General features: G+C 43.0%; 209 protein-coding genes, 1 tRNA gene, 1 other RNA gene and 3 pseudogenes (2 of these 214 only partly in view). 107 read left to right on the top strand and 107 right to left on the bottom strand.

What is annotated here, in order from left to right:
- Positions 1-953, top strand: the 3' portion of a protein-coding gene (gene hrpB, locus GQR89_RS18510) for an ATP-dependent helicase HrpB (protein WP_158771420.1). Its footprint begins 1,528 nt before the window's first position; the window shows 953 of its 2,481 coding nt (coding positions 1,529-2,481); its start codon lies beyond the left edge, outside the window; the stop codon is at positions 951-953.
- 143 nt (positions 954-1,096) lie between these two features.
- Complete coding sequence (gene mrcB, locus GQR89_RS18505; protein WP_158771419.1) at positions 1,097-3,442, top strand: penicillin-binding protein 1B; 2,346 nt, start codon at positions 1,097-1,099, stop codon at positions 3,440-3,442.
- A 15-nt stretch (positions 3,443-3,457) separates the two neighbouring features.
- Here the strand turns inward: mrcB and GQR89_RS18500 are convergent, their stop codons facing one another.
- Positions 3,458-4,315 carry a hypothetical protein gene (locus tag GQR89_RS18500; protein ID WP_158771418.1) on the bottom strand — a complete coding sequence of 286 codons (858 nt, stop codon included), beginning with the start codon at positions 4,313-4,315 and terminating at the stop codon, positions 3,458-3,460.
- A 443-nt stretch (positions 4,316-4,758) separates the two neighbouring features.
- Between GQR89_RS18500 and glnK the strand changes: the two genes are divergently transcribed.
- The 3 genes from glnK (at position 4,759) to GQR89_RS18485 (ending at position 7,679) form a co-directional block, all read left to right on the top strand.
- Entirely contained in the window at positions 4,759-5,097 is a 339-nt protein-coding gene (gene glnK, locus GQR89_RS18495; RefSeq protein WP_007103493.1) for a P-II family nitrogen regulator, read from the top strand.
- 20 nt (positions 5,098-5,117) lie between these two features.
- On the top strand, positions 5,118-6,392 hold the full coding sequence (locus GQR89_RS18490; RefSeq protein ID WP_158771417.1) for an ammonium transporter: 1,275 nt from the start codon (positions 5,118-5,120) through the stop codon (positions 6,390-6,392).
- 366 nt (positions 6,393-6,758) lie between these two features.
- Positions 6,759-7,679, top strand: coding sequence for a Dyp-type peroxidase (locus GQR89_RS18485; RefSeq protein ID WP_158771416.1), 921 nt, complete (start codon positions 6,759-6,761; stop codon positions 7,677-7,679).
- Positions 7,680-7,846: 167 nt separating this feature from the next.
- On the opposite strand, the gene GQR89_RS18480 is transcribed toward GQR89_RS18485, so the two are convergent.
- Genes GQR89_RS18480 through GQR89_RS18470 form a run of 3 tightly spaced genes read right to left on the bottom strand, consistent with a single transcriptional unit; the run spans position 7,847 to position 11,324 of the window.
- Positions 7,847-8,923, bottom strand: a complete 1,077-nt coding sequence (locus GQR89_RS18480) for an adenylate/guanylate cyclase domain-containing protein (protein WP_158771415.1) — start codon at positions 8,921-8,923, stop codon at positions 7,847-7,849.
- A 44-nt stretch (positions 8,924-8,967) separates the two neighbouring features.
- Positions 8,968-10,263, bottom strand: coding sequence for a glutamate-1-semialdehyde 2,1-aminomutase (hemL, locus tag GQR89_RS18475; protein ID WP_158771414.1), 1,296 nt, complete (start codon positions 10,261-10,263; stop codon positions 8,968-8,970).
- A gap of 56 nt (positions 10,264-10,319) precedes the next feature.
- Positions 10,320-11,324: an aspartate carbamoyltransferase gene (locus GQR89_RS18470; protein WP_158772320.1), complete on the bottom strand. Its 1,005-nt coding sequence runs from the start codon at positions 11,322-11,324 to the stop codon at positions 10,320-10,322.
- 155 nt (positions 11,325-11,479) lie between these two features.
- Here GQR89_RS18470 and GQR89_RS18465 point away from each other — a divergent pair, with 155 nt between their 5' ends.
- The gene (locus GQR89_RS18465; RefSeq protein ID WP_158771413.1) at positions 11,480-12,010 is read left to right on the top strand and encodes a shikimate kinase; all 531 of its coding nucleotides are present in this window, start codon (positions 11,480-11,482) and stop codon (positions 12,008-12,010) included.
- A gap of 32 nt (positions 12,011-12,042) precedes the next feature.
- On the opposite strand, the gene GQR89_RS18460 is transcribed toward GQR89_RS18465, so the two are convergent.
- The 3 genes from GQR89_RS18460 to GQR89_RS18450 all read right to left on the bottom strand — a co-directional run bounded on the left by GQR89_RS18460 (position 12,043) and on the right by GQR89_RS18450 (position 14,793).
- Positions 12,043-12,759 carry an SGNH/GDSL hydrolase family protein gene (locus GQR89_RS18460; protein ID WP_158771412.1) on the bottom strand — a complete coding sequence of 239 codons (717 nt, stop codon included), beginning with the start codon at positions 12,757-12,759 and terminating at the stop codon, positions 12,043-12,045.
- A gap of 284 nt (positions 12,760-13,043) precedes the next feature.
- Entirely contained in the window at positions 13,044-14,105 is a 1,062-nt protein-coding gene (locus tag GQR89_RS18455) for a M12 family metallopeptidase (protein ID WP_158771411.1), read from the bottom strand.
- A gap of 235 nt (positions 14,106-14,340) precedes the next feature.
- Complete coding sequence (locus tag GQR89_RS18450) at positions 14,341-14,793, bottom strand: Lrp/AsnC family transcriptional regulator (RefSeq protein ID WP_158771410.1); 453 nt, start codon at positions 14,791-14,793, stop codon at positions 14,341-14,343.
- A gap of 99 nt (positions 14,794-14,892) precedes the next feature.
- Here GQR89_RS18450 and GQR89_RS18445 point away from each other — a divergent pair, with 99 nt between their 5' ends.
- Positions 14,893-15,486 carry a LysE family translocator gene (locus GQR89_RS18445; RefSeq protein ID WP_158771409.1) on the top strand — a complete coding sequence of 198 codons (594 nt, stop codon included), beginning with the start codon at positions 14,893-14,895 and terminating at the stop codon, positions 15,484-15,486.
- A 91-nt stretch (positions 15,487-15,577) separates the two neighbouring features.
- Here GQR89_RS18445 and GQR89_RS18440 read toward each other — a convergent pair whose 3' ends face one another.
- From GQR89_RS18440 to GQR89_RS18420, 5 genes are all read right to left on the bottom strand, one after another.
- Entirely contained in the window at positions 15,578-15,916 is a 339-nt protein-coding gene (locus GQR89_RS18440; RefSeq protein ID WP_158771408.1) for an FKBP-type peptidyl-prolyl cis-trans isomerase, read from the bottom strand.
- Positions 15,917-16,030: 114 nt separating this feature from the next.
- The gene (locus GQR89_RS18435) at positions 16,031-16,903 is read right to left on the bottom strand and encodes an MBL fold metallo-hydrolase (protein ID WP_158771407.1); all 873 of its coding nucleotides are present in this window, start codon (positions 16,901-16,903) and stop codon (positions 16,031-16,033) included.
- A gap of 96 nt (positions 16,904-16,999) precedes the next feature.
- Complete coding sequence (locus tag GQR89_RS18430) at positions 17,000-17,440, bottom strand: hypothetical protein (RefSeq protein WP_158771406.1); 441 nt, start codon at positions 17,438-17,440, stop codon at positions 17,000-17,002.
- Positions 17,441-17,738: 298 nt separating this feature from the next.
- The gene (locus tag GQR89_RS18425) at positions 17,739-18,248 is read right to left on the bottom strand and encodes a hypothetical protein (RefSeq protein WP_158771405.1); all 510 of its coding nucleotides are present in this window, start codon (positions 18,246-18,248) and stop codon (positions 17,739-17,741) included.
- Positions 18,248-20,905: a reprolysin-like metallopeptidase gene (locus GQR89_RS18420; RefSeq protein WP_158771404.1), complete on the bottom strand. Its 2,658-nt coding sequence runs from the start codon at positions 20,903-20,905 to the stop codon at positions 18,248-18,250. The genes GQR89_RS18425 and GQR89_RS18420 overlap by 1 nt, the downstream gene beginning before the upstream one ends.
- Positions 20,906-21,224: 319 nt before the next feature.
- Here GQR89_RS18420 and GQR89_RS21385 point away from each other — a divergent pair, with 319 nt between their 5' ends.
- Positions 21,225-21,371 (top strand): hypothetical protein, encoded by a 147-nt coding sequence (locus GQR89_RS21385; RefSeq protein ID WP_199271340.1) that lies wholly within the window; start codon positions 21,225-21,227, stop codon positions 21,369-21,371.
- A gap of 13 nt (positions 21,372-21,384) precedes the next feature.
- On the top strand, positions 21,385-22,065 hold the full coding sequence (locus GQR89_RS18415) for a DUF2982 domain-containing protein (RefSeq protein ID WP_158771403.1): 681 nt from the start codon (positions 21,385-21,387) through the stop codon (positions 22,063-22,065).
- A gap of 65 nt (positions 22,066-22,130) precedes the next feature.
- Here GQR89_RS18415 and GQR89_RS18410 read toward each other — a convergent pair whose 3' ends face one another.
- Entirely contained in the window at positions 22,131-25,265 is a 3,135-nt protein-coding gene (locus GQR89_RS18410) for a hybrid sensor histidine kinase/response regulator (RefSeq protein WP_158772319.1), read from the bottom strand.
- A gap of 252 nt (positions 25,266-25,517) precedes the next feature.
- Here GQR89_RS18410 and GQR89_RS18405 point away from each other — a divergent pair, with 252 nt between their 5' ends.
- The 4 genes from GQR89_RS18405 (at position 25,518) to GQR89_RS18390 (ending at position 31,889) form a co-directional block, all read left to right on the top strand.
- A complete protein-coding gene (locus tag GQR89_RS18405; protein ID WP_158771402.1) occupies positions 25,518-26,633 on the top strand; it encodes a sorbosone dehydrogenase family protein in 1,116 nt (371 codons plus the stop codon).
- A gap of 80 nt (positions 26,634-26,713) precedes the next feature.
- The gene (gene parC / locus GQR89_RS18400) at positions 26,714-29,026 is read left to right on the top strand and encodes a DNA topoisomerase IV subunit A (RefSeq protein ID WP_158771401.1); all 2,313 of its coding nucleotides are present in this window, start codon (positions 26,714-26,716) and stop codon (positions 29,024-29,026) included.
- 62 nt (positions 29,027-29,088) lie between these two features.
- A complete protein-coding gene (locus GQR89_RS18395) occupies positions 29,089-30,702 on the top strand; it encodes a carboxylesterase/lipase family protein (RefSeq protein WP_158771400.1) in 1,614 nt (537 codons plus the stop codon).
- Positions 30,703-30,770: 68 nt separating this feature from the next.
- A complete protein-coding gene (locus GQR89_RS18390) occupies positions 30,771-31,889 on the top strand; it encodes a succinylglutamate desuccinylase/aspartoacylase family protein (protein WP_158771399.1) in 1,119 nt (372 codons plus the stop codon).
- A 38-nt stretch (positions 31,890-31,927) separates the two neighbouring features.
- On the opposite strand, the gene GQR89_RS18385 is transcribed toward GQR89_RS18390, so the two are convergent.
- Both GQR89_RS18385 and GQR89_RS18380 read right to left on the bottom strand, forming a co-directional pair.
- Positions 31,928-32,404 (bottom strand): Lrp/AsnC family transcriptional regulator, encoded by a 477-nt coding sequence (locus GQR89_RS18385; protein ID WP_158771398.1) that lies wholly within the window; start codon positions 32,402-32,404, stop codon positions 31,928-31,930.
- A 234-nt stretch (positions 32,405-32,638) separates the two neighbouring features.
- The gene (locus GQR89_RS18380; protein WP_158771397.1) at positions 32,639-33,937 is read right to left on the bottom strand and encodes a peptidoglycan DD-metalloendopeptidase family protein; all 1,299 of its coding nucleotides are present in this window, start codon (positions 33,935-33,937) and stop codon (positions 32,639-32,641) included.
- A 210-nt stretch (positions 33,938-34,147) separates the two neighbouring features.
- Between GQR89_RS18380 and tyrS the strand changes: the two genes are divergently transcribed.
- Entirely contained in the window at positions 34,148-35,347 is a 1,200-nt protein-coding gene (gene tyrS / locus GQR89_RS18375; RefSeq protein WP_158771396.1) for a tyrosine--tRNA ligase, read from the top strand.
- A gap of 41 nt (positions 35,348-35,388) precedes the next feature.
- On the opposite strand, the gene GQR89_RS18370 is transcribed toward tyrS, so the two are convergent.
- From GQR89_RS18370 to GQR89_RS18345, 7 genes are all read right to left on the bottom strand, one after another.
- Positions 35,389-35,808 carry a DUF2721 domain-containing protein gene (locus GQR89_RS18370; RefSeq protein WP_158771395.1) on the bottom strand — a complete coding sequence of 140 codons (420 nt, stop codon included), beginning with the start codon at positions 35,806-35,808 and terminating at the stop codon, positions 35,389-35,391.
- Between the two features lie 131 nt (positions 35,809-35,939).
- Positions 35,940-36,065: a hypothetical protein gene (locus GQR89_RS21645; protein WP_255455646.1), complete on the bottom strand. Its 126-nt coding sequence runs from the start codon at positions 36,063-36,065 to the stop codon at positions 35,940-35,942.
- A gap of 219 nt (positions 36,066-36,284) precedes the next feature.
- The gene (locus GQR89_RS18365; RefSeq protein ID WP_158771394.1) at positions 36,285-37,190 is read right to left on the bottom strand and encodes a cobalamin-binding protein; all 906 of its coding nucleotides are present in this window, start codon (positions 37,188-37,190) and stop codon (positions 36,285-36,287) included.
- Positions 37,191-37,223: 33 nt separating this feature from the next.
- Positions 37,224-38,120: a cobalamin biosynthesis protein gene (locus GQR89_RS18360; RefSeq protein ID WP_158771393.1), complete on the bottom strand. Its 897-nt coding sequence runs from the start codon at positions 38,118-38,120 to the stop codon at positions 37,224-37,226.
- An 81-nt stretch (positions 38,121-38,201) separates the two neighbouring features.
- Complete coding sequence (mtnN, locus tag GQR89_RS18355) at positions 38,202-38,909, bottom strand: 5'-methylthioadenosine/S-adenosylhomocysteine nucleosidase (protein ID WP_158771392.1); 708 nt, start codon at positions 38,907-38,909, stop codon at positions 38,202-38,204.
- Positions 38,910-39,150: 241 nt separating this feature from the next.
- A complete protein-coding gene (locus tag GQR89_RS18350) occupies positions 39,151-40,317 on the bottom strand; it encodes a DcaP family trimeric outer membrane transporter (protein ID WP_158771391.1) in 1,167 nt (388 codons plus the stop codon).
- 200 nt (positions 40,318-40,517) lie between these two features.
- Positions 40,518-42,209 (bottom strand): methyl-accepting chemotaxis protein, encoded by a 1,692-nt coding sequence (locus GQR89_RS18345; protein ID WP_158771390.1) that lies wholly within the window; start codon positions 42,207-42,209, stop codon positions 40,518-40,520.
- A 311-nt stretch (positions 42,210-42,520) separates the two neighbouring features.
- Between GQR89_RS18345 and acs the strand changes: the two genes are divergently transcribed.
- Both acs and GQR89_RS18335 read left to right on the top strand, forming a co-directional pair.
- Entirely contained in the window at positions 42,521-44,461 is a 1,941-nt protein-coding gene (acs, locus tag GQR89_RS18340; RefSeq protein ID WP_158771389.1) for an acetate--CoA ligase, read from the top strand.
- A 24-nt stretch (positions 44,462-44,485) separates the two neighbouring features.
- A complete protein-coding gene (locus tag GQR89_RS18335) occupies positions 44,486-45,145 on the top strand; it encodes a response regulator transcription factor (RefSeq protein WP_158771388.1) in 660 nt (219 codons plus the stop codon).
- On the opposite strand, the gene GQR89_RS18330 is transcribed toward GQR89_RS18335, so the two are convergent.
- Positions 45,093-48,530: a PAS-domain containing protein gene (locus tag GQR89_RS18330; RefSeq protein WP_158771387.1), complete on the bottom strand. Its 3,438-nt coding sequence runs from the start codon at positions 48,528-48,530 to the stop codon at positions 45,093-45,095. The two genes, GQR89_RS18335 and GQR89_RS18330, sit on opposite strands and share 53 nt — an antisense overlap.
- A 183-nt stretch (positions 48,531-48,713) precedes the next feature.
- Here GQR89_RS18330 and GQR89_RS18325 point away from each other — a divergent pair, with 183 nt between their 5' ends.
- The 7 genes from GQR89_RS18325 to GQR89_RS18295 all read left to right on the top strand — a co-directional run bounded on the left by GQR89_RS18325 (position 48,714) and on the right by GQR89_RS18295 (position 57,865).
- Entirely contained in the window at positions 48,714-48,980 is a 267-nt protein-coding gene (locus GQR89_RS18325; RefSeq protein WP_158771386.1) for a DUF4212 domain-containing protein, read from the top strand.
- A gap of 10 nt (positions 48,981-48,990) precedes the next feature.
- Positions 48,991-50,712: a sodium:solute symporter family protein gene (locus GQR89_RS18320; protein ID WP_158771385.1), complete on the top strand. Its 1,722-nt coding sequence runs from the start codon at positions 48,991-48,993 to the stop codon at positions 50,710-50,712.
- Positions 50,713-50,907: 195 nt separating this feature from the next.
- On the top strand, positions 50,908-52,041 hold the full coding sequence (locus GQR89_RS18315; protein ID WP_158771384.1) for an FIST signal transduction protein: 1,134 nt from the start codon (positions 50,908-50,910) through the stop codon (positions 52,039-52,041).
- Between the two features lie 70 nt (positions 52,042-52,111).
- Positions 52,112-53,929, top strand: coding sequence for a bifunctional diguanylate cyclase/phosphodiesterase (locus GQR89_RS18310; protein ID WP_233269017.1), 1,818 nt, complete (start codon positions 52,112-52,114; stop codon positions 53,927-53,929).
- Positions 53,930-54,023: 94 nt separating this feature from the next.
- On the top strand, positions 54,024-55,859 hold the full coding sequence (locus tag GQR89_RS18305) for a DUF294 nucleotidyltransferase-like domain-containing protein (RefSeq protein WP_158771382.1): 1,836 nt from the start codon (positions 54,024-54,026) through the stop codon (positions 55,857-55,859).
- A gap of 17 nt (positions 55,860-55,876) precedes the next feature.
- Entirely contained in the window at positions 55,877-56,563 is a 687-nt protein-coding gene (locus tag GQR89_RS18300; RefSeq protein WP_158771381.1) for an exonuclease domain-containing protein, read from the top strand.
- 129 nt (positions 56,564-56,692) lie between these two features.
- Positions 56,693-57,865: a transglutaminase-like domain-containing protein gene (locus GQR89_RS18295; RefSeq protein ID WP_158771380.1), complete on the top strand. Its 1,173-nt coding sequence runs from the start codon at positions 56,693-56,695 to the stop codon at positions 57,863-57,865.
- Positions 57,866-57,949: 84 nt separating this feature from the next.
- On the opposite strand, the gene GQR89_RS18290 is transcribed toward GQR89_RS18295, so the two are convergent.
- From GQR89_RS18290 to GQR89_RS18270, 5 genes are all read right to left on the bottom strand, one after another.
- Positions 57,950-58,789, bottom strand: a complete 840-nt coding sequence (locus tag GQR89_RS18290) for a 2OG-Fe(II) oxygenase family protein (RefSeq protein ID WP_158771379.1) — start codon at positions 58,787-58,789, stop codon at positions 57,950-57,952.
- A gap of 92 nt (positions 58,790-58,881) precedes the next feature.
- Positions 58,882-60,090 carry a NupC/NupG family nucleoside CNT transporter gene (locus tag GQR89_RS18285; protein ID WP_158771378.1) on the bottom strand — a complete coding sequence of 403 codons (1,209 nt, stop codon included), beginning with the start codon at positions 60,088-60,090 and terminating at the stop codon, positions 58,882-58,884.
- A gap of 47 nt (positions 60,091-60,137) precedes the next feature.
- Complete coding sequence (gene udk, locus GQR89_RS18280) at positions 60,138-60,761, bottom strand: uridine kinase (RefSeq protein ID WP_158771377.1); 624 nt, start codon at positions 60,759-60,761, stop codon at positions 60,138-60,140.
- A gap of 312 nt (positions 60,762-61,073) precedes the next feature.
- Positions 61,074-62,009, bottom strand: a complete 936-nt coding sequence (locus tag GQR89_RS18275) for a hypothetical protein (RefSeq protein WP_158771376.1) — start codon at positions 62,007-62,009, stop codon at positions 61,074-61,076.
- Positions 61,999-62,838 (bottom strand): PhnD/SsuA/transferrin family substrate-binding protein, encoded by an 840-nt coding sequence (locus tag GQR89_RS18270; protein ID WP_158771375.1) that lies wholly within the window; start codon positions 62,836-62,838, stop codon positions 61,999-62,001. Before GQR89_RS18270 ends, GQR89_RS18275 begins: the two co-directional genes overlap by 11 nt.
- A 448-nt stretch (positions 62,839-63,286) precedes the next feature.
- On the opposite strand from GQR89_RS18270, the gene GQR89_RS18265 reads away from it, so the two are divergent.
- Positions 63,287-66,316, top strand: coding sequence for a TonB-dependent receptor (locus GQR89_RS18265; RefSeq protein ID WP_158771374.1), 3,030 nt, complete (start codon positions 63,287-63,289; stop codon positions 66,314-66,316).
- A 71-nt stretch (positions 66,317-66,387) separates the two neighbouring features.
- On the top strand, positions 66,388-67,572 hold the full coding sequence (locus GQR89_RS18260) for an endonuclease/exonuclease/phosphatase family protein (protein ID WP_158771373.1): 1,185 nt from the start codon (positions 66,388-66,390) through the stop codon (positions 67,570-67,572).
- Between the two features lie 84 nt (positions 67,573-67,656).
- On the opposite strand, the gene argR is transcribed toward GQR89_RS18260, so the two are convergent.
- The gene (gene argR, locus GQR89_RS18255) at positions 67,657-68,121 is read right to left on the bottom strand and encodes a transcriptional regulator ArgR (protein WP_158771372.1); all 465 of its coding nucleotides are present in this window, start codon (positions 68,119-68,121) and stop codon (positions 67,657-67,659) included.
- Positions 68,122-68,286: 165 nt separating this feature from the next.
- On the opposite strand from argR, the gene mdh reads away from it, so the two are divergent.
- Entirely contained in the window at positions 68,287-69,222 is a 936-nt protein-coding gene (gene mdh / locus GQR89_RS18250; RefSeq protein WP_158771371.1) for a malate dehydrogenase, read from the top strand.
- Positions 69,223-69,308: 86 nt separating this feature from the next.
- On the opposite strand, the gene GQR89_RS18245 is transcribed toward mdh, so the two are convergent.
- Positions 69,309-69,914, bottom strand: coding sequence for a DUF2726 domain-containing protein (locus GQR89_RS18245; protein WP_158771370.1), 606 nt, complete (start codon positions 69,912-69,914; stop codon positions 69,309-69,311).
- Positions 69,915-70,047: 133 nt separating this feature from the next.
- Entirely contained in the window at positions 70,048-70,440 is a 393-nt protein-coding gene (locus GQR89_RS18240; protein WP_158771369.1) for a hypothetical protein, read from the bottom strand.
- Positions 70,441-70,556: 116 nt separating this feature from the next.
- Between GQR89_RS18240 and GQR89_RS18235 the strand changes: the two genes are divergently transcribed.
- Entirely contained in the window at positions 70,557-71,090 is a 534-nt protein-coding gene (locus tag GQR89_RS18235) for a DUF2937 family protein (protein WP_158771368.1), read from the top strand.
- Between the two features lie 133 nt (positions 71,091-71,223).
- Here GQR89_RS18235 and GQR89_RS18230 read toward each other — a convergent pair whose 3' ends face one another.
- From GQR89_RS18230 to GQR89_RS18220, 3 genes are all read right to left on the bottom strand, one after another.
- Positions 71,224-72,120: an EF-hand domain-containing protein gene (locus tag GQR89_RS18230; RefSeq protein ID WP_158771367.1), complete on the bottom strand. Its 897-nt coding sequence runs from the start codon at positions 72,118-72,120 to the stop codon at positions 71,224-71,226.
- A 276-nt stretch (positions 72,121-72,396) separates the two neighbouring features.
- On the bottom strand, positions 72,397-72,741 hold the full coding sequence (erpA, locus tag GQR89_RS18225; protein WP_007990224.1) for an iron-sulfur cluster insertion protein ErpA: 345 nt from the start codon (positions 72,739-72,741) through the stop codon (positions 72,397-72,399).
- A gap of 111 nt (positions 72,742-72,852) precedes the next feature.
- Complete coding sequence (locus GQR89_RS18220) at positions 72,853-73,557, bottom strand: DUF6776 family protein (RefSeq protein ID WP_158771366.1); 705 nt, start codon at positions 73,555-73,557, stop codon at positions 72,853-72,855.
- Positions 73,558-73,670: 113 nt separating this feature from the next.
- Between GQR89_RS18220 and GQR89_RS18215 the strand changes: the two genes are divergently transcribed.
- From GQR89_RS18215 to GQR89_RS18200, 5 genes are all read left to right on the top strand, one after another.
- On the top strand, positions 73,671-75,350 hold the full coding sequence (locus GQR89_RS18215) for a chloride channel protein (protein WP_158771365.1): 1,680 nt from the start codon (positions 73,671-73,673) through the stop codon (positions 75,348-75,350).
- Between the two features lie 37 nt (positions 75,351-75,387).
- Positions 75,388-75,816 (top strand): protoporphyrinogen oxidase HemJ, encoded by a 429-nt coding sequence (hemJ, locus tag GQR89_RS18210; protein WP_158771364.1) that lies wholly within the window; start codon positions 75,388-75,390, stop codon positions 75,814-75,816.
- Between the two features lie 118 nt (positions 75,817-75,934).
- Positions 75,935-76,111 carry a hypothetical protein gene (locus tag GQR89_RS21380; protein ID WP_199271339.1) on the top strand — a complete coding sequence of 59 codons (177 nt, stop codon included), beginning with the start codon at positions 75,935-75,937 and terminating at the stop codon, positions 76,109-76,111.
- Between the two features lie 227 nt (positions 76,112-76,338).
- A complete protein-coding gene (folE, locus tag GQR89_RS18205) occupies positions 76,339-76,893 on the top strand; it encodes a GTP cyclohydrolase I FolE (RefSeq protein ID WP_158771363.1) in 555 nt (184 codons plus the stop codon).
- Between the two features lie 255 nt (positions 76,894-77,148).
- Positions 77,149-78,141 carry a purine phosphorylase gene (locus tag GQR89_RS18200; RefSeq protein ID WP_370461086.1) on the top strand — a complete coding sequence of 331 codons (993 nt, stop codon included), beginning with the start codon at positions 77,149-77,151 and terminating at the stop codon, positions 78,139-78,141.
- 118 nt (positions 78,142-78,259) lie between these two features.
- Here GQR89_RS18200 and GQR89_RS18195 read toward each other — a convergent pair whose 3' ends face one another.
- Positions 78,260-78,994 carry a YebC/PmpR family DNA-binding transcriptional regulator gene (locus GQR89_RS18195; RefSeq protein WP_158771361.1) on the bottom strand — a complete coding sequence of 245 codons (735 nt, stop codon included), beginning with the start codon at positions 78,992-78,994 and terminating at the stop codon, positions 78,260-78,262.
- 106 nt (positions 78,995-79,100) lie between these two features.
- On the bottom strand, positions 79,101-80,207 hold the full coding sequence (gene zapE, locus GQR89_RS18190; RefSeq protein WP_158771360.1) for a cell division protein ZapE: 1,107 nt from the start codon (positions 80,205-80,207) through the stop codon (positions 79,101-79,103).
- 242 nt (positions 80,208-80,449) lie between these two features.
- On the opposite strand from zapE, the gene GQR89_RS18185 reads away from it, so the two are divergent.
- From GQR89_RS18185 to GQR89_RS18175, 3 genes are all read left to right on the top strand, one after another.
- Positions 80,450-80,890 carry a ZapG family protein gene (locus tag GQR89_RS18185; RefSeq protein ID WP_158771359.1) on the top strand — a complete coding sequence of 147 codons (441 nt, stop codon included), beginning with the start codon at positions 80,450-80,452 and terminating at the stop codon, positions 80,888-80,890.
- A 93-nt stretch (positions 80,891-80,983) separates the two neighbouring features.
- The gene (locus GQR89_RS18180; RefSeq protein ID WP_158771358.1) at positions 80,984-82,354 is read left to right on the top strand and encodes a DegQ family serine endoprotease; all 1,371 of its coding nucleotides are present in this window, start codon (positions 80,984-80,986) and stop codon (positions 82,352-82,354) included.
- 102 nt (positions 82,355-82,456) lie between these two features.
- Positions 82,457-83,518 (top strand): trypsin-like peptidase domain-containing protein, encoded by a 1,062-nt coding sequence (locus tag GQR89_RS18175; protein WP_158771357.1) that lies wholly within the window; start codon positions 82,457-82,459, stop codon positions 83,516-83,518.
- A 75-nt stretch (positions 83,519-83,593) separates the two neighbouring features.
- On the opposite strand, the gene murA is transcribed toward GQR89_RS18175, so the two are convergent.
- The 7 genes from murA to GQR89_RS18140 all read right to left on the bottom strand — a co-directional run bounded on the left by murA (position 83,594) and on the right by GQR89_RS18140 (position 88,272).
- Complete coding sequence (gene murA, locus GQR89_RS18170) at positions 83,594-84,853, bottom strand: UDP-N-acetylglucosamine 1-carboxyvinyltransferase (RefSeq protein WP_158771356.1); 1,260 nt, start codon at positions 84,851-84,853, stop codon at positions 83,594-83,596.
- 71 nt (positions 84,854-84,924) lie between these two features.
- On the bottom strand, positions 84,925-85,182 hold the full coding sequence (locus tag GQR89_RS18165) for a BolA family protein (RefSeq protein ID WP_158771355.1): 258 nt from the start codon (positions 85,180-85,182) through the stop codon (positions 84,925-84,927).
- Between the two features lie 28 nt (positions 85,183-85,210).
- Complete coding sequence (locus GQR89_RS18160) at positions 85,211-85,543, bottom strand: lipid asymmetry maintenance protein MlaB (protein WP_158771354.1); 333 nt, start codon at positions 85,541-85,543, stop codon at positions 85,211-85,213.
- Positions 85,536-86,186: a phospholipid-binding protein MlaC gene (locus tag GQR89_RS18155; protein ID WP_158771353.1), complete on the bottom strand. Its 651-nt coding sequence runs from the start codon at positions 86,184-86,186 to the stop codon at positions 85,536-85,538. The genes GQR89_RS18160 and GQR89_RS18155 overlap by 8 nt, the downstream gene beginning before the upstream one ends.
- A gap of 30 nt (positions 86,187-86,216) precedes the next feature.
- A complete protein-coding gene (mlaD, locus tag GQR89_RS18150; RefSeq protein ID WP_158771352.1) occupies positions 86,217-86,681 on the bottom strand; it encodes an outer membrane lipid asymmetry maintenance protein MlaD in 465 nt (154 codons plus the stop codon).
- A gap of 16 nt (positions 86,682-86,697) precedes the next feature.
- On the bottom strand, positions 86,698-87,474 hold the full coding sequence (gene mlaE / locus GQR89_RS18145; protein ID WP_158771351.1) for a lipid asymmetry maintenance ABC transporter permease subunit MlaE: 777 nt from the start codon (positions 87,472-87,474) through the stop codon (positions 86,698-86,700).
- Entirely contained in the window at positions 87,475-88,272 is a 798-nt protein-coding gene (locus GQR89_RS18140) for an ATP-binding cassette domain-containing protein (RefSeq protein WP_158771350.1), read from the bottom strand.
- 318 nt (positions 88,273-88,590) lie between these two features.
- Between GQR89_RS18140 and GQR89_RS18135 the strand changes: the two genes are divergently transcribed.
- The 11 genes from GQR89_RS18135 to GQR89_RS18085 all read left to right on the top strand — a co-directional run bounded on the left by GQR89_RS18135 (position 88,591) and on the right by GQR89_RS18085 (position 96,445).
- Positions 88,591-89,553, top strand: a complete 963-nt coding sequence (locus tag GQR89_RS18135) for a calcium/sodium antiporter (protein WP_158771349.1) — start codon at positions 88,591-88,593, stop codon at positions 89,551-89,553.
- Between the two features lie 6 nt (positions 89,554-89,559).
- On the top strand, positions 89,560-90,531 hold the full coding sequence (locus GQR89_RS18130; RefSeq protein WP_158771348.1) for a KpsF/GutQ family sugar-phosphate isomerase: 972 nt from the start codon (positions 89,560-89,562) through the stop codon (positions 90,529-90,531).
- Positions 90,531-91,085 (top strand): 3-deoxy-manno-octulosonate-8-phosphatase KdsC, encoded by a 555-nt coding sequence (gene kdsC / locus GQR89_RS18125; RefSeq protein WP_158771347.1) that lies wholly within the window; start codon positions 90,531-90,533, stop codon positions 91,083-91,085. The genes GQR89_RS18130 and kdsC overlap by 1 nt, the downstream gene beginning before the upstream one ends.
- Positions 91,082-91,645 carry an LPS export ABC transporter periplasmic protein LptC gene (lptC, locus tag GQR89_RS18120; protein WP_158771346.1) on the top strand — a complete coding sequence of 188 codons (564 nt, stop codon included), beginning with the start codon at positions 91,082-91,084 and terminating at the stop codon, positions 91,643-91,645. The genes kdsC and lptC overlap by 4 nt, the downstream gene beginning before the upstream one ends.
- A gap of 40 nt (positions 91,646-91,685) precedes the next feature.
- Complete coding sequence (gene lptA, locus GQR89_RS18115; protein WP_158772318.1) at positions 91,686-92,210, top strand: lipopolysaccharide transport periplasmic protein LptA; 525 nt, start codon at positions 91,686-91,688, stop codon at positions 92,208-92,210.
- Entirely contained in the window at positions 92,210-92,935 is a 726-nt protein-coding gene (gene lptB / locus GQR89_RS18110; protein ID WP_158771345.1) for an LPS export ABC transporter ATP-binding protein, read from the top strand. The genes lptA and lptB overlap by 1 nt, the downstream gene beginning before the upstream one ends.
- A gap of 122 nt (positions 92,936-93,057) precedes the next feature.
- Positions 93,058-94,551, top strand: coding sequence for an RNA polymerase factor sigma-54 (locus tag GQR89_RS18105; RefSeq protein WP_158771344.1), 1,494 nt, complete (start codon positions 93,058-93,060; stop codon positions 94,549-94,551).
- A 25-nt stretch (positions 94,552-94,576) separates the two neighbouring features.
- Positions 94,577-94,864, top strand: a complete 288-nt coding sequence (gene hpf / locus GQR89_RS18100; RefSeq protein ID WP_158771343.1) for a ribosome hibernation promoting factor — start codon at positions 94,577-94,579, stop codon at positions 94,862-94,864.
- A gap of 15 nt (positions 94,865-94,879) precedes the next feature.
- Positions 94,880-95,323 carry a PTS IIA-like nitrogen regulatory protein PtsN gene (gene ptsN, locus GQR89_RS18095; RefSeq protein ID WP_158771342.1) on the top strand — a complete coding sequence of 148 codons (444 nt, stop codon included), beginning with the start codon at positions 94,880-94,882 and terminating at the stop codon, positions 95,321-95,323.
- Between the two features lies 1 nt (position 95,324).
- Positions 95,325-96,170, top strand: coding sequence for an RNase adapter RapZ (gene rapZ / locus GQR89_RS18090; protein ID WP_158771341.1), 846 nt, complete (start codon positions 95,325-95,327; stop codon positions 96,168-96,170).
- A complete protein-coding gene (locus GQR89_RS18085; protein ID WP_158771340.1) occupies positions 96,167-96,445 on the top strand; it encodes an HPr family phosphocarrier protein in 279 nt (92 codons plus the stop codon). The genes rapZ and GQR89_RS18085 overlap by 4 nt, the downstream gene beginning before the upstream one ends.
- Positions 96,446-96,504: 59 nt before the next feature.
- Here GQR89_RS18085 and GQR89_RS18080 read toward each other — a convergent pair whose 3' ends face one another.
- The 5 genes from GQR89_RS18080 to GQR89_RS18060 form a co-directional block, all read right to left on the bottom strand.
- Entirely contained in the window at positions 96,505-97,275 is a 771-nt protein-coding gene (locus GQR89_RS18080) for a DNA/RNA non-specific endonuclease (RefSeq protein WP_158771339.1), read from the bottom strand.
- A gap of 155 nt (positions 97,276-97,430) precedes the next feature.
- On the bottom strand, positions 97,431-98,312 hold the full coding sequence (locus GQR89_RS18075; RefSeq protein WP_158772317.1) for an FAD:protein FMN transferase: 882 nt from the start codon (positions 98,310-98,312) through the stop codon (positions 97,431-97,433).
- Positions 98,313-98,470: 158 nt separating this feature from the next.
- The gene (locus GQR89_RS18070; protein WP_158771338.1) at positions 98,471-99,766 is read right to left on the bottom strand and encodes a DUF3570 domain-containing protein; all 1,296 of its coding nucleotides are present in this window, start codon (positions 99,764-99,766) and stop codon (positions 98,471-98,473) included.
- Positions 99,757-99,996, bottom strand: coding sequence for a DUF4266 domain-containing protein (locus tag GQR89_RS18065; protein ID WP_158771337.1), 240 nt, complete (start codon positions 99,994-99,996; stop codon positions 99,757-99,759). Before GQR89_RS18065 ends, GQR89_RS18070 begins: the two co-directional genes overlap by 10 nt.
- Positions 99,997-100,001: 5 nt before the next feature.
- Entirely contained in the window at positions 100,002-100,484 is a 483-nt protein-coding gene (locus GQR89_RS18060; protein ID WP_158771336.1) for a TlpA disulfide reductase family protein, read from the bottom strand.
- A gap of 182 nt (positions 100,485-100,666) precedes the next feature.
- On the opposite strand from GQR89_RS18060, the gene GQR89_RS18055 reads away from it, so the two are divergent.
- Positions 100,667-101,755, top strand: a complete 1,089-nt coding sequence (locus tag GQR89_RS18055) for a M28 family metallopeptidase (RefSeq protein ID WP_158771335.1) — start codon at positions 100,667-100,669, stop codon at positions 101,753-101,755.
- 97 nt (positions 101,756-101,852) lie between these two features.
- On the opposite strand, the pseudogene GQR89_RS18050 reads toward GQR89_RS18055, so the two are convergent.
- The 3 genes and pseudogenes from GQR89_RS18050 to GQR89_RS18040 form a co-directional block, all read right to left on the bottom strand.
- Positions 101,853-102,074: pseudogene (locus GQR89_RS18050) on the bottom strand (efflux RND transporter permease subunit); the annotation flags it as partial.
- A complete protein-coding gene (locus GQR89_RS18045; protein ID WP_158771334.1) occupies positions 101,983-102,279 on the bottom strand; it encodes a hypothetical protein in 297 nt (98 codons plus the stop codon). The gene GQR89_RS18045 and the pseudogene GQR89_RS18050, both read right to left, overlap by 92 nt.
- 207 nt (positions 102,280-102,486) lie before the next feature.
- Positions 102,487-103,053: a GbsR/MarR family transcriptional regulator gene (locus GQR89_RS18040; RefSeq protein WP_158771333.1), complete on the bottom strand. Its 567-nt coding sequence runs from the start codon at positions 103,051-103,053 to the stop codon at positions 102,487-102,489.
- Between the two features lie 265 nt (positions 103,054-103,318).
- Between GQR89_RS18040 and GQR89_RS18035 the strand changes: the two genes are divergently transcribed.
- The 3 genes from GQR89_RS18035 (at position 103,319) to GQR89_RS18025 (ending at position 104,960) form a co-directional block, all read left to right on the top strand.
- Positions 103,319-103,882 carry a lipocalin family protein gene (locus tag GQR89_RS18035; RefSeq protein ID WP_158771332.1) on the top strand — a complete coding sequence of 188 codons (564 nt, stop codon included), beginning with the start codon at positions 103,319-103,321 and terminating at the stop codon, positions 103,880-103,882.
- A 91-nt stretch (positions 103,883-103,973) separates the two neighbouring features.
- A complete protein-coding gene (locus GQR89_RS18030) occupies positions 103,974-104,495 on the top strand; it encodes a hypothetical protein (RefSeq protein WP_158771331.1) in 522 nt (173 codons plus the stop codon).
- Between the two features lie 126 nt (positions 104,496-104,621).
- A complete protein-coding gene (locus GQR89_RS18025) occupies positions 104,622-104,960 on the top strand; it encodes a zinc ribbon domain-containing protein YjdM (protein WP_158771330.1) in 339 nt (112 codons plus the stop codon).
- A 138-nt stretch (positions 104,961-105,098) separates the two neighbouring features.
- Here the strand turns inward: GQR89_RS18025 and GQR89_RS18020 are convergent, their stop codons facing one another.
- Positions 105,099-106,841: a lysophospholipid acyltransferase family protein gene (locus GQR89_RS18020; protein ID WP_158771329.1), complete on the bottom strand. Its 1,743-nt coding sequence runs from the start codon at positions 106,839-106,841 to the stop codon at positions 105,099-105,101.
- 188 nt (positions 106,842-107,029) lie between these two features.
- Between GQR89_RS18020 and pyrC the strand changes: the two genes are divergently transcribed.
- From pyrC to dbpA, 5 genes are all read left to right on the top strand, one after another.
- Positions 107,030-108,061 carry a dihydroorotase gene (gene pyrC / locus GQR89_RS18015; protein WP_158771328.1) on the top strand — a complete coding sequence of 344 codons (1,032 nt, stop codon included), beginning with the start codon at positions 107,030-107,032 and terminating at the stop codon, positions 108,059-108,061.
- Between the two features lie 70 nt (positions 108,062-108,131).
- A complete protein-coding gene (locus GQR89_RS18010; protein WP_233269016.1) occupies positions 108,132-108,887 on the top strand; it encodes an ABC transporter substrate-binding protein in 756 nt (251 codons plus the stop codon).
- Positions 108,888-109,035: 148 nt separating this feature from the next.
- Positions 109,036-109,806: an ABC transporter substrate-binding protein gene (locus GQR89_RS18005; protein ID WP_158771326.1), complete on the top strand. Its 771-nt coding sequence runs from the start codon at positions 109,036-109,038 to the stop codon at positions 109,804-109,806.
- 105 nt (positions 109,807-109,911) lie between these two features.
- Positions 109,912-110,601 carry a crotonase/enoyl-CoA hydratase family protein gene (locus GQR89_RS18000; RefSeq protein WP_158771325.1) on the top strand — a complete coding sequence of 230 codons (690 nt, stop codon included), beginning with the start codon at positions 109,912-109,914 and terminating at the stop codon, positions 110,599-110,601.
- Between the two features lie 28 nt (positions 110,602-110,629).
- On the top strand, positions 110,630-112,009 hold the full coding sequence (gene dbpA / locus GQR89_RS17995) for an ATP-dependent RNA helicase DbpA (protein ID WP_158771324.1): 1,380 nt from the start codon (positions 110,630-110,632) through the stop codon (positions 112,007-112,009).
- A gap of 242 nt (positions 112,010-112,251) precedes the next feature.
- Here the strand turns inward: dbpA and GQR89_RS17990 are convergent, their stop codons facing one another.
- The 3 genes from GQR89_RS17990 to GQR89_RS21640 all read right to left on the bottom strand — a co-directional run bounded on the left by GQR89_RS17990 (position 112,252) and on the right by GQR89_RS21640 (position 113,793).
- On the bottom strand, positions 112,252-112,590 hold the full coding sequence (locus GQR89_RS17990; protein WP_158771323.1) for a PilZ domain-containing protein: 339 nt from the start codon (positions 112,588-112,590) through the stop codon (positions 112,252-112,254).
- Positions 112,591-112,983: 393 nt separating this feature from the next.
- Positions 112,984-113,400 carry a hypothetical protein gene (locus GQR89_RS21600; RefSeq protein ID WP_233269015.1) on the bottom strand — a complete coding sequence of 139 codons (417 nt, stop codon included), beginning with the start codon at positions 113,398-113,400 and terminating at the stop codon, positions 112,984-112,986.
- Positions 113,401-113,664: 264 nt separating this feature from the next.
- Complete coding sequence (locus tag GQR89_RS21640) at positions 113,665-113,793, bottom strand: hypothetical protein (RefSeq protein WP_255455644.1); 129 nt, start codon at positions 113,791-113,793, stop codon at positions 113,665-113,667.
- A gap of 192 nt (positions 113,794-113,985) precedes the next feature.
- Between GQR89_RS21640 and GQR89_RS17980 the strand changes: the two genes are divergently transcribed.
- The 16 genes from GQR89_RS17980 (at position 113,986) to GQR89_RS17905 (ending at position 135,891) form a co-directional block, all read left to right on the top strand.
- Positions 113,986-114,606: an RraA family protein gene (locus tag GQR89_RS17980; RefSeq protein WP_158771322.1), complete on the top strand. Its 621-nt coding sequence runs from the start codon at positions 113,986-113,988 to the stop codon at positions 114,604-114,606.
- 21 nt (positions 114,607-114,627) lie between these two features.
- Positions 114,628-116,469 (top strand): ABC transporter ATP-binding protein, encoded by a 1,842-nt coding sequence (locus GQR89_RS17975; protein ID WP_158771321.1) that lies wholly within the window; start codon positions 114,628-114,630, stop codon positions 116,467-116,469.
- Positions 116,470-116,659: 190 nt separating this feature from the next.
- Positions 116,660-116,736 (top strand) — tRNA-Trp (locus GQR89_RS17970).
- A 255-nt stretch (positions 116,737-116,991) separates the two neighbouring features.
- Entirely contained in the window at positions 116,992-117,369 is a 378-nt protein-coding gene (gene secE, locus GQR89_RS17965; protein WP_158771320.1) for a preprotein translocase subunit SecE, read from the top strand.
- A 3-nt stretch (positions 117,370-117,372) separates the two neighbouring features.
- Positions 117,373-117,945 (top strand): transcription termination/antitermination protein NusG, encoded by a 573-nt coding sequence (gene nusG, locus GQR89_RS17960; protein WP_158771319.1) that lies wholly within the window; start codon positions 117,373-117,375, stop codon positions 117,943-117,945.
- Positions 117,946-118,139: 194 nt separating this feature from the next.
- Entirely contained in the window at positions 118,140-118,568 is a 429-nt protein-coding gene (gene rplK, locus GQR89_RS17955) for a 50S ribosomal protein L11 (protein WP_007102741.1), read from the top strand.
- Positions 118,569-118,571: 3 nt separating this feature from the next.
- On the top strand, positions 118,572-119,273 hold the full coding sequence (gene rplA, locus GQR89_RS17950) for a 50S ribosomal protein L1 (protein ID WP_158771318.1): 702 nt from the start codon (positions 118,572-118,574) through the stop codon (positions 119,271-119,273).
- 366 nt (positions 119,274-119,639) lie between these two features.
- Positions 119,640-120,158 carry a 50S ribosomal protein L10 gene (gene rplJ / locus GQR89_RS17945; protein ID WP_158771317.1) on the top strand — a complete coding sequence of 173 codons (519 nt, stop codon included), beginning with the start codon at positions 119,640-119,642 and terminating at the stop codon, positions 120,156-120,158.
- A gap of 55 nt (positions 120,159-120,213) precedes the next feature.
- A complete protein-coding gene (rplL, locus tag GQR89_RS17940; RefSeq protein ID WP_158771316.1) occupies positions 120,214-120,585 on the top strand; it encodes a 50S ribosomal protein L7/L12 in 372 nt (123 codons plus the stop codon).
- Between the two features lie 278 nt (positions 120,586-120,863).
- Positions 120,864-124,892, top strand: coding sequence for a DNA-directed RNA polymerase subunit beta (rpoB, locus tag GQR89_RS17935; RefSeq protein WP_158771315.1), 4,029 nt, complete (start codon positions 120,864-120,866; stop codon positions 124,890-124,892).
- A gap of 89 nt (positions 124,893-124,981) precedes the next feature.
- The gene (rpoC, locus tag GQR89_RS17930) at positions 124,982-129,169 is read left to right on the top strand and encodes a DNA-directed RNA polymerase subunit beta' (RefSeq protein WP_158771314.1); all 4,188 of its coding nucleotides are present in this window, start codon (positions 124,982-124,984) and stop codon (positions 129,167-129,169) included.
- A gap of 209 nt (positions 129,170-129,378) precedes the next feature.
- On the top strand, positions 129,379-129,753 hold the full coding sequence (rpsL, locus tag GQR89_RS17925; protein WP_007102735.1) for a 30S ribosomal protein S12: 375 nt from the start codon (positions 129,379-129,381) through the stop codon (positions 129,751-129,753).
- 76 nt (positions 129,754-129,829) lie between these two features.
- On the top strand, positions 129,830-130,300 hold the full coding sequence (rpsG, locus tag GQR89_RS17920; RefSeq protein WP_040513515.1) for a 30S ribosomal protein S7: 471 nt from the start codon (positions 129,830-129,832) through the stop codon (positions 130,298-130,300).
- Positions 130,301-130,312: 12 nt separating this feature from the next.
- Entirely contained in the window at positions 130,313-132,418 is a 2,106-nt protein-coding gene (gene fusA, locus GQR89_RS17915) for an elongation factor G (protein WP_158771313.1), read from the top strand.
- A 63-nt stretch (positions 132,419-132,481) separates the two neighbouring features.
- Positions 132,482-133,663: an elongation factor Tu gene (gene tuf, locus GQR89_RS17910; protein ID WP_158771312.1), complete on the top strand. Its 1,182-nt coding sequence runs from the start codon at positions 132,482-132,484 to the stop codon at positions 133,661-133,663.
- Positions 133,664-133,962: 299 nt separating this feature from the next.
- Positions 133,963-135,891: a methyl-accepting chemotaxis protein gene (locus GQR89_RS17905; RefSeq protein WP_158771311.1), complete on the top strand. Its 1,929-nt coding sequence runs from the start codon at positions 133,963-133,965 to the stop codon at positions 135,889-135,891.
- A gap of 37 nt (positions 135,892-135,928) precedes the next feature.
- Here the strand turns inward: GQR89_RS17905 and GQR89_RS17900 are convergent, their stop codons facing one another.
- Entirely contained in the window at positions 135,929-136,558 is a 630-nt protein-coding gene (locus tag GQR89_RS17900; protein ID WP_158771310.1) for a YigZ family protein, read from the bottom strand.
- Positions 136,559-136,816: 258 nt separating this feature from the next.
- Complete coding sequence (ppc, locus tag GQR89_RS17895; protein WP_158771309.1) at positions 136,817-139,435, bottom strand: phosphoenolpyruvate carboxylase; 2,619 nt, start codon at positions 139,433-139,435, stop codon at positions 136,817-136,819.
- A 304-nt stretch (positions 139,436-139,739) separates the two neighbouring features.
- Between ppc and GQR89_RS17890 the strand changes: the two genes are divergently transcribed.
- On the top strand, positions 139,740-140,360 hold the full coding sequence (locus GQR89_RS17890; RefSeq protein WP_158771308.1) for an FKBP-type peptidyl-prolyl cis-trans isomerase: 621 nt from the start codon (positions 139,740-139,742) through the stop codon (positions 140,358-140,360).
- 177 nt (positions 140,361-140,537) lie between these two features.
- Positions 140,538-142,103: a SulP family inorganic anion transporter gene (locus GQR89_RS17885; RefSeq protein ID WP_158771307.1), complete on the top strand. Its 1,566-nt coding sequence runs from the start codon at positions 140,538-140,540 to the stop codon at positions 142,101-142,103.
- 77 nt (positions 142,104-142,180) lie between these two features.
- On the opposite strand, the gene GQR89_RS17880 is transcribed toward GQR89_RS17885, so the two are convergent.
- Positions 142,181-142,351, bottom strand: a complete 171-nt coding sequence (locus GQR89_RS17880) for a DUF3545 family protein (RefSeq protein ID WP_158771306.1) — start codon at positions 142,349-142,351, stop codon at positions 142,181-142,183.
- A 371-nt stretch (positions 142,352-142,722) separates the two neighbouring features.
- On the opposite strand from GQR89_RS17880, the gene GQR89_RS17875 reads away from it, so the two are divergent.
- Together GQR89_RS17875 and GQR89_RS17870 are read left to right on the top strand one after the other, a co-directional pair.
- Complete coding sequence (locus tag GQR89_RS17875) at positions 142,723-144,321, top strand: cation:proton antiporter family protein (RefSeq protein WP_158771305.1); 1,599 nt, start codon at positions 142,723-142,725, stop codon at positions 144,319-144,321.
- Between the two features lie 153 nt (positions 144,322-144,474).
- Positions 144,475-145,470, top strand: a complete 996-nt coding sequence (locus GQR89_RS17870) for an alpha/beta fold hydrolase (protein WP_158771304.1) — start codon at positions 144,475-144,477, stop codon at positions 145,468-145,470.
- 63 nt (positions 145,471-145,533) lie between these two features.
- Here GQR89_RS17870 and GQR89_RS17865 read toward each other — a convergent pair whose 3' ends face one another.
- From GQR89_RS17865 to rutA, 7 genes are read right to left on the bottom strand one after another with little or no spacing between them, the layout of a single operon-like run.
- Positions 145,534-147,024 carry a CoA-acylating methylmalonate-semialdehyde dehydrogenase gene (locus tag GQR89_RS17865; RefSeq protein ID WP_158771303.1) on the bottom strand — a complete coding sequence of 497 codons (1,491 nt, stop codon included), beginning with the start codon at positions 147,022-147,024 and terminating at the stop codon, positions 145,534-145,536.
- A 3-nt stretch (positions 147,025-147,027) separates the two neighbouring features.
- Positions 147,028-147,555: a flavin reductase gene (locus GQR89_RS17860; protein WP_158771302.1), complete on the bottom strand. Its 528-nt coding sequence runs from the start codon at positions 147,553-147,555 to the stop codon at positions 147,028-147,030.
- Positions 147,556-147,583: 28 nt separating this feature from the next.
- The gene (locus tag GQR89_RS17855; protein WP_158771301.1) at positions 147,584-148,174 is read right to left on the bottom strand and encodes a malonic semialdehyde reductase; all 591 of its coding nucleotides are present in this window, start codon (positions 148,172-148,174) and stop codon (positions 147,584-147,586) included.
- A 49-nt stretch (positions 148,175-148,223) separates the two neighbouring features.
- A complete protein-coding gene (gene rutD, locus GQR89_RS17850) occupies positions 148,224-149,000 on the bottom strand; it encodes a pyrimidine utilization protein D (RefSeq protein WP_158771300.1) in 777 nt (258 codons plus the stop codon).
- Positions 149,001-149,051: 51 nt separating this feature from the next.
- Complete coding sequence (gene rutC, locus GQR89_RS17845; protein ID WP_158771299.1) at positions 149,052-149,435, bottom strand: pyrimidine utilization protein C; 384 nt, start codon at positions 149,433-149,435, stop codon at positions 149,052-149,054.
- Complete coding sequence (gene rutB, locus GQR89_RS17840; protein WP_158771298.1) at positions 149,428-150,198, bottom strand: pyrimidine utilization protein B; 771 nt, start codon at positions 150,196-150,198, stop codon at positions 149,428-149,430. Before rutB ends, rutC begins: the two co-directional genes overlap by 8 nt.
- On the bottom strand, positions 150,198-151,280 hold the full coding sequence (gene rutA, locus GQR89_RS17835) for a pyrimidine utilization protein A (RefSeq protein WP_158771297.1): 1,083 nt from the start codon (positions 151,278-151,280) through the stop codon (positions 150,198-150,200). Before rutA ends, rutB begins: the two co-directional genes overlap by 1 nt.
- Positions 151,281-151,573: 293 nt before the next feature.
- Between rutA and rutR the strand changes: the two genes are divergently transcribed.
- Positions 151,574-152,245 (top strand): HTH-type transcriptional regulator RutR, encoded by a 672-nt coding sequence (gene rutR / locus GQR89_RS17830; RefSeq protein WP_158772316.1) that lies wholly within the window; start codon positions 151,574-151,576, stop codon positions 152,243-152,245.
- Positions 152,246-152,316: 71 nt separating this feature from the next.
- On the opposite strand, the pseudogene GQR89_RS17825 reads toward rutR, so the two are convergent.
- Positions 152,317-153,081 (bottom strand): annotated as a pseudogene (locus GQR89_RS17825) (DNA/RNA non-specific endonuclease).
- A 265-nt stretch (positions 153,082-153,346) separates the two neighbouring features.
- Between GQR89_RS17825 and GQR89_RS17820 the strand changes: the two are divergent.
- The 3 genes from GQR89_RS17820 to GQR89_RS17810 are packed head-to-tail and all read left to right on the top strand — an operon-like array spanning position 153,347 to position 155,997.
- The gene (locus GQR89_RS17820; RefSeq protein ID WP_158771296.1) at positions 153,347-153,829 is read left to right on the top strand and encodes a MarR family transcriptional regulator; all 483 of its coding nucleotides are present in this window, start codon (positions 153,347-153,349) and stop codon (positions 153,827-153,829) included.
- A gap of 2 nt (positions 153,830-153,831) precedes the next feature.
- Positions 153,832-154,896, top strand: a complete 1,065-nt coding sequence (locus GQR89_RS17815) for an HlyD family secretion protein (protein ID WP_158771295.1) — start codon at positions 153,832-153,834, stop codon at positions 154,894-154,896.
- Positions 154,897-154,905: 9 nt separating this feature from the next.
- Positions 154,906-155,997 (top strand): DUF2955 domain-containing protein, encoded by a 1,092-nt coding sequence (locus tag GQR89_RS17810; RefSeq protein WP_158771294.1) that lies wholly within the window; start codon positions 154,906-154,908, stop codon positions 155,995-155,997.
- 72 nt (positions 155,998-156,069) lie between these two features.
- Here GQR89_RS17810 and pgi read toward each other — a convergent pair whose 3' ends face one another.
- Together pgi and tal are read right to left on the bottom strand one after the other, a co-directional pair.
- A complete protein-coding gene (gene pgi, locus GQR89_RS17805) occupies positions 156,070-157,713 on the bottom strand; it encodes a glucose-6-phosphate isomerase (protein ID WP_158771293.1) in 1,644 nt (547 codons plus the stop codon).
- A gap of 82 nt (positions 157,714-157,795) precedes the next feature.
- A complete protein-coding gene (tal, locus tag GQR89_RS17800) occupies positions 157,796-158,749 on the bottom strand; it encodes a transaldolase (RefSeq protein WP_158771292.1) in 954 nt (317 codons plus the stop codon).
- A gap of 217 nt (positions 158,750-158,966) precedes the next feature.
- On the opposite strand from tal, the gene GQR89_RS17795 reads away from it, so the two are divergent.
- Together GQR89_RS17795 and yaaA are read left to right on the top strand one after the other, a co-directional pair.
- A complete protein-coding gene (locus GQR89_RS17795; protein ID WP_158771291.1) occupies positions 158,967-159,458 on the top strand; it encodes a hypothetical protein in 492 nt (163 codons plus the stop codon).
- A gap of 194 nt (positions 159,459-159,652) precedes the next feature.
- Positions 159,653-160,426 carry a peroxide stress protein YaaA gene (gene yaaA, locus GQR89_RS17790; RefSeq protein WP_158771290.1) on the top strand — a complete coding sequence of 258 codons (774 nt, stop codon included), beginning with the start codon at positions 159,653-159,655 and terminating at the stop codon, positions 160,424-160,426.
- Positions 160,427-160,510: 84 nt separating this feature from the next.
- On the opposite strand, the gene GQR89_RS17785 is transcribed toward yaaA, so the two are convergent.
- On the bottom strand, positions 160,511-161,251 hold the full coding sequence (locus tag GQR89_RS17785) for a helix-turn-helix transcriptional regulator (RefSeq protein ID WP_158771289.1): 741 nt from the start codon (positions 161,249-161,251) through the stop codon (positions 160,511-160,513).
- Between the two features lie 171 nt (positions 161,252-161,422).
- On the opposite strand from GQR89_RS17785, the gene GQR89_RS17780 reads away from it, so the two are divergent.
- The 3 genes from GQR89_RS17780 to yiaA all read left to right on the top strand — a co-directional run bounded on the left by GQR89_RS17780 (position 161,423) and on the right by yiaA (position 163,254).
- Positions 161,423-161,809, top strand: coding sequence for a hypothetical protein (locus GQR89_RS17780; protein ID WP_158771288.1), 387 nt, complete (start codon positions 161,423-161,425; stop codon positions 161,807-161,809).
- Positions 161,810-161,811: 2 nt separating this feature from the next.
- Entirely contained in the window at positions 161,812-162,666 is an 855-nt protein-coding gene (locus GQR89_RS17775; RefSeq protein ID WP_158771287.1) for a DUF2145 domain-containing protein, read from the top strand.
- A gap of 159 nt (positions 162,667-162,825) precedes the next feature.
- Positions 162,826-163,254 carry an inner membrane protein YiaA gene (yiaA, locus tag GQR89_RS17770; RefSeq protein ID WP_158771286.1) on the top strand — a complete coding sequence of 143 codons (429 nt, stop codon included), beginning with the start codon at positions 162,826-162,828 and terminating at the stop codon, positions 163,252-163,254.
- A 174-nt stretch (positions 163,255-163,428) separates the two neighbouring features.
- On the opposite strand, the gene GQR89_RS17765 is transcribed toward yiaA, so the two are convergent.
- From GQR89_RS17765 to GQR89_RS17745, 5 genes are read right to left on the bottom strand one after another with little or no spacing between them, the layout of a single operon-like run.
- Positions 163,429-164,148: a hypothetical protein gene (locus tag GQR89_RS17765; RefSeq protein WP_158771285.1), complete on the bottom strand. Its 720-nt coding sequence runs from the start codon at positions 164,146-164,148 to the stop codon at positions 163,429-163,431.
- Positions 164,145-164,903 (bottom strand): high-affinity iron transporter, encoded by a 759-nt coding sequence (locus GQR89_RS17760; protein ID WP_158771284.1) that lies wholly within the window; start codon positions 164,901-164,903, stop codon positions 164,145-164,147. The genes GQR89_RS17765 and GQR89_RS17760 overlap by 4 nt, the downstream gene beginning before the upstream one ends.
- Positions 164,893-165,246: a cupredoxin domain-containing protein gene (locus GQR89_RS17755; RefSeq protein WP_158771283.1), complete on the bottom strand. Its 354-nt coding sequence runs from the start codon at positions 165,244-165,246 to the stop codon at positions 164,893-164,895. The genes GQR89_RS17760 and GQR89_RS17755 overlap by 11 nt, the downstream gene beginning before the upstream one ends.
- Positions 165,239-166,567, bottom strand: coding sequence for a HAMP domain-containing sensor histidine kinase (locus tag GQR89_RS17750; protein WP_158771282.1), 1,329 nt, complete (start codon positions 166,565-166,567; stop codon positions 165,239-165,241). The genes GQR89_RS17755 and GQR89_RS17750 overlap by 8 nt, the downstream gene beginning before the upstream one ends.
- 5 nt (positions 166,568-166,572) lie before the next feature.
- The gene (locus tag GQR89_RS17745; protein ID WP_158771281.1) at positions 166,573-167,241 is read right to left on the bottom strand and encodes a response regulator; all 669 of its coding nucleotides are present in this window, start codon (positions 167,239-167,241) and stop codon (positions 166,573-166,575) included.
- A gap of 249 nt (positions 167,242-167,490) precedes the next feature.
- On the opposite strand from GQR89_RS17745, the gene mgtE reads away from it, so the two are divergent.
- Both mgtE and GQR89_RS17735 read left to right on the top strand, forming a co-directional pair.
- Positions 167,491-168,849, top strand: a complete 1,359-nt coding sequence (gene mgtE, locus GQR89_RS17740) for a magnesium transporter (RefSeq protein ID WP_158771280.1) — start codon at positions 167,491-167,493, stop codon at positions 168,847-168,849.
- A gap of 3 nt (positions 168,850-168,852) precedes the next feature.
- Positions 168,853-169,719, top strand: a complete 867-nt coding sequence (locus GQR89_RS17735; protein WP_158771279.1) for a DMT family transporter — start codon at positions 168,853-168,855, stop codon at positions 169,717-169,719.
- 91 nt (positions 169,720-169,810) lie between these two features.
- Here GQR89_RS17735 and galK read toward each other — a convergent pair whose 3' ends face one another.
- The 7 genes from galK to GQR89_RS17700 all read right to left on the bottom strand — a co-directional run bounded on the left by galK (position 169,811) and on the right by GQR89_RS17700 (position 178,075).
- The gene (gene galK, locus GQR89_RS17730; RefSeq protein WP_158771278.1) at positions 169,811-170,980 is read right to left on the bottom strand and encodes a galactokinase; all 1,170 of its coding nucleotides are present in this window, start codon (positions 170,978-170,980) and stop codon (positions 169,811-169,813) included.
- A gap of 4 nt (positions 170,981-170,984) precedes the next feature.
- On the bottom strand, positions 170,985-172,034 hold the full coding sequence (locus tag GQR89_RS17725) for a UDP-glucose--hexose-1-phosphate uridylyltransferase (RefSeq protein ID WP_158771277.1): 1,050 nt from the start codon (positions 172,032-172,034) through the stop codon (positions 170,985-170,987).
- A 201-nt stretch (positions 172,035-172,235) separates the two neighbouring features.
- On the bottom strand, positions 172,236-173,708 hold the full coding sequence (gene astD, locus GQR89_RS17720; RefSeq protein WP_158771276.1) for a succinylglutamate-semialdehyde dehydrogenase: 1,473 nt from the start codon (positions 173,706-173,708) through the stop codon (positions 172,236-172,238).
- A 3-nt stretch (positions 173,709-173,711) separates the two neighbouring features.
- Positions 173,712-174,746, bottom strand: coding sequence for an arginine N-succinyltransferase (gene astA, locus GQR89_RS17715; protein WP_158771275.1), 1,035 nt, complete (start codon positions 174,744-174,746; stop codon positions 173,712-173,714).
- Between the two features lie 22 nt (positions 174,747-174,768).
- Positions 174,769-175,974: an aspartate aminotransferase family protein gene (locus tag GQR89_RS17710; protein WP_158771274.1), complete on the bottom strand. Its 1,206-nt coding sequence runs from the start codon at positions 175,972-175,974 to the stop codon at positions 174,769-174,771.
- A 266-nt stretch (positions 175,975-176,240) separates the two neighbouring features.
- Positions 176,241-177,395: an HDOD domain-containing protein gene (locus GQR89_RS17705; protein WP_158771273.1), complete on the bottom strand. Its 1,155-nt coding sequence runs from the start codon at positions 177,393-177,395 to the stop codon at positions 176,241-176,243.
- A gap of 80 nt (positions 177,396-177,475) precedes the next feature.
- Positions 177,476-178,075 (bottom strand): aminodeoxychorismate/anthranilate synthase component II, encoded by a 600-nt coding sequence (locus tag GQR89_RS17700; protein ID WP_158771272.1) that lies wholly within the window; start codon positions 178,073-178,075, stop codon positions 177,476-177,478.
- Between the two features lie 454 nt (positions 178,076-178,529).
- Here GQR89_RS17700 and GQR89_RS17695 point away from each other — a divergent pair, with 454 nt between their 5' ends.
- The 4 genes from GQR89_RS17695 to GQR89_RS17680 all read left to right on the top strand — a co-directional run bounded on the left by GQR89_RS17695 (position 178,530) and on the right by GQR89_RS17680 (position 183,187).
- Positions 178,530-179,279, top strand: a complete 750-nt coding sequence (locus GQR89_RS17695) for an electron transfer flavoprotein subunit beta/FixA family protein (RefSeq protein ID WP_158771271.1) — start codon at positions 178,530-178,532, stop codon at positions 179,277-179,279.
- A gap of 26 nt (positions 179,280-179,305) precedes the next feature.
- Positions 179,306-180,235, top strand: coding sequence for an electron transfer flavoprotein subunit alpha/FixB family protein (locus GQR89_RS17690; RefSeq protein WP_158771270.1), 930 nt, complete (start codon positions 179,306-179,308; stop codon positions 180,233-180,235).
- A gap of 21 nt (positions 180,236-180,256) precedes the next feature.
- Complete coding sequence (locus tag GQR89_RS17685) at positions 180,257-182,017, top strand: acyl-CoA dehydrogenase (protein ID WP_158771269.1); 1,761 nt, start codon at positions 180,257-180,259, stop codon at positions 182,015-182,017.
- Between the two features lie 156 nt (positions 182,018-182,173).
- Positions 182,174-183,187, top strand: coding sequence for an AraC family transcriptional regulator (locus GQR89_RS17680; protein WP_158771268.1), 1,014 nt, complete (start codon positions 182,174-182,176; stop codon positions 183,185-183,187).
- Positions 183,188-183,443: 256 nt separating this feature from the next.
- Here the strand turns inward: GQR89_RS17680 and trpS are convergent, their stop codons facing one another.
- Positions 183,444-184,457 (bottom strand): tryptophan--tRNA ligase, encoded by a 1,014-nt coding sequence (trpS, locus tag GQR89_RS17675; protein WP_158771267.1) that lies wholly within the window; start codon positions 184,455-184,457, stop codon positions 183,444-183,446.
- A gap of 28 nt (positions 184,458-184,485) precedes the next feature.
- Positions 184,486-185,160 (bottom strand): ribulose-phosphate 3-epimerase, encoded by a 675-nt coding sequence (gene rpe, locus GQR89_RS17670; protein WP_158771266.1) that lies wholly within the window; start codon positions 185,158-185,160, stop codon positions 184,486-184,488.
- Between the two features lie 311 nt (positions 185,161-185,471).
- Between rpe and GQR89_RS17665 the strand changes: the two genes are divergently transcribed.
- From GQR89_RS17665 to GQR89_RS17655, 3 genes are all read left to right on the top strand, one after another.
- Complete coding sequence (locus GQR89_RS17665) at positions 185,472-186,194, top strand: TorF family putative porin (protein ID WP_158771265.1); 723 nt, start codon at positions 185,472-185,474, stop codon at positions 186,192-186,194.
- Between the two features lie 278 nt (positions 186,195-186,472).
- A complete protein-coding gene (locus GQR89_RS17660) occupies positions 186,473-186,778 on the top strand; it encodes a hypothetical protein (RefSeq protein ID WP_158771264.1) in 306 nt (101 codons plus the stop codon).
- Positions 186,779-186,783: 5 nt separating this feature from the next.
- On the top strand, positions 186,784-186,981 hold the full coding sequence (locus GQR89_RS17655) for a DUF2970 domain-containing protein (protein WP_158771263.1): 198 nt from the start codon (positions 186,784-186,786) through the stop codon (positions 186,979-186,981).
- A gap of 49 nt (positions 186,982-187,030) precedes the next feature.
- On the opposite strand, the gene GQR89_RS17650 is transcribed toward GQR89_RS17655, so the two are convergent.
- The 9 genes from GQR89_RS17650 to pilM form a co-directional block, all read right to left on the bottom strand.
- Positions 187,031-187,867 carry a Dam family site-specific DNA-(adenine-N6)-methyltransferase gene (locus GQR89_RS17650; RefSeq protein ID WP_158771262.1) on the bottom strand — a complete coding sequence of 279 codons (837 nt, stop codon included), beginning with the start codon at positions 187,865-187,867 and terminating at the stop codon, positions 187,031-187,033.
- 92 nt (positions 187,868-187,959) lie between these two features.
- Positions 187,960-189,507, bottom strand: coding sequence for an SPOR domain-containing protein (locus GQR89_RS17645; RefSeq protein ID WP_158771261.1), 1,548 nt, complete (start codon positions 189,505-189,507; stop codon positions 187,960-187,962).
- Positions 189,508-189,538: 31 nt separating this feature from the next.
- Complete coding sequence (aroB, locus tag GQR89_RS17640; RefSeq protein ID WP_158771260.1) at positions 189,539-190,606, bottom strand: 3-dehydroquinate synthase; 1,068 nt, start codon at positions 190,604-190,606, stop codon at positions 189,539-189,541.
- A gap of 33 nt (positions 190,607-190,639) precedes the next feature.
- Complete coding sequence (gene aroK / locus GQR89_RS17635; protein WP_006990745.1) at positions 190,640-191,155, bottom strand: shikimate kinase AroK; 516 nt, start codon at positions 191,153-191,155, stop codon at positions 190,640-190,642.
- Positions 191,156-191,391: 236 nt separating this feature from the next.
- Positions 191,392-193,134 (bottom strand): type IV pilus secretin PilQ, encoded by a 1,743-nt coding sequence (locus tag GQR89_RS17630; protein ID WP_158771259.1) that lies wholly within the window; start codon positions 193,132-193,134, stop codon positions 191,392-191,394.
- Positions 193,127-193,660, bottom strand: a complete 534-nt coding sequence (locus GQR89_RS17625; protein WP_158771258.1) for a pilus assembly protein PilP — start codon at positions 193,658-193,660, stop codon at positions 193,127-193,129. Before GQR89_RS17625 ends, GQR89_RS17630 begins: the two co-directional genes overlap by 8 nt.
- Positions 193,657-194,262, bottom strand: coding sequence for a type 4a pilus biogenesis protein PilO (locus GQR89_RS17620; RefSeq protein ID WP_158771257.1), 606 nt, complete (start codon positions 194,260-194,262; stop codon positions 193,657-193,659). The genes GQR89_RS17625 and GQR89_RS17620 overlap by 4 nt, the downstream gene beginning before the upstream one ends.
- Positions 194,263-194,844, bottom strand: coding sequence for a PilN domain-containing protein (locus GQR89_RS17615; protein ID WP_158771256.1), 582 nt, complete (start codon positions 194,842-194,844; stop codon positions 194,263-194,265). It abuts the gene before it with no gap.
- Complete coding sequence (pilM, locus tag GQR89_RS17610; RefSeq protein ID WP_158771255.1) at positions 194,832-195,929, bottom strand: type IV pilus biogenesis protein PilM; 1,098 nt, start codon at positions 195,927-195,929, stop codon at positions 194,832-194,834. The genes GQR89_RS17615 and pilM overlap by 13 nt, the downstream gene beginning before the upstream one ends.
- A gap of 137 nt (positions 195,930-196,066) precedes the next feature.
- Here pilM and GQR89_RS17605 point away from each other — a divergent pair, with 137 nt between their 5' ends.
- The 4 genes from GQR89_RS17605 to GQR89_RS17590 all read left to right on the top strand — a co-directional run bounded on the left by GQR89_RS17605 (position 196,067) and on the right by GQR89_RS17590 (position 202,500).
- The gene (locus GQR89_RS17605; RefSeq protein ID WP_158771254.1) at positions 196,067-198,727 is read left to right on the top strand and encodes a penicillin-binding protein 1A; all 2,661 of its coding nucleotides are present in this window, start codon (positions 196,067-196,069) and stop codon (positions 198,725-198,727) included.
- 189 nt (positions 198,728-198,916) lie between these two features.
- Entirely contained in the window at positions 198,917-200,611 is a 1,695-nt protein-coding gene (locus GQR89_RS17600) for an NAD-dependent malic enzyme (protein WP_158771253.1), read from the top strand.
- A gap of 129 nt (positions 200,612-200,740) precedes the next feature.
- Positions 200,741-201,114, top strand: an RNA gene (rnpB, locus tag GQR89_RS17595) — RNase P RNA component class A.
- Positions 201,115-201,354: 240 nt separating this feature from the next.
- Complete coding sequence (locus GQR89_RS17590; RefSeq protein WP_158771252.1) at positions 201,355-202,500, top strand: PAS domain S-box protein; 1,146 nt, start codon at positions 201,355-201,357, stop codon at positions 202,498-202,500.
- Here the strand turns inward: GQR89_RS17590 and GQR89_RS17585 are convergent.
- The gene (locus tag GQR89_RS17585; RefSeq protein ID WP_158771251.1) at positions 202,493-203,089 is read right to left on the bottom strand and encodes a TetR/AcrR family transcriptional regulator; all 597 of its coding nucleotides are present in this window, start codon (positions 203,087-203,089) and stop codon (positions 202,493-202,495) included. The two genes, GQR89_RS17590 and GQR89_RS17585, sit on opposite strands and share 8 nt — an antisense overlap.
- A gap of 175 nt (positions 203,090-203,264) precedes the next feature.
- On the opposite strand from GQR89_RS17585, the gene GQR89_RS17580 reads away from it, so the two are divergent.
- Positions 203,265-204,284 (top strand): MBL fold metallo-hydrolase, encoded by a 1,020-nt coding sequence (locus GQR89_RS17580; RefSeq protein WP_233269013.1) that lies wholly within the window; start codon positions 203,265-203,267, stop codon positions 204,282-204,284.
- Positions 204,285-204,332: 48 nt separating this feature from the next.
- Here GQR89_RS17580 and GQR89_RS17575 read toward each other — a convergent pair.
- The 3 genes and pseudogenes from GQR89_RS17575 to GQR89_RS17565 form a co-directional block, all read right to left on the bottom strand.
- Positions 204,333-207,499 (bottom strand): annotated as a pseudogene (locus GQR89_RS17575) (efflux RND transporter permease subunit).
- Positions 207,500-207,510: 11 nt separating this feature from the next.
- Positions 207,511-208,626, bottom strand: a complete 1,116-nt coding sequence (locus GQR89_RS17570; RefSeq protein ID WP_158771249.1) for an efflux RND transporter periplasmic adaptor subunit — start codon at positions 208,624-208,626, stop codon at positions 207,511-207,513.
- A 347-nt stretch (positions 208,627-208,973) separates the two neighbouring features.
- Positions 208,974-210,458, bottom strand: coding sequence for a hypothetical protein (locus GQR89_RS17565; protein WP_158771248.1), 1,485 nt, complete (start codon positions 210,456-210,458; stop codon positions 208,974-208,976).
- A 240-nt stretch (positions 210,459-210,698) separates the two neighbouring features.
- Here GQR89_RS17565 and GQR89_RS17560 point away from each other — a divergent pair, with 240 nt between their 5' ends.
- On the top strand, positions 210,699-211,172 hold the full coding sequence (locus GQR89_RS17560) for a thioredoxin family protein (RefSeq protein ID WP_158772315.1): 474 nt from the start codon (positions 210,699-210,701) through the stop codon (positions 211,170-211,172).
- 60 nt (positions 211,173-211,232) lie between these two features.
- Here GQR89_RS17560 and GQR89_RS17555 read toward each other — a convergent pair whose 3' ends face one another.
- Complete coding sequence (locus GQR89_RS17555) at positions 211,233-211,667, bottom strand: OsmC family protein (RefSeq protein ID WP_158771247.1); 435 nt, start codon at positions 211,665-211,667, stop codon at positions 211,233-211,235.
- 253 nt (positions 211,668-211,920) lie between these two features.
- The gene (locus GQR89_RS17550; RefSeq protein ID WP_158771246.1) at positions 211,921-212,574 is read right to left on the bottom strand and encodes a TetR/AcrR family transcriptional regulator; all 654 of its coding nucleotides are present in this window, start codon (positions 212,572-212,574) and stop codon (positions 211,921-211,923) included.
- Positions 212,575-212,710: 136 nt separating this feature from the next.
- On the opposite strand from GQR89_RS17550, the gene GQR89_RS17545 reads away from it, so the two are divergent.
- The 3 genes from GQR89_RS17545 (at position 212,711) to msrA (ending at position 216,139) form a co-directional block, all read left to right on the top strand.
- On the top strand, positions 212,711-213,802 hold the full coding sequence (locus tag GQR89_RS17545) for an HlyD family secretion protein (RefSeq protein ID WP_158771245.1): 1,092 nt from the start codon (positions 212,711-212,713) through the stop codon (positions 213,800-213,802).
- A gap of 110 nt (positions 213,803-213,912) precedes the next feature.
- The gene (locus GQR89_RS17540) at positions 213,913-215,466 is read left to right on the top strand and encodes a DHA2 family efflux MFS transporter permease subunit (protein WP_158771244.1); all 1,554 of its coding nucleotides are present in this window, start codon (positions 213,913-213,915) and stop codon (positions 215,464-215,466) included.
- Positions 215,467-215,551: 85 nt separating this feature from the next.
- Positions 215,552-216,139, top strand: a complete 588-nt coding sequence (msrA, locus tag GQR89_RS17535) for a peptide-methionine (S)-S-oxide reductase MsrA (protein WP_158771243.1) — start codon at positions 215,552-215,554, stop codon at positions 216,137-216,139.
- A 93-nt stretch (positions 216,140-216,232) separates the two neighbouring features.
- Here msrA and nspC read toward each other — a convergent pair whose 3' ends face one another.
- The gene (nspC, locus tag GQR89_RS17530) at positions 216,233-217,372 is read right to left on the bottom strand and encodes a carboxynorspermidine decarboxylase (RefSeq protein WP_158771242.1); all 1,140 of its coding nucleotides are present in this window, start codon (positions 217,370-217,372) and stop codon (positions 216,233-216,235) included.
- A gap of 53 nt (positions 217,373-217,425) precedes the next feature.
- The gene (locus tag GQR89_RS17525) at positions 217,426-218,628 is read right to left on the bottom strand and encodes a saccharopine dehydrogenase family protein (protein ID WP_158771241.1); all 1,203 of its coding nucleotides are present in this window, start codon (positions 218,626-218,628) and stop codon (positions 217,426-217,428) included.
- Between the two features lie 244 nt (positions 218,629-218,872).
- Here GQR89_RS17525 and GQR89_RS17520 point away from each other — a divergent pair, with 244 nt between their 5' ends.
- Positions 218,873-219,106 (top strand): DUF2061 domain-containing protein, encoded by a 234-nt coding sequence (locus tag GQR89_RS17520; RefSeq protein ID WP_158771240.1) that lies wholly within the window; start codon positions 218,873-218,875, stop codon positions 219,104-219,106.
- Positions 219,107-219,443: 337 nt separating this feature from the next.
- Here GQR89_RS17520 and GQR89_RS17515 read toward each other — a convergent pair whose 3' ends face one another.
- From GQR89_RS17515 to GQR89_RS17490, 6 genes are all read right to left on the bottom strand, one after another.
- Complete coding sequence (locus GQR89_RS17515; RefSeq protein WP_158772314.1) at positions 219,444-220,001, bottom strand: ATP-binding protein; 558 nt, start codon at positions 219,999-220,001, stop codon at positions 219,444-219,446.
- 55 nt (positions 220,002-220,056) lie between these two features.
- Positions 220,057-220,695: a nicotinamide riboside transporter PnuC gene (gene pnuC / locus GQR89_RS17510; RefSeq protein ID WP_158771239.1), complete on the bottom strand. Its 639-nt coding sequence runs from the start codon at positions 220,693-220,695 to the stop codon at positions 220,057-220,059.
- Positions 220,692-221,780 carry a kelch repeat-containing protein gene (locus GQR89_RS17505; protein WP_158771238.1) on the bottom strand — a complete coding sequence of 363 codons (1,089 nt, stop codon included), beginning with the start codon at positions 221,778-221,780 and terminating at the stop codon, positions 220,692-220,694. The genes pnuC and GQR89_RS17505 overlap by 4 nt, the downstream gene beginning before the upstream one ends.
- Before the next feature lie 130 nt (positions 221,781-221,910).
- A complete protein-coding gene (locus tag GQR89_RS17500; RefSeq protein ID WP_158771237.1) occupies positions 221,911-222,849 on the bottom strand; it encodes a 1-aminocyclopropane-1-carboxylate deaminase/D-cysteine desulfhydrase in 939 nt (312 codons plus the stop codon).
- 37 nt (positions 222,850-222,886) lie between these two features.
- Positions 222,887-223,963 (bottom strand): GGDEF domain-containing protein, encoded by a 1,077-nt coding sequence (locus GQR89_RS17495; protein WP_158771236.1) that lies wholly within the window; start codon positions 223,961-223,963, stop codon positions 222,887-222,889.
- Between the two features lie 66 nt (positions 223,964-224,029).
- Positions 224,030-224,746: a ZIP family metal transporter gene (locus GQR89_RS17490; RefSeq protein ID WP_158771235.1), complete on the bottom strand. Its 717-nt coding sequence runs from the start codon at positions 224,744-224,746 to the stop codon at positions 224,030-224,032.
- 231 nt (positions 224,747-224,977) lie between these two features.
- On the opposite strand from GQR89_RS17490, the gene GQR89_RS17485 reads away from it, so the two are divergent.
- Positions 224,978-225,367 carry an MAPEG family protein gene (locus tag GQR89_RS17485; protein ID WP_158771234.1) on the top strand — a complete coding sequence of 130 codons (390 nt, stop codon included), beginning with the start codon at positions 224,978-224,980 and terminating at the stop codon, positions 225,365-225,367.
- Positions 225,368-225,384: 17 nt separating this feature from the next.
- A complete protein-coding gene (locus GQR89_RS17480; RefSeq protein ID WP_370460960.1) occupies positions 225,385-226,851 on the top strand; it encodes a mechanosensitive ion channel family protein in 1,467 nt (488 codons plus the stop codon).
- Here the strand turns inward: GQR89_RS17480 and aceK are convergent, their stop codons facing one another.
- Positions 226,852-228,585 carry a bifunctional isocitrate dehydrogenase kinase/phosphatase gene (gene aceK / locus GQR89_RS17475; protein WP_158771233.1) on the bottom strand — a complete coding sequence of 578 codons (1,734 nt, stop codon included), beginning with the start codon at positions 228,583-228,585 and terminating at the stop codon, positions 226,852-226,854.
- 335 nt (positions 228,586-228,920) lie between these two features.
- On the opposite strand from aceK, the gene GQR89_RS17470 reads away from it, so the two are divergent.
- Together GQR89_RS17470 and GQR89_RS17465 are read left to right on the top strand one after the other, a co-directional pair.
- Entirely contained in the window at positions 228,921-230,450 is a 1,530-nt protein-coding gene (locus GQR89_RS17470; RefSeq protein WP_158771232.1) for an Hsp70 family protein, read from the top strand.
- Between the two features lie 116 nt (positions 230,451-230,566).
- Positions 230,567-230,686, top strand: partial view of a DUF3087 domain-containing protein gene (locus GQR89_RS17465; RefSeq protein ID WP_158771231.1) — the start only. Its footprint extends 387 nt past the window's final position; only the first 120 of its 507 coding nucleotides appear in the window; the start codon lies at positions 230,567-230,569; its stop codon lies off the right edge, out of view.

Here is a 230,686-nt window from a genome sequence, read left to right as displayed (position 1 = left end):
CACAATGGATAGGAAAAAGCAGCGGCGCTGGACGTTACGCTTTAGTAGATGGCACAGGGGCTCAGTTGAGTGATAACGACCCGTTAGTTGGCCAACCATGGATAGCCATAGGGCAAATGTTACTCAGCGATAAATACCAGAGTAATGCACGTATCACACTGGCAGAGCCCATTAATATAGTCCAAATCGAGCAGTACTTTTCTCACCTTATTAATAAAGAAATGCGCTGTGAGTGGGATGAAACACGGGAGGCTATTTCCGCTCATTCTCTTCAACGGTTGGGTCATATTGTTCTTAAACAGACCCCGTCAGGAAAGCCCAGTAGCGACCAAATACATCAGATCTGGCGCGAGCAGATTAACCGCCGTGGTGTTATGGCATTGCCCTTTAGTGAGAATGATCTGCAATTGATATATCGATTGAGAATTGCTCACACTTATTTAACTGATAGACAGTGGCCGGATGTGAGTGAAGTCGGGTTGATGGCTACTATTGATAATTGGTTGTTACCCTATTTGTCAGATGTGTTGAGCTGGCAGCAACTAAGCAAATTAGATTTTAAGGCTCTACTGTTAAATCAACTTGATTACACTGCGCAGCAATTACTTAATCAGTTGTTACCCAGCAAAATAACTGTGCCTAGTACAAGTCGCATTGCCTTAAAATATGACGACCATGGCAGTGTCTCGCTGGCGGTTAGAATGCAGGAAGTATACGGCCTTGCCGATACCCCGATGGTTGCTCGGGGACAAGTCAAAGTACAGATGGTTTTGTTGTCACCCGCAGGCAGGCCATTGCAGCAAACTCAGGATCTGGCGGGTTTTTGGCAAGGCAGCTATAAGGAGGTGCAAAAAGAAATGAAAGGACGTTATCAAAAGCACTATTGGCCTGATGATCCTGCGAATGCGTTAGCCACAAGCAAAACGAAAAAGAAGATGAGCAATAACCAGTGAACTGCTAGGATATGCGCGTGTTTTCTGACAACCAGATTCCTACTGTTCACCTGTTGTCTAAACAAAATAATACTATGCGTTCATAATAAACGACTGACACCATTCGTGGTTGATTCTATTTTTAAGGTAAGTCTGTAAAAAATATGAAAAAAACGGCTAAAAGCAATTCTAAGTCCACTAAATCTGCTTCGTCTTCGTTATGGAGTCGCCTGCATCCCTGGGCGTGGATAAAGCGTAATTGGTGGCGCTTACTAATCATTATTGCTGCTGTTATTGCCGCTTATGGCGTGTATCTAGATGCGCAGATTGTTAAACAGTTTAGCGGTAATAAATGGCAAGTACCGGCACAAATTTTTGCACGTCCAATGCATTTGGAATTGAAGCAAGAAATCACGATTCAAGAAATTGTTGAAGAGTTGGAATTACTAGGATATCGCAAGGTCCGACATGCGGACGATACGGGGGAGTACCAACTTAAGGCCACAGGTTTGCGTATTCAGCGCAGAGCATTTCACTTCCCCCATGGGGATGAGACAGAGGTTGCGGTAGATATCACGCTGGCCAACGGCCGCATTAGCGCCCTGCGTAATTTAGACAGTAACGACACGCTCAGCGATATTTATTTGGAGCCTTGGTTGGTCACGCGCCTGATGAGCAGTGGGCGTGAAGACAGAATGCTGGTCAATTTAGATGGCGTACCGCCGTCTTTGATTAAAGCCTTAGTACTGGTGGAAGACAAAGATTTTTATAAGCATTACGGTATTGCTCCGTTATCTATTCTACGTGCGTTGCTGGCAAATATTTCAGCAGGACGGGCGGTTCAAGGGGGGAGCACGTTGACCCAGCAATTGGTTAAAAATTTATTTTTAACCAATGAAAAATCACTTGTACGTAAAGCAAAAGAAGCCCTAATGGCACTGATTATAGACGCCCGATACAGCAAAGATGAAATTATCGAAGCGTACTTGAATGAAGTATTTCTTGGGCAAAATGGAAATACCGGTGTACATGGCTTTGGTTTGGCGAGTTTATTTTATTTTGACCGCCCGCTTGCTGAATTGAACGTAGCTGAAATTGCGACGCTCGTGGGGATCATCAAAGGACCATCTTATTATAATCCCCGTAGACACCCAGAGCGCGTGACTGAGCGGCGTAATCTAGTACTAAGAGTATTATTCGAGAATAACGAATTACAGCGTAGTCAATATGAGTATGCAATTAACCAGCCGCTAAATTTAGCAACGGGTGCCAGTTTAATATCTGGAAAGCATCCTGCATTTATGGGCTTAGTCCGCCGGGAGCTAAAAAACGTGTTGGCCGACCCGAACATGCGTGAATCCGGCTTGAAAGTCTTCACCACACTTGACTCCGTTGCCCAGCGAAAAGCCGAAAAGGCCGTTAACGCAGGCGTGAAGACTCAGCAGAAACGCATGAAGTTAACGGAATTGCAGGCAGCTATGGTGGTGACTGATATCAAAAGTGGTGAAGTACGCTCGATGGTTGGAGACGCTAATCCCCAGTTTCAGGGCTTTAACCGTGCATTGGACGCAAAACGTGCAATAGGCTCACTGATTAAGCCTGCTATTTATTTAACGGCGCTTGAGCGGGCGTCTCAATATAATTTGGCAACGCCACTAAAAGACGAATCTATTCAACTTAAAAGTACCTACGGTAAAATGTGGGAGCCAAAAAACGCGGATAAAAAATTTCGTGGTCAAGTAACACTAGTTGAAGCATTAACCCAGTCGCTAAATGTGCCGACAGTCAACTTAGGCATGGCCGTTGGATTAGATGATATTGCAGCAACAGTTAGGCGTTTGGGGGTTAATGAGCCCATCGATATTTATCCTGCCATGACGCTCGGTGCCGTTAACTTTTCGCCGATTCAAGTCAATCAAATGTATCAGACCATCGCCAATAATGGTCGGTATATCCCTCTGCATGCGGTCACGTCTGTTCTATCGCCAAAAAATAAACCGTTATGGCAATTCAGCAATCGTGGCGAACAAAGAGCTGATTTGAAAGCGACGTATCTACTTAATTACGCGCTACATAAAGTTACGCTTGAGGGCACCGCAAAACAAATCAAAAAGGAGTTTGGCGATATTAATATGGCGGGTAAAACAGGTACCACTGATGACTATCGAGATAGTTGGTTTAGCGGTTTCGACAACAATATCTTGGTCACTAGCTGGATGGGCAAAGACGATAATCAACCCATTAACTTAGGCGGTGCGAGCGGTGCAATGCAACTATTTATTGGTTACCAGAAGCAGCAGCAACCTAAGTCATTAGTGCGTCGCTATCCAAAAGGACTAGGGATTGCACATTTTGATGAGACTAGCGGTGCCGTTAGTCGCCCAGGATGTGCAAATACCATTAGTGTACCGGCTATTTTAGATGCGCTGCCCCCCGTACCAAAAACCTGTAATGGGGAAGTGCGTGGCCCGCTGAAAAAGTCACTATGGGAAAGGCTCTTTGGTAGCTAAACACTGACCACAAAGTTATTTGTCTTTGTTGTCTTTCATGGCGGGCAGGTGGGCTGTTTTATTCAGCCTATCCTGAATAAACGATTCCGCGCCATTGGTTGTGGTGCATTTAATATTACCGCCTGTTAATCCCGCCAATATAGCAACGCCTTTATTGGTATAGCTTGAGCAGTCTGCAAGCACTTCATTTTCCTTTTGCAATTTTTCATCTTCCGTTAACTGGCTCAATTCTGGTTTATCAAGCAGGCTTGGAGAGGTTTGTTCTCGTCGATACCGCGCAGCTTCCTCGGCCGCTAACTCTTCAATGGAACGCTGCGATGAGGTATGCAATTGGTCCTTCACTTTATCGGAAACGGTTTGCTCTTGCCCTTCAGCAATATTCGGTCTCTCGCTACTTTTAGGAAGCGCTAACGGATCGTGCTGTACAAAACTGGCTTCACTCTTTGCTTCTGACTGTGATATTTCGTCAGGTGGCAATTCAGGAACGTTCTCAGGCAAAGTTATTGGCTCAGGTGGCGCCACTGCTACAGGTTCTGATTCAACCGTCACAGGGGTTTCTCGTTTCGCTGTGGCGTCTGGTGTCGGTGCAGGCTCTGATGTCGTTACAAGATCAACATCGTTAGCTGGTTCAGGTTTATCTGCAGGTGCTTGTTCCTTGGGCTGACGGATTGGGGGGAAGATCAAACGTGCCGCTATGGGCTTGGTTTTCGGTGCTGCATCATTTGCCGTTTCGAAATTGGGTATTTCATTTGGGCTGCGGGCAATCAAAATCACAATAACTAGGTGCAACAGCAAAGATGCCAAAATTATCCATAATGTTCCCACTTTCGCTTTTGGTCTTCGCGGTGGGCTAGGGCTGAAATCCGCTTTCATTGGGTAGGGGTCTGTTATAAGCACGTGATCATTAATAACTGTAAGTCAGTAAAACCCAGTAGAGTAACATATGGGAAGGTAAGTTCAGTTATAGCAATGTAAAGGTAGTGTAAAGATGCCAATGGCTTGTCATTCACCACTCATCATTCAGACCGCGCCCTATTTCTCCCCGATTTGTGCGCACATTCAATGTATTTCAATCTCGTCTATATAACGGCAAATTTAAGCTGAAATCTAAAAATAGAAAGTTCATAAAACGCTTTATGCGCCAAATAGGTGCATTTGCGCAAAATTGAACCAATTTTGTGCGAGGTGAGGTGATGAAAAAGCGAGTTTTTATTGTAAATACATGATTTTATTGATTTAAAATTTATGGCATAGCTCTTGTTCTATCTAGTGTAATTATAGCGTTAAACATCATAATAATTACCGGGAGCAGCAATATGAAATTAGTCACAGCGATCATCAAGCCGTTTAAGCTAGATGATGTGCGCGAAGCCATTTCTGAAATAGGAATCGACGGATTAACCGTTACCGAAGTCAAAGGTTTTGGGCGTCAAAAAGGCCACACAGAGCTATACCGCGGAGCGGAATACCAAGTGGATTTCTTACCAAAAGTGAAACTAGAGATCGCGGTTCAAGACGATCAAGTTGAGCGCTTGGTTGAAGCCATAGTGGGCGCAGCGAAAACGGGCAAAATTGGTGACGGTAAAGTATTTGTTTACGACTTAGAACATGCAGTTCGAATTCGTACCGGTGAAACCGACGGCGAAGCTATTTAGAAAGACAGAGGATAATAATAATGGAACAAGCATTTCACTTACAATACGCTTTGGATACGTTTTACTTCCTAGTGTGTGGCGCACTCGTTATGTGGATGGCCGCTGGCTTCTCCATGCTAGAAGCAGGATTGGTTCGTTCAAAAAACACGACTGAAATTCTAACTAAGAATATCGCACTTTTCGCAATCTCATGTACGATGTATCTCGTGTGTGGTTACGCAATTATGTACGGTGGCGATTACTTCTTAACAGGCATAGAAAACGTTGATGTTGCAGAAAAATTAGGCGAATTTGCAACTCGTGAAGACGGTTTTGAAGGCGGTTCGATATACTCTAACGCGTCAGACTTTTTCTTTCAGGTAGTATTCGTAGCAACCGCTATGTCAATCGTATCTGGTGCGGTAGCCGAGCGTATGAAACTCTTTGCTTTCTTGGCATTCGCTGTTGTGATGACTGCGTTCATCTACCCAATGGAAGGCGGCTGGACTTGGGGTGGTAACTCTGTGTTTGGTTTATATAGTCTTGGTGATGATTTTGGATTCTCTGACTTTGCTGGTTCAGGCATTGTACATATGGCTGGCGCTGCAGCAGCATTAGCCGGTGTATTATTACTTGGCGCACGTAAAGGTAAATATACCGCAGACGGTAAAGTAAATGCTATCCCAGGTGCAAACTTGCCTATGGCAACGTTAGGTACATTCATCTTATGGATGGGTTGGTTTGGCTTTAATGGCGGTTCAGTATTGAAACTGGGTGATATCGCTAACGCTAACTCAGTAGCAATGGTGTTTTTAAACACGAATGCTGCCGCATCAGGTGGTGCAATAGCGGCACTTATCGTTGCAAAAATTCTGTTCAAAAAAGCAGATTTAACTATGGTGCTTAACGGTGCTCTTGCCGGCCTAGTAGCTATTACTGCAGAGCCATCTACTCCGTCAGCATTAGGTGCCACGCTTATTGGCGCTATCGGTGGTGTGATCGTTGTATTTTCTATCCTTAGTCTTGATAAGTTGAAAATTGATGATCCAGTTGGCGCGATTTCAGTTCACGGCGTAGTGGGTTTCTTCGGCGTAATGGTAGTACCAGCTACTAACGACGGTGCGACTTATTTAGGACAGTTTGTCGGAGCAATGACTATTTTCGTTTGGGTATTCGCCGCGAGTCTAATCGTATGGGCAATATTGAAAGCGGTAATGGGTATCCGAGTTAGTGAAGAAGAAGAGTTTGAAGGTGTGGATATTAGTGAGTGTGGTTTAGAAGCTTACCCAGACTTTACTAACGGTAACGGTCGTTAGTAATTACTAACGATACGGTGGGATAATAATAATATAATCCACCTACCCCCCAAGTACTTTGGTGGGGTAATGTTCAAAACGACTTTGGCCCCGCATATGCGGGGCTTTTTTATGACGTTATTTTTAATTCAATATTGTGCAAACTATCGACCAGTTGATATATGACGACCGCAAAATGTGGACAGCATCTTTTATTCGCAGTTTCAGCAAGTTGTGCCAGTATTCAGTGAATTATACGTAATGCTCAAAATCGCGTATATTACGTGTAAGCGCTAAACCCCAAAGAGGGTGCAATCATACTGAAGTTCTTTAATGACTATGATATGTGCAGCGTATGACTAAAACCGCAACCACACTAAGAGTTTTATGCTACAACCACAAAAAGGGATTTGTGCTGAGCCAAGTTTGCACGCCCTATACCTACTGCTGAATGTTAATGACGACGATGACTGCTTGATGCGCATCAAAATTGCGCAAATAATTGATTTGTTTGCACATTACGATGAAGAACACTATGAGGCTATGGTTTCTGGCGTGGTGGCGATTGGCAGTAGCTATTGGCACGAAGTGTACCCAGGGTTGATACCTGTTGAGTTGGCACCCTTTCCTGATATGCACTATGACGATCGTAGTGCGCCGGTTTCACCTTGTGATTTATTTATTCAGGTGCGTGCGGACCGGGCTGATATTTGCCATGGACTGGCTATGGAGATTATGCGCATATTGGGTTCTCATGTTGATTTAATGGAAGATATTCGTGGCTTTAGATACTTAGATGGTCGTGATTTAACTGGCTTTGTTTATGGTGCCGACAATCCTAAAGGCATGCAAAAGCTAGACACTGCATTAGTGGGGGAGCTAGATCCTGATTTTGCGGGAGGAAGCTATATTCACGTTCAGCGTTATCGACACAATATTGTGAAATGGGAGCAGCTCTCCACTTCCCAGCAAGAATACATTATGGGCCGCAAAAAATCAGACAACAGTCAGCTGAATGACGCATTGAAATCACCACGTAGCCACTTTGATTGTGCGAAGATAGTTGATAATCAAGGCAAAGCCATGGGTATTTTACGCCAAAGTATGCCCTATGGTGATATGCATGTGCAGGGGCTATTTTTTGTAAGTTGCGCCAAAAGCCCAAAGCCATTTGAATATATGCTACGAAATATGATCATCAATGATGAAAATGGCGAGTATGACAGGTTATTAGACTACACCAGTGCAGAAACTGGCGCCGCTTTTTTTGCTCCTTCGTTAACCTTTATTAAACAGCGGGCAAACTAATATACGTTGCTCGTTGGCGATAAACTTGAAATATTACGTAAACGTAACTTGATGGCCATAAGCGCGACTTACTGCTGTATTTTATCGAAACATCTATCAGTATTCCGATGATCTGCGTTTAACTATACAAGCGCTGCTTGTATCAACTGAAGAACGGCCATAGATACTTACAATTGCACTGTGCCGTCCCAATCATGAGGTAAGGTAAGTGTTGCTAAATGTTTGCATTGTTTAATGTGCAAACGAGGTAAGTAATCATCAGGATTGAGTGCGACCGCTTGTTCAAAGCAGTCAATTGCTTGGGGCCAATTTTGCTTGAATCGATGGCTGAGTCCTTGCTTTATAAACCTTGAATTAACTAGCTTTTGCTGTTGTAAATCCTCTGGTAAGTGAGCGATCACTTCGTGTATTTCTATTGCTTTGCTTCTTCCTTTTACCTTTATCCAATCAAGTAGCCGAGATGTGAATCGCTTAGGTTGCGCGGCTTGTTGTAATGTCTGTGCACTAACAACAATATCGCAGTGGTAAATAGGGGCTAAGGCCTCAAGACGATAGGCAATGTTTACACTATCTCCGATAACAGTGGTATCCATACGGTCATCTGAGCCCACCGTGCCTAAAACGACAGGGCCAAAATGAATACCCACACCAATATCTATCGGAGGATAATCACTATTTTGTCGGTGCTGATTATAGATATTAAGCGCATAGCGTAAATCTAGCGCAGCGCACAGTGCGTCACTGGCCTTATCTTCGTTATCGCCGCCGGGATGATCAAACAAAGCCATAATAGCATCGCCAATAAATTTATCGATAAAGCCACTATTGAGATGAATGGGGTCGTTCATACGCAAGAAGTAGGAATTTAAAAAGCGCATTAGTTCTTGCGGACTCATTTGTTCCGACAAGCCCGTAAAGCCGCGAATATCGCAAAATAATATCGCTACATCGTCTTCTACTGCATGACCGAGTTCAAGCACACTGGAGCCATGTTTAGCAAAATGGTCAACAAACTGTTTAGGCACAAATTTTTGAAAAGTATGGCGTAAGCGCAATGCTTCATCGGCCTTTTGCTCGAAACGTTCAGGGGATAAATTACTTTGAACGTCAGGCTTTATGCGCGGCTTGGGCATAACTGTGGGTTGTGTGCGCAGCTTGCCAATTAATATTAGAATAATGGCGATACACAGCGCACAAATCGCTAACAAAACAAGGGGTAAGGGGTGCATGATAGGTTCAAACATAAAACTTACATTGTTTCGCTAACGAGTGATTACGTCTAACTACATTAACCGAACTTCTTGGCTACGTCTGCTAGAACCTTATCTGCAATATCCAAAGTTTGTTGAATAATCTCCGGGCTGTGTTGGGTCGAAACAAAACCAGCTTCATAAGAAGCAGGTGCCAAGTAAACCCCGTTTTCTAACATGCCATGATAGAAATGATTAAACTGCTCGGTATTACAATTGATAGCTTGTTGGTAATTCGTCACGCGCTCAACGTCAGTAAAGAATAAGCCAAACATGCTGCCAGCATAGTTGATAGACATAGGAATGCCGTGACGAGTGGCGATAGCTTTTATGCCTTCAGCCAAGGTTTTAGTGGCTTCGCTTAACTCATCATATAGGCCCGGCTTTTTCACTTGATTTAATGATGCTAGTCCAGCGGCCATAGCCACTGGATTACCTGAGAGGGTACCTGCTTGATAAACTGGGCCAGAAGGCGCTATTTGTTGCATTATTTCACGCTTGCCACCGAATGCGCCAACAGGCATACCTCCACCAATGACTTTACCTAGGCAGGTTAAATCTGGGACGATATTATATTTTTCTTGTGCGCCTCCAAGGGCTACGCGAAAACCTGTCATCACTTCATCAAAAATAAGTACGGCGCCATATTTGTCACATACATCACGTAAACCTTGCAAGAAGCCATCGACAGGAGGGATACAGTTCATATTGCCGGCAACAGGTTCTACTATAATGCACGCTATATCGTCAGGGTATTGTTCAAACGCTTGAACAACGGAATCGATATTATTATATTCCATGGTCAGTGTATGTTTAGCGAAGTCAGCCGGAATACCTGGTGAGCTAGGTACCCCAAAAGTTAGTGCTCCTGAACCCGCTTTGACCAGTAGTGCATCCGCATGACCATGATAGCAACCTTCAAACTTAAGAATTTTGTCGCGGTTGGTATAACCTCTTGCTAAGCGAATGGCACTCATAGTGGCTTCAGTGCCGGAGTTAACCATGCGTAGCATTTCCATTGATGGCACTAATTCACTGACTAAATCAGCGATAATGACTTCTGCTTCTGTGGGGGCTCCAAAACTTAACCCATTTTGTGCTGCATCGATTACCGCTTGGCGGATCACAGAATTATTGTGGCCAAGTACCATTGGACCCCAAGAAAGAACATAGTCAATATACTGTTTGCCATCGACATCATATAAGTAAGGTCCATCAGCCTTCTCAATAAAAGGAGGGGTGCCACCTACCGCTTTAAATGCACGTACGGGAGAATTAACACCACCAGGGATGTGTTTTTGGGCGCGGGCGAATAACTGTTCTGATTTTTGCATCTTGTTTATATTCTCTTATTCATCTTTTAAAGGGTAAAAGTTGCATGCTGGCAGTATTAGTGGCCACTATACCAATGAACTTCTTTATCGAATTTACTAACAATGTTTTGCACCCCAAGTGTCAGGGCAAACAGGGCCATGCGCACCAATACGCCATTGTCAGTTTGGCGGAAAATAGCCAAGTTAGGGTTCATATTTAAATCATTGTCTAACTCGTTTGCCTCCATACGTGAATCTCTGGGCAGTGGATGCATGATCACTGTTTTAGACTGAAAATGTTTGGTATAAATTTGCTGATTTAAGCGAAATTTTCCGCGGTATAAGTTGGCTTCTTCTTGCGAGTCAAAGCGTTCTTCTTGAACGCGAGTTTGATAACAAATATCTGCGTCGAAGTTACCTTCTAACGTTTCACTCATAGTGTACTTGTGCCCAGCGTTTTCAATGGCATTGAGTATTGAATCCGGCATAGCTAGTTCTTTAGGAGATATTAGGGTGAAGCGTACATTTTTAAACAGGCATAGTAATTTAGATAAGGAGTGCACGGTTCGTCCGTATTTGAGATCACCAATCATTGCGATGTGCAAACCATCTATATTGCCACCGTGGTAAAGCAATTCTTTTTGAATGGTATACAAATCGAGTAATGCTTGAGTGGGATGCTCATTGGCGCCGTCTCCTCCGTTAATAACAGGTACGCGGCTACCTTGGGCGAATTCAGCAACCGAGCCTGAATCAGGATGACGCATAGCGATTATGTCAGAATACCCACTTAATACTCGCGCGGTATCATACAGAGATTCACCTTTAGCAAGAGCTGAATTGCTCATACCTGTCGTTTCACGTACATCACCACCGAGTAAGTTAAATGCGGTGCCAAAGCTAACGCGAGTACGGGTGCTGGGTTCAAAAAATAAGTTACCTAAAATTGCGCCGTCTAACACTGTAGTGCGCTTTTGACGCTTAGCGTAGGGCGCCATTTGATTAGCTACATCGAACACACGTTCTATCGACTCACGATCGAACTGATTAACGGAAAGAATATGACTACCTTCGAATTTCATTTGCCCTGCGCCTGTGTTGATAAAACCGCCGGCGATTTTATCAAACTTCTTGGCTACAAGGCTAAATCTATTGAAATGATTCATTAATTTATCATTAAGCAATGCTAAATTACCTATTAATGGTCGGTTCTAATGCAATGCGCTTAGGGAAAATAATGAAAAAGCAGACTGACGCGCCAATACGTATCGTAATTTTTGGCAATTCGGGCTCGGGTAAATCAACGTTAGCTCAGCGTATTGGCAAAGAGTTGAACATTGGCCACCTAGATTTAGATACTGTGGCTTGGCTACCCACAGAAATTCCAGAACGCGCCGCTATCATTGACTCAATGTGCAGTGTTAATGCCTTTATAGATACCCAGTACAATTGGGTAATTGAAGGGTGCTACGGGGATTTGCTGGAAAATGTATTAGGCCAAGCTAGTCTGGTAATTTTTACTGATTTGCCTGTAGGAGCGTGTATTGAAAATGCGCGCAATCGGCCATGGGAACCACATAAATATTCATCAGAAGAAGCCCAAAACGCCAATTTATCTATGCTGGTGGATTGGATAAGCCAATATTATGTCCGCACTGACACCTTCTCTTATGCTGCACATAATATGTTGTTTAATGCCTATCAAGGTGTAAAAAAACGTATCCGCCAAAATCCTGCAGACTTGGTGCTATTAAAGATAGAAAATTAATAGTGCCAATTCAATATTACAAATATGAATTTTCATATGTTTGTAGTTAATTGTTCGTGCATTATTTCAGCAAGATATTCACCCCACAATTGATAAGCGGGGGCACCTGGGTGGAATCCGTCAGCGGCTACAAATCTTTGATCCAGCGGGTAGGGTACACTGATGAATGTGCAGTTCGGGGTTTGCTTACAAAATTGCTTCGCCAATTCATTTAACTGCTTAGCTCTGGTGCCCAACCACCATCGAAGGGGATGGGGTAGCGCGGGGAATAAATGCATGGGAGGTAAGCTTGAGAATAATATCCGTTTCGCAGCGAATTTTTCGTGTAAGGCTTGGGCGATTAAATCCAGGTTGTTTGTCCAGCTTTTGGCTGAAGTCAGCCCTGTAACATCGTTTACACCAACTGATATGATGACGGTGTCAAAGGTTTCGCCTGGCTTTGAGTGGCGGATTTTATCCAATAATTGAGTAGACGTATCACCAGTCTTGGCCATGAGCTTCCATGATATTTCATAGCGTGAGCCAAGTATGTTGAGTATGTTGCCCGCTAATGCGTGTTGTTGATATTCAACCCCAACACCTGCTGCCGCTGAGTCTCCAATAACAAGTAAAGATATGGGTATGCCAAGACCCACCACCCCATGTCGCGGACCATCTGGCTCGGGTAGTTTTGGGGTCACGCGTCTGACATATTTACCTTGCATGAAAAATATTGGGCTGAGTAAAACAGAGGCAACTTGGTAAAGCATAAGGTGTCCAAATGAAATTGATACGTAATAACTTTTATCATCCTATAAAGCATACCCTCTAGGGGCAAGAGCTTTCCACTTAAGGGAGACTTAAGTATGAGTCCCCAACTCAATTTACGTCGGCGCATTGTTACCCAGTAAGCCTTAGTTTTTTGTATCTGAATTATCAGCGTAATTCCTTTGGTAGTGACTATGGTATATCAGCCTTGGTGACCTAGCTCATAACTCAAAGACATGGGCTAAATCAAAATGAGGTCAGATTAAATAGCGTCCGGCCTCAGTTTTTACCATAGCATTATTCCTCCTTCGCCTGATGTACCTTCGCTATATAACCTTAAACGTAAATAATAATGTCGACCATTTATTAGACGTAACGTGATTTTCGAATTGTAGTTTGAGCCGCTATCGTCGTCACCGGCTAAAAATATCGGCTCACTATCATCATCTTCAAAAAGCACAATGACGGTATCCATAGTGCCAAAGGTCTGAATGTTATACGTTCGGCTGATTTTCGGTTCTATGATAAAATCTAATTGCTCCCCCGGTTTCATATCCAGCTTATGGGATAAGAATGGTACTAACTGAGGCCATTGAATTTGAATATTGCCAGGGTAAAACTTGCGTGCTTCTTGTTTATCCATTTCGGATAAACCGGGTGCCGGTATCAACGGACGATTTTCATAGCCAGGGGGTTGTAATATCAAACCAGCTTGAAACTGGTAATGCATGATTGAGTCTCTGTCCCAAGACGAACCAGTTGCATCTTGAGAGGATAGCTTACGAATAATATTATGGTAGGTTTTGTCCCTTTCCCAAAAATTTGGTGACCCGGCAAAAGCTGCATACACAGCTTCTTCGTTCCAGACGATACCTGCCTTGTGGTTTTGATGTTCATGGGGGAATCCCATGGCGTGGCCAATTTCATGTAAAGCGGTATCGTGGCCATATGCAGTGGTTAAATCCCAACCAAAGTTCATGGTTTGTTGCTCGTGATTTGGTACTAAATCTATGCAGTCACGACCGACATATGACCAAGAACTTCCGGGCGCAAAACCGATTCTAAATTCTGCATCAACTGCTTGTGCAACTTCTATAAATTCTAAACCGAGACCTAAGCCTTTCCATTCATCAAAGGCGTCTCTGACCGCTTGTAATTGCACTGCAGGCGCGGCTAAGTCGTTTCTATTTTGCATGAAATAATAATGTAAAACCGTATGGTTAACCCATTTTTTCTCGATATAACGCACTAAAGATTCGCGGTTTTGATCAAGATCTGGCGCTAGCTTTCGTGGCATTACCAGCGGTAGATCACAATATTTGGGCGTGTCGTGCTCACATTTACTCATTTTCAAATCCTTCTGGAGGTTAGCTCAGTCCTGCTGCTGATATGTAATTCATCAGGCACTGGGATTATTGGACAATAATGTTTCTGTGTTTTCGGGGCGGGTACTTCGAAACTGCGCGAGCGCCTTGGGCGTCCCTTCTGGAACCAAGCAGATAGGTACCCTATAAAGCTAGTTTACTGGGGAGAAAGATTCAATTTTATCGAAATTCAAGTTAATACATTTTTTAAGATGACGGCTATGCCCGTTGGTCTTTGGGTGAGTCCATTACGACGTGCGTAGTGATGGTACTCACTTGGGGCAGGGTACCGAGTATGTCTGTGTGAAAGGTCTTGTAAGTTTTCAAATTGGAAGTTTCGACTCGTAAAATATATTCGAAGGATCCGGTGACGTTATGACACTCCTTAACTTCATCTGCGTTAGCGATCGCTTGTTCGAACGCATCTTGCGAGCCTTTAGTGTGCTCTCCTAAACCGACCGTTACGTATGCGATAAAACCGTTGCCTAATAATTCACTGTCTAGAATGGCACGATAACCTTTTATAACACCGCTGTTTTCTAACTCCTGAACTCTTCGTAAACAAGCTGATGGGGATAAACCAATTTTTTCAGCCAGTTCAGTATTGGCGATACGCCCATGTTGACTAAGCTCTTGCAATATTCGTTTGTTATAATTATCTTTTTTGATCATTAGTTGTGCTCAAGCTTATTCTTACGCCGTTAATAACGCAGTAATTTCGTATTATGCTCTTTATAATTGCACACATCGTTCAGCAGTGAAATAACCTCAATGACCTTCGAAATACTCAGTGCGTTAATACTTTTTGCCTTTGTGTCATCAATTACCCCTGGGCCGAATAACCTTATGTTAATGGCGTCGGGTGCAAATTATGGCGTAAAGCGTACCTTGCCGCATATGCTGGGAGTAGCATCTGGCTTTACCTTAATGGTGGTTTTAGTTGGGCTGGGGATTATGCAATTATTCGACATGTTTCCAATTACCTATCATATTTTGAAAATAGTCAGTGTCAGCTATTTATTATATTTAGCTTACAAAATAGCTACTTCGTCTAATGCATCTAAAGATAAATCCGCGGATGCGAAACCTATGACCTTTTTACAAGCAGTCATGTTTCAGTGGGTTAATCCTAAAGCATGGACAATGGCGTTAACTGCAATCAGTGTTTATGCGCCATCGAAAAGTGCTATGGCGGTGCTAATGGTGGCGGGAGTATTTGGGTCGGTGAATCTTCCATGTATTAGCGGCTGGACGGTTTTAGGGCAAAAAATTCAAAGCTTGTTGACCAACAATAAACGTTTAAGGATATTCAATTACACTATGGCCGGATTATTGGTTACGTCTATGTATCCGGTATTTTTATAGCAAGTGTGTATTTATCTGAAAGCTGTCAGCGCAACTATTCAGCATCAGTTTTTACGTAACTGAGTGCTGAATATTGTTTTAATAAACTAAATTAATCCCGTGTTAGCACTTCTAGTAATTCGATTTCAAAGGTTAAATTGGCGTTAGGCGGGATCATATTGCCAATTTGACGCTCACCATAAGCAAGAGATGCTGGCACCCACAATTTACGTTTACCACCTTCTTTCATACCTTTAAGACCTAGTATCCAACCTTGGATAACCCGCTTGTTGCTCAACACAATTTGAAATGGCGCATCATTTTTATATGACGAGTCAAACTCGCTACCATCTTCAAGATAACCGCGATAGTGCACGGTGATGAGTGCACCACGCTCTACAGCTTTTCCGCTACCTTCTGTTACGTCGGTAATTTTCACTTCATCTTGCATATTTGTCGCTTATTTGTAGAGGTCGTTGAAGTAGGTGGTTACCCAAACTCTCGCTGTTTTCATGAAACCTATTCAGGGCCTTACATCTTTTGCTGATTAGCTCGGGTAAGTTGCTTACGGTCGAGAAATATCTGGACGCCAACCCATACCTGATTCTTCCATTAAACGCTCATAAACACCTTCAATGTTTAGCGGCAACCACTGTTCATAGTTTGCTAGATCACTAAATTCCCTTAAATCGACGGATTTTTGAATGTCTGCTAATGATTTACCTGCTAGTGCGCCAGCTGTGACCTGACTATATAGCTGATTCAAATATCGCAAATAATGTGCCACGTCTTGTTTGTTGCCAACATCAGCATGGCCGCCGACAAAGGTAGTAAAGTCATACGTTAATACCGTTTGCGTGGAGTTTATCATTCCCTGAATATCGTAGCTCCATAGTTTTTGCCAAGGCATCCGACCCACGATTATCCAATCCACAACGAAGAGTAATTTTTGCTGTTCGAACAGCATACTTATAGAGCCTCTACCATCATTGGGTCCATGATAGTTGAGACGAACGCTTTGCGTGCCAATATTCAAGCGCATTTCATCATCAAACGTCAAGTCTGGGGCAACGGTATTGGCGCTGGTGTTATGAATATCTTGAGCTGCAAGTTTGTGCGCAACAAATATAGTTTTGGGATCGTTAAACACTTCAGCACCATATATATGATCAGAATGATTGTGACTATATACAACGTATTTAATGGGCACGTTAAAGCGAGATTTTATTTGTGCTTTTAACCAAGTGGCAGCAGCCGTATTCAGTGGATCTGTAATAAGTGCACCTTGTTTGGTGATCATAAAAACAGAGCGATGTCGATCATCAATAAATCGGTAAAGACCGCCCTCTAAGGTTTCAATTTCATAACTTGAGGCAAAGTTTGAGAAGGTTAGTAGGCTTATTACTAGCAAAATAAGTTTCGAGGAAATGGGTTGCATGGCGAATCACGTTATAATTTATCAGTGATAATACGAACGCCATTTGCGCAGAATTATTTCATGTTGTGTGTTCTAAGACATGGGGTTTACGTCTTACTATTTTAAATCAAGCTCTTGAAATTGCATCGAACTCAAGGTTTCACGCATGGTTGCTCTTTCACCAAATTCTTTATCAGCCTTGCGCTCGTTGGTAGAAAGCAGCTCATCGATTTTCTTTTGAAAATCTTGGTACTCAGCTGTTTTCATATAGTCTTTGTATTCGATGACTAACATTATATCTGCCTCACCTTTCCTTGCGTTATTCGTGGCAAGTACGTGGTAGTCAATAACGTGGCCTTCTTTTTTGGCAAAGTCATAAACTTGTTTCCAACTGCCGGATAGATGATCCATGTAATTTTCAAATTGGCCGGGTAATATTCGAATACCATGGGCTTCCCACACTGTTCCATATGAGTAACTTGATTCTTGAGCATTCGTCGCCGTTGAAATACTCAGTGCCAACATACCTGTTAGAAAAGCCATTTTTATATTGTTCATATCGTTTATCCTTTTTGATATCACCTCACCCTGAGGTAACTTGCTATTAAGCCTCTCCATGACTGCATGGGTGTGGCAATTAATAAATTGGCGCGATATATCAAAGTGATTGATGACGAGAGAGAATTAAAAAGTCAGGCTACGGTGTGTTAATTACCTAAACACTCATCAGCTAATGCAATGTGTATTGCGCTGAAGAAAAGATTACGCCCATTTTTATTTTATGGGTTAAAAATAAGGCGTTTTTGAGTAGTTTTTAAGATACTCAAAAAAATAATACGAGATATATTTTCTTTAGCTACCGCAACTTACATTCCGTTAATATGTGTTGATTATAAATAACTGCATAATCGTGCGCTTTGGAACGCAGCGATGTTTGTTCACCAACGCGCAGCATATCTCCAGTGCCTTTTAGCGTGCGATAGCCACAATGGCGCTTTAAAACGTCAAGTGGCTGCTTAGATAAATCAACTCCGGGTATCGATACAGCGCGGCCTGAAAAAGCTAATAAGCGAAAATCACTGTTAACGATGGCTTGCTGGGCATCAGATTGTGGATCCGCGTCAATAACCCAGCTTAGCGGGTGTTCATTTGAGGTCATGCTATCTTTCGCCTGTGATGTTTCTTGTGCCGGCGTTACCTGCTCGCTCGTATTTGCATTTTTAGATGGATTAAGCGCAATTGCATAACGGGATTCAGACGCGGTTTTTTCGCTTGAGTCACTAAAACAGGCACAAGCATTTAGGCTACTGAGTCCAAGCAATATAATAGAGCTCATTAAAACGCGAAGGTAAATTGGCTTTGGCATCAGTTAAGCCTAATTTGAGATTGGCGTATATATGCTATTGCACCAAGGAACCAAATCCAGAAAAAACCTAGCGACCCCCCCCCAGAGTTACTAGAGGTAACAGGTGTTGTTGATGTAGCTGAAACCGTTATGCTTAAAGTGGCACTACTGGTTGAACTGCCATCACTGGCAATATACGTTAGACTTTCGGTCCCTGAGAAAGCAGCACTAGGTTGATAGCTAATTTGATCGCCACTTATGCTTGCAGTACCGTTGCCGATGTAACTAATATCACTGATGCTCAATGTATCGCCGTCAATATCTATGTCGTTACCTAGCACATTTATCAGCGTGGTAGCACTGTCTTGTTCAACGGTTTCGCTATCGTCATTTGCCTCTGGCGCATCATTAATTGGATTTACACTAAGCACAAGTGCAAATGAATTTGAATCTTCGATGCCATCGTTAACGGTAACCGAGATTGACAATTCGCCGTTAAAATTGCTATCGGGTACGACTGTGATGTTATTTTCTAAGCTGTAATCTGCCCCAGCTTCTAAGCTCAATGTGAAGTTGTCGGGATACGAAGAGTCGGGGTCGGTAACCTGTAAATTATCCAAGGTAATGGTGATACTGGTATCTTCATCAACGGTCAATATTGATTGACCATCAATGATTGGCGCAACCGAAGTGTCGCCTTGGTTAATTGTGAAGTTGGCTGGGTTGACGGCGTAAAATACATTGTCTACACAGCTGATTTTGACTCGTGCATTGGTGGTATTCGTATTCGGTGAAAAGATGACGTGTTCACCGTCATTGGCGGCATTACTGGCAAGTGTACTGTCAAAAACACTATCGCCGTCTAAATCGGCAGTAATATCGACGAATTGACAACTGATGGGCGCGTTTTCAGTCAATGCTGTGTTCCAGCTGATAGTTTGGGCGATATTGCCCTGCCAAACACTGCTAGCATTAGGTTGATTCACTGTAAATTCAGTGCCGGTGTCTACAACATCAAGCGATACATCAGCGGTATTTACCCCGCCTTTATTATCCTTAACGGTCACGCGGAAATTTAATTCACGATTGGTAGTGGCATACGCTTCACCAAAACTCACTGTGTCATTCAAAACATCGGCCAATGCAGGGAAATATCGATAACTGTCACTTACAGCAGCATATGAACGAAATAATGGATTAGCACCATTGTCGCTGGCCATTTCACTGGCATTGGCGGTACCGCCATCAACCCCTCCGACATCGATTTGCTCCCAAGTGTAGGTCAATAGGTCACTGTCATCGGCTTCTACGTCTAGTAAAAAAGGAGTGTTGGCAGGGATCGTGTAGTTATCATTTGTTAATGTGAGACTTGGTGCTGAATTCGTTAGACTGGTGGTGGTGCCGCATAAACGGCCGCGCCCCGTTTCTACATAGTCACGAATTTGTTCCACTGAGCCTGCATGAAAATAAGGAGAACTGTTATTTTGTATATTTTGAGTGGAGCAGATACCTGCATACGACATGATGGTTGAACCGCTGCCGGGTTCGAATGCGCTGAAACTGCTGCGCTGCTCCTCGTCACAAGAGTCTAAATCCTGAGCGTTAAAAGAGTGTTCGGCATCAAGTTGATGACCCAATTCATGAATAACTAAATCTATATAAAAACGTTCGCCTTGAGGATTGGTATTTCCTGTATAACCTTGTGCTTTGTAAGCGCTTAGGCACACCACACCCACGTAGGCTAAACCGCCTGGGTTAGTGGCAAGTAAGTGACCAATATCATAGTTATCACTGCCAACAGCATCGTCTATCACCTGTTGATTCGTTTCAATATCAGCGTTGGCATCACTATCGGAATAAGGGTCTGTGTCGGGGTCGGTAAAAATGATGTCATCGTTATCTACTAGCTCGAATTGAATGGCGGTATCGACCAACAAAATTTGATTGACCCGATTAACCAGTGTAATCATTTCAGCGACGGCATCCGCTTTTGTGCCGCCCACCTCAGCGGTATATTCTGCCGTTGCGCTTAACGCTAAGCGGTATGTCGTAAGAGTATCACCAGTGGTTTTTTGTGCTGTAGTTAACTGGAGGTTCGTGTCATCAGATGAGACGGCTGGAGAGAGTAAAGCATCATTAACACCAAGTGGAAGTAAGCTTTCCCCTTCAGAATCTGAATAATAGTAACTAATGTATTGGCTCGCATTGTTTTCATACAAAGGAGACAATAATACCCATTGATTTTGCTGACGGAAAATACCTGTGAGTCCTTTATGTGTCAGGCTAAAACGTCCAATATTTTGTGCCGCATTAACTTGAACTGCATTATAAGACATAAATTGTGGATAACGGTCGGCTAACTTTTGGGACATAACCGTTGATGGCGTTAGAGTGAAATCAGCGAAAGTGCCATCAGGCAATGGAACGGCTAAGGTGATTGTGCTGCTTTTATCACCGAAATGTTGCGCAAGGCTATCACTGTCAATACTTTGATAAGCCCCCTTAGATGCAATAACTTTTTCGGGATTTAAAGTGGTAACTGATTTACTTTGTGCGGATTCAACCCATGTTATTTCAGCGAATGCATTATTGATATTTAAGGCACTAAAGCCTGACATCACGACGAACATAATACGTTGAGTGATTTTATTGATAATTTGTCTATTTACTACTTGCATAAAACAACCTTGAATGTTGACTGCCTGCGAGATATCGCCCCGACTAAGCTAAGCGGCCAGCTTAAAATTAAAGAACAGTCTCATCCGTGTTTGCTCTACTTCATTCAATACTGACAGAACAAAAATGCCAAGCTTGAATAATTACATGCGCTTTATTCTAGTGATAAATAATGGAATTTGTATAACAAATCTAACGCAATATTCTCGCTTATAGACATGAACTGAATATGAATTGCATAAACGCGCATTTGACTGGGCGGATAATCAGGTACAATACGAGATAATAAATCCCATGCCCAGCAACCAAAAGGAGACGTTTATGGCAGCAAAAAAGCAATCAGCCCAAAGCGATAACGTTAGTTTATTACGCTTATTTAAATCTGATTGTCCTCGTTGCATACGTATGCGCTATATCATTATTTGGGGCATTTTGATGGGGTTGGTATATTTTGGGTTTTGGGCTTAGTGAAAGGAAAAGTATGCAAGACGTAATACAAATTCGTGCTGCGGCAAAACGTAATGTACTTACCACTAGTATGTTTGGTGTTGGGGGATTGCTTTTAGGTGCAGCTATATTTGGTTGGCTGCCTAAATCTTTTTTCTTGGCAGGAATATTTGCGACCAGCGCTGGGATTGTCGCCCTGTTAATCGCATGGTTTAAGTTTCGTGAACCCATTTTTAGTATTGAGCTGTCACATGATTCAATTTGTTATCAGCATCGCAAAGGGCAATGGTATGTAAACTGGGACAATATTCAGCGCATTGATGTTCCTCGAGCCCATCGCGATTTACAGTTAGAAGACTTAAGCTTGGTAGGGATTAAACTCAAAGATTATCGGCCTTTTTTGACCACAACACCTATCAGGTTGATGATTCATCTTCTTATGGAACAGCGCCCGCTCTTACTGCTCGGAGACAAAGCCGAAAATGCTTCAGGGGAAAGCTTCAGTAATGATTTAGTTGAAGATGACAAACACAAATTACCTGATGGCACTATTTTGACGGGTATCCAAGCTATGCTAGCCAACCGTATGACTAAATTACGTCAGCGACTCGGTTACGATCTGTTTATCAGCGTATCTGAGCTTGATCGCAGCGAACAAGATTTTGTGCAATTATTGCGAGAGTGCCAAGAGTATGTGCAAAACAAAGTAAAGTAGTGCCATTTTTTAGCGTAAATTATCATTTTAGAATGCGCATCTTACACATACCAAAGAGTCTGCTGCTAGTCGCGCATCGTTAACTTAATAGCCTCTTTTTGAGTGAGCAGACCTTCTATATCAAAGCTGATTTTAGCTAACGACGCCGGGACTTTTATATACTGTTTGCGTTTCAACTGACATTCTAATTCAGCACAAGTCGAGTGCAAAGCTGACGCTCCCGTATAACAACAAATTCCATGTAAGCTGTGCACAACCTGCTGCAGTTCATCGTACTTAGTTTGACTTTTTAGGCGGCTGAATTTATCGGCAAATTCTGGAAGTTGAAGCATAAATTGATTAAATAAGTCCCGGGCGGCATCGGCGTTTTGATTGGCACGTTTTAATGCTAGTTGCCAGTTGAATATTTCTTCTGGTACGTTATCTTCTTCGCCCTGATGGCACCAGCGATTGATCAAATCGACTAAATCAGATAGATCTAGTGGTTTAGGAAGGTAGTCGTCCATACCACTGTTCAATAGCCTTTGCTGTTCTTCCTTAAATGCGTGGGCGGTTACTGCGATGATAGGTGTTCCGAAATTGAGTTGGGTAGAACGGATAAGCTTAGTCGCTTGTAAGCCGTCCATATTGGGCATCTGAACGTCCATCAAAATTAAATCATATTCATTTTCTTCACATAGTGTCACGGCATCTTGACCGCTATATGCTTCCTCTATAATTAGCGGAGACGACTTAAGCCAAGTACTGAGCAGTCTCAAGTTCATTTCCATGTCGTCAACGGCTAACACTTTAACTGGAGGGAGATGTTGTAAGCGCTGCTGTAATTCATTGACTGGGTCTTGCACTGGCTTGTGCATAATTTCTTCTAACTTACCCGGTGTCAGTGGTAAGCGCATCTGTGGAGAAAACTGGGCGGCGTGTTGTGAAAAGCGAGAACAGGATTCTTGACCGGAACACAGCAAAACCTTATGAGTCGCATTAATATGCTCAGCGCATTCAAACGCCCGCTCATTGGAAATTTGATCCTGAGGGTGAACGCATAACATAAGATAATCGAATTTTTGGGTACAGGTTTGTAAAAATGCTATGGAGTCAGCGCTTGTAACCTTGGCCCCAAGTGCTCGAAGCAGTTTACTGGCGGTAAAACGCGCATTAGGATAAGGGTCAAATAATAAAATTTGTTGATTGTGCCATTCGCTTTCGGCAGAAATATTGAGTTTAGTATTTAAAATATTCATACGAATGGTGACGTTAAATACGCTGCCCTGCCCGGGAGCACTATGTAACGATAATTGACCGTGCATCAATTTAACCAATTCTTTGCAAATAACTAAACCGAGCCCGGTTCCCTGATATGAGCGATTAAGTGCATCATCGACCTGAGAAAATGCCGTGAACAACTTACGTTTATCTTCTCGGCTGATGCCAATGCCTGTATCTTCAATTTTAATATTGAGTTCAAAAATACCGTGCTCTAACATGCGGCCTGATGCGGCTAAACCTATGTGACCATGGTCGGTAAATTTGAGTGCGTTACCTAGTAGGTTATTGAGTATCTGGCGAATTCGAAAACTGTCACCAATCAATTTTATAGGCAACGGTTCGATGTCATAGACAAATTCTAGCCCTTTTAAATGGGCAGACTTAGCCATTACGCCAATCATTTCTTCAAGCAATTCATTAATTGCCAAAGGGTGACTATTGATCTGTAACTTGCCTGCTTCAATCTTAGAAACGTCTAGTACATCATTCACTATCGTCATCAAATTATCAGCAGCATCATTGATGATATTGATTTGGTCACGTTTGTCTGCGGCAAGGTTGCTTTGCTGTAGCTCTTTACTAAAACCCAGAATCGCATTTAGTGGCGTACGAATTTCGTGGCTCATATTGGCTAAAAATTGTGATTTTACATTACTGGCGGCAACGGCTTCCTTGCGAGCGATATCCAAGCGTACGTTTTGTTCTTCGACCAATTCGATATTATTGCGCAAATCATTAGTGGCTTGTTGTACTTCTAATTCCAACTGGTGGCGGCTCTTGTCCATGAGTGCTAAAGAGAACAGAGCTGACTCAAAGAACACACCAAATTGGAAGCAGTAGGTAGTGAAGAAATTAGAGGGCAGAATATCCACTAGACTAAACATGCCTATGAGGGCGCAAGTCGCTAATATGGTCCAAGCAAAAATGAAATAACGAGCGGCATAAAATTGATTTGAGTAGCTTTCAAATCCTGCGTAGGTATAGCAACTTATGGCTAACATGCTTACCACATAGACAGCGGCATTTTGTGATACGGGCGGGAACAGATTTACCATCGAGCATAATCCCATTAACGCCAACAGGCCTATGCTGGCCTTAATGAAAGGTAGGGTTTTAGGCGCCGTATGTTTCGCCTCTAAAAATATTATGGTGAATATACCGGAGCCAATGCCAATCAACACAAAGATAATGTCTGTGTGCATATTAAACCAGTCAGAAATTTTTTGGGGTAGCATCATATTGGCATGACCGCCCCATACGAACTGCCATATGATAACAGTGCAAATATAGCCTACATAAGCTAATAAGCTGCTTTCTCGTAGGGCTAAATAGACCACCAAATTGTATATAGCGAGTATGATCAAACCGCCGTAAAACAAGCCCCATAACAAATTATCATAAAAATTCTGAATTTCATGGGATTCAGACGATTGTATGGTGATGGGCGCCACTAAACTGCTGTGTTGGCTTTGTAATCTTACGAAGAGCTCAACAGTCTGGGCATAAGGTAAATCAACTTTTAGGACGGGTAAACGATAATGAGATGACTGACCTAATTTACCTTGGAAGCTCGATGCGATGACCTGACCGTCTTGCAATATATACATGTCGACATTATCGAGTTGTGAAAATGCCACGCTAATCACCCATTTGTCTGTCGTCGTCACATTACTAAGGGTGGTATACAGCCAGATGCCATGCTCTGAAAATCCATAATTGGGATTGCCACCAGAGTGCCAAACGAACTGAGATAACATATCTCGTGCTTGCGAAACACTGAGTTCAACGCCTGACTCTTGCATTACGCTAATAGACGACGACAAACTCACTTCGTGCTCTTTGGAAATAAGCTGTATTAAACTCTCTGCTTGTTGTGCTGTCCCTGAGGATGCAATACCTAATGTTAAGCACACCAGCAATGCTCGCCAAATATGCATAGCTTTTTTAGATGGGTAATTAGGCCTCAAGGTATCTCCTGCTGAGCTAAATGAATCCGTTAACGAGTACTAATATCGATCACCTTATTAGCGATAAACTTCGAAGCCGTTAGGATAGATATCTACTGAATTCAAACTCCACTAAACGAAAATTTACTCTATATGAACCAAGCGTTTTTTTAAACAAGGCGTCGCTCAAGGGGAGTGGAATTGTTATAGTTACTATGTTTTTATCATCACTGGAAATAATCTATGATACTTCGCCGTTTGATTCTACTCTCTTTTATTAGTTTTCAGGGAATGACTGACACGCTGCCGCTGGAAAAACTGACTTTACCTGCCGGATTTAAAATCGACATTTATGCCTCGGATGTGAAAAACGCCCGTCAGATGGCGCTGAGTGAAAATGGCATTTTGTTTGTTGGCAGTCGCGATAGTGGTGTACTGAGTGCTGTTATCGATAAGGACCAAGATGGTAAGGCCGAAGAAGTGCTAACCATCGCTAAAGATTTGACCATGCCTTCCGGCTTAGCCATCAAAGACGGTGATTTATACGTGGCTGAAGTGAGTCGCATCATTAAGTATCCGAATATTGAAAATACATTTCGTGACCTACCTACTCCTGAAGTGGTGATTGACGGTTTACCTGACAAGAAACATCACGGCTGGAAATATATCGATTTTGGGCCCGATGATTGGTTGTATGTACCTGTTGGAGCGCCATGTAATATTTGTCAGACTAACGGTGGTAAGAACTTCGACAATCCTGAGTTTGCATCGATTTTAAAATTCAATCTTAAAACCAAAGAGCGAGTATGGGTTGCTAAAGGCGTACGCAACAGTGTGGGCTTTGATTGGCACCCACAAACCAAGCAAATGTGGTTCAGTGATAATGGTCGCGACATGATGGGTGACGACATTCCTCCTTGTGAGATTAATCGCGTAGACGAAGAAGGTGGCCACTACGGTTATCCTTATTATCATGGCGGTACCGTGCAAGACCCTGAATTCAGCGAAGGTAAAAAAGCCGCAGACTATATTGCGCCAGCATTCAATTTAGCTGCGCATGTGGCACCCTTAGGCATCCATTTTTACCATGGGAATATGTTTCCAGCGTCGGTAAAAAACAGTTTATTTGTGGCTGAGCATGGTTCTTGGAATCGAAGCAAAAAATCAGGTTACAAGGTGATGCGTGCAGTGCTCAAGGATAATGAAATTATCGATTACAAACCCTTTATTGAAGGTTGGTTGCAGGCCGATGAAACATCTTGGGGCCGACCGGTCGCTTTACTGACGATGCCCGACGGAAGTCTGTTGGTATCTGATGATTTCGCGAATGTTATTTATAGGGTAACCTACCAGAAGTAATCTATTTTTACGTTTGAAAGCGGCAGCAAAACGTTTTTTTTGCTGCACAACAATAAAAACAGCGGCCGATAAAGCACACTATGAGTCAAGAAATTATTATAAACCAAGATGGCATCGAACAACTTCCGATGCGTCGATTCACCGAAGAGTCTTATCTCAATTATTCCATGTACGTCATCATGGACAGGGCTTTGCCCCATATCGGTGACGGCTTAAAGCCGGTACAACGGCGTATTGTGTATGCTATGTCTGAGCTTGGGTTAAGTAACAATGCGAAATATAAAAAGTCAGCTCGTACGGTAGGTGACGTATTAGGTAAATTTCACCCTCATGGCGATTCGGCGTGTTATGAGGCTATGGTGCTAATGGCTCAGCCTTTTTCATATCGCTACCCACTCGTTGACGGTCAGGGAAACTGGGGTGCGCCAGATGATCCTAAATCGTTTGCCGCCATGCGATATACCGAATCTCGTTTGTCTAAATTTAGTGAAGTGCTGCTTACCGAGTTAGGTCAAGGTACGGTAGATTGGCAACCCAATTTCGATGGCACCATGAATGAGCCAAAGATACTGCCGGCTCGCTTACCGCATATTTTGCTTAACGGTATTACGGGTATTGCTGTGGGTATGGCTACTGATATACCGCCGCACAATGTGCGTGAAGTAGCCAATGCTTGTGCACATTTACTGGATAACAGTAAAGCAGATCTAAATGAGTTACTTGAATTCGTACAAGGGCCTGACTACCCCACCGACGCGGAAATTATCACACCTAAAAGTGATATTCGTAAAATGTACGAAACAGGCCGTGGCTCGATAAAAATGCGCGCGGTATATCACGAAGAGAATGGCGATATTATAATTACCGCACTGCCTCATCAGGCATCTGGTGGCAAAGTTCTAGAACAGATAGCTGCCCAAATGCAGGCAAAAAAATTGCCTATGGTAAGTGATTTACGTGATGAATCTGATCACGAAAACCCAACACGCTTATTGATCACGCCACGCTCAAATCGGGTTGATATCAAAGTGTTAATGCAACACCTATTTGCAACGACTGATTTAGAGAAAAGCTACCGCGTTAATATCAATATGATCGGCTTAGATGGTCGCCCGAAAGTCAAAGACTTGCGGATGATCCTCACAGAATGGCTGATTTTTAGAAAAGATACAGTTGTTAGACGCTTACAATATCGCCTAGATAAAGTCCTAGCACGATTACATATTTTACAAGGCTTGATGATTGCCTTCCTCAATATTGACGAAGTGATCCGTATCATTCGTTACGAGGATAAACCCAAGCAAGTGCTAATAGACACGTTCACGTTGTCTGATATTCAAGCCGAAGCTATTCTTGAATTGAAGTTACGTCATTTAGCAAAACTCGAAGAAATGAAAATTCAAGGTGAGCAAGATGAACTCGCTAAAGAGCGCGATGAACTTCAAGTTCTTCTTGGTTCAGATCGTCGCTTGAAAACATTGATTAAGAAGGAAATTCTGGCCGCTGCTGAAATGTATGGCGACGATAGACGCTCGCCTATTATTGAGCGTTCAGAAGCCAAAGCGTTGACAGAGAAAGAATTGATCCCATCGGAAGCGGTAACCGTGGTGTTATCTGAAAAAGGCTGGGCGCGCTGTGCAAAAGGGCATGACGTTGATGTTGAAGGATTAAGCTACAAAGCGGGCGATAAGTATCTTGCAAGTAGCAAAGGGCGCAGTAATCAGCAAGCTGTCTTTATGGATACCTCTGGGCGGGCGTTTTCCTGTGATGCTCATTTATTACCCTCTGCACGAAGCCAAGGAGAACCCGTTACTGGGCGTTTTAGTATTGTGAGTGGCGAAAGTGTTGAACATGTGATCATGGCCCTAGATGAGCAAAAATATCTAATAGCTTCAGATGCAGGTTACGGTTTTGTGGGCAAATTTGCTGACATGATCAGTAAAAATCGTGCAGGTAAAGCCTACTTATCATTACCCAAGGCGGCAAAAATTATTTCGCCTCAGCGGGTGCATGATTTGACGTCAGATTGGTGCTTAGCGATTTCTAACGAAGGGCGCATGTTGATGTTCCCCTTACGCGACTTACCCAGTTTAGGTAAAGGTAAGGGCAATAAAATAATGAGTATACCTTCGGCTAAATCACAATCTCGCGAAGAGTTTGTCAGCGTACTTGCAGTCGTACCTCAAGGCGCTAACGTCAAGATACTCGCAGGTAAACGCGGTATGACGTTAACCGCTGATGATTTAACGCATTATCAAGGTGAGCGAGGACGTCGTGGTAATAAGTTACCTCGAGGGCTGCAACGCGTCGATGGTATTGAAGTTGAGGCAAGTAAAGCAAACGAAAATCAACTTGAATCTAATGGCGATTTACCGGGCGAACCCCAAATTTAACGCTCTTTAGCGGTTACTTATGTAACAGGTAACCGCTTTTCTATCTCTCACAAGGACATCTCATGAAAGTAGCCGCTGTGCTTTATTCCCTTATTATTTTCAGTGTGTCTGCCATCAGCGCTGAGCAAGTACGCACACAATTTGGGCTATTATCTGGTACCAGCGATGAACAAAAGCATATTAGTGCGTTTAAAGGGATCCCCTTTGCTGCCCCTCCTGTCGGTGAGTTTCGTTGGCAACCACCGCAGCCCGTTAGTGCATGGCAAGGCGTGCGAGAAGCAAAAAATTTCGCATCCAGACCCATGCAAAATCCTATCTACAGTGATATGCAGTTTCGCTCTGAAAATACCAGTGAAGACAGTTTGTACCTTAATGTTTGGACCCCACAGGTCAATAACAAAAGTAAGTTGCCAGTGTTACTTTATTTTTATGGCGGCGGATTTATTGCCGGCAGCAGTGATGAAAAACGTTATGACGGAGCGTCGATGGCGCAAAAAGGCATAGTGGTGGTGACGGCCAATTATCGTCTGGGTGTATTCGGTTTTTTTGCCCATAAGGGATTATCGAATGAATCGGGTTACCAAGGTTCTGGTAACTATGGACTAATGGATCAGCAAGCGGCCCTTAAATGGGTGGCGGACAATATTAATGTTTTTGGCGGCGATCCGGCGCGTATTACTATCGCCGGTGAATCTGCAGGTTCGATTTCAGTCAGTGCGCTGCTGGTGGCTCCTTCTGCTAAGCCCTATATAGCGGGTGCGATTGGCGAAAGTGGCTCCATAGTAGGACCGCCGCTTGCCCCTTTGCCACTTGGTAAAGCAGAACAGCATGGCGATGAAATTGCTATGGCGCTACTCAAAAATAGCGCAAAAGGAAAAACCGCTATCAAGCCCGAAGACCCCATAGCTGCACTTAGAGAAATACCAGCACAAGCGCTGCTTGATCAGGTGACTAAAGCGGGATTTATCTATTTTAAGCCGAACGTAGATGGCTATTTTTTGCCTGCCTCTGTGGTGGGATTATTCGCAGATGGTAAGCAAGCAAAGGTGCCACTTCTGCTAGGCGATAATTCTCAAGAAGGCAGTTATCAGCAAATTATGGTCGATGGTGCGCCAACAGTTGAGCATTATAAGGATCGCATTAAGCGTTTATATCCGGATGATTTTGAAATAGTTTTACAATTGTATCCTGGTAACAATAGCGAACAAGTAATGGCATCAGCTCAGGCTCTAGCTAGTGACCGATTTATGGGCATTGCGACATATAATTGGGTTTACCAGAATAGTAAAACGAACCCGTCACCAAGCTATTATTATTTTTATGACCACGTACGTCCAGCCACTATAGGGGCAAAAAGAACCTTATTAAGCAATCAGCCAAGAGGAGCTGTACATTCTGCTGAAATTGAATATGCACTGGGGAATTTGGACGTGAATCCGCTCTATAAGTGGAGCAAAGCCGATTATCAAATGTCGACAACCATGCAGCAATATTTTGCCAATTTCGTTAAAACGGGGGATCCGAATTCAACGGACTCTGATGCAAAAAAATTATTAACATGGCCGAAATTTTTGAGTCATAAGCGGATGGTTTTGCGTCCTGAGCCTACGGTGGAAGATATTACTTATTTAAAGGCTCGGCATGCTTTTCACCGCGAATATTATTCACAGCAATAACATTCTAATGGCAAGCTTGTTGACAGTATAGCGCTGAGACAAGGTTGCCCATCACAGCGAGCGCAATCGTGACCAATCAATTTATAAAAGAATATATAGTCGTGGCGCAAAACGCGTCGGGACGCAACATGAATGTGCCCCTTTACCGATTTATCGGCCAGCAACCCGGGCCTAAGGTCTATATTCAAAGCTCGATCCATGGTGCTGAAGTTCAAGGCAATGTAGTCATTTATCATCTTATTCAGCTATTAAAGCAGCAGCCGATCCGCGGTGAAGTGATTTTAGTACCTAATTGTAATCCTGTAGGCACCAATATTAAGGCCGGCGAATATACCTTAGGGAGATTCGATCCAGTCAACGGTACAAATTGGAATCGAGGATATTTCTTTGATGAAAGTTTGATTCATGAGTTCGCAAAAAATGTGCATAATGATGATTCATTAGTGCAGATAAAATACCGTTTTCGTCAACAAATAAAACAGATCTTAGCGGATAAATTGGAAGAGCCTTGGGGAATTGGTTTAGCACAACGGCTAAACCTGAAGCTACAACAATTAGCATTTGATGCCGACTTTGTACTCGACTTACACAACGGTCCTGTTTCAACCCGTCACATTTATGTACCAGAGTATGCACAAGCTTCTGCGAGCTTATTTAATATTCCGCATGTGATTTTAATTCCCAATAAATTCGCTGGTGCCTTAGATGAAGCCACTTTTTGTCCCTGGTGGACACTACAAACTCTGCTCAGTGAAAAGCGTCAACAGTCTATCGACTTTGGTGTTGAGGCTTTCACACTTGAAATGGGTAGTCAGGAGGTGATTAACTTCACTGAAGGGGAATACGACGCTAATAGTATTTTGGGATACTTGAATGCTAAGGGCTGCTTGATAGAAAGTGATATTGAGCCTCAACGTATGCGCAGGGTAGCAACGATGCTAAAAGACTATAAAGTCTTATACACGCAACAAGGCGGCATGGTGGAGTATTTGGCTAAGCCTGGTGAGCCGGTAAAAAAGGGACAGCCGCTAGCTAAATTACTTAATGTAGATGAGCTTGACACACCCAATGCAACGGAACTTATTCGCGCACAATGCGACATGATACCAATTTTGCATTTCCCGTCGGCTTCCATTCTTAGTGGTACGCAATTATATAAATGCTTTACCGAATATTTCGAGCTGTAACAGCGCAAAAATAAGTGACGAAGTAGGGGGGAAAGGTCTTAAAATTTAGGTAATTGCCCAGAGCATCGATGCTCGTATACCAGTGCACTTTCAACGTGATTAACCTCAGGCCTTGCGGTAAGTTGATCGAACACGAAATCACGTAAATGGCTCGAATCTGCAACGCTAACATGAAGTAGAAAGTCTATATTCCCACCCATATGAAATACGCTTAATACTTCTGGTAGGGGTAATAAGTCTGCGACAAACGCGTCTACCGCTAAGCGGTTATGGTCTGATAATCGAATTGATATCATGGCCTGAATATGACCACCTAGTGCGTTTAAATCTACCTGCAATGAGGCGCCTTGGATAATATCATCCGCTTGTAGGCGTTTAATGCGCTCAAGACATGATGACGGCGCTAATCCAACCCGCTTGGCTATTTCTTTGTTTGTGGTACGGGCATCTTCAAAAAGCGATGCGAGAATAGCTAAATCGATGCTATCTAAAGGACGACTGTTTTTTTGCGCCATAGTCTCTTTCATTATAAGGGGATAATAGATGCTCGGGAGCGTTTCTCGGCTAGGGTTTGTGTCGCAGGGAATATTGCCCGCTATTTTAGCTTAGTAATCCTAGGCTAATGATGGCCATAGAATCGTTGCTATATGGTCAGAATGAAAAACCCGTTCACTGGTCGAGCTAACCTTACATTTCGGCGTTGTTCGTTGCAGTCCAGATATCAATGAAAGATATCTGGACAAAGGGATTTAGTTCATCGCCAACATGATGCGCTTACTATTGCTTAGCAATTCAAGCTGATGCTTGGCAACAAGTTCAAAGGCCGAACGTTCTTTTTTAGCAATGGGTAAGGCTTTAGGTAGCTCAACCGTTCTTGGATTACGATGCACACCGTCAACCAAAAATTCGTAATGAAGATGCGGGCCTGATGCTAAGCCAGTAGATCCAACAGTGCCAATTATATCGCCTTGTTTGACAGTTTGGCCGACCTTTACGTTACGCTTGGTGAAATGCAGATACTTGGTGACGTATTTTTCACCATGTTGGATAAACACATGGTTACCATTGTATTTATCATAGGAGGAACGAATGACTTTACCATCACCGGCAGCCATTACTGGCGTGCCTCGGTTGGCAGCATAATCTACGCCTCTGTGTGCTTTCCAGCGCTTTTGAACCGGGTGGAAGCGGCTCTTCTTAAAGCTAGAGCTAATATATTTAAAGCTGACTGGCGCCCGTAAAAAACTCTTACGCATACTGCGCCCTTCAGGGGTGTAGTAGTTACCATCGGAATAACGAATAGCGGTAAAGGTGTTTCCGCTGTTAGTAAATTCAGCCGATACGATATCGCCATATTCAACAAACTCGCCATCGATATATTTTTCTTCAAATACCACGTTGAAGTTATCGCCTTGGCGTATTTCTAAAGCGAAATCGATATCCCAACCGAAGATAGCGGCCAAACTCATGATTTGATTTTCAGACAAATGTGCTCTTACACCAGCATTCCAAAAACTACTATTAATTTCGCCTTGAGCGTAATTTAAGCGGGTATCAACTTGCTTTTTATCGACACTAGAGACCAAAGAGCCGTCTTCTGCCGGTTGAATAAGTAAGGTTTCAGTATTTGAGAACGCATAACCAAGCCCAGCAAATTGACCTTTCTCATCAATTTGCAAAGAAACAAGCTGACCAGGACGTATCTTAACTAATTTTTTAGCTAGGTCGCCTGCTTGGGTAACATTATAGGTGTCACGGGCAGATAAACCTGCTCGAGCAAATATTTTGGCTAACGTATCGCCGCGCTTAACTTGAAACGTTTTCCATTCAAGGGTGTCGTTAGCCTCGGCTGTAGTGCTAGTAGCAAGGTGCTCAGTGCTAATCGGTAATTCATAACGCTTGCCTATTTCAAGCAGCGCAGTTTCAGTATTGCGCGATGCGCTGGCTCGATCAGACGGAAACAATGCGAGAACTAGCACGAGAGAAGCGAGGGAAATAACAGCCCACTTATGTGCTTTTGGTAATTGTGAAAAGGCTTTTTTTACCACAGGGAAATTCAACTCATACAACTATTGAACTAGCAGAATATAATGATTACAGAATATTTTCTAGTGGGCGGTCGTTTTTTATACATATTTAATTAATGAGTAATGCAACATTAAGTTGATTAATCCTTATGCGCCCTTTCAATAGCAGTCGGTGCAACGTAAAATGTCCGACTAAAATTTTACATATATACGAATTTATAAGGGTCTAAAATGGCAGATTGGCAAAGTGCGTTTGCTGAGCTTCAGCGTGGTGCTGAAGAAATATTGTTGGAAGAAGAGCTAATTGCCAAGTTAAAAGAGGGCAAACCGTTAAAAATTAAAGCTGGCTTCGACCCGACTGCACCAGATTTGCACCTAGGTCATACTGTTTTAATTAATAAATTGCGCTCATTTCAGCAGCTTGGGCATGAAGTTATTTTTCTTATCGGTGATTTCACCGGCATGATTGGCGATCCAACAGGCAAGAATGTGACACGTAAGCCGCTGACTCGAGAAGATGTGTTAGCTAACGCTGAAACATATAAAGAGCAGGTATTTAAGATCCTTGATCCGGCGAAGACAACAATTCGCTTTAACTCTGAGTGGATGGAAGCATTAGGTGCGTCGGGCATGATTAAGCTGGCATCTAGTCAGACCGTTGCACGTATGCTTGAGCGAGATGATTTCAAAAAACGCTACGCTAATGGCCAGCCGATTGCTATTCATGAGTTTATCTATCCCCTAGTACAAGGTTGGGATTCAGTTGCTTTGCAGTCAGATGTTGAGCTGGGTGGTACCGATCAGCGTTTTAATCTACTGATGGGACGTGAATTGCAAAAAGGACAGGGTCAACGGCCACAGACGGTATTAATGATGCCATTACTAGAAGGCCTAGATGGCGTGCAAAAAATGTCTAAGTCATTAGGTAATTATATTGGCATAACGGATTCCCCTAGCGATATGTTTGGGAAAATCATGTCCATTTCTGACGATTTGATGTGGCGTTACTACGATCTACTTAGCTTTAAGGCGATTGAAGAAGTAGCGCATTACAAAGAGCAAGTAGTCGCCGGTACCAATCCAAGAGACATTAAAATTGCTTTGGCTAAAGAAATTATCGCACGTTTTCATGACGATGCCGCAGCGGAAGCCGCGCACCATGAGTTTATTCAACGATTTCAGAAAAACGCCATACCTGATGAAATGCCAGAATTTAACTTCGCTGCAAGTGAAGAGGGTATGGCCGTTGCCAACTTACTTAAAGAAGCTGGTTTGGTGACATCTACCTCTGAAGCTATGCGGATGATTAAGCAAGGTGCGGTCAAAATGGATGGTGAAAAAGTGGCTGATCAAAAAGCACATTTTACATCTTTAGAGCAAGCTGTATTTCAGGTGGGTAAACGTAAATTTGCCCGTGTGACAATAGCGTAGAGTCGATTTTGGTTTACTCCATAGGGAGTAAACCACTTATCTTATTCTGGCTTATCACGAGAAAATTTACGTTTTTTCCTATCTAAATTAAAGTGACTCAAGTGCAAATCTAGTGCTTCCACTGAAATGTTTATTTCTCTTACCGACAATCCTAGCGAATATAACAACAGTATTAAACTAGCCGCAAATATAGTGCTACCGATGGTTTGATATTCAGCATATATAGCTAGCATCGAAAGTACGCAAAGAAAAAAGCTAAAGGCACCAAATTCTTGCATCCGTTTAATTAACTGGATACGTTTACGTAAGTTATTAATTTGCGCGTGAGTGTTCTCTTGATCCTGAGTGGGGTCAAGATTACGTATTGTGCTCGCCAGAGCCAAAAAACGATTGGTGTAAGCCAATAACAATAAAGAAATGGCCGGAAATAACATTGCGGGTGTGGTAAGGGTGATGGTCATCTTAGCGGTAGATTCTAAATATGAAAAAGTATTGCCATTATGGCACAGTTTGAAGTTGTGCCTAATTGGTTGCTATCACGCCTACCATTATTTCCCAGTTTTAAATGTTAATTATAAATTAAGCGCTTGGTTTAGCTGCTTAATAGCAGTGGTGTGGTATCAAATAGGCATTCTCGAATAGGTAGCTTGGGCGTACGTACATGATGTAATTGTGGGTCGCCAAGATAAGCCCAAGATGCCCCATCAAATGCTTTCACTCATTCCGTGACACTCTTCAAATAGCGCTGGGCGATAAGCTCATAACAAGCTAAGTTTAACGTGTCGATGACTATGTTTTTTGTAACGGTAATAGAATAACTACCAATGGCAGTCTTAAAGGAAAATATAGCAACATATACAACTCTAAATACTTGGAACGTTGTTCGATTGTTGAATTTTTTGGCATCAAAAATAGAATGTACCAAGTGGAAGAAATCTCAGTCTTTATTATGGTGTACTTTATTACACAAAGTCGTCAGCCCATTTATTAGCCTTGGGGTGAAACGGTGTAATTGATCAGGGTCAACCACTGCAATAGGAGCAGGTATAAGCGCGCGTTTGTCATACCAAAACGATTCCGCTTCTGTGGAACTAACGTGCATGGCTGCGATCATTAAACTGGGGTGCTTGCGTGCCACTTGTTCGATACTCACTTGTGGGTAATCGGCCGGGGCGTTGGAAAACACATTTTTTGCGCCACAAATATGCAAAAGGTGCGTCGCCCAAGCATTAGGACCGATCGTCATCAGGGGCGCTGGCCACATATAATAAAATACATTTATACTCACAGCCTTAGCATATTGCTGTTTTAAAAGATTAAGTTGCTGTGAAAAATTACTCGCCAGATTATCCGCTTCTGCTGATCTGCCAATAAATGCACCTAATGCTCTTATATCTTGAGTAATGTCAGTTGGTTTCTTAGGGCTAGAAAGATAAATGTTAAAGCCTAGGCTTGCTAATCTGGTTAAATCCTGAGGTTTATTTCCCCCTTGCCAAGCGACGATAAGATCTGGGGATAAGCGCAGGATCTGCTCGAAATCCACGCCGTTGTAACTCGCTACCCTTGGTAATAATTTGGCCTGTTCTGGATAATCACTGAAATCACTAACAGCTAACAATTGATCCCCAGCACCTAACGCATAAATGAGTTCAGTAGTGTGCGGTGCTAGGCTGATAATGCTAGGTTTGTTTTGTGCAAGGGCTGGCAATAACAAGCTCGAAAATATGATAACGAAGTTTAATACTCCGCTGATAAAAATCTGCTTTATTAGCGAACGGTGGTTTATCGAACGGGCAGCTCTACTGTGGTTGTCAGTGAGCCAATAAAATATCAGTGGAGTCATTCCTTATAACCATTCCATTTATTGAATCACCATTTATTGAGCCAAGCTGCTTATAACCACTGCGATGCATAAAGATAAAATCCAGTATGTAAGTTTACACAATGTAATGGCTTGCAGACTACGATTTATATCTAGAATACTAGCTTGATTAGGACCGCCACATTTAGTTGAGCGCTTTTTGTTTTGATCATAAATGATAGGTCCACTTAGCTGTATTCCCAAAGCCCCGCCTTGCAAAGCCAATACAACTTGATGGGTGCTACTTGATGACGGCAATGCGCGTAATGCCTTAAATGCTCCGGATATATTGTGTATTAATGCGCACAACGACGCTGAAATACGCACAGGTAGCCACAGCAAAAGAGCTAATATATTGGCGCAAGGCTGGCCAAAAATACTGAAACGCTTGAGCTTTACATTCCAGCTATGGGAAAACTCATATAACAGGCGAAGTGAAAGTGCGACTACAGGACCAAAGACCAGAAATACCAGTATGATAAACAGGTATTGCTGATGAAAGCGAAGTATTACACTCTCAATACAGGCTTTAACGATGCCCACTTCTGAAAGTGACGCAGTCTCGCGTAAAACCATGGGGGCGAGTGTTTGCCTAGCCAATACTTTCTTATGCAGCGATAACGCATTTTGCACTTTTCTAGCACGGTCTATTATTGGCTGGTATTGCAACGCAACTAACAGTAGCACGCCATCGAAAAAGAGTGGGAATTCAGCCATGCTGGTGAAAATAGCCAATATCACAGCGATGGGACTGATTAATACCAGCGGCGCTAATGTGCCTGATATCTGCTGTTGCAGTGTAGGTCGCTCTGCTGACGGGTGAACTTTTTCGGCCATTCTGTCCGCGACCAAGCGAACGAAGCCAAGTGGATGATACCGCTCAGGCCAGTTTAGTAAGTTTTCGATTAGCATTACCACCCCTAAAACCCATACTGTTTGGAGCATAGGGGAGTTTAATAATACGAGAAAATAGCTAGGCAATGTTAAGGACGCTTAATGTGAGCGCGCATTGAGTTCGGATATCATTCCCATGACTAACAATGCAGAGTGTTTAGCGGCTTGCCCCAAGTAAGCTTGAAATGAGACCGTTGACGCTTTTCCTGCGATATCTGAGAGAGAACGAATAACTAAAAAGGGTACGTCAAGCAAATGGCAGGTTTGCCCAATAGCGACACCTTCCATTTCAGCTGCTGCGATAGTGGGGAAGTTAGCCAATAATTTGGCCGCGGCTTCATCGCTACCAATAAAAGCATCGCCGGTGCAAATCAGTCCGCCTTTCGTTTTAACTTGTCCTAGAGACAATGCGGCCTTTTCAGCTGCGTCTATAAGCATGGGGTCGCAAACGAAGGTTTCTGGCATACCTGCGCATTGGCCGAATGCGTAACCAAAATGGGTAAGATCTGCATCATGATGAACTACTTCGCTAGCGATAACGATATCGCCAATACTCAGTGCTTGGTCGAACCCACCAGCAGAACCAGTATTAACCACATAATCAGGAGAAAACTTATCCACTATGATAGTGGTGGCAATCGCTGCAGCAACTTTACCTATGCCGCATTTGACCAGTACCACATCTATACCATTAAGCTGTCCGCTATATAGCGTTAGGTGGGCATGATTATGCTCGATAAGATTACTGATTGATTGCTTAAGAAGAGTAATCTCTTCATCCATGGCACCTAGAATGGCAATTTTCATAAATTCAATGGTCACTTAACTGAAAAATAATGGCGGAAGTTTATTACGTCTAGCGGGAATATGAAACATATCAGGATAACGAACTGACGAGTGAATAATTATTTTCTGGTTCAATTTGAGTTAAAATAAAAAAGCGCCATCAAAAATATGATGACGCAAAACAAGCAAGCAAGTTGGGATTCGCTGCTAGTTTAAGCTTGCGCAGTCCTTCGCATGGTTTAACAATCTATAGTTCAATCACTTAAAACGCATATGTAGCTGAAAATTGCAGACGGCTCATATCACCGTCGACATCTGACTCGAGCGTTTTTTCTGCATAGGCATATTCCGCTCCGAAGGTCAGCTCTGGCGCAGGGGAGTAAAGAATATTTGCTCTTGCGCTATAGGTCTCTTTGATTACACCTAACCCTGTTAAATCGGTATCGTTATCGGCGCTGAACATGGCATAACTAAATGTACTGCGCCATTTTTCATCCCACAAGTGACGATAGGCTATCGTAAAGCCTCGAACATCAATGGCATCAAGTTTATTATTGGCATCTAACACTGCACCGTTGGACGCGTTAAGCGCGATATAACGGCCCAAGCCACTGCCGATATTAGCCATAATACGTAGATCGTCTTCACCAAATTTTATTTTACTTGTGATGCTTAAACCGTAACCCGCCTCTGAAGTATCAATATCATTTCCGTCTTGCTTGTCTTCATAGGCCAATTGACGTACCAAGCCTGCTATAGATACATGGCCCCAAGATTGATTCAGTGTATAGCGGGCAGCCAGATCAGGGACTGAGTTATCATCTGCAACAATCCGTCCACTACCGCCAAAGGGCGTAACCGTAGTTTCTGGATTTTCAAGGGACACCTCAAAAGCGCCTGAGGTATATTTCAGCATGGTTTGTCGGGCAAATATAGTGCCGTCAGTTACGCCGATAAAATCCAAAGATTCGGGCAAGGTTTTAACATCTTGAAAGGTCGACCAAGTTTGCCCTATCAACCAATTATTATATTTCAAAAACGCGTGCCTGATACGTGGCTCATAAGAATTACTGATACGTTCGTTACCATCCGGGGTGGTATGAAAGTCGAACTCTAGTACACCGGTAATTTTATCATTATTACTGAGTAGGGTATTGGTCGTAAAGCGGAAACGGGATTGCTTGATATGCGCGTCAAATTGGGCACTTTCTTTTTCGCCCCCGCTAGGCGTCAAGCTAGGAATATAAAAATCTCGGCCGATACTACCAGAGCTTAACGTACCGTCGCTATATTGGCTTACCATTGCGTCTGCTTTGATATAACCGCTGAATTTAAACGTCGTTTTTTCGAGTGGGTTGGCAGTTGAAGTAAATGGCACCGTAGTGCATGCGATTGCAAGGCTTGTGAGTGATATGTGTTTTATGTTCATCTGTATCTCTGTCCGTATAGTAGCTATTTACACTATCTACTCTGGATCAGGTTAAAAAAAACAGCTATAAGCTCATGGTCTATGATACCAAGGTCTTAACATTTGTTACATTTTGGTAATAACTTTGATGGTATTGCTCTGGAGTGGTTAAATTACCTTTTTTGAGCGCTATATATGGTCTGAATTATTTACTGTTAACGCTATCCGGATACCTTGAATTGACTAACGAGTGCTTCGAGCTCGGTTGTTTTTTGCCTTAGACTTTCGGCAGTTTCTCCATTTTTCACCGCAATTCCGCTTAAGTCCGTCGTTTGACTTGAAATATCAATGATACGGCGACTGATCTCTTTTCCAACGATGCTTTGTTCTTGGGCCGCGGTGGCGATCTGAACATTAAGATCACGCATAAGTGCGACTGATTTTGCAATCTCTGTCAGAGTTAGCGCCGTTGCACTAATACTTTTCTCCGTTTCGTCACTACGTTGAATACTTTGTGACATAACGTTTACAGCAGCACGAGAGCCACTTTGTAACGTGGAAATCATCTCTTGTATTTCCTCGGTACTGCCCTGGGTTTTACTTGCAAGATTTCGAACTTCATCGGCCACTACGGCGAAACCACGACCATGCTCACCCGCCCGTGCAGCCTCAATTGCGGCGTTTAACGCGAGCAGATTGGTTTGACCGGCTATACTTTCAATAACCAATAAAACGGCACTTATATTTTCAACGTCACCCCCAACTTTTGTTACAACGTCTCCCGTCTTAGTCAGTTCTATGATTAAGTCGGACATCTCGTAGCTGCTTTGCTCTACGTTGCGCATCGCTTTATTTCCGTCGCTGTCGGCTAATTGGGCAGCCGATGCTGCGTTATCTGCGTTAATTGAAACTTGATGAGCCGTTTCTGACATCTCAGTGGTGGCCGTTGCAACTTGGTCTATTTCATTATGCTGTTTAGCGCTTAACGCCATAATAGATTTTGCTTGTAAGGCCAGGTCTTCACTGCTTTGTCTTACACTTACGCTAATTTTAAGAACGTTGCTGATAATGGTTTGTAGGGTGGCGAGTAGTTCGTTAAGGTTAGAGGCAAGCTCGCCTAACTCGTAGTTGTCTTTGATATGTAAGCGACGAGTAAGATCTCCTTCACCACTTGCTAACTCTTTTATCGATTGGGTGACTTCATTTAAGGGACTCAGTATAGACCGAACAAGTAACAGTCCAATAATGACAAGTACAACGAGCAATACTCCCGAAACGACCGCCACTGATGTGATTAAGTCGCTGCGTGATGCATCAATGTACTGTGAGAATATATTAACCTGATTATCGATTGTATCTATATACAAGCCTGTCCCTATCATCATTTTCCATCTTGGGAAATAAATGGAATAGGACAATTTTGCGGCAGCGTTTTTTTCCCCTAAACGAGGGAAATGATAGGTAACAAATTCATTCCCTCGCCCTAATTTATTCGAGCGACCGGCCGCAATGAGATCGCGAATAAGATAAATGCCATTCACATCTTTAAAGTCAACGTAGCTATTACCGATACCTGCTTCATTTGACCCATTAAACAAGCGCACTGCTTTATCATCATAGCCAAATATGTATCCATCTTTACCAAATTGAAGGCGTTGTAATAGTGTAATTGCATCGCTTCTATCGCCGTCTGTGTTGTATATTGTTTTTATACTGTTGTAGGCCAAATCTACGGTGTTCTTTAGTTCTTCTTTTTTGCTTTCGATCAGCATTTTTCCTGCTGATTCTTCGACCGTGCTTATTAGGTTGGTTACTTGAGATACGATAATAAATAATAGTATCGTAACCAAAGTAACTAACGGGACAATAGATATGATGAGTAGGCGATTTTTAATAGATAAATATTTAAACATTTCGCAGTACCTCGTGAATAAGCGCGCAGACTTTTTCAGCATATTTAAAAGTGACTGCTTGGCTACAAATCTATACGTAGAGTCTAGCACCCGAATTCACCATGGGCTTAATTGCTTTGGAAGATATAAGATTAAATTCGTATTTTTTATTTAGGCAAGTAGAACACAATGTTTGTTAAAGATTTTCGTAGCTTGTATTATTTTGTTTGTCGAATTGTAATCAGTACGTAAGACCAAGGTCTCATTCCGGTTTACGTTCTTACGAGTAAAGTGCTCAATATTCTTATTTGTGTTTTAGTTTTGGAGTCATTATGCCGCAAAAAATTTATCCTGTTCCTGCACACGCGAAAGAGCGCACTCATCTTACACCTGATGGCTATGAGCGTATGTACGCTCAATCAGTCGAACACCCTGAAGAGTTTTGGGCAGAGCAAGCCAAAACGCTTGATTGGATCAAAACTCCAACCAAGATTAAAAATACTTCGTTTGATGCGCATCATGTGAGTATCAAGTGGTTTGAAGATGGTGAACTAAATGTGGCATATAACTGTATTGACCGTCATTTAGCGAAACGAGGACACGTTACGGCCTTCATTTGGGAAGGGGACGATCCGCATTCTCACGATATTATTACCTATCATCGTTTACACGATGAAGTAGGCAAAATTGCTAATGGTTTGCGAAAGCTTGGTGTTGTCAAAGGAGATCGTGTCGCGATATATATGCCGATGATCCCGCAAGCTGTTTACGCCATGTTAGCCTGCGCACGAATTGGTGCGGTGCACACGGTTATTTTTGGTGGTTTTTCGCCAAATGCTATTGCCGATCGAGTTAATAATTGTCAGGCAAAAGTACTTATTACCGCTGATGAAGGCCTTAGAGCAGGAAAACACATTCCACTTAAAGTAAATGTTGATACCGCACTTGCTGAACACGATTGCCCGAGTATGGAGCAGGTGGTGGTATTTCAGCATACCGGTAACCACGTTGGTTGGGGCAAAGATGATATTTGGTGGCACGACCTTACTGATGATTGTTCACCTGATTGTCCACCTGAAGTAATGAATGCAGAAGACCCGCTGTTTATTCTGTATACGTCCGGTTCTACCGGACAGCCAAAAGGCGTAGTGCATACCACTGGTGGATATTTGCTGTGGGCATCACTGACACATAAATACGTTTTTGACTACCACCCTGGTGACGTTTATTGGTGTGCAGCTGATGTAGGATGGGTAACTGGTCACAGCTATATCGTCTATGGTCCGTTGGCTAATGGTGCCACAAGCGTCATGTTTGAAGGTGTACCGACTTATCCAGATGTACGCCGAATCGGTCAGATTGTTGATAAGCATAGAGTGAGCGTACTGTATACCGCACCAACAGCGATCCGTGCATTGATGGCTCATGGAGATTTCCCGACTGAAGGTATTAGTGGTGAGTCGTTACGTTTACTCGGTTCAGTGGGAGAACCTATTAACCCTGAAGCTTGGCATTGGTATTATACAACTGTGGGACAGTCCCGCTGCCCTGTAGTAGATACATGGTGGCAAACAGAAACTGGTGCGGCGATGATTACGCCGCTGCCAAGCGTAACACCTATGAAACCTGGCGCAGCGAGTCATCCGTTTTTTGGTGTGCAACCCGCTTTAGTTGACGGGCAGGGAAACGAACTTTCTGGGGTTGCCGAAGGCAATTTGATCATAAAAGACAGTTGGCCAGGTCAAGCGCGAACCGTTTACGGTGATCATGAGCGTTTCGTACAAACCTATTTTACAACTTATCCAGGCACTTACTGCACGGGTGATGGTGCTCGACGGGATGAAGATGATTACTACTGGATAACGGGCCGTGTTGATGACGTTCTCAATGTGTCAGGGCACCGCTTAGGAACTGCTGAAATTGAAAGTGCTTTGGTTTCACATCATTCTGTAGCTGAGGCAGCCGTCGTTGGATATCCACATGACTTAAAAGGTCAGGGTATATATGTATATGTTATGGCTAACGAAGGTGTTGTGGTAACTGAGGAGCTAACCAAAGAGTTATCCAATTGGGTGCGCAAAGAGCTTAGCCCAATCGCGACACCTGATTTAATTCAATGGTCAACAGGGCTGCCTAAAACACGCTCTGGAAAAATCATGCGTCGTATTTTGCGTAAAATTGCGGCTAATGAGTATGAGCAACTTGGAGACACATCAACGTTAGCTGACCCAAGTGTAGTTGACACCTTGATCGAACAGCGTTTAAATCGGTAGGGTCGAAATTACTAACAGTTGAATATGATAACGCTACTTGTTGCAGATGATCACCCTTTGTACCGTGATGCTTTACGCGGTGCTTTAACGATGTCTTTCAGTGAGTTAACGCTTTTAGAAGCGGCTGATTTGATGCAAACGGTAGCGTTGTTAGAGCAACATAACGATGTTGACTTACTGCTACTTGATCTACATATGCCAGGTAGCGGTGATTTGTTTGGCTTGATCCATATTCGAAAATTGTTTCCCGACTTGCCGGTGGCTGTGGTCTCAGGATTAGAGGACGCAGCCATTATTACCAAGGTAATTAACCTTGGAGCGCTTGGCTTTGTGCCCAAGACGACGGGCGCTGCACAAATTGCCCATGCAGTAACGAGCATGCTTGAAGGTGATATTTGGTTACCAGAAAGTTATGCCGGTGATGGTGTGGAATTAGACAATGAGTTTGCTGAATTAGCAGACAAAATCGCTAGCTTAACGCCAGCTCAGTACAAGGTGCTATGTTATATGCGTGACGGATTACTCAATAAGCAAATTGCTTATAATCTGGATATTGCTACCGCTACCGTAAAAGCTCATGTCACCGCCATTTTCAAAAAATTACATATTAACAATCGTACCCAAGCTGTACTTATTGCCTCGCAACTTCAGCTTGAGCCGCCTGCAGCAACGCCCTCAATTTAGCCGGTTTTACCGGTTTAGATAAATATCCACAGTCTTGCTCATGGCAACGTTCTATTAGGCTTGCCTCGATATTAGCGGTTACCAAAATTGCTGGAACCCGACCTTGCTTGTGTTCACTAAGTTCCTCGCGCAATAAGCTAATAAGCGCTAATCCATCTATATCACTGCTAAGTTGAAAATCCATTAAGATTACATCAGGTGTGAAGTGTTTGATTGCAGCCAATGCCGCTTTAGGCGTTTGTTCACAAACAGCGGTGACTTTCCACTTATCGAGTAACGTTTTTAAGGCGTCTAGATTTTGTATTTGATCATCGACACAAAGGACCTTTAATTCATGAAATCCTACTTTGTTAGCTCGTACAATCGTTTTTGCTTTAACTGGCTCACAATGTGGCAATTGGATGCTGAAGCAACTTCCGCGATTAACGCGAGAGCGAACCTGCAAATTTGCATCTAAAATACTTGAAAGACGCTGCACGACACCTAGCCCTAAGCCCACACCTTGCTGTTGGTTGCCACTAATACGATAGAAATCACCAAAAATTTTACTTAGTTGCTCAGGCTCTATACCTGAGCCGGTATCAAATACTTCAAATAGAACCTTTTTATCCCGTATTCTCACGGACAAAAGTACCCCACCGTTATCGGTATACTTAACTGCATTTGATAAAAAATTTTGTATAATTCGATACAGGTATGTGCGGTCTGTTTTAACCCAGAGTTCTGTTATTCGAGCGCGAAGTTGCAAACCTTTTTGTTCTGCGATCAGTTCAAACTCCGCTAACAAAGGTTCGAGTACCTCGCGTATATTTATTGCATTGAATTCTGGTTGAAGCTCACCTTGATCGAGTCGGGCGATATCCAGTAACGTGGCGATGAGTGCTTCACTAGCTTGAATACTGTTTGATAACTTACCTACAGTTTGGCGTGCATCGCTCGTTAACTCTGCTTCTTGTAGCGCGCCAAGATATAGTTTAGCCGCATTCAAGGGTTGTAATATATCGTGACTGGCGAGGGCTAAAAAACGTGTTTTACTGGCATTGGCTTGTTCGGCGACCTTCCTTGCGCTGACCAATTGTGTTTCTGCTTGGGCGCGTCTTTGTATTTCAGACCTCAATTCCTCATTGATGGTGTGCACTTCTTGACTACGCTTTTGAATTCGATTTTCTAAATCGATGTTGGCTTCTTTAAGGGCATGTTGCGTTTCTATGTGCTCAGTTACATCATTGAAACTGGTAACAAAGCCACCGCCAGGCAATGGTGTGCCAATCATCTCTAGTGTCCGTCCGTCGCTGCGTTGACGCAAGAATCGATGGCTGGTGCCTTTACGCATATGTTCAAGCCGTTTTTGCACCAAATACTCAACATCTCCTGAGCCGCACTCGCCGCGCTGTGCGTTATATCTGACTAAATCTTCGATAGGGCGTCCGACCCGGATCATATTTGCTGGGTAGCTAAAAAGCGCTAAGTAGCTTTTATTCCAAGCGACTAAATTGAGATCGCGGTCTATCACGCTTATGCCTTGCTCAAGACTTTCAAGAGAAGCGACTAAGGCGCTCATATTGAATTGAATCGCTTGGGTCGTATCATCAAAAAAATTGACGACTTCTTCGAAATTGAGTTTTTTACCACTGATAGCACTGTCGACTAATGCTTTAGCAGATGATGCACCAATAACACCTCCTAATGCCCGCTCACTAAAGTGCACAAATTCTTCACTTGCTGATTCGGCGGGGTTAAGGATGTGACCGTTACGTGTTTGATAATCGCTAAGTAGTTGTCGACAGCGTTTTTCACCTAAAAATGTACTCAGTAACGTTTGTAAGTCTTCGACGGTGGTGTGAGTAGATGGGGTATTATGATGCTTGGCTTTGTCATCTGTTTTAGTTACAAATGCTTCCGCTTGGATACGATCAATCAAGCGTACATCGGCTACATACGAGAACAATACATAGGTTAGCGCATTCGCAATTAAACTATAAATGGCAACCGCATTTATAGTGTCGTTTAGCATAAAACTTTGACCAGAGTCGTTAATTAAGGGCAGCATCAGCCATAGTACCCATGAACCTATACCAACCATTAACCCAGCATATACACCTTGTGCATGTCCACGTTTCCAGTATAAGCCGCCCACAATAGCCGGTAATAACTGAATAACGAGCGAAAACGCGATTAAACCAATAGAGGCAAGGGATCGACTGTCGGTCATTTGTTGATAATATAAATAAGCCAAGAATAAAATGGCCGCGATGACCGAACGGCGGATCAATAAAATACGTTTAGTAAAGCTTGGCGGCATGGCTGAACTTCGATGCTCAGCCAACATTTTGGGTAAAATTACGTCGTTGGTTAACATGGTGCTCAAGGTCAGGGTGGCGACAATGATCATCGCTGTAGCTGCAGATAATCCCCCTACAAACACCAACATTTGCAGCAACATGCTGCCGCTATTCATGGCAAGGCCTAAAACATAAGTGTCCGGCTCTTGCGCTGAATTGCGAAACATTTCATCGCCTGCGGCAGATATAATCGGAATGAGTACCGCAATACACAGCAGGTAGAGGGGAAATAGCCAACGTGCTGTTTTTAGATGGCTTAACTTGAGATTATCAACAATGGCAACGTGAAATTGCCTAGGTAGGCATACAACCGCACCGGCCGCCATTAAAGTTTGCGCTACAAAAGAAAAAGACCCTATATTATCTAGTGCTTCGAGTGTGGTGAATGCAGCAAGTAAAGGAGTAGTAGATTGCGATGAATAAGCTAAATATCCGAAACTAGCTACCGCAATTAAAGCACACAGCTTTATCACTGATTCAAAGGATATCGCCACCATTAGACCGCGGCGGTATTCAGTGACGTCGGTATGTTTGGTGCCAAAATAAATGGCAAATAAAGCGATAAAGGACGTCGCCCCCAATACAACCCATTCCGCATGGGTTTGCCCTGAGACCATTAAAAATGCCGAACCAACCGCTTTAAGTTGCAACGCAATGTAGGGAATAGTAGCCAATAGCGCGATCAAGGTTACCAATAAAGCAATGGTTTGTCGTTTTCCGTAACGAGAAGAAATGAAATCGGCAATAGTGGTAATATGTTGACGTTTACTGACAGCTATAAGTTTACGTAAAAAACGATAACCAAATAGATAGAGCAACATCGGGCCAAGGAATATCGGCAAATAATCCCAAGTAGCTCGCGATGCCTCACCTACAGAGCCAAAAAACGTCCAGGCTGTGCAATATATCGCTAACGCCAATGAGTATATGGCGGGATGTGAACTGATACGTTTAGCCAGAGAGGAGTTTCCATCCCCCCATTTAGCAATCCAAAATAGCCCCATTAAATAGACAATGGCTAATACCATCCAACCTAACGCCATAACCCTTCCTAATTAAATTGCAGTCTAAATTATATCCCATATCGTCACGTAGAACGCTTATTTATAAGGACTTTAGCATAATCGCCTGAACTAATTCACCCCGTAAGACCATGGTCTCATTCCGTCTTTTGAAACATAAGACTAAAGTAATTTACATCTTATTAACGTTGGATGAAAAACAAGATGGCATTTAAAAATGAAGAAGATAAAAAAGCATATTGGCGGGAAAATCTCGCTCTTATGGCAAAACTACTAGTCGTTTGGTTTGTCGTGTCCTTTGGTTGCGGTATTTTGCTGGTGGACTTACTCGATCAAATACAGCTCTTTGGCTTTAAGTTGGGCTTCTGGTTTGCTCAGCAGGGTGCAATTTACGTTTTTGTCGCGTTGATATTTATCTACATGTACAAAATGAATCAACTCGATAAGCGCTACGGCGTCGACGAAGAATAGGAGCAGGTCAATGGATGTTCAAATATTAACTTTTATTATCGTAGGCGCTTCATTTGCCTTGTATATAGCGATTGCTATATGGGCTAGAGCAGGTTCAACGCAGGAGTTTTATGTCGCAGGTGGCGGCGTTCACCCTATAGCAAATGGTATGGCAACCGCTGCGGATTGGATGTCGGCTGCATCATTTATTTCAATGGCTGGGCTTATTTCATTTATGGGATATGACGGCGCCGTTTACTTACTTGGCTGGACCGGCGGATACGTTTTACTCGCATTATGCCTTGCACCATATTTACGTAAGTTTGGTAAATTTACCGTACCGGATTTTATCGGCGATCGATATTATTCACAAACTGCCCGGACCGTAGCGGTTATCTGCGCAATATTCGTGTGCTTTACCTATGTTGCAGGTCAAATGCGCGGTGTAGGTGTCGTCTTCAGTCGCTTCTTGGAAGTCGATATTGTAACCGGTGTGGTTATTGGTATGGCTATCGTGTTTTTCTATACCGTTCTTGGTGGCATGAAGGGCATAACCTATACCCAAGTTGCACAGTACTGTGTATTGATTTTTGCTTACTTAGTACCAGCCGTGTTTATCTCAATTTTAGCAACTGGCCATGTATTACCTCAAACAGGCTTTGGGGCAACGTTAGCGGATGGTTCGGGGGTTTATCTGCTAGATAAGTTAGATGGATTATCGACCCAGCTCGGATTTAACGAATATACGTCCGGCACGAAGGGCACGTTCGATGTGTTCTGTATTACCGCTGCACTAATGGTTGGCACTGCGGGTTTACCGCATGTAATCGTACGCTTCTTTACTGTACCCAAAGTACGTGATGCACGTAAGAGTGCCGGTTGGGCGTTGTTATTCATCGCTATTTTGTATACCACTGCACCTTCTATTGCCGCGTTTGCTCGTGTCAACATGATAGAAACCATTAACGGTCCTTCCGTTAGTGACCAAGCAGGTACTGGTACACCACATAGTGAAGCGCCAAGCTGGATAACGAGCTGGGAGAAAACAGGCCTTATTTCTTGGGACGATAAAAACCAAGATGGCAATATGTTCTACTCAGGTGATGAACGTAATGAAATGCACGTGGATCGCGACATTATCGTCATGGCCAATCCAGAGATAGCGAATCTGCCAGCTTGGGTTATTGCATTAGTTGCCGCAGGTGGTATAGCAGCGGCACTTTCAACATCAGCAGGTTTATTGCTGGTTATCTCAACTTCTGTCTCGCACGATTTATTAAAGCGTAACTTGATGCCCAATATTTCAGATAAGAAGGAGTTGTTTTACGCACGATTGGCGGCAGGCGTTGCCATTGTTATCGCGGGATATTTCGGCGTCAATCCGCCCGGGTTTGTGGCCCAGGTGGTCGCCTTCGCGTTCGGCCTGGCAGCATCGTCTTTCTTCCCTGCTATAATTTTGGGAATATTCATGAAGCGTATGAATGACAAAGGCGCAATATCAGGCATGCTTGCAGGAATAGGGTTTACAGCGGCTTACATCATTTACTTTAAGTTCGTTAACCCTGCAGCCAATGTGTCAGAAAACTGGTGGTTCGGTGTCTCGCCTGAAGGTATAGGCGCAATCGGTATGTTGGTGAATTTCGCGGTTGCATTATTAGTCTTCAAAATGACCAAAGAGGCACCACAAGAAATTCAGCAATTAGTCGAGGATATTCGTTATCCAAAAGGTGCTGGGGAGGCCACAGCACATTAATCGATGATTTTAGTGTAATAAGAGTGAAGTAAAAATACTCACTTACTACAAAAGCGCCCCTCAGTTTGGGCGCTTTTTATTTTCTGCGAATTATCAGATTATCGGGGGCAAGTAAGCGCTGGTAATTTAGGCGTTTTTAGCTATTATTGTCTGCGTATCAAACATTTAAAAATTTATTAAATGATAGGGATGTTGATGGCGGTATTTACTGATGTGCAATTTAATTCAGTTGTAACTGTAGGGGCGTTAGCTAACAGCGTTAACGCTGTGATGTCTAGTCATCCAAAAGGACTTATGATCCTGTGTACCGATCAAGCCGCGACTTGGGGGGATGAATTTGATGATTGGCTAAAAGACGTTGACGTACCGATATTTGGAGCGATAGTACCGGGGCTTATTTTAGACTCGAAATTTGAACCAACTGGTATATTGGTCGCTGGTATGGTCAATTGCATCAATGTTTCAGTGATAGAAAATATTTCAACTGAATCTCCACAAATCTCGAATATAGACTTTAAATCTTCGACTGCGAAATCTGTAATTGTCATGGTGGATGCTCTATCACGCCAGGTTGACGCCTACTTACAGCAAATATTGCGCTTGTTACCTGAAGATTGTTGTGTTTTTGGTGGCGGTGCTGGCACGTTAAAGTTTATTTCTCAGCCGTGTCTGTTCAGCTCTGCTGGTATGCATCAAGATGCGATGCTATTAGTCGAAATGTCGACTGAATGGGATTTGGCGGTAGCTCATGGCTGGGAAATTTTAGCGGGGCCTTATTTGGCTAATAATGCTGATGATAACTGTATCTTGGAGCTTAACTTTGAACCCGCAGTCACACTTTATCAGCGAGTCGTAGAAGAGCACACAACGCTGCGTTTTGATGAACATGATTTTTTTGATATTGCCAAAACATTTCCTTTTGGGTTAGCTAGGTTAGATGACAGCGTTCTTATTCGCGATCCCATTAAAGTTGAGGGGCAAGGGCTTATTTGTGCCGGTGATATACCGGATAATACCATGCTCTACATTATGCAAGGAGATGCTGAGAAGCTGATATCCGCGGCATCGGGAGCAGTAAAAAATACCATTTCGAACGTAGCCACTTCGGGTAGTGTGAGTGACGGTATATTGTTCGACTGCGTTAGTCGGCAATTGTTTTTGCAAGATGAATTTTCCATCGAACTGAATCAAATTCATGCCGAGCTAACCGAACCTTATCGAGTGGTAGGCGCATTGGTATTGGGTGAGATAGCGTTAGATGAAAATGGTATTTTAAGTTTACACAATAAAACGGCCGTTACCGCTCTGGCTCGAGCGCAGAGTGAATAGGCATTATGATAAATGACACCCACATATGCGTTTGTCTTCATTTACTTGTCGGTTTTTGTAGATGAATGAAATGAGCCGCACCTTACAGATTATTTCTATTCAGCATGAGCTGGCTATGAGTATCGGCTTGGACTTGGATTTAGATAAAATGCTGCAGCTTTTTCTCGATAGAGCGAAAAAGCGTTTGAGTTTACGCAGCGCGTTAGTTTTCAAACAAGCCCCCAGAGAAGACAAGGACAGTAATCTACTTTGTTACCCTTATGCCCCTAGGCCCGACGAAGGGAGTGATTGGCTGGTAGAACAAATTTTCCAATTTAGTAAATTAGATAAAGCTAATCAATGCCTGCAAAAAGATGACTGCTACTTCTATCTATTTAAGGTGCCTAAATTCGGCGCGATCAGTTTCGAGCGTAAATTACATCCAATAGACGACATTGTGCTGCATGCGCTGTTGCCTCTGTTTGGGCGATTAGCCGTGAGTTGTCAAGCTTGTTTGGAACATCAAAATCTTGTTGATGAAATTAAAAACCGTAAGGCCATCGAAGAGCAACTCAGACGACAAACTTATCAAGATGTCCTGACGGGATTGCCTAACCGTAAAATGTTAAACATTAATTTGCAAAGTTTACTAAGCAATGTTCAACAACAGGGCCAATATGGCGCAGTGTTTTTTATTGATTTGGATCGCTTTAAGTTAATAAACGATACCTTAGGTCATTCTGTTGGCGATGAACTACTGATCAATATAACCAGCAAATTGAGAAATTGTATTCGCCGGGACGATACATTGGCTCGAGTCGGTGGCGATGAATTTATCTTACTGTTGAATAATATAGGCACTGACGAACTAAGTGCGGTGGCAAAAGCAACCAAAGTCGCAGAAAAAATGCTGGGTATTACCCGTGAAAGCGTTGAGCTATCTAATTGTTCTGTTTATACCAGCTTTAGTATCGGTATTGCCTTATTTCCTTCCCCTGAACTGAGTGTTAATAAGACGATCAGTGAACAGGCGAAGTGTCTTATTAAAAATGCCGATGTAGCTATGTATAAAATTAAGCATACGAGTCGTAACGGTTACATGTTTTTTCGCCACGAATTGCAAGTCATGTCGGCATTTCGTTCCGAGGTAGAGCAACGTTTGCACGTGGCTTTACGGGAACAATCATTCGAATTATATTTTCAACCAATGGTTAATCTCAACGGAAAAATAATAGCCGCTGAAGCGCTACTGCGGTGGCATGATGAGAAACTAGGTTGGGTAGGCCCTCAGGACTTTATTCCGGTGGCTGAAGAGTCAGGACTTATTGTTGACATTGGCATGTGGGTCTTGAGGCATACATGCGAGCTAATAGCGCAGAATTTAAATTGGTTTGAGCAGGGTAAGTTACGATATATCAGCGTCAATATTAGCCCGCGCCAGTTTAGCCAACCTCATTTTGTCGCCGAGTTGTTAACATTAATAGGCGAATTCAATATTCCGCATACATACTTACGACTTGAGATAACGGAAGGCGTCGCTATGGAGAATATCACCAGTGCTATCAATATAATGAAAGCACTATCCAGCCAAGATTTGCACTTTATGTTAGATGATTTTGGCAGTGGTTATTCTTCCTTATCTTATCTTCACCAATTACCGCTTAAATCCGTTAAAATAGACCGAAGCTTTGTCTCTCAAATACATAATAAGACTGATAACCAAGTTATAGTTGAAGCCATCATTTATATTTCAAAGCACTTTTCTTTGGAGTGCGTCATCGAAGGCTTAGAAACTGCGGAAGAGAGAGCGTATTTTAACGACAAGAGTATCGCCGCTATCCAAGGATTTTATTTCTTCAAACCTCAATCTGAGCAAGCATTTACTAAGCTGTTAAACGGAGTGGGTTAATTACCGGAAAAAGCTGATTTATGCCGAATTTTTAGCCCGTTTGAGGTATGCTTTTTATTATGCGCTGAGCAAGGCTGATTGTTAGAGAATTCATATGAACCATATCCCACAACACACGCTAGAATTTCTGCGCGAATCAGCGCCATTTAATTTACTTAACGAAGAACAAAGAAATGTTCTGGCTCAATCCATTACGGTTGCTTACTTCAGTCAAGATGATGTGGCAAGTCTTTTGAAGCAACAACAAGGCAGCCTGTTTCTTATCTATAACGGCCAGTATTCGGTGCAAGACTCAGCGGACGCTGAGCGTCATGTCAGTGATGGGGATTATTTTGGCTGCGATAATTTATGGCAAAAACAGCCCAATGCAATCAGCATAAAAGTAGACAGCCCTGGATTGGTATATTGCATTCCTAAAAAAAGTTTTAGCCAATGCGCAGTAAAACATCCCAGTATTGAGACTTTTTTCCGCAACTATACATCGGAGCAAATTTACAGTGAGCACGTCGATGATTCAAAATCTATGTGGCTGTATAAGCCGATCAAAGAAGTTATTTCAGGTGACGTAATAGGCGAAGATATTCATAGTAGTATTTTGCAAGGGGTGCAAAAGATGTCCCGCAGTAGCGTTTCATCCCTTGTTATCACCGATAATCAAACGTTGGTTGGTATTTTAACTGACCGAGACATACGTAACCGCGTGGTCGCTCAGCAAACGGATGTCAACCTTGCTGTTAGTGAAATTATGACCCGAGATCCGGTTAAGATAAATGAACAACGCACCTTGTTCGATGCCTTGTGCGTAATGACCGAGCATAATGTTCATCATCTGCCGGTAGTGGACAAAAATACTGGCGCTCCTATTGGCATGCTGACGGCCAGCGATATGATCCGCCATCAGCGCGGGAATGTGTTGTTTGTTATTAATGAACTTACCAAAGCATCATCGCTTTATGAGCTGTCGCGGCTATCGTGGCAGTTACCCCACTATTTTTCGAAACATGCTAAACGCTTAGGTGACTTCGATATCGCGGGCAAGGTGTTGTCTCAGGCAACGGATATTATGACTCGTAGATTGATTAGTTTTTTTCAACAACAGCATGGTGAAGCCCCTTTGGAATATTGCTGGCTGGTTTATGGTTCCCAAGCAAGAGAAGATCAAACTATGGGCTCTGATCAAGACAATGGATTATTACTCTCCCATGAGCCTACGCCCGAGCAAGGGAAGTATTTTGCAGATATGGCGGAGTATGTTTGTAGAGGATTAGACAAATGCGGCATTCAGCTATGTACCGGCAATATCATGGCCAGTAATCCTGAATTGCGCTTATCGGTAGACCAAGCGATTAAGCAAGCTCAAGTTTGGGTGAGAGAGCCTAGTCCTCAAGCCATTTTGAATTGTAATATATTTCTTGATGTACGAGGAGTAGCTGGCGATCGTTCCTTGCTGAGCCGGTTACATGAAGGGCGTAAAGATCTACTCAAGCAATCAAGGTTTATTGCTGCCCTAACTCGACACGCAAGTGAAGGACACGTTCCACTTTCCATGTTCCAAAAATTTGTATACAAAAAAGGGTTGGCGAAGAAAGACTGTATTGATTTAAAGCACAGTGGTGTAGCGATAATTAATAACTTGGTGCGCATTTATTCTTTGGCTAACGGTTTAACGATGCCGTCTATTCCACATCGATTAGATGGGTTGTTATCTCATTCAGGTTTATCTACTAAGGACGTTAAGAACCTACGAGATATCTGGTTATTACTCAATCGGCTTCGCTGGCGTCATCAAATCGAGAACAAAGTTACCGACAATTATGTTTCGATCAGTGATTTATCGTCTATCGAAAAGTACCAACTAAAAGAAGCTATGCGGGTCATCCGTCGTACTCAACAAGCCGCTGTGTTCAAGTTTGCCGGTGGGTTAGGTTAAGTCTAGGGGGAAATTTGATGTGGAAAAAAGTGAAACAGTGGCTAGCACCCAGACCGCAAGTGCCTGACGAATGGCTAAACATGCCATTGGCAGAGATACCTTTTTTATGTATTGATTTAGAGCTTACATCACTTAATTTAAAAGATACCAAAATATTGTCAATTGGATGGGTGGAAGGCAAGGGTAAGCAAATATTCCTACAAAGTTGTTTTTACCAAGTGGTATCGACAACGGGGTCGCTAAATCAAAGTCCCGTTATACATGGATTGACCGCGCAGGATATTGCTCAAGGGGAGCCGCTACGGATTTCTCTTGAAAAACTTAAACATTATGCGAGTAGCCATATTTGGGTTTTTCACTGTACAGCCTTAGATATGACAGTTCTAAATGGTGTTTTTAAAAAGCTAAATATTGCTTTACCCACAGTGGTTACTGTAGATACTCTGCGATTTGGCTTATATCAATTAACGAGAAATTTACGGCCGCCTCCCCCCAATGCTGTCGTGCTGCCAGTCTGTCGAGCGCGCTATAATTTACCTGCAGTCGCTGGGCATAATGCATTAGACGATGCAATGGCGACTATGGAGTTACTGTACGCCCAGATCCAGAAGTTTTCCCCCAAAACCAGTGATACACTTAAGAGCTTGCTTATAACCAGTGCAGTTGAAGTATTTCCAGCACAACCGATTCAAGAGCGAAAATAGAACCTGTAAATCTTATGTAACAAAATAGTTTATATAATGTTATTAAAATGTTGCAAAATATACCTCCACGCTATAGTAAAAACTCCTTTCTTTAACTAAATTTAAGGAGAAGCAAAGAGGAGAGGTATTGTGAAATATTTTACCAAGCAGGATACATTTTGGGTGATTCTATTTGTTACCCTAGGTTTAACAGCTTGCCAAAGTGCTCCGCCCATAAAACAAGTATCAGGGCCCATTTTGCAAGATGATGCATTTCCCAGAGCAAGTGATATTAGGATTGAATCTGAAAAAGATATATTTCGGTTGGACAAAGAAGCCAGGGCCTACGTGCAAAAAACAGTCGGCCGTATTAAAGATCCAATAGAGCGAACGGAGACGTTAGCCAGAAATATATTTGAGCGCTTAGATTTTGATTTGCTTTATCGCGGTGACGCGAATACCACGGCCAATGAAACCTTTTATAACAAAACCGCGAACTGTTTATCTTTATCTATTATGACTTATGCAATGGCTACAGAGGCAGGATTAGGTGCGCGCTTTCAAGACGTTAAAGTGCCAGAGTATTGGACACGACGTGAGGGGGTAAGCTTACTAAACGGGCATATCAATTTACAAATAGTCCCAAGAGAACGCAGCAGTAATTCATTCTATGTGTATAACAAAGGTTATCAAATCGACTTTAACCCGCAAACCGCAAAAGAACATTTTATAAAAACAGAATTGAGTAAAAATCAAGTTATCGCGATGTTCTATAACAATAAGGGAGCTGATGCGTTGCTTAATAATGATCGCGACCGCGCATATGCTTATTTTGCAGCCGCCCTAAAAGTTGAGCCAAATTTTGACTCTGCTTTGGTCAATTTAGGTTTTTTGTATCGCGTATCTAAGTTGTATGAATTATCGGAAAACGTTTACTTACATGCTTTGTCTTCATCTCCTGATAATTTAACCGCATGGGAAAATTTAGCGTACTTGTATGCACATTCGGGCAAGCCGGAACAATCGGCAGCGATTCTTGCCCGAGTGCAAAGTAAACGTTTACGTAACCCATACTATCACTTGGACTTGGGAAGAAGGGATTTTGACCTCGGCAAACTGCAACAGGCTTTAACTCATTTTAATCGAGCGTTGGCTATCGACGGTAGTCGTCATGAAATATTTTATGCATTAGCGAAAACGTACTATGCGCTTGGTGAGGTAGTTGAAACTGAGAGATATTTGAAAAAAGCCAAACGTAAGACGAAAAACTTACAAGAAAAAGAGCTGTATCAAGGTGAGTTAGACTTATTGACGCGTTCTTAAATATACATATATAACTTTGTAAAGACCGACCTCAGCGATTTTTATATTGCTGAGGTTGGTTTTTGTTGTTTGATAATCAACAGTTTACGCTACGCCAAGTTCTCGTAAACGTTCAGCTAAGTAGGTCTTCGCGGTATGGCGTTTTGATAATACTACCTCAGGACGGGGATGCAAAAACAACGGTAACGATATCCGAGATTTAGATTGATCAGCACCTTTAGGGTTAATGACCCGATGAGACGTAGACGGAAAATATCCACCGGATGCTTCTTGCAACATATCCCCGATGTTAACAATCAAATTACCAAAGTCGCAAGGTACGTCAATCCATTCATCACCGGTACCTTTAACCTGCAGGCCAGGTTCATTCGCTGAAGGCAGAATGGTCAATAAATTAATATCTTCATGGGCTGCGGCGCGAATAGCGTCAGGTTCTTCATTGCCCGTAATCGGTGGGTAATGTAGCACACGTAAAAGTGTCTGATCACTGTTCGTGGCCATGCCGGAAAGCGGTTCACTGTAGTGGGCAGCAACGTCAGCAGGCGAATACTTTTCAACCCAGCCAAGTAATTCAGATGCTAAATCATTAGCTGCCTGATAGTAGTCTTGTAATTCTTGTTTTAAATTTGGCGGGCACTTACCCCAAGGATAATAATGAAAGTACTCTTTAATATCTTTCTTTTTAAAACCCTTGGCTGTTTCAGATACTTTAGTTGAGAAGAAACCGTCGTGGCTTTTATTATCGAACGCATAATGAAGCTTCTCATCGCTATTGAAGAAAGCCTGCCAGTTTTGATAAATACTGGTAACAGAAGACTGTTCAATAGGATGGTTTTTAAGGACACCAAAACCTGTTTGGCGCAGCGATTCAACGAACTGTTTGTCCGCGTCAGGCGCTAGATAGTCAACTGCGAGCAATTGCATAATATTCTTTCCTGTCTGTCATGTAGTGTGAATGGATTGCCTACCTTGGCATTCATTCCTTTAATATTTACTTCAAAGCCGGCGGCGTTACTTTAAAGGCTTAGATATAAGCCTGCTAACGCTGCGCTCATTAGATTTGCTAACGTGGCCGCTAATACTGCTTTTAAGCCAAGTTGGGCAATTTCTTTGCGTCTGGTTGGAGCCAATGCGCCAATACCACCCATAAGTATCGCAATCGATGAAAAATTAGCAAAACCACAAAGTGAAAATATGACGATAGCTTGCGTACCTGGTGATAAATCTGCTTGGTATTTTAGAAAATCTACGTAGGCAACAAACTCATTGACGACCATTTTCTGCCCGATAAAGCTCCCTGCAAGATTCGCTTCATCCCATGGCACGCCTAATGTCCATGCTAACGGCTGAAAAACGTAACCGAGGATCATTTCAAAGCTTAAGTTTTCAACGCCCACTAAACCACCAGCCCAGCCAATTAGACCGTTTAGCAAAGCGATAAGAGCGATAAAGGCAAGCAGCATGGCGCCTACATTTAGCGCTAGGTGCATACCGGAAGCTGCACCGCTGGCTGCCGCATCAAAAATATTAGCGTATTTATCTTCTTCATTGTCGACTTCAGCTAGTTCGTTCTTCACTTCTTGGGTCTCAGGCATAATGATTTTTGCCATCAATAAACCACCTGGAGCAGCCATGAAGCTGGCAGCGAGCAAATACTTAATTTCCACCCCCATTCCCGCGTATCCAGCCATAACAGAGCCCGCAATAGACGCTAAACCGCCAACCATAATGGCGAACAGTTCTGAGCGAGTCATATGTGGAATAAATGGCTTTACCACCAATGGGGCTTCAGTCTGACCAACAAAAATATTAGCTGCAGCAGACATGGACTCAGGGCGACTGGTTTTTAGGGCGACTTGCAAAAAACCACCGATTAAGCGGATGATCCAAGACATAATTCCCAAATGATAGAGAACAGTGATTAACGAAGAGAAAAACACGATGACCGGTAAAACATTGAACGCAAAAATAAAGCCAAGTGATTTGTTACCAAGCTGACCAAAAATGAAATCTATGCCTTGCTGACTGTATTCAATAATATTTTTGACGTAGACAGTCAGGCCTAGCAAAAACTCTTTCCCTGGAGGGAAGTACAGCACTAATGCGCCAATTATGGCCTGAATGGCAAATGCACCACCCACAGTGCGCCAGTTTATCGACTTGCGATGTGCAGAAAGCAGTATCGCAAGAATGAACAGAACAGCGATGCCAATCAAGCTGACCATCCTAACTCCTTAATTATTGTTATTATATCGTCGTTATTGGTTTCGGACTAAAGTAGCGTCTGCTGAATATGAGATTTAATAACATCCAGTGCAATACGGTTCTTGCCGCCTTGGGTAACAATCACATCAGCAGTAAAACGACTTGGTGCGATAAACTGATGGTACATTGGTTTAACAGTTGATTCATATTGTTTGGCAACAGAATCTAGCGTACGACCTCGTTCAGCAATATCACGTTTCATGCGACGCAATAAGCAAATGTCTAAGGGGGTATCTACAAAGATTTTAATGTCGAATAAGGGCTGCAAATCTTGATTTGCTAACAACATAATACCTTCAATTATGATAACCGGTGCTGACATTAGTTTTTCGGTTTGAGCCAAGCGTGTATGTGTTTTGTAGCAATAGTGAGGGTATTCAACCGACTGCCAGTTTCTCAGGGCTTGCAAGTGCTCAACCAGTAATTCATGTTCAAATGCTTTGGGATGGTCGTAATTATTTTTTTCACGCTCTTCCATAGGGAGATGATCCTGAGCGCGGTAATAATGATCTTCACGTAATATTCGAACATGTTTCCCGTCTTCTGAAAATTCCTTTAGCAAATTTTCAGTAAACAGCGATTTACCCGAGCCAGAAGCACCGGAGATAGCGATAACGAGGGGGGCAGACATACTACTCCGAAATGATAGATATGAGATTGCTTGAAAGATACCAGCGAACGGTGAAAAAGTCAGTTTTCACGGTGCATTTATACAGCAATTTTTGTGACAACCCGTAAATCTACCCAATGTTAGCCCCTCTGGTTAACATTAACGCAACAACGTTAATATTTATAGACCATTTGGTCAAGTTTTGTTTTTTGGTAAATTGATTATATGCAGCGGATAGAAGTTACCCGAGCAAAGCATTTTGAATTTAGGGCTTCAGATGCTATGCAACAAAAGTAGAAAGGGAAGAAAAATTAAGCATTGATGGGCATCGCGCTATTTTCCGATGAAAACAACTTTGTCATCTGTCAAATTGGGTAATGCGTAATTGTGTAACTTCGACCTAGAGCCTTCCCCTTGCGCTTTTGGCGGGTAGAATTGCTCTTTTTCATCTTGATGATCGACGAATAAATCATCCAACGCGGAACGTATTTCACTGAGGGTTTTATCTAAATTAGCGGTAAAGTCTGGTCTTTTACGTTTAGTGTGCCCCAAATCAATTAAGCGATAAAAGTATTTATTTGCGGTTTGTGCAAGTTCGTCTGGCACATCACTGCTATTGCTTAAATTAGCGCTTTTATCATGTATACAAAATTCGACCAATGCAGCATAAAAACAAAATGGCTTATTCGGTAGTACAACGGTCGTCGTGTTGTCGATATAGCTCAGGGTTTTGTTTTTTAAATCGATAATCAATTGATGTTGATGAGCGACTTCTTGCTCGTTTTGCAGAACAACCGCATTTTTATGTGTAGAGCGCAGTTTTCTTATATATAACAGGCTAAGAATAATCGCTAATATAATCGGAATAACACTGAAATAATCAAACCAAAATAGAGCATTTTTTGTGTACTGTATAACTATTTTCTGATCATTAGTTTGAAGATAAGCCTCCCATTTTTCAACGTCTTGTTTTACATCAGGTGCCATTATCCCTTGAATGCTAGTCACATAAATTGGGGATGTTCGTTGCTCTAAAAGGTCATTTAAATCGCCCAAATACAGGCTTACAGAGCGTGCGTCTGCAACTGTTTTGAATTTAGAATTGGCTAAACGCAATTTTGGTAAGTCAATAGCGATGCGTTTTTCGATACTGGCTAAAAACTGTGTTTGGTTTGAGGTCGTTTGGAAATGCACACCTACGACAAATGCAATTTGAAATACCAACCAAGTTGTTAAAAAAACGGCAGCGTAAATTAGGTTATTTTTCATCTAATTGCTGCTCCTCTTCATTTAATGGCGGCTGGCAGTGGTTGGGGATAAGCTGAAGTTGACTGTAGTAATCTGATTGAGTTTCAGCTGATAACTTTAATAAGGTATTTTGAATTTCGCATATCAAATCTGTATTGCGAGTTTCCATTTTTAAGTACCATTTGCTACCACTAACTTTCGTTTTTATCGGCGTAATGTAATTCGCAGAGAATCGCTGCTCGTCTTCGTCTTTCCAAAAGGACGAGATGATATCAACCTTACCGGCAGCTAAAAGATCGCGCAGCGCTTCGTGGGAGTTAACGTAGACTATTTCCATATTTGCTTCAGATATACCTAAGTCATTCATCAAACCTTTAGGTACGATATGCCCTGAACGGCTACTGGGATAATCCAATAAGCCTAAGCGTTTCCCCCATAAGTATTGTTTAGTCAGTTCCGGTTTTTCTTTTAGGGAAATAAGATAGGTAGAATAGTCTTGATATTGGGCGATTGTTTGATAGCGGTAAGTGGTTTCTACAGCAAAAGCAAGCATCACATTTTCTTTAACTAATGCAAGGTCAGCGATACCTTTGCCGACATATTGAATGATCTCTTGTTCGTTATGACTCCATTGAATTGACACTTCACCGTATTGACGATTGATGGTTTGATTGCTACATAAAGAAGAAAGAAGTTTGCTCGCCATTCCTTGATCGGTTATAAAAACAACAAAAATGTCACTATTTTTTACCGATTTTGTTTGGCAACTGAGCGATTCAGAAATTAAATTAGATAAATCTTCACTTTTTATCGCGCCTGAAAAAACACCAGTATACCAACTGGCAAGCATGAAAAGTCCCGATAAAATAGGTAGGGTTATGGTGCTCGTCGACAAAATGTTAATCTATACTCAAGTTAGGTGTTTTTACTTATTGAACTGATTTGACCAGTTAGTCTTACTTAATGCAATAGGTAAGTTTACTTAAGTAGGTTAACCTATTGATTATTAATGATTACTAATAAGAAGTTATGAATGCTATTAAGGGGTTTTTACTTTGCGAAGATTGGTCACACTAACTAAGTCGAAGTTTGTCACATATCGTTTCAGGCCACGGCAAATAAAAAATAATAGTGGTCGTTAATAGATAAGATTTTGAAGCGGGCAGGGAAAATTTGACCATTTAGTCAGATTGTTCGGTTATTAGTCAGTGCAGTAATATAAATGCAATAAAAAAATAAAATAATAGCGGCATAAAAACTAACACGATTTACTATTCACAATAATTAGGAAACACACAATGTTAAGAAAAACTAAGCTCACTAGCATTGCGCTTGCAGTTGCCATGTCACTCGGCATGTCTTCAGCTGCATTCGCACAAACTACTTCTTCAGGTATGACAGGTCAGATTGTTGGTCCAAATGGTAATCCAGCAGCAGGAACGGTTGTTAAAGTAACTCATGTACCTACTGGTGCTGTAAAAACTGCTACGGTTAACTCTGCAGGTACTTTCAATTTAAATGGTCTGCGCGTAGGTGGTCCTTACACGATTGAGCTAGATTCAAATACATTTGCTGACCAAACGATAGAAGATGTTTACCTTAGTTTGGGTGAAACAGCGCCGATTAACCGTGCCTTGACTGCAGAGGACAATATTGAACGGATATCGGTTTCCGCATCACAAGTTAGCAGTTTATCTTTTGGTAAAATTGGACCTGGCGCTAACTTTGATTTAGCAACGCTAGAAAATGCACCAGCCATTAACCGTGACTTGACTGATATCGTAAGAATTGACCCTCGCATCTACGTTGATGAAGGCGGAAGCGGCGGCATTCAGTGTGTGGGTAAAAGCCCTCGTTTCAACAGCTTAACTGTTGATGGCGTGCGCATGAATGACTTGTTTGGTCTTAACTCAAATGGTTACCCAACAGAGAGAATGCCTTTCTCTTATGATGCGATTGAAGGTGTTGCAGTGGAAATTGCACCGTTTGACGTCATCTATGGTGGTTTCTCAGCGTGTAATATCAGTGCTGTAAGTAAGACGGGTACAAATGAAGTGCACGGTTCTGCATTCTATGATTACGGCAGCAATGACCTTAGAGGTGACTCGTTAGAAGGCGACGACATCAACATTGGCGACTACACAGAAAAACGTTATGGTTTCAGTGTTGGCGCTCCATTAATTAAAGATAAATTATTCATTTTTGCAGCATATGAAAAACTCGAAGGCGCAAATATTTTTGATCGCGGTGTAGCTGGTTCAGGTGCGATCAACGAAGTAGCCCTTACGCAAACTCAATTAGATGAAATTATTCGTATCTCGAATGATTTATATCAGTTTGACCCAGGCACAGTTCCTTCAAGCCTTGCAAACGAAGATGAAAAGCTTTTAGTTAAATTAGATTGGAACATCAACGAACAACACCGAGCGTCTTTCACATATAACTGGAATGATGGTAACAACTTTGCTGAATCAGATGGTGATTCAGACGAATTTGAACTGTCTAGCCATTTGTACGAACGTGGTGCGGAACTGACGTCTTATTCAGGTGTATTGTATTCTGATTGGAATGATAAATTCTCTACCGAAGTGCGTCTTTCTTATACTGAATTAGATAATCGTCAAAACTCACTTACCGGTGATGGCAGTGTTGGAGGGAATGACTTTGGTGAAGTTAAGCTCTTTTTAGATGATATGACCGTCTTTTTAGGTTCGGACGATAGTCGCCAAGTGAATGATCTCAATTGGGATGCACTTAGCATGATGTTCCGTGGTAACTATTACCTTGATAACGGTCATAGTCTTACGTTCGGTTACGAAAGTGACGATCTAGAAATATATAACATCTTTGTACAACACGCTGAAACGTCACTTTCTTTTGATAGTATTGCAGATTTTGAAAATGGTATCGCTAGTGACGTTGAGTATGGCCACGCCTATTCAGGTGACATTAATGATCGTGCTGCGGAATGGGGTTACACATCGCACAGTACCTATATTCAAGATGACTTCTACTTAACAGATGATTTGAAAGTAATAGCGGGTTTACGTTATGACTGGATAACCACGTCTGATAAGCCTGTAGAGAATGCAGATTTTCTTGCTGGTAATGGTTACAGTAATACGGCAAACCTAGATGGTATTAGTTTACTTCAACCGCGTATTGGTTTGAACTATACCCTTAGCGACAGTACTGAAATCCGTGGTGGCGTAGGCTTATTCTCTGGTGGTAACCCGAACGTTTGGATGACCAATAATTACCAGAATACCAACGTAACTGGCGGTGAAGTAGACGGTGGTGATTTCGGTTATGACGATGGATCTCGCAGCTTGTTTGATGATGATGTGGTTTGGGCCAATGTTGAAGATGGCGCGCCAGTTGGTCCAGGCTATGGTGTTCCTTCTGAACTTGACGACTTGTTGGATAGTGGCGCCGCAGGTAATTTTGAATCAAATAACTTAGATCCAGATTTCAAAATGCCAAGTGAGTGGAAAGTATCAGCGGGTATAACGCACGTAACTGATTCTGACTTCATCCTAAACGCAGATTTATTAGTGTCGTTTACGCAAGACCAAGCGATGATTAAGTATGTTGGTATTGATGAAGTTGGATTTACTGATGAAGGTTATGTTGATTATGAAAGTAATGGTTATGGTTCTCTTGAACTAACTAATTCTGACGAAGTATCTACTTCTTATTCATTGACAGGAACCTTAGAGAAGACTTGGGATAATGGCTTACGCTTGGTCACTGGTTACTCCTATAACCATGCTGAAGATGTACAGCCTATGACAAGTTCTGTTGCATTCTCCAATTATCAATATCGTGCATTTACTAATCCAAACGAAGATGTATCTTCGTTATCAGATTGGAACATTGAGCATCGTTTTACTGCTGACTTTAGTTATGCAATTGAACTCTTTGCAGGTTTAGAGACACGCTTCAACATGTATGCATTGGCGCAATCAGGTCGTCCATATAGCTTCACTCTATCTCAAGATGTCGCCAACAACGAAATCTTTGGATATACACCGTATTTGGACAGCAACAGCGTGCTTCCTATCGGAGCAGAGCGTAATGATCAAGAAAGCGATTGGTGGACAAAAGTGGATATCGCGGTAAGGCAAGAGATCCCAGCATTTGCTGATGGTCATACAGCCACCGTTAGCTTGACCATTGATAACTTCACTAACATGATTAACGATGACTGGGGAATTTTGGAAGAAGTATCTTTCAATACTGCCACTATCGGGAATACTTCACCTCAAAGTCGTCAAGGTGATGCATCTTTGTGGGAAATGCGTATTGGTGTTAACTACAGATTCTAATCATTAAATTGGTTATGCTAAGAAGCCGGCTCTTGTAGCCGGCTTTTTTATTTGTTTAAAGGAAATCATAAATGCACAGGGCGTTATTGTTAATAACATTATGGATGGGAGTCGTTTTTGTGAGTCATGCACAAACAATAAGAATAGCGACGTTTAACGTCAGTATGGAAGCGAGTAATTACTTGCCTAAGGATGTCCAGCCTAAGGGACATGAGTTGTTTGAAAACCTTGCTTTTGGTAAGCACCAGCAGATACGTAATATCGCCGAAATCATACAACGAGTGCGCCCTGATATTATCTTGCTTAATGAATTCGATTACACGGAGAATGAAGCTAAAGGAGTAAAAGCATTTATTAATAACTACTTGGCAGTTTCGCAAGAAGGCATCGAGTCAATAAATTATCCCTATTATTATTCTGCACCGGTGAATACAGGTGTGCCTTCCGGGGTAGATCTTAATCATAACGGCAAAAATACCGATAACGGTGGTGATACCTTTGCTTTTGGTTTGTATCCAGGGCAATACGGCATGGTGCTATTAAGCCGATACCCAATTGAAAGCGAGCAAGTGAGAACATTTCAACATTTCCTTTGGAAAGATATGCCAAACGGTCTACTAAATAGTGTGAAAGCAGAAGATGGCACAGATTGGTATTCGCCTCAGGCAAAAGCGGTATTTAGGCTCTCGTCAAAGTCCCATTGGGACGTACCCATTCGCATTAACGGAAACGTAATTCATATATTGGCTAGCCATCCGACACCGCCTGTTTTTGATGGACCAGAAAACCGCAACGGGAAACGTAATCACGACGAAATTCGCTTTTGGGTTGATTACATATCGGGCTCAACTAAAGCTGATTATATTTATGATGATCAAGGGGCGTTTGGTGGCATAAGTAGCGAAGCGTTTGTCATTTTAGGGGATTTAAATGCGTCAGCAGAAGAAGGAGATGCATACAAAGAGGGAATTCAAGCATTGCTGAGCCACGACGCAATTAACGCCAATATGATACCCACCAGTAAAGGCGCATCGTTACACACTAAAAATAGTGTTTATGCAGCCACTCACACGGCTTTTTGGCGAATGCGTGCTGATTATGTGTTAGCCAGCACTAAACTCGGTGAGGTGACTGACAGTGGCGTATTTTGGCCTACCCCACAGGATCCCCTATATCGATTAATTCAAAATCGCCAAGCTTCGTCTGACCATCGTTTGGTATGGGTTGATGTGCAATTAGAAGCTGGCCACAAGTAATAATGAACGTTTGTGACCATTTTAATTACTGTACTCGCCCCTCTAGCGAATGCATGAGGGAGAGTTATGTTGGAAGATTTCGGTTTAGACGTTTTCAAAAAGGGCTTCAACGCGCACGCGAATTTCCTCGATCTGATTAATATCCGAAGGCGCAATAAAAATTGTGTCGTCGCCTGCTATGGTGCCCAATACACCATCTTTTTGACTTAATGAGTCAAGTAATCTTGCAATAAGTTGGGCAGCGCCGGGGCTTGTACGAATAATGATCATGACGTTGTTGTGCACTATGTCCAGTACTAGCTGGCGCAGTGGACTGCGCGCCGTGGGCATGCCTAGCTCTGGCGGCAAACAATACACCATATCGCCTCGGGCGTTACGCGTTCGCACTGCGCCAAACTTACTGAGCATGCGGGATACTTTAGATTGGCTGATATTATCAAAACTTTGTGTTTTGAGCGCGTCGACAATATCACCTTGAGAGCCAAAGTTTTCGGCCTTTAAGATATCCTTAAATGCCTTGATGAGTTCTTCTTGCTTATTAGTAGCCATATATTCCTCTGTTTATGGCGGCTATTTTGCCTTAGTACTTGAAGTTAAGCAATTTGCCCTCACATAGAATTTCGTACAAATCCAGCTCAGCATTTAATTGTTTTTTCGCGGGTCTTGCATTAATGTTTCGCTCGCGAATTGATTAGCATTCCACAGGAGAGATTTATGAAAGTAGCGGTATTAGGAGCAGCTGGCGGTATAGGCCAAGCGTTATCATTGTTGTTAAAGACTCAATTGCCAGCTGGTACAGAACTAGCTTTGTATGACGTAGCCCCTGTCGTACCTGGTGTTGCAGTTGATTTAAGTCACATTCCTACCGATGTTAAAGTTGAAGGTTTTGGTAAAGATGACCTAGCTAAAGCATTGACAGGTTGTGACATCGTGCTTATTCCTGCTGGTGTTCCGCGTAAACCTGGTATGGATCGTTCTGATTTATTCAACATCAATGCTGGGATTGTTAAAAACCTAGTTGATGGTGTTGCAGATAATTGTCCTGAAGCATGTGTGTGTATTATTACTAACCCAGTTAACACCACGGTTGCTATCGCAGCTGAAACGTTGAAAGCTAAGGGTGTCTACAACAAGAACAAGTTATTTGGTGTAACAACCCTTGACGTTATTCGTGCTGAGACTTTCGTTGGTAACCTTCGTGGCCTGAACCCTGCAAACGTTCACGTTCCTGTTATCGGTGGTCACTCTGGTACAACTATTTTACCTTTGCTTTCACAAGTGGAAGGTGTTGAGTTTACTGATGAAGAAGTCGCAAGTTTGACGACTCGCATTCAAAACGCGGGTACAGAAGTAGTTGAAGCTAAAGCTGGCGGCGGGTCTGCAACTTTATCTATGGGCCAAGCAGCAGCTCGTTTCTGTTTATCTCTTGTTGCTGCGATGCGCGGTGAAAACGTGGTTGAGTATACCTACGTTGAAACTAACAGCGATGACGCACAATTCTTCTCACACCCAGTTCGTTTGGGTAAAAACGGCGTTGAAGAAATTCTGCCTTACGGTGAGTTGAGTGATTTCGAGCAGAAGGCTAAAGAGTCAATGTTAGAAGGCCTACGTGGCGATATTAAGTTGGGTGTTGAATTCGTTAAAAACTAATTCTTGCCCAATATATAAAAAAACCAGCGAAAGCTGGTTTTTTTATATTCGTAATTCATCAAATCAATATCATAGGTAGTTAGTTACTAGGCCGCCATAGGGTTTTGAGCTAATGGTTTTGTTGGTCGAGTTGCCACATTAGGATCTTTTACCTGACCCGCCGTGCCTGCAATAAGTGGCGTATTGCTTGAAGCAATTCTTACCGACGCGAGCTTAGCGTCAATGCACTGACGTATATCTTTTGCGGTATATCCTGAACGAACTTTAATACGTACATGTGGAATACGCGCAGCGTCTAACGCCCCGCTTACAAACCAATCTCGTTGGCGCTTGTACCCATCTTTACCATTTTGATTGGCATGCACTAAATCGATTGCGATAACGGGCGACATGTCATCTTTTGCACACAGGACGAAATCAAGTTGCCGACCACTGGTGCGACTATATGCGTTTTTACTGGTCTTTTTGTTAGCACTTTCGCGTGTTGCAACTACGTCTGACAGTTTCACCCGGCACATAATACGAAACTGATTACCTACAGCTTCGTCAATAAGAGCGAGAAAGCTACGCTCGACGGGGGTAAATAGATTCGTCTTCTTTTTAAACGGGAAGGTTAAACTTGGTTCATTCAATTTTACTGCACCAATCGCGACCACGATTAATATCATCATTAAGATAATTGCCAATTCCATACCTGCTCCTATAGGCCTGCCAAATATTTGACAGTTTTTGCCTGTGTTGATACCTACAGAAGATATAGCAAAGACAGTGCCAGACGTTGCGCTTAAATGTTAGGGAACAAATTAGGCCGTAGACCCATCGAATTTAGCTTGGGTTAATCAGTATATCTACTTGGCTACCTAGACCATCTGGGGAAATTACGATGATTTTATGATTGCCTTCTAAATGCAGCAAAATTCGATTGTGATCGAACGCTTGCGTGAAGGGGGTGTCTATTTGTTGACGGAAGAATAGCTGAACTGCTTTAGGCGGTTGGTTGCTGTGGTACGTTATTGAAGCGGGAAGTGTTCTGGCAAAAACGTGGCATGCGCTGGCATCAAACGAAAGCTGTAATTGGTAGAATACAGTGGGGCACGTATCTGCATGTATGTCTTCTGCCTTTTGCGTGTCATTAGTTGCCAGCGTTTCACTACTGAATAAAACATTCGTTAGGCAGAAGAATATGGTTGCTGCGGTCAATGCTAAGGTATTAAACATATTGAGCCCTTTTCTATACGTCTATCATAATAAGTTTACCGCTTATGACAGGCAATCGTTGATGGCGTATCTTAGGTATGTAATATCGATTCAGCGTATAACGGGTAGTAGAAGCTATGAACATATTAAGAGAATATATTCGGTTAGCCATTTTTGCCATTGGACTGCTTTGCGGTGTGCAGATACCTGCATTTGTAGATCAGTACCAAAAAAGAGTGGATGCACACTTACTCGAAGCCCAGCAAAGCCTAGTTGGATTTCAGCAGACTGCGGAACGTTATTTTGACGGTGATCTTAATAAGCTAATTGCGCACTACCAACGTAGTCCTGACAGAGTCTTCAATCAAGACGCCCTGAACGTTAGGGCCATATTTCAACGCGAACAATCTTTGCAAAGTCAGTGGGATAACCTAAGAGCCGGTGTTGTTAAACGTACTTATTATTTATTGACGCATTATAACCCACAAATTTTGCAAGAAACGACCAATCAATTCAGTTATACGGTCCCGCTTGATCCTGCAGCGTTAGGTTGGGGGATTTGTATGGCACTATTGTTTGCTGCGCTTTTTGATGCATCGGTGGGGCTAAGTGCCAAAACGTGCTCAGTTTGCTATCACGCAATCCGTAAGCAAAATACACCTTCACGTTAGCTGCAATACACTAGCTACTTGATGTAAAAATGGTGCTGTACGCAAAAGAAAAGCCGCGCAAGTTAATTAACTTGCGCGGCTTTTTGTACATACTTTTCAATATTTAATTCTGTTATTTACCAAAGCTAGGTATTTAATCACGTTCGATAAGGTGCTGACCTTTTACAAAAGTGTCATACTCTTGTTGACTGATTTTGTCATCACTATTGACATCAGCATTGTCAAAATGCTCGGCAATCGCTGCGTCACTTGCTTCATCTTTATTGATGAAACCATCTTCGTCAGCATCTACGTCACCAAACGCTTGTTTAATAGGTTCTGGTTGTTCAGGGATCTTTAAAGCTGGATTTTCGTTTTCTAAATCTGCGTTAATCTTTGTAGTTGACGATGCTGCAATCCCAGATTGACTGTCGTCAAGTTGCTGATTTAAACCCTCAGTACTTTGATCAATATTATGATCAATCGCTTCTTGTCCCTGTAGACTAAGCTCTTTAGCATTATCTAACGCATTTTGGACATTGGATTCAGCATCTTTCATCTGGTCTTCGCTATCGGTCATCGCGTTAACGTCATCATGACTGTCGTGCTCAGTGAGCTGCGTACTCAGTTCGGCGTTACTGTTTTGCGCTTTGGCCGAAATAGCATTTTGCTTCGCGCGGCTTAATTCACTATCGGCTGCGCTGATTGCTTCATTACTGCTGGTGCCTACTTCATCAAGGGCATTTTCTGCATGGGAGTCAACCGTGTCTGCTAAGTCGATATCTGCTTCACTATAGATGCTTGCGTAGGTATTAAATTCGCGCGGATTAATTTGACCATCAGCATCTTCATCTACTTTAACAAAGACATTCCAAATATTATCTTGCTTTGCTTCTTGCTGTGAGACGAATCCATCTTTATTGCTATCTAATGCAACAAAGGTCTTGTCTGTAAGTTCAGGCATTTGAGGTGCATCGGACTGTTGCTGTGCGGCAAATGCTGATGTTGCTAATAGACTGGCGATAATTGATGCTAGGGTAAGTTTTTTCATAAATCGTTCCTCGGTTCGTGTTTCTCCGTAAATCACTTAGGAGACGTTACTTTCAAGGAAACTAATACATAACTCATGCCATTTAAATAATGGCTTTAATTTCAATGAGTTAATTGAAATTGAAAAATTATATATATCAAATATTGCGTAAATATAGCGACACAAATGAAATAAGTTCATCCATAGGACGATGATATTATTCATGCTAAAGGCGGGGGAGCAGATTGAGTGTGAGACTATTTTGCAACAACGTCACACTCAGGAATTGATAAACGCTTACACTGTAAACGAAGCCCCACAGCCACAGGTTGTCGTAGCATTAGGGTTATTGACCAAAAAGCGTGAGCCTTCTAAGCCTTCGGTATAATCCACTTCGCCGCCAACAAGGTACTGTAAACTCATAGGGTCGACCACTAAGGTAACTTGATCTTTATCGATCGTGGTATCACCTTCATTAACTTTTTCATCGAATGTGAAGCCATATTGAAAGCCTGAACATCCGCCACCAGTGACGTAAACACGTAGTTTTAAGTTTGGATTTTCTTCTTCATCAACTAACGCCTTAACTTTACGTGCGGCGGCGTCGGAGAATTCGATAGGGACTGCTGTTTGCACCGACATAAATTACCTCTGTGTATACAAATTGGTGATTGGGGATAGCGCGGATCTTAGATTTCTACAAAAGCGAGCTAATATTGCCGACATTATCTAATACCTGACTAATCTAGTCAACTATTCACTTGACGATAACACCCAATCAAATGTTTTGCTTACCTCGCCTAATTTGCGTTTGTATTTATATACATCTGCGCTGATCACAACCTTTTCTGGTAAAAAGTTTGGTGGAAGCTGAAATTCCCGCTCCAACATTTGAAAATATTTGAAGATAAATTGCAAAGGCTCACTTTCTTCCTTAACAAGTTGCGTTAAGGAGTAAGTCACGGGTTGTCCATTTTCACTGCCGTGTAGTACTAGTCTTAGGTCGCCATTTAGCGTGGTTTTTATCTTATCTTGTTGCAGTAAGACCAGCTTAAATCTGAAATATCCTTCGCTTAGGGTTTTCTCTATCGCAAAACCGTCAATGGCTAATCCGGTGGCATTTAATTCAGGAGCCATCACTTGTTGGTAAAACGCCAGTTCTTTGCGTAACGATACTTCGCGACTAAGCGCTTGCTCTATTTCCTGTGACAAATTGCGTTGGGCTGATTGAGCAATATCTAGTTCAACGCTCATTACATTCACTTGCTGAGAAAGAGCGGCGTTTTCAACCCGTAAGTTCTCGCTACTGCTTTTAAGTTGCGTTAAAAGTTGCTGGCGCTCTTGGCTTAAATTGAAGCCAAAAGAAAAGGCTAAATAAGCGGTAGCTAATATAATTAAGGAGCAAACCGCGTAAAATTGATAGGGGCCGAAATAGCGCCTTAACTCTGAATAATTCACAAACTACTTAACCTTGCTAGCACACTAAAACCAACGATATAAGGTAATTCCTTACATTACAGCGGCTTGTGATAAGATGCTGTAATTCTGTATCGTATTAATAGCGCTAATATATGTCCCTTAATGCATTTCGACAAGAGCTGGCTACGCCGCGCACCTCTATTCAATTGTGTGCCTTGGGTATTATTGGTGGGGTTTGCGCTGCATCTGTGATTATTCTTTTCCGCTTAAGCGTAGAATGGTTACAATTATTATACCTCGACGAGGTTAATAATTTTACGACTTTATCTGGTATTGAACGTCTCGTTTTGCCCGTTATTGGGGTGTTGCTTATTCTATTCGTCGCCTATTTAACAGGCTTTAAGCAATACCGTATGGGTATTCCATTTGTTATTCACCGGGTTAAACAGTATTTCGGTCATATCCCTTTTCGTACCACGATAAATCAATTCTTTGGTGGTGCATTTGCATTGGCCAGTGGTTTTTCAGTGGGACGAGAAGGCCCTTCTGTACATCTTGGGGCTGCAGGCAGTAGCTTCTTCGGACAATGGCTTAAATTACCGCACAATAGCATTCGTATTTTATCGGGCTGTGGAATTGCTGCTGGGATCTCCGCTTCTTTCAATACCCCATTTGCCGCTGTCATATTTGTCATGGAGGTCGTCCTACGGGAATATAAAATTCATATTTTTATTCCTATAATGTTAGCCGCCGCAATTGGCACGGTTATGACCAGAGCCGTATTTGGCCAAGCTCAAGAATTAGCATTTATTGAGTTTTTTGAATTCAGTCGTTGGATCTACCTGTACTTGATTTTATTCGGCATTTTGCTTGGGGGCCTAGCAACATTATTCAACAATGCGTTGATGAAGGTAATGCACCTTTTTCAGGGTTTTAATATGATAAAACGTTTATTGATCGCCGGTGTGATAACGGGTGGGGTAGGGTACGTGCTACCTGAAGCATTGGGAGCGCACTTTTTTTCGGTGCACGAAATGGTCTTGCAACAGCAAGACGTAGCCTTGTTGGTGGCGGTGCTTTGCGCTAAATTTTTTATCACTATTATTGCCATTGGATTGGGGATACCCGGCGGTATTATGGGTCCTGTCTTTGTGCTTGGTATGCTAAGTGGTGCGTTACTCGTTGCGCCTCTGGGATTAGCCGTTGATAATGTTGAACAGCTTAGTGGTAGCTTTGCCTTGCTTGGCATGGCGGGTTTGATGACTTCGGTGGTGCATGCACCACTTGCCGCGTTGTCTGCTGTTATGGAGTTATCTTACAGCCCTGAACTTATCCTGCCAGCCATTTTGGTTATTGTACCAGCCTATGTTACATCTACTCAGTTCTTGGGGAATAACTCGATATTTATCCGACAATTAGATTATCAAAAATTGCCCTATACCACATCGCCGGTACTTGAAGCCTTACAAAAAACCGGTGTATTGGCGGTGATGGACAAAGAATTCAAGTTGTTTAACAATGCTCAGAAACACCATATTCTACAGTTTTTAGAGACATCACCTACCCATCCCGTTGTACAGCGTAATAGCTTCGAAATTGATGCGCAGTTTTCACTTGTTCAATACGACATCAGCCTTAGTAGGGAAGAGTCCTCATTGGCTTATTTTACGATGCAGGGCGTCTCTTTTCAGTCGACATTGGCAGAGGTTTATCAGTTATTGCAAAGCAGTCGTCAGGGCGCGGTGTACGTTTACGAAAACGAGCCAAGCAATATCACGGGAGTGATCACCTGGAATACGTTGCGTAGTTATTTACATAAAGCACAATTTTAATTATTTACCCATGACTATATTATTCGGAGTTAGTTAGTTGACTATTTTGTGGCTCAAAGCATTACATGTATTTTTTATGGTGGCGTGGATGGCGGGTATTTTCTATTTGCCTAGACTATTTGTGTACCATGCTCAAACGGATATTCAAGCGGTGCGTGATCAGTTCAAAGTGATGGAGCGCAAGCTGTGGTTTTTCATTACCCCTTTTGCTGTATTAACATTGGTATTTGGTGTCAGTCTTATTTATCAATACGGCGCGTCATGGTTTGCTAGTTCGGGATGGTTGCATATAAAGCTTTTATTGGTCGTGTTGTTATATGGTTATCATTTTTATTTGTATCATCTAGTGAAGGTATTTGCTCGCGATGAGAATACCCACTCATCACGCTTTTATCGGTTCTTGAACGAAGCGCCGGTGCTCGTTTTACTCATTATTGTGTGCTTGGCTGTGGTTAAGTTTGTTTAATACCAATAAATAAGAAAGGAAGAGTGTAAATATTTGTAAAACATGCCCCATGTTGTTTGCGTTCAACAGGGCATTTGCTAATCTGGAAAGGTAAAAACTAATCAGAGAAAGTCATAATATGGATGTTGTGCAAGTAAAATTACAAACCCTTTTGCGGCAATCTGATATCGCTTTTGAAGAATATAAAAAGCATCCCAACTCCCCCGATAGAGCAGAAGCGTATGAGAGCGCTAAGTTGGCACTTGATGAATATATTGCAAATATGCGTACTGCTTATGAGAAGCGTTTAAAATAATAATATTTTATATCTAAATACTCTGCTTATTTTTTGATAAACCCATTTAGTAACCCTCTATGTAGTTTGTCGCAATGAATATGACACAGATCTGTCATCAGGCATTTATCCCACGGCTAAGAAAATGCTATCATTCTTCGATTGTATGGCGCGCAAGTAAAGTCCTAACCTTAAGTTAACTGCTCTTCAACGTTGCCAGTCTATTTCTAATTACAGAGTCAGATTTAATGTCAGATGATTTAACCCAGCATTACTCGCAAATCCTTTCGATTTTAGGTGAAGACACCACGCGGGGTGGTTTAGTGGATACACCTAAACGAGCCGCCAAAGCTATGCGGTTTTTGACCAATGGTTATGAGAAAAACCTCGATGAAGTAGTTAATGGCGCCATATTCGAGGCGGATACAGATGAGATGGTTGTGATCCAAAACATCGAATACTATTCATTGTGTGAACACCATATTTTGCCCTTTATTGGTCATTGTCATATTGCCTATCTTCCTAAAGGTAAGGTTTTGGGGTTGTCTAAGTTTGCTCGTATCGTAGACATGTATGCGCGACGTTTACAGATCCAAGAAGGACTGACCAAGCAGATAGCTGATGCGATCCAAGAAGTAACCGGCGCTGCGGGCGTAGGTGTTATCATGGAAGGCAAGCATATGTGCATGACGATGCGTGGTGTGCAAAAGCAGAATTCTTCAATGGTAACGTCAGTTATGCTTGGGGCAATGCGAAGATCGGACGCCACACGAAATGAGTTTTTGCGTCTTATAGGCAAATAAAGTCTCAATTTATTGCCAATAAAAACATTATAGATATGCCAATACTTGATTTTTCTAACGTATTGGCATGCTTTTCTCATACTTATTCCTCCAACCCGTTTAAGCGTGCATGAAGTCGTTATATGCACAGACCTTTGCTCCAATATGGTGCGCCTGCATCATTTTTGTATGGAAATTCACATGACAGTTAAACCTAATATCCCTTTTCAGGGCGTTATGCGCCGTGTAGCCACCGTTTCGTTATTTAGTACGTTGATGGTTACCAGTGTATTTATGAGCGCAAATGCGAATGCAAAAAGTACTGAATCGTTGAGTCAGTATGGGCCTCGCACTTTTGATGTAGAAAATAAATGGACCGCGATTGTGGCGGCATATGAGCCTGAAATTAAGGCTATTGATGCCGCGATTGCTAAATTACCAGATGCGAAGATCAGCAAAACAGTTTCTTTCCAAGGCGTGAAATACCAATTAGGCACTTATAAAGGTGAGCCCATTGTTATTTTCACCACTGGGATAAGCGTACCTAATGCAGCAATGACGATGCAGATGGCGTTGGATTATTTTCCCATTGATAGAGTGATTATGATGGGTATCGCTGGTGCTGTTAGCAGTGAGTTTTCTCCCGGCGATATTTCAGTACCAGCAAGGTGGTATTTCCACGATGAATCGGTGTATGTCAATCCAGACCTTGAGAAAGAAGGCGAGTTTGTGTTGCCTGATTATTACGAAAAATCCTTAGCGTCGTTTTTAGAACGCCGTAAGCAAGATCCTGATTCACCTGCTTATGAAAATTTTGGTTTTATTCATCCTGAAGAAATGGCTGTAATCAAAGAAGGATGGGACAGTCCGCGACAAAAACCGTACTTTAGTGCGTCAACTGAACTGTTAACACTAACAAAAAAAGCGCTTGAAAAGGTGAGCCCCATCGCCATGCCATCAGGTAAGGCTATTCACGTAAAAGTAGGCGGAAATGGCGTAACAGGCTCAGTATTTTTAGATAATGCCGAATATCGCAAATGGGTACGGCGAGTATTTAACGCCGATGTTTCAGAAATGGAATCAGCAGCTGTTGCGCAAGTGTGTTTTGTGAATGACGTTGATTGGGTGGTGATCCGTTCCATCAGTGATTTAGCCGGTGGGCAACAAGGCAAAAATGTTGAGAATGTTTTTGACGGTATCGCATCTGGCACAGGTGCTAAACTGCTGTTAGGCGTATTAGACGAAGTGGTCGCACTAGAAAAGCAATAACGAGCGCTCTTTATACATTATTTCAATAAACCATTAGAAAAATGCGTTAGATAGTAAAACACCGTCAATTGACGGTGTTTTTATTAGCTTTTAGCGTGATGTTTGAACGTGCTCGTTTTTATTCTTCTTCACCACGTTCTACGACTGCATTGTGGTAAACGTCTTGAACGTCGTCACAGTCTTCTAACATGTCGATGAATTTATCGAACGTCGCTACGTCATCGCCAGAAACAATACTTTCAGTTTGCGGAACAAACGTTATCTCTTCAACTTCGAACTCTTGGTCAGGATTTTTTTCAGTAAGTGCCGTACGTGTCTTGTAGTATTCAGTGTGCGGCGCAAACACAGTTATCATACCATCTTCACATTCTACGTCGGTTACGTCGACATCTGCTTCCATCAACACTTCTAATACCGCGTCTTCATCATCACCGGGAAAAGAAAATACAGCCTGATGGTCAAACATATGACCGACCGTACCTGTTACGCCGATTTTAGAGCCTGTCTTGGTAAAACAGTTGCGTACATCTGTGATGGTGCGATTATTGTTATCAGTTAAGCAATCCACAATGACCATGCAACCACCTGGGCCAAAACCTTCGTAACGTGCTGGTGTGAAATCTTCACCTGCGCCGCCGGCAGCCTTATCAATGGCTTTGTCGATTACGTGACTGGGGACTTGGTCTTTCTTAGCTTTTTCGATTAATCTTCGTAACGACAGGTTGGCCTGCGGATCTGGGCCACCATTTTTAGCAACTACGTAAATCTCTTTACCGTATTTCGAATAGACTTTGGTTTTAGCGCCGGCAGTTTTTGCCATGGAAACCTTACGTACTTCAAACTTTCTGCCCATTTATGTTCTCTTTTTTGATACAAATATAATGATATGACTGAGATTTTACCGATAAACGCACGAATTGTACAAAACCCTTTAGTCGGGTTACAACACGTTTAGTTGCTTAAGGCAGATGCTCAGTCGCTAAATAATCGTGAGATTGCATTTCTTTTAATCGGCTGAGACAGCGACGAAATTCAAAATTTAAACTGCCCTGAGTATAAAGTTCCTCAAGGGGCACTTCTGCTGACATGATTAACTTAACATTGCGCTCATAGAACTCATCTACCATGGCGATAAAGCGTCTAGCTATATCATCAATAACTAAACCCATTTGCTCTACATTAGCGAGCAAAATTGAGTGGTAACAACGACTTAATTCCATGTAATCAGTTTGACTGCGGGGGCCGTCACATAAGGCACGAAATTCAAACATGGCTACACCTTGAGCATAATGAATGGCAGGAATAGGGCGGCCTTTAATGATGATAGCCCCATCGTGATGGCACTCATCAGATGCTAACTGGTTAAAATAAACAGCCAGATTGTCAGTTGCTACAGGCCCCAGAGGGTAGTGATAAATCTCGGCTTGTTGCAGCGTGCGCAGGCGATAATCCACTCCGCTGTCGACATTGATGACCTGGGTATTTTGATTAATTAAGGCAATCGCTGGTAGAAAGCGTGCTCGTTGTAATCCATTACGGTATAACTCATCCGGAATAATATTTGAGGTCGCTACCAATACAATTCCTCTGGCGAACATTTCTTCCATGAGCGTGCCTAAAATCATAGCGTCAGTAATGTCAGAAACAAAAAACTCATCGAAACAAATAACGTTTGCTTCACTGGCAAATTTCGCCGCGATGGTCTTCAGCGGATCAGATTGGCCTGCGAGGCCCTTTAGTTCTTCGTGTACTCGGTGCATAAAGCGATGAAAATGAACTCGCATCTTTTTTTCAAACGGCAGGCAATCATAAAAGGTGTCGACTAAATAGGTCTTACCTCGACCAACGCCGCCCCAAAAATATAAGCCCTTTATAGCACTGGTCTGTGCATCTTTGCCTATTACGAACTTAATTTTGGTCCAAAGACTAGGTTCTCGATGAGGTTCTACGAGTTCATCATACAAACGTTGCAATTGTTTGACTGCATTGGCTTGAGCAGGATCTGAGTGAAAGTCTTCGCGCTGTAGGTCTAGTTGATATTTTTGCCAAGGTGTTAAAGCTGACATAAGGCGTGTTTTTTCCTTCTACTGAATGACCTTAAAATTCGCGATACTGACGACGTTGGGGTATTGAATACAAATTTAATGACCGCATAAATGCATGACAGGGTTATAATATCAAAACACGGCGTTTTTTGCGCTGTCAGCTTGTATAGTTTATAAATTATTGCCGTTGGTTACTGTAGCGTTTAGTAGTTTCCCGCATTTTAAGCGGATGTTATTTTCACAACCTTATTATTGGAGTAGGTATGGATTGGTTAATTGGTGTGGTTTTAGTGCTGGTTGGCGCTGTGATTGGTTTCTTTGTTGCAAAATATGTCTACCTTGAAAGCACTAAATCGTCGAAAGACAACCAAAAAGAGCAAACCTTAAAAGATGTTATGGTACAACAGTCGTTGACTCACGTAGCTCAAAGTAGAAAAGTGGCTGAACAACTGGAGCAGCAATGCCAAATATTAAATCAAAATTTGGATGAGTACGAGAAGTCTCTAGAGCTCTTAAATAGTGACGCTCAGAGCAGCAACGTAAGCTTTTTTGGAGAGCACGCATCACCTTTCTTGCAACATAAAGAGCAGAAAGTGAAACGCGACAAAGACAGCGCAGATGTGCAACCTTTAGATTTTTCAAATCAGAGCTCTGGGTTGTTTAGTGGTTCTGAGAAAGCTGCCGCTGAAAAGCAGTCAAAGTAGCTGAACAACATTCCTGTGGGAACTTTTTAAAGTAGCTCACAGTCTTTATTGTGTTTATTTTAGCTAATAAGTTATCAATGGAGTTATCGTTAAATGAGTAAAGTTATCAACCGCACTGCCATCACTAGTTGTGTTTTTGCGGCAAGCTTAATGATTGCCGGTTCGGCAAATGCCGCCTTGCCATTTTTTTCTAGTGACAATGAGCCTGTCACTAGCCTTGCGCCGATGTTGGAAAAAACCACTCCAGGGATAGTAACTATTTCTGTTGAAGGCACACAAGTTTCGCGCCAACAAGTACCAGAAGTGTTTCGACGTTTCTTCGGTGGTAATGGTGAACAAGTCCAAGAACGTCCATTTAAAGGGTTGGGGTCGGGCGTGATAATTGACGCTAAAAAAGGTTACATTGTTACTAATAATCACGTGGTTGATAATGCTGACGAAATTACCGTTAAATTAAATGACGGTCGTGAAATCAAAGCCAAGAAACTTGGTGCCGATGAGCAAAGCGATATTGCATTGCTTAAAATTGATACTGATAACTTAAATTTGGTGGCTGTCCCTTTAGCGGATTCAGACAAAGTACGTGTTGGTGATTTCGTGGTAGCTATCGGCAATCCATTTGGGTTAAGTCAAACAGTCACCTCGGGTATTGTTAGCGCTTTGGGTCGTTCGGGTCTTAACATTGGTGGCTATGAAAATTTCATTCAAACTGATGCGGCAATTAACCGTGGTAACTCAGGTGGAGCACTAGTTAGCCTTAATGGTGAGTTGGTTGGTATTAATACCGCTATATTTGGTCCTAATGGCGGTAACGTAGGTATTGGTTTTGCGATCCCTGCTAATATGATGAAAAGCTTGGTTGATCAGATTATCGAATTTGGCGAAGTACGTCGTGGATTACTCGGCATATTGGGCCAAGACGTGGATTCAGGCCTAGCAGAAGCGATGAATCTAGATGTTAGCCGAGGCGCTTTCGTTAGTGAAGTATCTGAAGGTTCAGCGGCTGACAAGGGTGGAATTCAAGCAGGCGATATAATTGTCGAAATTGAAGGACGACCCGTTACGAGTTTCTTGGAACTTCGCGCTAAAATAGGCAGTAAAGGCGCAGGATCAAAAGTTAACTTAACCTTGCTGCGCAAAGGTAAAGAGAAACAAGTACAAGTTGTGTTAGGCGATGCAACTCAAAATACCGTTGCAGCAAAAGAGATTCACCCCGCGCTGGAAGGCGCTACGCTAACCAATGGTAAAACGAAGCAAGGTGTCGATGGTGTCGTTATTTCTGACCTAGTCGCACGTTCGCCTTCGGCTCTTATTGGCCTTCAAGACGGTGACGTTATCATTGGCGTTAACCGGCACAAAATCGACAATGTTGTTGATTTGCGCAACGCACTTGATGAATCTAAAGGCGTTATTGCACTTAATGTAAAACGTGGTTTATCTACCCTTTATTTAGTAATCCGTTAGTAATATCAATTTAATAGCAGCCCCGGTACTGGGCTGCTATTAACTTTTTCCCTTCAGTGTTATTCTTAACCTCTGATAAGTAAGCTTTTATTAGCAGGTCCCTTGAAAGATTCATTAACATTTTTGATTAAATCCGCATTAGTCGGTGTCATCATCTCTGGAGTAGTACTCCTTTTGGTGCCTGATTTGCGTCATGGCAGCGGACTAAACTTAGCTGTGTTCAGCCCTGTCAGGCAAACATCTGACAAGCTTAGTTTCAATCATGCGGTCAATGTTTCTGGCCCTGCTGTGGTAAACATTTACAGTCAATCAATTGAAAGCGGTAGTATTTATAACCGTAGTCAGGCTGTTGAGCGCACTAGTTTAGGTTCGGGTGTGATTATGACTGAGGGTGGTTTGATTCTTACCTGCCTGCACGTCATCGCAAATGCAAATAGTATCTTGGTTGGCCTGCAAGACGGGCGCAGAGCTGAAGCGCAAATTGTGGGGTACGACCCTTACACCGATTTGGCTGTGTTGAAAGTGGCTGAAGACAACTTACATGTGATCCCCCAATTAGAAGACCCTGATACGCGCGTAGGGGATTTGGTTTTAGCCATTGGTAACCCGTACAATTTAGGTCAAACAATCACTCAAGGCGTTGTTAGTCGCGTTGGGCGTAACGGATTGGCGGCTTATTTCGATTTTATCCAAATGGATGCCGTGCTTAACGAAGGTAATTCCGGTGGGGCCTTAGTTGACAGTAACGGTTATTTAATTGGCATTAATAACGCTAACTTCAAAACATTAGATAGCCAGCGAAGAGTGAAAGAAGTTGATGGCGTGTCTTTCGCTATTCCTTACGGTCTTGCTAAAAAAGTAATGGACGAAATTGTCGCTAATGGCCGTGTTACGCGGGGACAACTTGGTGTTGGGGCGGCTGAAGTTTATGGTCGCACAGGCATCTTGATTACCAGTGTCACCCCTGGTAGTTCTGCTGATAAAGGTGGCATTAAAACCGATGATGTTATGCTCACTATTAATGGTGAGCCAACAGATAGTGTTACTCAGACATTGGATTATATTGCTGAAACCAAGCCCGGTAGTGAGCTTCAAATAGAGGTAAGCCGAGGCGGTGAATTATTGACCTTAACGGTAGTAGTCGCCGAACTGGGTCGGCCATAAGATATGATTATTCGCTTGGCACTTTTAGTTAATCGGTAGGTCTGGGTAACTAAAATGCCAAGCAGTCTAAATACTCTATTTAATGCGTTTAATATCTGCCCCTAAGCCGTTAAGCTTAGTTTCAATATGCTCGTATCCCCTGTCTAGATGGTAGATACGGTCAACGATAGTTTCTCCCTCCGCTACTAAACCTGCAATCACCAAGCTTGCAGAAGCACGTAAATCTGTTGCCATCACTTGTGCCCCTTTTAAACTTGATACGCCGTGGCACACAGCACTGTTTGTTTCTAAATCTATCTTGGCTCCCATACGCTGCAATTCAGGTACGTGCATAAAGCGATTTTCAAAGATATTTTCGGTGACGACGCCAGTGCCTTCAGCCACACAATTAAGTGCGACAAACTGAGCCTGCATATCAGTTGGAAAACCAGGGTGAGGTGCGGTTTTAATGTTCACGCTTTTAAGTGAATGGCCCTGCATATCAAGCTCAATCCAGTCTTCACCTGTGGTGATGACTGCGCCAGCCATCACGAGTTTGTCTAACACTGCATCTAAGGTGTCAGGGGCGGCGTTTTCGCAACGAATTTTGCCACCAGTTACGGCCGCAGCAATTAAAAATGTGCCTGTTTCAATACGATCGGGTAATACCGTATAACGGCAACCTTGCAAACGCTCTACGCCTTCAATGCGTATTTTGTCGCTGCCAGCATCTTTTACTTTAGCGCCCATGGCATTTAAGCAATTGGCCAAATCAACAATTTCAGGCTCTCTGGCGGCGTTCTCTAAGACGGTTTCACCGTGGGCCAAACATGCCGCCATCATTAGGTTTTCCGTGGCACCCACGCTTACCACATCCATAAATATGTTAGCACCCTTTAAGCGTCCATCCACTTTGGCGCGAATATAACCCGCTTCTACGTCGATTTGTGCTCCCATCTTCTCTAAGCCTTGCAAATGAAGGTTCACTGGCCGTGCTCCTATGGCGCAGCCACCAGGTAAGGAAACGTTTGCTTCGCCATATTTGGCTAGTAGTGGCCCCAATACTAAGATCGAAGCTCGCATGGTTTTAACTAAGTCATAAGATGCGTTGAAGTTATTAATTGAACTTGGATCGATTTCTACTGAATGGCCAGAAACACGTTTAGCATCAGCGCCTAATTCAGCCAGTAGGGCTAAGCTGGTATTGATATCTCTGAGTTCTGGTACGTTATCAAAATAGCAAGTGGAGTCGGCTAAGATACTTGACATTAAAATAGGTAATGCCGCGTTTTTCGCGCCGGAGATACGTACTGAGCCCTGTAGAGGCTTTGACGCTTTTATGAGTAGTTTGTCCATGGAATTGCTCTTATGAATTGTACACAGTGATAGATTGTAAAACAGGTGGAAAGCTGTGCTGAAATGCCAATTTACTGAGGCATATTAAGAAGACGTTCACGCTTCCATTGCTTTTCAGAAAAGGTTTTAATTGATATGGCATGCATGGTGCCCTGAGCAATAATGTCACTTAGCGGAGCGTATACAAATTGCTGTTTTTTTACTCGGCTCATTTCTTCAAATTGGTCGCTAACCGCAATAATCTGAAAGTGTGACCCGTCACCGCTAACATGAGCTTCTGCTAAGCCAAGTTTTTCAATTAATAACTGTTCGATTTCAGAGTTCTGCATTGGTTTCCCCAAGATTAAAATTAAACAGTTATTGTAACGGTAAAAAGGCCTCAACGTCGCTAATTTTAGCCAAATTTAGTAGGGTTTTTGGAGGATTAGCTATATGGAATTGAATATCCTGAGCCTTAGTATCGCGTATAAGGTTGATTAACCATGCAAGACCTGCGGTATCAATGTGCTCAATATTCGTTAAATCTAATACAAGTGGTTGATTGATCGACTTAGCACTCGTTAGTTGTTGCACACTGTTCGGCCAAAAATTAGGGATCGTTTCACGGTTAAGCTTTCCCCTAAGTGCAAAGCACTCAGGGGAATCTTTGAGATTTTCGACAGTGATTTGTGAAGTACTGGACTCACTCACTAATTTCTTCCTTTTTGGCTTGTTCCAGAGTAATTGGTTGAGCAATTTTCTCTTTCATAATATCGATGACTTTTTGAATGCCATCCTGGCGTAAAATTGATTCATATTCGCTCTGCTTGCTAGATAGCAAGCTAATACCTTCAGCGACCATATCGTAAGCTTTCCATTCATTCGTTTTGGTATTCTTACGTAATTTAAACGAAATCTTGATATCAGGACGACCAGGTTCTCTGACGACAGCACGAACGGTTGCCGTTTTATCTTCTGGGGTATCTTGCATCGGCTGGAATATTACGTCCTGGCCATTATAATAGGTCAAGGCTAAAGCGTAAGTCGTGATCAGGTACTCACGAAAGACTTGGATAAATTCAGGAATTTTCTCTTTTGGAACTGTTCTAAAATGCTTACCTAAGACCTTTAACGCTGCAAAGTTATAATCAATGTAAGGTAGAAGATCCTGTTCAATGATAGTGCGTAGTATTTCAGGGTCTTTCTGAATTTCAGCATGTTCGTCTTTGATTCTGGCGAACGTTTTAGTAGCCACATCTTCCAGTAGTTTATAAGGGTTAACTTCTTCGGCCGAGGCAACGCTGCTGAAAATTAAAATGACTGCGACGCTAAATATTCGTGTTAATTGCTTCATGGGGTATTTTAAGTCCAAAGTTTATAAATTTTAATCGTTCTTACTAAATAAGAACTGACCAATTAGGTCTTCTAGAACCAATGCTGATTTGGTATCTGATATGTAATCGCCTTCAGCAAGATCGGCGATACCGTCGATACTAAAACCGGGTTGAAAACCGACATACTGTTCACCGAGTAAGCCCGAGGTTAAAATCGACACTGAGCTTGTTTCTGGGAATTTAGTATATTTCTGGGAGATTTTTAGGGCGACAACAGGTGTATAGCCATCGGGGTCTAGGTTAATACTGTCGACGCGTCCGATTGTAACACCGCCCACTTTTACTGCCGAGCGAGCCTTAAGGCCGCCGATGTTGTCAAATTTTGCATATAAGGTATAAGAGTCCATGCTACCAGACATGCCCTGATTAACTACCTTAAGAGCTAATAGCAATCCGGCTGCTATTGTCAGTACCACAAACAAGCCAACCATAATTTCCACTTTCCGTGACGACATTACTTTTATACTCCTACTATATACCAAACATTAATGCGGTTAGGATAAAGTCTAGTCCTAACACTGCTAAAGATGAAAATACCACGGTTTCAGTGGTGGCTTTGCTTATCCCTTCTGATGTAGGGATAGAATCATATCCTTTAAATATTGCTATCCAGGTAATAACAAATGCAAATACGATAGTCTTGATAATGCCGTTAACTATGTCTTTATCCCAGTCGACACTAGACTGCATAATGGACCAATAGCTTCCTGCATCTACGCCTAACCAATCTACGCCGACAACATGCCCACCCAATATGCCTACTGCGCTAAATATTAGCGCTAACATTGGCATCGATATAATACCTGCCCATAAGCGAGGGGCAACAATTCGACGCAGCGGATCTACTGCCATCATTTCTAAACTACTTAACTGCTCAGTGGCTTTCATTAAGCCTATTTCTGCTGTCAGTGCAGAGCCAGCACGCCCAGCAAACAATAGAGCGGTAACAACAGGGCCTAATTCACGCAACAGTGAAAGTGCCACCATGGGTCCTAAGCTACCTTCCGCACCGTAATCGACTAAAATGGTATAGCCTTGTAGCGCCATAACCATACCGATGAACAATCCTGATACAATTATGATTAACAGTGACTGAACACCGACCACATATATCTGTTTTATGGTCAAAGGCGTATTTTTTATCAGTTGAGGTTTCGCGATAATCGCACCAACTAGCATTAAAAACGCACGCCCAAATGAACGAATTGTATCGATTGTATTATGCCCAATATCCGCCAACCACTGCATTTACTTCACTCCAAAAAAGGCGTTTTCAAGCTTGTCTGCCGGATAATGAAACGGCACTGGCCCATCTGCTTCACCGTTTAGAAATTGCTGCACAAGAGGGGAATCGCTTTGTTTAATTTGTTCAGGTGTACCACTGCCTATTACTTTCTTTTCAGCTAAAATATAAATGTAATCTGCAATCGTAAGTACTTCAGCAACATCATGCGTTACCACGATACTGGTCAGTTGAAGCGCGTCATTTAACGCTTTTATCAACTTTACCAATACACCCATTGAAATAGGATCTTGTCCACCAAAGGGTTCATCGTACATGATAAGTTCAGGGTCAAGAGCAATCGCTCTTGCTAGCGCTGCACGTCGCGCCATACCGCCAGACAACTCAGCCGGCATCAAGTGAGCTGCTCCCCGTAACCCGACAGCTTGTAATTTCAACAATACTATTGTTTTAATCACCGATTCGGACAACTTAGTATGTTCCCGTAATGGAAACGCAATATTGTCGTATACCGTCATGTCAGTAAACAATGCGCCGCTTTGAAATAGCATGCTCATTTGGCGTCTCACCGTAAATAGTCGGTTGCGACTCATGGCTTGTATCGACTCGCCCTTGAAGCGAATATCTCCGCTATCTGGTTTTAATTGACCGCCTATTAATCGCAACATAGTCGTTTTGCCTATGCCACTGGGCCCCATTATCGCCGTGGTTTTACCTTTCACTATGCGCATTGAGATATCATCATAGAGAACACGGCCACTGCGGGAGAACGTAAGGTTGTCTATTTCTAGCAAATTTTCCATTAAGACTGTTGTATTCCTGTTAGGTAAATCAAACACTTACTACGAAGGGCATATTAATTGCGAGCATTATACGTGTTTTCAAGAGCAAACCTCAAAGCCAAAAAGTAACAAGTTATATTCGTATTTTTCGAACATAGAAAGTAACAACGAATGACAGTATAAGGAATCATTATACTCAACCGTTACGTATAAGACCCGTATTGAATATTTATCGTTCAGTCTTATTTATAATTAGCGGGTTTATTTGTCACACAATGAATATGCAAAGGCAGTGCTTTTTGCGACAATTGGGTATTAGTTTAAAAGAAGTGAGTTTTCGTGATAGTTGAAGCGTTATTATTTTTGTTGTGGTTAGTAGTATTGAGTTGGGGTGCAGATAGATTCGTATACGGTTCGTCGGCACTCGCTCGAAATATGGGAATTTCTCCCATGGTCATCGGTTTAACAATAGTTGCGATGGGCTCTTCCGCTCCTGAAATTATGGTTTCGGCGACAGCTTCATTAAACGGCAATACAGACACCGCCATCGGCAACGCTATCGGTTCAAACATCACTAATATTGCCCTAGTTCTTGGCTTAACCGCGCTACTTAAACCTTTAACAGTCGCATCTACTACCCTGAAACGGGAAATGCCTGTTTTATTGGCCGTGTCGTTGTTGGCTACCTATTTTCTTGCTGATTTATATTTGTCGCTGAGTGAAGGCGTTGTGCTGTTCGTTTTATTCTTTTTCACCATCGGTGGACTCGCATGGATGTCTTTTAATATGGAGAAAGGCGACCCTCTGGAATCAGAAACAGATAATGAAGTGCCGTCCGACGTTCCCACTAAAAATGCGATTATTTGGTTGTTAGTTGGTTTGGTATTATTGCCATTAAGTGCTCATTTTATGGTTAATTCAGCCGTTGTGATTGCCCATCATTTCGGTTTAAGTGACTTGGTTATTGGTTTAACCATCATTGCAATTGGCACCAGTTTGCCTGAACTAGCGGCGAGTATTGCCGGAGTATTGAAGAACGAAGATGATTTAGCGCTGGGCAATATTATTGGTTCTAACATATTTAATATTTTGGCAGTAATGGCGATGCCAGGTTTAATATCACCCGGCCCCGTCGATCCCGACGCCGCGAGTCGAGATATTTACAGCATGTTAGGACTAACCTTTTTGTTAGTCATTTTTTGTTTTAATTTACGCGGTGCTGGGCGTATTAATCGCTTTGAAGCAATGATCTTTTTAGGCTGTTTTGTTGCTTATCAGTACTTCGTATTTAACCAAGGTTAATCCAGAATGAGTCAAGTAGATTACATTCAATCGGCCCTGCGCGTGCTTGAAATAGAAGGGCAGGCAATAGCACAACTTACTCAATACGTAGATGAGAATTTTGTCGCTGCATGTGAATTACTGAAAAATTGTAAAGGCAAAGTTGTGGTTTGTGGCATGGGAAAATCCGGTCATATCGGTCATAAGATTTCGGCAACGCTGGCCAGTACAGGCACCCCCGCCTTTTTCATGCACCCAGCAGAAGCCAATCATGGTGATTTAGGTATGTTGACTGAACAAGATGTTTTGTTGGCTATTTCTAACTCAGGTGAAACATCTGAACTGTTGGCGTTATTACCCGTGGTAAAACGTCGAGGTATTGAGATTATCGCTATGTCCAACAATCCGCTAAGCTCATTAGGCAGATATGCGGACGTCAACATATGTATCAAAGTTGAAAAAGAAGCCTGCTCTTTGGGGTTAGCCCCTACGGCGAGCACTACTGCTACACTCGTGATGGGAGATGCGCTAGCGGTAGCACTGCTCGATGCTAGAGGTTTCACGCCAGATGATTTTGCCTTGTCACATCCTGGCGGGTCTTTAGGACGTAAGCTTTTGCTCAAATTGGATGACATCATGTGTAAAGGAGATTTTTTACCCTTGGTCACAACAGACCAGACTATTAGCCAAGCGTTGCTCGAGATCTCTCGCAAGGGACTTGGTATGGCTGGTATTGTCGCTGAGGACGGACGACTGCTCGGTATCTTCACCGACGGTGATTTGCGCCGGGTGCTTGATGCGAGGGTTGATATTCATACCGTTCGTATTGAAAGCGTAATGACAGCAAACTGCATAACAGCTTCACAGAATACCCTCGCTGCTGAAGTATTGAATGTTATGCAAAAACGAAAAATTAGTTCGTTGTTTATTGTCGATGAACAAAATATGCCCGTTGGGGCGATAAATATGCAGACTCTATTGTCTGCAGGAGTGATTTAATGGGCGACATCAATACCCTATATGGAAACAAATCGTCGTCGTTGATGGACAAATTTTCGCGTATCAAGTTGCTGGCCTGCGATGTTGATGGTGTTTTTTCTGATGGTCGTATTTATATGGGCAACCAAGGCGAAGAACTTAAAGCGTTTCATACTCGCGATGGCTTTGGCGTGAAAGCATTACTGAATATCGGGGTTCATGTGGCTGTTATTACTGGTCGCGAATCTAAAATTGTCCATCAGCGAATGTCTGCTCTGGGTATCAAGCATATTATTCAAGGTTGTGAGCAAAAGTATGATGCTTTAGACGCTCTGCAAAAGCAGCTGAAAATCGGCAAAGAAGCAACCGTATCCATTGGGGATGATATGCCTGATATTGGCATGTTCAATCTGAGTCATATAGGTGTTGCTACTGCTGACGCCCACCCATTTGTGAAAAAACAGGCGTTATATGTTACACAGATTAATGGTGGTTTTGGTGCGGTTCGTGAAGTGTGTGATCTTATTTTACATGCCAAAGGTAAGCTACACAAAGTTACCGGAAGTAGTGTATGAATCGCCTCACACTCAGCATTGGCGGCTTGTTCCTGTTAGTCATTGCGACTAACTTACCTGACTGGTTAGCCGAAGAGGATATGATTCCACAAACCGAAACTGAGACCGCTTGGCAGCCTAATTATCAGGCTAGTGAGATGTTAAGCACGTTATTCGATAAAGATGGGCGTTTAAGTCATCAGGTGTTTGCGAGCAAAATGGAGCACTTTGAAATGCTTGGTTTCACGCTTTTTAAACAGCCGCAATACACCATATTTGTAGAATCACAGGCTTCTCCGTGGCAAGTGTCGGCTAAAGACGGTACCTTGTACGAAGATAACCGTATTCAATTAGAAAATAATGTTGAGATACGTAATCAGGACGAGCAAGGATTTGCTAGTACCATTCGTACTGACTTTATCGAAATAAATTTAATAGACAAAACCATGGAATCTGACCAACCCGTGCAAATATTCGGTCAGCACTATGTGATTAACAGCAACGGTCTTAAAGCCAATTTATCTACCCAACAATATGAGTTACTTGATCATGTGCAAACCATTTATCAACCTCGGCCTTAGCGTAGTTGCCATAGCAACATTGACGTTTTCCCCATTGAGCTTGGCCGGCAAAGAGGATTTTACACAAGCTATAAAAGTGGACTCGAAGTTTCAGTTTGGTGATGGAAAAACCAAAAAGTCTATTTTTCGTGAAGATGTGCATATCAATCAAGGCAGCTTGAATGTTTACGCAGATGAAGTGGAAGTCGATGCCAGCAAAGGCGAAGGAAACGAAGTGTTTATCGCGACTGGCAGCCCAGCCAAATACTCTCAGCAACAGGAACTCGGTGGTAGTATTGAAGCGTCGGCGAATAAGATAGAGTATCGTCGTGATTTACGCACCCTTACCCTAGAGGGAAATGCGCAATTAAAGCAAAATAATAGCAGTGTTAAAGGTGAGTCGATTACTTTTAATATGGAACTTGAGCAAATCGTTGCTCAAGGAGAAGGCGAAAATGAAGGTAATGGCCGAGTGATCACTATTTTTCAGCCTTCAAAAAAAGCGGCTTCTGACAACAAGAAAACGCCTCAAGAAAATAAGGCAAGCGACTTACCTGACCAACCTAAACAGGACGTAAATCCATAATGGCGACCTTAAGAGCCACTCACTTGGCTAAATCCTACAAGTCTCGGCAGGTTGTACGGGATGTAAGCCTTGAAGTTTCTACGGGCCAAATTGTGGGCTTGCTCGGTCCCAATGGCGCGGGTAAAACGACCACCTTCTACATGATAGTGGGACTTGTACCCCTAGACAAAGGCGAAATATGCATCGACCAGCAAGATCTTACCTTGCAACCAATGCATATGCGGGCACGTTTAGGGATTGGCTATTTGCCTCAAGAAGCTTCTATTTTTCGTAAGTTGACTGTGTATCAGAATTTAATGGCTATTTTGCAAACGCGCAAAGAGCTAACGACAGACCAAAGAGAGCAACAGGCAGATTCATTATTAGACGAATTCAATATTAATCATATTCGAAACAGCGCTGGTATGAGTTTGTCAGGCGGTGAACGCAGGCGCGTAGAAATAGCGCGTGCCCTTGCCGCTGACCCAGAATTTATTTTACTTGACGAGCCCTTTGCTGGTGTAGACCCTATTTCGGTTAATGATATCAAGAAAATTATTCAGCATTTACGTGATCGTGGCATTGGTGTTTTGATAACAGACCACAACGTAAGAGAGACACTCGATGTTTGTGAAAAGGCGTATATTGTCAGCCAAGGTGAATTGATTGCTTCCGGTACAGCCGAAGAAGTATTAAGTGATCAACGTGTAAGAGATGTATACCTAGGTGAACAATTCAGGCTATAGTTACTGTGAAACAGCCACTCTTTTTATCGAGATATTTATCAGGCGCTTGGTGAGACAAATACAGTCAAATTGAATCAACCACAGCATATAGATAGTTTGCAACGGACATAATAAAGAAGTAAATGAAACCCTCTTTACAATTAAAATTTAGTCAATCACTCACTATGACTCCGCAGTTGCAGCAGGCTATACGCTTGTTGCAGCTTTCTACGCTGGACTTACAGCTAGAAATTCAAGAAGCGTTGGATTCAAATCCGCTTTTGGAGATAGAAGAGCCTACTGACCAAGAATCTGGCGACAGTGCACTTAACGATAATTCGTTAGATCCTGCGTCTAAAGACAACAATGAGATCGTCGAAACTAGCAGCGATAATATTGATGCAAGTGAAGCCCTAGAAAAAAATGATATACCCGAAGATTTACCCATGGATACCACGTGGGATGAATACATCAGTGCGTCATCCGCTCCTGCATCAAGTATTTCGAGTGGGTCAGCAGGCGACGATGAGCAAATTTTTCAGGGGGAAACCACTGACAATATTCAAGATCACCTGCTATGGCAGATGCGCTTAACACATTTTAGCGATACTGATGTGGCGATAGCGACGGCCATTATTGACTCTATTGATGAGTCTGGTTATTTGACCATGAGTGTTGAAGACGTACTGACGAGTATGGATGATGAAGAGATAGAACTTGATGAAGTTGAATGCGTGCTAAAACGGATTCAGATGTTTGATCCTATCGGTTCAGGTTCTCGCACTCCGCAGGAGTGTTTATTGGTTCAGTTACGTCAGTTTGCGCCAGATACGCCTTGGTTAGAAGAAGCCAAAACACTGATCGGTGAGTATGCGGATTTACTGAGCAGTAAGGATTATCGGACGTTAATGCGTAAATCACGTTTAAAAGAAGATGATTTACGCGAAGTAATGCGCTTACTCAAGACATTAAACCCACGTCCAGGTAGCGCTTTGATAAAAGGCGAACCAGAATATGTAATACCTGATGTTTCGGTGAGCAAAAAGAATGGCCGCTGGACAGTCGAACTCAATCCCGACAGCTTGCCAAAGTTGAATGTAAATCAGCAGTATGCGGCCATGAGTCGTAAAGCAAAAAATACTAGTGACAGTCAATTTATTCGCTCACACATGCAAGAAGCCAAATGGTTTATTAAAAGTGTTGAGAGTCGCAACGATACGTTATTAAAAGTGTCAAACTGTATAGTGCAACAGCAAATGGGCTTTTTTGAACACGGTCCAGAAATGATGAAGCCTATGGTATTGAATGATGTAGCAGAAATGGTTGAGATGCATGAGTCGACTATTTCTCGTGTTACCACGCAAAAGTATATGCATACCCCTAGAGGTATTTTTGAGTTGAAGTATTTCTTCTCTAGCCATGTTGCTACCGAAACTGGCGGAGAATGTTCATCAACTGCAATACGTGCGTTGATTAAGAAATTGGTCGCGGCTGAAAAACCCAGTAAGCCGTTAAGCGACAGCAAGATTGCTCAATTGTTAGCTGATCAAGGCATTATGGTTGCTAGGCGAACGATAGCAAAATACCGGGAATCTCTTATGATACCCCCGTCGAACCAACGAAAAAGCCTATTGTAGGCTGATTAAAGAAGGAAGAGGCGTTATGCAAATTAATATTACTGGTCACCATGTGGATGTTACCGATTCACTTAAAGATTATGTTGATACTAAATTTACCAAGCTAGAGCGGCACTTCGATCAAATTAACAATGTTCACGTCATTCTCAATGTAGAAAAGCTGAACCAAAAAGCTGAAGCTACGATACATTTGAATGGAGCAGATGTTTTTGCAACCATGGAACACAGCGATATGTACGCCGCGATAGACGGGCTAATAGATAAGCTCGATCGCCAAGTCATTAAGCATAAAGAGAAAGTTAAGCGCCATTAACCCATCAGGTAAATAATGGAAATTTCAAGTATTCTTCACCCTGACTGCGTTTTATGCGCAGTTCAGGGTTCTAGCAAAAAACGCATCTTAGAGCTCATCAGTCAGGTGGCCTCTCAGCACCTTGTTGAGATAGACCAAGCCACTATTTTGGCCAGCTTAAGTAGTAGAGAAAAGGTGGGCTGTACAGGAATTGGTGGTGGTATTGCGTTGCCCCATGGCCGTATAAAAGGTCTTGAGTCTACCTTAGCTGTGCTGGTGACTTGTCAACCTCCGGTTCAATACGATGCTATCGATAATATGCCTGTGGACATATTTTTCGCGATATTGGTGCCTGAAGAGAAGGCCAACGAGCATTTACAAACCTTATCCGCGATCGCCAAAAAATTCAGTGATAAAGATGTCTTGAAGGAATTGCGTAGCGCGACTACTGACCAAGCACTATTTCAGGTACTCAGTTGATATGAAACTTATTATTATAAGCGGTCGCTCAGGCTCAGGTAAGTCCGTTGTATTAAGATCGTTGGAAGATTTGGGCTACTACTGTGTCGATAACATCCCAGTCAATTTGTTGCCTACGTTGACCCATACTGTAGTCGATGAGTATGACCAAGTGGCGGTCAGTATTGATGTGCGCAATCTCCCCAAAGATCCCAATGAATTGGTAGAGATACTTGATTATCTACCTTCGACGTGGGAAATGACCATTCTTTATTTAGATGCTAGCGATGATGTACTTATCAAACGCTTTAGCGAAACGCGTCGCCTACATCCGTTATCAAAACAGAACAAATCGTTAGCTGGTGCTATTCAAGCAGAAAGCCAATTACTGGCGCCTATTGCTGAGCGTGCTGACTTGTACATAGATACTGACCAACTATCGATTCATCAGCTTGCTGAATTAGTGCGCGAACGTATTTTAGGTAAAAAAAGTTCACGTTTAGTATTGGTGTTTGAAAGTTTTGGTTTTAAGCATGGTATTCCCAAAGATGCAGATTACGTATTTGATGCACGTTTTTTGCCGAATCCACATTGGGAACCAGATTTAAAACCGTTGACCGGTCTCGATTCGCCAGTAGAGATATTTCTTGGCTCGCAACCCATAGTGACTAAATTTATCTGGCAAATCCAAAATTTGATTTCAACTTGGTTGCCACATTTAGAGCGTAATAATCGCAGCTATGTCACTGTTGCGATAGGCTGCACCGGCGGTCAACATCGTTCGGTTTACGTGGTTGAAATGCTTGCCAAGACTTTTAGTGCTTCGCATCCTGATGTACAAATTCGCCATCGAGAACTCAATCGATGAGTGAGCGTTTAGAAAAGACTTTACTCATTGTAAATAAGCTCGGCTTGCATGCCAGAGCAGCGACAGAATTGGTTAAGCTGACCAATCAATTCGACGCTGAAGTGACCATAGTGCAGGACGATAAAAGTGCCTCTGCTAGCAGTGTACTGGGCTTGATGATGCTTGAGAGTTGTCAGGGCAAAGAAGTACTGGTTATTTCACAAGGCATAGATGCCCAACAAGCCATGGAAGCAGTAGAAAAGCTCATTGTGGGTAAGTTTAACGAAAGTGAATAGACTTCATTAGTGTATTTTTTTAAGCCTGAATAATATCCCTAACATTAATCGCTAATGTTTTAACAACCTAACAGGCTGCTCAACCCTCCTAGACGGGATTCCACTGTATATTCCTTACTGCCAGTCATTGCGGGGAATATATTTAAACCACTGCGACTTTCGACATTGTCTATCGTGACCTCTTTCATGCAATAGTTATCGGCACGCGCGCTGTTTTGTTCCATAACATAGGCAGATGCTCGCACGTATCCTGAGCTGGTGATCATAGCCACAACTTTAAAATAGCCAGATGGAACAACATGTGATTCATCTGCGCCTGGTAATACGGCAAAAAATCCTTCATATAAGAGGCCGGTAACAACGTAAACAGTGTTCCCGCTTCGTGCTAAGTTCCGTATTGCTGACTCTAACCTCACCCAAGGGCCTTGATTTAAATTGGAGCTTTGCGGGGTGATATTCGACAAATAGTTTGTCGTGCGCCAATCATTGGTATTGCTCACACTCGCAAGAGGTACCTGATGCCCGCGGTCCGTGCGGATAACAGCGTTGGCATCTTTGTAGTCAGCAGTTTCTAAAGTGAACTGGCTTAATATTTCGGGATCAGATCGCCAACTACGTGAACGACTCGGCCCATCAATCGTTTCTGGCGTGACTTGGTAAGCAGCCCAATCGGCAAATTTGGTGTCGTGATTGTTGCTTAATATATAAATTGGGCGTTCGATCACATCATTTTCAATGGGTGCACCAGTCGGGCAGTTAAATTGGCCGCACACGTTAGCGTATAAGGTATTTGTTACAAACACCAAAAGTATTAATACGTAGGACTTCATTTACAGCGCTCTTAGCGTTCTCTACAAATACATCAATAACAAAATGATACAGCAAAATATCCTTGGGACGGTGATATTAATATTAAATTATTTAGCAAATTTAAGGACTTATGAAAAAGGATAAGGACGTTGATGAATGGCTTCCTGTCAGATATCTACCAGTAACACCAATGCTTTTGTTGTTGGGCTTGTAGAAAATGTTCGGCTTCGCTCCCTTGAAGTAAGGCCATGGTCGCTATCATGCCGGATTGAATGCAAAAGTCTGTTGCGACTGTCACTGAGCGCGGGGCACCGGTTACAGGGTAACCTGTTTTGGGGTTTAGAATATGGCTATAGCGTATGTTGTTGTGAATAATAAAGCGTCGAGCGTCACCACTTGTGGCTAAGCCACCTGAGGCTATCTTTACCATAGCGTGAGTATCTTGGTCAGCGTTTTCTGTTTGCTGGCAGGGCACTACTTGTTGAGAGGCATTTATAAGCTGAGGGCTCTCAATACCGACTTGCCAATAAGCATGATGGCGTCTGGGCTGAGTGACTTGAATATCGCCGCCGAAATTAACCAATGTTGAAACAGTAGGCGCAAGTTCAGTACAAAGCTTGGCCGCAGCATCCACTGCGTATTCTTTGCCTATACCACCAAAATCTAATTCGAAACCAGAGGGTAAACGAATATGTTGTTCGGTAAATTCTATATGCTGCCAGCCGATGTGTTTTATTATATTAGCGACTTGTTCTGGCCTTGGAAACTGTCCTTTACCGGTAAAGTCCCATATTTTTCGCAGTGCGCCAGATGTTAAATCGAACATGCCATCGCTGAGCTCAAAGCAGGTTTGCGCGAATGCCAGTAACCTGTGGGTTTCTTGGTCTATTTGCACCCAACTGTTATTGCTGTGGTTTATTCGATCAACAAGATTACCGGCAATATAGCGACTGTATTTTTGTTCGATACGTTTAGTCTGTGCAACTACTTGCTGAAGAAGATGATTGGCGAATAACTGATCTTGGGTTTCAATTAACAGCTCACATGGACTAGCCATGCAAAAAAAGTGACCGTGAAAATAGTCACCTTTTGAGAATAACGTTGGGATTTGGCTCAAGACTGTCTCACCTTAGTTGGCAGTTCTATCATTGCTAAAGTAAGTAAACATATAGCAGACAGTATACCCTGAGCCAAATTCATTATGAAATACTAGCGCTAAAAGCTATAGCTTACCTGAGCGATGACAGCATCAATGCTCGGGTATAGATCTAAGCCCTGAAGTGCACCTGGCTCGTCGAAGCCTGCATTTTTAGGACTCTGTTGGTAGTACTCCAATCTGATGGCCCACTCTCGGCCATTGTCCATAGTTTGCCCATATTTAAGGCCTACGGTATATGCCGTCATTTCACCTAAACGATAATCAGCGCTGGCAACTGACGGCAACAACGACCCCTCAACTAAGAACGGTTGATAAAAATCTGCAGCACTTTGCTGGTAATAACGAAAGTGCGGTTGCAGGTAACTGTTGTCAGTTAGTTGCACTCTGAATCTCGAATCAAACGTGTGAGAATCAATATCCCAATCATCTGTGGCATAGCGATAAGATACATCCGCAATACCGTAATCAGAGGCATATTTGGTCTGCCAATAAAAACTTTGTTTAGTGCGCTTATCGGGGCGATTTTCGTGCAGAATGTCTTGGGTGATCCCTTCACTGTTAACCACACTTAATAACTTGTAGGGGTCGGTTAAATAACCGTCTGCAACTGAATAGCTGTAGTTAAACTGCATTAGCATGCGTCGGTTTATAACTTGGGTGACACCTAACAGTAAATCGACCGTATTTTTGTCTTTGCTATCAGTAGTACGGGTCGCATCGAAAGCGGTATCAAATAATGTTTCATCAGCAAACTGACCTGTATCAACCACCATGCTGGATAGGCCAACAGGTGCTTCTCCAACCGGATCAATACTGTCGTACTGGTAAGAGACGCCAGCGGATACAGTGGTATTTTTCTGATTAAAGTCACGCGCTAGTGAACCGTTCACACCTAACGACAAGTAGTCGTACTCTTTTGATAAATGTACCCCTGTACTGCCGGTCATATTCTCCCATAGGGGCTGAGTCCACTGGGCACTGAGTTGCACACGGGTATCTTGGAATGTGTCATCAAGGGGTGTTTCTTCTGGATTCACCACATATTGGCCATTTCCGGAAGGACGCGTGAATGTTTGGGCTTCTTGCTGGGCAACCGCGCCTGATGCTGATGCGCCAGTAAGGGTATCAATGGCAATTTTGCCATTAAATATGCGCTGATCGCCAAAGTCTTTATTGGCGTTGAATACGCCTTCAGCAAGCTGTACTCGGTCTGTTTCACCGTAATACAATATTGCCGTATCGAACTTCCATTCCTCTGCTGGTGTTTCTTCCGCTTGTGCGCCAACGTTCAAAAGCGCGCAGGCTGCTGCTGCCAGTGACACGCTAAGATTTTTACTTTTAGTTAGTTGCATCCGCAGCCCCCCCCAGCAAATGAACGACCACCACTAGTGGCTTCTTTGCTAAAATAAATATGGTCATCTAATCCTAAATCGATGCCTTCGGCATCAAGTGCCATTTCGTCCTTGGCAAGTAGGTCGCGCTGCCACGGCTTGACGCCTAAGTTGGCACAGCCATTTAAAGCTAAAGTAGCAACTAGCGCTGAGGCGACTAGCAAGCGATTAATAGTAGGTTTACTAAGCATAATGATTACTCCAATTCTTGTAATAAGCTGACAAGTTGTTGTTCATAGGCCGATTTTTTGGCACTGAAAAAGCCTTTGTGACTAAAGCGGACACTGCCGTCTCTAGCGATTAAGTAGCTACTGGGCATACCTATAAGCTCGTAGCGCTGCGCGATTTCCCCATCAGGGTCGAGAACAATAGGAAAGTTAGCTGGAATTTTTTCTAGAAATGCGTTGACTAATTCAGCTTCTGTGTCGAGATTGACAGCGACCACAACTAAGCCTTGTTTGGCATATTTTTGCTGCATATCGTTCAACCAAGGAAAAGACTGTCGACAGGGCTTACACCAAGAAGCCCAAAAGTCTATATAAACAACTTTACCTTTCAATTCACTGAGCTCGACCGGCACGGAATTTACCGTAAGGGAGAAATTTGGTGCAACGGACGCGTATCCGTTATTGGCATAGCTCGCCAAATACAATACAAAACAGGCTATAAAAAAGCGCATTATCAGACTCAAAGATATAAATGATTTGCACATACATTAATAAGTGAAACTTAAGGCATACTTAATTTAACTAAATAACATGCGATTAAAATACCTCGTGAGATAAGGCTAGAATTTACTGACTAGTAAAATATTATGTGGGTGGCTATCATGCGCGTTTTGCACCTGAGATAAACCCCAACATGAAGTTGTATTACGTTTTAGCCATAGGTGGATTGTTACTTACGACTGCGTCGTTTGATACTCGAGCAGAGAAAGAATCGTTTGGTACACTTAAGCATTTAATCGCGCTTGCGGGCGAAAAAAATGGTATTGGCGCAAGGCCGGCCGGCTCAGTTGAAGAGCAGCAGGCCGCTGACTATATTAGTCAGCAATTGCGGGACTTAAATTTAATACCTGAACGACAAAATTTTTCCATTGAGCTAGATGATTTTTCAGGTCAGTCGGCGAATGTCAGTGCATTGATCCCCGGACGTAGCGAAAAGCAAATAGTTATCGGTGCCCATTTTGATTCTACCGGTGTAAAGCAAGGCAGTTTGGGGGCGACTGATAATGCTAGTGGTGTTGCTGTTTTACTTAGTGTTGCCGAGCATCTAAGTCAGCTAAAAAACCTTCCATTTAGTGTAAAACTGGTATTTTTTGGCAGTGAAGAGGTCGGCAAGCTTGGGTCTAAACATTACGTAGAGCAACTCGCTTCTGGCCAACGCGAAAATGTGGTCGCAATGCTGAATTTAGATACAGTGATAGGGGGTGACACGCTCTATATACACAGCGCATCAAGTACTAACTTTAGCTGCAAGAACGTTGCTCAGCCGAATTTGAATACCAGTGGAAACTTCCGCGATGCCCTACTTACCTATGCGCAGACGCGGGCCAATCTTAAGGTCGCTTTCACACTGCATGACGAGTCAGATGCGTTTGCTCAAGGCGAAACGGGCGATTGGTCAGATCATCAAGCGTTTGCTTGTAGCGGTATTCCTATCGCTTACATTGAGGCTACGAATATGGATATTGAAGGCAAAGGCGGAAAAGATGGATATTCTCAAACCACCAACAGTGCATTCTGGAGTTGTTTTTCAAAACCAACGTTGGGCAGCTGTGAACCAGATAGCGAAACAAAGTGGGGAGAAATTTGGCACACAGAATTTGACCGATTAGAACGTCTTAATCCTATTTTTGCCGGAAGATTAAATAGTCAACTTCAAGCCAACGTAGCACTGATCGTTGGTGCGTTGCGCGATCAAGAAACAATGAATAAGTTGATGAAGTGAGTTTGATATGACGATACATAAAGAAGAGCCAACTAGTAGTGTTAGCTAGGCCTCTTCTTTATTTTGTTAGTTAAGCGTTAAGCATCAAACTTCAATGCTATGTTAACTCATTAGGGTTGTTATCGTTTTTGTGCACCAAGCGATACAAAATGGGTAATACCAATAATGTGAGTATGGTGGATGAGATTATTCCACCAATCACCACTGTAGCAAGTGGCCGCTGGTCTTCAGCCTCGGTACCTACGTTTAATGCCATGGGTACAAAACCTAAGCTGGCAACCAGTGCGGTCATCAACACTGGGCGCAATCGCGTCATTGCTGGCCATTACGTTTGACGAATTCTGTGGCGTGACTCGTATTACAGCGGCGGGAATCTGTGCATCGTTATTGACGTTTATTAACGATGTGCTTTGATGATCAGGCGCCAGTTGATGAATAAGTGCCAGATGCTCGGACTTAACTTGATGAAATTCTTGCGTTTTTGCCACAGTCGCTAATGACTGCAGGGCAATCAAAATTAGCATAGTGTAAGCAATGACATTGAATTTCTCTCTTTAGCTTAACAATATTTACTGTTGATTCGTGTCGGTTAATATTATCAAAGCCCTAACCACAAAACGCAGGCGGACTCTAACAAACTTCATGTCGCGGTGAAACGCCTCTAGCGATTTTGAACGGAGCAAAGTGTTACCAATATTTTCTCTGGTCGCAATATGACCCGTGTGTGTTTGTTATGGTTTTTTTTCGAGTTTTTTCGATGGTTTAATCAATTTGTTTTTCATATCGATGACTTTACCCACGCCTGAACCTAACTTCATTAATGTGCCCAGTGTGTCAGGATTCATCTGTTGCAATTCACTTGTCCATTTACTGATTGTTTCTAATAGATCATGGATCTCTTGCAGGCGCTGCTGGGCAAACACTTCCTCTTGATTTTCTGGGCTCTCAAGGATAATGCCTCGAAGTAAGGTCAGGGTTGGATCCATTTCGCGTTTGCGCCGTTCTTCAAATACTCTATTGGCCATCTCCCATATGGTACCCGCACTTTGGTAATATTCTTTACGATCACCAGGAATATGATGTTGTTTAATCAATTGCCAAGACTGTAGCTCTTTTAAACCCATACTGACATTGCCCCGGGAAACGCTTAAAGCCTCGGCAATTTGATTGGCACTTAGGGGGTTCTCACTGATAACTAACAAAGCGTACATTTGCCCTACGGTACGATTGAAGCCCCAGCGGCTGCCCATTTCCCCAAAGTGCATAACAAATGATTCGATCATTGGGGTCATTTGCATAGAATATTTTTCTTATAGAAGTTTCAGTAACTACTGAAATTAAACCTGTGGTAGATATTTGTCAACTTTGCATATGCGCTAAGTTACTACTAGTCGATAACATTAATACCACTAAGAGTTAATGTTGAGTGTGCATATGTCAGTTCTATTTTGTTGTTATAAGCTGACGCTATTTTCCTGCAAACAAACCAAAGTGATGGTTTAATTCGTATTAGAGCAAATCTACTATTACAAATTGATTATTTAACTGGAAAGGAGTGATGAGATGACGTTTCAACTGCCATTATCAATTAGCGCTAATTTGCTACCAAAGTCTATTTTCCGTTTGGGTTTACTGATGGCTATGCTTTCTACTAGTGCTTGTACGTCAATTCCCGATGGTATCGAACCTGTATCCGGATTTGAATTGAATCGTTATTTAGGTAAGTGGTACGAAATTGCTCGACTGGATCATTCATTCGAGGAAGGTTTAGACCAAGTAACCGCTGAATATAGTATGCAACAAGACGGTGGCGTTAACGTTATTAATCGAGGGTTCAATCAACAAAAACAAGTGTGGGATGAAGCCCAAGGTAAAGCGTATTTCGTTGACGATGAACAAGTAGGGCATTTAAAGGTATCTTTTTTTGGACCCTTTTATGCCAGTTATGTGATCTTTTCGTTAGACACTCAAGGCTATGAGTATGCGATGATCACCGGACCGAATAGAGATTATTTTTGGATTTTGTCCCGTCAACCGCAACTTTCACCTGACGTCCTACAGACTTTATTAAGCAAGGCGCGCAAGGCAGGGTTTGATACCGAAAAGTTAATATTCGTCAATCAATGAGGACTGTAATAAGGACATGATATTTTTATGAAATATTCTCCCCTTAATATGGGTCTGTTAAATATAGATTATTTGAAGTAACAGGAAAAATATGCTCTGTGATAGCCAGGCATTGCGAAGCCACTTAGAAACCGTTGAGCAAGCCAAGACATTTTTAAATCATATATCCCATCATGCTTATCAACAAGAGATGGCTCCCCATGTTATGAGTAGCGCAGGTGCGCATATGCGCCATGTTATTGATCATTACCTAGCGCTTAAACAAGGAATAGACGCTGGCGTAGTCGACTACAATTTACGCCATCGTCAGTCAGACGTGGCGAAATCAACGACGTTCGCACTGCAAGCGTGGAATGATATTGAAGCGTGGTTGGTGGATGTATACCAAAATGATATGCAAGCAGAGTTAAGTGTACTAGCCGAGACGTCAGTTGAACAATCTTATGTTAATCAGGTTAGTTCAACGTTGGGCCGTGAATTACTATTTGTTTCGAGTCATGCAATCCACCATTTTTCTCTATTAGCGATCATTGTTTCATTACAGGGCCAGAAAACCCATGCGTTATTTGGTGTCGCGCCTTCTACCGCAACTTATCAACGCGCCCAAGCATAACCTTACGTCGATTTGGTATTTCTATAGTTTATGTGGATAATAACGCCTACATCTGCTCGGCTATGGGCAAAATATCGTTCTAGCCTCGGGATGCTGACATCGTTTTAGCTAATATAGGGACACACCATGAGTGGTTTACCAAATTGTGTAGAGTGTAATTCTGAATACACCTATGAAGATCGTAATATGTATATCTGCCCTGAATGTGGGCATGAGTGGGCGCAAGGTCAAGAATCGACTGACGATGAAACGCCAGTTATTCGTGATTCAAATGGTAATACCTTAACAGATGGCGATACGGTTACCGTTATCAAAGACTTAAAGGTGAAAGGTTCTTCTTTGGTCGTTAAAGTCGGCACCAAAGTTAAGAACATTCGGTTAGTCGACGGTGATCACGATATTGATTGTAAAATCGATGGCGTAGGAGCGATGAAACTTAAATCTGAGTTCGTTAAAAAAGTTTAAAGCCCCCAACTCGGCAAAGATGCTTATCGTTTGACCAGACAAGGTAAGCGTTTTGCGCTAATGCCGCCCCATACTATTATGTGGGACGGCATCCGAGTTAATTGTCTTTACTCGCACCAGCACGTCTACACTACATCATTATTCTGAATATTCTTTGTAGCTCTGCCAACCTTCGCCTAAGTACAATTTGCCCAGTTTTTCTGGTGTGCTTGCTAGATCCACGCTGAGTAATAAACCAGGAGTATGGTTAAAATTACTGTCTATACCTAAACAATGAAACTTCGCACCAAGTTTTTGGTAATGCTTGAGTAAGATTGGTATGTCTTTACCGTCACTTTCTATTCCTGCTAGTAAGCTAGATAAATGATTTTTTAAAGAATAATTCCGAGAAAAATCAGCTACTTCAGGTGATACAGGGAAACTGAACGGTGTATTTGCGGTTGCATCAACAGTAGGGATAACTAAGGCGTGTTGTATTAAACTGACACTGCGGGGATCATAAAGTTTGCTCAACGATACCGTGCCATAAAGGGTCCGATATTGGGGGAATTGACATACAAAACGGCCAATGCCCCGCCACAAAAGAAGCAAACCATGAAAACTGCTTTGATATTCAGGGATCAAGAATGAACGGCCCATTTCTAAGCAAGGTTCTTGACTATTAATGAATTTTTTTGAAAACGTAAACATTGCACTGAGATAAAAGGGATTCGAAATGCCCATTGCCAGCAAGCGGTCTGATTGGCCCATACGATACGCACCAATGATGCGTCCTTCATCACGTTCTACTACAAATAAGTGGGTGTAGGTTTTATCAAAATCGTCAGTATCTAATGGATTTCCGCTGCCTTCGTCGTGTTCGCGAAATACCAGTTCACGCAATCTTGCTATCTCTTTGACGGTTTGTGGAAGCTGCTCATAATATCCGTAGTACACATCTAAATTTCGATAACTAAGTAATTTCTGATTAACCTCTAAGTTTGCCAACTCTGCTTTAATAACAGTACCAGAGACTTGCGCAATCAATGGTTGTAACGCGATAGTACTTGAGGCTGGCCAATCATAATGCCAAAGAGGATCTTGAACGTAGCTCTGTATCCGTTGCAGCGCAGTTTGCTCTAAATCATCGATTGTTGTTGAAAATACATTTGATGGAACGCAAGTTCCCGCGGAGATTTTGATTTTTGAGTCACGTTTATTGAGAAGCTCTCTGGGTAGCATAAGCATGCGTAACCGGTAGTAGATACGACCTAAACGATAGAATAGGGGGCTATTTTGGCCACTCACAAAAACGGCTAAATACTGTGCTTGAGTGCGGGCAACCAAGTTAGCCACGATGCGATTCCATTGGTGTTCGCTTATACGCTTTTTATCCTTTTGGTAATAAGAGACGCGTCCGGCTGGGAATATCAATAAGGCTCCACCTTGCTTAACGTGGCGCAAAGTGGTGCGCAATGAAGGTCCATTTCTTGGGTCACGCTCAGACAACGGATTAGTAAAAATAAAGTAGTCTTTAAGTTCACTAAAAAGCTGCAAGCCTTGATTAGCAAGTACTTTCAAATCAGGTCTTATTTGACCAATCACATAAGCCAAGATAACGCCTTCAATGCCGCCAAAAGGATGGTTACTGGCAATGACTAGAGGTCCGCTGCTTGGGACTTTTTGCTGTAACTCGTGAGTGCCTTCAATCGTCACATTTAACGCACCGAGTAATTTTATGGCGAATTGCTCTTTGCTTAAACCCGCTAGTTGATGATCTACATACAGCTGATCTAGGCGATGGATAGCGAGCAGTTTATCAAGTAACCCTATTAAACCAGTAAAAATAGCGTTTTTTTTATCTTGCGGTACAAGGTTAAGTAAAGAGATTGCAGCCGGCATAGAGCGGATCCTGAATAAATTTAAATGTGTGACTGCAAATAATTTCTACAGCGTGTTAAATATAAGACCGATAAAATTAGATTTTTAATTCATCACGTTAACACAATATATTGACTATTATATCTACACGTAATTTACGGCATAATGTACTAATTAAGATATTAAACAACACGACTTAAGGCTAAAAAATGCAGCAAATTACCTTGACCCAACCAGATGATTGGCATTTACATTTTCGCGATAATGAGATGTTACCTGAGACTGTGCCTGCTACGGCTAGGTCATTTCGCCGGGGTATTGCCATGCCAAACTTGGTACCGCCTGTGGTGAATGCTGAAATGGCAAATGCGTATCGCGAGCGGATTTTAGCCGCGCGACCTCAGGGGAGTGACTTTGAGCCCCTTATGACTATTTATTTGACTAACAATACGTCTGCCGAAGATATTCGCTTAGCAAAAAAAGCCGGCGTTGTAGCTGCTAAGTTATATCCGGCAGGGGCGACTACCAATTCAGATGCCGCAGTGAAGGCAATTGAAAGTTTATTTCCAATATTTGCTGAAATGGCTGAGCAAGGCATGTTGTTGCTGATCCATGGTGAGGTTACGGAAAGTCATGTGGATATTTTCGACCGTGAAAAGCTTTTTATTGAGCAGTACTTAATAAAGATAGTCAGCCAGTTTCCACAACTCAAGGTGGTGCTGGAGCATATTACGACCAGTGACGCCGTTGACTTTGTCATTGCTAGTTCAGCAAATGTAGCAGCGACTATTACGCCTCAACATTTGTTATTAAACCGCAACGATTTGTTGGTAGGCGGCGTTAAACCCCATAACTTCTGTTTGCCCGTTTTAAAGCGCAGTACTCATCAACAAGCTCTACGAAAGGCTGTTAGCACAGGCTCGAGTAAGTTTTTTTTAGGAACAGACTCTGCTCCCCACGAGCAACGAGCGAAAGAGTCAGCATGTGGTTGTGCTGGCTGTTACAGCGCTTGGAGTGCCTTAGAATTATACACTCAAGTATTCGAAGATTTAAATGCGTTGGATAAGTTGGAGGGTTTTGCTAGTCACCATGGTGCGGATTTTTACGGTTTGCCTCGTAACACTAAGCAGGTGACGCTAGTTAAAAAATCTTGGCAAGTTCCTGAGTCAATTGTATTACCAAATGGTCAACCCATAGTGCCATTTTTTGCCGGTCAGACTATTAACTGGGCTTTGAAATAATATGAATGGACGGCGGCCGCTTCGCGTTCTATGGCTGAGTGCCGTCTTAAGTTTATTCTCTACGCATTGTGTGTCTGCTGTTGCCTCTAGTGACACCTCTGATTTTTGGGTATTGACTGCTCTTGAACCACCATTTTCCCAGCGCAATGAACGGGGACAGTTGGAAGGCTACTTGATCGAATTGGTAACAGGTATTCTAGCTGAAGCTAATATTGAACAGCCGATACTGGCTGCACCCTGGGAAAGATTAATCAGCGAAGCGCAACAGAAAGCGAATGTGGTGATTTTCCCTCTTGCTCGCACACCGGAGCGCGAAGACCAATTTCATTGGGTATTACCACTAACGGCAAATGTTTATGGCGTGCTGGGGAAAAAATCACCTTCTCACCCCATTAGTAATATTGCAGATTTAACCACAGTTTCGCCTATTGGTGTATTTGAAAATGATTTTAGGCATAAATTGTTATTAGCGGAAAATGTGCAGAACGTGGCTTCTTATAAAGATTATGATTTGGCAGTCTCAGATTTAATTTCAGGGCAGCTTAGCTCATTATTTTTCTCAGATGCAGGGCTGCGCTATTTTTGTTTTAAACAACAGGCTGACTGCTCAGACATGAAAATACTCTATCAATATGATACGTTGACCAGCTATATAGCCTTATCTAAAAATACCGACACTGGCCATATTAAAATCATGAATGACGCAGCCGAGCGATTTTTTAAAAGTCAGAAATTTAAACAAATTCAGCAGAGCTGGTTGCAGAAATTGAGAGCTCAAGGTCCTCTTAAATTACACATTAAAAACGGTGTGTTAAATCTGTGGTAGATATCTGAACAATCGCCGCTATTTCCCCGGATGATTAAGGGCAATTGATTAAAGTGATAGCCTTAATTAACACATATTATTACACTGTTTACTTAAGTATTTATGAGCGTTAAATCGGGGTTATTGATTATGCACGAGAGAAAATTTAGTGTTTCGTAACCTGGTTTTAAGTTTATTCCTAAGCTGCGTAATCATTCAGGAAGCAAATGCTGCTTCTGAGCATCAAGACTTAGTGGTGGCAGTCATCTTCGCTGACGGACTGCCATTCTACGTGGTTGATGATAAAACACAGCAAACGAGCGGCTTGCTTAACGATATTCTGTTAAAACTTGCACAGTCGCTGCAAATGGATTTACGTTATTCACCAACTGCTCGTAATAAAATTGAACAAGATATTATTTCCGCTAAAGCTGATGTTGGTTTCCTTGACCCTCGATGGCTGAACACCCCAGAATCTATGGTGTTCAGTGAACCCGTTCTGACTTATCAACATGCATTTTACGGGCTAGTTGCTCCACGAAAAAACCTATCGCTTGGCTCTCAAGTCAAAGGAAAAACCGTTTGCTTACGGGAAAACTTTAACTACCCAGAATTAGAAGATTGGCTAGAAAAGGGCGAGTTGACCTCCGTGAGAGTGTCTAAGGAGACACGTCTATTTGATATGCTGCAACTTTCGCGTTGTGATTTGGTGTATACCAATACCCTGCGAGCACAGTGGACTATAAATAGCCATGACTTCGACAAGGCCGTTTACCAACTGGGTACACTTGGCGAAGTTGACAAAATATCCTTGGCGTTCTCCCAATCTTGGTTGTCTAGAATGCCAGAGATAAATGCGGCGATCGCCGATATGCATCGTTCTGGGGAATTAAAACAGATCATCGACAAAAATATGGCCTTAAAGTATGTGAAACGTTAAGCCTTCTTTGTGTTTGAAAGTTGCGATATGCAACTTAGATTAGTTGCCTAAAACAAAATTAGATAATGTCCCAATACAAAAAATAATAATGAGTAAGGATAAAATATGACTGAATTAGTTCAATACCACTGTGCGGACAATATTGCCACTATTACCCTTAACAATGGCAAGGTAAATGCGTTTTCTCACGATATGATCGACGGAATAAACGCCGCTCTTGATAAAGCCATAGCCGATGAAGCCGTAGTGGTCATTAAAGGGCAGCCGGGCATGTTCTCTGCAGGCTACGATTTAAGCGTGATGCAGCAGAGCATGGAGGCTGCAATGAAATTAGTTGAGAAAGGTTCGACGTTGACGCGTAGAATGCTCGCCTTTGAGTTTCCTATCATTGCCGCTTGTACTGGGCATGCTATCGCTAAAGGTGCGTTTATACTATTAGCGTCGGATTATCGTATTGGTATTCAAGGTAAATTTAAAATTGGTTTAAACGAAGTGGCTATCGGTATGACGATGCACCAAGCTGGTTTAGAGCTAGCAAGGGGACGTTTGGCCCCAGTGTTTTTTAATCGTTCAGTTATTTTGGCTGAAATGGTTTCAGTTGATGGTGCTGTTACAGCTGGATTCTTAGATGTGGCTGTTGCGCCTGAAGCATTTGAGCAGACTGTTGCCGCTACGGCGCAAGCGATGACCAAATTAAATATGAAAGCCCATAGACAAACAAAGTTAAAAGCCCGAGCCGGACTATTAGACGCGTTAGATAAAGCCATCGACGTTGACCGTGGTTCGAGTCTTTAACGATTATTGATATAAATGAGAGAGTGTTGTGAGTAAGGAATTTTCCTCCCTAGGGCTAGAGCCTGCCTTGTTAGACAATTTGCAGAGCATGGGTTTTAGTCAAATGACTGAGATCCAGGCTGGTACGTTACCCGCGATATTAGCTGGCCGTGACGTAGTCGCAAAAGCTAAAACCGGCAGTGGTAAAACCGCCGCATTTGGCTTGGCTTTATTGCATAATTTAGATGTAAAACGATTTCGTATTCAGGCATTGGTAATGTGTCCAACTCGGGAACTGGCTGAACAAGTAGCCTTAGAGATCCGTCGGTTGGGGCGGGGTATTCATAATATTAAAGTGTTGACGCTTTGCGGCGGCACGCCAATGGGTCCGCAGATTGGCTCATTGGAGCACGGTGCGCACATTATTGTGGGTACGCCTGGACGGATTATGGATCACCTATACAAGCGTCGCTTAGACTTGTCAGAAGTGAATACATTGGTGCTTGACGAAGCCGATAGAATGTTAGATATGGGTTTCGAGGATGAAATGGACGCCGTTATTAAAAGCGTACCTCAGCAGCGTCAAACCTTATTATTTTCTGCTACCTATCCAGAGTCGATTGCAAAAATTAGTGGTCAAGTACAGAAAAACCCACTAGAAGTGACCGTTGAATCGACCCATGATACGGAAACGATAGAACAATTGTTTTTTGAAGTTGAAGACGCTCATCGTACAAAAGCCGTTGCAGCTTTATTGAGTCATTATCAGCCTGAGTCAGCTATTGTATTTTGTAATACTAAGATCGCCTGTCAGGAAGTTGCGGATGAATTGCAATCGCTAGGTGTTTCCGTGTTGGCCTTGCATGGTGATCTTGAGCAGCGAGAACGCAATCAAGTATTGGTACGCTTTTCAAATAAGAGTGTGTCTGTGCTGGTGGCGACCGATGTTGCATCTAGAGGCTTAGATATTAAAGAAGTCAATGCGGTTATTAGTTATCACATTACGCCAGACCCTGAGGTGCATATTCACCGAATCGGTCGCACAGGGCGAGCAGATTCCAAAGGGGTCGCATTGACATTAGTCGCTCCTGATGAAATCGCCAGAGCCAATGCTATTGAAGATTACCAAAAAGCTAAACTGAAATGGACGGGCATTCAAGCTATGCGTTTTCATGCTAACCGGCTCATTCAGCCTGTTTACAGCACTTTGTGCGTTGACGGCGGTAAAAAGAGTAAGCTCAGACCAGGCGATATATTAGGTGCATTAACAAAAGAAGCGGAAATCCCAGGTGATGATATAGGCAAGATTCATATCACCGAATTTCATGCTTATGTGGCAGTGAAACTTCGTAGTGTGAAGCGTGCTATGCGTCAGTTAGGTGAAGGAAAAATCAAAGGTAAGAAATTCAAAGTTCGTAAGTTTAATTAAGCTTACTGCTGATTTTAATAATAAACAAAGGCGCTGAGTAATAATGCTTAGCGCCTTTTTTATTTTTAGCTTAGAAATCTCTATGCTGGGAAAACGAATATGTTTGCCAAAATATGCCCTGCCTAACTATTGATATATATGTAGTCGTTTTCTATTTGTTGCGAGATAAATAGATATTTGTAAACTTTCAGCCCTTAGCGACTTTCTTGATAAGCGGACAAACAATCTATCAACTTTTTTTGTTAACTCGAAAATATTTTGTTCTGATGTCTTTTCATCATCTTTTCGTGCAACATTTCCCTAAATTCAGCTGAGTCATAGGCAAATAAAACTCCGATTCCTTCCTGACTGCTATGGGTAATTAACCCTTTTTGCAATAAATAAGCATCTTTTTTTACTTCGTCCATAAAATACATTTCGACAAAATCGTCAGTACTTAGTTCTGATTCAGGCATTTCAATAAAAGCCCCAAACGGACTAATATTGCGAGTACAAGTTTCCCCGATATCTTTGCCCATATGACGAATTTTTACATCAAGTGTTAAAGGTGTCCGGTTACTCGTGCGGTGATATAGAGCCATAGGTTCCTCACTTTTAGACGTTTACTATTAGTCGTTCACTAATAGACAATAGTAGTATACAAAAGCTTGATGATTTGTGTTAGTTATTTGGGTTTAAAATTGACCTTAAACAATAAGTATATCGATTTTGACTATTTGTCGCTGCGACAAAGATGCAAAGCGAATAAAGGTAAAAATAATTAGCGGTCAGATATGCGGTGTATGCTGCTTTCTAGCAACAAGACTGAAAGACCATTAGAAGAGGGCATAGAGAAATACAGTGGCGTAAGGTCTATTTTGAGCTATAGAATAACGTAGTCCATGAGTTGATGTGGCACACTGTTAGTATCGATGCAAAGCGTTGAATACTAATGCAGCATGCTAAATTAGACGATTAAGCTAAGTTCAGATGATTTACGCCTTTATGAATTTATAAATGAAGCGATCGGTATTGCCGCGAACCGATGAATCGAAAACTAGCTTACTTAAGTCATCTTTTGAGTTGCGTAAATAAAAGGCTTCTTCAATTAATTTAAATCCAGCTTGTTGCATTTGATATTTGACTATATCGGGATCAATTCTATGTAATGAGTTCGCAGCTTCATAGCCAGAACCAGCTAATGCTGTATGGTCGATAATGATAAAAACGGCATTGTCTTTCATGACTCTTTTAATCGTGCTTAACGCCGCTTTGTAATCCACAATGTCGTCGCGCAAAGCCACTTTTTTACCCTCTTGCATGTTATAAGTGAAAAACAAATCATGGTAATTCAAAGCGCTAAACACTAAATCTAAGCTATTGTCTGGGATCGTCATATCTACTAATGGCATATTGTCGAAGCGCACCAAGTTCGTCAGCCGATTGTCTTTTGTGCGTTCTTTTAAGCCTTTTTCAGCAAAGCGCCAAATAACTTCATCGTTTTGAACATAAACTTTTCCTTGTGAACCTACTGCTTTAGAAAACAGCTCACTATACCAACCACCGCCGGCAAAAAAATCTAAAACGTGTTGCCCTTCACCTATTCTAGTAAACGCTAAAATTTGTTGCGGCTGACGCGATTCATCCCGCTGTGTATCGTTTGAAGGGCGCTCTGGTCAGTTGAGTAGTTTAGCAATTTGCGTTGAGTTAAGCGCAGACTTAGGAACATCAGCAGCATGAGCAAACGATGTCAAATTAATGATTATGCTAACCGCTAACACGGTAAGTTTGATAAGGGGTTGCATTAGATTTCCTTGATATAAAGAAGTTGAGTGCACAGTACTGTATTTTGCCTTTAATTAGCGAGTGCCAGTATTGGGTAAACACGATACTATTTAATACGGAGAAAAATTAGGTTTATATACTTTTAAACAGTGTAATAAACGTGCCAATTTTTTGAATCGATATTACTTGTACACAAATTTATGGGGTGGCGTATGTTAACAATGGCGGATTTTGTAAAAGTATCTCCCTGTGAATATTCTGAAGGGTTGGGGCGTGAACAATTTGTAGACAGTGCCATTGGTGAATTATGGCCACAGATGCCGCGTATCGCGGGGCCTGCATTTACCGTGAAATGTGCCAAAGGCGATCATTTAAGCTTGCATGCTGCAATATACCGCGCTGCACCAGGCGATATTATAGTTGTCGAAGCAGATTCAGATTTTGCTAGCGCAGGCGGTAACGTTTGTGCGATTGCACAGCAACGCGGCATAGTGGGATTCGTTATCGATGGTCTTATACGCGATTTAGGCGAAGTACGGGATCTGCAATTTCCTGTGTATGCCAAGGGTGTTATGCCCAAGCCAGCAAAAAAAGAGCAAATTTTACCTTTTAACCAACCAATAATGTGCGGCGGAGTGCGTATTTGTGCCGGCGATATCGTAGTGGCAGACGAAGACGGAATCGCGGTGATACCGAAAGACCAAGCCGAAGAGGTTTATCGCTTGGGCAAAGCCCGAACTGATAAAGATGCTGCAATGACCCTAGAGCAATGGCAACAAGCGCATCAGGCCAAAATTGAGTCTACGCTTAAAGCGTTGGGCTTCGAAGGTTAATTTTCCTAATAAGTTGTTTGTATGTTTTCATTTTTTGAGAAATTAGTAGAACCGTTTCCCCAAGACTTACCCGAGCAACCGCCTAAAGGGCTGATAGCGTTTTGCCGTTATTATTCCAAAGGCATGTGGCCTGCGATCTTTGCGGTATCCATATTGGCGGCTATCATTGCCGTGTTAGAAGTCTCTTTATTCGGATTTGTTGGTCAATTAGTAGACCGGTTAGCAGAACAAAACCCAGAGACATTCTTAACGCAGGAGCGTTCTAACCTGATTTGGATGTCGGCGGTAGTACTCGTTATTTTGCCCAGTTGTGTGGCCCTTCAGTCATTGATTAATCATCAAACTCTTATGGGTAATTATCCCATGCGTATTCGTTGGCAGGCCCATCGTTATCTTATTGGCCAAAGTGTGAGCTTTTTCCAAAACGAGTTTGCCGGACGTATCGCCACCAAAGTCATGCAAACAGCTTTGTCTGTGCGTCAATCGGTGATGCAATTATTAAATTTATTGGTCTATATCAGCGTTTATTTCCTCAGTATTTTGGTCATGGTGTTTACTATTGATTGGCGATTGAGCTTACCGTTGCTGATTTGGTTGGGGATTTATATCACTGTATTACGTTTCTTCGTGCCTCGTCTTAAGCAGGTCGCTCAGCGTCAGGCTGATGCACGAAGCGTAATGACAGGAAGAATAGTCGACAGCTACAGTAATATTGCAACCGTTAAGCTCTTTTCACACACCAGCCGTGAAGCAGATTATGCCTATGAGGGGATGAATGGCTTCTTGCAAACCGTTTATCCGCAAATGCGTTTAGTGACACTGCTTAATACGTGTGTATGGTTTAGTAATGCATTATTGGTGTTTTCGATAAGTGGACTATCAATCATGCTTTGGTTGGAAAAAGTCGTTACTCCTGGGGATATCGCTATAGCCATTACCTTATGCTTACGTTTAAACGGCATGTCTCAATGGATCATGTGGGAGGTTTCATCGCTTTTTGAAAATATCGGTACGGTGCAAGACGGTATTAATACATTGTCTAAACCTACAGCAGTTAAAGATAAAGAGAATGCGCAGCCATTGAAAGTGCAGGGAGGGGCAATTACTTTTGCTGACGTTACATTTAATTATCCTGGGCCTGAGGATAAACAAATTGAAGTGTTTAAAAACTTAAACATCGACATCGAACCCGGAGAAAAGGTTGGCTTAGTTGGGCGATCAGGAGCGGGCAAATCAACCTTGGTTAATCTTTTATTGCGCTTTTTTGATATTCAAAGCGGTAAAATATTAATTGATGGGCAAGATGTTAGTGATATCACACAGGAGAGCCTGCGCTCACATATTAGTATGGTGACGCAAGATACGTCATTATTGCATCGCTCGGTTCGAGACAATATTCTGTACGGTCGTTTAGGCGCCAGTGAAGAAGAAATGTTAGCGGCAGCTAAGCAAGCGGAGTCACACGAATTCATTCAGCATTTGTCGGATCTGCATGGTGAAACAGGCTATGACGCACAAGTGGGCGAACGTGGGGTGAAATTATCCGGAGGCCAACGTCAACGTATCGCTATTGCCCGAGTGATGCTTAAAGATGCGCCTATTCTTATTTTAGATGAAGCGACATCCGCGCTAGATTCCGAAGTCGAAGCCGCGATACAAGAGTGTTTGAACAAGGTAATGGAAGATAAAACGGTATTGGCTATTGCCCATCGACTATCTACAATCGCACAAATGGATAGGTTACTGATCTTAGATGAGGGACGTATCGTGGAATCGGGAACCCATGCTGAACTCCTTGCGCAGCAAGGAATATATGCAAAGTTATGGGCCCATCAAACAGGCGGTTTTATTGGTGTTGAGTAAACGAACCGATAAAGCATAGGCATGCTGTATGCTTTATCGTGGTTTGCATCTTGTATAACACGGGCTAATAAGTATAATACGCCTCCCTCCTTATTAGTGATTCTAAATTTTTCCATAAAAATATAAGACGTCATAAGGTTGGTGTAAGCAAAATTAGTCTCGCTTGCGGGATTATTAAAGGCAGTATTTTAGGGGTGTAGTTCCAATTGGTAGAACAGCGGTCTCCAAAACCGATGGCTGGGGGTTCGAATCCCTCCACCCCTGCCAAATTAGGTAAAAGTACAGGCGCGTATTACTGCGTCTGAATAGTACAAATGTAGAAGGTTGAGGGATGAGAACGCCCACGGGTTCGACAAATCGTCTGGAACGATTTGAACCGCGTCAGCGCCGCTTGCGGTCAGTTACAGGGAGGTAACTGAGATCATCTCTCCACCCCTGCCACTTTGGCATTAAAAACTAAGTGTATAGGAAGGCGCTCGCGCCACTTATAACGTCGCGATTAAGTTAGTATTAGGTAATAGCATGAGCGAAAAAGCGGAAAATAGTTCGAACCCACTAGACTTAGTTAAATGGCTAGTTGTAGTGGTTTTATTAGGTGGTGCAGTAGCAGCAAATTCCATCTATGGAGATATATCAGTACTTTATCGCGCACTTGGTGTTGTCGCAGCTGTGGTTGTAGCCGGTTTTATGGCCGCTTCAACTGAAAAAGGAAGCAGCTTTTTGACGTTCGCGAAAGACGCCCGCACTGAAGTGCGTAAAGTGGTTTGGCCTACGCGCCAAGAAGCTACCCAAACAACTATTATCGTTTTAGTTGCTACAGCCTTCATGTCATTACTACTGTGGGGACTTGATCTCATTATCGTACAGTTAGTTTCTTTCATCACCGGCTTAGGAATTTAGACCATGTCAGAAAATTCAGAAAATGTAGAAGTTTCAGAAAAATCAGACAAAAAGTGGTACGTAGTTCAAGCGTTCTCTCAATATGAAGGGCGCGTAAAAAAAACACTTCTTGAATACATCAAAATGCATGAAATGGAAGATTCATTTGGCGAGATTTTAGTGCCGACTGAAGAAGTAATTGAAATGCGTTCTGGCCAACAACGTAGAAGTGAACGTAAGTTCTTTCCTGGTTACGTGTTGGTTCAAATGGACATGAATGAAGATTCATGGCATTTAGTCAAAAGTGTTCCTCGTGTATTAGGCTTCATCGGTGGCACATCTGACCGCCCAGCACCTATTACCGAGAAAGAAGCTAACGCTATCTTGAATCGTCTTGAAGAAGGCGTTGATAAACCGAAACCTAAAACCTTGTTTGAACCAGGTGAAGTGGTGCGTGTTACTGATGGTCCATTTGCTGACTTTAATGGTTCAGTTGAAGAAGTTGACTACGAAAAGAGCCGTTTAAAAGTTTCGGTTCTTATCTTTGGTCGTTCAACACCTGTAGAGTTAGAATTCGGACAAGTAGAGAAAGGTTAATTCAGATTGTTTAGGTGCGTTGCGCCGTCTGGATTGATACTGTCAACACTAATTGCATAAAGTTCGTACATAATAGTTGCTAAGGGTCGTGAGTTAATCTATAATTCGCGACCCTTTTTGTTGAACGGGAAGCCAATTACGCAAACATACTCAGTGTTCGCGAGGCGTTTGACCCATAAATTGAGAGTATTATCATGGCTAAAAAAGTCACAGGCATTATTAAGTTACAGGTTGCAGCCGGTGCTGCTAACCCAAGTCCGCCAGTTGGTCCAGCATTGGGTCAAAAAGGCGTAAATATCATGGAATTCTGTAAGGCATTTAATGCTAAAACAGGCGATATGGAAAAAGGTTCTCCGGTTCCAGTAGAAATTACTGTATACGAAGACCGTTCTTTTACCTTCGTTACCAAGACATCACCTGCTTCTTATATGCTTAAGAAAGCCGCTGGTATCAAAAGTGGTTCTGGTCGTCCTAACACTGAAAAAGTGGGTAAAGTGACACTTGCGCAATTAGAAGAAATTGCTAAAGCGAAAGAACCAGACCTAACCGCAGCTGATCTTGATGCAGCTGTCCGTACCATCGCTGGCTCTGCACGCAGCATGGGCTTGGTAGTAGAGGGATAAGAAATGGCTAAATTAACGAAACGCGCTCGCCTTGTACGTGAAAAAGTTGTAGCGACGAAAGAATACGAATTCAATGAAGCGGTAAGCTTGTTGAAAGAACTTGCTTCTGCAAAGTTCGCTGAAAGTGTTGATGTTGCGGTAAACCTTGGCATCGATGCACGTAAATCTGACCAGAACGTACGTGGTGCAACTGTACTACCTAACGGAACTGGTAAAGAGGTACGTGTTGCAGTATTCACTCAAGGTGCAAACGTTGAAGCCGCTAAAGCAGCTGGTGCCGACATCGTTGGTATGGAAGACTTAGCAGAGCTAGTTAAGAAAGGCGAGATGAACTTCGACGTTGTTGTTGCTTCTCCTGACGCTATGCGTGTTGTAGGCATGTTAGGTCAAATCTTAGGCCCACGTGGTCTTATGCCTAACCCTAAAACTGGTACAGTAACCCCAGACGTAGCGACAGCAGTTAAAAATGCTAAAGCTGGTCAGGTTCGTTACCGTAACGACAAGAATGGTATTATTCATGCCAGCATCGGTAAGATCGCGTTTGAAGCGAATCAAATCGAAGAAAACTTGTCAGCTTTAATTGAAGCGGTTAAGAAAGCTAAGCCTTCATCGGCTAAAGGCATATACATTAAGAAAATAAGCTTGAGCACAACTATGGGCGCTGGTATTACCATCGACCAAGCTAGTTTAGCAACAACAGCTTAATTTTTGCCTTAGTTTTACTAAGGCACTTGTAAGTAGCTGAATATTGGACTACTTATTCTCTCTACAAAGGTATGGGTTGGAGTCATTGTTTTTATTAACACATGACTCCCGTCCAAGACCGCAGGCGTAAAACAGTAACTGAAGTAAGAGAGCAGTTACATATAGATTGAAAAATCTTAAATGTTTTACTTAAAACAAAAGCCTGCGCAGACGGTGATTTCGACTCAGACTCTCTGGGATTAACGAACACCGTAGAGCGGTAAAATATTCATATTGGATTAACCCATAATGAGCGTTTTATCAATCTGTGAATCCTGAACGGCATTATAAGTAATATGTCTTTCAGACTTTAAGAAGGTGAACACAGTGGCACTAGGCTTAGCAGCAAAGAAAGAGATCGTCGCGGAAGTTAGCGATATTGCATCTCAAGCTCTATCCGTTGCCGTTGCTGAATACCGTGGTATGGAAGTATCAGAATTAACTGAACTTCGTGTTAAAGCTCGTGAGCAAGGCGTATATCTAAAAGTTGTTAGAAATACCTTAGCTAAGCGCGCATTGGCCGATACTAAGTTTTCTGATTTGGAAAGTGCCTTAACTGGTCCGTTAATTTACGGATTTTCGATTGAAGCACCAGGTGGTGCAGCGCGTCTTTTTAAAGACTTCGCTAAAACGAATGCCAAGTTAAACGTTACTGCCCTTTCTATTGGTAGTGGTCTATTGGGTCCTGATAAATTGGACGCAGTGGCATCCTTGCCTACCCGCGACGAAGCGCTTGCAAGATTGCTTGCAACCTTTAAAGCACCTGTTGGGAAATTCGTTCAAACTATTAACGAAATTCCAAGCAAGTTTGTGCGTGTATTGGCAGCGATCAAAGAAACCAAATAATTTGGTTCTTTGTACATTTTAAATTTTTAATCATTAAACCCAGGAGTTTAGAGAAATGGCTCTAACCAAAGAAGATATTTTAAACGCGATTGCTGAAATGCCAGTAATGGACCTTGTTGAGCTTATCGAAGCTGCAGAAGAGAAATTCGGTGTAACAGCTACTGCTGCTGTTGCTGCTGCTGCTCCTGCTGCTGCTGGCGAAGCTGCTGCTGAACAAACTGAATTCGATGTTGTTTTAACATCTTTCGGTGGTAACAAAGTTGCAGTAATCAAAGCTGTTCGTAGCGCAACTGGTCTTGGCTTGAAAGAAGCTAAAGAAGTAGTTGAGTCTGCACCTAAAGCTATTAAAGAAGGTGTGACTAAGCAAGAAGCTGAAGAACTTAAGAAGACGCTTGAAGAAGCTGGCGCTGAAGTTGAGCTTAAGTAATCTGTCTAACGACAGGTTATTAGCCTGAAAATGGCTTAGGCTGGTGATTTTTTAATCACCAGCCTTTTTGCGCTGTAGAATAAAGTATTTTCATCCTTTAAAATTTATTCTATCTGTTAGCGCAAATTGCATTTAAACCTAAATAAAACCAATAAGTTAAGTAAGCCTCTTAATGACTTTGGTAAACGGTTAAAGTGTAAAATAAAGGGTGCTGGAAGTTTGCTTCATAGAAAATCTATTTAGCAAGTTGGGTCAAAAATCGGCAGGCTGAGGAACCCATGGTTTACTCTTATAGCGAAAAGAAACGTATCCGTAAGGATTTTGGCAAACGCCCACAGGTATTGGAAATACCGTATCTACTTTCAATCCAGCTTGATTCTTTTAAAAAGTTTATTGACCTTGACGTCGATGGTCAGCATGGACTGGAAGCAGCATTTAGATCAGTTTTCCCAATAAAAAGTTACTCTGGTAACGCAGAATTACAGTACGTAAGTTACCGTTTAGGTGAGCCCGTATTTGATGTTAAAGAATGTCAAATCCGTGGTGTAACCTTTTCAGCACCTTTGCGTGTTAAATTGCGTTTAGTGTTGTTCGATCGTGAAGCAGCACCAGGCACAGTTAAAGACATCAAAGAGCAAGAAGTTTATATGGGCGAAATACCGCTCATGACTGATAATGGAACTTTCGTCATCAACGGTACTGAGCGAGTTATCGTATCTCAGTTACACCGTTCGCCAGGCGTATTCTTTGATCACGATAAAGGTAAAACTCACTCATCAGGTAAAGTGTTATATAACGCGCGCGTTATTCCTTACCGTGGTTCGTGGTTAGACTTTGAATTTGACCCTAAAGATAACCTTTATGTCCGTATCGATAGACGTCGCAAGTTACCCGCGACTATCATGCTACGTGCATTAGAAATACCTACCGAAGAGATCCTTGGTTTGTTCTTTGAGAAGAACCAAGTCCGTGTCGATGGTAATCGTTTCATGTCTGATATCGTGCCTGATCGCCTACGTGGTGAAACAGCACAATTTGATATCTTAGATTTGGAAGGAAACGTGCTTGTAGAATCAGGCCGTCGTATTTCAGCTCGTCATACTCGAGCGCTTGAAAAAGCTAATATCGTTGAACTTGAAGTTCCAGCAGAGTATTTAGTTGGCCGTGTATTCGCGTGTGATTATGTGGATAAAGAAACTGGCGAACTAGTTGTTGCTGCGAACGACCTGTTGACTCTTGAAAATATTTTAGCGCTTACAGAAGCCGGATATAAGAGTTTTGAAACTTTGTATATCAACGAACTTGATCACGGCGCTTATATTTCTGACACCTTGCGTATTGATAGCTCAACAAACCGCTTAGAAGCGTTAGTTGAAATCTACCGTATGATGCGTCCTGGTGAGCCACCGACTAAAGACGCCGCAGAAACATTGTTCAATAACTTGTTCTTCTCTGAAGACCGTTATGACCTTTCTTCTGTTGGTCGTATGAAGTTCAACCGTCGTTTAGGTCGTGAGTCTTCAATTGGTTCAGGTACGTTAGATAAAGACGATATAGTCGATGTAATGAAGCAACTGATCACGATTCGTGACGGTAAAGATGACGTTGATGATATCGATCACTTGGGTAACCGACGTATTCGTTCTGTTGGCGAGATGGCTGAAAACCAATTCCGTGTTGGTCTAGTTCGTGTTGAACGTGCCGTTAAGGAACGTTTGAGCTTAGGCGATTTAGATGCGGTTATGCCACAAGATCTTATTAACGCTAAGCCTATTTCGGCAGCGGTAAAAGAGTTCTTCGGCTCAAGCCAGTTATCTCAGTTTATGGATCAGAACAACCCGTTGTCTGAAGTAACCCATAAACGTCGTATTTCAGCCTTAGGCCCGGGCGGTCTAACACGTGAGCGTGCAGGCTTTGAAGTACGAGATGTACATCCGACTCACTATGGTCGAGTATGTCCAATCGAAACACCTGAGGGACCGAACATCGGTTTGATCAACTCATTGGCGAGTTATGCTCGTACCAATGACTTTGGTTTCCTTGAAACACCGTATCGTAAGATAGTTGACGGTGTTGTGACTGACGAAATCGATTACTTATCAGCAATCGAAGAAGGTCAATTCTCAATCGCACAGGCTAACGTCGTGTTGGATGAGAATGGTCGTCTTGAAGATGATTTGATCCCTTGTCGTCACCGTGGTGAAACAACATTAAAAGAAAGCTCAGAGATCACCTATATGGATGTATCTCCACAGCAAATCGTTTCTGTTGCTGCCAGTATTATCCCGTTCTTAGAACACGATGATGCTAACCGAGCCTTGATGGGTGCGAACATGCAACGTCAAGCTGTTCCTACATTGCGTGCTGAAAAGCCGTTGGTAGGTACTGGTATGGAAAAAATCGTAGCAGTAGATTCGGGTGTTACAGTTGTTGCTAAACGTGGTGGTAATGTTGACTACGTTGATGCGAGCCGTATCGTTATAAAAGTTAATGAAGAAGAAACCGTTGCCGGCGAAGCAGGCATCGATATCTACAACTTAACCAAATATACCCGTTCTAACCAAAACACCTGTATCAATCAGCGTCCTACTTGTAATGTTGGTGAGCCAATTGTTGCGGGTGATGTGCTAGCTGATGGTCCGTCTACGGATTTAGGTGAATTAGCACTAGGGCAAAATATGCGTATCGCATTTATGCCTTGGAATGGTTATAACTTCGAAGATTCTATCTTGATTTCAGAGCGCGTAGCTATGGAAGATCGCTTCACCACAATTCATATTCAAGAATTGAGTTGTGTCGCGCGTGACACCAAGCTTGGGCCAGAAGAAATCAGTTCTGATATTCCAAATGTCGGCGAATCTGCGTTAGGTAAATTGGATGAATCAGGCGTAGTTTACATCGGTGCTGAAGTTAAAGGCGGCGATATCTTAGTGGGTAAAGTGACACCAAAAGGTGAAACGCAACTCACACCAGAAGAGAAGCTTTTACGAGCTATTTTCGGTGAGAAAGCCTCTGACGTTAAAGATACTTCATTGCGTGTGCCTAACAGTGTTCGCGGTACGGTTATTGACGTACAAGTATTCACTCGTGACGGCGTAGAAAAAGATAAGCGTGCACTTGAAATAGAAGGCATGCAGCTACGTCAAGTGAAGAAAGATTTGTCGGATGAGTTTAATATTCTTGCTGACGGCATCTTTGCTCGTGCGAAAAACTTGTTACTAAAAGATGGTATCGAAGAGTCGCGCTTAGAATCTGCCCAACGTGAAAAATGGTTCGACCTAACCTTGTCTAACGACGATTCTCAAGCAGAGCTTGAGCAGATTGCAGATCAATTTATTGAAATTAAAGCTGATTTCGATAAGAAATTTGAGATCAAACGTCGCAAGATTACGCAAGGTGATGATCTTCAACCAGGCGTTCTTAAGATTGTTAAGGTTTATTTGGCTGTTAAACGTCAGATTCAACCTGGTGATAAGATGGCTGGTCGTCACGGAAACAAAGGTGTTATTTCAACTATTAAACCAGTTGAAGATATGCCTTACGATTCTGACGGTACGCCGGTCGACATTGTATTGAACCCGTTAGGGGTTCCGTCACGTATGAACATCGGTCAGATCTTAGAAACTCACTTAGGTATGGCAGCTCACGGAATCGGTGTGAAAATCGATCGCATGCTCAAAGAGCATGAAGAGATGACCAAGTTGCGTGGCTTCCTCAAAGAAGTGTACGGTGCTGGTAAGTCTCGCCAAGTCGTGGATCTTGATAACTTTACTGATGATGAAATCAACCGTTTAGCAGATAACTTGCGCAAGGGTGTGCCTATGGCAACACCAGTATTTGATGGTGCTACTGAAGCAGAAATCAAACACATGCTTACGCTTGCTGATATTCCGGAAAGTGGACAAATCACCTTGTTTGACGGCCGTACTGGACGCGCATTTGAACGCCCAGTAACAGTTGGCTATATGTATATGTTGAAACTTAACCACTTGGTTGATGACAAAATGCATGCTCGCTCAACTGGCTCTTACAGCTTGGTTACACAGCAACCGTTGGGTGGTAAAGCTCAATTCGGTGGTCAGCGCTTCGGAGAGATGGAAGTGTGGGCACTTGAAGCATACGGTGCTGCTTATACCTTGCAAGAGATGCTGACAGTTAAATCTGATGATGTGAATGGTCGTACTAAGATGTATAAAAACATCGTAGACGGTGATCACCGCATGGATCCTGGTATGCCTGAATCATTCAACGTATTGTTGAAAGAAATTCGCTCACTGGGTATCAACATCGAACTGGAAGAGCAATAAGCCGCGTCTGCAGAGCTTAACGACAGGATAGTCCGGGGGATGTATTGCATTCACCGGGCTTTTTCAACTGACTCCGCTGGGAGAGTAATGTGAAAGACTTATTAAAGTTTCTTAAGCAACAACACAAGACCGAAGAATTCGATAACATTCGAATCGGACTTGCGTCACCTGACATGATCCGTTCATGGTCTTTTGGTGAAGTTAAGAAGCCAGAAACCATTAACTACCGTACTTTCAAGCCTGAGCGTGATGGCTTGTTTTGTGCGCGTATTTTTGGACCGGTTAAAGACTACGAATGTTTATGTGGTAAATATAAACGCCTTAAGCACCGTGGTGTTATATGTGAAAAATGTGGCGTTGAAGTAACGTTAACCAAAGTACGCCGTGAGCGTATGGGCCACATTGAATTGGCAAGCCCAGTTGCACATATTTGGTTCCTTAAATCATTACCGTCACGTATCGGTTTGATGCTGGATATGACACTTCGTGATATCGAACGTGTGCTTTACTTTGAATCATACGTTGTCGCCGAGCCTGGTATGACAACACTTGAGCGTAGCCAACTTCTTTCAGAAGAAGAATACTTGGATGCACTTGAAGAACATGGTGATGAGTTTGAAGCTAAGATGGGCGCAGAAGCAGTTTACGAATTGCTCAAAGCGTTAGACGTTGATGCCGATGTTGTTGCGATGCGCGAAGAATTGCCTAGTATTAATTCTGAAACTCGTCGTAAGAAAATCACTAAGCGCTTGAAGTTACTAGAGTCTTTCCAATTGTCTGGCAACAAGCCAGAGTGGATGATTTTGACTGTACTTCCAGTGTTACCACCAGACTTACGTCCATTGGTACCGCTTGATGGTGGCCGTTTTGCTACATCAGATCTAAACGATTTGTATCGTCGTGTTATTAACCGTAACAACCGTTTGAAGCGTCTACTAGACCTTGCTGCGCCCGATATTATCGTGCGTAACGAAAAACGTATGTTACAAGAAGCGGTAGATGCGCTTTTAGATAACGGTCGTCGTGGTCGCGCTATTACGGGGTCCAATAAACGTCCTCTTAAATCTTTGGCTGATATGATCAAAGGTAAGCAAGGTCGTTTCCGTCAAAACTTATTGGGTAAGCGTGTAGATTACTCTGGTCGTTCGGTTATTACCGTTGGTCCTACCTTACGTTTACATCAGTGTGGTCTTCCTAAGAAGATGGCACTTGAGCTATTCAAACCGTTCATCTATGGAAAATTAGAAGGACGCGGTTTAGCCACCACTATTAAAGCAGCTAAAAAATTAGTTGAACGTGAAGATCCAGAAGTATGGGATGTGCTTGACGAAGTTATTCGTGAACACCCTGTATTACTTAACCGTGCGCCTACACTTCACCGTTTGGGTATTCAAGCATTTGAACCAACCTTAATCGAAGGTAAGGCAATCCAATTGCATCCATTAGTATGTGCGGCTTACAACGCCGACTTCGATGGTGACCAAATGGCCGTTCACATTCCGTTGACGATTGAAGCACAGTTAGAATCGCGTGCGCTAATGATGTCAACGAACAACATACTATCACCAGCCAATGGTGAGCCTATTATCGTTCCTTCACAGGATGTTGTAATGGGCTTGTACTATATGACACGTGACCGTGTTAATGGTTTAGGTGAAGGTATGATGTTCATGAACCCAGATGAAGCTGAAAAAGCTTATCGTACGGGTCATGCTGAATTGCATGCGCGGGTTAAAGTGCGTATGACTGAATACGAAGTTGCGGAAGACGGCACTAAGACTGAGAAAACAACACTGACAGATACTACTGTCGGTCGTGCTCTTTTATACTTGGCATTACCTAAAGGTTTACCTTTTGAGCTAATTAACCAAGCGATGGGCAAGAAAATGATTTCTCGCCTATTGAACGCTTGTTACCGTACCTTAGGTCTGAAAGATACAGTTATCGCAGCTGACCAAATCATGTATACCGGTTTCCACTACGCGATGATCGCTGGTGCGTCTGTTGGTATTGATGACATGGTTATCCCTGATGCGAAGAAAGACATCATTGAAGGTGCTGAAGCTGAAGTACGTGAAATCCAAGAACAATTCCAGTCTGGTCTTGTTACTGCGGGTGAGCGTTACAACAAAGTTATCGATATTTGGTCAAATGCTAACGAAAAAGTAGCGAAAGCTATGATGGAGAATCTTTCAACTGAAACGGTTAAAAATCGCGACGGAGAAATGGAAGAGCAAGCATCATTTAACTCAGTATTTATGATGGCCGATTCTGGTGCTCGTGGTAGTGCAGCCCAGATTCGTCAGTTGGCAGGTATGCGTGGTTTGATGGCTAAACCAGATGGTTCAATCATTGAAACACCTATCACCGCTAACTTCCGTGAAGGACTAAACGTACTTCAGTACTTTATCTCTACTCACGGTGCGCGTAAAGGTTTGGCCGATACAGCATTGAAAACAGCAAACTCGGGTTACTTAACACGTCGTTTGGTTGATGTTGCACAAGATTTGGTTATTAACAACGAAGATTGTGGCACCGTCGAAGGTGTTAAAATGACACCGTTAATCGAAGGTGGTGATGTTGTTGAACCGCTTCGCGAGCGTGTACTAGGTCGTACCGTTGCTGAAGACGTCATGAAACCCGGTTCTAACGACATTCTAGTAGAACGTAACGTATTACTAGATGAAGCCTTAGTTGACTTGTTAGAGATTAACTCTGTAGACCAAATTATGGTTCGCTCGGTTATTACCTGTGAAAACGACTTTGGTGTATGTGCTAGATGTTACGGTCGTGACCTTGCACGTGGACACATGGTTGGACACGGTGAAGCGGTAGGTGTTATTGCAGCACAATCTATCGGTGAGCCAGGTACACAGCTTACCATGCGTACGTTCCACATCGGTGGTGCGGCATCTAGAGCGTCAGCAGAAAACAACGTACAAGTGAAAACCACGGGTACATTGAAACTGCAAAATGCTAAGTTTGTACGTAACACAGATGATAAAGTTGTTATCGTTTCTCGTTCAACTGAAATCACTATTATTGATGATCAAGGTCGTGAGAAAGAGCGTTATAAAGTGCCTTACGGTGCTATTTTAACCACAGATGATAACTGTACCGTTACAAGCGGTGAAGTCGTCGCAAATTGGGACCCGCATTCGCATCCAATCGTTACTGAGCGTCAAGCTAAGATCAGTTATGCTGACATTGATGATAGTAACACTGAGATGCAACAGGATGAGTTGACAGGTCTTACCCGTATCGTTGTTAATGACTTATCTAAAGCGAATGCTAAAGAGCCTAAGTTAATTCTCGAAAGTGAAGAGCACGGTTTACAAGAAATACGTTTACCTAGTTTCACTACTATCGAAGCGGCCGACGGTATGCAGGCCAAACCTGGTGATGTGTTAGCGCGTATTCCTCAGGAAAGCTCGAAAACACGAGATATCACAGGTGGTCTACCACGAGTTGCTGACTTGTTCGAAGCACGTAAACCTAAAGAGCCGGCTATTCTTGCGGAAATCTCAGGTACCATTGGTTGGGGTAAAGAAACCAAAGGTAAGAAACGTCTTGTCATCACGCCGAAAGACGCTGATGCATACGAAGAGATGATCCCTAAATGGCGTCAACTTAACGTATTCGAAGGTGAAAACGTTGAGAAAGGTGAAGTTATTGCGGATGGCGCCGAGTCACCACATGACATCTTACGCTTACGTGGTATCAGTGCAGTTTCTAACTACATCGTTAACGAAGTTCAAGAAGTTTACCGCCTACAAGGGGTTAAAATTAACGATAAGCACATCGAAGTTGTTATTCGTCAAATGCTACGTAAGTGTATGATCACTTATGCAGGTGACAGTAACTTCCTAGAAGGTGAGCAAGTTGAAGTGTCTAACGTGAAAATCGCTAACCGTGAATTGGAAAAGCAAGGAAAAATCCCTGCTCAGTACGAAACACAGTTATTGGGGATCACGAAAGCATCGTTGTCTACTGAGTCATTTATCTCAGCTGCATCGTTCCAAGAAACGACTCGTGTACTTACTGAAGCCGCTGTGCAAGGTAAAGAAGATGAGTTACGTGGCTTGAAAGAGAACGTTATTGTAGGTCGTTTGATACCCGCCGGTACCGGTTTCTCGTATCACCAGAAACGTACTGCAAGAAAATTAGCAGAACGTCAGGCAGTAGAAGCATTATCTGTCTCTGCTGAAGATGCTGAGCAAGCCCTAACGGAAGCATTAAATGCTGAAGTTATGGATACGCCATCATCTGATGAGTAAGAAATAGGATCATTTGTTAACCTGAACGGTAAGGGCGCTGATTTAAGCATTAATATGCGTTTATTGGAGTTCAAGCTTGACAGGTCAAACTTTGGTCATTAGACTTCCGCGACCCGAAATTTGGTAACAAATGTTGGGTCGCGGATTTTTCGCGTTTTATATCCTATATAAAAGGTATTCCAGTCGTAATTTTAACCAGGAGCTAGTTAATGGCAACAGTTAACCAGTTAGTGCGCAAGCCACGCCAAAAGCCCGATGCGAAGAGCAACGTAGCGGCATTGCAGGCCTGTCCACAACGCCGTGGTGTATGTACTCGTGTATATACCACCACTCCAAAGAAGCCAAACTCTGCATTGCGTAAAGTTTGTCGTGTTCGTTTAACCAACGGTTTTGAAGTTTCTTCATACATCGGTGGTGAAGGCCATAACCTACAAGAACACAGTGTTGTTCTTATTCGTGGTGGTCGTGTTAAAGATTTACCAGGTGTTCGTTACCATACTGTTCGCGGTACATTAGATTGCGCAGGCGTAAGTTCACGTAAAAAGGCCCGTTCTAAGTACGGCGCTAAAAGGCCTAAGTCTTAACGGTTCTCCGTTAGTAAGGCCAAACTAAAGTATTAATTGAGTTTTGGGATATTCCTGAATTCTACGGAGAATTAAGATGCCAAGAAGAAGAGTTGTAGGTCAACGCAAAATCCTACCAGATCCTAAGTTCGGATCGCAGTTACTTGCGAAATTTATGAATGTCGTAATGTTAGACGGCAAAAAATCGACTGCTGAAAAGATCGTTTACGGTGCACTCGACATTGTTGCGGAAAAAGCTGGCAAAGCACAACTAGAAATTTTCGAAGATGCATTGGACAACATTCGTCCTACGGTAGAAGTTAAATCTCGCCGTGTGGGTGGTTCTACGTACCAAGTACCAGTAGAAGTTCGTCCTGTTCGTCGTAATGCCCTAGGTATGCGCTGGTTAGTTGACGCTGCTCGTAAACGTGGTGAAAAATCAATGGCTCAACGCCTTGCAGCTGAAATGCTCGACGCTGCTGAAAACAAAGGTTCTGCGGTTAAGAAACGTGAAGACGTTCACCGCATGGCTGAAGCCAACAAAGCCTTCGCTCACTACCGCTGGTAATAAGAGAAAGCTATGGCTCGTAAAACGCCTATCAATCGCTACCGTAATATTGGTATCGTCGCTCACGTCGACGCGGGTAAGACCACGACGACTGAACGTGTTTTATTCTATACTGGTTTGTCTCATAAAATCGGTGAAGTCCATGATGGCGCTGCCACCATGGATTGGATGGAACAGGAACAAGAGCGCGGTATAACCATTACCTCGGCAGCAACGACCTGCTTTTGGGCAGGTATGGATAAGCAATACGACCTACACCGCATAAACATCATTGACACGCCGGGACACGTTGACTTCACAATTGAAGTTGAGCGGTCTTTGCGGGTTCTTGATGGTGCCGTTGTCGTATTTTGTGGTTCTTCTGGTGTTGAACCTCAATCAGAAACGGTCTGGCGTCAAGCTGATAAATACCATGTCCCTCGGGTCGTATTTGTCAATAAGATGGACAGAACCGGTGCAGATTTTGAACGAGTGGTTGCGCAAATACGCAAACGACTCGGAGCTACATGTATTCCTATTCACCTCAATATTGGTTCAGAAGAGAACTTTAAAGGTGTTGTTGATCTGATCAAGATGAAAGCCATTAATTGGAACGAAGCTGATCAGGGCATGACATTCACCTATGAAGCTATCCCTGCTGATTTGCAAGACAGAGCCGAAGAGTTACGTACCGAACTTGTTGAAGCCGCTGCAGAAGCGAATGACGAATTGATGAACAAGTATTTAGAAGGCGAAGAGCTAACTGAAGAAGAGATCAAATCGGCACTACGTCAGCGCACAATTAATAATGAAATTGTGTTAGCGACCTGTGGTTCAGCTTTCAAAAATAAAGGCGTACAAGCGGTTTTAGATGCAGTTATAGAATTCTTACCTGCACCTATCGATGTTCCTGCAATCACCGGCATTTTAGATGATAAAGACGAAACAGAAGCGACACGTCCTGCGGACGATGACGCACCTTTCGCTGCTTTAGCATTTAAAATTGCAACTGACCCTTTTGTGGGCACTTTAACATTTTTCCGTTGTTACTCGGGTGTAGTAAACACTGGTGATAGCGTTTATAACCCTGTTAAAGCGAAACGTGAACGCTTTGGTCGTATCGTGCAAATGCACGCTAAGGACCGTGAGGAACTCAAGCAAGTTCGAGCTGGGGATATCGCTGCGGCGATAGGCCTGAAAGATGTGACTACCGGTGATACCTTGTGTGATCCGAATCATATTATTACACTCGAACGGATGGATTTTCCTGAACCCGTAATTTCTATTGCTGTTGAGCCTCGCTCACAAGCTGATCAAGAGAAAATGGGATTAGCGCTAGGTAAACTAGCTGCTGAAGATCCGTCTTTTAAAGTTAATACTGACGAAGAGTCAGGACAAACAATTATATCTGGGATGGGTGAACTTCATCTAGATATCATTGTAGATCGCATGAGACGTGAATTTAGCGTTGAATGCAATGTAGGTAAACCTCAAGTTGCTTATCGCGAAACCATTCGTGGCAAAGTCGACGTTGAAGGTAAGTTTGTTCGTCAATCAGGCGGCCGCGGTCAGTTTGGTCATGTCTGGCTTACAATCGAGCCTAATGAAGAAGGGGCTGGATACGAGTTCGTTAACAACATAGTCGGTGGTGCAGTTCCAAAAGAATTCATTCCGTCAGTTGATAAAGGTATCCATGAACAGATGCAAAATGGTGTGCTCGCGGGTTATCCGGTGCTTGATGTAAAAGTTACCTTATTCGATGGTTCATATCATGATGTTGACTCTTCTGAAATGGCGTTTAAAATCGCTGGTTCAATGGGTTTTAGAAAGGGCGCTGCTGAGGCAAAACCTGTATTGCTTGAACCCACAATGAAAGTTGAAGTTACCACCCCAGAAGACTGGATGGGTGATGTCGTTGGTGATTTAAATCGCCGACGTGGTGTAATCGAAGGGATGGAAGATGGTGTAGCTGGTATCAAGATTGTTCTTGCTAAAGTGCCGCTATCGGAAATGTTTGGATACGCCACTGACTTGCGTTCAGCTACGCAAGGAAGAGCATCATATTCAATGGAATTTTTTAATTATTCAGAAGCGCCTAATAATGTTGCGAAAGCCATTATTGACGCTCGTCAATCTTAATAAAGGTCTGGTCCGGTTTTCTACATTAGTAGGGCCGGGTTTTTAACTTAGGAAATTTGTAAAATGGCAAAAGCAAAGTTTGAACGTACTAAACCCCATGTAAACGTCGGTACTATCGGCCACGTTGACCACGGTAAAACTACCCTAACAGCAGCAATTACTACTGTACTAGCTAAAACGTACGGCGGTAACGCATCTGCATTCGATCAAATCGATAACGCTCCTGAAGAGCGCGAGCGTGGTATCACTATTTCAACGTCTCACGTTGAATACGATACTCCTGCACGTCACTACGCACACGTTGACTGTCCTGGACACGCCGATTATGTTAAAAACATGATCACTGGTGCTGCTCAAATGGATGGCGCAATCTTAGTAGTTGCAGCGACTGATGGTCCTATGCCACAAACTCGTGAGCACATCTTGTTAGGCCGTCAGGTTGGCGTACCTTACATGATCGTTTTCATGAACAAATGTGACATGGTAGACGACGAAGAATTGTTAGAATTGGTAGAAATGGAAGTACGTGAATTACTTTCTGAATACGAATTCCCTGGCGATGACTTACCAGTTATCCAAGGTTCAGCTCTTAAAGCCCTTGAAGGCGAAGAGAAATGGGAAGCTAAAATCATCGAGCTTGCAGAAGCTCTTGATTCATACATCCCAGAGCCAGAGCGTGATATTGATAAGCCTTTCCTACTTCCAATTGAAGATGTTTTCTCAATTTCAGGTCGTGGTACGGTTGTAACTGGTCGTGTTGAACGTGGTATTGTTAAAACTGGCGACGAAGTTGAAATCGTTGGTATGAAAGACACTACTAAGAGCGTTTGTACAGGTGTTGAAATGTTCCGTAAATTGCTTGACGAAGGTCGTGCAGGCGAGAACATCGGCGCATTGTTGCGTGGAACTAAGCGTGAAGACGTAGAGCGTGGTCAAGTATTGGCTAAGCCTGGTTCAATCAACCCACACACTAAGTTCGAAGCAGAAGTTTACGTGTTGTCTAAAGATGAAGGCGGCCGTCATACTCCGTTCTTTAAAGGTTACCGTCCACAGTTCTACTTCCGTACAACTGACGTAACAGGTGCTGTAGAGCTTCCTGAAGGCGTAGAAATGGTTATGCCTGGTGACAACCTTAAATTCGTAGTTGAATTGATTGCACCTATCGCGATGGATGAAGGTTTACGCTTCGCTATCCGTGAAGGTGGCCGCACAGTTGGTGCTGGTGTAGTATCTAAAATTCTATAATCGTTTAGATTAAGAATTTAATAAGGTCACCTCGGTGGCCTTTTTTTATGTCCTCAATAAAATTATTTATGACTCAATTCCATTAAAGTTTGTTCGGCCTTCCAAAAGAATAATCTCTCACCTTGCTCTTTTACTTGTCAAATGTAAGTGTATTTAGTTATTGAAATGTAAGGTGGGTCAATTTACCCGCAATTAAGCTCATTATTTAGAAATTCACCTCGATTTTAATCATGCTGATAGTATCTTTGCCGATATTATATAGGGTGTTAACTAAAATCCTTTCGAGCAAAAGGCCACGCATGAAACAGTCATCTATTAAACGAAAAATCATTCTGACGCTGACACTATTTGTGTTATTTACATCCGCGCTTGTAGGCGGTATTAGCATGATGACCGCACGTTCCAATGTTGAAGATCGGGTATTAAATACCGAACTACCGAATATTATAAAGCGTATTGGCAATCAGATAGATAGCAAGATAACTATGATGCAGGTCATAGCGACTCAAATCGCCACCGATCCATTTATCTTGGAGTGGAACGCACAAGGCCATGCTAAAAGTGGTGAAGAAATGCTGGTCAATTTTTTAAAAAATACTGCCCAAACTTATGATTTTAGTGCCACTTCATTTGTTGATAAGCAAAGTGCCCGCTATTGGAATCAAGATGGATTTCTTCGTACTTTAAAAGATGATGCTGCGGACGGTTGGTTTTTTGATTATACCGCCAGCAAAGAGCCCTTTATGGTCAGCATCTATAGGGATCCTAATACTGGTGATACAAGTCTTTTTGTTAATTACCAACAACAAGATGGTCGGGGATTATCCGGTACCGCAAAATCCTTTAAAGATGTGGTCGATTTATTAACAAGCTTTAAATTAGAACAGTCAGGGTTAGTTTACTTGGTTGATGCCAAAGGGCAGGTACAACTCCATACTGACACCGATCTCATTAATAACGCAGACCTTAATAGTTTGTACTCGAGTAACTCAATAGGGACTCTATTGAGCAAAAACGAATTCAATCTTGCAATTATTGATGATAATGGTATCGATATGATTGTGGCTTCAAGCTATATCCCTAGTATGGATTGGTTTGTTGTAGCTCAAGTTCCCTACCATGAAATGTTTGCTTCTTTGGATAACGCTACTTGGCATATCACCCTTTGGTCGGTGTTGGTTACAGTATTGGCATGTATCGCTGCTTGGTTTGTTGCCAGCAGTATTACCCAACCTATTAGTCAACTTGCCGACGTATTTACCCAATTGGGCAAAGGCAATGCAGATCTTGCTTTCCGCCTACCAGAACGGGGTCAAAAGGAGATTGTCGACGTAGCCAAGGGTTATAATCTTTTTGTGAACCATTTGGATGAGACCTTTATACAGGTTGCCAATAACAGCAATGCCTTGAAGGATTTTGCCCGCTCGCTGCAAGATAAAGCCAATACTACGGTAGAAAGTGTTCGCCAAAGCGATCAGCATACCCAAGATATTTCAATGACACTCAGTCAAGTGAGTATTGCAGTAAATGAAGTCGCTAGAAGCGCTGAGTCTGCCACCTTGGTTGCAGTACAAATCAACGCCGAGGGAGAGCAAATTTCACAGGTTATTACCGAAACTCAGCAAGATATAAATAGTCTAGTGAGTAAGATAAATGATGTAGCCGAGGTTATTCAGTCATTAAGTAGCAATACCGATACCATTGCTAAGGTGCTGGAAAACATACAGGCGATTTCTGATCAAACGAATTTGTTAGCGCTAAATGCTGCCATTGAAGCGGCTCGGGCGGGAGATCAAGGACGCGGTTTTGCAGTGGTCGCAGATGAAGTGCGCACCTTGGCTAAGCGTACAGCGGATTCGACTCATGAAGTTCAAGCTATTATGCAAGAATTGAAGCTCACATCAGCGTCGGCCACGAAAGAAATTACCTCAATCATCGAGCAGTCTCAAATTACTGCTAATTCGATTGGTACTGCGCATCATGTATTGGATGCCAACAGCACTCACTTTAATGATATTACTCAGGCTAACCGCTCTGTGGCAGCAGCTACAGAGGAACAGTCTGTGAGTATAGAGCTGATAAATCGAAACATGCAGGATATTAGGCAGCGTTCCGAGCAAAACATGTTGAAAATAGCACAAATGGCCGATGAGTCATGTGGGGTAAATGCACTGGCGGTTAAGCTGGATAAGCTAACGCATCAGTTCCAAAAAGGCAGGGCTAAATAGGCTGGCGACTACTAATATTGAGGCGCTACCTGCGTGGTTAATTTTTTGCTGCTAAACGGCTAATGGCTAGTTTTTTATTATCAATTAGCGCCGCTTTATTTATCAGATTAGCGGCGTGTTTTGATTCTACCGTGACTATCACCGATGCCTTATGTGCAAACTCTGATGATTCAATAGTAAGTGAGAATTCCCGCTTAAGGTCATCTACAACGCCCTGTAGGGCATATTCATAGTGAATGAGCAATAACTGCATTGCTACACGTTTTTTGGTCGTGAGTTGCGTTAAGGCTTGTTTTACGCCGCCACCATACGCTCTGACTAATCCACCTGTACCCAACTTAATGCCACCTGAATAGCGCACAACGACCGCAGTAACCTCGCCAATTTTGCTACCTTGTAACTGAGCGAGTATCGGTTTACCTGCTGTTCCACTGGGCTCGCCATCGTCACTAAAACCTAATTGCATGGAATTATGCGGTGCGTCAGCGACGAAACCCCAACAATGGTGACGCGCGCCACGGTGCTGTTCTTTGACTTGTCGAATAAATGCTTTGGCATTTTCAGTACCGGGCGTATGTGCCAATTGGGTAATAAAACGGCTGCGTTTTATTTCTTCCTCAAATGTAGTTGCTGCTGCAGGAATGAGATAAGGGGAAGGAATTGTCATAAATTGGATATGATAAAATTGTCATGTTTAATCTGATGCACACGAGTATACCTAATATAAAAAAACTGTCTTAAGTGATTACCTAAGACAGTTTTAATGGTGGTATACAGTTAGCGACTAGCTGGTCGCATTTTGGCTGCAAACACTGCACACTAGAATCTAGCTTATAAAGTATTACCCCGTAGGCGCTACTCGGTAAGCGCTACCCGGTAAGTATTACCCGATAAGTATTACCCCTTAGACGCTACCCGGTAAGTATTACCCCGTATTCCTCATACCCACTGCGATACCGGCGATGGTAACCATCATGGCGCGCTCTAGAGTTGGGTCTGCTTCATCTTCTTTTGCTCGAATACGCTCTAACAACTCGATTTGTAAGAAGTGCAACGGTTGCAAATAACCATCACGTATATTCATTGATTCTTTGCCTTTGGGATCCGACTCCATGACTTCTTTTTGATGAAGCAAATCAAGTAACAAGGCCATGCTCATATTAAGCTCATCGCGTAATGCATCACCTAAATGGCGTAACTCTTCTGGTACCAAACGTTTATCATACTCAGCACTAATACGAGGGTCTGCTTTACCGAATACCATGTCTAGCATAGAAAAGCGCGAATGGAAGAACGGCCAGTTCTGAAGCATATCATCGATTAACGGGCGTTTGCCTGCATCAATTGCAGTTTGCACTGCTTTCATTGCGCCTAACCAAGATGGCAGCACCAAGCGTGTTTGTGCCCAAGCAAAAATCCATGGGATGGCGCGTAGGCTTTCAATACCACCACTTGGCTTGCGTTTGGCCGGACGACTACCTAAAGGTAGCTTACCGAGTTCTTGTTCTGGTGTTGCGACTCTAAAATACGGTACAAAAGTGGGATCGTGACGCACAGTATTACGATAGTTATCACGGGCCGTAGCAGAAACTTCTTTGATCAGGTCTCGCCATTCTTGTTTCGGTGCAGGTGGCGGTGAAATCAATGCTTCAAGTATGGCGCTGGCATATAGCGCCAAACTACGCTGGGCTAATTGCGGCATGCCAAATTTGTAGCGGATCGTCTCGCCTTGTTCGGTAACACGAAAGCCACCTTTTAATGAGCCAGGAGGCTGAGATAAAATTGCTTCGTGCGCGGGTAATCCACCACGACCAATTGTACCGCCCCGTCCATGAAATAAGGTTAAGTTGATATCATACTTGTCGGCTATACCTACAAGCGCCTCTTGAGACTCATATTGTGCCCAACCCGCAGCCATCGCGCCTGCGTCTTTAGCTGAATCAGAGTAACCAATCATGACATACTGATGGCCTTGAATATATCCACGATACCAATCAATGTTCATTAGCGCGTCAATAACACTGGAGGCTGCGTTCAAATCGTCCAAGGTTTCAAATAATGGCGCAACCGGCATTGCCCATGACACACCAAATTCTCTTAATAACAAATGCACACAAAGCACATCAGAGGGCAAGCTTGCCATTGAAATAATGTAAATACCAAAGCCTTCTTCACTATGCTGTGCAACAACTTTGCAGGTATCTATGACTTCTTGCACATCAGCAGAAGGTTGCCATTTTGACGGGAACAAAGGACGTTTAGAGCTTAGCTCTTTAAGTAAGAAGGCTTGTTTATCTTCTTCGCTCCAGTTTGCGTAATCACCCATACCAAGGTAGCGAGTTAGTTCACTAAATACGTCAGCATGACGCTCAGCGTCTTGGCGAATATCTAATTTCAGTAAATGCACGCCAAAACAATGCACGCGACGGATCGTATCTAGCAGACGACCATTAGCAATAATGCTCATACCACAAGCTTGAAGAGAGTTGTAACACAACATCAAAGGAGCAAGTAGTTCATCTTTGCTGGAAATCCAATGGCTATCGTCTACCGAATCGTCAGTCAGAAACTCAGCAATCCCGGTCTTTGTTAACGTGAGCTTGTTCAATAGCGGACGCAACAATGCACGATAGGGCTCAAGTTCATCCCCGACCTGTGCGCGGATTGTCTCGTCACAGTCGCTCATTGACAACTCGACTTGCAACATATCTACGTCTTGGGCAAATAGCTTAGCGGCACGTTTACGGGCTAACAGCAATACTTGCTGGGTGACCTTTGAAGTAACAAACGGGTTGCCATCGCGGTCGCCGCCCATCCAAGAGCTTAATTTTACTGGTGCGGCATCAAGTGGCAGCGACAAATTATATTTGTCTTCAAATTTAGTGCTTAGTTCACGGACGAAATCAGGTACGGCTTCCCACAAAGAGTTTTCGATAACAGAAAAACCCCAACGCGCTTCGTCTACTGGGGTAGGGCGTACTGTACGAATCTCTTCGGTGTGCCATGCTTGTGCGACTAAGTCGGCGATACGCGTACGTATTTTATCACGCTCAATATCAGACAAGCCAGTTTGATGTTCTATACGTAAACATTGCGCAAGTTCACTGTGTTTGTGAATCAAAGTACGACGGGTAACCTCTGTTGGGTGCGCCGTTAGTACAAGTTCAATGCTAAGCTGATCAACTGCTTTTTCAAACGTATCAGCTGACACATTGGCTTTATCCAAATGACTAAATAGTTCCTGCATAGGATCTTGGTCATGGGTGGCACTGTTAAATTCTTGTTCGGCGATGTTGGCCAAATTTAAAAACTGTGAAAATGCACGGCCCACGACCAATAACTCTTCATCTTCGAGCTCGCTAAAGAGCGCTTTGAGTTTGTCAGTACATTCACTTTCGCCTTTGAAAGATTGGCGTCCGTCTAACCTGATGGTTTCTATTCGTTGCAGCCATTCATCCCCTAATTGGGCTCTGATCGTGTCACCTAACGTTGAACCGAGTGTACGTACGGTTTCTTTAAGTTGTGAGTCTAGAATTTTTGGCACTGGTGCCTCCGCTGGAATAATAATAGAAGATTAAGAAATTATGCTAAAAACAGCCGTTACCATACTGTGAACAGTATGAATTGTCTAAAACGTGATGTAGGCGCTTGGCAAATAGATGCATACTTTTACCTTAAACTTAGCATCAGGGATAGGTGTATTTAAATCTGAAAGCTTTCAATACTGGTTACCAATTCAACAAGTGCAGATGCTTTTTTAAATCGCCAGACGCTTTGTGGTACCATATCGGCCATTTTTCTGCGAAGTGGTGTGATTTTACGCCCTTTTTCAAATTTTAGGAGTCATTGTGACAGATAAATTTACAAGTGTTGAGCTGCAAGCGAGTTACGGTATTGGTCTTCAAATGGGCGAGCAATTGCGCGCCAATCCTTTCGACGGTTTAGATATCTCAGCCGTACAAGAAGGCCTAGCGGATGCGTTTAATTTGCAGCCAGCCCAAGTAACTAACGACGTACTACGTGAAGCATTCAACGAAATTCACCAACGCATGCAAGCTGCCAAAAATGAGCAGTTTGCTGAAGCTCAAGAAGAAGGTGTTGCTTTCTTAGCTGAGAACGCAAAGCGTGATGACGTAACGGTAACTGAGAGTGGTTTACAGTACGAAACGGTTAATGCTGGTAACGGCGAAACGCCGACTGCTGCCTCAACTGTGCGTGTTCATTATCATGGCACCTTATTAGACGGCACTGTGTTTGATAGTTCTTATGACCGCGGCGAGCCAGCAGAATTTCCAGTAGCCGGCGTTATCAAAGGTTGGACTGAAGCGCTTCAACTTATGCCCGTAGGTACCAAGTTACGTTTGTTCGTTCCACATGACCTAGCTTACGGCGAACAAGGTGCAGGCGGTGCAATTGCTCCGTTCAGCACACTCGTATTTGATGTTGAGCTGCTTGATATCATTGCGTAAATAATATTACGTATTTGAAAAGCCGGTTCGCCGGCTTTTTTTGTGCCTAATTATCGCTGAACCGACCCAAAGGGCATAAAAAGTTCAGGGTTTAACAAACTGTTAAAACATCTTGTTGCATTTTGCTGGTAAAATAAGCGGTTATTAATGCTGTTGTGTAAAAATTGAGGAAATTGAATGATTGATCTAACAGGCAATCGTGACAGTAATGTCAAAAACGATGTGCTATCTGGTATCACGGTTGCGTTGGCCTTGGTACCTGAAGCGGTTGCGTTTGCTTTTGTGGCGGGAGTCGAACCTATGGTGGGGCTTTATGCTGCTTTTATGATGGGCTTGATTACGTCAGCCATTGGTGGCCGCCCAGGTATGATCTCTGGTGCGACAGGCGCAATGGCCGTAGTCATGGTGGCACTTGTTGCACAGCATGGCGTGCAATATTTATTCGCTGCGGTATTACTGGCGGGCTTACTGCAAGTCTTAGCTGGGGTGTTTAAGCTCGGCAAGTTTATTCGTTTAGTACCGTACCCAGTTATGCTGGGGTTTGTAAATGGTTTAGCTATCGTGATCTTCTTGGCCCAATTGGGTCAATTCAAAGTAGTTAATGGACTAGGCGAACACGTTTGGATGCAGGGCAGTGCGATGTACTACATGATTGGCCTTGTTGTTTTGACAATGGCAATTATTTTCTTGCTGCCTAAATTAACCAAAGCGGTACCTGCTTCGTTAGTGGCTATTGTTACTGTGACATTATTGGTGCATGGCTTAGATTTAGAAGCTCGTACGGTTATCGATTTCGTTAGAGATATGCTTCCTGCGGATCAAAAAGCTGGGGCGACATTAGCTGGTGAGCTCCCTACATTTGCTTTTCCTGTTGTGCCCTTTAACTTAGAAACCTTGTATATCATTTTACCTACCTCGGTTATTTTAGCCTTGGTTGGCTTGATTGAATCACTATTAACGTTGTCATTGATCGATGAAATGACCGATACCCGAGGTAGCGGTAACCGTGAATGTGTTGGCCAAGGCGTAGCGAATACAGTTAATGGCGTCTTTGGTGGAATGGGCGGTTGTGCCATGATCGGCCAAAGTATGATTAATATTAATTCTGGTGGTCGTGGTCGCTTATCTGGTATTACCGCTGCATTGGTTTTACTTGGTTTTATCTTATTTGCAGCGCCGCTGATTGAGATGGTTCCGTTAGCAGCATTGGTTGGCGTAATGTTTATCGTAGTGATTGGTACGTTTGAGTGGGCGTCGTTCCGAATTATTCGCGGCGTAAACAAAGAAGATGCTTTTGTATTATTCCTTGTTACAGCTGTGACGGTTATTGCCGATTTAGCCATTGCGGTTATCGTTGGTGTTATCGTTTCTGCATTGGTATTTGCTTGGAAACACGCAAAACATATCTCAGCAAAAACCCATACTGACGACGACGGTTGGAAGGTATACGAGCTGCAAGGTCCGTTGTTTTTTGGTTCAGTCTCTTATTTTAAAGACTTATTTGATCCGCAAAATGATCCTCAAGAGGTAGTCATTGATTTTAATGACTCGCGGGTATGGGATTCGTCAGGCGTAGACGCCATTGATTCACTCGCTGACAAATACCAAGAACAAGGCAAAAAGCTGCATATCAGGCATATTTCGACTGAGTGTCGAGCATTAATGACAAAAGCCCAAGGCTACGTGGAAATGAATTTGAATGAAGATCCACGCTATAAGATTGCGACTGACAAACTAGGTTAATCACTTAGTTCAGTACTAACAAAGCGTAAAACTAAAAAAACCGCTGAGGTCATCCTTAGCGGTTTTTTTATATGAGATTAGAACATCTCTAGTTCGTCAGTTTGAGACATGCCCAGCTCTCGCAATTCTTGCCGCAGCTTGTAGTGGTCATGAATTGTTTCAATTTCTCTCCACTTCCTTTTTGTTGTTTTTGTTTTACTTGGGCGGGATTCGTTATCAATTACAGTTAATAATTCAGATGTATCCATTGAGATCTCCATTATTATATAATGTATAGCATTGAAATCTTTGAACTTTCCATTCGCTATTAATACGCAAAGTTCAAATAATATTTACCATAGGCAGGACTAAAATAGAATGTTTTTCTTAACTTTTTATTAACGTTTGGTGAAGTTTTTTTGACAGTAAAGACTGTAATATGAGCAACCGTGCGGGTTCTAAGCGCTATTTTGCTAAATTAGGCAGTTAATAATTATTTTCTGCTAGAGCGTATTTTTAGCTATTTATAAAAATTAATGAGGTGTCATGGCACAATAATCTTGAGTACGAGCATCTTGCCTCTTGATTAATACCTTAATGTTGCCATGCTACGAACAAATAACCTGAAGTAGTAATGTATATGGAAATAGTTTGGCTTTTATTCGCCTTTGTTGGCGGATTAAGTATGAAGCAATTAGGCTTGCCGCCGCTGATTGGGTTTTTAGGCGCCGGCTTTTTACTCAATTACTTTGGTTATGAAAGTTCAGAAAACCTGCAATCATTAGCAGACTTGGGTATCACTCTGATGCTCTTCACTATTGGCTTAAAACTGAATATCCGCGACTTGCTCAAGCCAGAAGTATGGATAACTAGCGCTCAGCATTTGCTGATCTGGGTATTGATGGTAACAGGTATAATGTTCGGTATAGGTTATCTGGGTTTATCGTACTTAGCTGATATGTCGTTGCAACAAGCCGCCTTACTTGCCTTTGCTTTAAGTTTTAGTAGCACGGTTTGCGTGGTGAAAATACTTGAAGAAAGTGGCGAGATGAAAACGCGTCACGGGAAAATAGCCATCGGCGTACTCGTTATGCAAGATATCTTCGCTGTGCTATTTCTTGTCTTTGCTGCGGGTAAAACCCCTACTTTATGGGCATTTGCCTTGTTCGCGCTGTGGTTCCTCCGCCCTATATTCTACCGCCTTATTAACAGCGCTGGTCATGGCGAGTTATTGCCCTTAACGGGCTTTTTGTTTGCATTAGGTGGTTACCATTTATTTGACTTAGTGGGTGTGAAAGGAGATTTAGGTGCGTTAATTATGGGTATGTTAATTGCCCCACATGTTAAGGCGTCAGAACTCAGCAAGTCTCTTTTGAGTTTCAAAGATTTATTTTTAGTTGGTTTCTTTTTATCCATTGGGTTAATCGCTCTGCCAGACATGGAAATGGTCATGGTCGCATTACTGCTGTGTGTATTGGTACCCCTTAAGTTTCTGCTATTTTTCACGACCTTTGTGCAATTCAAACTACGAGCCCGTACTGCTTACTTATCCGGTTTGGTGCTCAGTAACTTTAGTGAATTTGGTTTAATCGTAGCGGCATTAGCGGTGAGCTCCGGTTGGTTCAGCCCTCAATGGCTAGTCATTATTGCGCTTTCTGTATCGTTTTCTTTCATATTTACCAGCTTACGTTATAAATCAGCCCACAGTCAGTACCTAAAACTTAAATCTTTGCTGCGTCAGTATGAAAGTAACGTTAGGTTAAAAGAAGATATATATCAACAACCTGAAGGGGCGAGCGTATTACTGATTGGTATGGGCCGAGTGGGTAGAGGCGCGTTTAGCGCACTATCCCCTTCGTTAGGGGATGAACTCTGTGGTGTCGACGCTGACCCTCAGCGGGTTCGAAAGCTTCAAGATGAAGGTCTAAAAGTGATCGTAGGTGATGGAGAAGATGCCGATATGTGGGAAAATGTTGATACCACAGACGTCAGACTTATTCTATTAGCATTACCGTCTATCGACGATACTGCACACATTACCCAACAGCTTAGAGTGGCCGAGTACCAAGGTAAAATAGCTGCCATCGCTCGCTATGACGATGAAGTTGAAAAGCTCATGTCTACAGGTACAGATTATGTGTTTAATATGTTTACCGAAGCGGGAGCGGGCTTAGCGGAAGAAAGCTTACGCATGTTAAGCGGCGAAGGTGAGTATGAGGTGGCCAAACCTCTAACATAAAGGCTTTTATTAACATTGAAGTGCGACACACTCTATTACGTTATGCATAGGGTAGGTGTGGCTTGTGCGTGCTAGCATCTTCGGTATTGATTGTGATTATTACACTACGTTGTACCGAGTCGTACTCAGTATAGGTAGCATTAAGGGCGATAAATGAAAATTTTATATATGTTGGTAGGCGTGATCTTTAGTTTGTCGTTAGCGGCCAAACCATTAGACGTAAAATCGTTAAGTTATAACGCGATATTAAGTGACGTACAGTATCCGTTCCCAGTACAACATTTTGCGCTTGATTCTCAGGGCCAATTGTTAGATATGGCATATATGTACTTACCTCCTACTGACAATAAAGAGGTGGTGGTCTTGCTACATGGCAAAAATTTCAATAGCGCTTATTGGCAGTCCACAGCTAGCTATTTACACAAACAGGGCTATGGCGTGCTGATGCCTGATCAAATCGGCTTTGGTAAATCATCGAAACCCCTTGATTATCAATACTCATTTGCTGCATTGGCCAGCCATACCAAAGCACTGATGTCATCTCTAGATATAAAACAGGGGATCATTTTAGGGCATTCTATGGGGGGAATGCTAGCCAGTCGCTTCGCATTACTCTACCCAGAAAGTACCGCGAAGTTGTTATTGGTCAATCCGATTGGTTTAGAAAATTACTTGCTCTATAGCCAATACAAGGATGTTAGTTTCTTTTACCAGCAAGAATTAAAGAAAAGTGCTGAGTCTATTCAGGCTTACCAAAAGAAAAATTATTATGCTGGAAACTGGAATCAAGCGTACGCAAAGCTAACCTACTTTTTAATTGGGCAAGTTCAAGGGCCTGATAAAGACATTATTGCTCATGTGAATGCATTGACTTATGACATGATATTTACCCAGCCTGTCATTGATGAGTTTAGTCATATAAAAGTGCCTACACGGTTGATTCTGGGCACGCGAGACCGGACAGCCCCAGGTCGAAATTGGCAAAAAGCTGCAACTACTTATGAATTGGGCCGTTATGATAAGCTCGGAGAACGCGTGGTGCACACGTTACAATACGGCAAGTTATACCAATTATCTGGCTTAGGACACTTACCGCAAATTGAAGATTTTGATCGCTTTAAAGCGGTGCTAAACGAAGCTTTAAAATAGTTGAGTTTGTTTGCATGTTACCGCTAGCTTAGCGTTTAGCTAGCGGTAATGGTACGAAAGGGATTAACTAGGAAAAGAAAAACTTGCTCCTTCTCTCACTCCACTTGAAGGCCAGCGTTGGGTGATGGTTTTTCGTTTTGTATAGAAACGGACGCCATCAGGCCCATAAGCGTGAAGGTCACCAAATAATGAGCGTTTCCAGCCACCAAAGCTATGATACGCAACCGGTACAGGTAAAGGGACGTTGATACCCACCATACCTACTTGAATATGGTCTGAGAAATAGCGAGCTGCTTCTCCATCTCGGGTAAAGATACATGTGCCGTTACCGTACTCATGATCATCAATTAACTGCATTCCCTGCTGCATATTGTCGACTCTAACGACTTGCAACACCGGGCCGAATATTTCTGCTTGGTAGCTTTCCATAATCGGCGTGACGCTATCAATTAATGTCGCACCAATAAAAAAACCATCGCTATAACCGTCTACTTGTATATTGCGTCCATCCACAACAATTTTGGCTCCCTGGCGCTCAGCGCTGGTAATAAAAGCTTCTACCCTTTGCTTATGTTGCTTTGTAATCAGTGGCCCGAAATCGTTACTTGCGTCTTGATATGAGCCGACTTTTAATTCACTCATGGCAGCTTGCATTTTAGAGACTAACTGATCAGCTGCTTCGTCACCCACAGCAACGACAACAGAAAGTGCCATACAGCGTTCGCCTGAAGAGCCAAATGCAGCCCCTAACAATTGATTGACTGCATTGTCCATATCGGCATCAGGCATTACGATCGCATGGTTTTTGGCTCCGCCTAAGGCTTGGCAGCGCTTGGCGTTGGTGTTAGCGGTAGTATAAATATATTCAGCAATTGGCGTAGAACCTACAAAACTTACCGCTTTAATACGTTCATCGCTAAGTAATACGTCCACTGCTTCTTTATCACCATTGACTACGTTAAAGATACCATCCGGCAAACCAGCTTCTTTTAGTAATTGGGCTAAATACATTGCGCAACTTGGGTCACGTTCAGAAGGTTTTAAAACAAACGTATTGCCGCATACGATGGCCAATGGAAACATCCATAAAGGCACCATGGCAGGGAAATTAAACGGAGTAATACCCGTTACTACCCCAAGAGGCTGAAATTCGCTCCATGAATCAATGCTGGGGCCGACATTTTTACTGTGCTCACCTTTTAAAAGGTGTGGGGCTGCGCAAGCAAATTCAACATTTTCAATACCACGTTGAAGCTCTCCGGCAGCATCGTGACTAATCTTGCCGTGTTCTTGACCAATTAAAGCTGTTATATGCTGTGCATTCTCTTCTAGCAGGTGTTTAAATTTAAACATGACCCTTGCCCGTTTACTGACAGGGGTGTTACGCCAATCTGCAAATGCAGTTTGGGCATGTGTTATTGCTTCTTCTACTGTGGTTTTGCTAGCTAATAAAACAGATTTTTCAGCGTTTCCGGTGGCAGGATTGTACACACTTTGTGAGCGTCCTTGAGGGGTAATGGTTCTACCATTAATGAAATGACCAATTGTTGTCATAGTTTAATCCGCTTTAGCTGAAATTTGTTGATAGCTGCGCTGGTGGTATATAAGTGAGCCTGCCGACGCATTCTGAGAAATAGCAACGACTTCACAGTACATGACGTCATGTGTTGCCACACTATGTTTGGCTATCACGATGCAATCAAATGATACCGCTGCGTTACTTAGTATTGGTGAGCCGGTGGTTAAGGTCTCCCACTCCCCATTGGCGAAACGATCGCCCATAGAGGCTTTACCTCCAAACAGGTTCGATAGATTGTCTTGACCAACGCCCAAGGTATTAATTGCTAATGTGTTGCAATCTTTAAAGGTTTGGTACACAGATGCATTTCTGTTCAAGCACACGAGCATGGTTGCTGGGTTGTCACTAACGCTACATACTGCCGTTGCGGTAAAGCCTACTTTGCCGCTTTTACCTACAGTGGTCACTATGTTCACAGCCCCAGCAAGGTTAGCCATTCCATCTTTGAAAGCTTCAGGTGAAATACACATTAATTCGTTGGGTTTTACTTCACTTAACGCGTTCATAAGCTGTCCTCTTTTTAGTTTGAGTTATTTATATCACTTTACATGCTTGTTCAAAGTCCAAGCGAGGTAAGCGTTTGTGTGCTTTGTCTTTGTTACCAAATCCTATATTCAGTAAAAAGTTAACTTTCCATGTGGTGTCCCCAAAGAAGGTTTCATTTAAAAGTGTTGGGTTGAAGCCTGACATGGCACCTACGTCTAACCCTAGTGCTCTTGCAGCGCAAATTAAATAGCCACCTTGTAGCGAACTATTGCGCATTGCGGTTTCGTATGCGGCCTCAGGACTAGATGTAAACCAGCTACGTGCATCGGCGTAGGGAAACAATGTCGGCAGTTCTTCATAAAACGCTTCATCATAGGCAACGATCACAGTGCATGGTGCTGTCATGGTTTGCTCTACATTGCCACTCGATAAGCAAGGTTTTAGTTTTTCTTTGCCCTCGTCAGAGCCAATGAAAACGAAGCGTCCTGGGCTACAGTTCGCAGACGTCGAACCGAATTTTATTAGCTCATAGAGTTGCTTAATAATACTCTCAGGCACGGGGCTATCGTGCCAGGACGTATGGGTATGGGCTTGGGTAAAAAGCTGCTCTAAAGCTGTTCTTGATAGCTGGGTTGTCATGTATTTATTGTCCAAAAGTGAGTTGAAGTAGTAGGCATAATAAATGCCATTAAAAAGTCTCTAAGTGCTTTAGGAGTGTATTGTTAAAATCAGTGGGAGTGGTCACCGAGCAGGCATGCCCTCCATAATCAAAGAGGACTAATGTAGCGTGAGGTAATGAGTCCGCTAGCCACTGTGAGCGCTGCCAGGGCACTAATATGTCATCTTTATTGGCGATGACTAAGGTGTTAACCGTTAAGGAGGCCAATTTATCATCAATGTTAAATTGGCTAAGTGCGTTAATACGGGCCAGTAAATTTGTCTTGTCAGGAAAGTTGGCCAATAAGTGTTGCTCTTCTTTCTCTAACGTTTGGATATTTCCTACTATCCAATCTGGTGGATATAGGATCAGCGCCTGAGTCTGCAGATATACGCTGTGAGAACAGTTATCTAATATGGCTAAACGAATATTAAAACAGCGGGTGGTATGCGGGTTAGGGCTACTCCAAGCGTTGACCAATACCATACTGATGACTCTTTCAGGAGAGCTAGCTGCAATGTGCAAGGCGACTAATCCTCCTAGCGCGTGACCGATAATATGGCATTTGGCTATATGCAGTTCATCAAGTAAGGCGATTAACTCACTTGCCATTGATGCGATTGAGTAATCGTGTGCTAATTCTGCGGGACTTCTGCCGGTTCCTAAATGGTCGTATATGAGCACGCAATACTTTTTTGTTAACGCTGGCAGCTGAGACTGCCAAAAATTGGCAGAGCCACCTAAACCCGAGCTCAACACTAACACCGGGGCGTCAGCGGCAGCTAATCCGTGAATTTCATAATACATATTACTTGCTCATACCAAATTGAACGGCGAGAATGAGTGCATTTTCAGGGGTTAACCAATATGCGCTACAGTAGCAATTTCAATGAGTGCATCGGGTTTTACCAAGCCACATTGAATACAGTATCGAGCTGGTTTTTCGCCAGGAAAGTATTCTGCATATACCTTATTGATAGCCCCATAATTTGCCCAATCGGTGAGCAATAGGGTATTAAATGTGACATCTTCCATGGTACCTCCTGCCTCTTCGACCACTGATTTTATGATGTCTAGAACATGGCGTGTTTGAGCTTCTGCATCACCCACATAAACCACGTTGTTTTCTTTATCAAAGGGCAAAGTGCCAGAGACATATAAAACATTGTCTGCCATCGAGCCCGGAACAAAAGGGGCTAATGGTTTACCTGTTCCTGGGGGAATTATCGATTTTTTACTCATTGCTATCACCTTGAATTGAGTTGGGTTGGGCCGTTTTCTCACAAACCACGGCACAGAAATCATCAACGGTTGAAACCCAGCCAAAAAAGGTTTCAATGTTATACAAAGAGGCCTGTTGAATAGCATCAGAGCCTGCTTGATAGGTGGCATCAGCTAACAAGACACCAAAATATTCGAGAAAGAAGCCGTCACGCAAAGTGGACTCAACGCATACGTTCGTCGCGATACCGGTAAAAACTAAATTGCGAATACCACGGCTACGTAACATGCTGTCTAAGTTGGTATTGAAAAATCCGCTGTAACGGGTTTTAGCAATCACAATGTCAGTATCCTGAGGCGTTAATTCATCGACTAACGCATAATCCCAAGTTCCCTTTGCCAACATGGTGCCCATTAGATCTGGGTTCTTACGCATGGTTTTTAATGCGTTCGACTTGTACCAATTCGGTGAGCCAGGGCCTCCGGCTTCTGTGTATTGAGGATCCCAGCCATTTTGAAAAAATATCACCGGCATGCCCGCTTCACGCGCTAGCTTCACGACTTGTGCTGTTTTTTCAATTACCGGTTTGGTGCGAGATACATCAAACCCAGCTTTGTCCAAATAGCCATTTTCACTGGCATACGCATTTTGCATATCGACTACAATGACAGCTGTTTGCTCGATATTGAGCGCTAGGGGCTCTGGTTTAGCTGAAAGAATAACCGCGTTTTTTTGTTTTTCTTGATAGTAACCAGCGACGTCAAAATGTGCTTCCTTGTTCATCAGGCCACCGCATCAGTAAGGTGTTGTCTAGATTTCATTAGAGGTTGAATTTTGGTGCCGTAGTCATCCATTCCTTTAATAAAATCGTCAAACGTCAGCAGCACGCCTTGGCAGCCGGGTACGGTCGCTATTTCATCTAACATTTTCGCCACCGACTCGTATGAGCCAACGAGTGTGCCCATGTTAAGATTTACTGCAGAGGTGGGATCTGTCATGTCTCGTACGTTGGTGTCTTTACCTGACTTCTTATCAGCTGCGCCTTGATTGGTCATCCAATCAATGGCATCTTGATCTTTGCCTTCTTTGTACATTTGCCATTTAGCCATGGCTTTTTCGTCAGTACCGTCAGCGATCACCATAATTAACACAACTGAGCTTACGTCACGGCCAGTTTCTTCGGTGACTTCTAGCAAGCGAGCGGCAGTCGGCGCAAACGCTGTAGGGGTATTGAGGCCTTTACCAAAGCAAAAGTTGTAATCTGCGTGTTTGGCTGAGAAGGCCATGCCTGCAGTGCTTTGACCCGCACAGATAATCGGAATTTTTCTTTGGGGTTTAGGTAGCATGTGGCAATCATCCATCTGAAAATGCTCGCCTTTAAAGTCACTACGGCCTGTGTCCCATAATTCTTTTACCACTTTAATATACTCATCTAAGTACTCGTAGCGATTAGAGAAGAATTCATCACCCGGCCACATACCCATTTGTGAATACTCAGGACGTTGCCAGCCTGTGATTAAGTTAACGCCAAAACGTCCGTGGGAAATAGAATCGATAGTCGTCGCCATACGCGCCATGATCGCAGGCGGCATTACTAAAGTTGCGGCTGTCGCATAAAGTTGAATTTTTGACGTTACTGCGGCCAGCCCAGCCATTAAAGAAAAAGATTCTAAGTTGTAATCCCAAAATTCGGTTTCCCCGCCGAACCCCCTTAGCTTAATCATCGACAGAGCAAAATCTAACCCATATTCTTCTGCTTTAAGCACAACTTCTTTGTTCAAGTCGAACGTAGGTTTATATTGAGGAGATGTTTTTGACATCAGCCAACCGTTATTTCCAATAGGAATAAATATACCTACATCCATTTTTGCCTCACTTATTTTTTAGTTAATCGTGCCTAACCTGAGTTCGATCTCAAATTTTGATGTCGTATATTCTAAAAAGCACAAAGTAGACCAATAAATAAACAGTATGAAAAACAGTCAGTTAAATTGTTTTTTAAAATCAAAGTGGACCGAGTGGTCCATTTTGGAGCATGTAGTGCGCTAAAAGTGAGCAATTTATCATCACTTCTGACTTTTCTTGGAAACACAGTGTTTGGGGAAATATGGATAAATTGATGGTTAGCTTATAGAATCGAACCCAATATCACTTCGCCATAGCGAATAAGACACTGAAACCCGAACAAGCTACCCGTAAATTTAGTCCAAGTGCGCAGCGTAGGCGCTCTGAGGCTGCTGAGCACAAACGCAAGCGGATTATGCAAGCTGCTTTGCTGCTATTTTCTCAAGGTGGAGTGAGTGCCACGAGTATCGAGCAAATAGCGGAAAAGGCAGATGTGTCTAAAACGAATTTACTGTATTACTTCAGTAGCAAAGAGCAGTTATACATTGAAGTCATTAAGCATTTGTTGGGTGTGTGGCTGGCACCGTTACATGGCTTCACCGTTGAGCAAGATCCTATTGTGGCTATTTCTGAATATATTAGAGTGAAATTAGAAATGTCTAGGGATTGCCCCGCAGAGTCTAAGTTATTTTGTATGGAAGTGGTTCAGGGGGCTCCTCTTTTATTTACTGAATTGGAGTCGCCCCTACACGATTTGATGGTAGCGAAAGTCGAGGTAATTAACGCGTGGATCGATGAAGGTAAGTTAGCGAAAATCGATCCCTATCACTTGATATTTAGCATCTGGGCAATCACCCAGCATTACGCAGACTTTAGTGTTCAAATAAAAGCGGTAACTGGCCAAACGTTGCAAGATCCCACTTTTTTCCAAAGCACTTTAGAAAACGTTCAACGTATTATTCTTGGTGGAATCGAACCGAGATAGCGCTAGCTCAAATCGACATGGTAACGTAACGCTGCCTAATATAAGGCATCGTTTTTAGTCAATTCGTCATATTAGCAACCTAGTGCGGCGGTTAAGCCACCCAACTTCCCTTCAACTGAACTTTCTTTATACGAAGCTAATGAGGGCATAATATTGAGTCCAGAGCGTGACTCTACTTCATCTACCGTCACTTCGGTGGAACAAAAATCATCAGCTCGGTTCGCATTTTGCTCCATAATGAATGCTGAAGCTTCTACCCAACCATTTACATCAGTAATAACAACTTTGAAGTATCCACTGGGAATGGTATGGGTTTCATCAGCCCCAGGTAATGTGCCAAATGTCCATTCATACAGGGGACCGGTGACGACATAAACGTCTTGTCCGCCAGCTACTATATTTCTGACTGCTGTCTCTAAATCAACCTAAGGGCCCTGATTTAAGTCTGAAGATTGGGGCGTAATATTTGATAAGTAATTGAGCATTGCCCAATCAGTGGTATTGCTAAAAGAAGCTAATGGAACTTGGTGCCCGCGATCGGTTTCTAACACAGCATTAGCATCAGTATAATCGTCGGGTTCAAGTGTTTCGCTTGAATCAATGCTGGGATCTGCACGCTAATATCGGGAGCGAGATGGGCCATTAATCGTTGCGCTCGTCACGTTATAGGCTACCCAGTCAGCAAACTTAGTATTTCCATTGTTGCTCATTGTATAGACTGAGCGTTCAATCTCTTGGCCAGTAACACCAGTGGGGCAATCATATACACAATTTGCTCCAAATATGGCACTACTCCAAAGAGATACAATGACAGCTGCGGCGGTTTTTAATTTCATGCTATTTCCTTGTGGTTTTGGTTGTTTTTCATACGGTTATACACAAGGATTGTGCCAAAAATATTACATCCGATTTGATTACGTCAGTCCCTATTTAGTCATACATAGATCCTCTGCGTACATACGATGTAAAAAAATCTGTATTAGATGTTTCAAATTATTAGTTAGCTTGCTAAGTAAATTTAAGTCATTATAATAGTTAGCATGCTAAGTAAATAAGTTGCAATCGAACGTAAAGTCGAGGCAACAGCAATATGAGATCGATATGTCAGATAAAAAGAGAGAGCACAGAACACTTAACAATCCTGGGATGGGTTGGTTGTTAGGGCGGGTATTTCGCTTGTGGCGAAGTGCTATATCTCAAACTGTTCAGCCAATGGGAATGACTGAGGCGCGCTGGTCGGTGATGATGAACTTAAAAAACATGGGAGAGGGGGCATCGCAACATGCCATGGCCACCGAACTCGGAATAGAAATGCCATCTCTAAATCGTACCGTTAATCAGTTAGAGAAGCTTAATCTTATTGAACGGCGTGCCCATCCGAGTGATGGTCGATGTAAGTGTTTATGGTTTACCAATGAAGGAAACACTTGTATGCAAATGTTAAGTGGCGGTGTGGATTTGGTACGCACGGAGCTGACAAACGGAATAAGTGACAAAGAACTGGATACGGTTTATAGCGTGCTCAAAAGAATTGAGCACAACGCCTGCACCATGCTGCACAAGAAAAATGAAGGAGGAAAGTAGTAATGGCTCCTGACCAAATGTTTAAACGCTGGGTACATATTGCCCTAACGGTGTTTATGTTGTCGTTTGTCTACTTTTTAGTCGCGGATCTATGGATGCCGGTCAGTACTCAATCTCGCGTGCTGCATCCAGTGGTGAATGTGTCATCAAAGGTCAGTGGGCAAGTTGAATCTGTATACGTGCGAAATAACCAACAGGTTGACGTGGGTCAAGTGCTATTTAGTTTAGATAAACGCCCTTACGAGATAGCGGTAGATAAAGCCGAGTTGTTGGTTGAAAGTGCGTCGCAAACAAATTTGCAGTTAGATGCATCTATCGCTGCGGCAAAAGCACAAGTATTGGCATCGAGAGCAGATGTAGACGAATTAAAGCTTGAGGTAGAGCGAGTTGAACACTTGATCAAGTCGAATACTGTGTCACGTCAGCTATATGATCAAACTAGAGCTAACTACCGTGCGGCTAAGGCGAAATTGGAGGCGGTACAAGCTGATGTGATTAAATTTGAAGCGCAACGAGGCAAAAATGGTGACGCTAATTTACGCCTTCGTCAAGCTCAAAACACCTTACAAAACGCACAGTTACAGTTAAATTACACGGATGTACGGTCACAGGTGGCAGGGCAAATAACCAACCTGCAATTGCAGCCCGGGAATTATGCGCAGGCAGGTTTGGCTGTAGCAGCGATAGTCGTGGACAAAGGCGACATAGTGGCGGATTTTAGGGAAAAATCGTTGAGCCATGTACAAATTGGCGATGAGGCCTCAGTCGTATTTGATGCGCATCCAGGTGACGTGTTTACTGGCAAGGTATTGGCTATCGATGCGGGTGTCAAAAATGGTCAAATCAGTGCTGACGGTTCACTAGCCAATCCAGAGAATTCTGACCGCTGGGTGAGGGACGCTCAATATATGCGTACCCATATTGTTTTACACGAGAACCTACAGTTACTTCAGACCCTGCCATCAGGTGCTCGGGCGACAGTGCAGCTTCATCCTGTGGGTGGTTTAGCCAGTTGGTTAGGTACGCTGCAAGCCCATGTGATCAGCATTGTTCACTACATTTACTAGGCCAAACTGATGTTGAAACCTCTATTAAGGCTGCCGTTTATCCGCAAAGGTAGCGTCAGTCGCCCAGCGCATCGAGCACTCATTGGGAATGAAGTTCGCCAGTGTTTACGGGTGGCATTTGGGGCAACACTTGGCTTTACGATTAGTAAACTCATGGATTGGAATTACGGTACCTTTTTTACTGTATACCCCATGCTAATTCTGGGCTTGGTTCCGATCCTCAATGCGCACATTATTCGTCAGTTTTTGGCAAGTGCAGCATTAGTCACCGCTTTTGTATTTGTTGTTCAAGGAATGTTTGGCGACCAGCCTATACCCATGATCATCACGGTGGTGATGATTTTCGCTTTTATGTTCCGTTGTATGTCAAATGGAGCGAATTTTTTATTTGGTGCAGTAGGAGTGGTCGGTTTATCGATGCAACTGCACTTTGCCAGTTACAGCACTGCGTCAGTGAGCGATCTGGTCATGTCAAATGTCGCTGCGAGCATATTGACTGTTTTTGTGGCGATGTTCATGCATTTAATCTTCCCCGATGTAGAAGCGCGTGCCAAGCCTCCTGTTGTCAGCAAACCGGATAGTAATCGTCGACATGAAGTGATATTAGCGTCCATGGTTGCAACCTTGTCATTTATTGTATTTCAAGTACTTGATTTGCAAGATTCCCTGTCTGCTCAGGTATCATCGGTACTGATCTTGTTCCCTTTAAACTGGTATGGGGCAGGCCGCGCAGCGCTCAATCGTGCTATCGGTACATTGATAGGCTGTAATATCGGTTTAGCTTGGCAATTCGTGTTGCTCGACCATAGTGGTATTTTATGGTTTGTGAGCATTGCCTTGTGGATAAGTGTGATGTTGTTTGCGCGCTATCATATGCTTGAGGGCGGGGGATCTGGTGCGGGTTTTGGTGCTATGACGACCATGGGTATCTTGTTCGGACAGTACTTATCACCGCAACAGGATTTAGTTTACAATGCGTTGTATCGTTTTACATCAGTTACCGTATCAGTGGCAGCCACGTTAACAGCTGTGTATCTTATGCATCGTTTCCTTAATCAGTTTGTTACCACACGTTTTGTTTTGCCTAATTCTGCACCTTGAAAAATTGCCTTTCACTTAAAAAAAGAGACCATAAAGGTCTCTTTGTTTTGCATTATGTTAACAGAGCATTCATTAGCTGTTTGCTTGTCTAAAGCGGGCAATAAGCGCATTGGTAGAACCATCAAAATATAAGGCCGCATCTGTGTTAACGATTTTATCTAATACTTGATTCCCCAACTCTTTACCGAGCTCAACGCCCCACTGATCAAATGAATTTACACCCCATATTGCCCCTTGTACGAACACTTTATGTTCATACATAGCCACAAGTGAGCCTAATGTTTTAGGATCTATTTGTTCGAACAACAAGGTATTACTTGGCTTGTTGCCTGGCATCGTTTTGTGGGTCGCTAATTTAACGCGTTCAGCTTCTTCTAAGCCTTTGTCTGCAAGATCCGCATAACATTCATCGAACGTTTTACCCTGCATCAAAGCTTGGGTCTGACCAAAGCAGTTAGACGCCAACATTGCGTGATGAGTATTGTCTTGATCAGCTACATTCAATGGCAACATAAAGTCAGCAGGGATCAAAAGGGTGCCCTGATGAATTAGCTGGTGGAATGAGTGCTGACCGTTAGTGCCTTCGCTACCCCAAATAATAGGTCCTGTAGCATAATCGACCTGCGTTGTATCGCCGCTGATGCTCTTACCATTACTTTCCATGTCCAATTGCTGAACGTAAGCAGGAAAGCCACGTAAGTAATGGTAGTAAGGTAAAAGCACATGGCTTTGAGCACCAAAAAAGTTAATGTACCACACACCCAATAACGCGGTGATCATGGGCAAATTCTGTTCTGGGGGCGCGGTTTTAAAATGCTCGTCCATGGCGTAAGCGCCTTCAAGCAATTGACGATAATTGTCGTAACCCATAGTCAGTGCGATAGGTAAACCAATAGCAGACCACAGTGAATAACGCCCGCCAACCCAATCCCACATGGGGAAGATGTTTTCTTCAGCCATACCAAAATCTGTTGCGGCTTTAATGTTCGACGAAACTGCAATGAAGTGCTTGGCTATGTCTTGTTGGGTACCACCGGCCTTTAAGAACCAGTCCTTAGCGGTTAAGGTATTTTGTAGGGTTTCTTGGGTAGTGAATGACTTAGAGGACATAACCACTAACGTTTCTTCGTGGTCAAGACCTGCTAGCACATCTTGAATGTGGCACGCGTCCACGTTTGCTACAAAGTGTACTTTTACGCCGTCAAACCAATAAGGTTTAAGGGCTTCAGACATGATTTTAGGGCCCAAAAACGAACCACCAATACCGATACTCACTATCTGTGTTAATGCTTTACCAGTGTAGCCTTTGCGTTCGCCGCTATGAATACTGGCAACGAAATCTTTGATTTTGTCTTGGCAAGCCAATACTTCTGGCATGACATCTTGGCCGTCAACATAGACTGGCTGGCCCGAAAAGTTACGTAAAGCCGTGTGCAATACTGCGCGGTTTTCAGTGTGATTAATGATATCGCCTTTGAACATAGCGTCACGCTTTTGTGCGACTTGGCTCTCATCCGCCAGCGAGAACAACGCTTTCATCACATCGTCAGTGACCAGGTTTTTTGAGAAGTCTAGCTCGATACCGCAGGCTGTTTGCTGATATTTGCTGGCGCGGTCGCTGTCGTTAGCGAACCAATCGCGCATATGCTGTTGTTTAACATCATCAGCTAAAGAGGCAAGTTTTTGCCAAGTAAGGGTGTTAGTCAACGCAGTCATGCAGGACTCCTGTAAGATTTAATATCAATTTTATAAAGTAAAAAAAAGCGCCTAACTAGACGCTCTTTTCATAATGCCTGTATTACAGGTAGCTTTTCAACAGCGTTTCGAGCTTAACTTGGTCTGCGGCAAAGTTACGGATACCTTCAGACAGTTTTTCAGTGGCCATCGCATCTTGGTTCATTTCCCAGCGGAAAGCTGCTTCATCAAGTGGTTGGCCGGCTTTTTTAGTTGCGCCGTTGTCTTTTAACTTAGTTTCAAGAGGCGCATCGCTGTTAGATAACTCTTCTAGCAAACCAGGGCTAATCGTTAGACGGTCACAACCAGCAAGCTCAGTGATTTCACCAATATTACGGAAACTTGCGCCCATGACTACGGTTTTATAACCATGCTCTTTATAATAGTTATAAATTTGCGTTACAGATTGCACGCCAGGATCTTCACTTGCTGCGTATTCAGTCTTACCTGTTTTCGCTTTGTACCAATCTAAAATACGGCCAACGAAAGGTGAAATTAGGTAAGCACCGGCTTCAGCACAGGCTTGAGCTTGGGCAAAACTGAACAACAACGTCAGGTTACAATTAATACCTTCTTTTTCTAAATGTTCAGCAGCTTTAATGCCTTCCCACGTAGAAGCTAGTTTGATCAGGATACGGCTTTTATCGATGCCCGCATCTTTATATAACGCGATTAGCTTGTGAGCTTTTTCAATGCTGTTTTGTGTATCGAACGATAGACGGGCATCCACTTCAGTAGAAATACGACCAGGCACGATATTAACAATATCTGTGCCTATGGTAACTGACAATTTGTCGCCAGCGTCTATGATTTGTTGGGCAGCGTCATCTGACTGCTCTTTAGCCCACGCAACGGCGCTTTCTAGATGCGAGCGATATTGCTCCATTTCTGCAGCTTTAAGCAACAAAGAAGGATTGGTAGTGGCATCAACAGGTTGATATTTCTTGATTGCTTCAATGTCGCCGGTGTCGGCAACGACTGTGGTGATATCGCGTAACGCTTGTAACTGATTGGACATGCTAACCTCGAATTCGTTATGTTGTAAAATTACAACATTTTAATCAACAAATGTATATGCTCTCAGACTATTATTGGGGGGTGATCACGTCACAATCAATGCCGTTCATAAATTAATTCTTTATGACAGTAATGCCGTAATAACTGAGATCGGGTGTAAACAAACAGGTAGCATAGGATATAACCGTTGTCCTGCATACGCGAGTAAAACACCCACAATGTCAGCAAAAATAACGCTAATACAAGAAGACATAAATCTTTTGCAGGTTGATGCCATAGTGAGCACCACCTATTTAGAGGATCCACAAGGCCAGAATAGCGCTGTTCACGGCACTGATGGCGTGCGGGTAGAGATTGCTCAGACCACACCTGATGATCCATGGGTAGCGGGTACTGTTATTAAGCTCAAACTCCCCAGCGAGGCTAAATCTCTTGATGAGATCACAGCAGAAATTTACACCGGTTATTGTCAGGCACTAAGCAGCGCCGCAGCATCTGAACTGCGTAGCATTGCATTGGGCGTTATTGGCCACCATTCACAACCAAATAATAATGGCTTATCGACAGTACATCTTTGCCAATTAGCGATTACTGCTGTCAATGAGGCGTCGATTCAGTATGACAGTCTGCGAAAAATCATTATTTGTGCGCGAAATGAACAGGAATATGCGTGCTTAGTCGAAGCCTTACAGGGCGAGCAACTGCATTAATTTATATATTTTAGATGGGACACTTTCATATCTAAGGTAGAGCACGTCGCTTGTATTCAATTAAAGTGCCCAGCGTTTAAGGGGACGCATTAATAGTGATTAACTTTACTGATTAAGCCTATCTATTTTAATCGTTTGAGCGTTGGCGTCGTATTGGTATCATAACCCCAATTAATTAGGAATAAGGAACTGAGATGTTACTGGTAGTATCACCCGCAAAGAATCTTGATTTTGAGAAAATTAAAAACGCTCCGCCATTCACTCAGCCTGAGTTACTGGAGCATAGTAAGCAACTAATTGATCGCAGCCGCAAGCTGAGCCCCGCACAGATAGGCTCGTTGATGAAAATCAGCGATAAACTTGCTGGCTTAAATGCCGATCGTTTCGCTGCGTGGCACATACCGTTTACCGACGATAATGCCAAGCAGGCCGTATTAGCCTTTAACGGGGACGTGTATGGCGGTTTGGATGCGGCTAGCTTTAGCGATAAAGATTTTTCATATGCGCAAAAACATATGCGTATATTGTCCGGTTTATATGGTTTGTTAAAGCCATTAGATTTAATGCAAGCGTACCGTTTAGAAATGGGCTGCAAGCTTGACACTGAACGAGGCAGTAACCTGTATCAGTTCTGGGGTGACATTATCACAGAAAAGTTAAATCAAGCACTGGCAGAGCAGGGCGATAATATATTGGTTAACTTGGCGTCTACCGAATACTTTAGCGCCGTCAAGCCTAAGGTGTTAAACGGTGAAATTATTGAGCCTGTATTTAAAGATTTTAAAAATGGCCAATACAAAATCATTAGTTTTTACGCCAAGAAGGCTCGCGGCCTCATGGCGCGTTATATCATTCAAAACCAAGTGAGTGATGTTGCAAGGCTTAAGAATTTTGACACCGCGGGTTATCGCTTTAGCGAAGAGCAAAGCTCAGGTAATAAAATCGTATTTTTAAGGGACGAACATTAGAGCCACCATCGCTAAGTCCCAGTGGTTTTGGTCACTTTCAGCGATTGTTTTAAATAATGATCGCAGCCCAATTATTCCGATTTTTTATGGGTTTTCTCTGCGCAGATTTTCAAACAATGAAGGTTCCCATGGGCGCATTGCCATCAGTAGCCCAAAATGCTGCCGCTTACTCAGTGGTAGGCTCGCGTCTTCTTGGTTCAAAATTGCGGCCTCCTTTGTTAGTTGGTTGAGCTTGCGTTGTATAATGTCTACCGAGGTTTGAGAATAACGTCCTCTGAGATAGAACCGAAACGTCCAAGGCTCTTCTTTCTTTGGCGCCATAAACTTGACCATAACCTCACGCTCCATAAACCGCTCAAGTGGCCCTGCGGGGATCCATCTAAAGTCTTGAGCAATCAATGATTTGTAGTGGTTATTAGGCAGTAAATCGATAATTTTTATTCGATCTAACTTGGCTAATAGCTGAACGCACTCATGATTATTAATATCGTAGTATTGAATGATTTCATCAAATGTCCACGCATCGCGCACACAAACAGCCACAAGCAATAATTTGGTGTTTCCAAGCAACTCGTTTTCTTGCTCTTCGGTGAGTTGAGTGAGTTGCTGAGTTTGCTTTTGGGCGATGATAAACAGATCAGACAAACTCATCTGCAGAATTTCACAAATTTGCTCTAAACGGTCGAGCGCGAAGCTATTGGTCGAGAATATTCGCTTGATGTTGGCTTCGCTCATATTGAGTTTTTCAGCAATGTCTTTATAGGTGATCTGATGTTGACGCAGCAGTTGCTTTAAGGTGTTACTGATTTGACTGATCTGGCTCATAAATCCCTTTTGGTATCGTATTAATATACTTTTGGTCGCCCTTGAGTATACATAAATGGTTAATGTTTACACAGGTAATACCAAGACATAGTCTGTATCTCGTTCCTTGGCGATGTCGTACCAAGAGAACACAAATGTTATCTACCATAATAAAAACCAAAAGGATTACCGATGAAACTTATCAACACGTTAGTTGCTATCACGCTTACATTTTCAGCGACTGGGTTACATGCCCAAGGTTCAGTTCATCATAGTGCTCAAGCAAGCAAGCATTCAGCATTAGCCTTAACCGAAGGCGTTGCATCAACTGCCAAGGTGGCCAGTGTCACTGTTGCCGCTCCATTGGTAGTCGTCGGTGGCTTAAGCTTAGTCACTGGCAGTGTTATCGCCGAATCAGCTGATAGCGTTAAACTGAGTCATGTTAGCAAACCAACCAAGGCCGCGCCTTTAGACATAAGTGACACGACAGTCACGGTAGATCCTGCGCCAAACCAAGTGATTTTAATTCAAAACACTACGCATACTAAGAATCAAAATATTAACAAGCAGGGTCAGTAAGCATGAATATGCATTTTAAACATTTACTTAGCGCAGCCGTGCTGGCTCTAACGATATCCTTCAACGCAACAGCAGGTAGTCAAGCTAAGCAAACTGCTACCCATAAACCCGAGCAAATAGTCAGCTTTGCCAAGAATGTTGAGAAGTATGCTGCAGGACAGGGAGCAAGAGCGTTCGTTATCGCAAGAGTAGGCCGGCCGCAAAAAGACCTACCAAGAGGTATTCGTTTCACGCATACCGCGGTGGCCTTATATTCAGACATCACTCTTGATGACGGTGAATTAGTCAAGGGTTACGCCATTTATAACCTTTACCAAAAGGCCGACCAACTCAACCAAAGCCAGTTAATCACAGATTATCCAGCAGACTTTTTTTGGGGGGCAGACCAGTTAACAGCGGGTATCATTGTTCCTACCCAGGAAATACAAACTCGGCTAATAGACATCATCACTACAGGCAAAAATCAGCAGTTACACAACAACAATTATTCGGTTATTGCCAACCCGATGAACGCTCAGTTACAAAACTGTACAGAGCACACATTAGATATGTTAAATGCAGCCATCTACCAGACGGTTGATATAGCAAAGTTAAAAGCCAATACCAAAGCGTATTTTACACCGCAGCGCGTACACACGAGTCGCGTTAAGTTGATGTTTGGCTCGATGCTGCAAGATGATATCACCACCAAAGATCACACAGGAAAAGTGGCGACTAGCACCTTTACTTCAATTGCTCAGTATCTAGCAAAATACGACTTAGCCAGTCAAAGCGTGATTTTAGGCAGTAACGGGCAAGTACTTGAAGCGATGACAGATTTGACGTTTCAATCTATTGGCGCACCGACAAAGAGTTAACAGGGTGATAGTCCCAAAAAGGTATCGAAAAAATAGACTATTGGTGTAGTTATGCTCAACAAAAAGCAAGTGGGTTTATTTATTCTAATCCAAAGGGCATATTAGCCCCACTCCAGCAAGACGCGGGTTTATTTAACAAAAATGAAAAAGGACAAACAAATGACAATTCAAGCACCTACTAAATCTTATACGTTGGCATCAGTAGCGGCATTAGTTATTGGTACCGTTGCTTACGGCATCGGCTTATTCAATGCAGAGATGGCACTAAACGAAAAAGGTTACTACTTGATTACTATGCTCTACGGTTTGTTCTCAATGGTATCGTTACAAAAAACGATACGTGATAAAGCACAGGGCATCAAAACCTCAAGTATGTACCAAACGTTATCGTGGGCATCATCGGGCTTGGCTATCGCATTATTAGCCTTAGGTTTATATAACGCGGAATTAGCACTGAGTGAAAAAGGCTTCTACGCTATGGCCTATGTCTTAAGTCTTTTCGCCGCGGTCACCGTACAGAAAAACGTACGTGATAAAGACGCATTAGCCGATGACCATAATGACCAAGCCGAATTTATCACTGAGTAAGTTCACTAAATAAAACAGAATTTATCAACTAAGCCGCGAGGAACATACGATCCTCGCGGCTTTTTAGTTTTTACGCGCTGGGCACAGAGGATGGTTGACGCGCAAAATATCCGAGATAATTATAGAACAGCTTTAACTGTTTTTTAGGTAACATCCAGGCAGCACACATTAACGTTAAAACTCGTACTCTATTGCCACACGCAGAGTGTGATCTTTGCTGTCGCCATTTAATCCAGCGATAAAACCCAACTCCCATTTAACTTGTTTTTGCCCTTCAAAGCGGTGGATCCCCATAAACGATGGGCCAAGGCCAACAAAATCTTCCGCAGTATACAGCTCAATAGCCGGTTGGATCTCGGGAATAAAGCGATAGCGATATTGCAACCTGAACTCTGAATGGAACGAGTTTTCGATTGTGCTGCCAAACTCATAAACAAGTAGGTAATTACTGGTGATACTGGCACGGCCAAACTCTTTTTCCACTAATATGCCCGTCGTAAACTCCCATTTGTCTTCTTGGTGTTCTTTTTCAAGTTCAAAAAGCGCCCCCCAATCTGCGTAATACCTGCCTTGTTCGGTGATCATCCATCTAGCTTCTAGCTCGTAAGCCACTAGACCAAAGTCATCGCCTTCATCTCGGTCGCCTACGAGATAAGCTTCCAAGGTTAATCGGTCATTGATTGAGTGACCAAACGCAACCCGTTGCACAAGTGAATTACCTTCATCGTTTTGGCGTGACATTAAGCGCCATTCGAATTCTTGTTCTAACGGCAACACGTAGGGGTGATAAATTTTATCAACCACGTTGTTGCTGCTTTCATGTTTCTCAGCTTTGGCCAAACCTGAAGCGAGTACTAAGCTTATGGCGAATAACATGACGCTACGAGATATCATACTTGATACTCCGATGTTGAATGAGGTGCGCGTTGTCTAGATAACACAACGCTGCGGATGATTAATGGTAAAAGTAGAGCGATTAGCAATGTTGATAAGTAAAAGCTGCTTGGTGCGGCTTCATAGCCGATAAGTACCTTCAGTAGATGACCGTATTCACTTTCATCTGCAATGACATTGTTTATATTCCACAGTGGCCCTGGGTCAGCTAACCAGTCGATCTGTTGTAGCAACAAAACAACGTTTGCCACTTGGCCTGCTATAAATAAGGTAAATGCGCAACGGGTAATACTTCGTTTATTGAGACTACTGAATATCACATCCACTAATATGGCAACGCTAATACAGATACCTAAGCCCAAGGTGGTACCAAATAATATGGGCGACAGAGCATCTTCTTGAAACCAAAATCCGACAACAAATACCGAGAAATCAGCACTTCTGGGGACCACAAAAATCGCTACTATAATGGTTGCAAATAAACCCAAACGCGTGCCCTTCGTGATGACCAGTCGCGCAGCTAGTAGGTATGCGGCTATAAGCGTGGCACACTTTAATATCTCGTAACCCGCCCCTTGATACCACTGGCTAACGGTATGTTGATTGACCACCACAATGGTGGACAAAAATACCCCCATAGCCAAGCCGCATAATAAATGGCGCCAATCAATGTCTGCATAGACACGCAGCATGCTCAACAGTACAAAAATGGGTAGTGCGTCGCGTAAAAAAAGCACCACAGTATTAATTAACATCGTTAAATACCTCAGGAGATACAACTATAACTTTGCCCACAGCACTGGAAGGATGGAATTCACCGAAAAAATGGTATTCGCCCTCGTCCAGAGGACCAATAAAAACATTGGCTTTGGCGTTGCCAAAAACCACCTTCTCGCGATTCAATTCAAAGCTATCGAGCTCTTCTGGAGTGTTGTCTTGATTGATGAAAATCAGTTTGACCTTTTTACCTGCTGGCACAATCACTTCAGATGGATAAAACAAGTGGTCACGAATAGTAATCACCATTTCAGGCATCGCCATTGCCGGAGCACTGTGCACAAGCACCAATAAAGAAAAAGTCAGTAAATACTTATGCAATGTTCACCTCGCGCTTTCTACTTAGAGGTAAATGAACTTGTACCGATAACCCGCCTAACGTGGAGCGATGCAAGCGTATTCTACCTGCATGCAAATCGACGATTTGTTTTACAATCGCTAAGCCTAACCCGATGCCTTGTCCTTTTTGCTCTATATGTTTACTGGAGCGATAAAAACGCTCTAACACTTTGGCGTATTCATCGTCGTTTAAGCCGGAGCCTGAATCATCTACTTGGATGACTACGTCGCTAGCATCTTGGTGCACGTGAACTTGAATATGGCCTTCTTGTGGAGCGTATTTATGGGCGTTACCAATTAAGTTTTGAAACAATGTTAAAAGAGCAAACTCACTGCTTAAAATAACCTGTGGTTTACCTATTAACTCAATGGTTTGCTGCTTGTTGTCGATACTGGCGTACATATCTGAAATGACACTTTGCGCAATTTCGTACACATCGACCTGACGACTATTGGCCTCGAAGTACTCTGGATTAGTGCGGCTCAATAATAATATCTGATTGATCGCATGTATCATGCGATCTGTGTCTTGATGTAGTTTATCGATACGTTGGATATTGCTGTCGCTAACGGTATCTTTACGTAAATTATGTAAGTTAATTTTTAATACACTTAATGGCGTGCGTAACTCGTGGGCAGCATTCGATGCAAATTGTTGTTCACGCTCAAAGGCGGCTTGTAAGCGACCAAGTAGTGAATTAAGCGTAGTAATCATAGGTGCGAGCTCAGTCGCTGGTGCGTCTATATTTAGAGGCTCAAAGTTTCTTGGAGAGCGTCGCCGCAAGGCCTCAGATAGAGAGCGTAAAGGTTTTAATCCGTGGCTAACTGCAAAGTATATGATTAAGGCTAGGAAGGGGATCGTTAAAATAATCGGCGCCATAGCCGCAATAATCATTTTATCAGCTAGTTCGAAGCGACCCTGTAATGGCTGCGCGACCATGATCCATATCTGGGCTTTTTGCGATAAGTGCGAGTACACACGCCAACGTTTACCGGCAAAGTTATTATCGGAGAAACCAGTGGAAAATTTACCTATTTTTCGCTTAGGTGTGTTTAAAGAGCTGACGAAGAGCGTGTCTTTTTTCCATAATTGTAATGCGATATTTTCGCCACTATCGAACTGTTGCGACGTTTGCAGTAACGCCACATGCGTAAAGCTATTGGCTAATGCGATAAGTTCGGCGTCAAACAGCTCTGAAGATTTGAGCATGCTAGAACGATAACCCTGCAGTGCAGCGCTAAAGCTGATAAGTATGAGCAATGCGATGAGCGTTAAGGTTAACTGGCGACGAATTGAGCGCATGTAAGTTAGGCGCTCGTTCTTGTTGTCACGCTATAGCCGACTCCGCGAATAGTTTTAATAAAATCTTTAGGTAGCTTCTTGCGTAAGTTATGAATATGCACCTCGATGGCGTTGCTAGACAACTCGTCGCCCCATTCATAGAGCCTGGTTTCTAATTGGCTTTTTGACTGGATCCGCCCGGCATTATCCATTAGTGCTTTGATTAGCATGAACTCTCTGCGAGATAACTCTTTTGATTCACCCTCGACTTGAATTTGATGGCTGGCTAAATCAAGTGTGACCGCACCTATGGTCACAATTGAGCTATTTGCTGTACCTAGCCTACGCTCTATTACACGAAGACGAGCTAGCAGTTCCTGCATATCAAAGGGTTTGGCAAGATAATCGTCGGCGCCGCCATCTAGGCCGGTTATTTTGTCGGTCATGCTGTCTCTGGCAGTAAGAATAAGCGTTGGCAAACCTTGTTTATTTCGATGGGCTTGTCGCAATACGTCAATGCCGTCCATATCGGGCAACCCTAGATCCAAGATCATTAGGGTAAATTCGCCCGTGACAATCGCCGATAGTGCCGCAGCACCCGTCGCCACGCTATCGATGGCGTAACCCTCACTGCGTAACGACTGACTCAGGGCATCACTCAAGGATATGTCATCTTCAACAAGTAAAATTCGCATTTCATTCACCCTAATAGTACAAAGATCTAGCTTACTCATTACAGCTTAAGCCAACATTAAGTGCCCGCTACTGGAATATACAGGGTTACGCGAACTCTATTGCACGGGTCGCAATAACGTGGATTGGGATATCTTGCTATTAAATCACAAAAAAGGGTGATTTTAATACTGCTATCGTGGCTTGCATCCATTAGAATATAGGCCATAAATCAAGATGTTAAGCGCACGTTTTCTAGGTAAATACATACTATGCCTGATTCTCAAGAAGCAAAAAAACTTAGCAATCAAATTGAAGAGATTAACGAAGCTCTAAACGATGGCATGATAGTGCAAGTGCGAGAGATGCTAAGCACAATGCCCTCTTGTGATGTGGCCTTATTACTTGAATCTAGCCGCAGCCGCACTCGTTCAGAAATTTGGCAGTTAATCGAACCAGAGCAATACAGTGACGTACTGGAAGATCTTTCTGAGGACGTGCGAAACGGTATTATTCGTCAAATGGTGCCTGAAATTCTAGCCGACGCACTAGAAGAGATGGATACCGATGATCTCGTCGAAACCCTAAGTGGCTTACCCGAAGCGGTGTCTCAAGATGCACTGAGCTCTATGGACGAGCAAGATCGGCAGCGAGCAGAGCAAGCGTTGTCTTACGGCGAAGATACTGCTGGTTTTATTATGAACACTGATACCATTACTTTGCGCCCAGAAGTGACGGTGGATGTGATTTTGCGATATCTACGCCTAAAAGGGAATATTCCCAAGGGTACCGATACCTTCTATGTGGTTAATCGAAATGACGAGTTAATTGGCAGTGTGCCTGTTATTGCCTTGTTGACCGCTAGGCCTGCGGTCATGGTTGAAAAATTGATGACCCAAGACTCGGTGACTATTCCCGTAGACATGCACGAGGACGAAGTGGCCAGTTTGTTCGAACGCTATGATTGGTTATCAGCCCCTGTGGTGGACAAACAAAATCATTTGGTGGGCCGTATCACCATTGATGACGTGGTAGACATTATTCGAGAGGGTGCGGAGCACTCCATGATGAGCATGGCAGGTTTGGCAGATGAAGAAGATACCTTCGCCCCTGTAATAAAAAGTACCAAGAAGCGGTCTGTATGGTTGGGTGTGAACCTGTTTACGGCGTTAATGGCCGCTGCAGTGAGCGACATGTTCGAAGCCACATTAAGCCAATTAGCGGTGCTCGCTATATTAAACACCATTGTGCCGAGTATGGGCGGGGCTGCGGGAAATCAAACTCTGACCTTGGTTATACGGGGTATGGCGTTGGGACATGTTAGCGACAGCAATGCCCGTTGGTTGATTGGTAAAGAGCTGGCCATCGGCTTTTTTAACGGCGTCATTTGGGCATTGCTTATTGCGTCAGTTATCGCCATTTGGAAACAAGATTTAATGCTGGGTGGTGTGATTGCTTTTGCCATGATGATCAACATGATAGCGGCGGGTTTAGCTGGCGCTATGTTACCGATCATGATGAAAAAAATGAATATTGACCCTGCGCTTGCCGGTAGTGTGATTTTAACCACTATTACCGACGTGGTAGGAATTTTTGCCTTCTTGGGCACAGCAACTTGGTTGTTATTGTAATTTATGACTGTGTTACCTCTTGTTTCTTTGACTTTTTTAACCTTAGTCGCATTTGCGGCTAATTCGGTGTTTTGTCGCTTAGCGCTGGACGAGCAAAATATGGATCCCATGAGTTTTACTGGCATTCGCTTGACTTCAGCTGCGTTGGTGCTGGGTGTTATTATGCTCGTTAAATCACCTGCAACCCTTCGTAGTTTTAGCGCCTTAAATGCTTATGGTAGCTGGCGCCAAGCTGGGTATTTGTTTGCTTATGCCGCTGGATTTTCCTATGCCTACGTGACATTACCCACCGCAACAGGGGCATTAATATTATTCGCAGCGGTACAATTTACTATGTTGCTGGTGGCTAGATTTTCGGGTCATCGTATGAGTGCGCTCGCAAGCAGCGGAGTGGTGATATCTCTAGTCGGGTTTGTGTATTTTGTGCTGCCAGAATTATCATCACCTAGTTTGATAGGATTGATGGTTATGGCGTTGGCGGGTGTTGCGTGGGGAATGTACAGCCTAGCTGGTGCTAAATCGACCCATGCCCTTGAGTCAACTTCGGCAAACTTTATTCGTTGTTTACCTTTGGGACTGGTATTAATGGCTGTGTTTATGCCAACGGCTAGCTTAACCTTTGAAGGTGTTGCCTACGCATTAGCATCTGGTGCACTCGCATCGGGTATTGGTTACGCTATTTGGTATCAGGTTTTATCTCAGTTAGACAGTAGCGTAGCGGCAGTTTGCCAATTATCAGTACCAATTATAGCTGCGTTTGGCGGTGTGTTGCTGGTGGATGAGCCTATTACAGCGCATTTAATGCTTTCATCTATCGCTATTTTAGGTGGCATGTTATTGGTGATTCTGGGTAAAAAAACGAAGGTTTAATGATTGTGAGCAGCCGTTAGGCTTAAATATAAAAAAGGTAGCGGGTTTATCTAATGTTAATCGCTACCTTTTTTATTATGTGAGCGGGCAATTAAAAGCGTACTTCACCCGCACCATCGCTAGCACAGCACACATAGAAGGTTTCTTGGTAACCTGTTTCTGGCTGATACCGCTCGGCGATAAGTTGCTGAGCTCCGGCTACCATTTCCCGTGGCATTAGTGCGACAATACAGCCACCGAAGCCACCGCCAGTCATACGTACTCCACCGTGCTCACCTAGATATTCAGCTAAGGTTGCAACAATAAAATCGATGGGTTTCACGGTAATTTCGAAATCGTCTCGCATCGAAGCATGCGACTCGGCCATTAATTTAGATAAGGTTTTCGCATCTCCGACGCGCAGGGCGTCTGCAGCTTGAAGCGTACGCTCACTGTCAGACACAACGTGATGGGCACGGCGATAAACTACTTCAGGTAACTTATCTTTTTGAGCTTGTAACTCAACCAAACTAATATCACGTAGGGCTTTTATACCCAACGTTTTAGCGGCTTCTTCACATTGTTCACGACGCGTATTGTATTCGCTATCAACGAGGCCGCGTTTTACGTTGGAATTGATGATAACCACATCAAGTTCAGGGGGCATAGAGATAAGCTGACTTTCCAGCGAGCGACAATCAAGTAATAAAGCGTTATTTTGTGCGCCGCAAGCACTGACCATCTGGTCCATTATGCCGCAGTTACAGCCAACGAATTGATTTTCGGCTTCTTGGCCGTTTAATGCGATATCGGCAGAGGTTAAAGGCAAATCGAATAACTGACGGAATGTTTCACCGATGACCACTTCAAGAGACGCTGATGAGCTAAGACCTGCACCTTGTGGTACGTTACCAGACACCACCATATCAACTCCTTTCAACTGCATACCACGTAGTTGAAGATGTTTAATAACACCGCGAATATAGTTGCTCCACAGTTGAGTGGGATGTGGCGCTATAGGTGAATTCAACGAGAATTCGTCGCGCTCGTTATCGTAATCAGCGGCCACTACGCGCACCAAGTCGTCTTCTCTTGGGGTGACAGCAACCAAAGTTTGGTAATTGATGGCGCAAGGTAATACAAAACCGTCGTTGTAGTCAGTATGCTCACCAATTAAATTAACGCGCCCAGGGGCCTGAAAATGACGAGCAGGTGCTGTTGCAAATATTTCCTGATATGTTGCGTCTAGCTCGTCAATTGCTTGTTGAGAAATTATTTTCATTGCTCTAGGCTCCGGTTGATTCATTGTAATGGACATCGCTGAGCGCTTGTAGTTTTTGGGCCGCTTGCTCTGGCGTAAGGTCACGCTGTGGCTCTGCCATCATTTCGTAACCCACCATGAACTTACGGACGGTCGCTGAACGCAAAAGCGGTGGATAGAAATGTGCATGCAACTGCCAGTGTTCTGTTATGTCTGTGTTGTGCGGTGCGCCATGCCAACCCATTGAATAAGGGAAAGAGCACTGAAATAAGTTGTCATATCGACTCGTGAGTTTCTTAATAGCTAGCGCTAAATCGGCTTGTTGAGCGTCGTTCATTTCGTCGAAGCGCGCGCATTTAAATTTTGGCATAAGTAAGGTTTCAAATGGCCAAGCCGCCCAATAAGGTACAACGGCAATCCAATGCTCAGTCTCGACCACGGTGCGTTCGCCGCTAGTAGATTCTTTTTGCGCATAGTCTAGTAAAAGTGAGCTGTTGTGTTTATCAAAATAAGCGCGTTGATTCACATCGGCTTTACGCACTTCATTGGGAATAAAATCATTTGCCCAAACTTGCCCATGGGGGTGGGGGTTAGAGCAGCCCATGGCAGCGCCTTTATTCTCAAATACTTGCACCCAAGCGTAATCTTTGGATAATTCAGCTACCTGGTCACGCCAAGTTTGTACAATTTTTTCAAGTGCCGGCAAGGATAATTCTGGTAGCGATTTGTTATGTGCAGGTGAAAAGCAAATAACCCGGCTAGTACCACGTGCCGCTTCTACTGTGAATAAATCATCGTTAACCTGTTCTGATGCCGGTGTGTCTTTCATCAAGGCAGCGAAATCGTTAGTGAATACAAAGGTATCTTTGTACTGAGGATTCACTTCACCATTTATACGGGTGTTGCCAGAGCACAAAAAACAGTTAGGATCATGAGCGACACTGTCGTTTTGTTGAGGCTTTTCAACCTGTCCTTGCCATGGACGTTTTGCTCTATGTGGCGACACAAGTACCCAATCATTTGTGAGGGGATTACGACGACGATGAGAATGATCTACCGGATCAAATTTAGACATTTAGACACACCATGTTAATAACTGGTTAATTAATACTATTATATTATTAATCGATTTTAATTTGCAAACGGCTTAATGTCATCCCTTAAATCTATATTTTTATTTCTTAAATATGCAAAAAGCCTGCGGAGCAGGCTTTTTTAAGTGTTACTTTTTACATAAATGCGCGAAAGGTAATACTTTTTCTACAAATTATGGGGCCTAGAAGCGTAAACCAGGGTTTAAACTTCCCGGCAGGGCGACTTTCTCAAGCTCCACTGAGGCAACAGGGTATGCACAGTAATCAGCAGCATAATATGCACTTGCTCTGTGATTGCCACTTTCGCCAACGCCACCAAAAGGCGCGGCACCGCTGGCGCCTGTGATCGGACGGTTCCAGTTTACAATACCGGCTCGAATTCGCTGATAAAAATGTTGGTATAAATCATGGCTATCAGATAACAAACCAGCTGATAAACCAAACTTGGTGTTATTACCAAGCTCTATAGCGCGATCAAAATCATCAAAACGAATAACTTTTAACAATGGACCAAAATGCTCGTCATCAGGCATTTTTTCAACCATGGCCGTTACATCAATGATGCCAGGGCTGACAAAACCTGATTCGGTATCTAGGTGTTTAAGTTCAACCAATGCGGTTGCGCCTAAATCTAGCAACTGTTGCTGAGCAACGACCATTGAGTTAGCGGCGTTGCTTGAGATCATTGCCCCCATAAAGGGTTGTTCGTCCGCGTCATAGTCACCGACTTTGATATTTTTAGTGACCTCGATAAGACGGGCTAAAATAGCATCGCCTTGTTCGTTATTCTCAATAAACAACTTACGGGCACAGGTACAGCGTTGGCCAGAGGTGACAAAAGCCGACTGAATAATGTCGTGCACAGCCGCGTCGATATCGCTGACGTCTTTGACGATAAGCGGGTTGTTACCGCCCATTTCAAGGGCCAAAATTTTGCCAGGGTGGCCAGCGTATTGCTCATGTAATATTTTACCAGTACGAGAGCTACCAGTGAAAAACAGGCCATCAAGATCTGGGTGCGCCGCTAATGCTTTACCGGTTTCCACTTCGCCTTGAACAAGGTTCAAGACACCTTTTGGTAGGCCTGCTTTTTCCCACAATTGGACCGTTCGTTCGGCGACCAGAGGTGTTAAATCGCTAGGTTTAAATACTACGCAGTTACCGGCTAAAAGGGCCGGTACTATATGGCCATTAGGCAAATGTCCAGGGAAGTTGTATGGGCCAAATACCGCCACTACACCGTGTGGCTTATGGCGAATAAAGGCTCTGCCTACTGGCATAGGGTTTTCAACTAAGCCGGTACGTTCTTGATAAGCGCGCTCTGAAATGGCTATTTTACCAATCATAGCACCGACTTCAGTGGCGGTTTCCCATAAGGGTTTACCGGTTTCTTGAGCAATCGTTAGCGCTAGCATATCTTTATTTTCGGCCAGTAATTCACCAAATCGTTTTACGTACGCTAAACGCGCTTCAAAAGAAAGCGTTGCCCACGCAACAGTCGCTGCGCGTGCACTGATTACTGCTTCATTTACTTGCTCGGCAGACGCTGATTTAGCCCGCCAAATTTGGTTTTTTTTAGCCGGATCGATCGACTCGATAGTATGGCCTTGACCTGCTTGCCATTGGCCTGAAATAAAATGGGTTTGTTGTGTCATATATTACACCTTAAATGTGGTTGGAGCGAAGCGGATAAACTCACCATCTTGTATGCCAAGCTGGTTTGCCCCAGCCCGAGAAATGATGGCTTGCTCGTTCACTTCGTCAATATTAAGAGACGTGGCGATGGCACGAAACTCTGCGATTTTGGTGTTGATCACAAAATATTCTGTGTCTGAATTGAGCGCTTGTTCGTCAATTCTAACCGCTAACTTACGACTTGCCTGAGCGGTTCGGATATGCGTTAAATTGGCTTCTACTGTTGGGCCTGCATCAAAAATATCAACGTATCCACGACAGCTAAAGCCTTCACTTTCGAGTAATCGCAGCGCAGGCTTGGTTTTGTCGTGAACCTTGCCAATCACCGCTTGGGCTTCTTTGCTTAGTAAACTGACATAAATGGGATATTTGGGCATCAATTCAGCAATAAATTGCTTTTGCCCTATGCCAGTCAGGTAGTCTGCTGTAGGGAAGTCCATTGAGAAAAAGTGCTCTTCCAACCATTGCCAAAACGGAGATTTACCATTTTCATCACTGATACCGCGCATTTCAGCGATAACGGTTTCAGCGAAACGGTCTTTGTGTTCCATCATGAATAAAAAGCGCACTTTAGATAGGAAACGACCACAATTACCATGACGGGCTGATTCGCGTAAAAACAACGTGCAGATTTCGGAGACGCCAGTGTAGTCATTACACAAGGTCAGTATTTCTGCGGTGTTGTATATATCAAGCTCACGTGAGGCATGTACCACTTTACTTAAGTGGTAGTGATAAAACGCATCTTCAAGTCCCACGCTAGAGGCTATACCGCTGGTGCCTACGACTTGGCCTGTGTCGGTGTCTTCCATCACAAACAGATAGCTTTCGTTACCTGGTTGATTGATATGTGCTGTGAAGGCCACTTCTGAATCAGTGATCTTACTGCGCAATAAAGCTTCGTTTACGGGCAGTGAGGTAAACCCAATGCCCGACTCGATAGCAATCTCGTGCAGTGCGTTGTAATCGCTGTGCTTAATAGGGCGAATAATAATCATGATCGCAATCTCTGTAGGTGGTTTATGCGTTTACGACAGCGGCAACACCGCGCTCGAAACGACTCAAACCTTCCTGAATATCGGCATCAGTCAGGATCAATGATGGGGCGAAACGAATAACGTTAGCGCCGGCGACTAAACACATCAGCTTTTCTTTTGCGCTGGCAACTAAGAAGTCACGAGCACGGCCCTTAAATTTGTCATTAAGTGCACAGCCTAATAATAAACCTTGGCCGCGTATTTCTTCAAACACATGATATTTATCATTAATGACTTTTAACCCTTGGCGGAACAGCTGTTCTTTTTGCTTTACCCCATTTAACACCTCAGCAGTATTAACAATATCTAACACGCGCTCGGCAACGGCACAGGCTAATGGGTTACCACCGTACGTGCTGCCATGGGTCCCTACTTTCAAATGGGTGGCAATAGCCGTAGTCGTTAGCATAGCGCCAATCGGGAAACCGCCACCTAAGGCTTTCGCTGACGTGAGAATATCCGGAGTTACGCCGAGCCCCATGTAGGCATACAACTCACCGGTGCGGCCTATACCAGACTGAACTTCATCAAAAATAAGTAAAGCATTGTGTTTGTCACACAAGTCTCGCACGCCCTGTACGAAAGATTGACTCGGGCAAATGATACCGCCTTCGCCTTGCAGGGGCTCCATCATGACGGCACACGTGCGCTCAGACATCATGGCTTCAAGTGCGCTTAAGTCATTGTAATCAACGTGTTCAATACCACCCGGTTTAGGGCCAAAGCCGTCAGAATAAGCGGCTTGACCACCAACGGTTACGGTGAAGAATGTGCGGCCGTGGAAGCCTTGATTGAATGCAATAATCTGGTCTTTTTCTGGACCGTAGTTATCAAGGGCAAAACGACGGGCTAATTTCAGCGCCGCTTCGTTCACTTCTGCCCCAGAATTAGCAAAATACACTTTTTCAGCAAACGTCGCATCCGTTAGCTTTTTAGCTAAACGTAATACAGGTTCATTGGTCATTACGTTACTGACGTGCCAAAGCTTTTCGCTTTGCTCTCTTAGAGCGGTAACCAACTCAGGATGACAATGACCTAAAACGTTAACTGCGATACCGCCAGCGAAATCGATATACTCGTTTCCAGCTTGATCCCACACTCGTGCACCCAAACCACGCACTGGAATGATGTCAGCGGGGTTGTAGTTAGGAACCATAACTTCGTTAAATAATTCGCGGGTAACTTGCATGTAGGTTGTCTCCAAATTTAATAGCCTAGGGCATAAAATAGACAACCATTATTTCAGATTAAAAAGAGCTTGTCTGCATGGATAATGCAGCTAAACCCTTATTTTTAAAGGGTTTGAGTGAACTTGCAGGAATAGTGAATAAGTATTTAGTCTATTGAATAAGGAATGTTATCGAGTGTCTGTGCTTAGCGCCACAGGCCTTGAACTTTATCTAACTCAACTTATAAAATGGTGTTGCATGATTATTAACAGAAATTTTCCCAAATTTACGCAGAATTTTCAGCTTCTAGACCAATTGAGCGCATATCTGTGGTTTTAAGTGCTTCTAATGACCCCACAGGGAATGCAAAACTGCGTAGGTAATCCCTAGCTTCATCGTTACTAACCAAATCGTGAAACTTCAATATGCGGTACTTAGCATAGGCGTTACCTTGTGTAAGGACTGTGGTTAAAGGCAATGGATCTTTGGGAGGGACTTTTGCGGCCAACTCTTCAAAAGCACCGTGCATAACTAAACGGCTAAATTTCATATGCTCGATAATATTTGCCGTCGCTGTTGCGGCATGCTTATTAATTAGGGATAGAAGTACGTCCCCAGACGGCTCAACTCTGGTTAGGGCGCCGTGACGTTGGTGCTTATGTGTACTCTGGGCTTCTTTTAAAGCATCGAGTTGTACCTGATCAAACAACCTAAAATATAATTTTACCACCGCGATAGTTCCGAGGCTTTGCAACATGCCAGCGGTAAACGCTTGATTTTCATTGACCTTACTAATGCTGGCCAAACGTTTACTAGACATAGCCGTAGCAATCGATTGCTCCCAAACACGCCTTTTTATCTGCGGATAAGGGTCGGTTATTTGTGGTAGGCAACGACGTATAGTTAAAAATGGCACTATCATTTTTAAATTTTCGATACCAAAAAAGCTTAGCGCAACTCGCAGTGTGTCAGCCGTTAGCACTTGGTTTTTGCTGTCTCGACGTTGATATTTTGGCGAGTTGATCATCTTCACTAAATCTTTGTACAGCCATGGAATATCCGTCGCCAACGTCTCTAAACGAGATACCGTACAGGCTTTCACAGAAAGTAGATCTAAAATCTGCGGGATTACCGTATCTATGCCTAGTACTTTAGAAACTATATGCTCTTGGTCTTCTAGTGCCTCAGCTAATTGCTGGGCGATATCTTTGTGTAACTTAGTGGATATCCGCTCTAAATAGCCTTCTGCTATCTCTTGATTGGCTTTTTTTTCTTCTCTAGCCTGCTTTTCAACAGCAAGTAACTCTCGGGTGGGCACGATCTTTCTTGCAGCGGGTGACATTTTTTCATCAGCCAATTGTTGCTTAGCGACTTTAATATCGATAAACAATTGCTCAAAGCGAGATTCGACGATGGGTGTATTAGGAATTGATGCTGTCATTTTCTGCTCAGAAAACCTTGATTTTTATGTCTAAACCGTTGCTGTTAGGTTGAATTGTGCCTTACTTTTAAGCCAATTTTCTAGGCTAATCTTATTTTATCTGCCGATACGGTTAGAAAGTTAGCCAATATTTGCATTCCGCTTGCGCTAAGCAGTGATTCCGGATGGAATTGTACGCCATAAATCGCCAATGATTTATGTTCTATAGCCATTATCTCACGCTCTCCAGGTGTTTCTTCGCACCAGGCGGTTACGTTGAGTGTATTGGGTAGCGTATGTTCAGCGATAATCAGTGAATGGTAACGAGTGGCGACAAACGGATTGTCAATGCATGAAAACAGGGCACTGTCGTTGTGAGACACCAAAGAGGTCTTGCCGTGCTTAATATTGCGTGCGCGAACCACCTGTGCACCGAATACCTGACCAATTGCTTGGTGGCCAAGGCAAACACCAAGCATAGGTATGACACCTGCAAAATATTCAATCGCACCTAATGTGATACCTGATTCATTCGGTGTACAAGGGCCGGGCGATAATACTAAATAGTCAGGTGCTAACGCTGCGATTTGCTCACAGGTAATTTCATCGTTGCGTACAATTTTAACTTGTTGACCTAAATTTACGAAGTATCTAGCAAGGTTATGCGTAAACGAATCGTAATTATCGATGATTAGCAGCAAAGGTATTTAACAGCCTATTATTATGTGCCGCCGGTGCGGCAGCTCAAATTCCAAATTCTGCGGATTGTAAAACATTTCACAATGCATTGCTGTGACTTACTACTCTCCATGCATTTGGGCAAGTGTAGTGTATCTTGTACAGGTAATTTGTTGTCGAGCAAATAGACCCTTAAAGTTAATCTTATGGTAGGGGAAGGGGATTGTAAAAAATGAATTTATTGCGCTGTAGCTTTTGCAGTGCATAACAAATGACATTTTAAAACTCAATTAATAACTAGGTGCCTGTCATTATGTTTTGTCCTTTTATGTTAATTGTTAGACTTTTTTCGATCTTGTGGCAATACGGTTTAACGTCCAAAATGTACAACATAACGAAACATATAATTATTTTCAGCTAACGCTGAGTCAAAATGGGCAGCCATCGCTAAGGTGCCACAGACAGAGTGAGACAAATATGAAGATATTAGTAGCGGTAAAACGAGTCATTGATTACAACGTAAAAGTACGTGTGAAAGCTGATAACAGCGACGTTGATTTAACCAACGTGAAAATGGCGATGAACCCTTTTTGTGAAATTGCAGTTGAAGAGGCTGTGCGCCTTAAAGAAGCTGGTGTGGCGAGTGAAGTGGTAGTGGTTTCAATTGGTACTAAAGCTTGCCAAGAACAAATACGTACAGCACTCGCCCTAGGCGCTGACCGCGGTATACAAATTGATCTCGATACCCCGGCAGATGCGCTAAGTATTGCTAAATTATTAAAAGCGGTTGTCGAACAGGAGCAACCTAAGTTAGTGATTTTAGGCAAGCAGTCTATCGATTCAGACAACAATCAGACTGGCCAAATGTTGGCGGCCTTACTTGATCAGCCCCAAGCGACGTTTGCATCAAAAGTAAAAGTTGAAGGCGATAAAGTACAAGTTACGCGTGAAATTGACGGCGGATTGCAAACCATTGAAATTGATTTGCCTGCGGTTATCACTACGGACTTGCGTTTAAATGAGCCACGTTATGCGTCATTGCCCAATATTATGAAAGCAAAACGCAAGCCCCTTGAGGTAAAAACACCTGCTGATTTAGGTGTGGAAGTGAAAAACAATATTACCTTAGAAAGTGTTAATGCACCTGCTCAACGTCAAGCGGGTATCAAAGTTGAGTCTGTGGCTGAACTAGTCGAAAAATTAAAAAGCGAAGCTAAGGTACTTTAATTAGTACGTAATAGGAGAGAACGAATATGACTATTTTGGTAATTGCAGAACATGATAACCAAGAACTTAAGCCTGTCACGTTGAATACCTTAGCTGCAGCGCAGCAAATTGGTGGTGACATTGAACTATTAGTGGCGGGTCACCAGTGCCAAGCTGTCGCAGATGCCGCAGCGAGCATTGCCGGTGTGACCAAAGTGTTAATCGCTGACAATGCTGCGTATGAGTATCAATTAGCAGAAAACATAGCCAAATTGATCGTGGCGCGCGTAAATGGACATAGCCATGTGTTAGCGCCGGCAACAACTAACGGCAAAAATTATTTACCCCGCGTGGCGGCACTACTAGAAGTTAACCAGATTTCAGATGTTACAGGGGTGGTTTCAGCAACTACGTTCCAGCGTCCGATATACGCAGGCAATGCAATAGCGACGGTGACATCAAACGACAGCATAAAAGTTATGACGGTGCGCGGAACTGCATTTGACAGCGTTAACGCTCAAGGCGGCTCTGCCACTATCGAAGTCATCGATGAGCAATGCGATGCCGGACAATCCCGTTTCGTTAGCGAAGAGCTTGCTAAGTCAGACCGACCCGAGCTAACAGCAGCATCGATTATTGTTTCAGGTGGTCGAGGTATGGGTAATGGCGATAATTTCGAAATACTGTATAGCCTAGCTGATAAGCTTGGAGCCGCAGTTGGTGCTTCACGTGCTGCTGTTGATGCTGGCTTTGTACCTAACGATATGCAAGTTGGGCAAACAGGTAAAGTTGTGGCTCCGGACCTTTACATCGCGGTGGGAATTTCTGGCGCTATTCAGCATTTAGCGGGTATGAAAGACTCAAAAGTGATTGTGGCTATCAACAAAGATGAAGATGCGCCTATATTCCAAATAGCTGATTACGGTTTGGTTGCGGATTTATTTGACGTCATCCCTGAATTGACTAACCAAGTTTAAACCTGAGATAAGAGTTAAATTATGAGTGATTACACACACCCACTAGCAGACGCTGAGTTTGTTCTAAATGAACTTGTTGGTTTTGATAAGCTTTGTGCTGACATGGGCCACGAAGATATTAATAGCGAGTTGGCATCGGTTATTTTGTCAGAAGCGGGCAAGCTAGGTAGTGGTGTGTTGGCACCGCTCAATAGAGTAGGGGATTTACATCATCCTGCTATGATAGAAAAAGATGGCGGCTCGGGTGTACAAGAAACGGCTGGCTTTGCGCAGGCGTATAAAGAATATGTAGAGGGCGGTTGGGCCTCGTTAACCGGTGCTGAAGAGTTCGGTGGACAGAATCTGCCAAACGTATTAGGCAGTGCGGTTAATGAAGTATGGCATACGTCGAATATGGCATTTGCCTTATGCCCTTTGTTAAGCCAAGGTGCGATTGAATCGATATCTCATCATGGTAGCGAGCATTTGCAACAGTCATATTTGCCAAAAATGTTGAGCGGTGAATGGCCAGGTACTATGAACCTGACCGAGCCAGATGCAGGTACTGATTTAGCTGCGGTCAAAACCAAAGCTATCCCAAATGGTGAGCACTACTTGATCACGGGGCAGAAGATTTACATCACTTGGGGTGACCATCAGATGACCGATAATATCGTGCATTTGGTGCTCGCTCGCTTGCCTGATGCACCTGCAGGTGTGAAAGGGATCTCTTTGTTTATCGTGCCTAAGTTTAATTTGGATGAAAATGGTGCCCCGGCGGAACGTAACGACGCATATTGCGTATCGCTAGAGCATAAACTGGGAATTCATGGCAGCCCTACATGTGTTATGAGCTTTGGTGAAAACGGCGGTGCAAAAGGTTATTTAGTAGGTGAGGCGCATAAAGGCCTTTCTTATATGTTTACCATGATGAACCATGCTCGCCAAGGCGTTGGCCTTCAAGGGTTAGCGGTTTCTGAGGCGTCTTATCAGCACGCGTTACATTATGCTAAAGAGCGTTTACAGGGCACCAATAAAGACGGTAGCCGCTTCACAATTATAAAGTTCCCTGATGTGCGCCGTATGTTGATGCAGATGAAATCATCCACTGAAGCGATGCGCGCTTTGTGTTTGGTGGCTGCTGCTGAAATAGACCGAGGTAATAGTGCTCGTAACGAATTATTCACGCCTATCGTTAAAGGTTGGTGTACTGAATTATCTCAAGAGCTGACTTACCTGGGCACGCAAATTCATGGTGGTATGGGCTTTATTGAAGAAACTGGCTCAGCGCAGTTTTATCGTGACGCCAGAATTTTAACCATATATGAGGGCACCACCGGTGTGCAAGCGCTGGATTTAGTCGGGCGCAAAACCTTGGTTAATAAAGGTGAATCATTAGGCGCATTATTGGATGAAATTGCTCAAGACTTGCATAAATTTGATGCCATGGGTGGCCAATTTACTCTGGCTGCTAAGCAATGCAATACCGCATTGGAATGCGGTATTGCGGCACGGCAATGGTTGTTGGATATTGCCGTCACGGACAAAAATGCACCAGGCAGTGCCAGCGTAAACTTTATGATGTTATTTGGCTACTTGTGCGGTGGTTGGCTGATGGCCAAAAGTGCCATGCAAGCTAAAGCGCAGTTGGACGCAGGAGAAGGCAATAGTGAGTTTTTAAACGCTAAGCTTATATCGGCGCAGTTCTTCTGTGAGCATATGGTAGTGCGCACTCAAGCCTGCTTCGCCTCTATTCAAGCAGGAAGTGAGAGTATTATGTCATTGCCGGAAGACGCGTTTTAATTTAGTTGTCGAATAAACACAATGTAATGAAAGCATCATAGGGAAACCTATGGTGCTTTTTTGTTTTGTGCATACATGCATATTCCAGCGACCGGCTTGAGGCGTTATACTGAGGCGATACGGTATAAGCATTATATAACGAGTAGTTAATCTTTCATGCGCTATAAACACCATTCTATTTCTGTCCATTTCGCTCAAGCAATTGTTAAGCGCGCAATCGAAAGGGGACTGGATGAGGCGCAATTGCTTAACGAATCGGGCTTGAGTAAGGCTTTGTTAGTTAATAATGAGGTTCGTATCACGCCAGAACAACTCAGCCGTTTGATGCAGTCAGTTTGGCGCAGCGCCGACGATGAATATTTATGCTTCGGCAGTGAGCCTTCTCGCCACGGTGTTTTCAATTTGATGGCCAAGCAAGTTTCGCACAGTGCCAGTTTACGCCAAGTCTATCGACGCGGAACCCGATTCTACAATTTGGTCGCAAGGGCCACACAACTGAAATTTGAAGAGCGTGAAAAATACGCGCGTTTTTATTTAACCTTGACGCAACCTGAACTAGATCCCCAGCACGTATTGATTGATTTTCTATTATTGCTTTGGCATCGGTTTCCAAGCTGGCTTATTGGACAGCGTATTCCGTTGCGCCAAATAGGCTTTATGCATGCCAAGCCAGTTCATTATGAAGAGTATAGATTGATGTTCCCATGTGAAGTGGTGTATGAACAGCAGAGTAACTATTTTGAATTCGAGCATGCTATTTTGAGTGCGCCAGTAGTACAAACACAGCAAAACCTGAATGACTATCTGCAACGTTGTCCACTTGATTGGTTTAAGCGCCAATCTTACTTTCCAGTTTTTACACGCAAGGTTTTGAACTACCTAGAAGCCACTGACGATATGGCCTCGATTAGTATGACTGATATTGCCCAACAACTGCATACCACTATTCGGACTCTCAGGCGCAAGCTTTTGGAAGAAGGTACTAGTTTTCAAGAATTAAAAGACAGCGTGCGACGGGACGAAGCGATTCATTATTTAAGCCAACCTGATCTGCCTATATCGCAAGTAGGGCGCTTACTTGGCTTCACTGAACCCGCCACTTTTGCTCGGGCATTTAAAAGCTGGACTGGCGTTGCGCCTAGCATGTATCGCAAATCTAAAATTCGCTAACGAATGTCCTATTTGGTTTAGAAAATGGCTTTTACTGCCATACGTATTTTCACATATTTGCAACATAATAATTGTGTTCATATTGTTTTTTGCTATGAACCGCATCTAAGTCGTTGGAATGTTATCCCAACCTAACAGACTGACTTCCTTTGCCTTATAGACGGGCACTAAGAGTATATTTGTAGTTCTTAGTGCCGGTTTTTGAGGCATAAAAAAAGCAGCACTAAGGCTGCTTTGAAAATCATTAAATCTTACGTTAAGGCTTTAATGGGCTGGTGACGAAACCAATAGCCTCATATACTTTGTTAATCGTCTGCTGAGCGCGTACTTGAGCTTTTTCAGCACCAACTGCCATTATACGATCCAATTCTGTTTGATCTTGACGAAGCTCTGTGAATTTTGCCTGAATGGGTTCTAACATGGCCACTATAGCATCGGCTACATCTGTTTTGAGGTGTCCGTACATCTTATCTTCATAGGCAGGCACTAAGTCAGCGATAGATTGGCCCGTTGCACAAGACAATAAGCTAAGTAGGTTAGACACACCTGGCTTTTCAGCCGTATCGAAATAGATGCGGGCTTGATCATCTGAATCGGTTACCGCGCGCTTTATCTTTTTGCTGATCTTTTTAGGGTCTTCCAATAAACCAACAAAGTTATTTTGGTTATCATCTGATTTAGACATCTTTTTAAGCGGATCTTGCAGGCTCATTATACGCGCACCAACTTCAGGAATGTAGGGATCAGGTATCGTGAATACGTCCCCATAGATATTGTTAAAGCGGGTAGCCACATCACGAGTCAGTTCTAAATGCTGTTTTTGATCTTCACCTACCGGTACTTGCTTTGCTTGATATAACAATATATCTGCGGCCATCAATGCTGGGTAGGTGTATAACCCGGCATTAATATTGGTGATGTTTTTTGCTGATTTGTCTTTAAACTGAGTCATACGATTCAGTTCACCCATTTGGGTATAGCAGTTCATTATCCAGGCAAGCTGAGCGTGCTGTGGCACATGAGACTGCATGAAGATAGTGCTCTTGGCCGGATCAATGCCGCAGGCAACGTACAATGCCAAACCGTCTAAACAGGCATTGTACAAAGCTTTAGGATCTTGGCGTACAGTGATTGCATGCATATCAACCAACATATAAAGACATTCGTTGTCGTCTTGCATATTTACCCATTGACGAAGTGCGCCAATGTAGTTGCCTAGGGTAAGTTGTCCAGAAGGCTGGCAGCCGCTTAATACAATTGGTTTACTCATAAGATAATTATTCTATTTTTGGAGTTAATTAGGAAATCACTTTGGCTAATTCAGCACGCATCTCATCAATCACTTGATGATAATCAGGCTGATTAAAAATGGCGGAGCCTGCAACAAACATATCAGCGCCTGCTTGGGCTATGGCGCGAATATTATCGACTTTTACGCCACCGTCAATTTCTATTCGGATATCGCGCCCACATGCTTGCACCATTTTCTTCACTATTTGCAGTTTATCCAACGTCTCGGGGATGAACGCCTGCCCACCGAATCCCGGGTTTACCGACATAAGTAAAATATGATGCAGTTTATGTAGTGTGTAATCAAGACAATCTAATGATGTAGCAGGGTTAAGTACTAAGCCTGGCTTGCAGCCAGAATCGATGATGAGCTGTATACTTCGGTCGACGTGCCGCGAGGCTTCAGGATGAAAGCTGATCATGCTGGCGCCTGCTTTGGCAAAACTAACGATCATTTCATCTACGGGTTCTACCATAAGATGTACATCGATTTCAGCGGTTACGCCATAATCGCGCAGGGCTTTGCATATCATTGGCCCAATAGTGAGATTCGGTACGTAATGGTTATCCATAACATCAAAATGAATCACATCAGCTCCTGCGGCTAGCACTGCGTCTACTTCAGCGCCTAAACGGGCGAAATCTGCTGAAAGAATGGATGGAGCAATCAAAAAAGGACGCATATAAGCCTCGAGTTATGCAAAAACTTTATGTTACCGAATAAAGACTTAGGACAAAAGTCTGAATTTTGCACCATATTAGTGCTTGTGCAATAAAGTAGTGCGTAGTTGCATGGATAAATTACAGGGTAATTAACACACCATTTCGAAAATATTCCAAAAAAACCTTTTATATCAATGTAATAAAATTGTTATACAAATTATTTTATGTGTTCGATATTTAGGCATTCCTTTTGCGTAGTAGTGTTCAAACATAATAATAATAATTAGACAGAAAGCCTAAATAAATAAATCAAAACACATGGAGAACACATATGAACTCATCAATGAAGAAAACAGTACTCGCCCTTGCGCTGACTTCGGCAACCCTGATTGCATCTGCACCTTCTTATGCAGAAGTTACTGCTAACGCAAGCGTTACAAGTAACTATATTTGGCGTGGTCTAACACAAACAACTAACGACGCGGCAGTGCAAGGCGGTATCGATTACGCAAACGAAAGCGGCTTCTATGTTGGTACGTGGGTATCTAACGTAAATTATGGTGCTGATGATGTTTATTCGTACGAGCACGATATGTATTTTGGTTTTTCAGGCGAATCTGGTGATATCACTTATGATGTCGGTTATCTTTATTACAACTACGACAGTGAAGCAAACTTTGACTTTGCTGAAGTATATGGTTCGGTAGGCTACGGTGGTCTTAGTGCAACACTTTCATTGTTAGCGCACACAGAAGCTGACGAAGGCGAAGGTCGAGATTATGGCTTTGCCCAAGCTTCCTATATTTCAGTCGACTACGGAATGCCGGTATTAAATGGTGCCGAGCTGGGACTTCACGTGGGTTACCACCAAGGTGATTTCGCTGAAGATTTTAATGGCGTACCAGACGGTTATGCAGACTGGGGTGTCTCAATAGCGAAAGACGGCTTTAGCTTCGCTGTTACTGGCACTGACTTAGATGATACAGGTGCTGATGCTTACGATAACGATTCAATTAAATTTAGCGTAGGTTACGGTGTGGATTTTGAACTTTAAATTTTGATTTGAAAAACTTTAAGTCAATGTCAAAGGAAACAAATTTGCTGGTAGTTGAGGCATGAGTTTTTAATTAGCCTTTAACTACACGATTTAGAAGATCCGTTAGCCTTATGGTTAGCGGATTTTTTCGTATTGCCGAACTTAAAAATTAATAAGCAACAATATAGTAAATATTATTTAATTCGCGATGAATAGCGTCACATTTGAGTTGAACTAAATCTATTCGACGAAAGTATAAGGTATAATGCAACAAGATATTTCAACAAGGAGCAATTATGAGTACTCATTTTAAACGACTAATTGGCTTCGGTGCTTTCGCTTTAGTGGCGATGTTGGCCGTGGGCAAAACGTCTGTGAGTAACGAGACATTATTCTGTAGTTGTCCTCAAGCGATGGCATTTGATCATGGTTTGCCTATGAGTCACCCTATTAACCGCTGTGCCAAACAACAAGCAGATGTTATTAGCTGGTCTGGTTGGGTCAGAGGAAACTCAACCTCCTATCAAATGCATTTTATTGATTTACTTGAGCTACTTTCGCGTTATGCTGATGAATCGGACGATCTTCAACCACGAGCGTAATCATTATGGACAATACAAAAAGCGGGCTATGGGATGTAGTTAAAAGTGTGGCCGCCAGTGTTTTTGGTGTGCAAAGTAGTGCTAACCGCGAACGAGATTTTAAACAACAGTCATTCATACCATTTGTTGTTGTCGGCGTCATTTTCTTTATAATATTAATCGTGTCATTAATATTAATTGTTTCTGTAATCATACCTGATTGACACGGTTTCACGGTTTTTTGAACGTTAAATCAATTAATCAGCACTAAGGTTAGCGTTCTAAATTGGGCTTAACATAGAGAGCCAATAACTCGCTGACTTTTTTCCTACCATTGCCTTTCTGGCTAATGAAGCGACTAACCTGTAGTTCTGACAGCTGCGCTAATGCATATAACCTTCGGGTATCTGCCGTGTCGTGATTACTGATCAACACTGGAATATCTCGCTCGAAAGCCGTTTTTGCTGCTATCAGCGCTAAACTACTTTGATGCGCCATAGAAAAGCCCCCTTTCGCATAGCTGGCAAAATTAGCGGTTTTACTGATCGGTGCATAAGGCGGGTCGCAGTAGATCACGCTACCCGCGCGGGCGCGGCTAAACGTTTTTTCATAAGATTCACAGACAAATTGAGCTTTTTTGGATTTTTCGGCAAAAAAGTACAATTCATCTTTTGGGAAATAAGGGGCTTTGTATTTGCCAAAAGGCACATTGAACTTGCCCGATAAGTTATATCTGCACAAGCCATTGTAGCCGAAGCGATTTAAGTACAGGAACAGTACCGCGCGCTCATATATATCTTCGCTGGCGTTAAATAACGCACGCATCGCATAGTAGGCGTCTGAATCGTTGTTTTGCGCGGTAAAGAGTGCCTGGGCGTCTTCTATGTAGCGCTCGGGCTGTTGCTGCAATATCTTGTAGAGGTTAATTAAATCGGGGTTAATGTCGCTTAAAAGATAACTGGAAAAATCCGTGTTCAGAAATACAGAGCCTGCACCTACAAAAGGTTCGACTAATTTTTTCGCTGAAGGTAAATGTTGGTTTATCTGCTCGACCAGCCGATATTTCCCGCCTGCCCATTTCAAAAAGGCTCTATTTTTCTTATTCGTCATTGAAGATTCTTGTCAGGCTCTGCTTTCGGGTAAGAAGGTGCAAAGTAGGGATTGTAACGAGCCAAGGCAAAAACAACAATTGGCATATGGGTTTAATTGGCAGAATTAATTTCCTGATGCACTTTTTGTAACGCTTTAGGGAACGGTGTTGCCTCACGCATGCCTTTTGGTAACGACGTGACCGCTCGTAAAGCCGCAGGCAGTGAAGAGTAATGTTTGTTATACAACAAAACATACCAATCTTTGTTATAACGCTGGGTCTGATATACCCATACATGCTGTTGAATATCGTTGTTTTGTATGTACTTTTGTATCGCATCTCGGACACTAAAACCAATAATCTGCAATACATATCCTTCATTGGGCAGGGCCAATATGGTCGCCTCATCGAAGGGGTAAGCTGCAGGTGAACTTAAGGGGTTAGCAAGCTTTATGGCAGGCTCTTCATTGCTGGAGGTAACATCAGCGGCAACGGGTTTTTGCGCCACTCCTATTTGCACGTTACTGTTTGCTGGAGCAACATTAGTTTGTGCTGTGCCGCCTGTTTCTATCTGGGTGTTGTGTTTTTGTTTGGCCGCATCTATACGGTTACTTTCATTTTGCCAAGTTGTAACCAGTGCATCACCTTGGGATTGGATGGCATCTTGTGGCTTTTTATCTGCTTTTCCGGCGATGGATGAAGAGTCTACTTGTTCTTTTGCTAATGGGCTTTTTTCACCTAATAAAACGTTGTCAGTAGCGTTAGCGTTCTGGGACAGCTCATTTAGTGATGAAGTTTCATCATTCGGTTTTTCTGTACTTGTTGCTAAGGTCTGTATTTCGTCTTTCTGGCTAGTATCGGGCGGTACTGAATCATCCGCGTCATTGATAGATGTCTTTGAGCTATTTCCAACCGTGTTTTTATCGCTATCTGTTGATGAGCTTAGTAACTCCGGATATTGAGAAAGCAATATTCCGGCGAATAGGCTTAAAAATAACAACCCGATAATAGGAAAAAACCAAGGGCGCTTCATAACACTGGGGGATTCAGACGGAGTCACCTGATTACGTTGTTCGATTCGTTGAGCAAACGCCTGTCGTTTGTTGGCAATTAACTGTTCTAATTCACTGCCTGATACATTCGTTGTGGGTTCAACCGTGGCACCAGAATCAACTACTATGACATTGTTATTGGAATCGCTGCGTAAAGCCTGATAGGTCTGGTTAATCCAATGACTCTGGGCGAAAACAAGTACGTTTACTTGTCGCTCACTGCCCTCATGCAGGGCCAGAATTAACTGCTGTAGATCACCTAGCATGCTTGTTGAGAGGTGCTCGCCTTTTGATATACAAATCAGTAGGGCTTGGGGTTGACTAGCCCCATGTTGGCTTACGCTGGGCGCTAATAGTTTAGCGAGGGGGAGGTTGCCAGACTTAGGCGTTAACTTACTTGATAGTTGCTGGGTTAATTGCTGACGAAAATCATCTAGCATCATACTTGGCTTAGCGGTTAGTACGGCCACTTCATCATTTTCATTTTGTTCAGACAACAACGCATCTACGCAACTAGATACGCTGAATTCGGGCTCAGACTTAACAAAAATGAGCCCAGAAGAATACTGAATCAGATGATTAAGACGTTTGTGCAGTTCGCTTTGCAAAGATGTTTACTCAAAAATGGTTAATCAGTGCCTAATTCAACAAGGCCGATAACAGGGTTTCGTCCAAGTCAGAGGTGACGACTGCTTCGCCAATGGTGGTAGGCAAAATATAGTTTAGTTTGCCAGCCTGAACTTTTTTGTCATGTACCATATGTTGCATAAATGTCTGATAATTCATTTCAGCAGGGGGGGCAATAGGCAAAGCAAAGGCTTCCAATAAAGCAACTATGCGTTGTACTTCTTTGTCGCTCATCCAGCCTTTCATTTGACCTGCTTGAGCGGCGAGTACCATGCCCGCTGATACGGCTTCACCATGTAACCAATTACCGTAGCCTTGCTCTGCTTCGATAGCGTGACCAAAGGTATGGCCAAGGTTTAGTAAGGCTCGAAGGCCCGATTCTCGCTCATCAATAGCGACAATTTCAGCTTTGATTTCACAGCAGCGTGCAATGGCGTACTGCAGGGCATCAACGTCTTGGCTAATCAGTTGTGCGGTATTTTTCTCTAACCATTCAAAGAATGCTTTATCATAAATTATGCCGTACTTAATCACTTCAGCCATCCCAGCTGAAAACTCTTTCGACGGCAGAGTTTGTAATGTAGTGGTGTCAATAAACACGGCTTTGGGCTGATAAAACGCACCAATCATGTTCTTGCCCAAAGGATGGTTAACGGCGGTTTTACCCCCAACAGATGAGTCTACTTGAGACAGTAAGGTGGTGGGTATTTGAATAAACGGCATACCACGTTGAAAACTAGCAGCAACAAAACCGGTCAAATCACCAATAACACCGCCGCCAAGGGCAATTAAGGTCGTGTCACGGGCCGCAGACATGCTCAATAGTTGCGTGATTACATGCTCAAAACTAGCTAGATTCTTATATTGCTCGCCATCAGCGATAACAATTTTCTGAATTTCAATATCAGGCAAACTATCGATAATAGTTTGACTATAAAGTGGATCAACTACTGTGTTGGTGACCAATACCGCTTTGTTCGTTTTGATGTAATCTGCGAGTTTATTCACTTGGGTTAGCAAACTCGGCTGGATAAAAATGGGGTAGCTACGCTCACCCAACTTCACTGTTAATGTTGTCATAAGCGCAGCCCTTTCGAGATGATATTTTAGCTATTACTGATTGATTTTCTCAATGATTTGATTAGCAACTGCGCGGGCGCTTTGCTCATCAGTATCAACAATGTAGTCAGCAGCATCTTCATACATTGGGTTACGTTCTTCTGCTAATCTACGCAAAACGGTTTCAGGATCGTCTTTTTGTAACAATGGACGACGTTTGTCACGTTGCGTACGAGCGACTTGTTTGTCGATAGTCGTTTGTAAGTAAACGACTATGCCTCTCGCTGATAAGCGATTGCGAACGGCTTTGCTGACCACAGAACCACCGCCTGTTGCCAAAACAATACCTTGTTTGTCGGTTAAATCATTTATGACGGTTTCTTCACGAGCGCGAAAACCTTCTTCACCCTCTAAATCAAAGATCCAAGCGATATCTGCGCCAGTGCGCTTTTCAATCTCTTGATCTGAATCATAAAATTCTAAATGAAGTTCGTCTGCGAGGTGTCTTCCAATCGTGCTTTTACCAGCACCCATTGGACCTATTAAAAAAATATTACGTTTTTCAGCCATTTTTGCTTAGTTCACAATTCTGTTTATTTCGGGGGTAGAAATCTATTATCGCGGCTACCCTTCAATGGATTAACCTGACCTCGTTGAAATTTCGAGGGCGGGATTATCTCAGCTTTACCCTGAAATTTGCAAGCTTTGTTAAGTCTAGGTGAAATTTAAATGTAAGGGGGGCTAAAACTATTGAATTTTTGAGGCGTAGTTAAATGGCCTGTATGTCTTATATACCGTGCGTTTTGCTACTGTTCAACTAGGTTATCAAGCAATATTTTAGGCGTGACAAAAATCAATAATTCTCGCTTCTCATTGACCGTTTGGGAGTTTTTAAACAGGTGACCTAGTACAGGGATGTCTCCAAGGAGCGGAACTTTGTTCACATTTTCAGTACTGGTCTGCTGAAAAATCCCTCCCAGCACGATAGTTTCACCATTATTTACCAGTACCTGGGTACTGATTTCTTGGGTATCAATTGCGACGGCTAAACCCGTTGATGTATTGACTGTATCGCCTCGTGTGTCTTGAGTGACTACCAAGTCTAAAATTATTCTATTGTCAGGGGTGATATGAGGCGTAACTTTTAAACTCAATACGGCTTTTTTGAATTCAACGGATGTTGCACCGCTGGATGTAGATTGCACGTATGGAATTTCAGTGCCTTGTTCGATGTAGGCTTCGCGCTGATTTGCCACGGTAATTCGCGGGCTGGCAATCACTTCGCCTTTGTTTTCAGATTCAAGCGCAGAAAGTTCTAGATCCAGAATTGTGCCGTCAACTAATCGGGCTACCTGTATACCTATGCGCCCCGCTGGGTTGGTGACCGGTAGGTTTACATTCAATCTGTTATTAAGAGCTGGGACCAATCCACTGCTTAGTGTGTCAGCGCCTTCTAATGAGCCGGATGTGGCGCTGTCGCCAGATTTATTGCTAAAGCCCCAGCGCACGCCTAATTGCTCATCTACATTGTCACGTACAGTGACCATACGAGATTCGATTAAAACTTGTTTCACTGGAATATCTAAGTCGCCAATCAGCAATCGGGCCTCATCGATAGAAGTTTGGGTATCGCGAAGCAATACCGTATTGGTGCGTTCATCCACTGCAACACTGCCCCTAACGCTTAAAATACTGCTATCAGTATTTTTCAATATATTGGCTATTTCCTTGGCTTTAGCATAATTGATTTGTAAGTTTGCCGAGATAAGAGGCGCAAGCTGTGCCACCTGCTGGCGATTTTGTAACTGCTGGGTTTCTCGGGACGCGAGTTCTTCTGATGGAGCAATCAATAATATATTGCCCTCTAAGCGTTTATCTAATCCACGAATTTTTAAGATCATGTCTAAGGCTTGGTCCCAGGGAACGCCGCTTAAACTCACGGTTACATTGCCACGAACGGTATCAGTGGTGACTAAATTGAAGTTATTTACCTGAGCAATAATTTGCAGAACATTACGCACGGGCACATCTTGAAAATCTAGTGAAATTGGCTCACCGTCGTATACGGTGGCATTTTTTGCTTGTACTGATGACTGAGGCTTAATTGTTAAGATTAATTGATTTTTATTTTTGCTGTGCTCAAACACCACATCTTCAATTAAATTGAATTCTAAAACACTGGCGCCTTTTATAAAAAATGTCTCAATCTCTTTTATGGGCGTGGAAAATTCTGCGACGTTCAAGGTAAATAGCTGATCTTTAGCGAGCTTAATATTTGGTAGAGTGACCGTTAATCGTTGTTTTGAGGCAATTAACTGCGGATTAATACGGTTGTTATCAAAGGTCAACGTTGCAATGCCATACCCTTGCGGGGTTCGGGTGAATTGAATATCTACCAATTGATTATTGGTGAGTTCGTCAACTGCAGAGACAGGATCTATCAACACGTCATCTGATTGCGCTATGCTGTGAATATGCCAAGTCATGCACAGCAATGCAAAAAAGCCTCTGAGCACCTTAGGTAATAATTCTGAGTGGCGACTAGCCATTGTTCTCTCCTAGATTGGCTTGCATGGTCAATGTTGCTTGCTTTTTTTGCCAGCAGCCAGTGCCGTCGGGCAACATTTCAGTGTAGGTGATTCGTCCGTCTTTTATCGCGTTAATGCGACCATAAAAAAGCCCTAAATAGTCGCCCGTTGTAGCGCGATACAAATTGCCGTCATTCGTTTGGATGAGCGCCCAGTTTTGATTATTCTTTTTAATGGTGCCGATAAAAGCCATAGCATCTATTCCATGATGCTCTAAAGGCTGTTTTACGTGAGCTGCATTTGGTTGAGGACAGCTTGTGGTAATAGATGCAGTCTCGATCTGAGGCGCATTTTTTAATCGCTTAAATGGGCTACGTAATTCGTTAGCTGCATAAGTAAATGCAGGCGAAGTGGTAAACTCAGGGTAGAGCTCAATACTAATTGAGGTATTGTGTTTTACATCAGAAATGTAAGCGTCTAAATCTTGTTGTTGCTCGGAACAAGCACCGAGCAACCATATTAAGCACAATAAAATGAGTACTTTCATTTATCTTGACCTGAATCGGTAAATTCTGCTCGGTAGGTTTTGGCGGCTAATTTAAGTTTCAAATTTGCCCGTTCTTGGCTTACCTCGAAATCATGCACTGTTACAATACGCGGTAAAGCAGCAATATCTGATACGAACTTGCCAAACGCATGGTAATTACCTGTCACTTCAATTTGAATAGGCAGCTCGGTATAAAATTCTTTCGGTATTTCTTGCTGCCAATTCAATAATTTAAAGGTAAGGCCTGCGGAGGTACCGACAAAGGTGATGTCATCTAATAAACCAGGGGTTTCGTTGCTAGTAGGTAATGACTTTAGCATTGACGAGAAGTCTTTTTTTAAGCGAGCTAATTGCTCTTCATAGGCGGGTAAATTAACGGCAATATTGTATTTACCTTGATAATTTCGCTTTAAATCTAATTCTTGCAACTGGGCTTTTTCAAGCAGAGGTAATTTGTCTTTCACTAGTGTGTAATAACCACCAATAAGCGTGATGATCGCGACAAATAGAGCTACCACCGTTTTGACTTCAAAAGGCCAAGTCGCTAACTGTTCGAAGTCTAATTCGTTGAGCTCTTTGAGTTTACTGAAATCAAATTTCATTTAATTTGGTTGCTCCTGAATTTCACTAAAATCAGGTGCAACGTTAGAACTAATATTGAATTTGAGTTTAAATTCACTCACAGCGTCAGCAGCAGTTGTATCGGCGACAATAGAAGAAAGTTCACCGTCATTAAATACCTCTGAGTTGGCTAGATTGCGCATAAAGTTAGCTAGCCTGTTATTTGAATCGCTAACACCATCCACTTCTACTCGATTGCTTGTTCGAGCGAAGCGATTAAAAGAAATTCCAGGAGGTACTACGCGAGCTAGTTCGTCCAAAACGATAGGAGCAGCGTTGCGGCTTACTTCAAGCTGCTCGATAAGCGTCATGCGTTGTTCAATAGCTTGCTTACTTTGTTTGATATCTTTAATTTTGCCAATTTGTATATCAATTTCATTTAATGCTTGGGTTAAAAATTGATTACGCTTTTCTTGAGTGGCAATTAATTGATCCATTCCTTTGCTTAAAGCAAACATTAGCAAGACCATAGATACACCGATGCCAACCAACAGCGTTAGATAATTCTTTTTCTGTTGTTGGCGCTGTGCTTCTCGCCATGGCAGCAGGTTTATATGTGGCAAGGTGAAAAGCCCCTTAATGCTAACCCAGCGGCAATGGCAAAATTTGCCCCTTGGGATGCAATTAATTCAGCGCTCTTCTTGTCGCTTTGCATGCCAAGTAATGGGTTGAAAATTTGTACGTCAATGCCGAGTTCTTGGGTTAATTCGTTGGCTAAATTTTTAAAAGGGCTAATAGCGCCACAAATTAGTAGGTGCTGCGGAGATGGCTGATGGGTTGAGCTTACATACATTTGAAGGGCACGGGTAATGTGCTGCTGTAAATTGGCCTGAAAAAGCATGTAGCAGTCACGAGGCCAACTCTCAGGCAAGCTATTGGTTGTTAGTTGTTGCTCGTACTGAATGCGTGACAGATTAAAATTTGAACAACTATCTTGGGTTAACATATCAAGCCCAAAATTATGTTCTTTGGTGTAAAGCACTTGGCCATCATATACTGCACAAAACTGCAGTTGCGAGGCCCCAATATTAATACAGCATTGCACCATTTTATCAGCTAGATCATCGGAATTATCATTAGTAGATTCACTGGTCGCAGCAAATTGTATTAAGGCGTTGGCGAGTGCATAAACCTCAACATCGGCAATTTTTGTTTCAAATCCAACTTCGTTTAATAACGTTAAGCGCGAGTCGATCATGTCTTTGTGCACAGCGCTGAGTAACACTTCAACTTTATTTGGGTAACTAGCGCTTGGGCCTAAGCGTTCAAAATCTAAATATATTTCTTCTAATGGGTAGGGAATTAAGCTGTCTGCCTCAAGCTCGATTTGGCTTTCAAGTTCAATATCAGTTAAGTCATCATCCATGTACGCTAACTTGTTGATCACCGCCTGTCCAGAGACAGCGATTGCCACTTGCTTAGCTTTACCTTTTAAGTTGAGTTTAATTTTCTTAAGTGCTTGGCTCAGGGCTTCGTAATCTTTGATTTCACGCTCTGCAAAAGCGTTGCCGTTAATAGACTCGCACGCAATAGCGAGCAACGTAATGTGTTGTTTGTTTTGTTCGAATAAAATGGCCTTAACATAACGGGTGCCTATGTCGAGTCCAATGAGGTGTTGCGTATTTTTAGCCAATAATTTATCAAACACTTAAGGTTCCGATGCAATTATACGAAGCGGGATGTTAGTATTATTGCTCAACTTTTAATTATTTATGGTTCTTATAACGGTACTTAGGTATAAAATATGAGTCATTTATTGCAACTTGTCTTGGTAATATTGTTTTCGTGAAGTTTTTAAAGCCCGCATTTTTTATTCTTATCCTCGCTTTTGTCGTCGGTGTTATAACGACTTTTGCCCTTTATTTTTATATGAAACCAGACTTACCCAGTGTGGATATGCTCAAGGATGTGCGTCTGCAAACGCCTATGCGTGTGTATACCCAAGACGGCAAGCTTATTTCACAGTTTGGGGTTAAACGTCGTATTCCACTCACAATTGAAGACGTTCCTGAAGATTTGATCCATGCTGTGCTTGCCACTGAAGACAGCCGCTTTTACCAACACCATGGCGTGGATCCAATTGGTATGGCGCGAGCCGTGGTGAATTTAGTGCTCACCGGGGAAAAAGGTCAGGGGGGCAGCACCTTAACCATGCAACTGGCACGAGGTTTCTTTCTTACTCGGGATAAAACCTATATTCGTAAAATAAAAGAAATCTTTATTGCTTGGCACATGGAACAGTTACTTACCAAGCAAGAAATTTTAGAGTTGTACCTGAATAAGGTCGAGTTGGGTCACCGAGCCTTTGGTTTTGGTGCAGCCGCGCAAGTTTATTATGGTAAAACAGTCAATGAATTAACGCTGGCGCAAATGGCTACTATAGCCGGATTACCGCAAGCACCGTCAATTCTTAATCCTATCAGCCGTCCTGAACGCTCTAAAGTGCGCCGCCGAGTGGTATTACTGCGAATGCTGGATGAGAAATACATCACCCGAGCGCAGTTCGATGAAGCCTCTACTGCGCCGATTACGGCCACTAAACACGGTGCGGAAATTGAGTTCTCAGCCCCTTATTTGGCAGACTTAATATGGAATGAGATGGTCGAGTTATACGGTAAAGAAGAAGCTGAAACTGGTGGCTATCAAGTATACTCGACTGTGCCTTCTTATACCCAACTAGCCGCTCAGCAAGCTTTGCAGCGTAATTTACATGATTACGATGAACGTCACGGTTACCGTGGCCCAGAGCAGCAGTTGTGGATCCCAGCCGGATTACCTGTAGCAGTAGAAAAAGACCAAGACGCGGTTGTAACAGCGGCTATTTCCACTGAGCCTTGGGATGAGCAACGCATGCTTACTTTCCTTGATGGATACCAAACGTTCGAATCGATGCAGCCGGCCATAGTGATGAAAGTGAATGAGACCGATGTTAGTATTTTTACTCGCTCAGGCCGGGTTAGCACAATCGACTGGGATGGGTTGGATTGGGCTCGGAAATACATCACTGACACGCGTCAGGGGAATGAACCTGAAAAGGCCAGTGATATTCTATCCGAAGGGGCATTGATTTTAATTCGCCAGCGCGAAGATGATAAGCATTGGCAATTGACTCAATATCCAGATGCCAGCAGCGCCTTTATTGCATTGAATCCCCATAACGGTGCGGCTCAAGCAATCGTGGGCGGTTATAGTTTTTATCAAAGTCAGTTTAACCGAGCGACTCAAGCCAAACGTCAAGTAGGCTCAAATATTAAGCCTTTCATTTATTCGTCTGCATTAGCCAATGGATTTACGTTAGCGAGCATCATCAATGATGCGCCCATTAATCAGTGGGAAAGGGGAACAGGTAATGCTTGGCGTCCCGAAAACTCCCCTCCTGAATATGATGGACCCATACGTTTGCGGGTTGCTTTAGGCAAATCGAAAAACGTCGTTTCTGTTCGCTTGGTGCGTGCTGTAGGCATTGATAAAGTTACCAAACACTTAGCGCGTTTTGGTTTTGATATAACTGAAATTCCTAGAGATGAGACGGTCTCCCTTGGTTCTGGCTCACATACGCCGCTGGAAGTAGCAACGGCTATGTCGGTAATTGCTAATGGCGGCTTTTTGATTCAGCCACACTTTGTGGAGCGTATCGAAGATGACTACGGCAAAGTGTTGTGGAAGTCGAATCCCCTGCAGGCGTGCGATCCATGTGAGGCTGCGCAAGAGCACCACGATGCAATATCTGATGAACATATGGATATAGAAGCCATGTTAGCTGCTGAGTTGGGCTCAGCACAATTACCTAAAAAGGGTACAAGTGCTGACACCGTTGATCCGGTTCGTTCTGCGCCCAGGGTACTTGATGAAGATAATGCCTTTCTGGTTGCCGAGATGATGCGCACAGCGCTCAAAACCAATGGTAACTGGAATAAAAAAACCTATTGGCAAGGTACCGGTTGGCGAGCCAGTAATTTGCTGCAACGGGGTGATATCGCGGGTAAAACAGGTACCACCAATGATTCAAAAGACACTTGGTTCAGTGGTTTTACCAATGATTTAGTGGCTACCGTTTGGGTTGGCTTTGATAATATGGGACGCAGTTTAGGTCGGGCATCGCGTAATCAAAACTTGGTTAATAAGAATCCCAAAAAATTTAATTTCATCGGCAACGCCATGATAGGCGGGGAAGATGGTGCCAAGGCAGCTGAACCTGCTTGGATACGCTTTATGCAAAAAGCCTTAGACGGCGTACCTGAAAAGAATCGCCCTATGCCTAACAACCTAGTGACAACGCGTATTGATCGTGCCAGCGGTAAGTTAACCCAACGTACGGATCATACTGCACTGTTCGAGTACTTTGTGCCGGGGACTGCGCCGACGAGTTATGTTAGCGACAGTGAATTTGTCGATCCAGCGGATGAAAATAGTAAACAAAGCAAACCACTTGAAGATATTTTTTAAGGCATTATAGAGACCATTGGGAAAGCATTGTATGTGATTGAATTTTTGATATGCTGGGCTTTCAATAAAAATGCTGCTAAGTGATTCGATGCTTATTATCGTCGTCGATTGTACTTCGCAGCATTTTTAATATATCGGTTGTAAATTTTCTGCGAAAACCCTATTTTCGCGCCAAACAGGACACTTTTTATGAGTAGCTCAACGCCTAAAAGTGCGTTATATATTCCTCACTCAGGACCTTCTTTGCTTGAAACTCCCTTACTCAACAAAGGCAGTGCATTTACTGCCCAAGAACGTGTAGCGTTTAATCTTACCGGTTTAATACCGCCGCGTTACGAGAGTATCGAAGAGCAAGTTGAACGTGCCTACATGCAATATTCAAGTTTCAACGAACCGATTAATAAGCATATATATTTACGCGCGATTCAAGATAACAATGAGACGTTATACTACCGGCTTATCCAGCAGCATATCGATGAAATGATGCCGATCATCTATACCCCCACGGTAGGTGATGCGTGTGAACAGTTTTCTGATATTTATCGGAGTTCTCGCGGCTTATTTATTTCCTATTCAGAACGTCATCAAATGGACGACATTATTCGCAACGCCACGAAGCGTAAAGTGAAAGTAATAGTCGTCACAGACGGTGAGCGAATTCTCGGTTTGGGTGACCAAGGCATAGGAGGTATGGGGATCCCTATCGGTAAGTTGTCTTTGTATACCGCGTGTGGCGGTATTAGCCCAGCATACACGTTGCCTGTTATGCTTGATGTGGGAACCAACAACGAAAAATTACTTAACGATCCTATGTATATGGGCGCTCGCCATAAACGCATCGGGCAGGCTGAGTATGACGAGTTTGTTGATATGTTTATCAAAGCCGTGCTCAAACGTTGGCCTGAAGTCATGTTACAGTTTGAAGACTTTGCTCAGCCCAACGCAATGCCGTTACTTAAACGGTATCGTGACAAAGTCTGCTGTTTTAATGATGATATTCAAGGTACCGCTGCAGTAACGGTGGGCACGATATTAGCTGCTTGTAAAAGCAAGAACACCAAGCTCAGTGACCAACGAGTCGTATTTGTTGGCGCAGGTTCAGCTGGCTGTGGTATTGCAGAACAAATTATCAAACAGATGACCAGCGAAGGGATTTCTGACGCTCAAGCTCGTGGTCAGGTCTTTATGGTCGACCGCTTTGGTTTAGTAACTGATGATATGGAAGGCTTGCGTGATTTCCAGTTACGACTCGCCCAACCGCTGATTAACCAAGTAAATTGGCAGAAAGTGGGCCAATATCCTTCTCTGCTCGAAACGGTAAGCCAAGTTAAGCCAAGTATTCTTATTGGGGTTTCAGGTCAGGCAGGCTTATTCACTGAGCAAGTCGTTAAAGAAATGAAAAGTCATTGCGATTTGCCGATAATATTCCCTTTAAGCAATCCGTCTCGTCAGGTTGAAGCCCGTCCTGAGCACGTAATTGAATGGACTGACGGTGACGTTATTATTGCTACTGGTAGTCCATTTAATCCAGTTGAATACAAGGGTAAAATCTATCCTATTGCTCAGTGTAACAACAGTTATATCTTCCCTGGCATTGGCTTGGGCGTCTTGGCGGCAAAAGCGAGCTTGATCAGCGACGAAATGTTGATGGCAACCAGTGCCGCGCTAGCGAATGCTTCACCTTTGGCTAACGGCCTAGGCACAGCGCTTTTACCGCCTTTGACTGGTATCGCCCAGTTAAGTAAGAAAATTGCATTTGATGTTGGCAAGATTGCCCAGAAACAAGGTTTAGCATTAGAAGTAAGCGATGAGATGCTCAGTGAAAGAATCGACGGAAATTTCTGGAAAGCAGAATATCGGCCTTACAAGCGTGTCAGTATCTAACGCAACTGTGCTTTGAATCTAAAAAATGCCGCATTATTTGCGGCATTTTTATATGCGTTGACTTTTAGTCGGCTTTCTAACGTCAAAGCAGATTGTAAGTCAGGCTTAACCTGCGTAGAATCCCGCTCCGGAGTTGGTCAGGCAATCGCCGCTTATTGGATATAGCACCTAGTGTTGTGTGTTAATAGGGGGAGGAAAGTCCGGGCTCCATAGGGCAGGGTGCCAGGTAACGCCTGGGCGGCGCAAGCCGACGACAAGTGCAGCAGAGAGGAAACCGCCTAAGCGCGTAAGCGCCGGTAAGGGTGAAAGGGTGCGGTAAGAGCGCACCGCACCACTGGTAACAGTGTGTGGCAAGGTAAACTCCACCCGGAGCAAGACCAAATAGGATCTCGTATGGCGTGGCCCACGTTGAGATCGGGTGTGTTGCTTGAGCCAGTGAGTGATTGCTGGCCTAGATGAATGGTTGCCCACGACAGAACCCGGCTTATCGACCAGCTCCACCTTTTTACAATATCATCGCCTGAACTTCGGGCGGTGATAATTTTTCTCTTACCTTATTCATATCAGATTCTATCCCTCAGTCCTGTTTTTAGTTGTTTTTATGCATTGTTTAGCAGCTTGTAACTTAGACTTTAGTCTATTTTTTGTGCTTTAAAGACGTAAATCACTAGCATATATCACCACAAACGCTTATTTTTACTTAAAGAAACCACTGCATCCAAGTCACATATTGTAGGTTTTTAATGGTTAAAAAAGTAATCGATAAATTGAGGTGGAACCCCTCTTCGTTTCCTAAAGTGAATTTGGAAAACAAAAACATGTTTCGCTTAGCGATGGAGCATTCTGGAATAGGCATGGCTTTAATCGCGCCTGATGGAACTTGGTTGAAGGTCAATCAGGCCATATGCGATATTGTGGGTTACACCGCCAGTGAGCTAGTTAAACTCGATTTTCAAACTATCACGCATCCGGACGATTTAGAGGATGATTTAACACTATTAAAACAGTTGCTTGGCGGTGAAATTCAAACTTACAATCTAGACAAACGTTATTTCCATAAAAATGGTCAGCTTATTTGGGCAAAACTTACCGTGTCATTAGTACGTGATGATGATCAACAGCCACTGTATTTTATTTCTCAAATTCAAGATATTACTGCGCAAAAGAAAGCATCGGATGAATTGTCCTTGGCGAATCAAGAAATGGAGGAGTTCTCGTATCGGTTGACACATGACCTTTGCTCTCCGTTGAGCTCAATGGAATATGTGATGGAAATGGCGGCTAAGTATATCGAAGACGGTGATTTGCCTAATGCTTTGAAAACGGTGCGGATTACGCAAGCAGGGATCACTAAACTGAGTGATCTTGTAGAGAGCGTGCTGGACGTGAGCAAAATTAAGTTACAAGAAGAAGATAACCTGCCTGTAGATGTACCGGTCGTTGTTTACAAAGCGCTAGAAGCGTTGAGTTATATGCAGAATTATAGTCGCTTGGATATTGAAACCCGATTTGATTACATTGGTTCAATTAATACTAAGCCGCAAAAATTTATGCAGATTATTGATAACCTTATATCTAATGCTATTAAGTATCAGGATACACGCAAGCCTAACTCATTTGTTAGGATTTCAACGTATAAGATCGATGGTGATTTTATACTCGAAGTACGTGATAACGGCCTTGGCGTGGATGAAATATATCGAGACAAATTGTTTACGATGTTTGAGCGTTTTCATCCTGAGGCATCATTCGGTACTGGACTGGGGTTATATATGGTCAAAAAAAGTGCAGATATCTTGGGCGGTAGCCTTGCTTATTCTGCACCTGAGGTGGGTAAGGGATCAATTTTCCGTCTTACATTGCCAGCGAGCACCGTGAAGCTCAGTTAGATTGATATTGCGCTAAAAAAGTCGCGAGGTTTCTTTCGATAATATCTGTGATATTTAAAGATGAATGTGTTTCAAATCCATAGAGAATAGGATAAAAAATAAATCCTTTTAAGGCGTAAACAAATTGCTTTGCAGCAAAATCGATGTCCTCTATTTGCAGCCTTTGTGCAGCGTTAGCTTGCTGTAAAAATGTGCCCAAATACCGCATACAACCGAATTCATTATTGGCGATGCTTTTCGCTAAAGAGGGTTGTTGCAACATTTGCATAAACGTTATCTTGGCAATACGCAGGAAGCGTTCGGAAGTCAGTAACTCGACTTCTTGTTGCGCAATTTCACGCAATTGGCTCTTAATAGGTTGGTTGTCGTTAAATTGTAGCTCTTGTGCGTCATCAAGCTGTGCAAACATGCGAGTAAGTATTGCTTGAAATAGCTCTTCTTTCGTTGAAAAGTGATTATATACCGTGCGTTTAGAGGCTTGTGCTGCTTTTGCTATTTGATCCATAGTGGCGTGTTCTACCCCATATTCAAAAAATAATTGCTCGGCAGCATCTAAAATATTTAGACGTTTCTTATCTGATAACTTCATCTTTATCCCTTATTAGTTACTATATGTTACCCCATAAAAAGTAAACCTAATAGTTTACTTTTTATGGAGTTATGATAAGTTACACTCATTAGTTTACTTTTTAGAGTGATGAATGAAAACATTCAGTCTCGGAATATTGCTCACTTGTGTGAGTGGGATAATAGGAGCGTATCTGTTGAACAATGAATTAACCGCCACCACTAACGAGAGCGTGGTAAGTAGCATCCGTCATAGTAATGGTAAGTTTCACAACAGTGTGCAGAGCGAGGCACCAAGCTTGGGGAAAACCCTTGGTATTTTTAAGCGCTACTTTACTGAGAAAAAAATAGATTCGACACCAACTGAGCAAGTCCCCATGCTTCAGGTAACGCGCCAGCAGCTAGATGCATTAAGTGATGACAATGTTCATATCGTTAAATTGGGGCATTCAACATTATTGATTAAAATGCATGGCGAATATTGGTTGATTGACCCGGTTTTTTCAATGCGAGCTTCTCCGTTTTCTTTTATCGGACCTAAGCGCTTTCAGCCGACACCTATCAGCATTGATGATTTACCACCTATTGATAAAGTATTGATATCGCACAATCATTATGACCATTTGGATCAAGCTGCAATTAAGGCGTTAAACACTAAAACGCGAGCGTTTTTAGTCCCGTTAGGAGTAGAGGGTGATTTGCAAAAATGGGGGGTAAATGAAGAAAAAATAAAACAGTTTGATTGGTGGCAAGAACAACAAACTGAGCACGCATTGGTGGCATTTACGCCAAGCCAACATTTTTCAGGCCGCGGTATTGGTGACGGTAATAAAACGCTCTGGGGATCATGGGTTGTTAAAACGCCTGGGCGTAGTTTTTATTTTAGCGGTGATTCTGGATACTTTGCTGGTTTTAAAAGCATCGGTGATAAGTATGGACCATTTGACTTAACTTTCATTGAAACAGGTGCTTACGACAAAGACTGGGCTGATATTCATATGACACCTGAAGAATCAGTGCAAGCTCATATCGATTTAGCAGGCGATACGATGGTGCCAATTCATAATGGTACTTTTGATTTAGCCTTCCACCCATGGTACGAGCCATTAGTTAGAGTCAGTGAGGCGGCACTAAAATATAACGTTTCTCTAAGTACGCCCGTTTTTGGGCAAGTATTCAAACTTGAACATAAGCCGATTCAAACGGTATGGTGGTAAAATAACCCATAAAAAAAGGCCCTGTAGGGCCTTTTCTTATGTTGCTAATTATTCTCGTTCAACAACCGGTACACGTCCCATGTCATCGAGTTTTTGACGTTTTACTAACATTGAGAGTTTACGCATTAGTACATAGAACACCGGCGTAAAGACTAAACCGAAAAAGGTTACGCCCAGCATGCCACTAAATACCGCTACGCCCAATGCTTGGCGCATTTCTGCCCCAGCACCTGTTGCAGCAGCAAGAGGCAACACCCCAAGAATAAAGGCAAATGAGGTCATCAGAATAGGGCGCAAACGCAGTTTGGCGGCATCGCTTGCTGCTTCATATAAACCTGCTCCTTCGTGCTCACGATGACGAGCGAATTCTACAATAAGAATAGCGTTTTTACTGGCTAAGCCTACCAGTACAATTAAACCTACTTGGGTCAAAATGTTGTTATCTAAGCCCATGAGGTGCACCCCAGTGATGGCACTTAGCAAACACATTGGCACAATCAGAATAACCGACAAAGGTAAGGTCCAACTTTCGTACAAAGCTACGAGCAATAAGAATACAAACACAACGGCAAAACCAAACGCTAATAACCCTGTGTTGCCTGATTGCTGTTCTTGGTATGCAAGCTCTGTCCATTCGTAAGTGATACCATCAGGCAAGATTTCGGCTGCTAAGCGCTCCATGGTCGCGATGGCTTCTCCAGAGCTATAGCCCGGCGCTGTGCTGCCAATTAAATCGGCCGCTGGATACAAATTGTATCTAGGCACGCGCGACGGACCTGAGCGGTACTCGAATGTAGCCACTGAACTTAATGGCACCATTTCACCCGATGAATTACGCACTCGTATACGACCAATATCATCAGGCTCCATACGATAGGGCGCGTCGGCTTGGGCTGTCACCCGAAATGTTCTTCCTAGATAACTGAAGTCATTGACGAATGCGCTGCCTAAGTAAATCTCCAAAGCGCTGAACACGTCAGACACTGAAACACCCAAGCGCTCTACACGCTCTCTGTCAATGTCGGCATATAATTGCGGAGTGCTGGTTTCGAAGAAGCTAAACACAGCTGTGGTTGCAGGTTCTTTATTCGCTGCACCTGCGAGCTGCCACATAGCTTGCTCTAGAGCCGGTAATCCACGACCGCTTCTGTCTTCTAGCATCATTTTAAAACCACCACCGTTACCAATTCCTCGAACGGGGGGGGGGGAATAACGACAACATTGGCATCACCTATAGCCCCCATCTTCGCCCGAGCTTGACTCAATACATCATTGAAGGTAATACCAAGCTCAGCACGCTCATCGAAGGATTTCATAATGGTGAATATCGCTGCGGCATTGGTGGCATTTGTGAAGGTAGCACCTGAGAAACCGGCAAATGCAACAGCGTTTTCAACTCCGTCAATACTGAGCAGTTTTTCAACAGCGTCTTGAACGACGGCATCGGTACGTGACAATGATGCGCCAGAGGGTAATTGTACACCGACGATCAAGTATCCTTGATCTTGGGCTGGTATAAAGCCCTTTGGAACGATGCTAAACATGTAAACCGTAAAGCCCATTAAAACGATATATATCAGAGACATCAATCCACCACGACGGACAAGCTTATTTACCAATTTAGCGTACTTGTCTGATGTTCTGTCCATTCCTCGGTTGAATTTCCCAGAAAGATGGTGAAATAAGCCGCTTTTTTCTGACTCATCTTTATGGGGCTTAAATAATACCGCTGCAATCGCTGGGCTCAGTATTAATGAAACTGACACTGAGATAATGGTCGCAACGGCGATGGTGATACCAAATTGGCTATAAAATTGGCCTGAGATACCATCAACAAAAGCAGTAGGTAAAAATACAGCAACTAATACCAGCCCGATTGCTAACACCGCACCGCCGACTTCAGTCATAGTTTGACGAGCAGCTTTGAGCGGTCGCATGCCTTGTGCCATAAGGCGTTCCATATTTTCTACTACAACGATGGCATCATCTACCACAATACCGATGGCCAAAACTAAACCGAACAAGGTCAGGTTATTTAGCGAGAAACCTAATGCACTTAAAATAGCAAACGAGCCAATTAATGAAATAGGAATGGCGATAATGGGAATTAGCGCTGCCCGCCAGTTCTGTAAAAATACCATAATAACTAACACCACCAGGGCGATAGCTTCGTAAATAGTGTGCTCAACCGCCGTAATAGATTCACTGATAAAGTTGGTAGGGTTATAGGCTATTTTATAGGTTAAGTCGGGTGGAAAGTTTTTTCCAACCTCTACCATGGCCGCTTTAATGGCGTCAGCTGTTTCAATTGCATTAGAGCCTGGGCGTTGAAATACAGGCATGGCCACTGCTTTTTTATCACCTAAGTAACCACGTGTTGTGTAACTTTCTGCACCCAGTTCAACACGGCCTACATCGCGTAATCTTACAATCTTGCCATCTTGGTTTTTGATGATGACATTCTCAAACTCTTCCGGCTCAATCAATTGACCGCGAGTTTGCACATTTAGCTCAAACGCTGTTTGACCCGCGTCTACAGGTGCTTGGTTCAAGGTCCCACTGGCCACCTGAATATTTTGCCCTCGTAATGCGGTTATAACTTCAGCTGCGGTTAGGTCTAACGACGCAATGACATCTGGGTCAAGCCAAACACGCATGGAATACTGACTGGCTCCAAACAGTAAGATATCGCCTACACCGTCAATACGAGATAGTTGATCACGTATTTGCAATGAAGCGTAGTTGGCAATATAAGTCTGGTCATAGGTACCGTTTGGTGAGTACATATTAACGACTAGCATTAAGTCCGGAGAGTTCTTCTTGGTCGTTATGCCTAAGCGACGAACCGTTTCAGGTAATCTTGGCTCAGCAATCGCCACACGGTTTTGAACCTGTACTTGTGCATTATCCAAGTCAGTACCAAGCTTAAACGTTACGGTAATCGTAACGCGGCCGTCGGCAGTTGATTGGGATGACATGTATAACATGTTTTCCACGCCGTTAATCTGCTGTTCTAACGGGGTGGCAACGGTTTTAGCGGCGACTTCTGCACTCGCACCAGGATAAGATGCAGCCACTTGTATCGTGGGGGGCGCAATTTGCGGATACTGCTCAATGGGTAAACTAAAATAAGCCAAGCTGCCTATGATTAGAACGATAATAGCTAATACCGAAGCGAACTTCGGTCGATCGATAAAGAAATGAGATATATTCATGTTGTCTCCCCTTACAGCGTGTATTGGCTAGAAAGGTCAACTTCTTTGGCTTCTACTGGCGTACCCGGACGAGCTCGCATCAAGTTATTCAAGATCATGCGATCGTCTTTACTTAAGCCAGATTCGATTACACGTAGGTCTTTGGTGTGAAGCTTACCTAAGGTAACGAACTTGCGATCGATTTTACCCTCGTCATTCACGACGAAGACAAATTTACGTGATTGATCTGTACCGATGATGGCGTCTGGGATCAGAATTTTTTCAACATTTTGTTCTGATAGCAAACGAATACGACCAAATAAACCAGGCACAATAAATCCGCCAGGATTATCTAAAATAGCTCGACCAACTATGGTGCCGGTGTTTTGATCAATTTGATTATCGACAAAGTCCATGACGCCGATATGGCTATAGTCTTTTTCGTCTTGTAAGCGGATTTTTACTGGATTTGCTGCATTTCGAGAACTTTCGCGCTTATTTGACTGACTTAACCGAATGTAACGCAGTAAGTCACGTTCACCGGCATCGAAATAGAAATGAATGGGGTCAATTGATACCACATTAGTCAATAAGGTGGCACTGGTTGCTGTGCCATTAATTAGATTACCTTCGTTGATTAAGTCTCGTGATACCACGCCATCGATAGGCGACTTTACTTCGGTAAATTCTAAATCAAGTTTAGCATTGTCTAAATTAGCTTGCGCCATATCGTATTCGTTTTGGCGACGATCGACTTCTTCTTGAGAAAGCGAGTTCTTCTTACGTAAATCATTACCGCGATCCAATTCCTTTTTCGCTAATGCAAAACGAGATGCCGCACCCTGTAAGGCGATTTTAAAGGGGCGTTGATCGATAATAAATAATACATCGCCTTTTTTAACGGTCTGACCATCTTTGAAGTTAACTTTATCTAAGTAACCACTCACGCGGGCACGGATGTCCACTTGTTGTGTGGCGTCAAAACGACCTGTGTATTCGTCCCACTGGGTAATAACAGCGGAAATCGGAGCCGCCACTTCAACTGGCAACGATTGAGGTGCAGACGCCTTTTGCTCTGGTTGCTTGGAGCAGGCGGAAACTAGTGTTAACAGTATCATTGTCAGTAAATAGGGCTTGAGTAAGCGCATTAAATTAAATCCTCGTTTGGCGTGAGCAACACACGCTTAATTTAGTATGGTTTATGTGCAGTATGGCTGATATGAGCGCATGATCCTTTGAGTTGAAGGCATGCATGCAGTCTTTGGATCGATAAGTTCAGTCATGACTAATTGTCTGGGTCAGTGTTGTACGTCAATAAAGCACAGACCGATTAACTAACAAGAAAATCTCACTTAATTAGCTAATGGTTGAATTAACTTTGGACAGCGAAAAATCAATTGCGGAAATGGGGTCAGATACAGAACAAACAACCGCTAAGGTTAGATCTGTGGACTATAAAATATTTTTTTTAGCTATATCAAAGGCTGGTGCTATTTTAACCCTTGGAATTTATCCATAAATTTTGCTGCTTTTTAAAATGAAAGTAACTATGAGGAGACCAAGTACGCGGAATCGCTTCTCTATTTTTAGGTTGATCGAGTTCGGTAGCGATTTTCTGGGCTATTGCATCCAATGTGGCTGGCGCTAAAGTTGAAAATCGATTGTGGACTTGTTCAAAGTACAAATTTTGTTGGGCACTAATAGTGCACTGATTACCAATGGGATAGCTCGCACCCAATGCACTAACTACGTGGCAATTAGGTTCATTTACGTGAGTTGGATTCAGGCTATTGACCAGTGCATAGGAAAATTCGTTAGGAGTGACGTCAGCATCATTCGCAAGACAGAATACTACTCCGAAGCCTGGCGGGAAATGGCCCATTATTTTTTGCAAACTCTCGGCGCTATTTAACGTTAATGCGCCTCTTTGTGCCGAATGAATAACCACTTTCGTGGCTTTAGGTAAATCTTCGAAGTTGAAATTGGGCTTGGTGGATAACACGATAGACGTATAAATTTGAGCTGCTTTAATCGTACTGCCAAGAGCTTCTCTGGGCTTAATGGCACCATCTAACATGCTACGTAGTAGGCGAGCACGGTTATTTTCACTTTTATCAAAACGATCTTTGCGCAGCTTATAGTCGTCTGAATCATCATTTTCTTCGTCAAAGTGCCCAGTACCTAAGCCCTCAGAGACATATTCAATCGTCTGTTCGTGATTCATAATCAAAAGGGGTACACGGACTTCTTTATCCAGCACTCGATAGGGATCTAGTGCGCCATCGGCCCCCTTAAGGAGGCGCTGAATTTCAGGATGTTGCATACCAATATCTTGCAATAGTGCTGCACTAATCAAAGGAACGGCCACATCTTTTTGGAACAAATTAAGCGGCCCGAATGAAGCTGGGGGCGTGGAAAAACGTGATGACAGGTGGTACCGACTAACAATATATTCGTTTTCTACGTATTTACTCGCCAACATTTGATCGAGTAAACGTAAGCTAAGCACTGCTTTATACAAGGGTTTGCAACGTTGGTGGGATTGCGCAACATTTTTCCCCTGAGTAGGGCATATAAGCAATAAGGTGGTGAGAACTTTTGCGCTTTTCTGTTGGGTTTCTTGCCAGCTCTTACCTTCGCATAACTTTACAATGTCAATACAGACTTCATTTAAGCATTTCAAACGAACATATCGTAGGCGATCCTGTTTCGCTGTTTCAACCTTTAAATCCTTTATTGCGTCGTTATGAAGCTCCCGTAAATGATTTCTCTGAATTTCATTTTTGGCTGTTTCAATGTCTTTACACTTCTCTTCTACCACTTTTGTTAGCTGCAGGATAACTCGTTGCTGACTTTGCGCACTTTGAAAATAAATTTCCGCTTGCTCAAACAGAGATTCCTTTGTTTGCGTAACATCGTTTATTCTAGCCACTAATGCAGCTACCGATTTGGTAAATGCATTATCGCTTGATGTTGTCATGTTTCGTATCCTTTGGTTATGTGACCTTCTGCCTGCGCACCGTAAGTCTAGCCTAAAAAAAAGGGCCAAGTAACTGATTTTAATTGTCTTTGATTGATCGATAAAGCATAAATAATGAATGGGTATTTTAATTGCCTATATATTATTGTTCTTCAATATCCGCGCTTGCATTTTTTAACTGTACATTATTGAATAGACATTCATATTAAATAGGAGGCTAAGGTATTGAATAAGATAAAAATGTTTGGTTTGTTGGGATTAATAAGTTTAGTTTTGTCTGCATGTAGTCATTCAACTGCTCGTGAATCTGATTTCTTAGGTGAAGTAAGCGCAGAGCAATTGCTAGCTCAATATCCTGTTTTCCAAGATGAATATGAATCTTATGAACCGAGTGAGAAAGAGCTCGCTGCTGTTGCTTCGTTACAAGACGATAGCCTAGTAGTGTTGTTTGGTACTTGGTGCCATGATAGTCAACGAGAGGTGCCTAGACTCTTAAAAATATTTGATCTTAGTGGATTAGATGTTCCTAAGTTAACCTTGGTTGCCGTTGACACTAAGAAAAATGACCCTCAGGGACTGGCTAAAAAATATGCACTTAAGTACACACCCACCTTTGTGCTATTAAAGGGCGACAAAGAACTAGGGCGCGTGATAGAGCGACCTAAAATGAGTCTAACCGAAGACTTACAATTATTATCATCAATGACAAAGTAACTTCAATAGCTAATAAATCGGCATTTACAACTGAAATGCCGGATTTTTTTTGCTGAATACCTAGCTGTTTTCTAAAGTGACGTCCAAGGTGATGTGTGTATCAAGCAACTTAGATACGGGACAGTTGTCTTTGGCCTGTTGTGCAATTTTGGCAAATTCATCATCAGCAATTCCGGCTACTTTGGCGGTCAAACTTAAAGCTGATTGACTGATTTGGAAGCCATCATCGATTTTATCCAAACTAATTTTAGCCGTAGTACTCAATTCACCGTTCTCATAGCCTGCATCTGCCAGTGCAAAGGAAAGCGCCATTGTAAAACAACTCGCATGGGCTGCACCGATTAGTTCTTCAGGGTTCGTTCCCTTACCATTTTCAAAACGGGTATTGAAGCCATAAGGCTGATTCGTTAATGCACCTGTTTCAGTTGAAATACTACCTTTACCCGCTTTGCCTAATGGTTTGTAAGTGGCACTACCTGATTTCACTATACTCATATGCTTCTCCTAAATTAGGGTTGATAGACCAAAAGCCAACAACATAAATGTTCTAGATAAGATGCAAATGCTTTGCCGCTTTTTTTTATATGCGGATAGCCCCGCCCAGTAGAAGGATTGGAGATTGGCTGCGTGATAAATTTACCGCAAGGTGAGAGGTGTTCGTGAGGTTATTACATATAGGAATGCAATTATTACTGGGCTAGAAACCCGATTATAGGGCATCAAATTGATAATAGCCGGCTTGACGTTGTTAAGGACGAGCATAACCATTGAGGAACATATCAACGGCAGCGGTTACAAACTCCTCTTGTTCTTCAATACTTAGATTGACGACTTCGCCAAGCATGCAGCGAATATGATAATTGCCTTTGAGCGCGCCCATAAAATGACTGGCAGCAATAAAGCAGCTTTTGATATCTAGGTGTTGTTTGTCAACTTGGGCTTGCAAATATTCAGCTAGATTGCGTATGGCACGCTCCGTAGCGAGGGTTAGGAATATTTCTCGAAGCCGAGGGGTCCGCACAGCTTCACCTATTATCAAACGGTGAATTGCCCCTACCTCTGGCGAAATAACCATGCTAAAAAAACGCATTCCTATTTCTATCAACGCGACGCGGGGGGGTTTACTTTGTAAGTCGTTGTAATCTATTTCACTTAATAATTGATCGCTTTTACGCTCTATTACCGCGTAAAACAAACCTTCTTTATTACCAAAAAGTCGATAAAGTGTGGCAAGTGATCCACCCGCCAGAGCCACAATTTCTTGTAAGCTCGCTGCTTCGTATCCTGATCCCACAAAAACTTTTGTAGCGGCCTGAATGATTTTATCGCGCCTAATAAGGCCTCGCTCTCTAGGAGCATATTGTGGCGTGTCGATTGGTGTTGTTTTTGTATTTGAGGACATAATTAAACTGTTTTAACAAGACGAAGGCACAATAACAAATATTCACTATTTTAGCTTTGTTATGATTGATCGTTTCAAAGTGTAGTGTAATATACATTACACTTAATGGGTTAAGCATTCAAATTTGGGCAAGCAAATGTCGTTAAAAAAAGTGTTTTTTCTAATTGTCTTGTTGGCATTCATAGGCTTTGGGGTCAATAAAGGTATCGAATGGTATGAACATGGGCGTTTTATCGAAGAAACTGATAATGCCTATATAAAATCAGATAGTATTTCGGTTCGAGCGGAAATCTCAGGACGTATTGAAACCTTAGCGGTTCAAGAGAATCAACATGTACGAAAAGGTCAGCTTTTAGTACGTATTAATGCGAGCGATTATCAAGCCAAATTAGCCCAAGCTAATGCCGAACGTGGCGTCGCCCTAGCCGCATTAGTGAATGCCCAGCAGCAAATTAACCTGCAATACAAAAAAATGGATGAAGCGAAAGCTAATATTGATGCAGCAACAGCGGAAGTGAAGCGCGGACAGCTCAATTTAGAACGTTTTCAAATCTTAGATAAACAGTCATTTGATTCTAAACAACAATTGCAAAACACTGAAGCTGATGTAGCCGTAGCAAAAGCGAAGCTAGCCCAAGCCCAAGCTGCCCATGCTGCAGCCCAGCAAATGTTTGCCGTACTCGATGCTCAACAACAAAGCGCGGAGGCCAATATTACCTCTGCCGAATCGCAAATTGCTTATGCGCAAAGCCAGTTGGCAAAAACTGAGATCCTTGCCCCCAGTGATGGCATTGTGGGTAACTTAGGTGCGCGTAGCGGTGGTTTAGTACAGCCAACTATGACCCTTTTGTATTTAGTGCCTTTACCTGAAGTTTACGTTGTCGCAAATTTTAAGGAAACGCAGATTGGCCACATGACTATCGGTCAGCCCGTTAAGCTCACCGTAGACGCCCAAGACGATGTGGAATTTACCGGTGTGGTGGCGTCAATTTCCCCCGCTACGGGCTCTGAATTTAGCTTGTTGCCCAAAGACAACGCCACTGGCAACTTTAATAAAATAGTCCAGCGCGTGCCGGTGCGTATAGATGTTCTAGGCCCAATTGAACATATGCATATTTTACGGCCCGGCTTATCTGTGGTACCTCACGTGGACACTCAAGGGTTTAATCAACAAAGCGCCTATTTAGCAAATGAACAGGGCTTAACCTCACAACGCGATATCCATTAAACCGTATAGGTAATATTAGCGAGCAACTATTTAATAGCTAAATATTGAGCTGATCGCATTGTGATGGGCTACTTAGCGGCAATTTGGTGTAAAAGAGCAAGGCGCTTGATATGAGTGATGAAAAAGCAACTGAAATGCCTTCGTTTAGGCAAAAAATCGGTTTTGTGGCCGTTATGCTTGGTATGTTTATGGCCATTCTTGATATTCAAATTGTGGCCAGTTCCCTAAACGAAATTCAAGCTGGCGTGTCGGCAACTCAAGATGAAATCTCTTGGGTGCAAACAGCCTATCTTATTGCCGAAATCATTATGATCCCACTTTCAGGGATGCTGACGCGTTGGTTGTCAACGCACTTAACCTTCGTTATCTCATGTATCGCTTTTACCATCGCAAGTGTGGGTTGTGCCTTAGCCCAAACGATCGACCAACTCATTGTGTTGCGTGCTATTCAAGGCTTTGTTGGCGGGGCAATGATCCCCATTGCCTACGCTATCAGTTTTAAATTATTTCCGCTTAGAGTGATGGGGGCGGTACAAGCCGTGATCGGTATGATTGCAACTACGGCACCTTCAATAGGGCCAACGCTAGGGGGTTACATTACCCAACATTCGAGCTGGCATTGGTTGTTTTTAATGAATGTGGTGCCCGGTATATTGGCCAGTGCTGGGGCGTGGTTTTATTTGCGCATCGATAAACCAGATTTCTCGTTATTTAAGAAAATCGATTTTATTGGTTTGCTGTATCTAGCGCTGTTTCTAGGACCTTTGGAATACATTCTTGAAGAAGGGCCCGGAGATGAGTGGTTCGACAGTACACTTATTTTATTACTGAGTACGGTTTGTGCGTTAGGCGCTCTTGGTTTTTTCTGGCGGGCGTTTCGGGTGGCCTTACCTATCGTTGATTTGAAGGTGTTTACTGACCGTAATTTTGCTTTAGGCGCTTCGTTAGGCTTTATTATCGGTATTGCGTTGTACGGTATGGTTTACCTTATGCCATTATTCTTGGGCACGGTACGCGGCTTCAACAGTTTGCAAATAGGCCAGTTAATGTTCGTGACAGGCGCCTCTATGTTCTTTAGCGCACCGATTATCGGCCGCTTGTCTGACAAGGTTGATGCGCGCTACATGTTGGCAGTTGGTTTGATCATGGTAGGTGCGGGCTCAATGATGAACGCAAATCTTACGGACCAAGCCGACTTTCAGCAATTTATGTGGCCGCAAATGGTGCGTGGGGTGGGGTTATTGATGTGCCTACTTACGGCTTCACGCATTGCTATGGGTACACTACCAAACAGTGAAATCAGCAACGCTGCTGGCTTGTTCAACGTGCTGCGCAATTTAGGCGGCGCCGTGGGTTTAGCCCTTATGGATACCATTCGCGATATTCGCGTGGATTATCACTGGGCGCAACTGATACCCGCAATTGATACAAACCGAGCTGTGGTAATTGAAGAACTGACCAAAGCTCAACTAGCCGTCGCCGGAGTAGCAAGCGATCCCGCAGCAGCTGCTATTAAGCAAATTGCTGACAGAGTCATGCAGCAGGCGCAAGTATTGGCTTTTAATGATCTATTTCTATGGATAGGTGCTATGTATGCTTGTGCGTTGCCCTTAATGTTTTTTATCCGCAAGGCAGAAAATGAAGATGTCGGCGGCGCACATTGATGAAAGTAGAATAGCGTTTATCGGTTCTTCTATCATCGAACGTCACATTTTTGTGGGCGTATTGTTGTAGCTTGAAAGGATATTTATGAAAACTGTTTTATCAGCACTGTTACTCAGTGTGTTGTTTTTCTCTTCCCGTGTATCTGCCGATGAAACCATTTTAGCGGGTGGCTGTTTCTGGTGTATGGAATCTGATTTCGAGAAATTAGACGGTGTAAGTGATGTGGTATCTGGCTTTACTGGTGGCAAGACGCGAAATCCGACTTATAACGGTGATCATCGCGGACATTATGAAGCAGTAAAAATAACCTATGATCCTAACGTAGTGACCTACCAACAAATTCTGGATCATTATTGGGTTAATGTTGATCCCTTTGACGCTCGAGGACAATTTTGTGACAAAGGCCAGAGTTATTTAAGCGCCATTTTTGTTGCTAATGAACAAGAGCGGGAAATTGCCGAGCAAACAAAAGAAGCAGTGCAAGCTCAATTCCCTAAGCAAACTGTTGTGACCCCCATTTTAGCGGGGACGCGTTTTTATCCTATTAAAGGTAGTGAGATTGCGCATCAAGACTTTTATAAAAAAAGCCCTGTTCGCTACAAGTTATATCGATGGAACTGCGGACGTGATCAGCGTTTAGAAGAAATATGGGGTGATAAAGCCAGTCATTAAACGTCTTGCTGCTTACCTAGCATAAAGACATACTGTTGTGTAAAAAAGGCGTAACTGCAGATGGCAGTTACGCCTTTTTTATTAGCGACAGCACTAGGATAATTTGTTTTTAAAGTCTTCGTATTCGAACTTCCGTATCAATTCAAATTGTCCATTTTTACGTAAAATGCCGATTGAAGGATGTTGTACCCCATTGAAGAACGTGGTTTTAACCATGGTGTAATGGATCATATCTTCGAAGATGATGCGCTCGCCAATTTGTAGTTCATGATCGAAGCTATACAAATCAATGGCGTCGCCGGTTAAACAAGAGTTGCCTCCAAAACGATAGGTATGGGCGAGTTCGCCTGCTTTGCCTGCTCCTCGCACTTCTGGGCGATAGGGCATTTCAAGGACATCTGGCATATGAGCCGTCGCGGACATATCAACAATCGCGATTTTATCTCGATTCTCAACAATATCGATCACTTCACACACTAAGGTACCGGTTTGCCAAGCAACGGCAGAACCAGGTTCAAGTATGACGTTCAAATGCGGATAACGGGCTTTGAAGGCTTTCAAAGTGGCGATAAGATGCTCGAGATCGTAGCCTTCTTTTGTCATCAAGTGGCCACCACCAAAGTTTATCCATTTAATTTGTGAAAAATATTGACCAAATTTTTTCTCTACGGCAAGTATGGTTCGTTCAGTAGCATAAGAGTCACATTCACATAAATTATGAATATGAAAACCTTCTATTTCACTTAGATCAGCCCCCACTAAATCTTTTGCCAATATGCCAAATCGTGAGCCTGGTGCGCTCGGATCGTACAACTCAGTGTCTGCTTCACGGTGTTCTGCGTTTAAGCGTATCCCAGGGGAAACATTGGAGCGTAAAATTTGTTGTTTGTAACGCTGCCATTGGCCGAGACTATTAAAGGATATATGGTCTACTAGTTCCACTAATTGATCGATATCTTCCGGTTTATAGGCAGGTGAAAACGCATGTACTTGCTTACCAATTTCTTCTTTACCTAAACGAGCTTCCCAAACTGCACTGGCTGTAGAGCCTTGCAAATATTTTTTAACTAGGTCGAATGTGGACCACATGGAAAAAGCTTTTAGCGCTAAAATAATTTCAACGCCACTTTCTTGCTGCACTCGTTGCATAAGTTGCAAGTTTTTTTCCAGTTTGGCTTCTTCACAGACATAGCAAGGGGAGGGGATTGCGGGATTTAACATTGGATCAGTCACGGGGTACTCCGCTGGATAAATAAAGGGCCAAGTAATTGGCCCCTATGATGTGCTTACTTGCTAAATGGGCTCGCATCGCATTCGATGACATGCCAAGGCAACCCATGTTGATTTAGCATATCCATAAATGGGTCCGGGTCAAACTGCTCCATGTTCCATACACCTGGTTTCTTCCACTTACCGCTTAGCATCAATGACGCACCGATCATTGCGGGTACGCCAGTAGTATAAGAAACGGCCTGTGCACCAACTTCAGCAAAACAAGCAGCATGTTCACAGTTGTTGTAGATAAAAATAGTTTTCTCTTTACCATCTTTTAAGCCTGTGATGTACGTACCGATACAGGTCATGCCCGTATAGCCGTCAGCTAATGAACCTGGATTAGGCAGTACGGCTTTTAAGAACTCTAACGGTATAATTTGCTGACCTTGGAAATCGATTGGCTCGATACTGGTCATGCCAATGCCCTCAAGTACTTTAAGATGCGTCAAGTATGCATCACCAAATGTCATCCAAAAGCGCGCACGTTTCAAGGTAGGGAAGTGCTTAACGATTGACTCGAGTTCTTCGTGGAACATCAGGTAAGACGCTCGCACACCAATGTTTTGATAGTCTAAATCTTCACGAACGCTTAATGGATCGGTTTCTTTCCATTCGCCATTTTCGAAGAAACGTCCACGCTGGGTGATTTCACGAATATTGATTTCAGGGTTGAAGTTAGTAGCGAAGGCTTGACCATGGTCACCACCGTTACAATCAACGATATCCAAATAATGAATTTCATCAAAATAATGTTTGGCGGCATAAGCCGTATATACATTGGTTACACCTGGATCGAACCCACTACCAAGTAATGCCATAAGACCGGCTTTTTCGAATTTCTCTTGATACGCCCACTGCCACGAGTATTCAAATTTCGCCACATCTTTTGGTTCGTAATTGGCGGTGTCCATATAATGCACACCTGTTTCTAAACAGGCGTCCATGATGGCTAAGTCTTGGTAGGGCAAAGCCAAGTTTATGACTAGGTCAGGTTTTACTTGGTTAATGACCTTAACCACTTCACTAGCATGATCTGCATCAACCGCAAATACGCCTTTAACACGGTCGACACCAACTTCTTGTTGCAAGGCCTCGCATTTAGAGACGGTGCGACTAGCAAGATAAATTTCGTCAAACAGCTCAGGTAAACGAGCACATTTTTTGATAGTGACAGCAGCCACGCCGCCAGCGCCAATAATCAGAACACGAGACATAGGGAAACCCTTATAATTAACAAGATTCATTAAAACGCGAATGCTATCACCTAATGATGGGATGTAAACAAATGGCCGTGAAAAAACTTAACTGGGGGCGATATATTTAGAAACTTAATCTGCCAGTCGAAGATTAAATGAGAATCAATCTTATTTGTAGATTGACGTGATTGATTTGTTTCATTGGCTCGATTAATAAGCACAGCATATTATCTGCCTATCAACTTCTTATGTCGGAATATTTATGAAAACTATTACATTTGCTATCACGCATTTTACCGTGGCGTTCAGCGTTGCTTACCTATTAACGGGTAGCTTTATTGTGGGTGGGTTAATTGCTTTAGTAGAGCCGGCAGTGAATACAGTTGCTTATATGATCCATGAGCGAATCTGGGAGAATAAGCGCCTTCATGATGAGGGGGGAGAGACAACGCAAGCTGATAGGCGTCCGCTAGCCCATTTTGGGCATAGCCACTGATACGCCCTAGCACATTTTTTGATATTTTTAATATCAAAGGGGGGATCAAAAAAGCGCCTTACCCGGACAAGAATAAGACGCTTTCGTTTGAAGAGCTTTATATCGCTCAATACTGCTATTTTTAATTATAGTTATTATTTTTGTTCCCGTATTAGATGATCTGGACACCTAACACAACTAACCATATGCAACAGGTAGGCCAACTTTTAAAGTCTATATATTTCAATTGGTTAGGTTTTTTCAGTCAAGTGTTTGGACTTTAAAGCTTTGCTTCGGACGGTTTAATTTAGTGCAAGAAGCACCAAATAAGTGAAGGAATTCAATCGTTTACAATATTTTAACAGACCGGTGAAGCCGTTTTGTTCAGTCTTGATGTGAGGGAGTTGAGTGCGCTCATTACTTGCGTGACACGAGACTTAACCGTGCCACCGACCGTAATGAAATGGATGCCATGGGTGACCAAATATTGTTTAAGAAACTGTTGAAACTCACTGCGATTAGCATCGCCAGAGCGTTCCCAAGTATCGTCATAGGGAATATCATTGTCGCAAAGGACCACAAGGTCATAACGTTGCCAGCTAGCATGAGCTAGTTCCGTCAATTCGGGTAAGGGGGTGGTGTGATAGTGACAAGCAAAATGCCATGTTGTAAAGGCGTTCGTATCACAAAATAAGTAGCGATGGGCTTTTTGTTCTGCTTCGTCTTCCCATTGGTTTTGAACTTGGGCGATATGTAATAATTGCTCTGGTGAGAGGCGACGGTCTACTTGGTGTTCAATCCAGTATTCTCGACCATATTCTGCCACCGATAGTGTATTCAAGCGGTCAGCGAGAGCTTCGCTTAAGGTTGATTTTCCGGTGGACGGCGCTCCTAAGAACACTACTTTTTGAATCATGCTGTTACTCTGCTGGTCATTTCGAATCATGGCTTGGGTTACAGTGCTTTCTACGTTAACTACGCGCATTATCTGGGTCTGATAATGCCTGAGTATTGTTATGGCGGCGGAATTCCTTTATCCAAGAGTACTGGCCAACTAATGCCATAAGTAGAAAGCTGAAGTATAATGCAGATGTAGGATACAACCCTTTTTGCCAGTAAATGCCGATTGCCACTACATCGACAATTATCCAAAGGCTCCAGTTGTAGAGCTTACGGTGAGTGAGTAACCACTGTGCAACTAAACTTGCGCACGTTGTAAAGGCATCCGCGTAGGGGAAACTGGCATCAGTTTGACTCGACATCAGACTACCTAGTAGGCTGGCACTTGCAATGATTAGTACCCCGTAGCCAGCATATTCCAACACACTACCTGATACGGGAGATATTCGACCTTGCTGGTTCTGGTTTTTGGTCCACATATACCAGCCGTATACTTGAAAACCGATATAGATAATATGCAGCCCCATATCGGAATAAAGTTTCACATCGAAGAAAATCCAACTGTAAATACTGACCTGAATCAGCCCAAAGAAAAAACTCCAACGGCTGCGTCTGATTAACAAAAATACGCATAAAAAACCTGCGGTAGTGGCGACCCATTCTACAGCTGATGCGCCCGCAAATCCCGCTAGCCACTCTGGCCAATTCATTGATGAAACACCTGAATTTGACTCATGAACGATTTGCCTTTACCCGCATTGCCTCCGATCACGTACAAGGTATTGCCTATTGAATTGGCACTGGTATAAAGCGCAGGTTTATAATTGATGTTAGCTATATGCCATGTATCTGATGGCAGCGTTAGTGTGTATGCACTTTGCGATTGGTCTTCATCGGCGAACACCCATACGGTGTTGTTCGCTAAAACTGTGCTGTGAGCACTAACTGCATGGGGCAAATTAGGCATCCTATGCCATTGATTATTCGCAATATCGTAACGTTCGACACTCGCTAAATTATCCAGATTTTGTTCACCACCAATAGCATAAATATCCTGATCAGTTGCCACGACAGCCGTTGATTTGGCGTTAGGCATATTGGCTAGTTTTTGCCAGATATGGCGTGTTATATCATAACGCCAAAGTGAAGCACTGGGTGTTAGCTGATACCCATTGCTGGCTTCATAAGATGCTCCGCCAACCAAATAAATATAGCCGTCAATATATACTGCTTTATTGTTTCTCAATGGTTCAGGTATATCACCTAAAACAGTGACTTCGTGCGTTATGGTATTAAACACCTCAATGCGTGGCTCAACTCGCACATCGTCAGTTTCATGGCTAATGCCGCCAACAAGGTAAATAGAATGTTGTTGATCAAATACTGCTGAAAAATAGCTTCTGGGTAACACTTTATTCGCTAGCACGGTGACTTGGGCAGTTAACGGATCGATAATCTCTATATCGGTTAAATAGCCTTGTTTACCGTATCCAGAAAATACATAAAGTAATTTATTATCTGCGGCAGATGCATGGGCAAAGCGCGCGGTTCGCAAGCTAAGTGTTGATGGAGTCGCCTGTTTATCAATTTGCTCATCAATACTTTTTTGCACTGCGTCATTATCAGCGGGGGCTTGCAGGGATTGAATAACGTCATCTGCAGATATAATAGATGCAATATCAGAATCTGATGTAAACACATCATTCGTAGGCGAGGCGGCTGGTGGAGCCGATGCACAACCACTTAAAAGAATAGCCAAACTTAATAACAACGCATATCGGGTGTTAAACAACATATTAGCCAAATGGGATAAGTGAAAAGATAATGGGCGGGAATATACCATCACCATCGGAAAATGTAATCTCTACTCGTAATACAAATCCAAGTAAAAAAAGGATTAGTTTAGTATGTGCTTCCCACCGTGCTTATTGGCGAGCGCCTTGTAACCCCCCCGTATGTATCAGCAACATTTTGCTACCCTTGGGTAACGCACCTTGAGCCATTAATTCTTTTGCGGCCCAGAATAGCTTGCCGCTATAAACCGGTTCGATAGGAATAGCTAATTCACGATTAACGCTTTGACAGAAAGCCTCAAGCTCTGGGGTAGATTTAGCGTAACCATTAAAATGAAAATTGTGGTTTATATTCCACGTGGGCAGCAATTTTACTGAATGGTGGTGAGTCTCGAGTAGATTGTTGACGAGTTCTTCTAAATAGTCTTGACCTTTCAAGACGCCTATTCCAAGAATATGGGCCTGCTTGGCAGTGGGTTGCATAGCGGTGCCGTGCACCAAGCCTGCTAGGGTACCGCCGCTGCCTACAGGAGTCAGAATATAATCGTAGGTTTGCGTTAATTCGCTAATGATGTCAGCTACGCCGTCTAACGCAAGCTGTGACGAGCCTCCTTCTGGAATAACCAATGCCTTAGGAAAGCGATGTAATAAGGATGCTAAATAATCAGCTTGGTCCCGCTGCTGGTATATTTTACGATCGACATATTCAATATTTACTTGCCAAGCTGCTAAGTCACGTAACATAGGTGTTGGCGTTGATTGATAGTGACCCCGTACTATCGCTGTGAGCTTTATACCTAATTGTTTACAGACGTATGCTAATGCATGAAGATGATTAGAGTATCCACCACCGAAGCTAATAACGTGACGAATGTTATTGTCCAATAAGTGTTTAATGGAGTAGCGCAATTTGCGCAACTTATTACCTGACACAATGGGGTGAATCATATCGTCTCGTTTAACCCATAACTGGTAATGCTCTGCATTCGGCCAAGCCGGCGTTATTGGCTGTTCGGGGGAAGGAAGGGTGAAATGTTGTGTAATATGGCGCCCTTGAGGATCGACTGTCACGTTTTAAAAATGCCCGTGCAAAAACAGCAGTGTAACCTTATTGTTTTGAACTGAATAGAATCGCTCGGTTTCGCCCCTCTGTTTTCGCCTGATATAAGGCTTTATCGGCTTGTTCAATTAAATCATTGGATTTTTGCTTCGGCTCAGGCACAACCGTTGCAATGCCGATGCTAACGGTTACAGGTATTTCAACATCATTGTGGACGAACTTATGCTGAGCCACGGATTGCATAATATGGCTAGCCATGAATTGGCTTTGGGCAGCGTTACAACCAGAAATAAGCACCGCGAACTCCTCGCCACCGTATCGCGCCGTAATATCTGTAGCACGATTAACTGAGATACTTATGGCATGAGCGAGGTTAACTAAGCAAGCATCCCCAGCTAAGTGACCGTAAGTATCATTCACCGTTTTAAAGTGATCCACATCGATAAGCAGAAGGGCCACTTCGACCTTGTGACGTATTGCATACTGCCATTGGTCTTCAAAGTATTGATTGAAATAGCCTCGATTATAGATACCAGTTAAGGCGTCCGTCTGGCTCAGCGTTTCAAGTGTTTTACGCTGTGCTTCTAACTCTATTTCGATTTCAAAAGCACGCATATACTCTCTATTTGCCCTTATGCCCATGCCTGAAATATAGAAAGTATAAACCAGCATCATGGTTGCAAACGGTATATAACCTTCCGTGAAAAAACCTGTCAACATAGCCGGCAGCATAAGTATTGCTAAGTTGATAAGTCCTAGTTTTATTCTGGGACTTAAAGCGAAGAGTGCACTGCTGGCTATTCCTGCAAGGGCAAGCATTGAGACATGTATCAGGGGCTGGAAGCGTATATCAAATATCGCCAACATAAACACGGAGCCTAAGATGGCTGCCTGGCTGAGGGAAAGGGTTGAAAATATTGTGAACCACAATCGGCTGGAATACGCATAAATAGTGGGTGAGTAAACGTAGTGTACAACCCGCAGCAAACTAATAAAAAGCATGCTACCGGCAAGCAAGTAGGCTAGTTCTGGCTGCATGGTATGGAAATGTAGCGGCCAAAAAATTACCGGTAAAATGAAGCTATAAACAGCTATCCCCGCCAGTGAGCGACGGAGTAAATCCATATCGATACGTTTTTCTATACTTGAAGCTTGAATGATTTTCTACTCCTTTTCGGTAATTCTGCGCGACTAATGTTTGGTCAACATAAAACCAATTAAACCCAGAGCAAAGCCAAAAACACCGCCCATTGGTGGAAACCAATGCTTAGCTAGTTTCGCTTGTGGGGCGATATCTTGAAAAATAGAATATAAAATTCCCCCTGAAGCAAATAGCATAATCGCCGAAACATATTGCGGATACCTGGCTAACCAAAAATAACCCCCTAATCCAGCCACAGGGCCAAACAGCGCTAACAAGCAAAAAACTATTAACAGACGATTAGCGCTGAATTTTTTTCCTGAGCGCATTTCACGAAACGCGTTAAATCCTTCGGGTAAATTCTGCAGAGCGATTAATATTGCGATCAAATAAGCATTACTTTTGCCAGTGGCAAATGCTGCCCCCAGTGCCACTGATTCAGGAATAAAATCCGCTAGCATAGCGGCTAACTGGCTTGCTGGAGTATTTATTCTAACCAGTAAAATATCAATAGCCATAAAACTCAGGCTACCGCCAATAAAAAATAGAAGTCCGACGCTAAGGGACAGATTAGCCATTCCCTCGGGTACTAATACCAGCGCTACAGCAGATAATAATGCACCGCCCCCAAAGGCGATAACAAGGTGACGAATTTCGGCTTCGAACCAGTCCGACTGAAAATGTTCAATGCGAGCGATAAGCGCACCCATTGGCATCGCCAAACCAGCGAGCAGGGCAAAAATAATGACTAACCATACGTTATCCATAAATTCCTTTGAAATACGTAAAGATATTCGAGGGTTAATGTAGAGTATAATTTATTTTATAAAAATCAATGTATTAAAGTGAACGTTAAAAGATATTGAGCGTTAGATATAACCACTAAAACGATATATTTTATTTAGACTCTGCTGGTTGATGTGAGTCGCAAGTTTAAGGAATATTTCAAAAGTCATGCTAAAGTCGGACTATCTATATCGTGTTTGGGGCAAAATACAATGACGACAATATTAGTATGTTTACTGATTGCCACCCTGATGCCTATTTTGGCAAAAATACCGCTTACCATCGCTATGAATAAAGAGCAGGGCGGTTACGACAATCGCCATCCTCGAGCGCAGCAAAAACACTTAACAGGATTCGGGGCGAGAGCTGTTGCAGCCCATGCGAACTGTTTTGAAGCCCTGATCTTATTTGTGCCGGGTGCGTTGGCGGTAATTATAACGCAATCTGCTGGGCATCTAGCTGAATATAGCGCGATGTTGTTCATTGTCGCGCGAATCGGCTATTTATTTGCGTACTGGTCGAATGTACACCTGGTGCGTAGCATTTTATGGGCAATTGGCTATATTGCTTCTTTGAACCTTCTTTGGTTAGCCATTCCTTAACCGCTTAGAGAATAAACGTGGATACAACAAATAGCAGTAACCTGACTGGCTCGACAACTAGCACCATTATGGAAACATCTGAGACCGCACTTAAAAGCAACGATGTCGTGCTTGAAAATACCAGTCAACCCCTTATGCAGACGCTACAACAGTATGCTGATGTAGTGCATCAACATATTTTTATGACCGATACATATATACAGCTCGGCTTAATAGGTTGTATTTATTTATTGGCTTTTTGGTTAGGTACTAAGTTACGACGAGCATCCAAATTCGTTGATAACCAACCGGACGTAAAAGATCACCCTATACGGCGGATTACCTACCGTATTGATAAGATGATATTTCCGTTAATCGCTATTGTATTACTTAAAGTAGTCACTGAATTTAGCTTGAGTGTTATTGGTGCTAATTGGATCTTAGATTTAGCCCTGACGATTGCGGTACTACTGTTTGTTAATTCAGTGATTAATGCCTGTGTTTCACACCCCATACTTGCTGGTTTGTTGAAATGGATGATGTTGCCATTGTTGTTCCTGCATATGGTGGGTTGGCTACGAGGCATTATCGAGATTTTACAAGGTGTGAGTGTGAGTCTAGGGAATATCGAAATCTCTGCTTACGGGCTGGCCAGAGTATTGATCTTTGGTACGTTACTATTTTGGATTGGACGTGCTTCCAATAACGTAGGCCAAGATATAATTCGTAAACAAGAATCCTTAGACATCAGGACGCGAGAGGTCTTTGCGAAGCTTTTTGAAGTGGCCTTAGTCTGCGTTATCGCGTTGTTATTACTAAATGTAATGGGGATAAACCTAACAGCGCTGGCTGTGTTTGGCGGAGCTGTGGGAGTTGGCTTAGGGTTTGGCTTACAGTCGATTGCGTCGAACTTTATTTCAGGGATTATTATCTTACTTGATCGCTCGGTTACGATAGGCGATTACATCGAAATGGAAGAGGGACAAAAAGGCTTTGTACGACATTTTAAAATGCGTTACACCACCCTTGAAACTTACGATGGTAAAGACATTATGGTGCCCAATGAAAAATTCATTTCAAGCACCTTTGTTAATTGGTCACATAAAAACATAAAACAACGTTATCGAGTCGATTTTTCCGTTGCTTATCAAACGGATATTCGCGCTATGGTTGAGATTATCAAAGAGGTCGTTGGCACCCATCCACAAATTCTAAGTGGCGAAGATTATCCCATTGAGGAGCGTCCAGATTGTGAAATTGATAGCTTTGGTGATTCCGGCGTCAATGTATTTGTAGAATTCTGGATGGAAGGTATCGACGATGGTAAAAACCGCGTGGGCGGCGATTTAATGCTGATGATATTCGAAACCTTACGCGAACATAATATTTCGATTCCATTCCCTCAGCGTGAAGTCAGAGTGCTCAACTCAGAGCAGTATACCGTGACCAAGACAACTGACGGCAATATTACCCATGCTGTCGATGGAACAGCCAAGCAACCTTAGCTAGTTCACAAAGCGTTTGCTTTGATCATAAGGGATAAATTCAGGTACATCGCCCTTTAGAGATTGTGCCTGCATATCTCTCCAATATTCGGCGGTCATTATTTCTCCATGCAGCGCTTTGAGTTCTTGCTTTAAGCGTTTTTTGCCGACAATGAAATGCTCAAACTGCTCTGGGAATACGTCAGTTGGTCCAACCGATAATGTATCTATAGCGTAAGGATCATCAGATTTGGGCAAACTTCTAAACTCTCGATCCTTCAAATAACAGATTTCGTCGTAATCATAAAATATCACTCGTCCTCCCCGAGTAATACCGAAGTTTTTATGCAGCATGTCGCCAGCAAAAATATGCGCCGCAGCTATTTGCTTAATGCATAAGCCTAAATCATTTAGCGCACTGGTAATAAGTTTGGGGTCGGTTTGCTGTTCTAGGTAGATATTCAACGGTGTCATTTTACGCTCAATATATAAGTGCTTAATGATCACTTCACTCTCAGTTAACTCGATACTATTGGCACACGTTTCGAGCAATTCATCAATAAGTGCTTGTTCTACCCGGTGTCGGGGCAGACGAAAACTAACGTACTCATGGGTGTCGGCCATTCGCCCCACGCGATCAGTCATTTTAACCAACCGATAACAGTCTTTTACATGTTGACGAGTGATTTTCTTACTTTCAGGAAATTCATCTTTGATAATTTTAAACACCACGCCATAAGAGGGCAGATGGAATACCGCCATGACGAGTCCACGTATACCTGGGGCAATAGTGAATTGATCTTCTGAATTATCCAAATGTTGTAAAAAGTTACGGTAAAATACGGTTTTTCCGTGCTTGTAGAGTCCTAATGCAATGTATAACTCGAATTTTTTCTTATGCGGTAATAGTTCATGTAAAAAAGCCACTACCTCCGCTGGATGCTGAGTATCAGCCATAAAATACGAGCGGGCAAAGCTGAAGATAACACTTAAGTCTTGGCGGTCTGTTAATAGGGCCTCAACCACTATTTTGTGTGAGTCTTGGTCGCTACCGGATTCGTCAATAGAAAGAGGAATAACAAAGGGCAGCGTTTCATCTGGCATACAAATACGCCCAATTAAGTATGCGGATTTACTGCGATAAAATACTGATTTGAGCATTTCGACTGTATGTACGCTCGCTAACTGGCCAGTATTTAAGCGGCTGCGCAAGGCATCCTCTAAATGGTCAAGATCTCGCTGCATATCTTGAAAATTAATTTCAAATTTATATTGCGAAAAAATATCAACTAGCATCTGACTCACAGTGCCAGAGGTATCAAAACTGTGTACTACCAAATGGCGCTGCAGCCCAGCCAAATAACAGCGGGTAGGCAGAATAAACATCATGCTATCGTTAATTTTCTGATGCTTGAAAATGCGCCCAATAACTGAGTTGTAGAAAGTCTCAGCCAGTTCGTATTGAGGATGGTCACTAAGAAGTTTTTGAAAGCGACTTTTTAATGCTAGCCAAAATTGGTTGTTTTCTTGATGAGGAAAAACCTGTTGATAAATTTCCCCTACAGCATCCGACAATGTACGCTCGTATATGGCGATTCGCTCTTTCACCGCTTTTTGTGTCTCTTGCCACTGAGCTTGCTCAAAGCGTCGTTGTGCATCTCGAGTAATGCGTGAATGCCAACGATAGCTTTTGTCAAAGCCATGCAGAATCAAATACGCCACTTTATTCAACACTGAAGCGTGTGTGTTGTTCACTTAAAACCCACTTATGCGCTAACCATCAATTTACTATCAATATCAAAAAAGCCTATAAGTTGCCATCACCAGATGTATTAGGTGCTTATAAGCTATGCCGTAAGATGGGGCTCATTCCGTCAATTAACGCTGCTTCTTGTTTAACCTGAAGTGGGAGATAAAGCCCAATTACGACCGTTAGGTCGCAGGAAAATAGCGGTTGTACTTTATTTGCCGATTAAGAGAGTTATCCATATGGATAAAGGATTAAAGTACTTCAGGTAAAACAATTAATGAAGTGAGCATATTTTTACATTACACTTCGCGGCTTTATTTTAGGTCAATGAACGGCGGATATGGCAGCAATAGGCATAGATTACGGGACGTCAAACTCTGAGGTTTCCTACTTTGATGGTCAGCAGCACCATTTTATCAAACTCGATCCTAATGTTGATGGGGCGAATAAGATCCGCTCGTCCGTTTTTATCTATTATGAACATGAGTTGCCTACGCCTCCAGTCTCGATGATTGAAGCCAAAGTTGCACAAATAAAACGGGCGATTTCAGAGCAGATAGATAAAGCTAAAGAAGGCTATTACGAAGCCCAAGACGCCAGAGAGCAGCAACGTTATAGTAATCAAATAGACGATTTACGCGCCGAGTTCCATAATCTTCCTGATTTGCAACGTCGCGCGATTGAGCTTTTGTTAAAAGATATGACAGTCCAAGATTTGCCGTTAAAGCAGCTGGTGGAAACGGGGCAATTTGCGTTTGGTGAAGAGGGCTTTAAACGTTATTTAACTACCCCTGATAAAGGCCGGCTTATATATTCGCCTAAGAACTTCTTGGGAGCCAGTTTAGTAGCGGGTCAACAACAAGCATTTGTGGGGCTTATCGCCAAGCAATTGGAATTCTTTCGTTTAAGTGCCGAGCAACAACTCAATATGCCGGTGGATACTGCTGTCATAGGCCGCCCGGTGAAATTTCATGGTACTAGGGGGCAAGAAGGTAATAATCAAGCTATTGATATTATGACCCAAGCGGCAACTCTGGCCGGATTTGCCCATGTTGAATTTCTAGAAGAGCCTATAGCTGCGGCTTATAAAATTGAACGAACCCTGGATAAACATACCAATGTGCTGGTAGCCGACATTGGTGGCGGTACCACAGATATCTGTTGCATTAAATTATCACCGGAAAAGCAAGCCAACCATGATCGTCAGCAAGATGTACTGTCGGTCACGGGAGCGCGTTTAGGTGGTATGGAATGTGACAAAAACCTTATTATTAAAAGCATTGCTCCCACTATGGGGCGCGGTATGTTGATGCGTAATGGGTTGCCAGTGCCTCCAACATTCTTTTCTGACATGTGTGCGGTTGACGATATTCCAAAACTTAATCAATTTTTCTCAGACGAGTACTGGTTAGATATTGTTCAAACCAAGTCTGATGTAAAAGAGCCTAAGTTATTGGCACGACTGTTAACCGTTCAAGAAGAGAAATTATCAGCCAGATTGGTTAACTCCGCGCGTTTGGCAAAAGAAATGCTTTCCTCGAAAGACACCATCACCTTGCCTCTGCATTATATCGAGCCGGACTACGATGTAGATATCACTATCGAAGAACTTAGTAGTTCGATGCAATCGTGGATGAGTAAGGTAAAAGCGTTGGTGACCGAGTGTTTACGAAACAGCATTGAACCACCTGAAATGTTATTTATTACGGGGGGAATGAGTTTGTCGCCCATCGTAAAAAAAGAGCTAGAGGAAGTGATGTTGCCCCACTTACCCGTGATGCAAGGAGACGCGTTTAATTCTGTGTGTGAAGGTTTGGGTATTCAAGCCGCGCTGTTAGCTCAGCGCGTAGCCGAAACTTCTAGCAAATAAAATGCTTAGCTGTTCTAAGGGGAAGTGATTCAAGCGGTTAAGCATTATATTACCGGTATACGCTAAGTTTCGTTACACTTCGAGTACACAAATCCGTAAATCTATTTTTGGTTATTATGCAGCTCATTGAAATTAATAAAGCCCGTTATCGACGCCATTTAAACTTGGTAATAGTGGGATGTATAGCAGGCTTGGCAGTAGGGAGTTTAACTATTTCACAAGGGTTGATTGCCTTA

It is taken from the genome of Paraglaciecola sp. L1A13 (genome assembly GCF_009796745.1).
Taxonomy (GTDB): Bacteria; Pseudomonadota; Gammaproteobacteria; order Enterobacterales; family Alteromonadaceae; genus Paraglaciecola.
Note: the sequence above shows the minus strand (reverse complement) of the source record. Positions and strands in the feature narration are given on the sequence as shown.

Bases quoted from the DNA above. Each gene is read 5' to 3' on its own strand.
- GQR89_RS17820 (WP_158771296.1), top strand. From the start codon at position 153,347: ATGTCAGATAAAAAGAGAGAGCACAGAACACTTAACAATCCTGGGATG.
- GQR89_RS18045 (WP_158771334.1), bottom strand. From the start codon at position 102,279: ATGCTAATTTTGATTGCCCTGCAGTCATTAGCGACTGTGGCAAAAACG.
- GQR89_RS21380 (WP_199271339.1), top strand. From the start codon at position 75,935: ATGGATGTTGTGCAAGTAAAATTACAAACCCTTTTGCGGCAATCTGAT.
- argR (WP_158771372.1), bottom strand. From the start codon at position 68,121: ATGGCTACTAATAAGCAAGAAGAACTCATCAAGGCATTTAAGGATATC.
- GQR89_RS18290 (WP_158771379.1), bottom strand. From the start codon at position 58,789: ATGCAATTGCTCGCAGTTGACTATCTAGCGCCTGACGCGGACAAACAG.
- tyrS (WP_158771396.1), top strand. From the start codon at position 34,148: ATGGCAGATTGGCAAAGTGCGTTTGCTGAGCTTCAGCGTGGTGCTGAA.
- GQR89_RS17685 (WP_158771269.1), top strand. From the start codon at position 180,257: ATGAGTGATTACACACACCCACTAGCAGACGCTGAGTTTGTTCTAAAT.
- GQR89_RS17765 (WP_158771285.1), bottom strand. From the start codon at position 164,148: ATGATATCTCGTAGCGTCATGTTATTCGCCATAAGCTTAGTACTCGCT.
- rutC (WP_158771299.1), bottom strand. From the start codon at position 149,435: ATGAGTAAAAAATCGATAATTCCCCCAGGAACAGGTAAACCATTAGCC.
- GQR89_RS17900 (WP_158771310.1), bottom strand. From the start codon at position 136,558: ATGACAATTCCTTCCCCTTATCTCATTCCTGCAGCAGCAACTACATTT.
- hpf (WP_158771343.1), top strand. From the start codon at position 94,577: ATGCAAATTAATATTACTGGTCACCATGTGGATGTTACCGATTCACTT.
- glnK (WP_007103493.1), top strand. From the start codon at position 4,759: ATGAAATTAGTCACAGCGATCATCAAGCCGTTTAAGCTAGATGATGTG.
- GQR89_RS18385 (WP_158771398.1), bottom strand. From the start codon at position 32,404: ATGGCGCAAAAAAACAGTCGTCCTTTAGATAGCATCGATTTAGCTATT.
- trpS (WP_158771267.1), bottom strand. From the start codon at position 184,457: ATGAGTAAACCAATTGTATTAAGCGGCTGCCAGCCTTCTGGACAACTT.
- GQR89_RS18270 (WP_158771375.1), bottom strand. From the start codon at position 62,838: ATGCTTGCCAGTTGGTATACTGGTGTTTTTTCAGGCGCGATAAAAAGT.
- GQR89_RS18035 (WP_158771332.1), top strand. From the start codon at position 103,319: ATGACGTTTCAACTGCCATTATCAATTAGCGCTAATTTGCTACCAAAG.
- GQR89_RS18345 (WP_158771390.1), bottom strand. From the start codon at position 42,209: ATGTTTAAATATTTATCTATTAAAAATCGCCTACTCATCATATCTATT.
- GQR89_RS18165 (WP_158771355.1), bottom strand. From the start codon at position 85,182: ATGCAGAACTCTGAAATCGAACAGTTATTAATTGAAAAACTTGGCTTA.
- GQR89_RS17485 (WP_158771234.1), top strand. From the start codon at position 224,978: ATGACGACAATATTAGTATGTTTACTGATTGCCACCCTGATGCCTATT.
- GQR89_RS18325 (WP_158771386.1), top strand. From the start codon at position 48,714: ATGGCATTTAAAAATGAAGAAGATAAAAAAGCATATTGGCGGGAAAAT.
- aroB (WP_158771260.1), bottom strand. From the start codon at position 190,606: ATGACAACATTAACAGTGAAGTTGGGTGAGCGTAGCTACCCCATTTTT.
- GQR89_RS17565 (WP_158771248.1), bottom strand. From the start codon at position 210,458: ATGACAACATCAAGCGATAATGCATTTACCAAATCGGTAGCTGCATTA.
- GQR89_RS18230 (WP_158771367.1), bottom strand. From the start codon at position 72,120: ATGAAAAAACTTACCCTAGCATCAATTATCGCCAGTCTATTAGCAACA.
- tal (WP_158771292.1), bottom strand. From the start codon at position 158,749: ATGTCCAATCAGTTACAAGCGTTACGCGATATCACCACAGTCGTTGCC.
- GQR89_RS17705 (WP_158771273.1), bottom strand. From the start codon at position 177,395: ATGACAGCATCAATTCCTAATACACCCATCGTCGAATCTCGCTTTGAG.
- erpA (WP_007990224.1), bottom strand. From the start codon at position 72,741: ATGTCGGTGCAAACAGCAGTCCCTATCGAATTCTCCGACGCCGCCGCA.
- GQR89_RS18420 (WP_158771404.1), bottom strand. From the start codon at position 20,905: ATGCAAGTAGTAAATAGACAAATTATCAATAAAATCACTCAACGTATT.
- GQR89_RS18450 (WP_158771410.1), bottom strand. From the start codon at position 14,793: ATGATCAAAAAAGATAATTATAACAAACGAATATTGCAAGAGCTTAGT.
- GQR89_RS17600 (WP_158771253.1), top strand. From the start codon at position 198,917: ATGAGTAGCTCAACGCCTAAAAGTGCGTTATATATTCCTCACTCAGGA.
- rutA (WP_158771297.1), bottom strand. From the start codon at position 151,280: ATGGATGTAGGTATATTTATTCCTATTGGAAATAACGGTTGGCTGATG.
- aroK (WP_006990745.1), bottom strand. From the start codon at position 191,155: ATGGCTGAAAAACGTAATATTTTTTTAATAGGTCCAATGGGTGCTGGT.
- GQR89_RS17975 (WP_158771321.1), top strand. From the start codon at position 114,628: ATGTTTTCATTTTTTGAGAAATTAGTAGAACCGTTTCCCCAAGACTTA.
- GQR89_RS18155 (WP_158771353.1), bottom strand. From the start codon at position 86,186: ATGAAGCAATTAACACGAATATTTAGCGTCGCAGTCATTTTAATTTTC.
- GQR89_RS17470 (WP_158771232.1), top strand. From the start codon at position 228,921: ATGGCAGCAATAGGCATAGATTACGGGACGTCAAACTCTGAGGTTTCC.
- GQR89_RS17880 (WP_158771306.1), bottom strand. From the start codon at position 142,351: ATGGATACATCTGAATTATTAACTGTAATTGATAACGAATCCCGCCCA.
- GQR89_RS18360 (WP_158771393.1), bottom strand. From the start codon at position 38,120: ATGCTAATCGAAAACTTACTAAACTGGCCTGAGCGGTATCATCCACTT.
- secE (WP_158771320.1), top strand. From the start codon at position 116,992: ATGAGCGAAAAAGCGGAAAATAGTTCGAACCCACTAGACTTAGTTAAA.
- GQR89_RS18265 (WP_158771374.1), top strand. From the start codon at position 63,287: ATGTTAAGAAAAACTAAGCTCACTAGCATTGCGCTTGCAGTTGCCATG.
- GQR89_RS18470 (WP_158772320.1), bottom strand. From the start codon at position 11,324: ATGAAATTCGAAGGTAGTCATATTCTTTCCGTTAATCAGTTCGATCGT.
- GQR89_RS18410 (WP_158772319.1), bottom strand. From the start codon at position 25,265: ATGCATATTTGGCGAGCATTGCTGGTGTGCTTAACATTAGGTATTGCA.
- GQR89_RS17490 (WP_158771235.1), bottom strand. From the start codon at position 224,746: ATGGATAACGTATGGTTAGTCATTATTTTTGCCCTGCTCGCTGGTTTG.
- GQR89_RS17795 (WP_158771291.1), top strand. From the start codon at position 158,967: ATGTCAGCAAAAATAACGCTAATACAAGAAGACATAAATCTTTTGCAG.
- GQR89_RS21385 (WP_199271340.1), top strand. From the start codon at position 21,225: ATGGCAGCAAAAAAGCAATCAGCCCAAAGCGATAACGTTAGTTTATTA.
- GQR89_RS17590 (WP_158771252.1), top strand. From the start codon at position 201,355: ATGGTTAAAAAAGTAATCGATAAATTGAGGTGGAACCCCTCTTCGTTT.
- GQR89_RS17860 (WP_158771302.1), bottom strand. From the start codon at position 147,555: ATGAACGCGTTAAGTGAAGTAAAACCCAACGAATTAATGTGTATTTCA.
- GQR89_RS18260 (WP_158771373.1), top strand. From the start codon at position 66,388: ATGCACAGGGCGTTATTGTTAATAACATTATGGATGGGAGTCGTTTTT.
- GQR89_RS18245 (WP_158771370.1), bottom strand. From the start codon at position 69,914: ATGGAATTGGCAATTATCTTAATGATGATATTAATCGTGGTCGCGATT.
- GQR89_RS18300 (WP_158771381.1), top strand. From the start codon at position 55,877: ATGTGGAAAAAAGTGAAACAGTGGCTAGCACCCAGACCGCAAGTGCCT.
- GQR89_RS18195 (WP_158771361.1), bottom strand. From the start codon at position 78,994: ATGGGCAGAAAGTTTGAAGTACGTAAGGTTTCCATGGCAAAAACTGCC.
- GQR89_RS17870 (WP_158771304.1), top strand. From the start codon at position 144,475: ATGAAAATTTTATATATGTTGGTAGGCGTGATCTTTAGTTTGTCGTTA.
- rapZ (WP_158771341.1), top strand. From the start codon at position 95,325: ATGAAACTTATTATTATAAGCGGTCGCTCAGGCTCAGGTAAGTCCGTT.
- rplK (WP_007102741.1), top strand. From the start codon at position 118,140: ATGGCTAAAAAAGTCACAGGCATTATTAAGTTACAGGTTGCAGCCGGT.
- GQR89_RS17775 (WP_158771287.1), top strand. From the start codon at position 161,812: ATGAATATGCATTTTAAACATTTACTTAGCGCAGCCGTGCTGGCTCTA.
- GQR89_RS18370 (WP_158771395.1), bottom strand. From the start codon at position 35,808: ATGACCATCACCCTTACCACACCCGCAATGTTATTTCCGGCCATTTCT.
- GQR89_RS18030 (WP_158771331.1), top strand. From the start codon at position 103,974: ATGCTCTGTGATAGCCAGGCATTGCGAAGCCACTTAGAAACCGTTGAG.
- GQR89_RS18480 (WP_158771415.1), bottom strand. From the start codon at position 8,923: ATGTTTGAACCTATCATGCACCCCTTACCCCTTGTTTTGTTAGCGATT.
- GQR89_RS18460 (WP_158771412.1), bottom strand. From the start codon at position 12,759: ATGCTTTACCAAGTTGCCTCTGTTTTACTCAGCCCAATATTTTTCATG.
- mgtE (WP_158771280.1), top strand. From the start codon at position 167,491: ATGCCTGATTCTCAAGAAGCAAAAAAACTTAGCAATCAAATTGAAGAG.
- GQR89_RS17780 (WP_158771288.1), top strand. From the start codon at position 161,423: ATGAAACTTATCAACACGTTAGTTGCTATCACGCTTACATTTTCAGCG.
- GQR89_RS17855 (WP_158771301.1), bottom strand. From the start codon at position 148,174: ATGACAACCCAGCTATCAAGAACAGCTTTAGAGCAGCTTTTTACCCAA.
- GQR89_RS18430 (WP_158771406.1), bottom strand. From the start codon at position 17,440: ATGAACAATATAAAAATGGCTTTTCTAACAGGTATGTTGGCACTGAGT.
- pgi (WP_158771293.1), bottom strand. From the start codon at position 157,713: ATGACTGCGTTGACTAACACCCTTACTTGGCAAAAACTTGCCTCTTTA.
- GQR89_RS18105 (WP_158771344.1), top strand. From the start codon at position 93,058: ATGAAACCCTCTTTACAATTAAAATTTAGTCAATCACTCACTATGACT.
- GQR89_RS17585 (WP_158771251.1), bottom strand. From the start codon at position 203,089: ATGAAGTTATCAGATAAGAAACGTCTAAATATTTTAGATGCTGCCGAG.
- GQR89_RS18485 (WP_158771416.1), top strand. From the start codon at position 6,759: ATGCTACAACCACAAAAAGGGATTTGTGCTGAGCCAAGTTTGCACGCC.
- GQR89_RS17630 (WP_158771259.1), bottom strand. From the start codon at position 193,134: ATGGCTAGTCGCCACTCAGAATTATTACCTAAGGTGCTCAGAGGCTTT.
- GQR89_RS18455 (WP_158771411.1), bottom strand. From the start codon at position 14,105: ATGAGTAAATGTGAGCACGACACGCCCAAATATTGTGATCTACCGCTG.
- GQR89_RS17735 (WP_158771279.1), top strand. From the start codon at position 168,853: ATGACTGTGTTACCTCTTGTTTCTTTGACTTTTTTAACCTTAGTCGCA.
- GQR89_RS18315 (WP_158771384.1), top strand. From the start codon at position 50,908: ATGGCGGTATTTACTGATGTGCAATTTAATTCAGTTGTAACTGTAGGG.
- rutB (WP_158771298.1), bottom strand. From the start codon at position 150,198: ATGAACAAGGAAGCACATTTTGACGTCGCTGGTTACTATCAAGAAAAA.
- rpe (WP_158771266.1), bottom strand. From the start codon at position 185,160: ATGCGTCCTTTTTTGATTGCTCCATCCATTCTTTCAGCAGATTTCGCC.
- rplL (WP_158771316.1), top strand. From the start codon at position 120,214: ATGGCTCTAACCAAAGAAGATATTTTAAACGCGATTGCTGAAATGCCA.
- astA (WP_158771275.1), bottom strand. From the start codon at position 174,746: ATGATTATTATTCGCCCTATTAAGCACAGCGATTACAACGCACTGCAC.
- zapE (WP_158771360.1), bottom strand. From the start codon at position 80,207: ATGTCAGCTTTAACACCTTGGCAAAAATATCAACTAGACCTACAGCGC.
- folE (WP_158771363.1), top strand. From the start codon at position 76,339: ATGTCAGATGATTTAACCCAGCATTACTCGCAAATCCTTTCGATTTTA.
- GQR89_RS17810 (WP_158771294.1), top strand. From the start codon at position 154,906: ATGTTGAAACCTCTATTAAGGCTGCCGTTTATCCGCAAAGGTAGCGTC.
- GQR89_RS18350 (WP_158771391.1), bottom strand. From the start codon at position 40,317: ATGAACATAAAACACATATCACTCACAAGCCTTGCAATCGCATGCACT.
- GQR89_RS18000 (WP_158771325.1), top strand. From the start codon at position 109,912: ATGACTGAATTAGTTCAATACCACTGTGCGGACAATATTGCCACTATT.
- GQR89_RS18330 (WP_158771387.1), bottom strand. From the start codon at position 48,530: ATGGCGTTAGGTTGGATGGTATTAGCCATTGTCTATTTAATGGGGCTA.
- yaaA (WP_158771290.1), top strand. From the start codon at position 159,653: ATGTTACTGGTAGTATCACCCGCAAAGAATCTTGATTTTGAGAAAATT.
- msrA (WP_158771243.1), top strand. From the start codon at position 215,552: ATGAAAACTGTTTTATCAGCACTGTTACTCAGTGTGTTGTTTTTCTCT.
- parC (WP_158771401.1), top strand. From the start codon at position 26,714: ATGAGTCAAGAAATTATTATAAACCAAGATGGCATCGAACAACTTCCG.
- GQR89_RS18130 (WP_158771348.1), top strand. From the start codon at position 89,560: ATGAGTCAAGTAGATTACATTCAATCGGCCCTGCGCGTGCTTGAAATA.
- acs (WP_158771389.1), top strand. From the start codon at position 42,521: ATGCCGCAAAAAATTTATCCTGTTCCTGCACACGCGAAAGAGCGCACT.
- GQR89_RS17680 (WP_158771268.1), top strand. From the start codon at position 182,174: ATGCGCTATAAACACCATTCTATTTCTGTCCATTTCGCTCAAGCAATT.
- GQR89_RS17545 (WP_158771245.1), top strand. From the start codon at position 212,711: ATGTCGTTAAAAAAAGTGTTTTTTCTAATTGTCTTGTTGGCATTCATA.
- GQR89_RS17875 (WP_158771305.1), top strand. From the start codon at position 142,723: ATGGAAATAGTTTGGCTTTTATTCGCCTTTGTTGGCGGATTAAGTATG.
- GQR89_RS18070 (WP_158771338.1), bottom strand. From the start codon at position 99,766: ATGCAACTAACTAAAAGTAAAAATCTTAGCGTGTCACTGGCAGCAGCA.
- GQR89_RS17625 (WP_158771258.1), bottom strand. From the start codon at position 193,660: ATGAAAGTACTCATTTTATTGTGCTTAATATGGTTGCTCGGTGCTTGT.
- GQR89_RS18075 (WP_158772317.1), bottom strand. From the start codon at position 98,312: ATGGCTAGTCCATGTGAGCTGTTAATTGAAACCCAAGATCAGTTATTC.
- rpoB (WP_158771315.1), top strand. From the start codon at position 120,864: ATGGTTTACTCTTATAGCGAAAAGAAACGTATCCGTAAGGATTTTGGC.
- GQR89_RS17665 (WP_158771265.1), top strand. From the start codon at position 185,472: ATGAACTCATCAATGAAGAAAACAGTACTCGCCCTTGCGCTGACTTCG.
- mdh (WP_158771371.1), top strand. From the start codon at position 68,287: ATGAAAGTAGCGGTATTAGGAGCAGCTGGCGGTATAGGCCAAGCGTTA.
- GQR89_RS17885 (WP_158771307.1), top strand. From the start codon at position 140,538: ATGATTGATCTAACAGGCAATCGTGACAGTAATGTCAAAAACGATGTG.
- nusG (WP_158771319.1), top strand. From the start codon at position 117,373: ATGTCAGAAAATTCAGAAAATGTAGAAGTTTCAGAAAAATCAGACAAA.
- GQR89_RS17865 (WP_158771303.1), bottom strand. From the start codon at position 147,024: ATGACAACAATTGGTCATTTCATTAATGGTAGAACCATTACCCCTCAA.
- GQR89_RS17655 (WP_158771263.1), top strand. From the start codon at position 186,784: ATGGACAATACAAAAAGCGGGCTATGGGATGTAGTTAAAAGTGTGGCC.
- GQR89_RS17550 (WP_158771246.1), bottom strand. From the start codon at position 212,574: ATGTCCTCAAATACAAAAACAACACCAATCGACACGCCACAATATGCT.
- GQR89_RS18465 (WP_158771413.1), top strand. From the start codon at position 11,480: ATGAAAAAGCAGACTGACGCGCCAATACGTATCGTAATTTTTGGCAAT.
- GQR89_RS18310 (WP_233269017.1), top strand. From the start codon at position 52,112: ATGAGCCGCACCTTACAGATTATTTCTATTCAGCATGAGCTGGCTATG.
- GQR89_RS17620 (WP_158771257.1), bottom strand. From the start codon at position 194,262: ATGAAATTTGATTTCAGTAAACTCAAAGAGCTCAACGAATTAGACTTC.
- GQR89_RS18215 (WP_158771365.1), top strand. From the start codon at position 73,671: ATGTCCCTTAATGCATTTCGACAAGAGCTGGCTACGCCGCGCACCTCT.
- GQR89_RS18305 (WP_158771382.1), top strand. From the start codon at position 54,024: ATGAACCATATCCCACAACACACGCTAGAATTTCTGCGCGAATCAGCG.
- pyrC (WP_158771328.1), top strand. From the start codon at position 107,030: ATGCAGCAAATTACCTTGACCCAACCAGATGATTGGCATTTACATTTT.
- mlaD (WP_158771352.1), bottom strand. From the start codon at position 86,681: ATGTCGTCACGGAAAGTGGAAATTATGGTTGGCTTGTTTGTGGTACTG.
- GQR89_RS18055 (WP_158771335.1), top strand. From the start codon at position 100,667: ATGAAGTTGTATTACGTTTTAGCCATAGGTGGATTGTTACTTACGACT.
- tuf (WP_158771312.1), top strand. From the start codon at position 132,482: ATGGCAAAAGCAAAGTTTGAACGTACTAAACCCCATGTAAACGTCGGT.
- yiaA (WP_158771286.1), top strand. From the start codon at position 162,826: ATGACAATTCAAGCACCTACTAAATCTTATACGTTGGCATCAGTAGCG.
- mlaE (WP_158771351.1), bottom strand. From the start codon at position 87,474: ATGCAGTGGTTGGCGGATATTGGGCATAATACAATCGATACAATTCGT.
- galK (WP_158771278.1), bottom strand. From the start codon at position 170,980: ATGAAAATAATTTCTCAACAAGCAATTGACGAGCTAGACGCAACATAT.
- GQR89_RS18490 (WP_158771417.1), top strand. From the start codon at position 5,118: ATGGAACAAGCATTTCACTTACAATACGCTTTGGATACGTTTTACTTC.
- GQR89_RS18445 (WP_158771409.1), top strand. From the start codon at position 14,893: ATGACCTTCGAAATACTCAGTGCGTTAATACTTTTTGCCTTTGTGTCA.
- GQR89_RS17520 (WP_158771240.1), top strand. From the start codon at position 218,873: ATGAAAACTATTACATTTGCTATCACGCATTTTACCGTGGCGTTCAGC.
- GQR89_RS17785 (WP_158771289.1), bottom strand. From the start codon at position 161,251: ATGAGCCAGATCAGTCAAATCAGTAACACCTTAAAGCAACTGCTGCGT.
- rpsL (WP_007102735.1), top strand. From the start codon at position 129,379: ATGGCAACAGTTAACCAGTTAGTGCGCAAGCCACGCCAAAAGCCCGAT.
- GQR89_RS17710 (WP_158771274.1), bottom strand. From the start codon at position 175,974: ATGCAAGTTACCCGCGAATTATTTAACGAAGTTATGGTTCCTAACTAC.
- GQR89_RS17760 (WP_158771284.1), bottom strand. From the start codon at position 164,903: ATGTTAATTAATACTGTGGTGCTTTTTTTACGCGACGCACTACCCATT.
- GQR89_RS18235 (WP_158771368.1), top strand. From the start codon at position 70,557: ATGAACATATTAAGAGAATATATTCGGTTAGCCATTTTTGCCATTGGA.
- GQR89_RS17990 (WP_158771323.1), bottom strand. From the start codon at position 112,590: ATGGCTCTATATCACCGCACGAGTAACCGGACACCTTTAACACTTGAT.
- GQR89_RS18275 (WP_158771376.1), bottom strand. From the start codon at position 62,009: ATGAAAAATAACCTAATTTACGCTGCCGTTTTTTTAACAACTTGGTTG.
- GQR89_RS18320 (WP_158771385.1), top strand. From the start codon at position 48,991: ATGGATGTTCAAATATTAACTTTTATTATCGTAGGCGCTTCATTTGCC.
- GQR89_RS18440 (WP_158771408.1), bottom strand. From the start codon at position 15,916: ATGCAAGATGAAGTGAAAATTACCGACGTAACAGAAGGTAGCGGAAAA.
- GQR89_RS17815 (WP_158771295.1), top strand. From the start codon at position 153,832: ATGGCTCCTGACCAAATGTTTAAACGCTGGGTACATATTGCCCTAACG.
- GQR89_RS18040 (WP_158771333.1), bottom strand. From the start codon at position 103,053: ATGCAAATGACCCCAATGATCGAATCATTTGTTATGCACTTTGGGGAA.
- GQR89_RS21600 (WP_233269015.1), bottom strand. From the start codon at position 113,400: ATGCCATTAGTAGATATGACGATCCCAGACAATAGCTTAGATTTAGTG.
- hemL (WP_158771414.1), bottom strand. From the start codon at position 10,263: ATGCAAAAATCAGAACAGTTATTCGCCCGCGCCCAAAAACACATCCCT.
- GQR89_RS18415 (WP_158771403.1), top strand. From the start codon at position 21,385: ATGCAAGACGTAATACAAATTCGTGCTGCGGCAAAACGTAATGTACTT.
- GQR89_RS17650 (WP_158771262.1), bottom strand. From the start codon at position 187,867: ATGACGAATAAGAAAAATAGAGCCTTTTTGAAATGGGCAGGCGGGAAA.
- mrcB (WP_158771419.1), top strand. From the start codon at position 1,097: ATGAAAAAAACGGCTAAAAGCAATTCTAAGTCCACTAAATCTGCTTCG.
- GQR89_RS18180 (WP_158771358.1), top strand. From the start codon at position 80,984: ATGAGTAAAGTTATCAACCGCACTGCCATCACTAGTTGTGTTTTTGCG.
- ptsN (WP_158771342.1), top strand. From the start codon at position 94,880: ATGGAAATTTCAAGTATTCTTCACCCTGACTGCGTTTTATGCGCAGTT.
- GQR89_RS17750 (WP_158771282.1), bottom strand. From the start codon at position 166,567: ATGCGCTCAATTCGTCGCCAGTTAACCTTAACGCTCATCGCATTGCTC.
- GQR89_RS17570 (WP_158771249.1), bottom strand. From the start codon at position 208,626: ATGCGCTTACTCAAGCCCTATTTACTGACAATGATACTGTTAACACTA.
- astD (WP_158771276.1), bottom strand. From the start codon at position 173,708: ATGACACAACAAACCCATTTTATTTCAGGCCAATGGCAAGCAGGTCAA.
- GQR89_RS17515 (WP_158772314.1), bottom strand. From the start codon at position 220,001: ATGATTCAAAAAGTAGTGTTCTTAGGAGCGCCGTCCACCGGAAAATCA.
- GQR89_RS17525 (WP_158771241.1), bottom strand. From the start codon at position 218,628: ATGTCTCGTGTTCTGATTATTGGCGCTGGCGGCGTGGCTGCTGTCACT.
- GQR89_RS18240 (WP_158771369.1), bottom strand. From the start codon at position 70,440: ATGTTTAATACCTTAGCATTGACCGCAGCAACCATATTCTTCTGCCTA.
- lptB (WP_158771345.1), top strand. From the start codon at position 92,210: ATGGCGACCTTAAGAGCCACTCACTTGGCTAAATCCTACAAGTCTCGG.
- GQR89_RS17555 (WP_158771247.1), bottom strand. From the start codon at position 211,667: ATGAGTATAGTGAAATCAGGTAGTGCCACTTACAAACCATTAGGCAAA.
- GQR89_RS17495 (WP_158771236.1), bottom strand. From the start codon at position 223,963: ATGGATTTACTCCGTCGCTCACTGGCGGGGATAGCTGTTTATAGCTTC.
- rpsG (WP_040513515.1), top strand. From the start codon at position 129,830: ATGCCAAGAAGAAGAGTTGTAGGTCAACGCAAAATCCTACCAGATCCT.
- GQR89_RS18025 (WP_158771330.1), top strand. From the start codon at position 104,622: ATGAGTGGTTTACCAAATTGTGTAGAGTGTAATTCTGAATACACCTAT.
- GQR89_RS18185 (WP_158771359.1), top strand. From the start codon at position 80,450: ATGGATTGGTTAATTGGTGTGGTTTTAGTGCTGGTTGGCGCTGTGATT.
- GQR89_RS18020 (WP_158771329.1), bottom strand. From the start codon at position 106,841: ATGCCGGCTGCAATCTCTTTACTTAACCTTGTACCGCAAGATAAAAAA.
- GQR89_RS18140 (WP_158771350.1), bottom strand. From the start codon at position 88,272: ATGGAAAATTTGCTAGAAATAGACAACCTTACGTTCTCCCGCAGTGGC.
- GQR89_RS18065 (WP_158771337.1), bottom strand. From the start codon at position 99,996: ATGCTTAGTAAACCTACTATTAATCGCTTGCTAGTCGCCTCAGCGCTA.
- GQR89_RS18425 (WP_158771405.1), bottom strand. From the start codon at position 18,248: ATGCCAAAGCCAATTTACCTTCGCGTTTTAATGAGCTCTATTATATTG.
- rutD (WP_158771300.1), bottom strand. From the start codon at position 149,000: ATGTATTATGAAATTCACGGATTAGCTGCCGCTGACGCCCCGGTGTTA.
- GQR89_RS18365 (WP_158771394.1), bottom strand. From the start codon at position 37,190: ATGACTCCACTGATATTTTATTGGCTCACTGACAACCACAGTAGAGCT.
- GQR89_RS17560 (WP_158772315.1), top strand. From the start codon at position 210,699: ATGTTTGGTTTGTTGGGATTAATAAGTTTAGTTTTGTCTGCATGTAGT.
- GQR89_RS17505 (WP_158771238.1), bottom strand. From the start codon at position 221,780: ATGTTGTTTAACACCCGATATGCGTTGTTATTAAGTTTGGCTATTCTT.
- lptC (WP_158771346.1), top strand. From the start codon at position 91,082: ATGAATCGCCTCACACTCAGCATTGGCGGCTTGTTCCTGTTAGTCATT.
- GQR89_RS18200 (WP_370461086.1), top strand. From the start codon at position 77,149: ATGGTTACCAGTGTATTTATGAGCGCAAATGCGAATGCAAAAAGTACT.
- GQR89_RS17540 (WP_158771244.1), top strand. From the start codon at position 213,913: ATGAGTGATGAAAAAGCAACTGAAATGCCTTCGTTTAGGCAAAAAATC.
- udk (WP_158771377.1), bottom strand. From the start codon at position 60,761: ATGTCTGCCCCCCTCGTTATCGCTATCTCCGGTGCTTCTGGCTCGGGT.
- rplA (WP_158771318.1), top strand. From the start codon at position 118,572: ATGGCTAAATTAACGAAACGCGCTCGCCTTGTACGTGAAAAAGTTGTA.
- kdsC (WP_158771347.1), top strand. From the start codon at position 90,531: ATGGGCGACATCAATACCCTATATGGAAACAAATCGTCGTCGTTGATG.
- murA (WP_158771356.1), bottom strand. From the start codon at position 84,853: ATGGACAAACTACTCATAAAAGCGTCAAAGCCTCTACAGGGCTCAGTA.
- fusA (WP_158771313.1), top strand. From the start codon at position 130,313: ATGGCTCGTAAAACGCCTATCAATCGCTACCGTAATATTGGTATCGTC.
- GQR89_RS17695 (WP_158771271.1), top strand. From the start codon at position 178,530: ATGAAGATATTAGTAGCGGTAAAACGAGTCATTGATTACAACGTAAAA.
- GQR89_RS18285 (WP_158771378.1), bottom strand. From the start codon at position 60,090: ATGGTCAGCTTGATTGGCATCGCTGTTCTGTTCATTCTTGCGATACTG.
- GQR89_RS17660 (WP_158771264.1), top strand. From the start codon at position 186,473: ATGAGTACTCATTTTAAACGACTAATTGGCTTCGGTGCTTTCGCTTTA.
- GQR89_RS17745 (WP_158771281.1), bottom strand. From the start codon at position 167,241: ATGCGAATTTTACTTGTTGAAGATGACATATCCTTGAGTGATGCCCTG.
- GQR89_RS21640 (WP_255455644.1), bottom strand. From the start codon at position 113,793: ATGCAACCCCTTATCAAACTTACCGTGTTAGCGGTTAGCATAATCATT.
- GQR89_RS18405 (WP_158771402.1), top strand. From the start codon at position 25,518: ATGATACTTCGCCGTTTGATTCTACTCTCTTTTATTAGTTTTCAGGGA.
- GQR89_RS18085 (WP_158771340.1), top strand. From the start codon at position 96,167: ATGAGTGAGCGTTTAGAAAAGACTTTACTCATTGTAAATAAGCTCGGC.
- pnuC (WP_158771239.1), bottom strand. From the start codon at position 220,695: ATGAATTGGCCAGAGTGGCTAGCGGGATTTGCGGGCGCATCAGCTGTA.
- GQR89_RS17690 (WP_158771270.1), top strand. From the start codon at position 179,306: ATGACTATTTTGGTAATTGCAGAACATGATAACCAAGAACTTAAGCCT.
- GQR89_RS18080 (WP_158771339.1), bottom strand. From the start codon at position 97,275: ATGAAGTCCTACGTATTAATACTTTTGGTGTTTGTAACAAATACCTTA.
- GQR89_RS18435 (WP_158771407.1), bottom strand. From the start codon at position 16,903: ATGCAACCCATTTCCTCGAAACTTATTTTGCTAGTAATAAGCCTACTA.
- GQR89_RS17725 (WP_158771277.1), bottom strand. From the start codon at position 172,034: ATGTCTAAATTTGATCCGGTAGATCATTCTCATCGTCGTCGTAATCCC.
- mtnN (WP_158771392.1), bottom strand. From the start codon at position 38,909: ATGAAAATTGCCATTCTAGGTGCCATGGATGAAGAGATTACTCTTCTT.
- GQR89_RS17980 (WP_158771322.1), top strand. From the start codon at position 113,986: ATGTTAACAATGGCGGATTTTGTAAAAGTATCTCCCTGTGAATATTCT.
- GQR89_RS18335 (WP_158771388.1), top strand. From the start codon at position 44,486: ATGATAACGCTACTTGTTGCAGATGATCACCCTTTGTACCGTGATGCT.
- GQR89_RS18395 (WP_158771400.1), top strand. From the start codon at position 29,089: ATGAAAGTAGCCGCTGTGCTTTATTCCCTTATTATTTTCAGTGTGTCT.
- GQR89_RS18060 (WP_158771336.1), bottom strand. From the start codon at position 100,484: ATGCGCTTTTTTATAGCCTGTTTTGTATTGTATTTGGCGAGCTATGCC.
- GQR89_RS18500 (WP_158771418.1), bottom strand. From the start codon at position 4,315: ATGAAAGCGGATTTCAGCCCTAGCCCACCGCGAAGACCAAAAGCGAAA.
- GQR89_RS17905 (WP_158771311.1), top strand. From the start codon at position 133,963: ATGAAACAGTCATCTATTAAACGAAAAATCATTCTGACGCTGACACTA.